212 protein-coding genes, 2 rRNA genes, 1 other RNA gene and 1 pseudogene (1 of these 216 only partly in view) are annotated in these 225,411 nt (G+C 62.8%); 92 read left to right on the top strand and 124 right to left on the bottom strand.

Going from position 1 to position 225,411, the window contains the following annotated elements; all coding sequences use genetic code 11:
* The 9 genes from L6D64_RS06565 to L6D64_RS06525 form a co-directional block, all read left to right on the top strand.
* Positions 1 to 163, top strand: the final stretch of a protein-coding gene (locus L6D64_RS06565) for a LysE/ArgO family amino acid transporter (RefSeq protein ID WP_176508347.1). Its footprint begins 437 nt before the window's first position; 163 of the gene's 600 nt are visible here — the last part of the coding sequence; the start codon falls outside the window, past its left edge; the stop codon is at positions 161 to 163.
* A gap of 191 nt (positions 164 to 354) precedes the next feature.
* Positions 355 to 951, top strand: coding sequence for a superoxide dismutase (locus tag L6D64_RS06560; protein ID WP_176508346.1), 597 nt, complete (start codon positions 355 to 357; stop codon positions 949 to 951).
* A gap of 239 nt (positions 952 to 1,190) precedes the next feature.
* On the top strand, positions 1,191 to 3,242 hold the full coding sequence (locus tag L6D64_RS06555; protein ID WP_176508345.1) for a putative bifunctional diguanylate cyclase/phosphodiesterase: 2,052 nt from the start codon (positions 1,191 to 1,193) through the stop codon (positions 3,240 to 3,242).
* A 160-nt stretch (positions 3,243 to 3,402) separates the two neighbouring features.
* Positions 3,403 to 4,740 (top strand): imelysin family protein, encoded by a 1,338-nt coding sequence (locus L6D64_RS06550; protein ID WP_176508344.1) that lies wholly within the window; start codon positions 3,403 to 3,405, stop codon positions 4,738 to 4,740.
* Positions 4,741 to 5,016: 276 nt separating this feature from the next.
* Positions 5,017 to 6,444 (top strand): di-heme oxidoreductase family protein, encoded by a 1,428-nt coding sequence (locus tag L6D64_RS06545; RefSeq protein WP_176508343.1) that lies wholly within the window; start codon positions 5,017 to 5,019, stop codon positions 6,442 to 6,444.
* Positions 6,445 to 6,463: 19 nt separating this feature from the next.
* The gene (locus L6D64_RS06540) at positions 6,464 to 7,528 is read left to right on the top strand and encodes an imelysin family protein (protein ID WP_176508342.1); all 1,065 of its coding nucleotides are present in this window, start codon (positions 6,464 to 6,466) and stop codon (positions 7,526 to 7,528) included.
* Positions 7,529 to 7,530: 2 nt separating this feature from the next.
* Complete coding sequence (locus L6D64_RS06535) at positions 7,531 to 8,628, top strand: DUF1513 domain-containing protein (RefSeq protein ID WP_176508341.1); 1,098 nt, start codon at positions 7,531 to 7,533, stop codon at positions 8,626 to 8,628.
* A gap of 222 nt (positions 8,629 to 8,850) precedes the next feature.
* Positions 8,851 to 9,999, top strand: coding sequence for an efflux RND transporter periplasmic adaptor subunit (locus L6D64_RS06530; RefSeq protein WP_176508340.1), 1,149 nt, complete (start codon positions 8,851 to 8,853; stop codon positions 9,997 to 9,999).
* Between the two features lie 13 nt (positions 10,000 to 10,012).
* The gene (locus L6D64_RS06525; RefSeq protein ID WP_176508339.1) at positions 10,013 to 13,057 is read left to right on the top strand and encodes a multidrug efflux RND transporter permease subunit; all 3,045 of its coding nucleotides are present in this window, start codon (positions 10,013 to 10,015) and stop codon (positions 13,055 to 13,057) included.
* 61 nt (positions 13,058 to 13,118) lie between these two features.
* On the opposite strand, the gene L6D64_RS06520 is transcribed toward L6D64_RS06525, so the two are convergent.
* The 5 genes from L6D64_RS06520 to colR all read right to left on the bottom strand — a co-directional run bounded on the left by L6D64_RS06520 (position 13,119) and on the right by colR (position 16,807).
* The gene (locus L6D64_RS06520) at positions 13,119 to 13,340 is read right to left on the bottom strand and encodes a hypothetical protein (RefSeq protein WP_176508338.1); all 222 of its coding nucleotides are present in this window, start codon (positions 13,338 to 13,340) and stop codon (positions 13,119 to 13,121) included.
* The gene (locus L6D64_RS06515) at positions 13,337 to 14,038 is read right to left on the bottom strand and encodes a lipopolysaccharide kinase InaA family protein (RefSeq protein ID WP_176508337.1); all 702 of its coding nucleotides are present in this window, start codon (positions 14,036 to 14,038) and stop codon (positions 13,337 to 13,339) included. The genes L6D64_RS06520 and L6D64_RS06515 overlap by 4 nt, the downstream gene beginning before the upstream one ends.
* Before the next feature lie 6 nt (positions 14,039 to 14,044).
* The gene (locus L6D64_RS06510) at positions 14,045 to 14,725 is read right to left on the bottom strand and encodes a class I SAM-dependent methyltransferase (protein ID WP_176508336.1); all 681 of its coding nucleotides are present in this window, start codon (positions 14,723 to 14,725) and stop codon (positions 14,045 to 14,047) included.
* Positions 14,726 to 14,832: 107 nt separating this feature from the next.
* On the bottom strand, positions 14,833 to 16,134 hold the full coding sequence (locus tag L6D64_RS06505) for a sensor histidine kinase (RefSeq protein WP_176508335.1): 1,302 nt from the start codon (positions 16,132 to 16,134) through the stop codon (positions 14,833 to 14,835).
* Positions 16,124 to 16,807, bottom strand: coding sequence for a two-component system response regulator ColR (gene colR, locus L6D64_RS06500; protein WP_003255215.1), 684 nt, complete (start codon positions 16,805 to 16,807; stop codon positions 16,124 to 16,126). The genes L6D64_RS06505 and colR overlap by 11 nt, the downstream gene beginning before the upstream one ends.
* 180 nt (positions 16,808 to 16,987) lie before the next feature.
* Between colR and L6D64_RS06495 the strand changes: the two genes are divergently transcribed.
* Positions 16,988 to 17,716 carry a phosphatase PAP2 family protein gene (locus L6D64_RS06495; protein WP_176508334.1) on the top strand — a complete coding sequence of 243 codons (729 nt, stop codon included), beginning with the start codon at positions 16,988 to 16,990 and terminating at the stop codon, positions 17,714 to 17,716.
* 58 nt (positions 17,717 to 17,774) lie between these two features.
* On the opposite strand, the gene groL is transcribed toward L6D64_RS06495, so the two are convergent.
* From groL to L6D64_RS06470, 5 genes are all read right to left on the bottom strand, one after another.
* Positions 17,775 to 19,415: a chaperonin GroEL gene (groL, locus tag L6D64_RS06490; protein ID WP_176508333.1), complete on the bottom strand. Its 1,641-nt coding sequence runs from the start codon at positions 19,413 to 19,415 to the stop codon at positions 17,775 to 17,777.
* 50 nt (positions 19,416 to 19,465) lie between these two features.
* Complete coding sequence (locus L6D64_RS06485) at positions 19,466 to 19,759, bottom strand: co-chaperone GroES (protein ID WP_176508332.1); 294 nt, start codon at positions 19,757 to 19,759, stop codon at positions 19,466 to 19,468.
* A gap of 251 nt (positions 19,760 to 20,010) precedes the next feature.
* Positions 20,011 to 20,472, bottom strand: coding sequence for an FxsA family protein (locus L6D64_RS06480; protein ID WP_054884603.1), 462 nt, complete (start codon positions 20,470 to 20,472; stop codon positions 20,011 to 20,013).
* Positions 20,473 to 20,539: 67 nt separating this feature from the next.
* Positions 20,540 to 21,271 (bottom strand): HugZ family pyridoxamine 5'-phosphate oxidase, encoded by a 732-nt coding sequence (locus L6D64_RS06475; protein WP_176508331.1) that lies wholly within the window; start codon positions 21,269 to 21,271, stop codon positions 20,540 to 20,542.
* A gap of 92 nt (positions 21,272 to 21,363) precedes the next feature.
* Positions 21,364 to 22,374: a DUF481 domain-containing protein gene (locus tag L6D64_RS06470; RefSeq protein WP_176508330.1), complete on the bottom strand. Its 1,011-nt coding sequence runs from the start codon at positions 22,372 to 22,374 to the stop codon at positions 21,364 to 21,366.
* Positions 22,375 to 22,527: 153 nt separating this feature from the next.
* On the opposite strand from L6D64_RS06470, the gene L6D64_RS06465 reads away from it, so the two are divergent.
* Positions 22,528 to 22,881, top strand: coding sequence for an MGMT family protein (locus tag L6D64_RS06465; RefSeq protein ID WP_176508329.1), 354 nt, complete (start codon positions 22,528 to 22,530; stop codon positions 22,879 to 22,881).
* Positions 22,882 to 22,924: 43 nt separating this feature from the next.
* Positions 22,925 to 24,472 carry an AmpG family muropeptide MFS transporter gene (locus L6D64_RS06460; protein WP_176508328.1) on the top strand — a complete coding sequence of 516 codons (1,548 nt, stop codon included), beginning with the start codon at positions 22,925 to 22,927 and terminating at the stop codon, positions 24,470 to 24,472.
* Between the two features lie 131 nt (positions 24,473 to 24,603).
* Here the strand turns inward: L6D64_RS06460 and L6D64_RS06455 are convergent, their stop codons facing one another.
* The 3 genes from L6D64_RS06455 to L6D64_RS06445 all read right to left on the bottom strand — a co-directional run bounded on the left by L6D64_RS06455 (position 24,604) and on the right by L6D64_RS06445 (position 27,416).
* Positions 24,604 to 25,848, bottom strand: coding sequence for an MFS transporter (locus L6D64_RS06455; RefSeq protein WP_176508327.1), 1,245 nt, complete (start codon positions 25,846 to 25,848; stop codon positions 24,604 to 24,606).
* A gap of 123 nt (positions 25,849 to 25,971) precedes the next feature.
* Complete coding sequence (locus tag L6D64_RS06450; RefSeq protein ID WP_176508326.1) at positions 25,972 to 26,814, bottom strand: mechanosensitive ion channel family protein; 843 nt, start codon at positions 26,812 to 26,814, stop codon at positions 25,972 to 25,974.
* A gap of 116 nt (positions 26,815 to 26,930) precedes the next feature.
* Positions 26,931 to 27,416: a YajQ family cyclic di-GMP-binding protein gene (locus L6D64_RS06445; protein ID WP_054884610.1), complete on the bottom strand. Its 486-nt coding sequence runs from the start codon at positions 27,414 to 27,416 to the stop codon at positions 26,931 to 26,933.
* Between the two features lie 102 nt (positions 27,417 to 27,518).
* Between L6D64_RS06445 and L6D64_RS06440 the strand changes: the two genes are divergently transcribed.
* From L6D64_RS06440 to L6D64_RS06430, 3 genes are read left to right on the top strand one after another with little or no spacing between them, the layout of a single operon-like run.
* Positions 27,519 to 28,436 (top strand): putative 2-dehydropantoate 2-reductase, encoded by a 918-nt coding sequence (locus L6D64_RS06440; RefSeq protein ID WP_176508325.1) that lies wholly within the window; start codon positions 27,519 to 27,521, stop codon positions 28,434 to 28,436.
* Positions 28,437 to 28,466: 30 nt separating this feature from the next.
* Positions 28,467 to 30,497 (top strand): sensor histidine kinase, encoded by a 2,031-nt coding sequence (locus tag L6D64_RS06435; RefSeq protein WP_176508324.1) that lies wholly within the window; start codon positions 28,467 to 28,469, stop codon positions 30,495 to 30,497.
* A gap of 1 nt (position 30,498) precedes the next feature.
* Positions 30,499 to 31,065, top strand: a complete 567-nt coding sequence (locus L6D64_RS06430) for a cob(I)yrinic acid a,c-diamide adenosyltransferase (protein ID WP_176508323.1) — start codon at positions 30,499 to 30,501, stop codon at positions 31,063 to 31,065.
* Between the two features lie 26 nt (positions 31,066 to 31,091).
* Here the strand turns inward: L6D64_RS06430 and L6D64_RS06425 are convergent, their stop codons facing one another.
* From L6D64_RS06425 to secA, 4 genes are all read right to left on the bottom strand, one after another.
* Complete coding sequence (locus L6D64_RS06425) at positions 31,092 to 32,036, bottom strand: Nudix family hydrolase (protein ID WP_176508322.1); 945 nt, start codon at positions 32,034 to 32,036, stop codon at positions 31,092 to 31,094.
* Positions 32,033 to 32,665 (bottom strand): glutathione S-transferase family protein, encoded by a 633-nt coding sequence (locus tag L6D64_RS06420; RefSeq protein WP_176508321.1) that lies wholly within the window; start codon positions 32,663 to 32,665, stop codon positions 32,033 to 32,035. Before L6D64_RS06420 ends, L6D64_RS06425 begins: the two co-directional genes overlap by 4 nt.
* 135 nt (positions 32,666 to 32,800) lie before the next feature.
* Positions 32,801 to 34,018 carry a bifunctional glutamate N-acetyltransferase/amino-acid acetyltransferase ArgJ gene (gene argJ / locus L6D64_RS06415; protein ID WP_176508320.1) on the bottom strand — a complete coding sequence of 406 codons (1,218 nt, stop codon included), beginning with the start codon at positions 34,016 to 34,018 and terminating at the stop codon, positions 32,801 to 32,803.
* Between the two features lie 88 nt (positions 34,019 to 34,106).
* The gene (gene secA, locus L6D64_RS06410) at positions 34,107 to 36,842 is read right to left on the bottom strand and encodes a preprotein translocase subunit SecA (protein WP_176508319.1); all 2,736 of its coding nucleotides are present in this window, start codon (positions 36,840 to 36,842) and stop codon (positions 34,107 to 34,109) included.
* A gap of 295 nt (positions 36,843 to 37,137) precedes the next feature.
* Here secA and L6D64_RS06405 point away from each other — a divergent pair, with 295 nt between their 5' ends.
* Positions 37,138 to 37,593, top strand: coding sequence for a DUF721 domain-containing protein (locus L6D64_RS06405; RefSeq protein ID WP_176508318.1), 456 nt, complete (start codon positions 37,138 to 37,140; stop codon positions 37,591 to 37,593).
* A gap of 147 nt (positions 37,594 to 37,740) precedes the next feature.
* On the opposite strand, the gene lpxC is transcribed toward L6D64_RS06405, so the two are convergent.
* The 18 genes from lpxC to rsmI form a co-directional block, all read right to left on the bottom strand.
* The gene (gene lpxC / locus L6D64_RS06400; protein ID WP_054884618.1) at positions 37,741 to 38,652 is read right to left on the bottom strand and encodes a UDP-3-O-acyl-N-acetylglucosamine deacetylase; all 912 of its coding nucleotides are present in this window, start codon (positions 38,650 to 38,652) and stop codon (positions 37,741 to 37,743) included.
* A 114-nt stretch (positions 38,653 to 38,766) separates the two neighbouring features.
* Complete coding sequence (gene ftsZ, locus L6D64_RS06395) at positions 38,767 to 39,963, bottom strand: cell division protein FtsZ (protein WP_003260772.1); 1,197 nt, start codon at positions 39,961 to 39,963, stop codon at positions 38,767 to 38,769.
* A 55-nt stretch (positions 39,964 to 40,018) separates the two neighbouring features.
* Complete coding sequence (gene ftsA / locus L6D64_RS06390) at positions 40,019 to 41,281, bottom strand: cell division protein FtsA (protein ID WP_027594020.1); 1,263 nt, start codon at positions 41,279 to 41,281, stop codon at positions 40,019 to 40,021.
* 14 nt (positions 41,282 to 41,295) lie between these two features.
* Positions 41,296 to 42,165: a cell division protein FtsQ/DivIB gene (locus L6D64_RS06385; RefSeq protein ID WP_054884619.1), complete on the bottom strand. Its 870-nt coding sequence runs from the start codon at positions 42,163 to 42,165 to the stop codon at positions 41,296 to 41,298.
* A gap of 5 nt (positions 42,166 to 42,170) precedes the next feature.
* Positions 42,171 to 43,127, bottom strand: a complete 957-nt coding sequence (locus L6D64_RS06380; RefSeq protein ID WP_099815775.1) for a D-alanine--D-alanine ligase — start codon at positions 43,125 to 43,127, stop codon at positions 42,171 to 42,173.
* Positions 43,124 to 44,572 (bottom strand): UDP-N-acetylmuramate--L-alanine ligase, encoded by a 1,449-nt coding sequence (gene murC / locus L6D64_RS06375; protein ID WP_054884621.1) that lies wholly within the window; start codon positions 44,570 to 44,572, stop codon positions 43,124 to 43,126. The genes L6D64_RS06380 and murC overlap by 4 nt, the downstream gene beginning before the upstream one ends.
* A complete protein-coding gene (gene murG / locus L6D64_RS06370; RefSeq protein WP_176508317.1) occupies positions 44,565 to 45,644 on the bottom strand; it encodes an undecaprenyldiphospho-muramoylpentapeptide beta-N-acetylglucosaminyltransferase in 1,080 nt (359 codons plus the stop codon). The genes murC and murG overlap by 8 nt, the downstream gene beginning before the upstream one ends.
* Entirely contained in the window at positions 45,634 to 46,845 is a 1,212-nt protein-coding gene (gene ftsW, locus L6D64_RS06365; protein WP_176508371.1) for a putative lipid II flippase FtsW, read from the bottom strand. Before ftsW ends, murG begins: the two co-directional genes overlap by 11 nt.
* The gene (murD, locus tag L6D64_RS06360; protein ID WP_176508316.1) at positions 46,845 to 48,191 is read right to left on the bottom strand and encodes a UDP-N-acetylmuramoyl-L-alanine--D-glutamate ligase; all 1,347 of its coding nucleotides are present in this window, start codon (positions 48,189 to 48,191) and stop codon (positions 46,845 to 46,847) included. Before murD ends, ftsW begins: the two co-directional genes overlap by 1 nt.
* A gap of 6 nt (positions 48,192 to 48,197) precedes the next feature.
* Positions 48,198 to 49,280 carry a phospho-N-acetylmuramoyl-pentapeptide-transferase gene (gene mraY, locus L6D64_RS06355; protein WP_054884625.1) on the bottom strand — a complete coding sequence of 361 codons (1,083 nt, stop codon included), beginning with the start codon at positions 49,278 to 49,280 and terminating at the stop codon, positions 48,198 to 48,200.
* Positions 49,280 to 50,647, bottom strand: coding sequence for a UDP-N-acetylmuramoyl-tripeptide--D-alanyl-D-alanine ligase (locus L6D64_RS06350; RefSeq protein WP_176508315.1), 1,368 nt, complete (start codon positions 50,645 to 50,647; stop codon positions 49,280 to 49,282). The genes mraY and L6D64_RS06350 overlap by 1 nt, the downstream gene beginning before the upstream one ends.
* A complete protein-coding gene (locus L6D64_RS06345) occupies positions 50,640 to 52,130 on the bottom strand; it encodes a UDP-N-acetylmuramoyl-L-alanyl-D-glutamate--2,6-diaminopimelate ligase (RefSeq protein ID WP_371870314.1) in 1,491 nt (496 codons plus the stop codon). The genes L6D64_RS06350 and L6D64_RS06345 overlap by 8 nt, the downstream gene beginning before the upstream one ends.
* Positions 52,127 to 53,860: a peptidoglycan D,D-transpeptidase FtsI family protein gene (locus L6D64_RS06340; RefSeq protein ID WP_176508370.1), complete on the bottom strand. Its 1,734-nt coding sequence runs from the start codon at positions 53,858 to 53,860 to the stop codon at positions 52,127 to 52,129. Before L6D64_RS06340 ends, L6D64_RS06345 begins: the two co-directional genes overlap by 4 nt.
* Entirely contained in the window at positions 53,860 to 54,153 is a 294-nt protein-coding gene (ftsL, locus tag L6D64_RS06335) for a cell division protein FtsL (RefSeq protein ID WP_054884628.1), read from the bottom strand. Before ftsL ends, L6D64_RS06340 begins: the two co-directional genes overlap by 1 nt.
* Positions 54,150 to 55,097, bottom strand: a complete 948-nt coding sequence (gene rsmH, locus L6D64_RS06330; protein WP_054884629.1) for a 16S rRNA (cytosine(1402)-N(4))-methyltransferase RsmH — start codon at positions 55,095 to 55,097, stop codon at positions 54,150 to 54,152. The genes ftsL and rsmH overlap by 4 nt, the downstream gene beginning before the upstream one ends.
* Positions 55,094 to 55,549, bottom strand: a complete 456-nt coding sequence (gene mraZ / locus L6D64_RS06325) for a division/cell wall cluster transcriptional repressor MraZ (protein ID WP_011535546.1) — start codon at positions 55,547 to 55,549, stop codon at positions 55,094 to 55,096. The genes rsmH and mraZ overlap by 4 nt, the downstream gene beginning before the upstream one ends.
* Positions 55,550 to 55,857: 308 nt before the next feature.
* An RNA gene (gene rnpB, locus L6D64_RS06320) (RNase P RNA component class A) lies at positions 55,858 to 56,217 on the bottom strand.
* A 67-nt stretch (positions 56,218 to 56,284) separates the two neighbouring features.
* On the bottom strand, positions 56,285 to 57,127 hold the full coding sequence (gene rsmI / locus L6D64_RS06315; protein WP_176508368.1) for a 16S rRNA (cytidine(1402)-2'-O)-methyltransferase: 843 nt from the start codon (positions 57,125 to 57,127) through the stop codon (positions 56,285 to 56,287).
* A 221-nt stretch (positions 57,128 to 57,348) separates the two neighbouring features.
* On the opposite strand from rsmI, the gene L6D64_RS06310 reads away from it, so the two are divergent.
* From L6D64_RS06310 to L6D64_RS06290, 5 genes are all read left to right on the top strand, one after another.
* The gene (locus L6D64_RS06310) at positions 57,349 to 59,166 is read left to right on the top strand and encodes a penicillin-binding protein activator (protein WP_176508313.1); all 1,818 of its coding nucleotides are present in this window, start codon (positions 57,349 to 57,351) and stop codon (positions 59,164 to 59,166) included.
* On the top strand, positions 59,166 to 59,537 hold the full coding sequence (locus L6D64_RS06305; protein ID WP_176508312.1) for a YraN family protein: 372 nt from the start codon (positions 59,166 to 59,168) through the stop codon (positions 59,535 to 59,537). The genes L6D64_RS06310 and L6D64_RS06305 overlap by 1 nt, the downstream gene beginning before the upstream one ends.
* Before the next feature lie 86 nt (positions 59,538 to 59,623).
* A complete protein-coding gene (locus L6D64_RS06300; protein WP_054884633.1) occupies positions 59,624 to 60,217 on the top strand; it encodes a phosphoheptose isomerase in 594 nt (197 codons plus the stop codon).
* Positions 60,214 to 60,792: a BON domain-containing protein gene (locus tag L6D64_RS06295; protein ID WP_176508311.1), complete on the top strand. Its 579-nt coding sequence runs from the start codon at positions 60,214 to 60,216 to the stop codon at positions 60,790 to 60,792. The genes L6D64_RS06300 and L6D64_RS06295 overlap by 4 nt, the downstream gene beginning before the upstream one ends.
* 79 nt (positions 60,793 to 60,871) lie before the next feature.
* On the top strand, positions 60,872 to 61,090 hold the full coding sequence (locus L6D64_RS06290) for a YgdI/YgdR family lipoprotein (protein ID WP_054884635.1): 219 nt from the start codon (positions 60,872 to 60,874) through the stop codon (positions 61,088 to 61,090).
* A 48-nt stretch (positions 61,091 to 61,138) separates the two neighbouring features.
* Here L6D64_RS06290 and L6D64_RS06285 read toward each other — a convergent pair whose 3' ends face one another.
* The 7 genes from L6D64_RS06285 to rplM all read right to left on the bottom strand — a co-directional run bounded on the left by L6D64_RS06285 (position 61,139) and on the right by rplM (position 66,003).
* Positions 61,139 to 61,570, bottom strand: coding sequence for a ClpXP protease specificity-enhancing factor (locus L6D64_RS06285; RefSeq protein ID WP_176508310.1), 432 nt, complete (start codon positions 61,568 to 61,570; stop codon positions 61,139 to 61,141).
* Between the two features lie 10 nt (positions 61,571 to 61,580).
* Positions 61,581 to 62,204 (bottom strand): glutathione S-transferase N-terminal domain-containing protein, encoded by a 624-nt coding sequence (locus L6D64_RS06280; protein WP_176508309.1) that lies wholly within the window; start codon positions 62,202 to 62,204, stop codon positions 61,581 to 61,583.
* A 116-nt stretch (positions 62,205 to 62,320) separates the two neighbouring features.
* Positions 62,321 to 63,100: a cytochrome c1 gene (locus L6D64_RS06275; protein ID WP_054884638.1), complete on the bottom strand. Its 780-nt coding sequence runs from the start codon at positions 63,098 to 63,100 to the stop codon at positions 62,321 to 62,323.
* Positions 63,100 to 64,311: a cytochrome b gene (locus tag L6D64_RS06270; RefSeq protein WP_176508367.1), complete on the bottom strand. Its 1,212-nt coding sequence runs from the start codon at positions 64,309 to 64,311 to the stop codon at positions 63,100 to 63,102. The genes L6D64_RS06275 and L6D64_RS06270 overlap by 1 nt, the downstream gene beginning before the upstream one ends.
* Entirely contained in the window at positions 64,311 to 64,904 is a 594-nt protein-coding gene (gene petA, locus L6D64_RS06265) for a ubiquinol-cytochrome c reductase iron-sulfur subunit (RefSeq protein ID WP_054884640.1), read from the bottom strand. The genes L6D64_RS06270 and petA overlap by 1 nt, the downstream gene beginning before the upstream one ends.
* Positions 64,905 to 65,167: 263 nt before the next feature.
* Positions 65,168 to 65,560 (bottom strand): 30S ribosomal protein S9, encoded by a 393-nt coding sequence (gene rpsI / locus L6D64_RS06260; protein WP_003260797.1) that lies wholly within the window; start codon positions 65,558 to 65,560, stop codon positions 65,168 to 65,170.
* A gap of 14 nt (positions 65,561 to 65,574) precedes the next feature.
* Positions 65,575 to 66,003, bottom strand: a complete 429-nt coding sequence (gene rplM, locus L6D64_RS06255; protein WP_003260798.1) for a 50S ribosomal protein L13 — start codon at positions 66,001 to 66,003, stop codon at positions 65,575 to 65,577.
* Between the two features lie 258 nt (positions 66,004 to 66,261).
* Between rplM and L6D64_RS06250 the strand changes: the two genes are divergently transcribed.
* Entirely contained in the window at positions 66,262 to 67,302 is a 1,041-nt protein-coding gene (locus L6D64_RS06250) for an NADP(H)-dependent aldo-keto reductase (protein ID WP_176508308.1), read from the top strand.
* A 224-nt stretch (positions 67,303 to 67,526) separates the two neighbouring features.
* Entirely contained in the window at positions 67,527 to 68,447 is a 921-nt protein-coding gene (locus tag L6D64_RS06245) for a GlxA family transcriptional regulator (RefSeq protein WP_176508366.1), read from the top strand.
* A gap of 33 nt (positions 68,448 to 68,480) precedes the next feature.
* On the opposite strand, the gene zapE is transcribed toward L6D64_RS06245, so the two are convergent.
* From zapE to L6D64_RS06230, 3 genes are all read right to left on the bottom strand, one after another.
* A complete protein-coding gene (gene zapE / locus L6D64_RS06240) occupies positions 68,481 to 69,575 on the bottom strand; it encodes a cell division protein ZapE (protein WP_176508307.1) in 1,095 nt (364 codons plus the stop codon).
* Positions 69,576 to 69,660: 85 nt separating this feature from the next.
* The gene (locus tag L6D64_RS06235; RefSeq protein ID WP_176508306.1) at positions 69,661 to 71,010 is read right to left on the bottom strand and encodes a tryptophan--tRNA ligase; all 1,350 of its coding nucleotides are present in this window, start codon (positions 71,008 to 71,010) and stop codon (positions 69,661 to 69,663) included.
* A 25-nt stretch (positions 71,011 to 71,035) separates the two neighbouring features.
* A complete protein-coding gene (locus L6D64_RS06230) occupies positions 71,036 to 71,671 on the bottom strand; it encodes an alpha/beta hydrolase (protein WP_176508305.1) in 636 nt (211 codons plus the stop codon).
* A gap of 135 nt (positions 71,672 to 71,806) precedes the next feature.
* Here L6D64_RS06230 and L6D64_RS06225 point away from each other — a divergent pair, with 135 nt between their 5' ends.
* Complete coding sequence (locus tag L6D64_RS06225; protein WP_027918018.1) at positions 71,807 to 72,244, top strand: Z-ring associated ZapG family protein; 438 nt, start codon at positions 71,807 to 71,809, stop codon at positions 72,242 to 72,244.
* Between the two features lie 283 nt (positions 72,245 to 72,527).
* On the opposite strand, the gene L6D64_RS06220 is transcribed toward L6D64_RS06225, so the two are convergent.
* Entirely contained in the window at positions 72,528 to 73,724 is a 1,197-nt protein-coding gene (locus tag L6D64_RS06220; RefSeq protein WP_176508304.1) for a methionine gamma-lyase, read from the bottom strand.
* A 127-nt stretch (positions 73,725 to 73,851) separates the two neighbouring features.
* Between L6D64_RS06220 and L6D64_RS06215 the strand changes: the two genes are divergently transcribed.
* From L6D64_RS06215 to L6D64_RS06185, 7 genes are all read left to right on the top strand, one after another.
* On the top strand, positions 73,852 to 74,331 hold the full coding sequence (locus L6D64_RS06215) for an Lrp/AsnC family transcriptional regulator (protein WP_176508303.1): 480 nt from the start codon (positions 73,852 to 73,854) through the stop codon (positions 74,329 to 74,331).
* A gap of 114 nt (positions 74,332 to 74,445) precedes the next feature.
* On the top strand, positions 74,446 to 76,764 hold the full coding sequence (locus L6D64_RS06210) for an S-type pyocin domain-containing protein (protein WP_176508302.1): 2,319 nt from the start codon (positions 74,446 to 74,448) through the stop codon (positions 76,762 to 76,764).
* Positions 76,761 to 77,024, top strand: coding sequence for a bacteriocin immunity protein (locus L6D64_RS06205; RefSeq protein WP_085675061.1), 264 nt, complete (start codon positions 76,761 to 76,763; stop codon positions 77,022 to 77,024). The genes L6D64_RS06210 and L6D64_RS06205 overlap by 4 nt, the downstream gene beginning before the upstream one ends.
* 121 nt (positions 77,025 to 77,145) lie before the next feature.
* Entirely contained in the window at positions 77,146 to 77,502 is a 357-nt protein-coding gene (locus L6D64_RS06200; RefSeq protein ID WP_371870313.1) for an S-type pyocin, read from the top strand.
* Positions 77,496 to 77,720 carry a bacteriocin immunity protein gene (locus L6D64_RS06195; RefSeq protein ID WP_176508300.1) on the top strand — a complete coding sequence of 75 codons (225 nt, stop codon included), beginning with the start codon at positions 77,496 to 77,498 and terminating at the stop codon, positions 77,718 to 77,720. The genes L6D64_RS06200 and L6D64_RS06195 overlap by 7 nt, the downstream gene beginning before the upstream one ends.
* Positions 77,721 to 77,758: 38 nt before the next feature.
* Positions 77,759 to 77,941: a hypothetical protein gene (locus L6D64_RS06190; protein WP_176508299.1), complete on the top strand. Its 183-nt coding sequence runs from the start codon at positions 77,759 to 77,761 to the stop codon at positions 77,939 to 77,941.
* 63 nt (positions 77,942 to 78,004) lie between these two features.
* On the top strand, positions 78,005 to 78,673 hold the full coding sequence (locus L6D64_RS06185; RefSeq protein ID WP_236192357.1) for an RES family NAD+ phosphorylase: 669 nt from the start codon (positions 78,005 to 78,007) through the stop codon (positions 78,671 to 78,673).
* Between the two features lie 35 nt (positions 78,674 to 78,708).
* Here L6D64_RS06185 and L6D64_RS06180 read toward each other — a convergent pair whose 3' ends face one another.
* From L6D64_RS06180 to L6D64_RS06165, 4 genes are all read right to left on the bottom strand, one after another.
* Entirely contained in the window at positions 78,709 to 79,341 is a 633-nt protein-coding gene (locus tag L6D64_RS06180; RefSeq protein ID WP_176508298.1) for a hypothetical protein, read from the bottom strand.
* 157 nt (positions 79,342 to 79,498) lie between these two features.
* Positions 79,499 to 81,400 carry a sulfate adenylyltransferase subunit CysN gene (cysN, locus tag L6D64_RS06175; RefSeq protein WP_176508297.1) on the bottom strand — a complete coding sequence of 634 codons (1,902 nt, stop codon included), beginning with the start codon at positions 81,398 to 81,400 and terminating at the stop codon, positions 79,499 to 79,501.
* A gap of 16 nt (positions 81,401 to 81,416) precedes the next feature.
* Complete coding sequence (gene cysD, locus L6D64_RS06170) at positions 81,417 to 82,334, bottom strand: sulfate adenylyltransferase subunit CysD (RefSeq protein ID WP_054884652.1); 918 nt, start codon at positions 82,332 to 82,334, stop codon at positions 81,417 to 81,419.
* Between the two features lie 231 nt (positions 82,335 to 82,565).
* Positions 82,566 to 83,324: a Nif3-like dinuclear metal center hexameric protein gene (locus tag L6D64_RS06165; protein ID WP_176508296.1), complete on the bottom strand. Its 759-nt coding sequence runs from the start codon at positions 83,322 to 83,324 to the stop codon at positions 82,566 to 82,568.
* A 168-nt stretch (positions 83,325 to 83,492) separates the two neighbouring features.
* Between L6D64_RS06165 and algW the strand changes: the two genes are divergently transcribed.
* Positions 83,493 to 84,653: a Do family serine endopeptidase AlgW gene (gene algW / locus L6D64_RS06160; protein ID WP_099815830.1), complete on the top strand. Its 1,161-nt coding sequence runs from the start codon at positions 83,493 to 83,495 to the stop codon at positions 84,651 to 84,653.
* Positions 84,654 to 84,697: 44 nt separating this feature from the next.
* On the opposite strand, the gene L6D64_RS06155 is transcribed toward algW, so the two are convergent.
* The 4 genes from L6D64_RS06155 to L6D64_RS06140 all read right to left on the bottom strand — a co-directional run bounded on the left by L6D64_RS06155 (position 84,698) and on the right by L6D64_RS06140 (position 88,855).
* A complete protein-coding gene (locus L6D64_RS06155; RefSeq protein ID WP_176508295.1) occupies positions 84,698 to 85,462 on the bottom strand; it encodes an amino acid ABC transporter ATP-binding protein in 765 nt (254 codons plus the stop codon).
* A gap of 10 nt (positions 85,463 to 85,472) precedes the next feature.
* Complete coding sequence (locus L6D64_RS06150; RefSeq protein ID WP_176508294.1) at positions 85,473 to 86,570, bottom strand: amino acid ABC transporter permease; 1,098 nt, start codon at positions 86,568 to 86,570, stop codon at positions 85,473 to 85,475.
* 10 nt (positions 86,571 to 86,580) lie between these two features.
* Positions 86,581 to 87,759: an amino acid ABC transporter permease gene (locus L6D64_RS06145; protein ID WP_176508292.1), complete on the bottom strand. Its 1,179-nt coding sequence runs from the start codon at positions 87,757 to 87,759 to the stop codon at positions 86,581 to 86,583.
* A 67-nt stretch (positions 87,760 to 87,826) separates the two neighbouring features.
* Positions 87,827 to 88,855, bottom strand: a complete 1,029-nt coding sequence (locus L6D64_RS06140; RefSeq protein ID WP_176508291.1) for an amino acid ABC transporter substrate-binding protein — start codon at positions 88,853 to 88,855, stop codon at positions 87,827 to 87,829.
* 331 nt (positions 88,856 to 89,186) lie between these two features.
* Between L6D64_RS06140 and L6D64_RS06135 the strand changes: the two genes are divergently transcribed.
* Together L6D64_RS06135 and rhlB are read left to right on the top strand one after the other, a co-directional pair.
* Complete coding sequence (locus L6D64_RS06135) at positions 89,187 to 89,843, top strand: alpha/beta hydrolase (RefSeq protein WP_176508290.1); 657 nt, start codon at positions 89,187 to 89,189, stop codon at positions 89,841 to 89,843.
* Between the two features lie 100 nt (positions 89,844 to 89,943).
* A complete protein-coding gene (rhlB, locus tag L6D64_RS06130; RefSeq protein WP_176508288.1) occupies positions 89,944 to 91,407 on the top strand; it encodes an ATP-dependent RNA helicase RhlB in 1,464 nt (487 codons plus the stop codon).
* Between the two features lie 66 nt (positions 91,408 to 91,473).
* Here rhlB and moaE read toward each other — a convergent pair whose 3' ends face one another.
* The 5 genes from moaE to L6D64_RS06105 all read right to left on the bottom strand — a co-directional run bounded on the left by moaE (position 91,474) and on the right by L6D64_RS06105 (position 95,539).
* Complete coding sequence (moaE, locus tag L6D64_RS06125; RefSeq protein ID WP_176508286.1) at positions 91,474 to 91,920, bottom strand: molybdopterin synthase catalytic subunit MoaE; 447 nt, start codon at positions 91,918 to 91,920, stop codon at positions 91,474 to 91,476.
* 2 nt (positions 91,921 to 91,922) lie between these two features.
* Entirely contained in the window at positions 91,923 to 92,168 is a 246-nt protein-coding gene (gene moaD, locus L6D64_RS06120; protein WP_176508284.1) for a molybdopterin converting factor subunit 1, read from the bottom strand.
* On the bottom strand, positions 92,168 to 92,638 hold the full coding sequence (moaC, locus tag L6D64_RS06115) for a cyclic pyranopterin monophosphate synthase MoaC (RefSeq protein ID WP_054884662.1): 471 nt from the start codon (positions 92,636 to 92,638) through the stop codon (positions 92,168 to 92,170). Before moaC ends, moaD begins: the two co-directional genes overlap by 1 nt.
* A 96-nt stretch (positions 92,639 to 92,734) precedes the next feature.
* Positions 92,735 to 94,129 carry a PhoH family protein gene (locus L6D64_RS06110; RefSeq protein WP_176508283.1) on the bottom strand — a complete coding sequence of 465 codons (1,395 nt, stop codon included), beginning with the start codon at positions 94,127 to 94,129 and terminating at the stop codon, positions 92,735 to 92,737.
* A 282-nt stretch (positions 94,130 to 94,411) separates the two neighbouring features.
* Positions 94,412 to 95,539: a polysaccharide deacetylase family protein gene (locus tag L6D64_RS06105; RefSeq protein WP_176508281.1), complete on the bottom strand. Its 1,128-nt coding sequence runs from the start codon at positions 95,537 to 95,539 to the stop codon at positions 94,412 to 94,414.
* A 137-nt stretch (positions 95,540 to 95,676) separates the two neighbouring features.
* Here L6D64_RS06105 and yaaA point away from each other — a divergent pair, with 137 nt between their 5' ends.
* Positions 95,677 to 96,456 (top strand): peroxide stress protein YaaA, encoded by a 780-nt coding sequence (gene yaaA, locus L6D64_RS06100; RefSeq protein WP_176508280.1) that lies wholly within the window; start codon positions 95,677 to 95,679, stop codon positions 96,454 to 96,456.
* Here yaaA and L6D64_RS06095 read toward each other — a convergent pair.
* The 6 genes from L6D64_RS06095 to L6D64_RS06070 all read right to left on the bottom strand — a co-directional run bounded on the left by L6D64_RS06095 (position 96,441) and on the right by L6D64_RS06070 (position 102,288).
* A complete protein-coding gene (locus L6D64_RS06095) occupies positions 96,441 to 97,694 on the bottom strand; it encodes an efflux RND transporter periplasmic adaptor subunit (protein ID WP_176508278.1) in 1,254 nt (417 codons plus the stop codon). The genes yaaA and L6D64_RS06095 overlap by 16 nt on opposite strands.
* Positions 97,687 to 99,150 carry a TolC family protein gene (locus L6D64_RS06090; RefSeq protein ID WP_176508277.1) on the bottom strand — a complete coding sequence of 488 codons (1,464 nt, stop codon included), beginning with the start codon at positions 99,148 to 99,150 and terminating at the stop codon, positions 97,687 to 97,689. The genes L6D64_RS06095 and L6D64_RS06090 overlap by 8 nt, the downstream gene beginning before the upstream one ends.
* Positions 99,143 to 100,315 (bottom strand): ABC transporter permease, encoded by a 1,173-nt coding sequence (locus L6D64_RS06085; protein WP_176508275.1) that lies wholly within the window; start codon positions 100,313 to 100,315, stop codon positions 99,143 to 99,145. Before L6D64_RS06085 ends, L6D64_RS06090 begins: the two co-directional genes overlap by 8 nt.
* Complete coding sequence (locus L6D64_RS06080) at positions 100,308 to 100,973, bottom strand: ABC transporter ATP-binding protein (protein WP_176508273.1); 666 nt, start codon at positions 100,971 to 100,973, stop codon at positions 100,308 to 100,310. Before L6D64_RS06080 ends, L6D64_RS06085 begins: the two co-directional genes overlap by 8 nt.
* Positions 100,970 to 101,761, bottom strand: coding sequence for a hypothetical protein (locus tag L6D64_RS06075; RefSeq protein WP_176508271.1), 792 nt, complete (start codon positions 101,759 to 101,761; stop codon positions 100,970 to 100,972). The genes L6D64_RS06080 and L6D64_RS06075 overlap by 4 nt, the downstream gene beginning before the upstream one ends.
* Before the next feature lie 86 nt (positions 101,762 to 101,847).
* Positions 101,848 to 102,288: a hypothetical protein gene (locus tag L6D64_RS06070; protein WP_176508269.1), complete on the bottom strand. Its 441-nt coding sequence runs from the start codon at positions 102,286 to 102,288 to the stop codon at positions 101,848 to 101,850.
* A gap of 931 nt (positions 102,289 to 103,219) precedes the next feature.
* Between L6D64_RS06070 and L6D64_RS06065 the strand changes: the two genes are divergently transcribed.
* From L6D64_RS06065 to L6D64_RS06000, 14 genes are all read left to right on the top strand, one after another.
* Positions 103,220 to 104,536, top strand: a complete 1,317-nt coding sequence (locus tag L6D64_RS06065) for a nucleotide sugar dehydrogenase (protein WP_176508267.1) — start codon at positions 103,220 to 103,222, stop codon at positions 104,534 to 104,536.
* Positions 104,537 to 104,609: 73 nt separating this feature from the next.
* Positions 104,610 to 106,091 (top strand): glycosyltransferase family 2 protein, encoded by a 1,482-nt coding sequence (locus tag L6D64_RS06060; RefSeq protein WP_176508265.1) that lies wholly within the window; start codon positions 104,610 to 104,612, stop codon positions 106,089 to 106,091.
* A 37-nt stretch (positions 106,092 to 106,128) separates the two neighbouring features.
* The gene (locus L6D64_RS06055) at positions 106,129 to 107,295 is read left to right on the top strand and encodes an alginate biosynthesis protein Alg44 (RefSeq protein WP_176508263.1); all 1,167 of its coding nucleotides are present in this window, start codon (positions 106,129 to 106,131) and stop codon (positions 107,293 to 107,295) included.
* Between the two features lie 12 nt (positions 107,296 to 107,307).
* A complete protein-coding gene (algK, locus tag L6D64_RS06050) occupies positions 107,308 to 108,735 on the top strand; it encodes an alginate biosynthesis TPR repeat lipoprotein AlgK (RefSeq protein ID WP_176508262.1) in 1,428 nt (475 codons plus the stop codon).
* Positions 108,732 to 110,210, top strand: coding sequence for an alginate export family protein (locus L6D64_RS06045; protein WP_176508260.1), 1,479 nt, complete (start codon positions 108,732 to 108,734; stop codon positions 110,208 to 110,210). The genes algK and L6D64_RS06045 overlap by 4 nt, the downstream gene beginning before the upstream one ends.
* Before the next feature lie 16 nt (positions 110,211 to 110,226).
* Positions 110,227 to 111,786, top strand: coding sequence for a mannuronan 5-epimerase AlgG (gene algG / locus L6D64_RS06040; RefSeq protein WP_054884676.1), 1,560 nt, complete (start codon positions 110,227 to 110,229; stop codon positions 111,784 to 111,786).
* A gap of 13 nt (positions 111,787 to 111,799) precedes the next feature.
* A complete protein-coding gene (locus L6D64_RS06035; protein WP_054884677.1) occupies positions 111,800 to 113,242 on the top strand; it encodes an alginate O-acetyltransferase in 1,443 nt (480 codons plus the stop codon).
* Positions 113,243 to 113,249: 7 nt separating this feature from the next.
* On the top strand, positions 113,250 to 114,353 hold the full coding sequence (locus L6D64_RS06030; protein ID WP_176508259.1) for a mannuronate-specific alginate lyase: 1,104 nt from the start codon (positions 113,250 to 113,252) through the stop codon (positions 114,351 to 114,353).
* Positions 114,354 to 114,447: 94 nt separating this feature from the next.
* Positions 114,448 to 115,908, top strand: a complete 1,461-nt coding sequence (locus L6D64_RS06025; protein ID WP_054884679.1) for an MBOAT family O-acyltransferase — start codon at positions 114,448 to 114,450, stop codon at positions 115,906 to 115,908.
* 10 nt (positions 115,909 to 115,918) lie between these two features.
* Entirely contained in the window at positions 115,919 to 117,076 is a 1,158-nt protein-coding gene (locus L6D64_RS06020) for an alginate O-acetyltransferase (protein WP_176508257.1), read from the top strand.
* Between the two features lie 20 nt (positions 117,077 to 117,096).
* A complete protein-coding gene (locus L6D64_RS06015; protein ID WP_176508256.1) occupies positions 117,097 to 117,744 on the top strand; it encodes an alginate O-acetyltransferase AlgF in 648 nt (215 codons plus the stop codon).
* Positions 117,745 to 117,779: 35 nt separating this feature from the next.
* Positions 117,780 to 119,234: a mannose-1-phosphate guanylyltransferase/mannose-6-phosphate isomerase gene (locus tag L6D64_RS06010; RefSeq protein WP_176508364.1), complete on the top strand. Its 1,455-nt coding sequence runs from the start codon at positions 117,780 to 117,782 to the stop codon at positions 119,232 to 119,234.
* A gap of 100 nt (positions 119,235 to 119,334) precedes the next feature.
* A complete protein-coding gene (locus L6D64_RS06005) occupies positions 119,335 to 119,799 on the top strand; it encodes a multidrug transporter (protein WP_176508255.1) in 465 nt (154 codons plus the stop codon).
* 152 nt (positions 119,800 to 119,951) lie between these two features.
* A complete protein-coding gene (locus L6D64_RS06000; protein WP_176508254.1) occupies positions 119,952 to 120,764 on the top strand; it encodes an SDR family oxidoreductase in 813 nt (270 codons plus the stop codon).
* Positions 120,765 to 120,893: 129 nt separating this feature from the next.
* Here L6D64_RS06000 and L6D64_RS05995 read toward each other — a convergent pair whose 3' ends face one another.
* From L6D64_RS05995 to L6D64_RS05975, 5 genes are all read right to left on the bottom strand, one after another.
* Positions 120,894 to 121,688: an SDR family NAD(P)-dependent oxidoreductase gene (locus L6D64_RS05995; RefSeq protein ID WP_176508253.1), complete on the bottom strand. Its 795-nt coding sequence runs from the start codon at positions 121,686 to 121,688 to the stop codon at positions 120,894 to 120,896.
* Positions 121,689 to 121,701: 13 nt separating this feature from the next.
* Positions 121,702 to 123,156 carry an efflux transporter outer membrane subunit gene (locus tag L6D64_RS05990; RefSeq protein WP_176508252.1) on the bottom strand — a complete coding sequence of 485 codons (1,455 nt, stop codon included), beginning with the start codon at positions 123,154 to 123,156 and terminating at the stop codon, positions 121,702 to 121,704.
* Complete coding sequence (locus tag L6D64_RS05985; protein ID WP_176508251.1) at positions 123,153 to 124,214, bottom strand: HlyD family secretion protein; 1,062 nt, start codon at positions 124,212 to 124,214, stop codon at positions 123,153 to 123,155. The genes L6D64_RS05990 and L6D64_RS05985 overlap by 4 nt, the downstream gene beginning before the upstream one ends.
* Positions 124,215 to 124,240: 26 nt before the next feature.
* Positions 124,241 to 125,782, bottom strand: coding sequence for an MFS transporter (locus tag L6D64_RS05980; protein ID WP_176508250.1), 1,542 nt, complete (start codon positions 125,780 to 125,782; stop codon positions 124,241 to 124,243).
* 110 nt (positions 125,783 to 125,892) lie between these two features.
* The gene (locus L6D64_RS05975; protein WP_176508249.1) at positions 125,893 to 126,801 is read right to left on the bottom strand and encodes a LysR family transcriptional regulator; all 909 of its coding nucleotides are present in this window, start codon (positions 126,799 to 126,801) and stop codon (positions 125,893 to 125,895) included.
* Between the two features lie 250 nt (positions 126,802 to 127,051).
* On the opposite strand from L6D64_RS05975, the gene L6D64_RS05970 reads away from it, so the two are divergent.
* From L6D64_RS05970 to L6D64_RS05960, 3 genes are all read left to right on the top strand, one after another.
* Positions 127,052 to 127,498, top strand: coding sequence for a universal stress protein (locus tag L6D64_RS05970; protein ID WP_176508248.1), 447 nt, complete (start codon positions 127,052 to 127,054; stop codon positions 127,496 to 127,498).
* A gap of 94 nt (positions 127,499 to 127,592) precedes the next feature.
* Positions 127,593 to 127,919 (top strand): type II toxin-antitoxin system PrlF family antitoxin, encoded by a 327-nt coding sequence (locus L6D64_RS05965; RefSeq protein WP_176508247.1) that lies wholly within the window; start codon positions 127,593 to 127,595, stop codon positions 127,917 to 127,919.
* Positions 127,916 to 128,398, top strand: coding sequence for a type II toxin-antitoxin system YhaV family toxin (locus L6D64_RS05960; RefSeq protein WP_176508245.1), 483 nt, complete (start codon positions 127,916 to 127,918; stop codon positions 128,396 to 128,398). Before L6D64_RS05965 ends, L6D64_RS05960 begins: the two co-directional genes overlap by 4 nt.
* A 6-nt stretch (positions 128,399 to 128,404) precedes the next feature.
* Here the strand turns inward: L6D64_RS05960 and L6D64_RS05955 are convergent, their stop codons facing one another.
* From L6D64_RS05955 to L6D64_RS05940, 4 genes are read right to left on the bottom strand one after another with little or no spacing between them, the layout of a single operon-like run.
* Positions 128,405 to 129,265, bottom strand: a complete 861-nt coding sequence (locus L6D64_RS05955) for an efflux RND transporter periplasmic adaptor subunit (protein ID WP_176508243.1) — start codon at positions 129,263 to 129,265, stop codon at positions 128,405 to 128,407.
* Positions 129,266 to 129,275: 10 nt separating this feature from the next.
* Complete coding sequence (locus L6D64_RS05950) at positions 129,276 to 129,476, bottom strand: DUF1656 domain-containing protein (protein ID WP_008097766.1); 201 nt, start codon at positions 129,474 to 129,476, stop codon at positions 129,276 to 129,278.
* A 4-nt stretch (positions 129,477 to 129,480) separates the two neighbouring features.
* A complete protein-coding gene (locus L6D64_RS05945; RefSeq protein ID WP_176508241.1) occupies positions 129,481 to 131,658 on the bottom strand; it encodes an FUSC family protein in 2,178 nt (725 codons plus the stop codon).
* The gene (locus L6D64_RS05940) at positions 131,655 to 133,181 is read right to left on the bottom strand and encodes an efflux transporter outer membrane subunit (RefSeq protein ID WP_176508239.1); all 1,527 of its coding nucleotides are present in this window, start codon (positions 133,179 to 133,181) and stop codon (positions 131,655 to 131,657) included. Before L6D64_RS05940 ends, L6D64_RS05945 begins: the two co-directional genes overlap by 4 nt.
* Positions 133,182 to 133,361: 180 nt before the next feature.
* Between L6D64_RS05940 and L6D64_RS05935 the strand changes: the two genes are divergently transcribed.
* The gene (locus L6D64_RS05935; RefSeq protein ID WP_027918463.1) at positions 133,362 to 134,309 is read left to right on the top strand and encodes a LysR family transcriptional regulator; all 948 of its coding nucleotides are present in this window, start codon (positions 133,362 to 133,364) and stop codon (positions 134,307 to 134,309) included.
* A gap of 79 nt (positions 134,310 to 134,388) precedes the next feature.
* Positions 134,389 to 135,363, top strand: coding sequence for a 2-hydroxyacid dehydrogenase (locus tag L6D64_RS05930; protein ID WP_176508237.1), 975 nt, complete (start codon positions 134,389 to 134,391; stop codon positions 135,361 to 135,363).
* A gap of 18 nt (positions 135,364 to 135,381) precedes the next feature.
* Here the strand turns inward: L6D64_RS05930 and L6D64_RS05925 are convergent, their stop codons facing one another.
* Positions 135,382 to 136,278 carry a DMT family transporter gene (locus tag L6D64_RS05925; RefSeq protein WP_176508236.1) on the bottom strand — a complete coding sequence of 299 codons (897 nt, stop codon included), beginning with the start codon at positions 136,276 to 136,278 and terminating at the stop codon, positions 135,382 to 135,384.
* Between the two features lie 146 nt (positions 136,279 to 136,424).
* Between L6D64_RS05925 and L6D64_RS05920 the strand changes: the two genes are divergently transcribed.
* Positions 136,425 to 137,300: a helix-turn-helix transcriptional regulator gene (locus tag L6D64_RS05920; protein WP_176508234.1), complete on the top strand. Its 876-nt coding sequence runs from the start codon at positions 136,425 to 136,427 to the stop codon at positions 137,298 to 137,300.
* 92 nt (positions 137,301 to 137,392) lie between these two features.
* On the opposite strand, the gene L6D64_RS05915 is transcribed toward L6D64_RS05920, so the two are convergent.
* The 6 genes from L6D64_RS05915 to L6D64_RS05890 all read right to left on the bottom strand — a co-directional run bounded on the left by L6D64_RS05915 (position 137,393) and on the right by L6D64_RS05890 (position 143,618).
* A complete protein-coding gene (locus L6D64_RS05915; protein ID WP_176508232.1) occupies positions 137,393 to 139,783 on the bottom strand; it encodes a TonB-dependent siderophore receptor in 2,391 nt (796 codons plus the stop codon).
* Between the two features lie 102 nt (positions 139,784 to 139,885).
* Positions 139,886 to 140,866, bottom strand: a complete 981-nt coding sequence (locus L6D64_RS05910) for a FecR family protein (protein WP_176508231.1) — start codon at positions 140,864 to 140,866, stop codon at positions 139,886 to 139,888.
* Positions 140,863 to 141,414 carry an RNA polymerase sigma factor gene (locus tag L6D64_RS05905; protein ID WP_236192356.1) on the bottom strand — a complete coding sequence of 184 codons (552 nt, stop codon included), beginning with the start codon at positions 141,412 to 141,414 and terminating at the stop codon, positions 140,863 to 140,865. Before L6D64_RS05905 ends, L6D64_RS05910 begins: the two co-directional genes overlap by 4 nt.
* Before the next feature lie 4 nt (positions 141,415 to 141,418).
* A complete protein-coding gene (locus L6D64_RS05900) occupies positions 141,419 to 141,745 on the bottom strand; it encodes a DUF3325 domain-containing protein (protein ID WP_176508229.1) in 327 nt (108 codons plus the stop codon).
* Positions 141,745 to 143,316, bottom strand: coding sequence for a PepSY-associated TM helix domain-containing protein (locus tag L6D64_RS05895; protein ID WP_176508227.1), 1,572 nt, complete (start codon positions 143,314 to 143,316; stop codon positions 141,745 to 141,747). The genes L6D64_RS05900 and L6D64_RS05895 overlap by 1 nt, the downstream gene beginning before the upstream one ends.
* Positions 143,313 to 143,618, bottom strand: coding sequence for a DUF3649 domain-containing protein (locus tag L6D64_RS05890; RefSeq protein ID WP_176508225.1), 306 nt, complete (start codon positions 143,616 to 143,618; stop codon positions 143,313 to 143,315). Before L6D64_RS05890 ends, L6D64_RS05895 begins: the two co-directional genes overlap by 4 nt.
* A gap of 558 nt (positions 143,619 to 144,176) precedes the next feature.
* Between L6D64_RS05890 and L6D64_RS05885 the strand changes: the two genes are divergently transcribed.
* Both L6D64_RS05885 and L6D64_RS05880 read left to right on the top strand, forming a co-directional pair.
* A complete protein-coding gene (locus tag L6D64_RS05885; RefSeq protein ID WP_054884703.1) occupies positions 144,177 to 144,524 on the top strand; it encodes an HPF/RaiA family ribosome-associated protein in 348 nt (115 codons plus the stop codon).
* A 124-nt stretch (positions 144,525 to 144,648) separates the two neighbouring features.
* Positions 144,649 to 144,951, top strand: a complete 303-nt coding sequence (locus L6D64_RS05880) for a DUF3509 domain-containing protein (RefSeq protein ID WP_176507725.1) — start codon at positions 144,649 to 144,651, stop codon at positions 144,949 to 144,951.
* Positions 144,952 to 144,954: 3 nt separating this feature from the next.
* Here the strand turns inward: L6D64_RS05880 and L6D64_RS05875 are convergent, their stop codons facing one another.
* Together L6D64_RS05875 and L6D64_RS05870 are read right to left on the bottom strand one after the other, a co-directional pair.
* The gene (locus L6D64_RS05875; protein WP_176507724.1) at positions 144,955 to 145,257 is read right to left on the bottom strand and encodes a hypothetical protein; all 303 of its coding nucleotides are present in this window, start codon (positions 145,255 to 145,257) and stop codon (positions 144,955 to 144,957) included.
* Between the two features lie 114 nt (positions 145,258 to 145,371).
* Entirely contained in the window at positions 145,372 to 145,842 is a 471-nt protein-coding gene (locus L6D64_RS05870) for a phosphate-starvation-inducible protein PsiE (protein ID WP_054884705.1), read from the bottom strand.
* 295 nt (positions 145,843 to 146,137) lie between these two features.
* Here L6D64_RS05870 and L6D64_RS05865 point away from each other — a divergent pair, with 295 nt between their 5' ends.
* Together L6D64_RS05865 and L6D64_RS05860 are read left to right on the top strand one after the other, a co-directional pair.
* Positions 146,138 to 146,404, top strand: a complete 267-nt coding sequence (locus L6D64_RS05865; RefSeq protein WP_176507723.1) for a YebG family protein — start codon at positions 146,138 to 146,140, stop codon at positions 146,402 to 146,404.
* A 67-nt stretch (positions 146,405 to 146,471) separates the two neighbouring features.
* Positions 146,472 to 147,347: a BrxR family helix-turn-helix transcriptional regulator gene (locus tag L6D64_RS05860; RefSeq protein ID WP_176507722.1), complete on the top strand. Its 876-nt coding sequence runs from the start codon at positions 146,472 to 146,474 to the stop codon at positions 147,345 to 147,347.
* Between the two features lie 18 nt (positions 147,348 to 147,365).
* On the opposite strand, the gene L6D64_RS05855 is transcribed toward L6D64_RS05860, so the two are convergent.
* Entirely contained in the window at positions 147,366 to 148,385 is a 1,020-nt protein-coding gene (locus L6D64_RS05855) for a Leu/Phe/Val dehydrogenase (RefSeq protein WP_176507721.1), read from the bottom strand.
* A 124-nt stretch (positions 148,386 to 148,509) separates the two neighbouring features.
* Between L6D64_RS05855 and L6D64_RS05850 the strand changes: the two genes are divergently transcribed.
* On the top strand, positions 148,510 to 149,316 hold the full coding sequence (locus L6D64_RS05850) for a SirB1 family protein (RefSeq protein ID WP_176507720.1): 807 nt from the start codon (positions 148,510 to 148,512) through the stop codon (positions 149,314 to 149,316).
* Here L6D64_RS05850 and maiA read toward each other — a convergent pair.
* From maiA to hmgA, 3 genes are read right to left on the bottom strand one after another with little or no spacing between them, the layout of a single operon-like run.
* The gene (gene maiA / locus L6D64_RS05845; protein WP_176507719.1) at positions 149,310 to 149,942 is read right to left on the bottom strand and encodes a maleylacetoacetate isomerase; all 633 of its coding nucleotides are present in this window, start codon (positions 149,940 to 149,942) and stop codon (positions 149,310 to 149,312) included. The two genes, L6D64_RS05850 and maiA, sit on opposite strands and share 7 nt — an antisense overlap.
* An 11-nt stretch (positions 149,943 to 149,953) precedes the next feature.
* On the bottom strand, positions 149,954 to 151,246 hold the full coding sequence (fahA, locus tag L6D64_RS05840; protein ID WP_176507718.1) for a fumarylacetoacetase: 1,293 nt from the start codon (positions 151,244 to 151,246) through the stop codon (positions 149,954 to 149,956).
* 3 nt (positions 151,247 to 151,249) lie between these two features.
* Positions 151,250 to 152,551, bottom strand: coding sequence for a homogentisate 1,2-dioxygenase (hmgA, locus tag L6D64_RS05835; RefSeq protein ID WP_176507717.1), 1,302 nt, complete (start codon positions 152,549 to 152,551; stop codon positions 151,250 to 151,252).
* Positions 152,552 to 152,665: 114 nt separating this feature from the next.
* Between hmgA and L6D64_RS05830 the strand changes: the two genes are divergently transcribed.
* A complete protein-coding gene (locus L6D64_RS05830; protein WP_176507716.1) occupies positions 152,666 to 153,448 on the top strand; it encodes an IclR family transcriptional regulator in 783 nt (260 codons plus the stop codon).
* Positions 153,449 to 153,658: 210 nt separating this feature from the next.
* On the opposite strand, the gene L6D64_RS05825 is transcribed toward L6D64_RS05830, so the two are convergent.
* From L6D64_RS05825 to L6D64_RS05810, 4 genes are all read right to left on the bottom strand, one after another.
* A complete protein-coding gene (locus L6D64_RS05825) occupies positions 153,659 to 154,561 on the bottom strand; it encodes an SDR family oxidoreductase (protein WP_176507715.1) in 903 nt (300 codons plus the stop codon).
* Between the two features lie 115 nt (positions 154,562 to 154,676).
* Positions 154,677 to 155,582, bottom strand: a complete 906-nt coding sequence (locus tag L6D64_RS05820; protein ID WP_176507714.1) for an alpha/beta fold hydrolase — start codon at positions 155,580 to 155,582, stop codon at positions 154,677 to 154,679.
* Between the two features lie 175 nt (positions 155,583 to 155,757).
* On the bottom strand, positions 155,758 to 156,444 hold the full coding sequence (locus tag L6D64_RS05815; RefSeq protein WP_176507713.1) for an LrgB family protein: 687 nt from the start codon (positions 156,442 to 156,444) through the stop codon (positions 155,758 to 155,760).
* A complete protein-coding gene (locus L6D64_RS05810; protein WP_176507712.1) occupies positions 156,434 to 156,820 on the bottom strand; it encodes a CidA/LrgA family protein in 387 nt (128 codons plus the stop codon). Before L6D64_RS05810 ends, L6D64_RS05815 begins: the two co-directional genes overlap by 11 nt.
* Positions 156,821 to 156,919: 99 nt before the next feature.
* Here L6D64_RS05810 and L6D64_RS05805 point away from each other — a divergent pair, with 99 nt between their 5' ends.
* The gene (locus tag L6D64_RS05805; RefSeq protein WP_176507711.1) at positions 156,920 to 157,816 is read left to right on the top strand and encodes a LysR family transcriptional regulator; all 897 of its coding nucleotides are present in this window, start codon (positions 156,920 to 156,922) and stop codon (positions 157,814 to 157,816) included.
* Here L6D64_RS05805 and L6D64_RS05800 read toward each other — a convergent pair.
* A complete protein-coding gene (locus tag L6D64_RS05800) occupies positions 157,798 to 158,253 on the bottom strand; it encodes a flavodoxin (protein ID WP_054884719.1) in 456 nt (151 codons plus the stop codon). The genes L6D64_RS05805 and L6D64_RS05800 overlap by 19 nt on opposite strands.
* 106 nt (positions 158,254 to 158,359) lie before the next feature.
* Between L6D64_RS05800 and L6D64_RS05795 the strand changes: the two genes are divergently transcribed.
* On the top strand, positions 158,360 to 158,788 hold the full coding sequence (locus L6D64_RS05795) for a PAS domain S-box protein (RefSeq protein ID WP_054884720.1): 429 nt from the start codon (positions 158,360 to 158,362) through the stop codon (positions 158,786 to 158,788).
* Positions 158,789 to 158,848: 60 nt separating this feature from the next.
* Entirely contained in the window at positions 158,849 to 159,469 is a 621-nt protein-coding gene (locus tag L6D64_RS05790) for a PilZ domain-containing protein (protein WP_176507710.1), read from the top strand.
* Here L6D64_RS05790 and L6D64_RS05785 read toward each other — a convergent pair.
* Positions 159,454 to 160,386: a MerR family transcriptional regulator gene (locus tag L6D64_RS05785; protein WP_176507728.1), complete on the bottom strand. Its 933-nt coding sequence runs from the start codon at positions 160,384 to 160,386 to the stop codon at positions 159,454 to 159,456. The two genes, L6D64_RS05790 and L6D64_RS05785, sit on opposite strands and share 16 nt — an antisense overlap.
* A gap of 218 nt (positions 160,387 to 160,604) precedes the next feature.
* On the opposite strand from L6D64_RS05785, the gene L6D64_RS05780 reads away from it, so the two are divergent.
* The 4 genes from L6D64_RS05780 to L6D64_RS05765 all read left to right on the top strand — a co-directional run bounded on the left by L6D64_RS05780 (position 160,605) and on the right by L6D64_RS05765 (position 162,574).
* Positions 160,605 to 161,165 carry a putative antibiotic biosynthesis monooxygenase gene (locus tag L6D64_RS05780; protein WP_176507709.1) on the top strand — a complete coding sequence of 187 codons (561 nt, stop codon included), beginning with the start codon at positions 160,605 to 160,607 and terminating at the stop codon, positions 161,163 to 161,165.
* Positions 161,166 to 161,241: 76 nt separating this feature from the next.
* Complete coding sequence (gene folM, locus L6D64_RS05775) at positions 161,242 to 161,934, top strand: dihydromonapterin reductase (protein WP_176507708.1); 693 nt, start codon at positions 161,242 to 161,244, stop codon at positions 161,932 to 161,934.
* A 9-nt stretch (positions 161,935 to 161,943) separates the two neighbouring features.
* Positions 161,944 to 162,240: a DUF1244 domain-containing protein gene (locus L6D64_RS05770; RefSeq protein ID WP_176507707.1), complete on the top strand. Its 297-nt coding sequence runs from the start codon at positions 161,944 to 161,946 to the stop codon at positions 162,238 to 162,240.
* On the top strand, positions 162,233 to 162,574 hold the full coding sequence (locus L6D64_RS05765; protein ID WP_176507706.1) for a HopJ type III effector protein: 342 nt from the start codon (positions 162,233 to 162,235) through the stop codon (positions 162,572 to 162,574). Before L6D64_RS05770 ends, L6D64_RS05765 begins: the two co-directional genes overlap by 8 nt.
* A 30-nt stretch (positions 162,575 to 162,604) precedes the next feature.
* On the opposite strand, the gene L6D64_RS05760 is transcribed toward L6D64_RS05765, so the two are convergent.
* The 3 genes from L6D64_RS05760 to L6D64_RS05750 form a co-directional block, all read right to left on the bottom strand.
* Complete coding sequence (locus L6D64_RS05760; RefSeq protein WP_176507705.1) at positions 162,605 to 163,513, bottom strand: alpha/beta hydrolase family protein; 909 nt, start codon at positions 163,511 to 163,513, stop codon at positions 162,605 to 162,607.
* Between the two features lie 77 nt (positions 163,514 to 163,590).
* On the bottom strand, positions 163,591 to 164,802 hold the full coding sequence (fabV, locus tag L6D64_RS05755) for an enoyl-ACP reductase FabV (RefSeq protein ID WP_176507704.1): 1,212 nt from the start codon (positions 164,800 to 164,802) through the stop codon (positions 163,591 to 163,593).
* Positions 164,803 to 164,930: 128 nt separating this feature from the next.
* Positions 164,931 to 165,788 carry a LysR substrate-binding domain-containing protein gene (locus tag L6D64_RS05750; RefSeq protein ID WP_176507703.1) on the bottom strand — a complete coding sequence of 286 codons (858 nt, stop codon included), beginning with the start codon at positions 165,786 to 165,788 and terminating at the stop codon, positions 164,931 to 164,933.
* A 135-nt stretch (positions 165,789 to 165,923) separates the two neighbouring features.
* On the opposite strand from L6D64_RS05750, the gene L6D64_RS05745 reads away from it, so the two are divergent.
* From L6D64_RS05745 to L6D64_RS05725, 5 genes are all read left to right on the top strand, one after another.
* Positions 165,924 to 166,964, top strand: a complete 1,041-nt coding sequence (locus tag L6D64_RS05745) for an agmatine deiminase family protein (protein ID WP_176507702.1) — start codon at positions 165,924 to 165,926, stop codon at positions 166,962 to 166,964.
* Positions 166,961 to 167,857 carry an N-carbamoylputrescine amidase gene (gene aguB / locus L6D64_RS05740; protein ID WP_176507701.1) on the top strand — a complete coding sequence of 299 codons (897 nt, stop codon included), beginning with the start codon at positions 166,961 to 166,963 and terminating at the stop codon, positions 167,855 to 167,857. The genes L6D64_RS05745 and aguB overlap by 4 nt, the downstream gene beginning before the upstream one ends.
* 2 nt (positions 167,858 to 167,859) lie before the next feature.
* Entirely contained in the window at positions 167,860 to 168,945 is a 1,086-nt protein-coding gene (locus L6D64_RS05735; protein WP_176507700.1) for an extracellular solute-binding protein, read from the top strand.
* 3 nt (positions 168,946 to 168,948) lie between these two features.
* A complete protein-coding gene (locus L6D64_RS05730; RefSeq protein WP_176507699.1) occupies positions 168,949 to 170,058 on the top strand; it encodes an agmatine deiminase family protein in 1,110 nt (369 codons plus the stop codon).
* A 292-nt stretch (positions 170,059 to 170,350) separates the two neighbouring features.
* Positions 170,351 to 171,529 (top strand): acetyl-CoA C-acetyltransferase, encoded by a 1,179-nt coding sequence (locus L6D64_RS05725; RefSeq protein WP_176507698.1) that lies wholly within the window; start codon positions 170,351 to 170,353, stop codon positions 171,527 to 171,529.
* Between the two features lie 70 nt (positions 171,530 to 171,599).
* Here L6D64_RS05725 and metE read toward each other — a convergent pair whose 3' ends face one another.
* Positions 171,600 to 173,885 carry a 5-methyltetrahydropteroyltriglutamate--homocysteine S-methyltransferase gene (gene metE, locus L6D64_RS05720; RefSeq protein ID WP_176507697.1) on the bottom strand — a complete coding sequence of 762 codons (2,286 nt, stop codon included), beginning with the start codon at positions 173,883 to 173,885 and terminating at the stop codon, positions 171,600 to 171,602.
* 229 nt (positions 173,886 to 174,114) lie between these two features.
* Between metE and L6D64_RS05715 the strand changes: the two genes are divergently transcribed.
* The gene (locus L6D64_RS05715; RefSeq protein ID WP_176507696.1) at positions 174,115 to 175,602 is read left to right on the top strand and encodes a methylenetetrahydrofolate reductase C-terminal domain-containing protein; all 1,488 of its coding nucleotides are present in this window, start codon (positions 174,115 to 174,117) and stop codon (positions 175,600 to 175,602) included.
* On the opposite strand, the gene yjiA is transcribed toward L6D64_RS05715, so the two are convergent.
* From yjiA to L6D64_RS05700, 3 genes are all read right to left on the bottom strand, one after another.
* Positions 175,562 to 176,539 carry a GTPase gene (yjiA, locus tag L6D64_RS05710; protein ID WP_176507695.1) on the bottom strand — a complete coding sequence of 326 codons (978 nt, stop codon included), beginning with the start codon at positions 176,537 to 176,539 and terminating at the stop codon, positions 175,562 to 175,564. The genes L6D64_RS05715 and yjiA overlap by 41 nt on opposite strands.
* A 78-nt stretch (positions 176,540 to 176,617) precedes the next feature.
* On the bottom strand, positions 176,618 to 176,815 hold the full coding sequence (locus tag L6D64_RS05705; protein WP_054887128.1) for a YbdD/YjiX family protein: 198 nt from the start codon (positions 176,813 to 176,815) through the stop codon (positions 176,618 to 176,620).
* Between the two features lie 13 nt (positions 176,816 to 176,828).
* Positions 176,829 to 178,895 (bottom strand): carbon starvation CstA family protein, encoded by a 2,067-nt coding sequence (locus L6D64_RS05700; RefSeq protein ID WP_054887129.1) that lies wholly within the window; start codon positions 178,893 to 178,895, stop codon positions 176,829 to 176,831.
* A 219-nt stretch (positions 178,896 to 179,114) separates the two neighbouring features.
* Between L6D64_RS05700 and L6D64_RS05695 the strand changes: the two genes are divergently transcribed.
* The 3 genes from L6D64_RS05695 (at position 179,115) to L6D64_RS05685 (ending at position 182,097) form a co-directional block, all read left to right on the top strand.
* Positions 179,115 to 179,876 carry a lytic polysaccharide monooxygenase gene (locus L6D64_RS05695; protein WP_176507694.1) on the top strand — a complete coding sequence of 254 codons (762 nt, stop codon included), beginning with the start codon at positions 179,115 to 179,117 and terminating at the stop codon, positions 179,874 to 179,876.
* Between the two features lie 74 nt (positions 179,877 to 179,950).
* Complete coding sequence (locus tag L6D64_RS05690; RefSeq protein ID WP_176507693.1) at positions 179,951 to 180,319, top strand: PilZ domain-containing protein; 369 nt, start codon at positions 179,951 to 179,953, stop codon at positions 180,317 to 180,319.
* Between the two features lie 260 nt (positions 180,320 to 180,579).
* The gene (locus L6D64_RS05685; protein ID WP_176507692.1) at positions 180,580 to 182,097 is read left to right on the top strand and encodes a nucleobase:cation symporter-2 family protein; all 1,518 of its coding nucleotides are present in this window, start codon (positions 180,580 to 180,582) and stop codon (positions 182,095 to 182,097) included.
* 98 nt (positions 182,098 to 182,195) lie between these two features.
* Here L6D64_RS05685 and radA read toward each other — a convergent pair whose 3' ends face one another.
* Complete coding sequence (gene radA / locus L6D64_RS05680; protein WP_176507691.1) at positions 182,196 to 183,563, bottom strand: DNA repair protein RadA; 1,368 nt, start codon at positions 183,561 to 183,563, stop codon at positions 182,196 to 182,198.
* A gap of 176 nt (positions 183,564 to 183,739) precedes the next feature.
* Here radA and mscL point away from each other — a divergent pair, with 176 nt between their 5' ends.
* Complete coding sequence (gene mscL, locus L6D64_RS05675) at positions 183,740 to 184,159, top strand: large-conductance mechanosensitive channel protein MscL (RefSeq protein ID WP_176507690.1); 420 nt, start codon at positions 183,740 to 183,742, stop codon at positions 184,157 to 184,159.
* Positions 184,160 to 184,192: 33 nt separating this feature from the next.
* Here the strand turns inward: mscL and L6D64_RS05670 are convergent, their stop codons facing one another.
* Complete coding sequence (locus L6D64_RS05670; protein ID WP_176507689.1) at positions 184,193 to 184,969, bottom strand: ferredoxin--NADP reductase; 777 nt, start codon at positions 184,967 to 184,969, stop codon at positions 184,193 to 184,195.
* A gap of 208 nt (positions 184,970 to 185,177) precedes the next feature.
* Here L6D64_RS05670 and L6D64_RS05665 point away from each other — a divergent pair, with 208 nt between their 5' ends.
* Complete coding sequence (locus L6D64_RS05665; RefSeq protein WP_176507688.1) at positions 185,178 to 185,888, top strand: autoinducer binding domain-containing protein; 711 nt, start codon at positions 185,178 to 185,180, stop codon at positions 185,886 to 185,888.
* Positions 185,889 to 185,981: 93 nt separating this feature from the next.
* Positions 185,982 to 187,106, top strand: coding sequence for a methyltransferase (locus L6D64_RS05660; RefSeq protein ID WP_176507687.1), 1,125 nt, complete (start codon positions 185,982 to 185,984; stop codon positions 187,104 to 187,106).
* Positions 187,107 to 187,136: 30 nt separating this feature from the next.
* Here the strand turns inward: L6D64_RS05660 and L6D64_RS05655 are convergent, their stop codons facing one another.
* Genes L6D64_RS05655 through L6D64_RS05645 form a run of 3 tightly spaced genes read right to left on the bottom strand, consistent with a single transcriptional unit; the run spans position 187,137 to position 189,749 of the window.
* On the bottom strand, positions 187,137 to 187,292 hold the full coding sequence (locus L6D64_RS05655; protein WP_176507686.1) for a DUF2474 domain-containing protein: 156 nt from the start codon (positions 187,290 to 187,292) through the stop codon (positions 187,137 to 187,139).
* 9 nt (positions 187,293 to 187,301) lie between these two features.
* Positions 187,302 to 188,309, bottom strand: coding sequence for a cytochrome d ubiquinol oxidase subunit II (cydB, locus tag L6D64_RS05650; RefSeq protein WP_176507685.1), 1,008 nt, complete (start codon positions 188,307 to 188,309; stop codon positions 187,302 to 187,304).
* 3 nt (positions 188,310 to 188,312) lie between these two features.
* The gene (locus L6D64_RS05645) at positions 188,313 to 189,749 is read right to left on the bottom strand and encodes a cytochrome ubiquinol oxidase subunit I (RefSeq protein ID WP_054887139.1); all 1,437 of its coding nucleotides are present in this window, start codon (positions 189,747 to 189,749) and stop codon (positions 188,313 to 188,315) included.
* A gap of 367 nt (positions 189,750 to 190,116) precedes the next feature.
* Here L6D64_RS05645 and L6D64_RS05640 point away from each other — a divergent pair, with 367 nt between their 5' ends.
* The 3 genes from L6D64_RS05640 (at position 190,117) to trmA (ending at position 193,995) form a co-directional block, all read left to right on the top strand.
* The gene (locus L6D64_RS05640; RefSeq protein ID WP_176507684.1) at positions 190,117 to 191,337 is read left to right on the top strand and encodes an MFS transporter; all 1,221 of its coding nucleotides are present in this window, start codon (positions 190,117 to 190,119) and stop codon (positions 191,335 to 191,337) included.
* A gap of 280 nt (positions 191,338 to 191,617) precedes the next feature.
* Positions 191,618 to 192,913 (top strand): NCS2 family permease, encoded by a 1,296-nt coding sequence (locus L6D64_RS05635; protein WP_176507683.1) that lies wholly within the window; start codon positions 191,618 to 191,620, stop codon positions 192,911 to 192,913.
* Positions 192,910 to 193,995, top strand: coding sequence for a tRNA (uridine(54)-C5)-methyltransferase TrmA (gene trmA / locus L6D64_RS05630; RefSeq protein WP_176507682.1), 1,086 nt, complete (start codon positions 192,910 to 192,912; stop codon positions 193,993 to 193,995). The genes L6D64_RS05635 and trmA overlap by 4 nt, the downstream gene beginning before the upstream one ends.
* Positions 193,996 to 194,126: 131 nt before the next feature.
* Here the strand turns inward: trmA and pcaG are convergent, their stop codons facing one another.
* Together pcaG and pcaH are read right to left on the bottom strand one after the other, a co-directional pair.
* On the bottom strand, positions 194,127 to 194,732 hold the full coding sequence (pcaG, locus tag L6D64_RS05625; RefSeq protein ID WP_099815682.1) for a protocatechuate 3,4-dioxygenase subunit alpha: 606 nt from the start codon (positions 194,730 to 194,732) through the stop codon (positions 194,127 to 194,129).
* 10 nt (positions 194,733 to 194,742) lie between these two features.
* Positions 194,743 to 195,462: a protocatechuate 3,4-dioxygenase subunit beta gene (gene pcaH, locus L6D64_RS05620; protein WP_054886879.1), complete on the bottom strand. Its 720-nt coding sequence runs from the start codon at positions 195,460 to 195,462 to the stop codon at positions 194,743 to 194,745.
* 188 nt (positions 195,463 to 195,650) lie between these two features.
* Here pcaH and ypfJ point away from each other — a divergent pair, with 188 nt between their 5' ends.
* Positions 195,651 to 196,541 carry a KPN_02809 family neutral zinc metallopeptidase gene (ypfJ, locus tag L6D64_RS05615; protein ID WP_176507681.1) on the top strand — a complete coding sequence of 297 codons (891 nt, stop codon included), beginning with the start codon at positions 195,651 to 195,653 and terminating at the stop codon, positions 196,539 to 196,541.
* Positions 196,542 to 196,738: 197 nt separating this feature from the next.
* Positions 196,739 to 198,658 carry a methyl-accepting chemotaxis protein gene (locus tag L6D64_RS05610; protein ID WP_176507680.1) on the top strand — a complete coding sequence of 640 codons (1,920 nt, stop codon included), beginning with the start codon at positions 196,739 to 196,741 and terminating at the stop codon, positions 198,656 to 198,658.
* Between the two features lie 119 nt (positions 198,659 to 198,777).
* Here the strand turns inward: L6D64_RS05610 and ggt are convergent, their stop codons facing one another.
* The 3 genes from ggt to mdaB form a co-directional block, all read right to left on the bottom strand.
* Positions 198,778 to 200,445, bottom strand: a complete 1,668-nt coding sequence (ggt, locus tag L6D64_RS05605) for a gamma-glutamyltransferase (RefSeq protein WP_176507679.1) — start codon at positions 200,443 to 200,445, stop codon at positions 198,778 to 198,780.
* A 117-nt stretch (positions 200,446 to 200,562) separates the two neighbouring features.
* Positions 200,563 to 201,459: a LysR family transcriptional regulator gene (locus L6D64_RS05600; protein WP_176507678.1), complete on the bottom strand. Its 897-nt coding sequence runs from the start codon at positions 201,457 to 201,459 to the stop codon at positions 200,563 to 200,565.
* A 30-nt stretch (positions 201,460 to 201,489) separates the two neighbouring features.
* The gene (mdaB, locus tag L6D64_RS05595; protein ID WP_060508731.1) at positions 201,490 to 202,080 is read right to left on the bottom strand and encodes an NADPH:quinone oxidoreductase MdaB; all 591 of its coding nucleotides are present in this window, start codon (positions 202,078 to 202,080) and stop codon (positions 201,490 to 201,492) included.
* Positions 202,081 to 202,238: 158 nt separating this feature from the next.
* On the opposite strand from mdaB, the gene L6D64_RS05590 reads away from it, so the two are divergent.
* Positions 202,239 to 202,553, top strand: a complete 315-nt coding sequence (locus L6D64_RS05590) for a putative quinol monooxygenase (RefSeq protein ID WP_176507677.1) — start codon at positions 202,239 to 202,241, stop codon at positions 202,551 to 202,553.
* Here L6D64_RS05590 and L6D64_RS05585 read toward each other — a convergent pair.
* A complete protein-coding gene (locus L6D64_RS05585) occupies positions 202,543 to 203,307 on the bottom strand; it encodes a sulfite exporter TauE/SafE family protein (protein ID WP_176507727.1) in 765 nt (254 codons plus the stop codon). The genes L6D64_RS05590 and L6D64_RS05585 overlap by 11 nt on opposite strands.
* A 78-nt stretch (positions 203,308 to 203,385) precedes the next feature.
* Between L6D64_RS05585 and L6D64_RS05580 the strand changes: the two genes are divergently transcribed.
* Complete coding sequence (locus L6D64_RS05580) at positions 203,386 to 204,270, top strand: LysR family transcriptional regulator (protein WP_176507676.1); 885 nt, start codon at positions 203,386 to 203,388, stop codon at positions 204,268 to 204,270.
* A gap of 80 nt (positions 204,271 to 204,350) precedes the next feature.
* Here the strand turns inward: L6D64_RS05580 and L6D64_RS05575 are convergent, their stop codons facing one another.
* The 3 genes from L6D64_RS05575 to L6D64_RS05565 all read right to left on the bottom strand — a co-directional run bounded on the left by L6D64_RS05575 (position 204,351) and on the right by L6D64_RS05565 (position 205,425).
* Entirely contained in the window at positions 204,351 to 204,758 is a 408-nt protein-coding gene (locus tag L6D64_RS05575; protein ID WP_176507675.1) for a type II toxin-antitoxin system HicB family antitoxin, read from the bottom strand.
* Positions 204,755 to 204,976 carry a type II toxin-antitoxin system HicA family toxin gene (locus L6D64_RS05570; RefSeq protein ID WP_176507674.1) on the bottom strand — a complete coding sequence of 74 codons (222 nt, stop codon included), beginning with the start codon at positions 204,974 to 204,976 and terminating at the stop codon, positions 204,755 to 204,757. Before L6D64_RS05570 ends, L6D64_RS05575 begins: the two co-directional genes overlap by 4 nt.
* A gap of 173 nt (positions 204,977 to 205,149) precedes the next feature.
* Entirely contained in the window at positions 205,150 to 205,425 is a 276-nt protein-coding gene (locus L6D64_RS05565; RefSeq protein WP_110639471.1) for a metal/formaldehyde-sensitive transcriptional repressor, read from the bottom strand.
* A 70-nt stretch (positions 205,426 to 205,495) separates the two neighbouring features.
* On the opposite strand from L6D64_RS05565, the pseudogene dmeF reads away from it, so the two are divergent.
* From dmeF to L6D64_RS05545, 4 genes and pseudogenes are all read left to right on the top strand, one after another.
* Positions 205,496 to 206,427, top strand: a pseudogene (gene dmeF / locus L6D64_RS05560) (CDF family Co(II)/Ni(II) efflux transporter DmeF).
* Positions 206,428 to 206,523: 96 nt separating this feature from the next.
* On the top strand, positions 206,524 to 206,868 hold the full coding sequence (locus tag L6D64_RS05555; protein WP_003258412.1) for a cupin domain-containing protein: 345 nt from the start codon (positions 206,524 to 206,526) through the stop codon (positions 206,866 to 206,868).
* A 293-nt stretch (positions 206,869 to 207,161) separates the two neighbouring features.
* Positions 207,162 to 207,650 (top strand): Hcp family type VI secretion system effector, encoded by a 489-nt coding sequence (locus L6D64_RS05550; protein ID WP_176507673.1) that lies wholly within the window; start codon positions 207,162 to 207,164, stop codon positions 207,648 to 207,650.
* A 10-nt stretch (positions 207,651 to 207,660) separates the two neighbouring features.
* A complete protein-coding gene (locus L6D64_RS05545; protein WP_176507672.1) occupies positions 207,661 to 208,638 on the top strand; it encodes a hypothetical protein in 978 nt (325 codons plus the stop codon).
* Between the two features lie 1,038 nt (positions 208,639 to 209,676).
* Here the strand turns inward: L6D64_RS05545 and mmsB are convergent.
* A complete protein-coding gene (mmsB, locus tag L6D64_RS05540) occupies positions 209,677 to 210,567 on the bottom strand; it encodes a 3-hydroxyisobutyrate dehydrogenase (protein WP_176507671.1) in 891 nt (296 codons plus the stop codon).
* 10 nt (positions 210,568 to 210,577) lie between these two features.
* Positions 210,578 to 212,104, bottom strand: coding sequence for a CoA-acylating methylmalonate-semialdehyde dehydrogenase (locus tag L6D64_RS05535; RefSeq protein WP_176507670.1), 1,527 nt, complete (start codon positions 212,102 to 212,104; stop codon positions 210,578 to 210,580).
* Positions 212,105 to 212,236: 132 nt separating this feature from the next.
* On the opposite strand from L6D64_RS05535, the gene L6D64_RS05530 reads away from it, so the two are divergent.
* A complete protein-coding gene (locus L6D64_RS05530; protein ID WP_176507669.1) occupies positions 212,237 to 213,181 on the top strand; it encodes a LysR family transcriptional regulator in 945 nt (314 codons plus the stop codon).
* A 148-nt stretch (positions 213,182 to 213,329) separates the two neighbouring features.
* Here L6D64_RS05530 and yfiB read toward each other — a convergent pair whose 3' ends face one another.
* From yfiB to L6D64_RS05490, 8 genes are all read right to left on the bottom strand, one after another.
* Entirely contained in the window at positions 213,330 to 213,821 is a 492-nt protein-coding gene (gene yfiB, locus L6D64_RS05525; RefSeq protein ID WP_476748439.1) for an outer membrane lipoprotein YfiB, read from the bottom strand.
* Between the two features lie 3 nt (positions 213,822 to 213,824).
* Entirely contained in the window at positions 213,825 to 215,099 is a 1,275-nt protein-coding gene (gene dgcN, locus L6D64_RS05520) for a diguanylate cyclase DgcN/YfiN (RefSeq protein WP_176507668.1), read from the bottom strand.
* On the bottom strand, positions 215,096 to 215,662 hold the full coding sequence (gene yfiR / locus L6D64_RS05515) for a regulatory sequestration protein YfiR (RefSeq protein ID WP_176507667.1): 567 nt from the start codon (positions 215,660 to 215,662) through the stop codon (positions 215,096 to 215,098). The genes dgcN and yfiR overlap by 4 nt, the downstream gene beginning before the upstream one ends.
* Positions 215,663 to 215,732: 70 nt before the next feature.
* A complete protein-coding gene (gene recD, locus L6D64_RS05510; protein ID WP_176507666.1) occupies positions 215,733 to 217,808 on the bottom strand; it encodes an exodeoxyribonuclease V subunit alpha in 2,076 nt (691 codons plus the stop codon).
* Positions 217,805 to 221,473, bottom strand: a complete 3,669-nt coding sequence (gene recB / locus L6D64_RS05505) for an exodeoxyribonuclease V subunit beta (protein WP_176507665.1) — start codon at positions 221,471 to 221,473, stop codon at positions 217,805 to 217,807. Before recB ends, recD begins: the two co-directional genes overlap by 4 nt.
* Positions 221,470 to 224,934, bottom strand: coding sequence for an exodeoxyribonuclease V subunit gamma (gene recC, locus L6D64_RS05500; protein WP_176507664.1), 3,465 nt, complete (start codon positions 224,932 to 224,934; stop codon positions 221,470 to 221,472). Before recC ends, recB begins: the two co-directional genes overlap by 4 nt.
* Before the next feature lie 124 nt (positions 224,935 to 225,058).
* Positions 225,059 to 225,174, bottom strand: a 5S ribosomal RNA gene (gene rrf / locus L6D64_RS05495).
* A gap of 131 nt (positions 225,175 to 225,305) precedes the next feature.
* Positions 225,306 to 225,411 (bottom strand): 23S ribosomal RNA (locus L6D64_RS05490); the annotation flags it as partial.

Genomic DNA, 225,411 nt, shown 5'->3' with positions numbered 1-225,411 from the left:
TGTGGCAGGTGCGGCCAGCGCTTCGCTGCTGTGGTTTTCGACCTTGGCGATCGGTGCGGCCTGGCTCGCGCCATGGCTGGCGCGGCCAGCCACCTGGCGGATGCTTGACCTGATGGTGGCGGTAATGATGTTTGCCGTGGCGGCGCAGCTGATCTTCAACTGAGGGCCGCCGGTCGGCGGCCGCCAACCGCTCTGGAACCTCTATTCCCTATCTTTGTTGCGTGGTTATGCGTCGGGCCCGGTGCTATGATCCAGCCCTTGCGTCGCAAAGAGTTCAAACTCGCCGACGTACATCGGGCCGCCCGTGATCGGCCTTGCGCAAACCGCAAACAGACCTGAATCAGGAGATCCACCATGGCTTTTGAATTGCCGCCGCTGCCGTACGCCCACGATGCCCTGCAGCCGCACATCTCCAAGGAAACCCTGGAGTATCACCACGACAAGCACCACAACACCTATGTCGTGAACCTGAACAACCTGGTCCCAGGCACCGAATTCGAAGGCAAGAGCCTGGAAGAGATCGTCAAGAGCTCTTCGGGCGGCATCTTCAACAACGCCGCTCAAGTCTGGAACCACACCTTCTACTGGAACTGCCTGGCACCTAACGCCGGTGGCCAGCCGACCGGCGCCCTGGCTGATGCCATCAACGCTGCTTTCGGTTCCTTCGACAAGTTCAAGGAAGAGTTCACCAAGACTTCGGTCGGCACCTTCGGTTCCGGCTGGGGCTGGCTGGTGAAGAAAGCTGACGGCTCCCTGGCCCTGGCCAGCACCATCGGCGCCGGCTGCCCGCTGACCAGCGGCGACACCCCGCTGCTGACCTGCGATGTCTGGGAACACGCCTACTACATCGACTACCGCAACCTGCGTCCGAAGTACGTCGAGGCGTTCTGGAACCTGGTCAACTGGAAATTCGTTGCCGAGCAGTTCGAAGGCAAGACCTTCAAGGCCTGATTCAGTCAGCCCTGAACGAAAAGCCCGGCCCAGCGCCGGGCTTTTTCATGCCTGACAGTTTTCCTTCGAAGTCTTGCTCAGCGCGTAGAGCACGCTAACATCAACCGTCTGGAAGTTTGATACCGCGCACTCAAGTTGCAGGGTCGGGCAACCGATACACTACCCAAGGTCGGCCGATAGTGTATTGCCAACGGTTAATGGCAAAATGATGTTATGCGCATGGATTAAGGAAAACCCCATTGAAGCTGGAATTGCGGAACAGCTTGTCGGTCAAGTTGCTCAGGGTCGTGCTCCTTTCGGCGCTGGCGGTCGGCGTCGTCCTCAGTTGCGCGCAGATCGTCTACGACACCTACAAGACCCGCCAGGCCGTCAATAACGACGCCCAACGCATTCTCGACATGTTCCGCGACCCCTCCACCCAGGCGGTGTACAGCCTCGACCGTGAAATGGGCATGCAGGTGATGGAAGGCCTGTTCCAGGACGAGTCGGTGCGCATGGCTTCGATCGGCCACCCCAACGAAACCATGCTGGCGGAAAAATCCCGTCCGCTGCAGGACATGTCGATGCGCTGGCTGACCGACCTGATCCTCGGCCAGGAACGCACCTACACCACCCAACTGGTCGGCCGTGGCCCGTACAGCGAGTACTACGGCGACCTGAGCATCACCCTCGACACGTCGTCCTATGGCGAAGACTTCCTGGTCAATGCGGTGATCATCTTCATTTCCGGCGTGCTGCGCGCCCTGGCCATGGGCCTGGTGCTCTACCTGGTGTATCACTGGCTGCTGACCAAGCCGCTGTCGAAGATCATCGAGCACCTTACCCAGATCAACCCTGACCGCCCCAGCCAGCACCAGATCCCGCTGCTCAAGGGCCACGAGAAGAATGAGCTGGGCCTCTGGGTCAATACCGCCAACCAGCTGCTGGCCTCGATCGAGCGCAACACCCACCTGCGCCACGAAGCCGAGAACAGCTTGCAGCGCATGGCGCAGTACGATTTCCTCACCGGCCTGCCCAACCGCCAGCAATTGCAGGCGCAACTCGACAAGATCCTCGCCGACGCCGGCCGCCTGCAACATCGCGTGGCCGTACTGTGCGTAGGCCTGGACGACTTCAAGGGCATCAACGAGCAGTTCAGCTACCAGGCCGGCGACCAGTTGCTGCTGGCCCTGGCCGATCGCCTGCGCGCTCACAGTGGCCGCCTGGGTTCCCTGGCACGGCTGGGAGGCGACCAGTTTGCCCTGGTCCAGGCCAATATCCAGCAGCCCTACGAGGCGGCAGAGCTGGCCCAGAGCATTCTCGACGACCTCGAACTGCCGTTCGCCCTGGACCAACAGCAAATCCGCCTGCGCGCCACCATCGGCATCACCCTTTTCCCGGAGGACGGTGACAGCACCGAGAAGCTGCTGCAAAAGGCCGAACAGACCATGACCCTGGCCAAGGCCCGCTCGCGCAACCGTTACCAGTTCTACATCGCCAGCGTCGACAGCGAAATGCGCCGCCGCCGCGAGCTGGAAAAAGACCTGCGCGAAGCCCTGCCGCGCAACCAGCTGTACCTGGTCTACCAACCGCAAATCAGTTACCGCGACCACCGCGTGGTCGGCGTCGAGGCCTTGTTGCGCTGGCAGCACCCGGAGCTCGGCATGGTCCCGCCCGATCAGTTCATCCCGCTGGCCGAACAGAACGGCAGCATCATCAGGATTGGCGAGTGGGTACTCGACCAGGCCTGCCGGCAGTTGCGCGAATGGCATGACATGGGCTTCAGCGAATTACGCATGGCGGTCAACCTGTCCACCGTCCAGCTGCATCACAGCAAGCTGCCGCGGGTGGTCAACAACCTGCTGCAGGCTTACCGCCTGCCTCCGCGCAGCCTGGAGCTGGAAGTGACCGAGACCGGCCTGATGGAAGACATCAGCACCGCCGCCCAGCACCTGCTCAGCTTGCGCCGCTCGGGGGCGCTGATCGCCATCGACGATTTCGGCACCGGTTACTCGTCGCTCAGCTACCTGAAGTCGCTGCCGCTGGACAAGATCAAGATCGACAAGAGCTTCGTCCAGGACCTGCTCGACGATGATGATGACGCGACCATCGTTCGCGCCATCATCCAGCTGGGCAAGAGCCTGGGCATGCAGGTGATTGCCGAAGGCGTGGAAACCGCCGAGCAGGAAACCTACATCATCGCCCAAGGCTGCCATGAGGGTCAGGGCTATCACTACAGCAAGCCGTTGTCGGCCCGCGAACTGACCAACTTCCTCAAACAAGCCCAGCGCAATCAGGTCTCCGCGCTGTAAGGCTTGCCCCCTCGATTTCGGCCCGTGACGCGCATTTGCATGAATTGCGCGCCAACCCCTTTACAGCAAATGCAAATCTTTCGCATGATGTTGTCGTTTCGCGTGCCACGGCGCACGGCCCAACCCCTTGGTCCAACCACACGACGCAGGAAAACCCACAATGATTCGTATGCCCCTGGCCTCCGCCAGTCTGCTGGCCATCGCCATCGCTCTCGCCGGTTGCGGCGAAGGCAAGGATGACAAGGCTGCCGCTCCGCAAGCTCAGGCACCTGCTGCGGCCAGCACCGCAGCGGCGGCGCCCGGGGCTGTCGACGAAGCGGCCGGCAAAGCCGTGGTCAAGCACTACACCGAAATGGTCTATGCCGTGTACAGCGACGCGCTGAGCACCGCCAAGACCCTGCAGACCGCCGTCGACGCGTTCCTTGCCAAGCCCAACGACGAAACCCTGAAAGCCGCCAAAGAGGCCTGGGCTGCCGCGCGCGTACCTTACCTGCAGAGCGAGGTGTTCCGCTTCGGCAATACCATCATTGATGACTGGGAAGGTCAGGTGAATTCCTGGCCGCTGGACGAAGGCCTGATCGACTATGTCGACAAGAGCTATGAGCATGCCCTGGGCAACCCGGCGGCCAGCGCCAACATCATCGCCAACACCGAGATCCAGGTGGGTGAAGAGAAAGTCGATGTCAAGGACATCACCCCTGAGAAGCTGGCCAGCCTGAACGAACTGGCAGGTTCCGAAGCCAACGTCGCCACCGGCTACCACGCCATCGAGTTCCTGCTCTGGGGCCAGGACCTCAACGGCACCGGCCCAGGCGCCGGCAACCGCCCGGCTTCCGATTACCTGGAAGGCAAAGGTGCCACCGGCGGCCACAACGACCGTCGCCGCGCCTACCTGAAGGCGGTCACCGAGCTGCTGGTCAAGGACCTTGAAGAGATGGTCGGCAACTGGAAGCCGAACGTCGCCGACAACTACCGTGCCACGCTGGAAGCCGAGCCGGTGGCCGATGGCCTGCGCAAGATGCTGTTCGGCATGGGCAGCCTGTCGCTGGGCGAACTGGCCGGTGAGCGCATGAAGGTCTCGCTGGAAGCCAACTCGCCGGAAGACGAGCAGGACTGCTTCAGCGACAACACCCACTACTCGCACTTCTACGACGCCAAGGGCATCCGTAACGTCTACCTGGGCGAGTACACCCGTGTCGACGGCACCAAGCTGACCGGCCCGAGCCTGTCTTCGCTGGTGGCCAAAGCCGATCCGGCTGCCGACGCCACCCTCAAGGCCGACCTCGAAGCCACCGAAGCGAAAATCCAGGTGATGGTCGACCACGCGCTCAAGGGCGAGCACTACGACCAGCTGATCGCCGCCGACAACGCTGCCGGCAACCAGATCGTGCGTGATGCCATCGCCTCGCTGGTCAAGCAGACCGGCTCGATCGAGCAGGCTGCCGGCAAGCTGGGCATCGCCAACCTGAACCCGGACACCGCCGATCACGAGTTCTGATTCGCGGAGCGGGTGTTGAAAAGAGGCGACCTTCGGGTCGCCTTTTTTCTGTGCCGGCCTCTTCGCGGCTAAAGCCGCTCCCACAGGATCTCCACAGGCTCCGACCTTGTGTGGTCCCTGTGGGAGCGGGTTTACCCGCGAAAGGGCCGGTGAAGTCCATGAAAATGCTGGCCTTTCACATCCTTTTCACCCGGGTAATTGCAAATTGCTCTTATTCAAATTACGCCAGCCTGCTAAGCTTGCACGCCGGTTTTTCGTCCACGCCCAGGATTTTGCATGTCCTCGTCGCTGTCCCGACTCTCCCCTTTGCTGCTGACCCTCGCCCTTGCCGCCTGTGACGACGCCCCGCGTTTCACCAAGGCCGAGCCCGGCGAAGCGCTGTCTGGCGGCCAGGCAACAGTCCAGCGCGACGACCGCAAGGCATTCTCCCTGCCCTCGGCCAACCTCTCGGCCGAGCGGCGCCTGGACTTCGCCGTGGGCAACAGCTTCTTCCGCAGCCCGTGGGTGATCGCCCCGTCCACCACCACCGCGCGTGATGGCCTGGGCCCGTTGTTCAACACCACGGCCTGCCAGAACTGCCACGTGCGCGATGGCCGCGGGCACCCACCTGGGCCCGATGACAGCAATGCCGTGGGCATGCTGGTGCGCCTGTCGATCCCCGATCAGCCTTACCTGGCCAAGCAGATCGAGCGCCTGGGCGTGGTCCCTGAGCCGGTCTACGGCACCCAGCTGCAGGACATGGCCATCCCCGGCGTGGCGCCAGAGGGCAAGGTGCGGGTGAACTACACCACCCAGACCGTCACCTTCAAGGACGGCCACCCGGTCGAACTGCGCCGCCCGACCCTGCAGATCACCCAGCTTGGCTATGGCCCGATGCACCCCGACACGCGCTTCTCGGCCCGTGTCGCCCCGCCGATGATTGGCCTGGGCCTGCTCGAAGCCATCGCCGAAGCCGACATCCTGGCCAACGAAGACCCGAACGACCGCAACCACGATGGTATCCGCGGCCGCGCCAACCGGGTCTGGGACGACGCCCAGGGCAAGACCATGATCGGCCGCTTCGGCTGGAAGGCCGGGCAGCCCAACGTCAACCAGCAGAACGTGCACGCCTTCAACGGCGACATGGGCCTGACCAGCCGCTTGCAACCGAAGGACGACTGCACCCCTGCCCAGGTCGACTGCCTGGCCGCGCCCAATGGCGACGGTGAAGGCGACGAGAAGGAGGTCAGCGACAACATCCTGCGCCTGGTCACGTTCTACACCCGCAATCTCGGCGTGCCGGCACGTCGTGACGTCGCCGCACCGCAAGTGCTGGCCGGCAAGAATCTGTTCTTCCAGGCCGGTTGCCAGGCCTGCCATATCCCGCAGTTCACCACGGCCGCCAACACCGCCGAAGCGGAGCTGGCCAACCAGGTGATCCGCCCGTACAGCGACCTGCTGTTGCACGACATGGGCCCGGGCCTGGCCGACGAGCGCACCGAATTCGCCGCCAACGGCCAGGACTGGCGTACCCCGCCGCTGTGGGGCATCGGCCTGACCGAAACGGTCAGCGGCCACACCCAGTACCTGCACGACGGCCGCGCCCGCAACCTGCTCGAAGCCGTGCTCTGGCACGGCGGCGAAGCACAGTCGGCGCGCGACCATGTCTTGACCTTCAATGCCGAGCAGCGCGCCGCGTTGCTGGCTTTCCTGAACTCACTTTAAAACGCGCAAGGAGCCGGGCATGTTCCGACCCAAACTGTTGTTCACCAGCCTCGCCGCACTCGCCTTGGGTGCCTGCTCGCCGCAGGACCCGCAGGCAGTGACTTCCGCCGCCATCGCCAAGCAGGTGATCCTGCCGACCTACAGCCGCTGGGTCGAAGCCGACCGCCAGCTGGCCGCCAGCGCCCTGGCCTACTGTGAGGGCAAGGAAAGCCTGGACACCGCCCGCGCCGATTTCCTCAATGCGCAAAAAGCCTGGGCCGAACTGCAACCGCTGCTGGTCGGCCCGCTGGCCGAAGGCAACCGCGCCTGGCAGGTACAATTCTGGCCTGACAAGAAGAACCTGGTCGGCCGCCAGGTCGAGCAGCTGGTCAATGGCGACAAGCCGGTCGATGCCGCCGCCCTGGGCAAGGCCAGCGTCGTGGTGCGCGGCCTTTCGGCTTACGAGTACATCCTTTTCGACAGCAAGCCGGACATCGCCACTGCCGAGCAGAAGGCCCGCTATTGCCCGCTGCTGGTCGCCATTGCCGATCACCAGAAGGCCCTGGCCGAGGATATCCTCAAGACCTGGAACAGCACCGACGGCATGCTGTCGCAGATGACCAAGTTCCCCAACCAGCGCTACGCCGACTCGCACGAGGCGATCGCCGACCTGCTGCGCTCCCAGGTCACCGCCCTGGACACCCTGAAGAAGAAGCTGGGCGCCCCCATGGGCCGCCAGAGCAAGGGCATCCCACAACCGCTGCAGGCCGAAGCCTGGCGCAGCCACTCCTCGCTGAAAAGCCTGGAAGCCACCCTCAAGGCCGCCCAGGCGGTGTGGGTCGGGGTCGACAACCAGGGCCTGCGCAGCCTGCTGCCCAGCGATCAGAAACCCCTGGCGCAGAAGATCGACGACGCCTACGCTACGGCGCTCAAACTGCTGGCCGACAACCAGAAGACCCTCGGCGAGCTGCTGGCCGACGACACTGGGCAGCAGACCCTCAATCAGATCTACGATGCGCTGAACGCCGTCCACCGCCTGCACGAAGGCGACCTGGCCAAGGCGCTGAACATCCAGCTGGGCTTCAATGCCAACGACGGTGACTGATCATGCTGCGACGCCAGGCCCTCAAACTCGGTAGCGTATTGCTCAGCGCCCTGACCCTGGGCGGCTGGAGCCTGCTGCGCAACAAAGGCAGCGAACCCTTGCTGTTGTCGGCGCGGGACGATGGCGACGGCAAGCATTACGCGGTCGGGTTCCGCCTGGACGGCACCCAGGTGTTCAGCACCCAGGTCGCCCAGCGTTGCCATGCCATCATCAACCACCCCGAGCTGCCGATCGCCCTGTTCGTCGCCCGTCGCCCCGGTACCGAAAGCTATCTGGTCGACCTGCGCGATGGGCGCTTGCTGCAGACCATCACCTCGCAACCAAACCGCCACTTCTACGGCCATGCGGTGATCCACAAGGGTGGCGAATGGCTATATGCCACCGAAAACGACACCACCGACCCAGGCCGCGGCGTGCTCGGTGTGTACCGTTTCGAGGGCGAGCGCCTGGTGCACAGCGGTGAGATCCCGACCCATGGCATCGGCCCCCATGAGGTGGCCTGGCTGCCGGACGGCGAAACCCTGGTCGTGGCCAATGGCGGTATCCGCACCGAGGCCGAGAGCCGGGTCGAGATGAACCTCGACGCCATGGAACCCAGCCTGGTGCTGATGCAGCGCGACGGCACCCTGCTGAGCAAGGAAACCCTGGCCCAGCAGATGAACAGCGTGCGCCACCTCGCAGTGGGCGACGATGGCACCATTGCCGCCTGCCAGCAGTTCATGGGGGCTGCCGACGAGACCGCCGAGCTGCTGGCGATCAAGCGCCCGGGCGAGCCGTTCAAGGCCTTCCCGGTGCCGGAGCGCCAGCTGCAATCGATGGCCCAGTACACCGCCAGCGTCGCCATCCACAGCGACCTGCGCCTGGTAGCGCTGACCGCACCGCGGGCCAACCGCCTGTTCGTCTGGGACCTGGACAGCGGTGCGGTGAAGCTCGATGCACCGATGCCCGATTGCGCCGGGGTCGGCGCGGTCAAGGACGGATTTGTCGTGACTTCCGGGCAGGGTCGCTGTCGCTTCTACGATTGCCGCAAGGCCGAGCTCATCGGGCAACCGATGAACCTGCCGTCCGGGTTCTGGGACAACCACCTGCACCTGGTCTGACTCTGCTGCTGCCTGCACTGGCCTCATCGCGGCTGAAGCCGCTCCTGCAGGGACCGCGTAAACCCGACTGCGCGGTCCCTGTGGGTGCGGCTTCAGCCGTGAGAGGGCCGGCGCAGGCAATCCCCTCACCCTTCTGCAATACTTCCTCCATTCGCACGTGGGCAGGATCGCCCGTTGTCGTGTTTGACCGAATAACAATCACGCATCCAAGGAACCGGGCTTATGCTACGCCGCCGCATGCTCATCATGTTGGCTGTCGTTCTGTTGATCGTGCTGGCCCTGGGGGGCTACAAGGGCTTCTCGATCTACCAACAGATCCAGATGTTCTCTGCGCCCAGGCCGCCCATCACCGTTGCGGCCGCCCCGGCCGAACAGCGCCAGTGGCAGGAGCGCCTCCCTGCCGTCGGCAGCCTCAAGGCGCTGCAAGGCGTCGAACTGAGCCTGGAAGTGGAGGGCATCGTCAAGGCCTTGTATTTCGACTCCGGGCAGAAGGTCAAAGCCGGGCAACCCCTGCTGCAGCTCAACGACGACCAGGAAACCGCCCTGCTCGGCACTGCCCAGGCCGACCTGGGGCTGGCCAAGGTCGACTTCGGTCGCGGCAGCCAGCTGGTCGGTGATGCCGCCATCTCCCGCGGTGAATTCGATCGCCTGTCCTCCCAGTACCGGCGCAATCAGGCGGTGGTTGAACAGCTCAAGGCACAGAAGATCAAGAAAAGCATCAACGCGCCGTTCAGTGGCACCATCGGCATTCGCCAGGTGGACATCGGCCAGTACCTGGCCGCCGGCACGGTGATTGCCACCCTGCAGGATCTGTCCAGCCTGTACGTCGACTTCAACGTCCCGGAGCAGGCGTTGCCGCGCCTGAGCCTGGGCCAGCAGGTGCTGGTGCAGGTAGCCGCCTACCCTGGCCAGACCTTCCCAGCCAGCCTCAGCGCGATCAACCCCAAGGTCGATGAGAACACGCGCAACCTGCTGGTTCGCGCAACCCTGGCCAACCCGGACGACAAACTGCTGCCAGGCATGTTCGCCAACCTGCTGATCCTGCTGCCCGACCCGCAACCCCAGGTGGTCGTGCCGGAAAGTGCAATCACCTACACCCTCTACGGCAACTCGGTGTACGTCGCCACGCCGAAGCAGGACCAGGACGGCAAACCCACCACCGACGATAAGGGCGAGCCACAGCTCAGCGCCGAACAGCGCACCGTACAGACCGGCGAACGCCGCGATGGGCTGGTGGTGGTCAGCAAGGGCCTCAAGGCCGGGGAGCAGGTGGTCACCGCCGGGCAGCTCAAGCTGACCCCTGGTGCGGCCATCCGCATTGGCCAGGACAGCGTGCTCAAGCCCGAACAGGGCGCACCGCGCAGCGACTGAGCAGGAGGCAGGCATGGCGTTCACCGACCCGTTCATCCGCCGCCCGGTGCTGGCCAGCGTGGTCAGCCTGCTGATCCTGCTGCTCGGCTTCCAGGCTTGGCACAAACTGCAGATCCGCCAGTACCCGAAAATGGAGAACGCCCTGATCACGGTGACCACCGCCTACCCCGGGGCCAACGCCGAGACCATTCAGGGCTACATCACCCAGCCGCTGCAACAGAGCCTGGCCAGTGCCGAAGGCATCGACTACATGACCTCGGTCAGCCGCCAGAACTTCTCGGTGATTTCCATCTACGCGCGCATCGGCGCCGACAGCGACCGCCTGTTCACCGAACTGCTGGCCAAGGCCAACGAAGTGCGCAACCAGCTGCCGCAGAACGCCGAAGACCCGGTGCTCAGCAAGGAGGCCGCCGACGCCTCGGCACTGATGTACATCAGCTTCTACAGCAAGGAAATGAGCAACCCGCAGATCACCGACTACCTGTCACGGGTGATCCAGCCCAAGCTTGCCACCTTGCCAGGCATGGCCGAGGCGGAAATCCTTGGCAACCAGGTGTTCGCCATGCGCATCTGGATCGACCCGGTGAAACTGGCCGGCTTCGGCCTTGCCGCCAGCGACGTGACCAATGCCGTGCGCCGCTACAACTTTCTCTCCGCCGCTGGCGAGGTGAAGGGCGAATACGTGGTCACCAGCATCAACGCGAGCACCGAACTGAAATCGGCCGAAGCCTTTGCCGCCCTGCCGCTCAAGGTGTCCGGCGACAGTCGGGTGCTGCTGGGTGATGTGGCACGTGTGGAAATGGGCGCGGAAAACTACGACACGGTCAGCTCGTTCGACGGCACGCCGTCGGTCTATATCGGCATCAAGGCCACTCCGGCAGCCAACCCGCTGGACGTGATCAAGGAAGTACGGCGCATCATGCCCGAGCTGGAGAGCCAGCTGCCGTCGGCGCTGAAGGTATCGATCGCCTACGACGCCACACTGTTCATCCAGGCCTCCATCGATGAAGTGATCAAGACCCTCGGCGAAGCGGTGCTGATCGTCATCGTGGTGGTGTTCCTGTTCCTCGGCGCCTTGCGCTCGGTGCTGATCCCGGTGGTGACCATTCCGCTGTCGATGATTGGCGTGCTGTTCTTCATGCAGATGATGGGTTACTCGCTGAACCTGCTGACGCTGCTGGCCATGGTGCTGGCCATCGGCCTGGTGGTGGACGATGCCATCGTGGTGGTAGAGAACATTCACCGGCACATGGAGGAAGGCAAGTCCCCCTTCGATGCTGCCCTGGAGGGCGCACGGGAGATCGCCATGCCGGTGGTGTCGATGACCATCACCCTGGCCGCGGTATACGCCCCCATCGGTTTTCTCACCGGGCTCACCGGTGCGCTGTTCAAGGAGTTCGCCCTGACCCTGGCCGGGGCGGTGGTGATCTCCGGCATCGTCGCCCTGACCCTGTCACCGATGATGTGCGCCCTGCTGCTGCGCCAGGAGCAGAACCCCAGCGGCCTGGCCCATCGGCTCGATGTGCTGTTCGACGGCCTCAAGGTACGTTATCAGCGCGTGCTGCACGCCACCCTCGACAGCCGCCCGGTGGTACTGGTGTTCGCCGTGATCATCCTGTGCCTGATCCCGCTGTTGCTCAAGTTCACCCAGAACGAACTGGCGCCCAACGAGGACCAGGGCGTGATCTTCATGATGAGCAGCTCGCCGCAGCCGGCCAACCTTGACTACCTGAATGCCTATACCGACCAGTTCACGCCGCTGTTCAAGAGTTTCCCCGAGTACTACTCGTCGTTCCAGATAAACGGTTTCAACGGTGTGCAGAGCGGCATCGGTGGCTTTCTGCTCAAGCCCTGGAACGAACGCCAACGCACGCAGATGGAGCTGCTGCCGCTGGTGCAGGCCAAACTCGAGCAGATCGGTGGGCTGCAGATCTTCGGTTTCAACCTGCCGTCGCTGCCGGGCACCGGCGAGGGCCTGCCGTTCCAGTTCGTGATCAACACCGCCGGTGACTACCCTGCCCTGCTGGAAGTCGCCCAGCGGGTCAAGCAGAGGGCGCAGGCGTCAGGCAAGTTCGCTTTCCTCGACATCGACCTGGCCTTCGACAAGCCAGAAGTGGTGGTCGACATCGACCGGGCCAAGGCGGCGCAGATGGGCGTGTCCATGGATACACTGGGCAGTACCCTGGCCACCCTGCTGGGCGAGGCTGAAATCAACCGTTTCACCCTCGAAGGTCGCAGCTACAAAGTGATTGCCCAGGTGGAGCGGCCCTACCGGGACAACGCCGGCTGGCTGAACAACTACTACGTGAAGAACGAGCAAGGGCAGCTGCTACCCTTGTCGACGCTGATCACCCTCCATGACCGGGCCCGCCCGCGCCAGCTAAACCAGTTCCAGCAGCTGAACTCGGCGATCATCCAAGGGGTGCCGATGGTCAGCATTGGCGAGGCGTTGCAGACGGTGCGCGATATCGCCCGGGAAGAAGCACCTGAGGGCTTTGCCTTCGACTATGCCGGGGCGGCCAGGCAGTACGTTCAGGAGGGCAGCGCCCTGTGGGTGACCTTCGGCCTGGCATTGGCGATCATCTTCCTGGTGCTGGCCGCGCAGTTCGAGAGCTTCCGCGACCCGCTGGTGATTCTGGTGACCGTACCCTTGTCGATCTGTGGCGCGCTGCTTCCGCTGTTCCTGGGCATCTCCAGCATGAACATCTATACCCAGGTCGGGCTGGTGACGCTGATCGGCCTGATCAGCAAGCACGGCATCCTGATCGTCGAGTTTGCCAACCAGTTGCGAGAGGAACAGGGCTTGAGCATTCGCCAGGCCATCGAGGAGGCTGCCGCCATTCGCCTGCGGCCGGTGCTGATGACCACGGCGGCCATGGTGTTCGGCATGGTGCCGCTGATTTTGGCTACCGGTGCCGGGGCGGTCAGCCGGTTCGACATCGGCACGGTGATTGCCACCGGGATGTCGATCGGGACCTTGTTCACCCTCTTCGTGCTGCCTTGCATCTACACCTTGCTGGCGCACAAATCGGCTACCAGGGAACCGGTGACAGCCTGATCAGGCTGCCTCAAAAACAAAGGCCTCGCGTTCGCGAGGCCTTCATCTTGCTCGAGCGCCATCAGCCAAACGGCCGCAGCCCCTGGCGCATGCCGAAGAGGAACAACAGCAAGTCCTGGTCTGGTTCAGCCTTGTTCTGCTGCGCCTTGACCGTATGCGGCACCGCGCATTGGCCAGCCTTGCTGAACACCACAGGCCGCGGCTCTTCCCAGGCAGCTACCGCCGCCGTGGTCACAGCCAACCCAGCCACCAGGAACAAAGCTCGAGCGATTTCTAGTTTCATTGCCCTAACCCTTTGACAGCGCTGCCAAACGCCATCTGGTAAAAATAGAGCAGCGTTTGCCATTCCGTGTCATTTAACGACGAGTGGCGGCGCAGCTGGCGCAGGTCGTTGCCTGCAGCCCGCTGACAGCTGATGCGTCGTCGGCACTTTTCCAGGTCCAGGAGTGCTACTTCGACGCGGGCCTGCTCACCTTCGCCGATGACCTTGATGAAGACGTGCTTGCCGTACAGGCAGCCATGCTGCCAATGGCCCAGGTGCATGCGTGCCAGGTTGTCGGCCAGGTCCTTGAGCATGCGTTCATGCACCACCTGGGGATACCGCTCGCGCGCACCATCTGCATGCCAGGTGTCGAGCTCGACAAAGCCATCCAGCGCCTCGCTGACCAGCAGCGCACGCCATTGATGCTCAGGATCACGCTCTGCACCACAAAACACGATACGTGGCACGCGCACGCCGAGTTGTTCGAAGCTGTTCAGTGCATCGAGCTCGCGCAACACCGTCGGCCTGCCGAATGGGTGTAACAGGCTGCGATAGATATGGCCAACCTGACGCTTGGCATACAGCACTTTGCCATTGCCATCCCTCAGACGTTGTACGCCACTTTCACCACCGCGCCGCTGGTTGGGTTCCTCGACCCATTCACCTTGCTGGCGCCAGTAAAAATCGAACCGCGACTCCCCATTTTGGGCTACAGCCATCAAACACTACCCCTTACGCAATACATATACCCGCCACATGGCATAGAACGGCAGGAAGTCGAGGCGCTCCTGGATTCTGAAGCCGGCGGCCTTGAATTCTGCTTCGACCGTTTCTGCCGGTAACACGAAACGGTTCTGATAGCTGCCCTGCTCGGCGTTGGCTCGGCGCTTTTGCTCGAGCTTCTGCCGGCGCCAAGCCTTGAAGTTGCCGTCCACCCACAATGACAGGATTACGCTGTCACGGCTAACCCTCTGAAACTCGTCGAGAATGGTTTTGCGATGAGCCGCTTGGCCGATATGGTGAAACAGCCGCATGCAGAAAATGCTGTCGACCGAATTATCCGGCAAATCGATCGCGAATGCCGAAGTCTGCAAAGGACGTACCCGCGCCACCACTTCTGGCGGTTGTGCGGCACAGGCGGTCTTGATCATCGCCTCGGAGTTGTCGGCGCCGATGATCACCCGGTTCGGCTTTTCCGCCAGCAGCGGCCAGAATCGGCCCGCTCCGCAGGGCAGATCGAGGACCAGGCCCGGTTCTCCGGCCAGCGTCAGGGCCCGACGGGCGAGATGCTCGTCGCGCTTGTGGGACAGGCGCCGGGCCAGCCCATCCTGATGCTTGAGGAAGTACGCTTGGGCATGTTGCTGGTCGTACTTTTCGGAAAATTCGAGTTTGATCGGGCTGCGCATCGAGAGGCTCCTATCTTCAATGCGCCTACCTTAGGTAACAAACCGTGGGAAACAGGTCATGCCAATGTGAAAATAACGTCATCAAACGGCAGGACTGTTTCATCATATTACAGGGTGGGATCAGTCTTTTCCGCGCTCTGGCTCAGGTCCACCTGGAAGCGGCAACCGTGCGGCGACGTCGAGGTCAATGTCACCCGCCAGCCTTGGTCATCGCAGATCCGCTGTACCAGCGACAGGCCCAAGCCGAGGCCTTCGCCACGCCGCTCCTCGCCACGCACGAAAGGCTGGAACATGGCCTCGCGCTTTTCCTCCGGAATACCCACGCCACTGTCTTCGACACTGAAGCCGTTGAGCTCCAGGCTCAGGCGGATATAACCGCTATCCGTGTAATGCGCGGCATTACGCAGCAGGTTGCCCATCACCGAGTGCAGGAAGGTGGCGTTGTACAGCAATGGGCCTGCACTGACCTGGCCATCATAGTAGAGCGCCAGGCCCTTCTGCTCGATGGTATCGCGCCACACCCCGATCAAGTCGTCGGCGACTTCGCGCAGGGTTGCCTGGGACGCCACGGCGCCCTGGTCACGCTGGGCACGCGCCAGCATCAAAAAGGTCTTGACCAGCTCGCGCATCTCTTCCGTGGCGCGGGCGATGCGCTCCACCTGGTTGCGCGAGCGGGTATCCAGATTGGGGTTTTCCATCAACAGCTCGCACGAGGTGGCCAGCACCATCAGCGGTGTGCGCAGCTCATGGCTGACATCGCTGGTGAACAAACGCTCGCGGGTCAGGGCATCACGCAGCCGGCCGAGGGTATCGTCGAACGCCACCGCCAACTGGCCGACTTCATCGGCCGCGTAGTCGGGTGCCAAAGGCGGCGCCAGGCCGAGCAACTGGTCACGATGGCGAACCTGGCGCGCCAGGCGGATGACCGGTGCCATGACCCTGCGCGCCAGTAACCAGCCGAGCACCACGGCCAGTACCAGGCTGAGCACGAAGCCCACCACCACCACGGCGAACAGCACCCGCTCGCGCTCTTCGAAATCGCTTTGGTCCTGCAGCAGTACGTAGCGGCGACCATCGACGATCTCGACCATCGCGTGGTAGGACAGCTGGTCGCGAAATACCTCATGGAAGCCCACATCGAGGTGGCGCAAGTCCTTGGGCAGCTCAAAATCATCGCGTCCGCCACTGAAGTAGAACAGCTGGTCAGGCCGCGGCCGGTGGCTCCAGTCACTGACGCTGTCCATGCGCAGCAGGCGCTGCAGATCGCCGCCGAGCACCGATGAGATCAGGCGCTCCTCAACCAGATGCACGGTGGCGACGATACCGAAGGCGAAGGCGCCGGCCACCAGCGCGCTCATCAACGCAAAGGCGATGATGATGCGCTGGGCAAGGCTTTGCTTAAACTCCATCGCGGCCCTCGGCGAGGCGATAGCCGACGCCATGGACGGTATGCAGCAGCGGTTTTTCGAACGGTTTGTCGATCACTTGGCGCAGCTGGTGCACATGGCTGCGCAGGCTGTCGCTGTCAGGGCAATCATCACCCCACAGGGCTTCTTCCAGCACTTCGCGGCGCAGCACGTGCGGGCTTTTCTGCATCAGTACGGCGAGCAGCTTGAGGCCGACCGGGTTGAGCTTGAGCAGGCGGCCCTGGCGGGTCACTTCGAGCGTATCGAGGTCGTAGCTCAGGTCCGCGACCTGCAGGGTACGGCGCCCGCCACCCTGGGCCCGGCGCAGCACCGCTTCGATGCGCGCGGCCAGTTCGGACAAGGCAAAAGGCTTGAGCAGGTAATCATCGGCACCGGAGCGGAAGCCCTGCAGGCGGTCGTCCAGCTGGTCGCGGGCGGTGAGCATGATCACCGGGGTGTCGCGGCGGGCATCCTCGCGCAGGCGCTTGCACAGGGTATAGCCATCGATACCGGGCAGCATGATGTCGAGCACGATCAGGTCGTAATGCTCGGTGGCGGCCAGGTGCAGGCCCGACAGGCCGTCCTGGGCGCAGTCGACGGTGTAGCCTTTCATGCCCAGGTAATCGGCAAGGTTGGCAAGAATATCGCGGTTGTCTTCAACCAAAAGAATACGCATCGGGTTCTCCTGTGCAGCGCTTCGCTACGGTGCGCGGCAGGCGCAGCTTAAGGCCATCGCCGGTACTGTGCCAGCCCTGGGGCAAATTCAGCGAACTTGACAGTTTTTTCACTGATCCTTCACGGACAGAGAATAGCGGGCGCATGACAATGCCCGGTCTTTTTACCCCCTGGAGCTGTCATGCAACAACGCACTCGTCCGCGTCCGATCAACCTCTGGCTCTACCTGGGCATACCGCTGGCCGTTGCCGCGACCCTGCTCCTGCTGGAACTGACTTCGGTCGACATGGACGTCGCCAACCTGTTCTACGACCCCGCCGCCGGGCAGTTCATCGGGCGTCACAGTTACCTGCTGGAAACCGTCATGCATGACCGGGTCAAGCAAGGCGTGATCCTGCTTGGCCTGATCTCGTTGGGCGCGTTCGCTTCGAGCTTCTTCTGGAAGCGCCTGTTCAGCTGGCGCCGCGAGCTGGGTTGCCTGGTGCTGGCGCTGGGGCTGTCAACCGCCTTCGTCACGCCACTGAAGAAGGTGACCCAGGTGCAATGCCCCTGGAGCCTGACCCAGTTCGGCGGCAAGGAAACCTACAGCAAGCTGCTGGAACATCGCCCGGCGACCGACAAGCCTGGCCTGTGCTGGCCAGGTGGGCATGCCGCCACCGGTTTCTGCCTGTTCGGCCTGTTCTTCATGCTGCGTGACCGCAAGCCGAAACTGGCGCGGGTGGCGTTCGGGGTAGCCCTGGTGGCCGGCTCGGCGCTGGGGCTGGGTCGGATGCTGCAGGGCGCGCACTTTCTGTCGCACAACGTGTGGACCGCGGTGTTCTGCTGGTTGATCGGCCTGGGCTCGTATTACCTGGTGCTGTACCGCAAGGGCATGGTCGAGGCACCAGTCGCCGAGCATCGCGTCGCTTGAAAATGAAAAAGCCCCGCACTAGGCGGGGCTTTTTCTGGGTGCAGGGGGTAAGGCTGGCTTACATCATGCCGCCCATGCCACCCATGCCGCCCATGTCAGGCATGCCAGCAGCTGGCTTGTCTTCCGGCAGGTCGGCAACCATGGCTTCGGTGGTGATCATCAGACCGCCGATCGAAGCTGCGGCTTGCAGAGCCGAACGGGTGACCTTGGCTGGGTCGAGGATACCCATCTCGATCATGTCGCCATATTCACCGGTAGCGGCGTTGTAGCCGTAGTTGCCCGAACCTTGCTTGACCTTGTCAGCGACAACGCTTGGCTCGTCGCCGGCGTTGGCGGTGATCTGGCGCAGCGGAGCTTCTACAGCGCGACGCAGCAGGGCGATACCGACGTTCTGGTCTTCGTTGTCGCCTTTGAGACCGGCAATGGCTGCCAGGGCGCGAACCAGGGCCACACCACCGCCAGGCACCACGCCTTCTTCGACGGCTGCGCGGGTAGCGTGCAGGGCGTCTTCAACGCGGGCTTTCTTCTCTTTCATTTCAACTTCGGTGCCAGCACCGACCTTGATCACGGCAACACCGCCAGCCAGCTTGGCCAGACGCTCTTGCAGCTTCTCACGGTCGTAGTCCGAAGAGGTTTCTTCGATCTGGGCACGGATCTGCTTGACGCGTGCTTCGATGTCGGCGTCAACGCCAGCACCGTCGATGATGGTGGTGTTTTCCTTGGACAGGATGACGCGCTTGGCGTTGCCCAGGTGCTCCAGGGTGGTGGTTTCCAGGGTCAGGCCGATTTCTTCGGAGATGACCTGGCCGCCGGTCAGGACGGCGATGTCCTGCAGCATGGCCTTGCGGCGGTCGCCGAAGCCCGGTGCCTTGACCGCAGCAACCTTGACGATGCCGCGCATGTTGTTGACCACCAGGGTAGCCAGGGCTTCGCCTTCGACGTCCTCGGCAACGATCAGCAGAGGACGGCCGGCCTTGGCAACGGCTTCCAGAACTGGCAGCAGCTCACGGATGTTGGAGATCTTCTTGTCGACCAGCAGCAGCAGCGGGCCTTCCAGCTCGGCAACCATGGTGTCCGGCTTGTTGACGAAGTATGGCGACAGGTAGCCACGGTCGAACTGCATGCCTTCTACGACGGACAGTTCGTTTTCCAGGCCCGAGCCTTCTTCAACGGTGATCACGCCTTCTTTACCGACTTTTTCCATGGCTTCGGCGATGATTTCACCGATGGAGTTGTCGGAGTTGGCGGAGATGGTGCCTACCTGAGCGATGGCCTTGGAGTCGGCGCATGGCTTGGACAGGTTCTTCAGCTCGGCGACGACGGCGGCGGTGGCCTTGTCGATGCCGCGCTTCAGGTCCATAGGGTTCATGCCGGCAGCGACGGCCTTCAGGCCTTCGTTGACGATGGCCTGAGCCAGAACGGTAGCGGTGGTGGTGCCGTCACCGGCAGCGTCGTTGGCCTTGGAAGCAACTTCCTTGACCAGCTGGGCACCCATGTTTTCGAAGGCGTCTTTCAGCTCGATTTCTTTGGCGACGGAAACGCCGTCCTTGGTGATGGTCGGAGCACCGAAGCTCTTGGCCAGCACTACGTTACGGCCTTTCGGGCCGAGGGTCGCTTTTACTGCGTCAGCCAGAACGTTGACACCAACCAGCATTTTCTTACGAGCGGAATCGCCGAATTTTACGTCTTTAGCAGCCATGATCGTTTAATCCTTGAAAAATCTTTGGAGTAACGGGAAGTCGGGGAAAATCAGTCTTCGATAACGGCGAGGATTTCGTTCTCGGCCATGATCAGCAGGTCTTCGCCATCGACTTTCACGGTGTTGCTGCCCGAGTAAGGGCCGAATACCACTTTGTCACCGACTTTAACGGCCAGCGCACGTACTTCGCCGTTTTCCAGAACGCGACCGGTGCCAACTGCAACGACTTCACCGCGGTTTGGTTTTTCTGCGGCCGAACCCGGCAGGACGATACCGCCAGCGGTTTTCGATTCTTCTTCGCTGCGACGGATGACTACGCGGTCATGCAGAGGACGAAGCTTCATTGTCGATCTCTCCCAAATAGTGGTTTTCATCGGCCGGTACGAAACCGGCGGGTTAATGCAATCCGGCGATGCCGGGGGTGGCCCGCAAAGGGCGAACCACCTTTGTCATGACTGGTGTTACCACCAGAAACCTTGCGGTGACCACATACATGAGGCCGCCATATGCAATTACAAGGCTTGATATGCAAAAAATTTCAGGGCGCTCAAAAAGACCGAGGCCGCTTGCGCGGCCCCGGAAGATACAGCTCTGATTATTGGTCGCGGCGCTCGTACTCGCCTTCGATCACGTTCGGCCGATGGCCGCCGTCACGCGGCGGTGCCTGGAACGGCTCGTCCTGGAACGCACGCTGGCGCATCGCCTGGGCTTCGGCGCGTTGGCGCATCTTGCGCGCCGCCAGATGGCGGGTGAACGGCAGCAGGCACAGCAGGCCCAGCACATCGCTGATGAAGCCGGGCAACAGCAGCAACCCCCCACCCACGGCCAGCATCAGGCCCTGGAACATATCCTCGGCGGGCAGTTCGCCACGCTGCAGGCTTTCACGGGCACGCAGGGCGGTGGCGAGGCCGGCCACGCGGACCACCAGCACACCCAGAGCAGAACCGGCGATGATCAGCAGCAGCGCCGGAAAGAAACCGATGGCGCCGGCAACCTTGACGAAAACGAACAGCTCCAGCACCGGAAACAGGAGAAACAGCAGTAGAAAAGCACGCATCAAAGCATTCCTCGTCGGAAGAGACCCTTCCTGTAAGACCTACAGATGGATGCATGCGCTCGCTATTTCAAGCCTCGACTTCAGTCGCAGTCGGCCATTGGTCGGCGCGGGCCAGCAGAACCAGGGCTTCGCGGACTTGTGTCGGGGTGTTGCAGGGAGCGGGAAATGCCAACCAGTAGATGCCCTGGCCGATACGCAGGTGCATGCCTTCGCTGTCGATGCCGACCATCTGCGCCGGCACGCTGCGCGGCAGGTCGCTCAGCGCTACATAATGAGCGATGGCATTGGCATGGTCGCTGTTCATGTGCTCGATCATGCTCGCCTCTGCCTTGCCCGCAAAGGGATTGGCCAGGGTTACCTGGTCGAGCCAGTGGATCGCACCGAAGCCGCCAATGTAGCGATGGCGTACTGGCTGCAGGACCCAGAAGTCGAAATCATGGGCCTTGTGGTAGTTGGCGGCATCGGGGAAGTAGCGGTAGTAGCGCTCGGCGGCGGCCTCGATGGCAGCCTCGTCGACCAGCTTGTGTGCCTCGGCCATCACCGTCAGCCGGCCCACGGCCTGCACGTCTTCGGCTTCGCGCTCACCGACCAGCAGCGAGCACTTGGGGTCTTTCTGCAGGTTGTGCGTGTGCTGGGCGATGCGACTGATCAGGATCAGCGGATTGCCCTGGGCATCCAGGCAATAGGGCACCACTGATCCGAACGGGAAGCCAGGCATGGACTTGGAATGGGTCGAAAGCACGCCGCGGTATTCCTTGAGCAGCAGTTCCCGGGCGGGGCGAATGGCGTTGGTACTCACGTGAGGGCGGCTCCTGACGGCGGACTGGATGCTGACAAGATAAGCATTATCAGCTGCCAGCGCCAATGGGCTGCTGCGCAGCCCCCGGCGCGTTACCAGGTCACACCGAACCCTGCCGTATAGCGGGTCTTGTCCAGATCGCTGTCGCGCGTCCCGGTGATGATGTCCTTCTCTGCCTTGAGGTTGAGCGAAGCCCATTCGGTGACCTTGTAGCGCAGCCCCACTTCGGCATCCAGCGCGTAGTCGGCCACACCGCCCAGCGGCTTGGCGAACTCGCCATTGGTGAACAGCTGGACATTCTTGCCGATCAGGTAGCGGGTGTAGTCCCACTTCACCGCCGCCGAGTAGAAATTGTCCTTGGCGCCGCCCTGGTACTCGAAGTCGGTACGGTTGATCAGCGAGCCCAGCGAGAACGCGCCCAGTTCATCGTCCCAGAACTGGTAGCCAGGGCCGGTACCGATCGTGCGCTGGCGGGAGAGGTCTTCGATGCGGTCGCGCTTGTACTCCATGCGCCCCTGCCAGAACCACTTCTCGGTGAGGAAGCGGTCAAGCGCGTATTCGGCGCTCCAGTTGTCGGTGGTAGTGACGTCGTCTTTGGTTTCGCGGTTGTATTCGCCTTCGGCATTGTGCCGCCAGCGGCCGTGGCGAGCGGTGGTCTTGAAGTCGACGTCGTAGTCGTCGCTGTTGGTCTCGGCGCGCTTGTAGTCCATGGCCAGGTCGACGTTGCCTTTCCAGATGAAGTCCTCGACCAGCGGTTTCGGCTTCATGATCTGCTGAACACTGGCGAGGTCGACCGTCTTCGGTGCATCGCCGTTGGCCAGGGTCACCTTGCCCGGCTCGGCAGCCTTCAGTGACTTGGCCTTTTCGCCGCTATAGGCGTCCTGCTTGACCAGCAGTTCCTGGTCGCTCTCCAGGGTCTGGACCTGTTTCCAGTCCAGCGAGATCGAGCCGCCATAGGGGGTTTCCAGCAGCAGCTTGCCCCCGTCGAATACGCGGATCTTGCCGCTGAGCCGGTCACCGTTCTTCATCCACACGGTGTCGGCGAACACCGGGCTGGCGCACAGGGAAGCGGTCAACAGGCAAAGTAAGGATCTAGAATACATAAGCGCGCTACAGGTTCGATTTGACGAAAAAAGCCGGGCATTATCCAGATACCACCGACCAGAGCAAGGACTGACCCAGGAGCATGCCGTTGAGTTCAACTCTCATTTGCCGTGACCATTCGTCCGGTTTCATCCCAGGTCAGGGCAGCCGTGATGCCTGAGGGATATGAGCACACCCTGGCATCGCCCGAAGCCCGACGAACGGCGCTGTATTCGGTGCTTGGCCAGGTACCCGAGGGCAAGGTGGTCAGCTACGGCGAGCTCGCCGAGCTGGCAGGGCTTGGGCGAGCGGCACGTTGGGTCGGGCGTACCCTTGGGCAGTTGCCAGCCGACACGCGCCTGCCCTGGCACCGGGTACTCGGTGCTGGCGGGCGACTGAGCCTGGCGCTGGGCACGCCTTCGGGCGATGAACAGCGGGCCAGACTGCGCGCAGAGGGCGTGAATGTGACCAATAATCGTGTGGATCTGACGCTCCATGGCTGGCGTCCGATGGAGCACAGCGGTTAGAGTGCGCGCTTTGTTTTCGCAAATTTGAGGCAGATGTTGGCCCATGCCCCGTAAAACCTGGCGCGCTGCGCTCGCTGCCTATGCCAGCCCGTCAACCTTGGTACTTTTGCTGCTGGGCTTTGCCGCCGGCCTGCCCTACATGCTGGTGTTCTCGACCCTGTCGGTGTGGCTGCGTGAAGCCGGCGTGGCCCGTGAAACCATTGGCTATGCCAGCCTGATCGGCCTGGCCTATGCCTTCAAATGGGTCTGGTCACCGCTGCTCGACCAGTGGCGCCTGCCGCTGCTTGGCGGCCTGGGGCGACGACGCTCGTGGCTGTTGCTGTCGCAATCGCTGGTGGTCATCGGGCTGGTCGGCATGAGCTTGTGCGACCCGCAGCAGCACCTTTCCTGGCTGATCGCCCTGGCGGTGCTGGTGGCCTTTGCCTCGGCCACCCAGGACATCGCCGTCGATGCCTATCGCCTGGAGATTGCCGACGACCAGCGCCAGGCGGCCCTCGCCGCCAGCTACATGGCCGGCTACCGGGTTGCCGCCCTGCTCGCGACAGCAGGCGCGCTGTTCTTCGCCGAATGGTTCGGCTCCACCGGCTTCAGCTACCTGCACAAGGCCTGGGCCGGTACTTACGTGCTGTTCGGTGTGTTGATGCTACCGGCACTGTTCACCACCCTGGTGATGCGTGAGCCAGCGGTGCCCATGCGCACCCAGCTGTCGGCCGCACGCTATGGCCTGATGCATCAGATGGCCTCGGTGTTCGTGCTGATCATCCTGTTGGTGTCGGTGCCGGCCAGCTTTACCCAGATGTTCAACACCGGCTGGTCGAGCGTCATTTCCGGTGATGCGACGCCTCTCGACCTCCTGCTCGAAGACCGTGCCTTCCTGCGCCTGATCCTCTACGTGCTGCTGACCTGGGCCTGCCTTTCGAGCATGGGCCGGCGTGGCCTGGCCCCGGTACTGACACCGGTGCACGACTTCATCTCCCGCTACCGCTGGCAGGCCCTGTTGCTGCTCGGCCTGATTGCCACCTATCGCATGTCGGACACGGTCATGGGCGTCATGGCCAACGTGTTCTACATCGACATGGGCTTCACCAAGGACCAGATCGCCAGCGTCAGCAAGGTGTTCGGCCTGATCATGACGCTGGTCGGAGCGGGCGTCGGCGGCTTGCTGATCGTGCGTTTCGGCATCCTGCCGATCCTGTTCATCGGCGGCGCGGCCTCGGCGGCCACCAACATCCTGTTCCTGATGCTGGCCGACATGGGGCCGAACCTGGAAATGCTGGTGGTGACCATTTCGCTGGACAACTTCAGCTCGGGCCTGGCGACCTCGGCGTTCGTCGCCTACCTGTCGAGCCTGACCAACCTGAAATTCTCGGCCACGCAATATGCCTTGCTCAGTTCGATCATGCTGTTGCTGCCACGCCTGATCGGCGGCTATTCAGGGGTGATGGTGGAGAAATACGGGTATCACGACTTCTTCCTGATCACTGCGTTGCTGGGCGTGCCCACGCTGATCCTGATCGCGCTGCACTGGCGCCAGGAAGTGAGCCGGGGAAAGCAGGTGCCGGTGGATAACCCGGCGGCCGAGCAGCCCTGATCGTTCTTCACTGCCTGTACCGGCCTCTTCGCGGGTGAACACGCTCCCACAGTTACCACACCGCCTTCAAGGCAAGTGGAGAACCTGTAGGAGCGGGTTTACCCGCGAAAGGGCCGGTAAAGACACAAAGATCATTCAGCCACAGCCCCTTCCCCAGGCCGCCCACCGACCACGAACCACAGCGGCCACAACGCCAAGGCACCCGCCACTCCGGCAGCCAGGGCAAAGTGCAACAAGCTGTCCCCCGCCCCGATCATCGCCAGAACCGCACCACCCAGCCCCAGCAAGGCAATGGTGATCATCCCCAGCATCGCCGACACCAGCCCCTTGCTTTGCTCACTGGCGAACAGCGTCATGCGGTACAGCACCGCATTGGCCACGCCCAACCCCAATGCATACAGCGACATGCCAGCGACCACGCTGGTCACCGTCGGCCACACCCAGGTCGCCAGCACCATCAGGCACAAGCCGGCCAGGTACGGCCCGAGCGCGCCGCGCACCAGGGCCGGCAGCGGGTAGCGGTCGGCGATGCGGTTGATGATCAGGTTGCCCAGGATCAGCCCACCAAACACCGGCAACTGCCACAGCGCATATTCCATCGTACTCAGCCCCTCATCGTGAATCAGCAGCACCGGCGACAGGCCGATCCAGCCAATCAATGGCAGGCCCACCAGCCCCAGCGCGGCACTGCCGGCAACGAACCTGCGGTTGGCCAGCAACTGGCCGTAACCGACGAGCAGTGGCAGCAGGTGGATAGGGGTGAACGGCAGGCGTGAACCATCGCGACGCTCCACTCCGAGGGTTTCCGGCATCAGCCGATGCAGCAGCAACCAGCACAACACCGCGCCGATGGCAAAGGCCACGAACAGCCAGCGCCAGTCCAGCCATTGCAGCATCAGGGTACCGACCAGCGGGCCGAGCAGCGGCGACAGCAAGGCGATGTTGGCCAGCAACGCCATCATGCGCACCGCGTCCGCTTCGCTGAACGATTCGTTCAGTGCCGGGTAGCTGACCGTCACCACGAAGCCCAGGCCGATGCCCTGCAACAGGCGCAGCAGGTTGAACAGGCCGATGTCCTGCACCCAGTAGGTGGCCAGGCAGGCGCCGCCGAAGAACGCGCAGCCGGCCAGCAACAGTGGACGGCGCCCATAGCGATCGGCCAGCGGGCCGATCAGCCATTGCAGCACCACGCCACCGAGCAGGTACAGGTTGAGCGCGTGCGGGATGTATTCGGGGCTGGCGTGCAGGTGCTCGACCACCACCGGCATCGCCGGCATCACGGCGTCACTGGCCAGGTAGGTGAGCAGCTCGAACAGGGCCAGGGTCAGACCGAACAAGAGGGCCCGAAGAGGTGTGATGTAAAGCAATGGTTTCATGATGGCGTATCGGGTGCAGGCAGGAGGGGTCAGGCTATATGCCAGAAAACGCGGGGAATTGCTGTGAGCAAGTGTAAGGGCGGCGGCAAAAGACCGGGGCCGCTTTCGCGGCCCCGTCTGGTATTACTGTGCGGCGGTCTCCTGCACCACGCGGATGACCCGCTGCGGGAACGGAATGTCGATCCCTTCGGCCTTCAACCGGTCACGGGCATGCTCATTGAGCATGAACATCACATCCCAGTAGTCGGAGGTCTTGGTCCACAGGCGCAGCGACACGGTGATCGAGCTGTCGCCCAGGGTCGCGACCACCGCCTGCGGAGCAGGGTCAGGCAGCACGCGAGGGTCCTGTGCCAATTCCAGCAGGACGTTGCGCGCCTTCTGCAGGTCGGCCTCGTAGTCCACGCCGACGTCGAACACCACCTTGCGCGTCGGCTGGCGGTTGGTGTTGGTGATGATGCCGTTGGACAGGCTACCGTTCGGCATGATCACGGTCTTGTTGTCACCGGTACGCAGCACGGTGTGGAAGATCTGGATGCTATCGACGGTACCGGCCACACCCTGCGCTTCGATCCAGTCGCCGATGCGGAACGGGCGGAACATCAGGATCAGCACGCCACCGGCGAAGTTCGCCAGGCTGCCCTGCAGCGCCAGGCCGACAGCCAGCACAGCGCCACCCATGGCTGCCACGAACGATGTGGTCTCGATGCCGATCATCGACGCCACACTGATCGCCAGCATCACCTTCATGACGATGTTGGCCAACGTGCGAATGAAACCCTGCAACGCCGGGTCCGCGACCCGCAGGCCGACAAGCCTGGCCAAGCGATCACTGACCTTGTTGGTGATCCACCAGCCGATGGCCAAGGTCACCAGCGCAAGCAGCAGACGGCTGCCATATGCCATGATCATGGGGATCCAGGTCTGCGACTGGCGGACCAGCTGATCGACTTCAGCGTTCAAATCCATGTATTCATCTCCTGATGCCGTGCGGCACGTACACAGTAAAGCAGGCCGCCGGTCATCCAGCGGCCACGGCCCCCATGGACATCATTGCGCCATCGAGGTTCCGGGCAACCCTGCGATCAGTCGCGGAAGTTGTTGAACTGCAGCGGCATGTCGAATTCCTTGGTGCGCAGCAGGGCAATGGCTTCCTGCAGGTCGTCGCGCTTCTTGCCGGTAACACGCACCTGTTCGCCCTGGATCGCGGCCTGGACCTTGAGCTTGCCGTCCTTGATGGTGGCGACGATCTTCTTGGCCAGGTCCTTGTCGATGCCTTCGCGGAACTTGGCTTCCTGTTTCTTTTCCTTGCCCGAGGCGTACGGATCCTTGGTTTCCAGGCACTTGACGTCGATCTTGCGCTTGACCAGCGCCAGGCGCAGGATTTCCAGCATGGCTTCGAGCTGGAACTCTTCCTCGGCGGTCAGCACCACGGTCTGCTCCTTGTCCTTGAACTCGAAGCTGCCCTTGCCCTTGAGGTCATAGCGGCGATCGAGGTCCTTGATGGCGTTGTCGACCGCGTTCTGCACTTCGTGCTTGTCCAGTTCCGATACCACGTCGAACGAAGGCATGGGTAATCTCCATAAAATAAACGCGCGCTCAGTCTGAACATGGAGCGCGTCGGTGTTAGCGGGTTAAAATGCGGGCTCATTATAACGGGTTGCGAAACGCAGATGAGCAGCACCTGGCATATTCTCGGCGCCGGTAGCCTCGGCAGCCTCTGGGCCTGCCGCCTGGCACGCGCCGGCAAGGCAGTACGCCTGATCCTGCGTGATGCGCAGCGCCTGCAGGCCTACCAGCAGGCCGGCGGCCTGACGCTGGCCGAGCAGGAGCAAACCCGCCGCTACGCCATCCCGGCCGAAACGGCTGAGTCCGGCGGCCCCATCCATCGCCTGCTGGTGGCCTGCAAGGCCTACGATGCCGCTCCCGCCGTTGCCCGCCTGGCGCCGCGCCTGGCTGAGGGTGCGGAACTGGTGCTGTTGCAGAACGGCCTGGGTAGCCAGGACGAAGTCGCCGACCAGGCCCCCCTCGCCCGCTGCATCTTCGCCTCGAGCACCGAAGGTGCATTCCGCGAGGACGACTGGCGAGTGCGCTTCGCCGGTCATGGTTTCAACTGGCTGGGGGACCCGGCCAACCCCACCCCGCCAGAGTGGTTCGATGACCTGAACGACGCGGGCATTGCCGCCGAATGGACGGTCGACATCCTTACCCGCCTGTGGCGCAAGCTGGCGCTCAACTGCGCCATCAACCCGCTGACCGTGCTGCACGATTGCCAGAACGGCGGTTTGCTCGGGCACCTCGGCGAGGTCGAAGCACTGTGCACGGAACTGGCCGAGCTGCTGCGCCGATGCGGCCAGCCCCAAGCCGCAGCCGATCTGGGCGAAGAAGTGCTGCGGGTGATCCTGGCCACTGCGGCCAACTACTCTTCCATGTACCAGGACGTGCGCGCTGGCCGGCGTACCGAAGTGCACTACCTGCTGGGCCATGCCTGCCGGGCAGCCGAGCGCCACGGCATGGCGTTGCCGCAGCTGGAACACCTGCACCAGCGCCTGGTCGATAACCTGCGAGCGCGTGGTTTGCCCAGCGCCTGACGTCAACCCAATACGGACATTGCCTTGCCCATGAGCCTGCGCCAACGCCTGGAAAACCTCCCGGTCGGGCAGAAACTGCTGGCAGCCCTGCTGGTACTGCTGGTGACCATCCTGCTGGTCGCCAACCTGACCTTCATCAGCGCCGCCTACTGGATCACCCAGGAGAGCATGGCGCCGCAGGCGTTGCAGACCATCGGCAAGCTGGTGGCCAACCCGCAACTGTCGGCCCGTGCCGGCGACTCGACCGAGACCGCCACGGCCCTGCTCAAGGAGCTGGACCGCTACACGCCGCTGCGAGCCGCGGCCATCTACGGCGGCGACGGCAACATGCTGGCCCAGCTCCAGCACGGCGAGTCACTGGCCCTGCCCAAGCGCTACCGCAACATCGACGGCTGGCGCCTGATGGAGTTTCGCAGCACCCAGCTGATCCGCATCCCGCGCGACGCCAGCCCACCGGCGCACCTGCTGCTGGTGGCCAGCAGTGAGCTGCCCACGGCGTTCTATACCGGCACGCTCAGCGCCAGCCTGGCGATCCTGGTGTTCAGCATCCTGCTGTGGTTGGTCATCGCCCGGCAGATCAAGCGCCTGATCACCCAGCCGATCAACCAGCTCGAAGAACTCAGCCGTCAGGTCACCCGCGAAGAAAGCTATGCCTTGCGCGCCACCCGCGGCAACGACGATGAAATCGGCAGCCTGGCCGAAGCCTTCAACACCATGCTTTCGCGTATCGAGGCCCGCGAGCAGCAACTCAAGCGCACCCGCGATGAATTCCAGACAGCCTACGACCAAGCCCAAGGCCTGGCCGAGGAAACCCGTAACACCAATCGCAAACTGGAGCTGGAAGTCCAGGTGCGCAGCAAGATCGAGAAGAAGCTCACCGGGTTCCAGAACTACCTCAACAGCATCATCGACTCCATGCCCTCGGCCCTGATCGCCCTCGATGAGCAACTCTATGTCACGCAGTGGAACCACGAGGCCACGGTGCTTTCCGGCACGCCGCTGGACGAAGCGCTGAACCAGCCGATCTTCATCGCCTTCGAACCACTCAAGCCGTTCCTGCCGCAGCTCAAGGAAAGCGTCGAAAAGCACCGGGTGGCGAAAATCGAGCGGGTCACCTGGCCCAAGGGCGACGACCTGCGTCATTACGCCCTGACCTTCTACCCGCTGATGGGCGGCGGCGGCCGCGGCGTGGTCATCCGTATCGACGACATCACCCAGCGCCTGTCGCTGGAAGAGATGATGGTGCAATCGGAAAAGATGCTCTCGGTCGGCGGCCTCGCAGCCGGCATGGCCCATGAAATCAACAACCCGTTGGGCGCGATCCTGCACAACGTGCAGAACATTCGCCGACGCCTCTCGGCAGAGCTGCCGCGCAACCAGGAACAGGCCAGTGAGCTGGGCATCGACCTGGCCAACGTCAACCGCTACCTGGAAAACCGCGAAGTACCGCAACTGCTCGACGGCATCCAGCAGGCCGGCGCCCGCGCGGCGAAGATCGTCACCCACATGCTCAGCTTCAGCCGTCGCAGCAACCGCCAACTGGCGCCTTGCGACTTGCCGGCGCTGATCGACCAGGCCGTGGAGATCGCCAGCAACGACTTCGACCTGACCATCGGCTTCGACTTCAAGGGCCAGGCAATCATCCGCCAGTTCGACCCCAACCTGGGCCCGGTGCCCTGCACTGCCAACGAGCTGGAGCAGGTGCTGCTGAACCTGCTCAAGAATGCCGCCCAGGCCATCCATCAGCGGCCGCAGCCCAGCGAGCCAGGGCGCATCATCCTGCGAACGAAACTGAATCCGCCGTGGGCCGAGATCCAGGTCGAGGACAACGGCGTGGGCATGCCCGAAGCCGTTCGCAAGCGCACCTTCGAGCCGTTTTTCACCACCAAGGAGATCGGCCAGGGCACCGGGCTCGGGCTGTCGGTTTCGTACTTCATCATCACCAACAACCACAAGGGGCAGATGGAAGTGCAGTCCACGCCCGGCCAGGGCACCTGCTTCACCCTGCGCCTGCCCCTCGGCCAGCCGCCAGCGGCTGCGCCGATCCACACGGAGGCATGACATGGGCTATCGCCTGTCGAAGATCTACACCCGCACTGGCGACAAAGGCGAAACCGGCCTGGGCGACGGGCGACGGGTACCCAAGGACCACCCACGGGTCGAGGCGATCGGTGAGGTGGACAGCCTCAACAGCCAGCTCGGGCTGCTGCTGGCTGGCCTGGATGAGCACAAGCTGGATGAGGTGAGCAGTGTTCTGGCGCCATGCCAGCATCGCTTGTTCGACCTGGGTGGCGAGTTGGCTATGCCCAGCTACCAGGCCTTGAACCAGGCTGAAGTGGAGCGGCTCGAAGCGGCGATCGATGTATGGAACGAAGAACTGGGGCCGCTGACGAACTTCATCCTGCCCAGTGGCTCGGCGCTGGTGGCGCAGGCCCATGTGTGCCGCAGCCTGGCGCGCAGTGCGGAGCGGCGATGCCAGCAGTTGAATGCGCTGGAGCCGTTGGAGGGGGTCGGGTTGGCTTACATCAACCGGCTTTCGGATCTGCTGTTCGTGGCAGCGCGGATCATTGGACGGCGGCAGGGGGTTGCCGAGGTGTTGTGGCAGCCTGCGGAAAAACCTCAGGGCTGACGGGGCCGCTGTGCGGCCCCAGACACTCAGGCCTCAGGCCAGAATGCGCGAATCCCGGCCACACCTTGTGCTCCGGCCTGCCAAGCCCGCTCCCGATCACCCGGCCCAACGCCACCCAGCAGGTAAACCGGCTGGTTGAACCCGGCAATCAGCCGCTGCGCTTCATCCCACCCCAACGGCACCGCTTCGGGATGGGTCTGGGTCGCCTGCACGGGTGACAGGGTGACGAAATCCACGCCCATCTGCTCGGCCAGCGCCAGCTCTTCAGCACTGTGGCACGACGCTGCCAGCCAGCGTTCCTTGGGGAACGGGCGGCCATTTGCTGCGTACTTGCGTAGCTGTGAGGCGGTCAGGTGCCAGCCAGCGGACGGGAAGTCGCCCAACCACTCCAGCGGCCCCTTGAGCATCAGCTGCGCCTTGCCGGCGCACAACCCGACCGCGTCCACCGCCACATCGCGGTACTTAGGGTCGTACATGTCCGGAGCGCGCAACTGGATCAGGCGGATGCCACTGGCCACGGCCTTCTGGATACCCTTGAGCATCTGCGGTACTTCCAGGCCATCCGGGGTGATCAGGTACTGATCCGGCAAGCGCGCAGCAGCGACGATCGGCTTGTTGGCTTCAGGGAATTCGTACTGTGCCAGGTCCCGCGGGGCGACCCAGGCCAGCGGCTGGCCCTCGGCGCCATGGGCTTCGCCGGTGAACGCATCGACCTCACGGACATCCAGCAGCACCTGCTTGTCCGGGTAGTCGTGGCTGACCTTGATCAGCGCCCGCGAACGGGTCACGTCGATACCCAGTTCTTCGCGCAACTCGCGGGCGAGCGCCGCTTCGACGCCCTCGCCCTCTTCCACCTTGCCACCCGGGAACTCCCACAGGCCACCCTGGTGTTGGGTATCAGCGCGGCGGGCAATCAGAATGCGCCCGTCATTGCCGCGGATCACCGCAGCGACTACATGGATTCGTTTCAACCTGCACGCTCCGCCAGGCCAGCTTGCCGCCAGGCCTGGAAGGCCGGCCACTGGTAAATGGTTTCGATATAGGTGGCTGCCTCGGCGGGTACCTCTACGCGGTAGCTCCGCAGGCGCACCGCGACCGGGGCAAAGAAGGCATCGGCCAAGGTCGGCTTGCCGAACAGGAAGGGGCCGCTGTCCTTCGCCACCAGGCGGCATTCGGACCACAGCGCGACGATGCGGTCGATATCCACCTGGACCTCCAGCGGGATGTTATCCAGTCCCTGGTCACGGGTCAGGTCGAACGGCATGGCACCGCGCAGGACGAAGAAGCCGCTGTGCATCTGCGCACAGGCCGAGCGGGCCTGGGCACGGGCGGCAACGTCTGCCGGCCACAGCTGGGCCTCGGGGTGGCGTTCGTTGAGGTACTCGGCGATGGCCAGGGAATCGGCGATCACACCGTGCTCAGTCTTGAGCAGCGGCACCTTGCCGGTAGCGGAGAATTCGAGGATACGTTTGCGGGTGTCGGGCTGGTTCAACGAGATAAGCGTTTCTTCATAGGGCACGCCAGCCAGCTCGAGGGCCAGGGCGCCACGCAGCGACCAGGAAGAATACAGCTTGTCGCCGATGATCAGGTGGTAGCTCATGGTTCGGCTCCATGCATTTGGGGATTCTGGGGCTGCTTTGCAGCCCATCGCGGATAAATCCGCTCCTGCAGTGACCGCATAATCGTTGCAGGAGCGGATTTATCCGCGAAAGGGCCGCAAGGCGGCCCCGTTAAATCAGGTGCGGTATTCGGCGTTGATCTTCACGTATTCGTGGGACAGGTCGGTGGTCCAGATGGTTTCGCTGCACTGGCCACGGCCAAGCTCGATACGGATGGTGATCTCTTCCTGAGCCATCACCGCCGAACCTTGTGCCTCGGTGTAGCTCGGGCTGCGGCCGCCTTTGCTGGCGATGCACACGTCACCCAGGTACACGTCGATCAGGCTGACATCCAGCTCTGGCACACCGGCACGGCCCACGGCAGCCAGAATCCGGCCCCAGTTCGGGTCGGAAGCGAACAGCGCGGTCTTGATCAACGGCGAGTGGGCCACGGCGTAACCGACATCCAGGCACTCCTGATGGTTGCCACCGCCATTGACCTGCACGGTGACGAACTTGGTGGCGCCTTCGCCGTCACGGACGATGGCCTGGGCCACTTCCATGCACACTTCGAACACGGCCTTCTTCAGCGCTTCGAACAGTGCGCCGCTGGCTTCGGTCACTTCCGGCAGGTTGGCCTTGCCGGTGGCGATGAGCATGCAGCAGTCGTTGGTCGAGGTGTCGCCGTCGATGGTGATGCGGTTGAACGACTTGTTGGCGCCGTCGAGGATCAGGTCCTTGAGCACGGCCGGAGCGACTTTGGCGTCGGTGGCGATGTAGCCGAGCATGGTGGCCATGTTCGGACGGATCATGCCGGCGCCTTTGCTGATGCCGGTGACGGTGACAGTCACACCCTCGTGCTGGAACTGGCGGCTGGCACCTTTGGGCAGCGTGTCGGTGGTCATGATGCCGGTGGCGGCTTCAGCCCAGTGGTTTTCCGACAGGTTGTCCAGGGCGGCTTGCAGCGCGCCTTCGATCTTCTCGACCGGCAGGGGCTCACCGATCACACCGGTGGAGAACGGCAGTACCGACTCGGCCGGCACGCCGGTCAGTTCGGCGAGCTTGGCGCAAGTACGTTCGGCAGCTGCCAGGCCTGGCGCGCCGGTACCGGCGTTGGCATTGCCGGTGTTGGTCAGCAGGTAGCGCACGGTGCCCTGCACGCGCTGCTTGGAGAGGATAACCGGAGCTGCACAGAAGGCGTTGAGGGTGAACACGCCAGCCACGCTGGAGCCTTCGGCGCAGCGCATGACCACCACATCCTTGCGCCCAGGACGCTTGATGCCGGCAGAAGCGATACCGAGTTCAAAACCCGGAACCGGGTGCAGGGTGGGCAAAGGACCAAGACCAACAGCCATTAGAGCGCTCCTAGAAAAGCGGTGAATATGGAAAAAGGGGGCCGCAATGCGGCCCCCAGGGTTGTCACGATACAACAATCAGCTCAGGTCACTCGATCTGACCATGGCAATGCTTGAATTTCTTGCCCGAACCACACCAGCACGGCTCGTTGCGGCCCAGCTTCAGGTCGTTGCGCACCGGGGCAGCGGCCACGGCCACTTCGGCGCCCTCCTCGCTCAGTTGCTCGCTTTCAAGGCCTGGCGCAGGGGCGTGCTGGAACTGCATGCGGCTGGCCAGCTCTTCGGCTTCGCGGCGCAGGCGGGCTTCTTCTTCGGCCGGGTCTTCGCGGCGCACCTGAACGTGCGACAGCACGCGGATGGTGTCGCGCTTGATCGACTCGAGCAGTTCCTGGAACAGCGCGAACGACTCGCGCTTGTACTCCTGCTTCGGGTTCTTCTGTGCATAACCACGCAGGTGGATACCGTGACGCAGGTGGTCCATGGTCGACAGGTGGTCTTTCCACAGGTCGTCCAGCACACGCAGCAGGATCTGCTTCTCGAAGGTACGCAGGGCTTCGATACCGGCCTGGTCTTCCTTCTCGGTGTAGGCGGCGGTGATCTCGTTCAGCAGCTTCTCGCGCAGGGTCTCCTCGTAGAGGTGATCGTCTTCGTCCAGCCACTGCTGGATCGGCAGCTTCATGGCGAAGTCGCTGGCCAGCGAAGCTTCGAGGCCGGCCACGTCCCACTGCTCCGGCAGCGACTGCGGCGGAATATGCTGGCTGATGGTGGCGTCCAGGACTTCCTGGCGGAACTCGACGATGGTGTCGCCAATGTTCTCGGCCGCCAGCAGGCTGTTGCGCATGTGGTAGATCACCTTGCGCTGTTCGTTGGCCACGTCATCGTATTCGAGCAGCTGTTTGCGGATGTCGAAGTTGCGGCCTTCGACCTTGCGCTGGGCTTTCTCGATGGCATTGGTGACCATGCGATGCTCGATGGCCTCGCCGGACTGCATGCCCAGTGCCTTCATGAAGTTCTTCACCCGGTCAGAGGCGAAGATGCGCATCAGGCTGTCTTCCAGCGACAGGTAGAAGCGGCTCGAACCCGGGTCACCCTGACGGCCGGCACGGCCACGCAGCTGGTTGTCGATACGGCGTGACTCGTGGCGTTCGGAGGCGATCACGTGCAGGCCACCGGCTTGAATCACCTGCTGGTGACGCTTCTGCCAGTCGGCCTTGATCTGGGCGATCTGCTCAGGGGTCGGGTTCTCCAGTGCAGCCACTTCGGCTTCCCAGTTACCGCCCAGCAGGATGTCGGTACCACGGCCGGCCATGTTGGTGGCGATGGTCAGCGCACCCGGGGCACCAGCCTGGGCGATGATTTCGGCTTCCTTCTCGTGGTACTTGGCGTTCAGTACCTTGTGGTCGATACCTTCCTTCTTCAGCAGGTTCGACATGTGCTCCGAGGTTTCGATGGTGGCGGTACCCACCAGGATCGGGCGGCCCTGGGTCATGCTCTCTTTGATGTCGGCGATGATCGCGGCGTATTTCTCGTCAGCGGTCAGGTACACCAGGTCGTTGAAGTCTTTACGCGCGAGTGGCTTGTTCGGCGGAATGACCATGACGTTGAGGGCGTAGATCGACTGGAACTCGAACGCTTCGGTGTCGGCGGTACCGGTCATGCCGGACAGCTTGGTGTAGAGACGGAAGTAGTTCTGGAAGGTGGTCGAAGCCAGGGTCTGGCTTTCGGCCTGGATGTTCAGGTTTTCCTTCGCCTCGATGGCCTGGTGCAGGCCTTCGGACAGGCGACGGCCGGGCATGGTACGGCCGGTGTGTTCGTCGATCAGCAGGACCTGGCCGTCCTGGACGATGTACTCGACGTTGCGGTGGAACAGCTTGTGCGCACGCAGGCCGGCGTAGACGTGGGTCAACAGACCGAGGTTATGCGCCGAATACAGGCTCTCCCCTTCGGCCAGCAGGCCAGCCTGGGTGAGCATTTCTTCGATGAACTGGTGACCGGCTTCGTTGAGCTCGACCTGGCGGCTCTTCTCGTCGATGGTGAAGTGGCCTTCCTGGGTGACCTGGCCTTCGACTTCTTCGATGTGCTGGGTCAGGCGCGGGATCAGGCGGTTGATCTCGATGTACAGCTTGGAGCTGTCTTCGGCCTGGCCGGAGATGATCAGCGGGGTGCGCGCTTCGTCGATGAGGATCGAGTCGACTTCGTCGATCACGGCGAAGTTCAGTTCACGCTGGAACTTCTCTTCCTGGCTGAACGCCATGTTGTCGCGCAGGTAGTCGAAACCGAATTCGTTGTTGGTGCCGTAGGTGATGTCGGCAGCGTAGGCGGCGCGCTTTTCTTCGGGCGGCTGGAAGGCTGAGACGATGCCTACGGACAGACCGAGGAATTCGTACAGCGGACGCATCCAGTTGGCGTCACGGCGGGCCAGGTAGTCGTTCACCGTGACCACGTGCACGCCTTTGCCGGACAGGGCATTGAGGTAAACGGCCAGGGTACCGACCAAGGTCTTGCCTTCACCGGTACGCATTTCTGCGATCATGCCCTCGTGCAGGGTCATGCCGCCGATCAGCTGCACGTCGAAGTGGCGCATGCCCATCACCCGCTTGCCAGCCTCACGGGCCACGGCGAAGGCTTCGGGCAACAATTGGTCCAACGTCTCGCCTTTGGCCAGGCGCTCCTTGAACTCTGCGGTCTTGGCCCGCAGTTGCTCATCGGAGAGGGCCACCATCTTCTCTTCGAAGGCATTGACGATAGCTACCGTCTTGAGCATGCGTTTGACTTCACGCTCGTTCTTGCTTCCAAAAAGTTTTTTTAACAAAGGCGCAAACATATCGGCAGGATCTTCCACACGTAGGGATGGAGGGCGGCCCCATGAGTCGCCCGTGCAGCCCTGAGGCCGCATGCGAACGAGCATTCTACCCGGAAACGATGGTGAGGAAAGTGGTCGATTGCCACGATGCTGGCACAGCGCTTTGGCGGGGGCTTCTCTAAGATAGGGGCATTTTCCCTGAGTTCAACCCGCAGCTTGATGAAACAACAGCGAGAGCGACTCGCAACCCGCGAACAAGCCGGCACTGCCTGCGAAAATGGTAGACTGGCCATCTTGTTACCTCATGCATACCGTCATGGCCTTCAAACCCTCCTCCGCCCAGCCGCCCGCCACGCTGTTGCGTCAGAACCGCCCGCTGCGCCTGCTGCTGAACCAGGCCGAACGCCTGGCGCATCTGCAGCGCCTGCTGGAAAGCCAGCTGCAGCCCGCTGCCCGCGAGCACTGCCATGTGGCCTCGTGGCGCGATGGCACGTTGTTGCTGGTGGTGACCGACGGTCATTGGGCGACTCGCCTGCGCTACCAGCAAAAGCGTCTTCAGCGCCAGCTGCAGGCCCTGGAAGCCTTTGGCAACCTGCAGCGCATCCTCTACAAGGTGCAGCCACCCCTGGTGCCGGCCAAGCGTGGCGGTAACACGACCGAGCTGTCGAACGATGCCGCCGAAAGTATCCGCGATTCCGCCGAAGGCATCGCCGATCCGAAGCTGCGTGCCGCCCTCGAACGGCTGGCGGCGCATGCGAAGGGTAAAGGCTAGGGGCGCTTGCCTCCGGTTTTGTGCTGGCGCTCGGTCTCACAGGCGCTGAAAAGCTCATGCCAGGCACCCTCCCCCCGCAACGGCCGCCATACAGCCATAAAAAAGGCCACCCGAAGGTGGCCTCAATGAACTAGAGAGTGTTCGAACTTACACAGCCGCAACAGGGCGCATGTACGAGATCGGTGCCGTGCTGGCATCTTCGAAAGTGACCACTTCCCAGGCATCGGTTTCAGTGATGAGCTTGCGCAGCAACTGGTTGTTCAGCGCGTGGCCGGACTTGTAGCCCTTGAACTCGCCGATCAGGCTGTTGCCCAGCAGGTAAAGGTCGCCAATGGCGTCGAGGATCTTGTGCTTGACGAATTCGTCATCGGAACGAAGGCCGTCTTCGTTGAGCACACCCGTCTCGTCGACCACGATGGCGTTCTCGACACTGCCACCCAACGCAAGGTTGTGCTTGCGCAGGTACTCGATGTCACGCATGAAACCGAAAGTACGGGCGCGGCTGACTTCCTTCACGAACGAGGTGCTGGAGAAGTCGACGACCGCACTCTGGGTCTGGCCCTTGAGGACCGGGTGATCGAAGTCGATCTCGAAGCTCACCTTGAACCCGTCGAATGGCAGGAAGGTGGCGCTCTTGTCGCCCTCCGTCACTGTCACTTCGCGCAGGATGCGGATGAACTTCTTGGCTGCGTCCTGTTCTTCCAGGCCGGCAGACTGAATCAGGAATACGAAGGGACCGGCGCTGCCATCCATGATCGGCACTTCCGAGGCGGAGAGCTCGACGTAGGCGTTATCGATGCCCAGGCCCGCCATGGCGGAGAGCAGGTGCTCGACCGTATCGACCTTGACGTCACCGTTGACCAGCGTGGTGGACATGGTGGTCTCACCGACGTTGGCCGCACGCGCCGGGATCTCGACCACAGGGTCAAGGTCGGCGCGACGGAAGACGATGCCGGTGTCGACAGGCGCAGGCTTGAGGGTCAGGTAGACCTTCTCCCCGGAGTGCAGGCCGACGCCCGTGGCACGGATGGTATTCTTCAGGGTGCGTTGTCTAATCATGGCATTGGCCGCTTCAGCGCAAATAATGCGAACAGGTATCAACAAAGGCTGGGGATGATAACAGACCCGGCCTTTGCTGAACACCAATCACCCTTATACCCCTGATAAATTCCATCAATCGGCCTGACGACGCAGGAAGGCTGGGATATCGAGGTAGTCCAGATCATCCTGAGGGTTGAGTTTAGCTGCCGCAGCGGCACCTGCGTGGGCCTGGTTGCGCATCACGGTCGGGCGCTCGAGGTCACGATAGTTGACGGCTGGCTGCTCCTGGCGCACCGGCGCCGGGTTGGAAGCCTCATACACCTGCTGTGCAGTCTGCAGGGTGTTGTCGACCACCTTGACCGGTTTTTCGATGCGCGCGCCCAGACCAGTGGCTACGACGGTCACGTGCAGTTCGTCACGCATGTCAGGGTCGATCACGGTGCCGACCTTGACCATGGCGTGGTCGGAGGCGAAGGCTTCGATGATGCTACCCACGTCGGAGTATTCGCCCAGCGACAGGTCAGGACCTGCGGTGATGTTCACCAGGATGCCGCGGGCGCCCTGCAGGTTGACGTCTTCGAGCAGCGGGTTGCGGATTGCAGCCTCGGTAGCTTCGCGAGCACGGTTCGGGCCGCTGGCGCAGCCGGTACCCATCATCGCCATGCCCATTTCACCCATGACGGTGCGCACGTCGGCGAAGTCGACGTTGATCATGCCTGGGCGCTTGATGATGTCGGAGATACCGCGAACGGCACCGGCCAGCACATCGTCAGCCTTGGCAAAGGCGGACAGCAGGCTGGCATCCTTGCCCAGGATGGTCAGCAGCTTCTCGTTGGGGATGGTGATGAGCGAGTCGACGCTCTCAGCCAGCATACGGATGCCTTCATCGGCGATCTGCATGCGCTTGCGGCCTTCGAACGGGAACGGACGGGTCACCACGGCAACGGTGAGAATGCCCATTTCCTTGGCGACTTCGGCGATGATCGGCGCCGCACCGGTGCCGGTACCGCCGCCCATGCCGGTGGTGATGAACACCATGTTGGTGCCCTGCAGCACCTCGGCGATGCGCTCACGGTCTTCCAGCGCGGCCTGACGGCCGACTTCCGGATTGGCGCCGGCACCCAGACCTTTGGTCACGCCGGTACCCAGTTGCAGGATGGTGCGTGCGCCGATGTTTTTCAGCGCCTGGGCATCGGTGTTGGCGCAGATGAACTCGACGCCTTCGATGCTGCTCTTCACCATGTGGTTGACGGCGTTGCCGCCGCCACCGCCAACACCGATCACCTTGATGACCGGACTTTGCGGGACGTTGTCTACGAGCTCGAACATTTTCCCTCTCCTTACAGTTCTCTAGTTGTCGCGCCTACCACTACTGCTTTGAAACTTAGAAGTTGCCCTGGACCCACCGCTTGAAGCGTTCAAGCACTGGGGCCTTCGGTTCATCGCCATAGCTGTTGCTGCTGCTGTTGCTGTTACCGGTCAGGACCATGTCCTCGGACTGCTTGAGCAGGCCGTAGGTGAGCAAGCCCACGCCGGTGGAATAGATCGGGTTGCGCACCACGTCGCTCAGCCCCCGAACGCTGTGCGGTACGCCCAGGCGTACCGGCATGTGGAAGATTTCCTCGGCCAGTTCCACGGCGCCTTCCATCTTCGCGGTGCCGCCGGTGAGGACGATGCCGGCTGGCACCAGGTCTTCGTAGCCGCTGCGGCGCAGCTCGGCCTGGATCAGAGTGAAGAGCTCGTCGTAACGTGGCTCCACCACCTCGGCCAGGGCCTGACGTGACAGCTCGCGCGGTGGGCGATCGCCCACGCTCGGCACCTTGATGGTCTCACCGGCGCCGGCCAGCTTGGCCAGGGCGCAGGCGTAGCGGATCTTGATTTCTTCGGCGTACTGGGTCGGCGTACGCAGGGCCATGGCGATGTCGTTGGTGACCTGGTCGCCAGCAATCGGGATGACCGCGGTGTGGCGGATCGCACCTTCGGTGAAGATGGCGATGTCGGTGGTGCCGCCACCGATGTCGACCAGGCACACGCCCAGCTCTTTCTCGTCGTCGGTCAGCACCGAGTAGGCCGAGGCCAGCTGCTCGAGGATGATGTCGTCGATTTCCAGGCCGCAGCGGCGTACGCACTTCTCGATGTTCTGCGCTGCGTTGACCGCGCAGGTGACCACGTGGACCTTGGCTTCCAGGCGCACGCCAGACATGCCCAGCGGCTCGCGCACGCCTTCCTGGTTGTCGATCACGTAGTCCTGCGGCAGGGTGTGCAGCACGCGCTGGTCAGCCGGAATGGCCACCGCCTGGGCAGCATCGAGCACGCGCTCGAGGTCGGCGACGCTCACCTCACGGTCGCGGATGGCGACGATGCCGTGCGAGTTCAGGCTGCGGATGTGGTTGCCGGCCACGCCGACGAACGCCGAGTGGATGCGGCAGCCAGCCATCAGCTGGGCTTCTTCCACCGCGCGCTGGATCGACTGCACGGTCGATTCGATGTTCACCACCACACCCTTCTTCAGGCCGCGGGACGGATGGGTGCCGATACCCACGATCTCGAGGGTGCCGTCTTCGCCCACTTCACCCACCAGCGCCACCACCTTGGAGGTGCCGATGTCCAGCCCGACGATCATTTTGCCGCTATGCGCGTTTGCCATGGTCCTGCCTCTCTCTAATTCTTCGCAACGGCGGGTTTGGCCGTCGTCGGTGCGTTCGGTTCCCGCCAACCAACGGCAAGTCCGTTGGAGTAACGCAGATCAATGCGGGCGATATTGGTGATCTGCTCTTTGAGTGTCTTGTCGTAAATGGCAATGAAACGGCGCATCTTCTCCACCAGGTGGTCGCGCCCCAACAGCAGCTCGATACCCGGCCCGGCACTGCTCGCACCGGTGGTCAGGAACCAGCTGCCCCGCTCGCGCAGCTCCAGGCGAGCGATGGAAAAGCCCATGGGGCGCAGCATCTGGCTCAATACCTGATATTGCTGCATGACTTGTTGCTGAGCGCGCTGCGGCCCGGCCAGCTGCGGCAGGTGCTCATAGTTGGCCAGTTCGCGCGGGGTAAAGGCCTGGCCCTGGTTGTTGAGCAAGGCCTCGTCCCCCCAGCGCGCCACCGGCAGCTGTTCTTCCAGGCGGATCACCACTTCGTCGGGCCACACGCGGCGCACTTCGGCATGGGCGATCCATGGCATCTGTTCGAGTTCGGCGCGCATCGCCGTGAGGTCGACGCTGAAGAAGCTCGCCGCCACATACGGCGCAATGCGCTGCTGCACCGACTGCTGGCTGATGTAGCTGAGGTCACCCTGCACGTCGATCTTGGTGATCGGGCGGTCGGCATACGGCATCAGGCGGATGGCGCCTTCATAGGCACCAAAACCCGCAGCTACCAGCACCAGCGGCCACAGCAAACGCTTGAGGCCACCCAGGCTGGGCCGCGGCAGGCGCGCCGATACGGGCTCGTCGGCCACCAGTCGGCTGGCACCACGCGGCACCGGCTTGCTGCGGCCGGTAACGGGTTGCTGCTGACGTATCATTGCGCCTTGCATGATGGTTAACCTCGCGTCTTCACGCTTTCAGCCAGGATCGCCAGCACCAGTTGCTGGAAGTCCAGGCCGGCCGCGCGCGCCGCCATGGGCACCAGGCTATGGTCGGTCATGCCGGGTGCGGTGTTGACTTCGAGCAGCCAGAACCGGCCCTGCTCGTCCTGCATCACGTCCAGCCGGCCCCAGCCTTCGATGCCGATGGCATCGCAGGCGCGCGCGGTCAGGTCGATCAGTTCCTGCTCCTTGGCACTGTCCAGGCCGCACGGGATGCGGTACTGGGTGTCATTGGCGATGTACTTGGCGTCGTAGTCGTAGAACACGTGCGGAGTGCCCAGGGCGATCGGCGGCAGCACCTGGCCACGCAGCACGGCGATGGTGAACTCCGGGCCGTGAATCCATTGCTCGACCAGGACTTGCGAATCGTAACGGGCGGCATCCTTCCAGGCGGTGACCAGCTCTTCCACGCTGTTCACCTTGGCCATGCCGATGCTGGAACCTTCATGGGCCGGTTTGACGATCAACGGGAAGCCCAGTTCCGTGCCGGCGGCAACACAATCGTGCTCGCTGGCCAGTACCGCGTGACGCGGCGTCGGAATGCCGAGGCTCTGCCACACCTGCTTGGTACGCAGCTTGTCCATGGCCAGTGCCGAAGCGAGGATGCCGCTGCCGGTGTAGGGGATGCCCAGGCACTCGAGCAGGCCCTGCATGCTGCCGTCTTCACCGCCACGGCCGTGCAGGATGATGAAGGCGCGGTCGATCTTCTCGCGCTGCAGGCGCACCAGCAGGTCGTCACCGACATCGATGCCGACCACGTCGACACCCGCGGTGGTCAGCGCGTCGATCACCGCGGCGCCAGACTTCAGTGACACCTCACGCTCGGCGCTCTTGCCGCCGTACAGCACGGCCACCCGGCCGAACGCTTTCACGTCGAGGGTCGAATGCAGTTGTTCGTAGGCGCTGGTCATTTCGACTTCTCCTGCTTGGCGCCAGCGAACAGCGGGCTTTTCATCAGTTGCGGGGCCAGGCCACCGACGTCACCGGCACCCTGGCAGATCAGGATGTCGCCGGCGCGCAGCAGCGGTTTGACCAGCGGTGCCAGTTCGGCGCCACGTTCGATGTAGATCGGGTCCAGCTTGCCGCGCTGGCGGATGCTGTGGCACAGCTGGCGGCTGTCGGCACCGGGGATCGGCTCTTCGCCGGCCGGGTAGACCTCCATCAACAGCAGCACGTTGGCATCGCCCAGCACCTGGACGAAATCGTCGTACAGGTCGCGGGTACGGCTGTAGCGGTGTGGCTGGTAGACAATCACCAGGCGGCGGCTTGGCCAGCCACCGCGCACGGCCTTGATCACTGCAGCCACTTCGGTCGGGTGATGACCGTAGTCGTCGACCAGCATCACGCTGCCGCCGTCGACCGGCAGTTCGCCGTAGACCTGGAAGCGTCGGCCAACGCCCTGGAAACCGGACAGGCCCTGGACGATGGCGTCATCGCTGATGCCTTCGTCAGTGGCGATGGCGATGGTGGCCAAGGCGTTGAGCACGTTGTGGTTGCCGGGCATGTTCACCGACACCTCAAGCGGCTCGCAGTCGCGGCGCAGCACGGTGAAGTGGGTCTGCATGCCTTGCTGGCGCACGTTGATGGCGCGCACGTCAGCCTCTTCGCTGAAGCCGTAGGTGACGGTCGGGCGCTTAACCTGCGGCAGGATCTCGCGCACCACAGGGTCGTCCAGGCACATCACGGCCAGGCCGTAGAACGGCAGGTTGTGCAGGAACTCGACGAAGGTTTTCTTCAACTTGTTGAAGTCGCCTTCGTAGGTCGCCATGTGGTCGGCGTCGATGTTGGTGACCACGGCCACCATCGGCTGCAGGTGCAGGAAGCTGGCATCGCTTTCGTCGGCTTCGGCAATCAGGTAACGGCTGGTGCCCAGCTGCGCATTGGTGCCGGCAGCGGTCAGGCGCCCACCGATGACGAAGGTCGGGTCCAGGCCGCCGGCGGCGAAAACCGAAGCCAGCAGGCTGGTGGTGGTGGTCTTGCCATGGGTACCGGCAACCGCCACGCCATGGCGATAACGCATCAGCTCGGCGAGCATTTCGGCACGCGGCACCACTGGAATTCGACGCTCCAGAGCGGTGGCGACTTCCGGGTTGGCCGGGTTGATGGCACTGGACACCACCAGCACATCGGCATTGGCAGCGTTTTCGGCGCGATGGCCGACGAAGATTTCAGCGCCGAACGACTCCAGGCGCTCGGTCACCGGCGACGCCTTGAGGTCGGAACCGGATACCTGGTAGCCCAGGTTCAGCAGCACTTCAGCGATGCCGCACATGCCGACGCCGCCGATACCGACGAAGTGGATGCGATTGATGCGGCCCATCTTTGGCTGGGGCATGGCTTTCTGGCTTTCAACCATGGGCCACCTCCAGGCAGATATCGACCACGGTGCTGGTTGCAGCAGGTTTGGCCAGGCGCCGTGCGGTGCCTGCCATGGTGTTGAGTTTCTCGGGTTGCATCAGCACCTCGTTCAGGCGTTCAGCGAGTTGCGCTGCGCCAGTTGTCGCTTGTGGCATGAGGAAGGCAGCACCTTCCCGGGCCAGATATTGGGCGTTGTAGGTCTGGTGATCGTCGATTGCATGGGGCAAGGGCACCAGCATCGAAGGCAGGCCCGCCGCCGCGAGTTCGCTGACGGTCAGGGCACCGGCCCGGCAGACCACGATATCGGCCCAGCCATAGGCATGGGCCATGTCCTTGATGAACGGTTCGACCTGGGCCTCGACCCCTACCTCGCGGTAACGCTCGGCAGTCGCCGGCGCGTGCTGCTTGCCGGCCTGGTGAAACACCTCTGGGCGCAGGTTCGCCGGCACTTCGGACAGGGCCTTAGGCAACAATTTGTTCAATGGTTCCGCACCCAGGCTGCCGCCCATGACCAGCAGCCGTGCGCGGCGCTCGGCCAGAGGAGCGCGCACGGCGTCCATGAACAGCTCCGGACGCACCGGGTTGCCGGTGGTGCGCAGTTTGTCGCTGGCGTCAAAGGTCGCCGGGAAGGCTTCGCAGACACGCGCCGCCAGCGGCAACAGCAGGCGGTTGGTGGTGCCGGCGCGGGCGTTCTGCTCGTGGATCACCAGCGGCACACCGCATAGCCGTGCGGCAACACCACCCGGGCCGGTCACATACCCGCCAAAGCCCACCACGCACACCGGCTTGAGCTCGCGCACGATACGGCGTGCCTGGAGCACCGCCTTGAACAGGGGGAACGGCGCCTTGAGCAGGGAGAGCTTGCTCTTGCCACGCAGGCCGCTGACCTGGATCAGGTGCAGTGGCAAGCCGGCCTGCGGCACCAGTTCGTTCTCGATGCCGCGCGGGGTGCCCAACCAGTGCACCGAGTAGCCCCGGGCCTGGAACTCACGGGCGCAGGCCAGGGCCGGGAAGACGTGGCCCCCGGTGCCGCCCGCCATGATCAGGACGTTCTTGCCGTCAGCGGCCATGGGTGGTCTCCTCGGCAAAATCGCTCTCTTTGAATTCATGCTCCTCGCTGCCCAGGTGCGTGCGGCTCTCCCATTCGATGCGCAGCAGCAACCCCACGCAGGCACAGCAGATCACCAGCGACGAGCCGCCATAACTGAGGAACGGCAGCGTCAGGCCCTTGGTCGGCAGCAGGCCGACGTTCACCCCGATGTTGATCAGGAACTGACCGATCCACAGGAAGGCCAGGCCGAACGCCATGTAGGCGGCAAAGAACTGCTTGGCTTTCTCCGCCCACAGGCCGATGTACAGGGCGCGAATGGTGACGAAGACGAACAGCGCGATGGTCACCAGCGAGCCAACCACGCCCAGCTCTTCGGCCAGTACCGAGAACACGAAGTCGGTGTGTGCTTCAGGCAGGTAGAACTGCTTCTGTACGCTGTTGCCCAGGCCGACGCCCAGCCATTCGCCACGACCGAAGGCGATCAGTGCCTGGGTCAGCTGGTAGCCGGAGCCGAACTGGTCGGACCAGGGGTCGGTGAAGGTGATCAGACGCGCCATCCGGTACGGCTGCGCCTGTACCAGAATGAACACTGCAGCCACCGCCAGCACCACCATCAGGCTGAAGCGGAACAGGCCCACCCCGCCGAGGAACAGCATCGCCGCGGCAGCCCCCATCATCACCACGGTGGCACCGAAGTCCGGCTCCATCAGCAGCAGAGCGGCCATTGGCAGCAGCACGATGAACGGCTTGAAGAAGCCCATCCAGGTTTCGCGCACCTCGGTCTGCCGGCGCACCAGGTAGCCGGCCAGGTAGATGACCACGAAGACCTTGGCGATTTCCGAAGGCTGCACGTTGAAGAAGCTGAAGCCGATCCAGCGCATCGAACCGTTCACTTCGCGGCCGATCCCCGGCACCAGCACCAGCACCAGCAGGCCGAAGGCGCCGATCAGCATCATGAAGCCCATGCGCTGCCAGGTGGCGATCGGCACCATCATCGTCGCGCCACAAGCGGCCAGGCCGAGCAACACGTACACCAGGTGGCGGAACATGTGATACAGCGGGTTGCCGGATTGCACGGCGGCCACTTCCGACGACGCCGAGGTGATCATCACCAGGCCCAGCCCCAGCAGCGCCAGGCAACCGGCCAGCATGGCAAAGTCGAGGTCGACGCCACGGCCGCTGATCAGCGGCGAGGGGTACGGCTTGAGGACGCCGAAGATCATGCCAGCCCTCCCGCCGCCAGGGCGAACAGGCGCCCGCGTTCTTCAAAGTTCTTGAACATGTCCAGGCTCGCGCAGGCCGGCGACAGCAGCACTGCATCGCCTGGCTGGGCCAGCTCGGCGCACTGCTGCACCGCCTCATCCAAGGTCTTCACCCGCACCAGCGGCACGCCATCGCCCAAGGTATCGGCCAGGCGTTCGGCATCACGGCCAAGCAACACCACAGCGCGGCAGAAGCGTTTGACCGGCTCGCGCAAGGCGGCGAAATCGGCGCCCTTGCCGTCGCCGCCGGCGATCAGCACCAGCTTGCCGTCGATGTCTGCGCCCAAGCCTTCGATCGCCGCCAGGGCAGCACCGACATTGGTGGCCTTGGAATCGTCGTACCAGTTGACGCCGTTGCGCTCACGGATCCACTGGCAACGATGAGCCAGGCCCTTGAATTCACGCAGCGCTTCGAGCATCGGCGCGAACGGCAGGCCGGCGGCATGGCCGAGGGCCAGGGCCGCCAGGGCATTGCTCTGGTTGTGGGCGCCGCGGATCTTCAGCTCACGCACCGGCATCAGCGTCTGGAATTCGTACGCCAGGTATTTCTCGCCGTCGACCTCACGCAGGCCAAAGGCCTTGAAGTCCGGCTGGTTGAGGCCGAAGGTGAAGCATGGACGGCCTTCCACCGGCAGCGGCCGGCTCAGGGCATCCTGGCGGTTGACCACGACCTGACGGGCACCACGGAAGATCCGGTGCTTGGCCAGGTGATAGGCCGGCAGGCCGCTGTAGCGGTCCATGTGGTCTTCGCTGATGTTGAGCACGGTGGCTACTTCGGCGTTGAGCTGGTCGGTGGTTTCCAGCTGGAAGCTCGACAGTTCCAGCACGTACAACTCGACATCGTCGCTCAGCAGGTCCAGCGCCGGGGTGCCCAGGTTACCCCCCACCGCCACGCGCTTGCCGGCCTTGGCGGCCATCTCGCCGACCAGGGTAGTGACGGTGCTTTTAGCGTTGGAACCGCTGATCGCCACGATCGGCGCCTTGGCATGGCGGGCAAACAGTTCGATGTCACCGGACAGCTGCACGCCACGTGCTGCCGCCTGCTGCAGCGCCGGGGTGGCCAGCGCCAGGCCCGGGCTCACGTACAGTTCGTTGGCGCGGCACAGGAAGTCCACGTCCAGTTCACCACAGCGCACTTCCACCTGCGGATAATCACGACGCAGGGTTTCCAGTTCCGGCGGTTGCTCACGGGTGTCGGCGACCGCAAAGGCAATGCCCCGGTTCGCCAGGAAGCGAACCAGGGACATGCCGCTCTTGCCGAGGCCGACAACGATGCGGAATTGGTCGGAAGCGATCAATGACACGCTTTTCTACCTCAGTTTCAGGGTGGCCAGGCCAATCAGCACCAGAATCACGGTAATGATCCAGAATCGGACGATCACGCGTGGCTCAGGCCAGCCTTTGAGTTCAAAGTGGTGATGAATCGGCGCCATGCGGAACACGCGCTTGCCGGTGAGCTTGAACGAGGCGACCTGGATCACCACCGACAGGGTTTCCATCACGAAGATGCCGCCCATGATGAACAGCACGATTTCCTGGCGCACGATCACGGCGATGGTGCCCAGCGCGGCGCCCAGCGCCAGCGCGCCGACGTCGCCCATGAACACCTGGGCCGGATAGGTGTTGAACCACAGGAAGCCCAGGCCGGCACCGATCAACGCGCCGCAGAACACGATCAGCTCGCCCGAGCCCGGCACGTAGGGGATCAGCAGGTATTCGGCGAACTTCACGTTACCCGACAGGTAGCAGAAGATGCCCAGCGCACCACCGACCATCACGGTGGGCATGATCGCCAGGCCATCGAGGCCGTCAGTCAGGTTGACTGCGTTGCTCGAGCCGACGATGACGAAATAGGTCAATACGACAAAGCCGATACCCAGCGGGATGGTGACATCCTTGAGGAACGGCACGATCAGCGTGGTCTCGACGGTGGTCGGGGCGGTCATGTACAGGAACACCGCAGCGCCCAGGCCGAACACCGATTGCCAGAAATACTTCCAGCGGCTCGGCAGGCCACGCGAGTTCTTTTCGATCACCTTGCGGTAATCGTCGACCCAGCCGATGGCACCAAATAGCAGGGTGACGATCAGCACGGTCCAGACATAACGGTTGGACAGGTCGGCCCACAGCAAGGTGCTGACCCCGATGGCCGACAGGATCAGTGCGCCACCCATGGTCGGGGTGCCGGACTTGGACAGGTGCGATTGCGGGCCGTCGTTACGCACGGCCTGACCGATCTGGCGAATCTGCAGGGTACGGATCATCCACGGCCCCAGCCACAGCGCCAGCGACAACGCGGTCAGTACGCCAAGAATCCCGCGCAGGGACAGGTACTGGAAGACCGCGAAGCCTTTGTGGAACTGTTGCAGATACTCGGCCAACAGCAGCAGCATTAATGTTTCTCCCCGCTGGCACCGCACAGTGCGGCCACGACGTTTTCCATCGCAGCGCTGCGCGAGCCCTTGATCAAAATAGTGGTTTCGCTGGCAGTTTCGGCGCGAACAGCGTCGATCAACTCAGCTTGAGTTGCGAAATGGCGGCCATTGGCGCCGAACGCCTTGACCGCATGAATCATGTTGGAACCCACCGCATAAAGGGCATCGACCTTGCCGTGCGCGTACTCGCCCACCTGACGGTGACCTTCTTCCGCCCACTGGCCAAGTTCACCTATATCCCCCAGCACCAGAACGGTGCGCCCGGAAAAGGCGCGGAGTATATCAATGGCCGCGCACATGGAGGTGGGATTTGCGTTGTAGCTGTCGTCGATCACGCGCACACCGTTGGGGGCGATTTGCGCCACGGTGCGGCCCTTGACCGGCTGCACTGCGTTGAGGCCCGCGGCGATGCCGCCAAGGCTCAGACCAACGGCATGGGCAGCGGCGGCAGCGGCCAGGGCGTTGCTGACGTTATGGGTACCCAGCAGGTTCAGCTGCACCGGCACACTGCCATCAGGCCCATGCAGGGTGAACGACGGGCAGCCACGGGCATCACGGCCGATGTTGCTGGCATGGAAGTCGGCCTGCGGGTTGTCCAGGGCGAAGCTGAAGATACGATGGCTGCCAGCGCGCTTGCGCCAGATGTCGAACGCCCTGTCGGCCAGGTTGAGGATGGCGGTGCCGCCCTCGCCCAGGCCTTCGAGAATCTCGCCCTTGGCTTCGACGATCTTGTCCGGGCCGCCGAATTCACCGACATGAGCGGTGCCGGCGTTGTTGATGATCACCACCTGCGGCTGGGTCAGGCCGACGGTGTAGCGGATCTCGCCGATGCGCGAAGCACCCAGCTCGATCACGGCGGCGCTGTGCTCCGAAGCGATTTCCAGCAGCGTCAACGGAGCACCGAGGTCGTTGTTCAGGTTGCCGCGGGTGGCGTGCACCAAGCCACGGGTCCGCAGGATGCTGGCCAGCATCTCCTTGACCGTGGTCTTGCCGCTGGAACCGGTGATGGCGACGACTGGCTTGTCGAAGGCAGCGCGGTTCAGCGCACCAAGCTGGCCGAGTGCGACACGGCAGTCGGCGACCACCAGCTGCGGCAGATCGACATCGGCAATTTCGCGCTCGACCAGCGCAGCGACGGCGCCCTTGGCTTGCACGTCGGCAAGGTAGTCATGGCCATCGAAGCGCGGCCCGGTCAGGGCAACGAACAGCTGGCCGGCAGCGACGCTACGGCTGTCGATGCTGACCCCGGTGAAGCTGGCGTCGGCGTTGACCAGGCGCGCGTTCAAGGCGCCGGTCAGCTGGCTGAGGGTCATGGGCTTAAGCATGCGGAGCCTCCCAGGCTGCAAGTGCCTTGTCGGCTTCGATCAGGTCGGAGAACGCATGGCGCTCGCCATTGATTTCCTGGTAATCCTCATGCCCCTTGCCGGCCAGCACGATCACGTCATCGGCGGCAGCGGTGGCGATCAGATGGGCAATGGCTGCGCCACGGCCAACGACGAACTCGACGCCCGCAGGCTTGGCGAAACCCGGGCGAATGTCGTCGAAGATGCGCAGCGGGTCTTCGGTACGCGGGTTGTCGTCGGTGACCAGTACGCGGTCGGCCAGGCGCTCGGCCACTTCGGCCATCAGCGGGCGCTTGCCGCGATCACGGTCGCCACCGCAGCCGAACAGGCACAGCAGTTTGCCGTGCGCATGCGGACGCAGGGCTTCGAGGACTTTTTCCAGCGCATCGGGCGTATGGGCGTAGTCGACCACCACCAGCGGCTTGTCACCGCCACCCAGGCGCTGCATGCGGCCGACCGGCCCTTGCAGGTGCGGGGTGACCTTGAGAACCTCGTCCAGCGAGTAGTCCAGTGCCAGCAGCGTGGCCACCGCGGCAAGCATGTTGCTCAGGTTGAAGCGGCCAAGCAGCTGGCTGCGCAGGGTGCGTTCGCCCTGGGCGGTGACGATGATGGCGCACACACCATTGTCGTCAAAATGCGCTTCGCGGCAGAACAGCGAAGCGTCCGGGTTTTCCAGGCTATAGCTGAGCAGCCGGGTTTCGATATGGTCGACGCTCGGGCGGTGGGCGAAGTCTTCGGCCAGGCGGCGACCGAAGTCATCATCCAGGTTGACCACCTGGCAACGCAGGCTCGGCCAGGCGAACAGCTTGGCTTTGGCGGCCTCGTAGGCCTCCATGCTGCCGTGGTAGTCCAGATGGTCGCGTGACAGGTTGGTCATGACCGCGATGTCGAATTCCAGTGCGGCGACCCGGCCCTGCTCCAGGGCGTGGGAGGACACCTCCATGGCCACGGCCTTGGCGCCACCTTTCTTGAGGTCGTTCAGGGTCGACTGCACGGCGATCGGGTCGGGCGTGGTCAGGCGGCCGCTCTGCAACTCGCCATAGAAGCCGGTGCCCAGGGTGCCGATCAGGCCGCAACGCTGGCCCAACGCATCGAGCGCCTGGGCCACCAGCTGAGTGACGCTGGTCTTGCCGTTGGTGCCAGTCACGCCCACCAGGTTCAGCTGGCGGCTCGGCTCGCCGTAGAAACGCCCGGCAATCTGCGACAGCTGGCCGATCAGGCCTTTCACCGGAATCAACGGCACGTCGGTAAGCGGCAGCACGTTGACGCCCTGCTCTTCATAGGCCACGGCCGCCGCGCCACGGGACAGCGCATCGGCAATGTGCTCACGGCCATCCACCTTGGCACCTGGCACGGCCAGGAACAGGTCACCCTGGCGCACCTGACGGCTGTCCAGGGTCAGTTCACGGATCAGCGGATCGCGGCTGGCGTGGGCGAAAAGCTTGCTCAATGGCATTGTCATCATCCACGCCCTCCCTTGGCGGGTGCTGCGCTGGCCTGCTGTGGATCGCTTGGCGGCGGCAGGTTGTCTGGCGGCACGTTCATCAGGCGCAGGGTGCCCGACATGACTTTGCTGAATACGGGGGCCGATACCAGGCCGCCGAAATAGCCGCCCTTGCCCGGCTCGTCGATGACCACGACGATGGCATAGCGCGGGTCGCTCATCGGGCCGAAACCGGCGAACAGCGAGCGGTAGGCGTTTTCGGTGTAACCCTTGGAGCCGACGGTGGCCTTACGTGCGGTACCGGACTTGCCGGCCACGTGGTAGAACGGCACCTGGGCACGGAACACGCCGCGCGGCGCTTCGATCACCTGCTGCAGCATGCCCTGGACGGTTTCGGCGGTTTCCTTCGGAATGGCCTGCACCGCTTCCGGCGCCTTGTCGACCTTGAGGATCGACAGCGGCACCATCTTGCCGTCGTTGGCCAGCGCGGCGTAGGCATGCACCAGCTGCAGGGCGGTCACCGACACACCGTAGCCGTAGGACAGTGTCGCGGTTTCAGCCTTGCGCCACTCGCGGTGGTTAGGCAGGTTGCCGACGCGCTCGCCCGGGAAGCCGAGGCCGGTGTACTGGCCCAGGCCCACCTGGGACATGACGCGGTAGATGGCCTCGCCGCCGATGTCGAAGGCGATCTTGCTCATGCCGACGTTGGAAGAGTTGATCAGGATGCCGGTCAGGTCGAGGATCGGCCCCTCGCTCTTGGACACGTCCTTGATGGTGTAACGGCCGATCTGCAGGCTGCCCGGATACACTTCGACCTTGTCGGTCGGCTTCCAGCGGCCGCTCTGCAGCGCCGCGCTCATCGAGATCGGCTTGACCGTCGAGCCTGGCTCGAACACGTCGATGATCGCCCGGTTACGCATGGCAGCCGGGAACATGCTACGGCGGTTGTTCGGGTTGTAGGTCGGCTGGTTGACCATGGCCAGGACCTCGCCGGTCTTGACGTCCATGATCACCAGGCTGCCGGCCTTGGCGTCCTGTTCGGCGATGGCGTTGCGCAGTTCGCGGGTGGCCAGATACTGCAGGCGCAGGTCGATCGACAACGCCAAGGTCTTGCCGGCCTTGGCGTTCTTGGTGACCTGGATGTCCTTGATCAGGCGACCACGCCGATCCTTGATCACTTGCCGCTTGCCGGGCACGCCGGCCAGCCATTCATCGTAGGCCAGTTCCACACCTTCACGACCGTGGTCGTCGAGGTCGGTGAAGCCGACCATGTGGGCGGTCACGTCTCCGGCCGGATAGAAACGGCGGAATTCTTCCAGCCCATACACGCCCGGTACTTTCAGGTCGAGCACGTGCTGGCCCTGCTCCGGGGTCAGGCCACGGACCAGGTAGATGAACTCTTTGTTGGCCTGCTGGGTCAGGCGCTCGGTCAACTGCTGGGCGTTCTGCCCAAGCGCCGCAGCCAGCTGTGGCCAGCGATCCTTGGCAGCCTGCATTTCCTTGGGGTTGGCCCAGAGGGTGGTGACCGGGGTACTGACCGCCAGCGGCTCGCCGTTGCGGTCGGTGATCAGGCCACGGTGCGCAGGAATCGGAATATGACGCAGGCTGCGGGCGTCGCCCTGGCCCTTGAGGAAGTCACGGTCGACCACCTGCAGGTCGATGATGCGCCAGCAGATGGCACCCACCATCAGCGCGAGCAAGCCGATCACGACCCGGAAGCGCCAGGGGTAGAGTGCGCCTTCGAGCTTCATCATGGCGCCACCATCCGCACTTCGTCAGCCGCAGGCACACGCATCTTCAGTTGCTCGGAGGCCAGGCTCTCGATACGGCTGGAGGCGGTCCAGGTGCTTTGCTCAAGAATCAGCCGGCCCCACTCGGCCTGGGCCTTGTCACGCTCATTCAATTCGCCGTACAGGGTGTTGAGCAACTGGCGATTCCAGTGGGCGCTGTAAGACACGGCGATGGCCGAAACCAGCACGCCGATAAACAGCAGAAGCATCAGGAAGCTTCCGCCTGGCAGAGGTTTGGCGAAAAGCCGGCTCACCGAAGCTTCTCCGCAACCCGCATCACGGCGCTGCGCGACCGTGGGTTAGCCTTGAGTTCGGCCTCGGAGGCAAACTGGGCCTTGCCGATCAGCTTGATCTTCGGCTCGAAGACCTTGTGCTGTACCGGCAGGTTGCGTGGCAGATTGTCGGCCTCGCCCTTGACCAGCTTGCGCATGAACAGTTTGACGATGCGGTCTTCCAGCGAATGGAAGCTGATGACCGCCAGGCGGCCGCCCACTTCCAGGGCGTCGAGCGCTGCTTCGAGGCCAGCCTCCAAATCACCCAATTCGTTGTTGACGTGGATGCGCAGGCCTTGGAAGGCCCGGGTCGCCGGGTTCTTGCCCTTTTCCCAGGCCGGGTTTGCAACCTTGAGCACTTCAGCCAGGTCGGCGGTGCGGGTGAAGGGTTGCTTTTCGCGGCGCTCGACCACGGCACGCGCCATGCGCCCGGCAAAACGCTCTTCGCCGTATTCCTTGAACACACGGGCAATTTCTTCGACAGGTGCGGTAGCGATGAACTCAGCGGCACTGATGCCCTGATGTGGGTTCATGCGCATGTCCAGCGGGCCGTCATTGAGGAAGCTGAAGCCGCGCTCAGGGTCATCCAGCTGCGGCGAAGACACGCCCAGATCAAGCAGGATGCCGCTGATCTTGCCGTGCAGACCACGCTCGGCGACTTCCGAACCGAGCTCGGCAAAGCTGCGCTGCACAATGACAAAGCGGCCGTCTTCGGCCGCCAGCGCTTGCCCGGTGGCAATCGCTTGAGGATCTTTGTCGAAGCCCAGAAGCCGCCCTTGCGGCCCGAGCTTGCTGAGGATCAGGCGGCTATGGCCGCCACGCCCGAAGGTGCCGTCCAGATAGCAACCGTCGGCGCGCAGGGCCAATGCCTCGACAGCTTCGTCGAGCAGGACGGTGATGTGGTTGAAGCCGCTATCTATGGTCACAGGATCAGGTCACGCAAATCGTCGGGCATGGCACCCGGTTGTTGGATAGCTGCAAGGTCGGCTGCCGAAACCGCGTTCCAGGCATCCTCATCCCACAGCTGGAATTTGTTCAGCTGCCCCACCAACATCGCCTTTTTGTCCAGCTTGGCGTACTCACGCAGGCGGGGCGGCACCAGGAAACGCCCACTGCCATCGAGCTCCAGGTCAACCGCATTGCCGATCAGCAAACGCTGCAGGCGGCGGTTTTCCTCACGCAACGACGGCAAGGCACGCAACTTGGCTTCAATCTGTTCCCACTCATCGAGGGGATAAACACACAAGCAGGGGTCTACGGCGTCGATGGTCACGATCAACTGACCATTGCAACGCGAATCGAGCTCGTCACGGTACCGGCTCGGCATGGCGAGACGGCCCTTGGCATCGAGGCTGACGGCGTTGGCTCCGCGGAACACGGCTGCGATTCCCCACAATGTTAGCTTTTTTGTGTCAGAAAACCCACTTCATCCCACTTTCTGCCACTTGCGCACACTATAGGAATCCGCCCGCTGCACCGTCAAGGCACGTTCATAAGGAAATCCCTTACAGGACCGAGATTTAGCGCAACAAAGGAATGCGGAAGGACTGCCAGGAGGGGAAAAACGCGAGAAAAATCAAACCGACTCAAACAGCTGTCGTTCGAAGTTAAAGTGAATTATCAAGAGTAAGATCTTTTTGGTATTACCAAGAGGAATCTGCTATCGATTCAAGCAGGAGAGGAAAGGTGGAGAGTCGATCTGTAAGCCGGGTTTTGTCGAGGACAGTCATTCCTCTACGACGGCCATCACTGGACGCCTCTAGCAACCTACCCGGTTCCGACGCGGGCCACGCCTGATGGAACCCTATTTGGTCTTGCTCCGAGTGGGGTTTACCTAGCCACGCACTGTTGCCAGCCGTGCGGTGCGCTCTTACCGCACCTTTTCACCCTTACCGGCACCGAAGTGCTTAGGCGGTTATTTTCTGTGGCACTTTCCGTAGGCTCGCGCCTCCCAGGCGTTACCTGGCACTCTGCCCTATGGAGCCCGGACTTTCCTCCCCCGCCTTTTGCGGAACAAAAGACGGCAGCGACTGTCCGATCGACTCTCCGCCGACAAGGTTAACGGCACGCGCGCGCAAGAACAAGCGATACCGTCAACTATGCCTGATTGCCACTACTGCGCTTTCTGCTTTTCCAGGGCCACCTGATACAGCAGGTTCTTGCGCACACCGGTGATTTCCGCCGCCAATGCCGCCGCCCTTTTCAACGGCAACTCGGCCAGCAAAAGGTCCAGCACGCGCTGGGCCTCGGCGCTGATCGCTTCCTCGCCCTCAGGCGCACTCCAGCCACCCACCAGTACCACGCACTCACCCCGTTGCTGATTGCTGTCGCCGGCGACGAACGCACGCAGCTCAGCCAACGGCAGCCCCTTGAGGGTCTCGAAGGTCTTGGTCAGCTCACGCGCCAGCAGCGCCGGACGTTCGGCACCGAACACCAGCTCCATGTCCTCGAGGCACTCCAGAATGCGGTGTGGCGCCTCGTAGAAAATCAGCGTGCGAGGCTCCTCCTTGACCTGCTCCAGACGCGCACGACGACCCGCAGCCTTGGCGGGCAGGAAGCCTTCGAAGATGAAGCGGTCGGATGGCAGGCCGGCTGCCGACAGCGCGGCAATCAGGGCGCAGGCGCCAGGCACGGGCACCACGCTGACGCCTGCGGCACGGGCCTGACGCACCAAGTGGTAACCCGGATCGGAAATCAGTGGGGTACCGGCATCGGATACCAGCGCCACATCTTCACCGGCCAGCAACTTGCCAATGAAGCGGCCACCCTCGTCGCGCTCATTGTGTTCATGGCAGGCCGCCAACGGCGTGTCGATGCCGAAGTGCTGCAGCAGGCGGACCGAATGCCGGGTGTCCTCGGCAGCGATCAGGGCGACATCGGCCAGCACCTTGAGCGCCCTGGCGCTCATGTCATCAAGGTTGCCAATGGGCGTCGCGACCACATAAAGCGTCCCCATGGTGGATTTCGAAGTCCCGGCCACATCAGTCACTGCACACACCCTGCCTTTCGGATCAAAGGCGTCATTGTAGCCCGAGCGCCGGTAACAGGGCGCAAAGAACTTCTTCGGCCCTCCTGCGCACGCCACCTATAGTGAAGGTTCCGCTAACGGCAGATCGCGCCCCGGCTGCTGCTTGGGTACAATTGCCGGCCAACTTGATCGAGTAACAGGACCTTTACATGATCGCTTGCCTGCGGCTGTTCACAGCCCTCTGCCTCGCTGCCCTGCTGGCAGCCTGCGCCAGCTCGCCCTCATCCAGCCTGGGCGAACTGCCACGCACCCCGGACGCCAGCATCGAGCAACTGCTCGAGAAGGCCGCCACCAGCAAGTCCGCGGAAGACGCTGCCCTGCTGCGCCTGAGCGCAGCCGACCTGGCTTACAAGCAGAAGGACTTCCCACGCGCGGCACGCATCCTCGAACAGGTGCCGATGGACACGCTCAAGCCGGCCCAGCAGATTTTCGCCGCCACCCTTGGCGCGGAACTCGCCATGAGCCGCAACCAGCCCAAGGCCGCCCTGACCGCGCTGTCCCATCCGAGCCTGCAACACATTGCAGAGCTGCCGGAGCAACAGCAGGTGCGCACCTACAGCGTCCATGCCGCAGCCCTCGAGGCCGATGGCCAGGCCATGGCCGCCGCCCAGCAACGCGTACTGCTGAGCCCGCTGCTCAGTGGCCAGGCCGCCAGCGCGAACCATGACGCGATCTGGACCCTGGTCGCCTCGCTGCCGGCCGAGCAGCTGCAACAGCCAGCCAACAACGAAATCCTGGCCGGCTGGACCAGCCTGGCGCTGGCCGTCAAAAGCGCCGGCACCCTGGAGCAGCAACAAGCGGCCATCGAAGCCTGGCGCAAGCAGCACCCCGATCACCCAGCCGCCAAGCAACTGCCGCTGGCCCTGACCAAGCTCAAGGAACTGGCCAGCCAGCCGCTGACCAAGATCGCCCTGCTGCTGCCCCAGGAAGGCCCGCTGGCCGGCGTTGCCCGGGCCCTGCGTGACGGCTTCATGGCCGCCCACTTCCAGGCCCAGCAAGCGGGCGGGCAAGCGCCTGCCGTGCAGGTCTACGACAGCTCGCGCATCGGCTCGCTCGATGCCTTCTATCGCCAGGCCCAGGCCGATGGCGTGCAACTGGTGGTCGGCCCGCTTGAAAAGCCGCTGGTCAAGCAGCTCGCCGGCAACAGCCAACTGCCCATCACCACCCTCGCCCTGAACTACGCCGATGCCGGCCAGAAAGCACCACCGCAACTGTTCCAGTTCGGCCTCGCCGCTGAGGACGAAGCCCGTGAAGTGGCGCGCCGCGCCCGTGCTGATGGCATGGTCCGCGCCGTTGCCCTGGTACCGAGCGGTGAGTGGGGTGACCGCGTGCTGGCCGCCTTCCGCCAGGACTGGGAAGGCAATGGCGGTACCATCATCGCCGCCGAGCGCATCGCCCAGCCGGTCGCCCTCGCCCAGCAGATCGCCAACCTGTTCCAGCTGCGCCAGAGCGAAGGCCGCGCCCAGAGCCTGCAGAGCACCGTGGGCGGTACCATCGCGGCACAACCGTCGCGCCGCCAGGACATCGACTTCATCTTCCTCGCCTCGACCCCACAGCAGGCGCAGCAGATCAAACCGACGCTGAACTTCCAGTACGCCGGGGACGTACCGGTCTACGCCACCTCGAACCTGTACAGCGCCAGCGGCGACGTCAACCAGTACAACGACATGAACGGCATTCGCTTCTGCGAAACGCCATGGCTGCTCGACACCAGCAACAGCCTGCGCCAGCAGGTGGTACAGCAGTGGCCACAGGCCGCCGGCAGCCTCGGCCGCCTGTATGCGATGGGTGTCGACGCCTACAGCCTGGCGCCGCGCCTGGGCCAGCTCAAGGCACTGCCAGACAATCGCGTGCAAGGCCTGTCCGGCAGCCTGAGCATCAACGCCAGCCAGCGCGTCGAGCGCCAGTTGCCATGGGCCGAGTTTGCTGGTGGCCAGGTCAAGCGCCTGCCAGATACCTCGCGCTGATGCCCGCAGCATCGCCAAGCAGCGCCGGCCAGGCAGCAGAAACCCAAGCCCTTGAGTACCTTCAAGGGCAAGGCCTGCAACTGCTGATGCGCAATTGGCGATGCAAAGGCGGCGAGCTTGATCTGGTCATGCTCGACGCCGATACAGTAGTATTCGTCGAAGTCCGCTACCGGTTGCACGCGGACTTCGGTGGCGCCCTCGGCAGCATTGACGGGCGCAAGCAGAAACGACTGGTGCTTGCCGCCACACTGTTCCTGCAGAAGGAGTCCCGCTGGGCCAATCACCCCTGCCGCTTCGACGTTGTCGCCCTGCAGGGCAGCCACCATGCAGGCCGGCCACTTCAATGGCTGAAAAACGCCTTCGAATGCTGAACCCACTCCGATTTTTTTGCTCTATGTTTCGCGGGCTGGTCCCTGTTGCGCGCCGCGCCGGCCACCGCCCCACTTAAGGTCACCAGATGGACATGCAATCCCGAATTCGCCGGCTGTTCCAGGCCAGCATCGACACCAAGCAACAGGCAATGGACATCCTGGCACCGCACATCGAGCAGGCTAGCCTGGTCATGGTCAATGCGCTGCTCAATGAAGGCAAGATGCTCGCCTGCGGCAACGGCGGCTCCGCTGGCGATGCCCAGCACTTCTCTTCGGAGCTGCTCAACCGCTTCGAGCGTGAGCGCCCGAGCCTGCCGGCCATCGCCCTGACCACCGACAGCTCGACGCTGACCTCGATCGCCAACGACTACAGCTACAACGAAATCTTCTCCAAGCAGATTCGCGCCCTGGGCCAGCCCGGCGACGTACTGCTGGCGATTTCGACCAGTGGCAACTCTGCCAACGTGATTCAAGCGATCCAGGCCGCACATGATCGCGAAATGATTGTCGTAGCATTGACCGGACGTGACGGCGGCGGCATGGCATCGCTGCTGCTGCCAGAAGACGTGGAAATCCGCGTACCGTCGATGGTCACCGCACGTATCCAGGAAGTCCACCTGCTGGCGATCCACTGCCTGTGCGATCTGATCGACAGCCAACTGTTCGGGAGTGAAGAATGACCCCCATACGCCTCGGCCTGATGGCCCTTACCCTGTGCCTGAGCGTCACCGGCTGCAGCTCGGTACTGACCTCGACCCGCAACTCGCCGATCGAGGATGATCGCGGCACCCGCACCATCGGCAGCAAGATCGACGACTCGCTGATCGAAACCAAGGCTTCGGTGAACATTGCCAAGGCCAGCCCTGACCTGGACAAGGGTTCGCACATCGTCGTCAGCAGCTACAACGGTATCGTCCTGCTTGCCGGGCAAACCCCGCGTGCCGACCTCAAGAGCCTGGCCGAACAGACTGCCAGCCAGGTCCAGCGAGTGAAGAAGGTACACAACGAACTGCAGGTGATGCAGCCCTCCTCGATCCTGGCGCGCAACAACGATGCCTGGCTGACCACCAAGATCAAGGCCCAGATGCTCACCGACAATGCCGTGCCCAGCTCGCGCATCAAGGTCATCACCGAGAACGGCATCGTCTACCTGCTGGGCCTGGTGACCCAGCAAGAGGCCAACTCCGCCACCGCCGTGGTTCAAGGGGTCTCTGGCGTGCAGAAGATCGTCAAGCTGTTCGAGTACATCGACTGATTCAGTTGCCGCCGCGACCCGCCACTGGCTGGCCTCGGCGGCAACATGCCCCACCCGTTCAATTTCCAGGAAATACCGCATGAAAAAGCTTCTGCTGCCCGCCCTGCTGCTCGGCACCTTCGCCACCCTGGCTGGCTGCTCGACCCCAAGCCTGATCACCCTCAACGACGGCCGCGAAATCCAGGCTGTCGACGCCCCGCACTTCGACAAGGACTCTGGCTTCTACGAATTCCAGCAGCTCGACGGCAAGCGCACCCGCATCAATCGGGACCAGGTTCGCACCATCAGCGACCTGTAAGCTCAGCCTGGCAAAAAAAAAGGCGATCCATACGGATCGCCTTTTTTATTACTTGACCACTTTCAGGCTGGGTCGCCCACTTGGACGTGGAGGCTGGCCACCCCCTTCCGGCGGGCCATCGTCATCCGGCTCGACAGCATCGTCTTCCTGTTCATCGCCATCCATCAGCGGTGGCTCCAGCTCGAAGACCATGCCTTGGCCGTTCTCGCGGGCATAGATCCCCAGGATGGCACCTGCTGGCACGAACAACGAATGGGCAACGCCACTGAAGCGCCCCTCGAAGCTTACCGCCTCGTTATCCATGTGCAGGTTGCGCACGGCACTCGGCGAAATGTTCAGGACAATCTGGCCATCGCTGGCAAAACCTTGTGGTACCTGGACCGCCGGGAATTCGGCATTGACCAGCATATGGGGGGTGCAATCGTTGTCGACGATCCACTCGTACAGTGCTCGAACCAGGTAGGGGCGACTGGAGTTCATCAACGGCTCCTTAAAGCTTGCGCATTTCACGTTCAACAGAGGACAGGCTCGCCTGGAAAGGCTCGCGGGCGAACTGCCGCTCCATGTAATCCAGCAGCGGCTTGGCCTGCCGCGGCAATTCGATACCCATAACCGGCAAACGCCACAGTATGGGCAATAGACAACAGTCGACCAGACTTTGCTCCTCACTCATGAAGCAAGCAAACTCGCCGAACAGCGGCGAGACGCCGGTCAGGCTTTCGCGCAGCGCCTTGCGCGCCTCGACACGGGCGGCCTCAGCGCTGCGCGGGTCGAGAAGGGTATCCGCCAGGGCGCACCAGTCACGCTGGATACGATGAATCAGCAGACGGCTATTGCCACGCGCCACCGGGTAGACCGGCATCAACGGCGGATGCGGGTAACGCTCCTCGAGGTATTCCATCACCACGGTCGACTCATACAACGCCAGGTCACGATCGACCAGGGTCGGTACGCTGCCGTAAGGGTTCACCTCTGCCAGCCTGGCTGGCAGACGCGCAGGGTCGACGTCGATCACCTGCACGTTGATGCCCTTCTCGGCGAGCACGAGGCGTACCCGATGAGAATAATGGTCAGCAGGGTCGGAATAACAGGCTAACCGGTTGGTTGCGCCCATGTAGCGCCTCCTCGCAGGGGATGCTTGTAAACTCTAAATGAAAACGCGCCCGCGGGGGCCTGGCAAATTTGCCAGGCCCCCGCGGGCGCGTTCAACTACCAGAAATTACTGCGTGATCAGTGCACGTCCTTCCAGTATTCGCGCTTGAGCAAGTAGGCGAATACGAAGAAGAAAGCCAGGTACAGCAACACGTAGGTACCGATGCGCTGGCTTTCCAGTTTGACCGGGTTGGCCGAATAGGCCAGGAAGGTCACCAGGTTCTTGACCTTCTCGTCGAACTGCTCGGTGTTCAGGGTACCGGAATTCGGCGTAATGGTCAGCTGGTCACAGGCTTCATGGGTGAGCGGGCTACCCGTCAATGGGTCGAATTGCTTCTTGCCATCGACCACCATCTGCACCTGCTTGCAGCCAATCACCTGGTTGCCTTGCAGGCCGACCAGCACGTTGGGCATACCGACGTTCGGGAACACCTTGTTGTTGACCCCGTACGGGCGCGACTTGTCTTCATAGAAGCTGCGCAGGTAGGTGTACAGCCAGTCGGTACCCCGCACCCGCGCAACCAGGGTAAGGTCGGGCGGGGCAGCACCGAACCAGGTCTTGGCGTCGCTGGGCTGCATGCCGATCTGCATGTGATCGCCAATCTTGGCCCCGGTGAACACCAGCTTCTCGAGCATCAACTCATGAGGGATACCGAGGTCATCGGCAACCCGCTCGTAACGCTGGAACTTGGCACTGTGGCAACCCATGCAATAGTTGGCAAAGGTGCGCGCACCGTCCTGCATGGCCGCTTTGTCGGTCAGGTCGATATCGACCTTGTCCAGCTCCAGGCCGTGTTCGGCAGCGAAGGAAAAGGCAGGCATCACTGCCAGCAAAAATACTGCAATCAACTTTTTCATCAGCCAGTCACCCTTTCCGGAACCGGTTTGGTCTTCTCGAGCCTTGTGTAGAACGGCATCAACACGAAGTAGGCGAAGTACAGCACCGTGCACACCTGCGACAGCAAGGTACGCCCAGGCGTAGGCGCCAGTACGCCGAGGATGCCGAGGATGACGAAGGCAATGCAGAACACCAGCAGGAAGAGCTTGCTGATCCAGCCCTTGTAGCGCATGGAGCGCACCGGGCTGCGGTCGAGCCAGGGCAGCACGAACAGCACGGCAATTGCGGCACCCATGGCGATTACACCCATGAGCTTGTCAGGCACCGCCCGCAGGATCGCGTAGAACGGCGTGAAGTACCACACAGGCGCGATATGCTCGGGCGTCTTGAACGCGTTCGCCTGCTCGAAGTTGGGTTTTTCCAGGAAATAACCGCCCATCTCCGGGAAGAAGAACACCACGGCACAGAACACGAACAGGAACACCACCACACCGACGATGTCTTTCACCGTGTAGTACGGGTGGAACGGAATGCCGTCGAGCGGAATGCCGTTCTCGTCCTTTTTCTTCTTGATGTCGACACCATCGGGGTTATTCGAGCCTACTTCGTGGAGGGCCAGGATATGCAGCACCACCAGGCCGAGAATCACGATCGGCAAGGCCACCACGTGCAAGGCGAAGAAGCGGTTCAGGGTGATGCCCGAAATCAGGTAGTCACCACGGATCCACTGGGTCAGGTCGCCGCCGATCACCGGTATGGCACCGAACAGCGAGATGATCACCTGGGCACCCCAGTAGGACATCTGCCCCCAGGGCAGCAGGTAGCCCATGAACGCTTCCGCCATCAGCGCCAGGTAGATCAGCATGCCGAACAGCCACACCAGCTCACGAGGCTTCTGGTACGAGCCATAGAGCAGGCCGCGGAACATGTGCAGGTAGACCACGATGAAGAATGCCGAAGCGCCGGTGGAGTGCAGATAGCGCAGGATCCAGCCGTACTCGACGTCACGCATGATGTACTCGACCGAGGCAAAGGCCTCTTCCGCCGAGGGCGTGAAACTCATGGTCAGCCACACGCCAGTGACGATCTGGTTGACCAGCACCAGCAGTGCCAGCGAGCCGAAGAAATACAGGAAGTTGAAGTTCTTGGGCGCGTAATACTTGCTCAGGTGGTCTTCCCACATCTTGGTGGCGGGGAAGCGCGCGTCAATCCAGTCCATGAACTTGCTCATCATGCTTTCTCCTGGTCGACGCCGATGACGACAATGTCGTCCGACTCATAAGAATGCGGCGGTACTGGCAGGTTGAGAGGCGCCGGTTGCGCCTTGTAGACACGGCCGGCCAGGTCGTAGTGGGAGCCGTGGCAAGGGCAGAAATAGCCACCGACCCACTTCGGCCCGAGGTCTGCGGGCGCAACTTCCGGGCGAAAGGTCGGTGAGCAACCCAAGTGCGTGCAGAGGCCGACGAGAATGAGGATTTCCGGCTTGATCGAGCGGACCTCAGGGTCGACATAGGTCGGCTGTACCGAGCTTTTCGATTGAGGATCGGAGAGGTCACCTTCGATCTTCTTGAGGTTGCCAAGGATCTCCTGGGTACGCCGCACGATGAATACCGGCTGGCCACGCCATTCGGCAACCATCTGCTGCCCCGGCTCGACCTTGGCAATATTGACCTTCACCGGTGCCCCGGCTGCCTTCGCCTTGGCACTGGGAAACCATGACCCCACGAACGGTACCGCAGCCCCCACTGCCCCCGCTGCCCCGACCACGGATGTCGCGGCTACGAGGAAGCGGCGCCGGCCTGCGTTGACGCCGTCATTGCTCATTCAGTCCTCTCCCATCAGCTTGCTTGGCCAGTTGGACCTGACCTGTACTTAGGTTGTGTCTGTGGCACTAAAAATTGGTCGCCATGGTAAGAAACAAATCCACACAGTGACAAGGTGATTACCCCCACAGGGAGCCATAACCCGCGCTTTGCTTGATCTGCGTCTATGCGACCAGTGGTCACCGACATGCTGACAGGTTAGTTCAAGCACAAAAAAAAGCCCGGTTCCAAGGAACCGGGCTTTCTTCGACTGCCGAAGCGGTATTAACGCTTGGAGTACTGAGGACGCTTACGCGCTTTACGCAGACCCACTTTCTTACGCTCGACTTCACGAGCGTCGCGGGTGACGTAGCCAGCACGACGCAGAGCGCCACGCAGGGTTTCGTCGTATTCCATCAGAGCGCGGGTGATACCGTGACGGATAGCACCGGCCTGACCGCTGACACCACCACCGGAAACGGTGACGTAGATGTCGAACTTCTCAACGGTTTCGGTCAGCTCGAGCGGCTGGCGAACAACCATGCGAGCGGTTTCGCGACCGAAGAACACGTCCAGAGAACGGTTGTTGATGGAAATGTTACCAGTACCCGGACGCAGGAATACGCGAGCGGTTGCGGTCTTGCGACGGCCAGTGCCGTAATTTTGAGTCGCCGACATAATGAACTTTCCCGTTAGATCTTCAGTTCTTGAGGCTGCTGAGCAGTGTGTGGGTGAGCAGCACCCGCGTACACTTTCAGCTTACGGTACATGTCGCGACCCAGCGGGTTCTTAGGCAGCATGCCTTTGACCGCGGTTTCGATAACACGCTCAGGGGCCTTGGCGATCAACTTCTCGAAGTTGATTTCCTTGATACCGCCTGGGAAACCGGAGTGGGAGTAGTACATTTTGTCGGAAGACTTGGCACCAGTCACACGAACCTGTTCAGCGTTGATGACGACGATGTAGTCGCCGGTGTCAACGTGAGGGGTGTATTCTGGTTTGTGCTTGCCACGCAGACGGCTAGCGATTTCGGTAGCCAGACGACCCAGGGTCTGGCCAGCGGCGTCGACTACGAACCACTCGCGCTTTACTGTTTCCGGTTTAGCAGTAAAAGTTTTCATTCTCTAAAGCCTCAGAGGCCGCCCAGCGAAAAATAGACGGCGAATCTTACTGGATAGTGCACAGCTTGCCAAGGGCAAGCGCGCAGCCGAACGCTGACGCTTTTGGGGGCTCGGGTCGGGCACGCCAATGTTCGACGGGGTTCTTCCTGCGTGGTGGTGCATCACTTCCGCCACACGGAGAGGGGCAGAATTATCCAGATTGCGCGAAAAATTTCAACCTGCTTTGATGGGCTTCTTTTGCCAAGGAGTGTTTTCCCGATGGAATACCGCAAGCTCGGCCGTACCGACCTCGACGTCAGCGCCCTGTGCCTGGGCACCATGACCTGGGGCGAGCAGAACACCCAGGACGAGGCGTTCGAGCAGATTGCCCTGGCCAAGGCCAGCGGCATCAACTTCATCGACACCGCCGAGATGTATCCGGTGCCGCCACGCCCGGAAACCTATGCCGCCACCGAGCGCATCATCGGCAACTGGTTCCGTGCCAACGGCGATCGCGATGACTGGGTGCTGGCCAGCAAGGTCGCCGGGCCCGGCAATGGCATCAGCCACATCCGCGACGGCCAGCTCAAGCACAATCGCCAGCACATCGTCGCAGCGCTGGACCAGAGCCTCAAGCGCCTGCAGACCGACCGCATCGACCTCTACCAGCTGCACTGGCCGGAGCGCAGCACCAACTTCTTCGGCAAACTGGGCTACCAGCACTTGGCCAACGACCTGTTCACCCCACTGGAAGAAACCCTCGAAGTGCTCGACGAACAGGTACGTGCCGGCAAGATCCGGCATATCGGCCTGTCCAACGAAACGCCATGGGGCACCATGAAGTTCCTGCACCTGGCCGATAGCCGCGGCTGGCCGCGGGCGGTGTCGATCCAGAACCCTTACAACCTGCTCAACCGCAGCTTCGAAGTGGGCCTGGCGGAGGTGGCCATCCGCGAGCAATGCGGCCTGCTGGCCTATTCGCCCTTGGCATTCGGCATGCTCTCGGGCAAGTACGAGAACGGTGCCCGGCCGGAAAAAGGCCGGCTGACCCTGTTCAGCCGTTTCGCCCGCTACTCCAACCCGCAGACCGTGGCAGCCTGCAGCCGTTATGTACAACTGGCCCGGGCGCATGGCCTGGACCCGGCACAAATGGCCCTGGCGTTCGTGACCCGGCAGCCATTCGTCACCAGCAACATCATCGGCGCAACCGACCTGGTGCAGCTGCAGAGCAACCTCGACAGCCTGCAGCTGAACCTCAGTGACGAACTGCTCGCGGCGATCGAGGCGATCCATCAGGAGCAACCGAACCCGGCGCCTTGAGCTGAACCCGGTATCGGCTTCATCGCGGGTAAACCCGCGCCCACAGGGTTTGGTGCAGACCTTGAGGGGGCGGGGTAGACACAATCGCCAAAAAATAAGACGATCCAGCCGGTGATTGACCACTCTACCCTATAAGAACAATGACAATGATGTTTACCCAACCCTCCGCGTCGTTGCGGCGCGTCAGCATCCTGGCCATTGACAAGGTGTTCGCTTCGACCCTGATGCAGGCCAAGGATTTCTTCCACCTCGCCAGCTTGCGCTACAGCAAGCAGCTGGGCCTGGGCTTGCAGCCCATGTTCGAGATTCGCCTGGTGAGCCCCGACGCCCAGCCGGTGGACAGCTTCAGCAATGTGCAATTGCCGGTCGATGGCGGCCTCGACGATGCCGACGTCATCATTCTCCCGGCCTTCTGGGACGATTTCGACAACCTCCTGCAACGTTATCCACAGGTACTGCCTTGGCTGCGCGAACAGCACGCCCGCGGCGCCGTGCTCTGCGCCGAAGCCAGCGGGGTGTTCTGGCTGGCCGAATCCGGCCTGCTCGATGGCAAGGAGGCGACCACCTACTGGCGCTTCTTCAACAGTTTCGCCGAGCGCTTCCCGAAGATTCGCCTGAACCAGGACAAGCACCTGACCGACGCCGACAACCTGTACTGCGCCGGCGGCACCACATCAGCCTGTGACCTGTACATCTACCTGATCGAGCGTTTCTGCGGCGCCAATGTAGCGCGTGCCGTGGCCCGCGACATCCTCTACGAAGTGCAGCGCAACTACACCCCAGGGCGCATGGGCTTCGGCGGCCAGAAGCTGCACCAGGACCTGATCATCCTGCAGATCCAGCACTGGCTGGAGGAGCATTTCGCCGACAAGTTCCGCTTCGAGGACGTGGCTCGCAACCATGGCATGAGCATCCGCAACTTCATGCGCCGTTTTCAAGGGGCGACCGGTGACAAACCGCTGCACTACCTGCAACGGTTACGCATCGAGACAGCCAAGGGGTTGCTGTCGAGCACACGCAAGAGCATCAAGACCATCAGTTATGAGGTCGGTTATGACGATGCGAGTTTCTTTGCGCGGCTGTTCCGCCAGCACACGGAGTTGTCGCCGAACCAGTATCGGCAACAATTCATGCAAGAGGCTTGAGGCCAGGGGGCTGCTGTGCGGCCCCCTGTTTACTTATGGCTTGTGCGCACGCGCCAGGAATTCGTGCGACTGCATTTCCAGCAAACGGCTGAGGGTCCGCTGGAATTCGAAGCTCAGGCGCCCGCCGGTGTACAGGTCCTTCAGCTCGACCTCGGCCGAGATGATCAGCTTGACGTTGCGGTCGTAGAACTCGTCCACCATGTTGATGAAGCGGCGGGCGATGTCGTCGGTGGTGACGCCCATCTGCTCCACGTTGCTCAGCAACACGGCATGGAAGATCTTGCCCAGTTCGATGTAGTCGTTCTGGCTGCGCGGCCCGTCGCACAGGGCGCGGAAGTCGAACCAGGCGACGTCGTCGCAGGTGCGCAGGGCATTGATCGGGCGATTTTCGATCATCAGCACGTCGTTCTCGACGGCCTGGGTGCATTCCGGCGTCAGCGCCTTGAAGCTTGCGCGCATGCTCTGGTGCGCCGCGTCATCGAGCGGGAAGTGGTAAAGCTCGGCCTGCTCCAGGTGACGCAGACGGTAGTCGACGCCGCTGTCGACGTTCACCACGTCGGTGTACTGCTTGATCATGGCGATGGCCGGCAGGAAGCGTGCGCGCTGCAGGCCGTCCTTGTACAGGCCGTCCGGGACGATGTTGGAGGTCGCCACCAGCGAGACGCCGTTCTTGAACAGCTCTTCCATCAAGGTGCCGAGGATCATGGCGTCGGTGATGTCGGACACGAAGAATTCGTCGAAGCAGATCACTTTGGCTTCTTCGCTGAAGCGCTTGGCGATGATGGTCAGCGGGTTCTTCTCGCCCTTGAGGGTTTTCATTTCCTCATGGACGCGCTTCATGAATCGGTGGAAGTGCGTGCGCATCTTCTGCTTGAACGGCAGCGCTTCATAGAAAGTGTCGACCAGATAGGTCTTGCCACGCCCTACCCCACCCCAGAAGTACAGGCCTTTGACTGGCGTCTGCTCCTTCTTGCCGAACAGCTTGCCGAACACGCCCGGCTTGTTGTTCTGCGCGCGCACCAAGTCGTCGTACAGACGCTGCAGGTGACGTACCGCAGTTTCCTGCGCCGCGTCATGGAAGAAGTCGGGACGTTTCAGATCTGCTTGATATCGTTCTAGGGGCGTCATGATTTCGTTAGCGAGGCAACAAAAAACGGGCCGTCACTGTAGCGACAGGCCCGCTTAATGGCAATCAGACTTGCGGCGAAATGCCTCAGTCTTGTTGCGGCTGAAGCGCTACACGCAGGCTTTCGATGGCCGAATCACGGGCTTCGGCACTGTCGAACTGCGGCCCGTCGGCAACCTGCTCATCGTTCAGCCACAGGCTGAAGCCCAGGCCATCAACGCGCACGTCGGCGTCGCCACCCTGCTGCAGCTGCTTGCTCACGGCGCCGGCGCTCTTGCCGTCGGCGAAGCTGCGCGACAGCAGCAGTTGCTCGCCATCGGCGGCCAGCAGGCGGAAGCGGAAGCTGCCGTCTTCATCACGGAAGCTGACGAAGCGCGCGCTCTTGACGGCTTTTTTCTTCACTTCGGTGCTGGCCTGCACGCTGCTGCGGAACGAGCGCAGGCCCACGGCCTCACGCAGTTGCTCGAGGAACGGGGTGGCGATCTGGCGCGCCTTGGCGGCGCCGGCAAGGAGGATGTCCTCCAGGTCTGCCGGACGCGAAATCAGCTGGTGGTAGTGCTCGCGCTTCTCGGCCAGCTGGCCGTCGAGCAGCTGGAACAGGCGTTGCTTCGCTTCGCCCCAGCCCAGGCCCTGGAGCAGCTCTTCGCGGAACTCGGCGCACTGCGACGGCGTCGAGAAGGCCTGGAACAGGGTGAACAGGTGCGAATTGTCCGGGTCCTTGGCTTCACCAGGTGCCCGCGAGTCAGTGACGATGCGCGAGATGGCGTCTTTCATGTCCTTGGCGCTGGTGAACAGCGGGATGGTGTTGTCGTAGCTCTTGGACATCTTGCGCCCGTCCAGGCCCGGCAGGGTCGCCACGCTCTCCTCGATCACCGCTTCCGGCAGGGCGAAGAAGTCGTTGCCCTGGCCGAACAGGTGGTTGAAGCGCTGGCCGATGTCACGGGCCATTTCCACGTGCTGGATCTGGTCACGGCCGACCGGCACCTTGTTGGCGTTGAACATCAGGATGTCCGCAGCCATCAGCACGGGGTAGCTGTACAGGCCCATGGTCACGCCGGCATCAGGGTCTTCGCCGGTTTCGAGGTTCTTGTCCACCGAGGCCTTGTAGGCGTGGGCGCGGTTGAGCAGGCCCTTGGCGGCGACGCAGGTCAGCAGCCAGGTCAGCTCCGGGATCTCGGGGATGTCGGACTGCCGGTAGAAGGTCACCTTGGCGGGATCCAGGCCACCGGCCAGCCAGGTCGCGGCAATTTCCAGGCGCGAACGCTGGATGCGCAGCGGGTCGTCACACTTGATCAGGGCGTGATAGTCGGCCAGGAAGTAGAACGAGTCGACACCCGGCTGCTGGCTGGCGACGATCGCCGGGCGGATGGCGCCGGCGTAGTTGCCCAGGTGCGGGGTGCCGGTGGTGGTGATACCGGTGAGGATGCGCGTGGTCATGGGTGTTCGCTTATTCAGGCTTGGCTCAGTTCGAAAGGCGCGGCAGCAGCAGATCCTTCAGATCGGTCAGCTTGCCATGGAAGAAGTGTCCGCATTCTGCCACTTTCAGCAGCTCGTGGGGGCGCCCCAGTGCGTCGGACCATTCGTAAACCTGCTGCGGATCGACGACTTCGTCGGCCTCAGGCTGCACCACGGCGATCGGGCAGCGCTGCGGCAGCGGGAAGTCGGCGGTCAGGCGCATTACCGCCGGGGCGATCATGAACAGCTGCTGCAGCTCCACGCCTTGCGCTTCCAGGCGCCCGGCCAGGCTGGTGGCGACGAAGCCACCGAACGAGAAGCCCATGAGCACCAAGGGCAGCTCACGGTGTTGCGCGCGCAGCCACGCTGCGGCGGCCTCGGCATCGGCCACTTCGCCGGCCCCCATGTCATGGCTGCCGGCGCTCTGGCCTACACCGCGGTAGTTGAAGCGCAGGGTCACGTAGCCGGCGTCGCGGGCGGTGCGCTGCAGGGTCGAGACCACCTTGTTGAGCATGGTGCCGCCCTGGACCGGGTTGGGGTGGCAGATCAACACCGCACCGCGGGCATCGGCCACGTCCAGGTACAAGGCTTCCAGCTGGCCGATCGGGCCATCGATGAACAAGGGGGTTTCGCGGACAAGCAAGGCACTACTCCGTGACCTCGAAGGGGGTCGATTCGTCTAGGTGAGGAATTCTGTTCTGATTTGCGATCGCTCGCGGTATACAGCGCAGGTCTGAGCCGTTAACGTAAAGCAAAGCCGTTTATAGAGGAAGGACTCGTGGAACTCTCGCTCCTTGTTTGGTTGTTGCCAACCCTGGCCCTGGTCATCGGTGTGGCGGTCGGTTTCATCGTGGCCCGCCTGTTGCCCAATGCAGCGCCCAGCAGCACCCAGCGTCAGCTGGATGATATCCAGCAGCGCTTCGACAGCTATCAGAACCAGGTGGTCACCCACTTCAACAGCACTGCGGTACTGGTCAAGAAACTGACTCAGAGCTACCAGGACGTGCAGGATCACCTGGCCGACGGTGCCAACCACCTGGCGCTCGACGAGCTGACCCGCCAGCGCCTGCTGGCCGCCCTGCACTCCGAGGGCACCCAGGGGCCGCGTGACCGCCTGACCCCACCTAAGGACACCGCCGAAGTGCCACGTGACTATGCACCGAAGTCGCCGAACTCACCGGGCATGCTCGACGAGAGCTACGGGCTCAAGCGCTGAACCGATAAATTGAAAAAGGCCTCGAAAGAGGCCTTTTTCTTGCGTGACCGGAACATGCCAGGCAACCCCGCCGCAGCGGGGCGCCCCGTCAGCTCAAGGCTTGCGCCACGACTGACCATCCTCATCGTCATCACCGCCAGCGCGGCGGATGATCAGGTCGAGGTCGTTTGCAGACATTTTCATGGTGATACTCCTCTGGGATACGCTGGTCATTGCACCAGCCCAGCCAGAGTGCTCGTGCATGCCAGTGCAAGGCATCAGGCAGAGCTTCCCGAACCATGCATCATGCACAGGCGCTCAACGCCTGCTCGATATCCGCCAGCAGATCCTCCACATCCTCCAGCCCCACCGACAACCGCACCAGCCCTTCGGAAATGCCGTGATGCGCCCGCTCTTCGGGCGTATAGCTGGAATGGGTCATGCTCGCCGGATGCTGCGCCAGCGATTCGGCATCGCCCAGGCTCACCGCCCGGGCAAACAGTTGCAGCGCATTCATGAAGCGCCGCCCGGCGTCGATCCCACCCTTGAGTTCGAAAGCGATCATCCCGCCCGGCAAGCGCATCTGCCGCTGCGCCAGTTCGTATTGGGCGAACGATGGCAGCCCCGGATACTGGATCAGCTCCACCTGCGGCTGGCATGCAAGAAACTCGGCGACCTGCTGGGCATTCGCACAGTGACGGTCCATGCGCAACGCGAGCGTCTTGAGGCCGCGCATCAACAGTGAGGCATCGTGCGGTGACAGCACTGCCCCCGTCATGTCCTTGAGGCCTTCCAGGCGAATCCGGTCCACCAGCGCCTTGCGCCCGATCACCAGTCCGGCGGTGATGTCGCCGTGGCCACTGAGGTACTTGGTCGCCGAGTGCACCACCAGATCGGCCCCCAGCTCCAGTGGCCGCTGCAGGTAGGGCGTGCAATAGGTGTTGTCGACAACGATATGCAGGTCATGCCCTCGCGCCGCTTCGGCAACCGCCGGGATATCGACCACCTGCATGTTCGGGTTGGCCGGGGTTTCGAAGTAGATCATCCGGGTTTTTGGGGTGATCGCAGCTTTCAGTGCCTTGGCGTCATTGAGGTCGACATGCCGCACCTTCACGCCGAACTCGCCGATGCCATGGTGCATGAAGGCGAAGGTACAGCCATACACCGTGCGCCCGACGATCAGCTCATCACCGGGGCGCAGCAGGGTCCACAACGTCGAGGTGATGGCCCCCATGCCCGACGCCAGCGCCAGGCCCGCCTCGCCCCCTTCCAGTGACGCCATGCGCTGCTCCAGCAAGGCCAGGGTCGGGTTGGAGATACGGCTGTAGAAGTGTCCACCCTCCTCCCCGGCAAAGCAGGCCGCACCATATTCGACGCTGGGGAAGGCATAGGTCGCAGTCTGGTAAACCGGCGGCACCAGGGCGCCGCCGTGGGAAAGCGGGTCGTAGCCATGATGGATGGCGCGGGTGGAAAAACCGGTGTTGTTATGGGAGTCGCGCATGGCAACAGCCTCTGGTGGTTTGTTATAAGCTTATGCCACCGAGCTGTCTGATCTTTTCCAAAATTGCCCACGCGTTTGCGTCTGTTTTGGAATGAAAACAACAAATACAGCACCAGGAGGGCAAAATATGCCTTCAAGCCTCGACCGCACCGACCGCGCCCTGCTTGCCGCCCTGCAGGCCAACGCCCGCCTGACCATTTCCGAACTTGCCGACCAGGTCGCATTGACCACCTCGCCGTGCTGGCGGCGGGTCAAATTGCTGGAAGACAACGGCTATATCACCGGCTACCAGGCCATCTTGTCGCCCAAGTCGCTGGGGTTCGGGGTGACGGCGTTCGTCAGCATCATGATGGATTCGCATACCAAGGACATGGCTTTGGCGTTCGAGCAACGGCTGATGGAGATTCCCGAGATTGTGGCTTGCCACAACATTTCTGGACGGTATGACTTTCTGCTGGAGATTCTGGCGAGGGACCTGGAGTCGTTTGGGGAATTTACCCGGGAAGTACTGCAGCGGTTGCCGGGGGTGAAGGAGATCTATTCGAGTTTTTCTTACAAGGCGGTTAAGGAAAAACGCGTTATTCCTGTTGCTGAAAAACACATCTAGAACAGATTTTTACAGTCAGCAGGAATCCTCCTACCGATTGACGAGCAGCGCCTGACATACAGGAAAAACTGCCTGGAGCACGCTTTGCCATGTAGCGACCAGGAGGATGACTACATGGCTCAAAATGAAACCGTCAAATTTGGTGAACCCTTTCGTGATTCGCGCGGTGCGCTGAATCTGAATGAGGGCGTCTTGACGCGCGCGCAAGCACCGGATCGAGTGCCTCTCAGCCCGTTGCCCCCGTTGTCCGGGACCGGCTATGGCGGCTGGGGGCTGGATGCAGGGCGACCTCGAGGTACTGGAGGGCCTAGCCCTTTCGCGCAGGAGAAAGGCTGGCGAACGGTTTTTGGCGAGGAGTTTACTGCCGTCACCAATATCCACGCCGAACAATATGCACCCGCTCTTGAGCAACTTCCCGCGCAAATCAGCGCTGAACGCGCCGCCATCGAACAACAGGCAATCGCGGGAGCCGCGGGTCAGCCCGTCCCGCATTTGGAGCTACGCCAGCAGCTTGCCACGACGAGCTTGCAACAGAAGCGCGCCGAGTATCTTCAGATTGTCCCCGTAGCAACCAGCTTTTACGGCGCCATTCCCTTTTACAAGCGCTACGACTCCTTCGCCACCCGGCTGAACGACGATGGCGCATTCCCGATAGGCACTTCTGGCGAGGCATGGGGCCGACAGGTCTGGGAGACTTTCAACGCGTCTGTCGATGCCGCCTACCGCTTGCACATCGCGGCGCAGAAGTTTCACGCGTTGGCGGTGGAATTGCCTGAAATGGCTCGCCAGGTCGACGATGCAGAAATTGCGCAACCTGCTGTAGACCTTCCCAAAGCCATCGAACGGCGGTATGGGCAAATTCTTCATGAACAGCAGATCTGCTTCGACTGCCTGCCCAGCTTCCTGCAGCACCAAGTGGCTCAATCAACCCCAACCCAGGAAACCGATACTCTCGTCCAGCGTTTTTCGGCCTATGTAAATGCCGCCAATGCGCTGATCGCAGCGAAGCAAGCCGAAGTACCCGTTGTCAGCGACTCCAACCCGAACATCGTCGGCCCACTTTCCAAGCCTCAAACCGAGGCACTACAGGACCTCGTCGATGAACAGGCCAACCGCCGAGCCGGCGTGCTTTGGGCGGATTACCACCGGGCACTGGCGCTCACGGAGTCCATTCGCTATTTGCAGCAGTTCAGCGCGTCAATGGCGAATCTCACCCAGCGTGCGATGGAAATGGAACAACTGCAGGCAAGGCTTGCAGCCGAACGTGCAACTGCCGAGGAGGCTGCACGTCAGCAAGCAGAAGCAGCGCGGATAGCTGCCGAAGAAGCGGCCCGGCGCCAAGCCGAGGCAGCACGCCACCGCATCAGTTACATCAACGACACCCACTCCGCTGCCTCTGCGACGACCGTCATCCCGATCGGGTTGGCGACCTTTGCTGCGGATGTCGCGTCGGTTGCCATTCGCGGAGCAATCGTCGCAGCAATAGGTCGATTGGCTACCACAACGGCCCCCTTGGCTGTAGCCATACTTTCCGCAGCCTGGCCTGCAACGCTGGGTAATTCGGAAAGGCGGTACCTGATCAGCACCCCTCTTTCCAGCCTTTCTCCACCAGACGGGCCTGATCTGGCCGCCCTCGCCCTTTCGTCAGCAAGCGTGGACGTACCTTATTTACTTGCTGGTAGTGAAGACGCAAACGACATCAGCCTGTACGTGGTTCCCGGCGGTAAGGCAGTGCCGGTAAAGGCCGCAACATTTGATGCCGAACGGCAGGTATACAACCTCGCACTGGAGAATCCACAGCGCATCCTGACCTGGACACCCGCCAGCCCGCCCGGAGGTGGTGAAGGTAGCTCCACTAGCGTGCCACCCGCTCCGCCGGGCACGATTGTTTACACCGGCAGCAGCCTCAACCCTGTAAGCAACACAACGGAAAGCTATCCTGCACTGGATCTGCTGGATCAGGAACGGCTGATCATCACCTTCCCGATAGACTCGGGATTGCCGCCTATCCTGGTGGTGTTCAAGAGTCCGAGGTATGAGCCAGGTATCGCTACAGGAGTCGGTGCACAAGTCACAGGCCTCTGGCTTGGCGAGGCAACACGCGGAGAAGGCGCCCCGATACCGGCACATATTGCTGATCAGCTTAGAGGTATTGAATTTCGGAGTTACGATGCTTTTCGAGAAAAACTCTGGAAAATCGTAGCAAATGATCCCGAGCTCTCAAGGCAGTTTTCCAAACAGAACATTATTCGCATGCGGGAAAATGGGCACGCTCCCAGAGCAAGAAACCCCGACGTTTATGGAAAAAAGAAGAGTTTTGAGCTGCATCATGTAGTGCCAATCAGCGAAGGCGGCGAGGTGTATGACATCGACAATTTAAGGGTTGTCACGCCAGCGGCGCATCATAAGATTCATTATGGAGATAAGTCATGAGCATCAAGCCCAACTACAGCGATTATACAGAGTTGGAGTTCATTGAGTTTTTAAAGGAAATCTATCGCGCCAATGCCGAGGAGCCAGATGAGATACTGGATCCATTGCTGGAGCACTTTTCTGCAGTTACCGAGCACCCTAGCGGTACAGACCTGATTTACTGGCCTGAAAATGATGAGCAAGGTGAGCTTGAAGCAGTTCTGAGCATTATCAAAGCGTGGCGTGCAGCTAACGGAAAACCTGGATTCAAGGAAAACTGAATGCAAACCCCGCTCCGGCGGGGTGCCTCCCTTTGGAGTGAGAACACTCCTACAAACTCTTCAAAAAGAACCTACACCCAATGTAGCACGGTGAATATTTCCATCCTAAACAAGCACAGCCATGATTTCGATATCACTTCAAGAGAGAAACGCGGACATGGCATTTCAGCTCCCCGAGCACATCGCAAACAAGCTTGCTGAGCAGACCTTCGAAAACTTTGACGATTTCTCTCATGCCTTCTGGCTGGCAATCGCCGAAGACCCGATCTACTCCCAACAATTCGTTACCTCGCAGCTCAATCGCATCAAGCAAGGCTGGCCACCCCGGGCGCCTTTTGGTGAAACCGCAAAAGGCGTGCGCAACTATCAAATCTGCCACCTCGACCCACCCGCCTTTGGCGGTGCGATGTACGACGCCGAGAACATGCGGATCATGAGTGCACTGCAGTACGCGCTTTCATCGGAGGTGAAATGGTGATCAGCCAAAAACACTCCCTTGCCGACTACACCTGCGCCGAATTCACGACGGTGGTTGAGGAATTGCTGCAGGCATCTGGTACCTCCGCCTGGCAGGATCGCTTACTCGAACACTTTATCGAGATGGCCGGACATCCGGATGGATCTGACCTCCTCTACTACCCAGCAAACGAATTGGAGGGCTGCGCTGTGGCAGTGATCGCACGCATCATCGCCTGACAAAAATCCAAGGAACTTCCCCTGTTCAAGGACGTGCAATGAACAAGTCTGTATGGGTATTGATGCTGCTTCTATCCGGTTGCGCCGATGGCAGGATCCTCATTTTGCCTAATCTGCAGGACCAGAAGTTCGCCTGCGACATGGATCCTTACAAACAAGGTTGCGAACGCCATAGTGACTATGACCAGCACTTCAAGTCCATCGAGGACAAGAAGGGCTAGGTAGCTCATTCCATTCATTTGGCGGCACCTGCTAACACCCCGGCAGTTGCTCGGAGGCTTTTCATGAGTCGCATGGCGAAACAGCCCGAAAATATAATCGCCAGGCAAGTGCTGGAGACACTGAGGCGTTATCCGGAGCTGATACGCCACATACCTGTGGCTACAGTGCTGCACCGCGTCCAGCCTTCCCTTTACGATGCCAACCCCGTCAAGTACCGAGCAGACTCCGACACCCGCTATGCCGATCCCGCCAAACAGATCGGTGTCTATTACCTCGGTCTCACTGAGGAAGTTGCCGTGGCCGAGTCCTTCCAGCCTGGCCAGGGTGTTGATAACCAGTCAGTAAGTCTCTGGCGACTAGCGCAAACGTCACTGCATCGACTCAAGGCGGCGCGTGTATTGAACGTGGTTGACGTGGCCGCATTGGCGAATAGAGCCACCCACCACAAAGTGCGCGATATCGTCCAGGCCAAGGGACAGGGGCGAGAGGGATATGCACTCACCCAAAAAATCAGCCAGGCATGCATGAATGTCGGTGAGGTCGATGGCCTGCTCTATCAGTCAGCGGTCTACACCGTGACCGGGTCAATGGACGGGTGCAACCTTGTGCTGTTCGAGGGCCGTAGGCGCCAAGTCGAGGCGATCAGCCACCAGCTGGTAATGGATGCACTGCTATTGAATGGCGAGACGGCTGTGGAATTCCTGGAAAGTCTGGGTGTAGTACTGGAGTAAGCACGAAAAAGGCGAACCTCTCACGAGGCCCGCCTTCACTGTCCCGCCATCAACGCATTCCGGTAGTCACGCTTGATGATTTCCAGAGCGGCTGGATCATCCAGCATTTCAAACCGGGGCACTTCGTTGCTCGGCTCACCTGGATCGGAGTAGTCCATTCTGCCGACCAAGTGCTGAACGAGCGTGTTCATTGCTTCCGTATCAGCAGGATCAACATCAAGCGATGTCATCAATGCCTCAACGATTGACCTTGGCTTGTTTTCGGCAAACTGAAACGATGGGTAAAACTTTCTGCGATTGCCGGTCTTGGTGTAGGCCAGGAGTTTCCCCGCCTTGGTCTTCTGACTCAGTGCTTGCTTGGTAATGCCCAGGATTTCGCACGCTGCTTTGGCGTCAAGCAGCTCACAGCGGCTGTCTACCCGTTCAAAGGCGCGCGCCTTCATCCTGGCCACCGCTTCCTGGTTGCGCGTTGCGATACTGCGTTTCGCCTCAACCTCGACCTTGGCGAGCGCAGCAAAAGCCTTCTCGTCCGCAAGCGCCACGGCTTTGAGCACTACCGCAGCCGACGCTCGGGCAAGATGCTCCTCGAAGCGCTCCCGCAATGCAGCCTTGGCAGCCTCGATGCTTGCTAGCGCGGGATGAATGGCATCGTGGGTGACCGCACTCATAGACCCTCCTCAGGGCCTGAATAGCCCGTGTGTCTAAAGGCTAGGCCGCCGCGAAAAATATGTCAACTTGTCAATTAGTCAAAATATAAATCAACCATAGAAAATCCCCACAAACAAAAAACCCCGCCGAAGCGGGGTTTTTCACAAGCATCAACGCTTAGATCGCGCCACGCTGCCGCAGCACATCCAGCACCTGCTTCACGCCTTCTTCAACACTGGTGCTCTGGGTATCGATCACCAGGTCAGCATCCAGCGGCACGTCGTACGGGAAGCTTTCACCCGGGATGTTGTCGCCACCGGCTGCGTACAGGCCCTGTGGGTCACGCTCACGGCACGCCAGCGGCGAGGCCTGAACGTAAACGGTCACCAGGCGCTCCTTGCCGATCAGCGCCCTGGCCTGTTCACGGCCTTCGGCATCCGGGGCGACGAACGCCGCCAGGGTCAGCAAGCCAGCTTCGTTGAACTGGCGCGCCACATGGGCGGCGCGGCGCCAGTTCTCGGTGCGGCCGGCGCGGTCCTGTGGCAGGCCCTTGTTCAGATCGTGGCGCAGGTTCTGGCCATCGAGCACGTATACCGCACGGCCCATGTCGAACAGCTTGCGCTCAACGGCATAGGCCAGGGTGCTCTTGCCAGCGCCGGACAGGCCGCTGAACAGCACGGTGGCCGGCTGCTGGCCGAAACGCAGGGCGCGCTCTTCGGTGGACACGTGAGCGAGCTTGCCATGCTGCCCGGCGCCGCCGTGCGGCAGGACTGGCGGCGCGATGATCATGCCGGCGCCCACGGTGCCGTTGGTCAGGCGGTCGATGACGATGAACGCACCAGTGGTGCGGTTGCTGTCGTAACCGTCCAGGGCAATCGCGGCGTCCAGGGCAACCTTGACGCGGCCGATCTCATTCAACTGCAGCGCGCTGGCAGCGCCCTGCTCCAGGGTGTTCACATCAACTCTGTGGGTGATACTGGCAATCGAGCCCGGCACATAGCTGGTGGCGCGCTTGATGTCGTACTTCTTGCCCGGGAGCATCGGCTCCTCGGCCATCCACACCAGCATGGCGTCGAACTGGTCGGTGACTGGCGGTACGTTGTCGGCGTGTACCAGCAGGTCGCCACGGGAGATGTCGATCTCGTCTTCCATGGTCAGGGTCACGGCCTGGCCCGGGCCGGCGTTTTCCAGTTCACCTTCGTAGGTGACGATGGACTTGACCCGGCTGCTCTTGCCCGACGGCAGCACGACCACTTCGTCACCCTTGTGCACCACGCCGCTGGCGATGGTGCCAGCGAAGCCGCGGAAGTTCAGGTTCGGGCGGTTGACGTACTGCACCGGGAAGCGCAGGTCGGTGACGTTGCGGTCGGCCGACACTTCGACGGTCTCGAGGATTTCCATCAAGGTCGGGCCGGCGTACCAAGGCGATTGCTCGCTGTGGTTGACCACGTTGTCGCCCTTGAGCGCCGACATCGGCACGAAGTGCAGGCTGCTTGGCTTCAGGTTGATGGCCTCGGCGAACTTCAGGTAGTCGGCCTTGATCGACTCGAACACGCCTTCGTCGAAGCCCTTGAGGTCCAACTTGTTGACTGCGACCACGATGTGCTTGATGCCCAGCAGCGAAGCGATGTAGCTGTGGCGACGGGTCTGGGTCTGCACGCCGTAGCGGGCATCGACCAGGATGATCGCCAGGTCGCAGGTGGACGCGCCGGTGGCCATGTTGCGGGTGTACTGCTCGTGGCCCGGGGTATCGGCGATGATGAACTTGCGCTTGGCGGTCGAGAAGTAGCGATAGGCGACATCGATGGTGATGCCCTGCTCGCGCTCGGCCTGCAAGCCGTCTACCAGCAGCGCCAGGTCGACTTCTTCGCCGGTGGTGCCGACTTTCTTCGAATCACGGGTGATGGCCTCGAGGTGGTCCTCGTAGATCATCTTCGAGTCGTGCAGCAGGCGCCCGATCAGGGTGCTCTTGCCGTCATCCACGTTACCGCAGGTGAGGAAACGCAGCAGTTCTTTACGCTCGTGCTGAGCCAGATAAGCGAGGATATCTTCGCTGATCAAATCGGATTGGTGCGACATGGAGTGACCCTGAAAATTAGAAGTAGCCCTGACGTTTCTTGTCTTCCATGGAACCGGCGCCATCGTGGTCGATGACTCGGCCCTGGCGCTCGGAAGTGCGCGTCAGGAGCATTTCCTGAATGATGTCGGTGAGCGTCTCGGCTTCCGACTCGACAGCGCCCGTCAGCGGGTAGCAGCCGAGGGTACGGAAACGCACCTTCTTCTTGACGATGCGCGCCTTTTCTTCCTCGGAAAGATGCTCGAGGATGCGATCGTCGTCGATCATGATCAGGGTGCCGTTCTTTTCGATGACTTCACGCTCGGCGGCGAAGTACAGCGGCACGATCGGGATGCCTTCGAGGTAGATGTACTGCCAGATATCCAGCTCGGTCCAGTTCGACAGCGGGAAGACGCGGATCGACTCGCCCTTGTTGACCTTGCCGTTGTAGACGTTCCACAGCTCCGGGCGCTGGTTCTTCGGGTCCCAGCGGTGCTTGCTGTCACGGAACGAATACACGCGTTCCTTGGCCCGGGACTTCTCTTCGTCGCGGCGCGCGCCACCGAAGGCGGCGTCGAAACCATGCTTGTCCAGCGCCTGCTTGAGGCCCTGGGTCTTCATGATATCGGTGTGCTTGGAGCTGCCATGGGTGAATGGGTTGATGCCCTGCGCCACCCCCTCAGGGTTGACGTGGGTGATCAGCTCCAGGCCCATTTCCTCGACCATCTTGTCGCGGAAGCGGTACATCTCCTGGAATTTCCACTGGGTGTCGACGTGCATCACCGGGAACGGCAGCTTGCCCGGGAAGAAGGCCTTGCGCGCCAGGTGCAGCATCACGGCGGAATCCTTGCCGATCGAGTACAGCATCACCGGGTTGTCGAACTCGGCGGCCACCTCGCGGATGATGTGGATGCTTTCCGCCTCCAGCTGTTTCAAGTGCGTCAGTTTGTCGACCATGGCTACTCACGAAAAACGATCTTATGGACGGCCTGCGGGCCGTGTTCGAGCGAGCCACTTTATCACAGCGGCTGCTTCTATTTAGGAGGCGGGCTAGATCGAAAAAGTCTAACGATATGACTGGGGGTTTGGGGCTGGCAGGCCCGGCCCTTCGCGGGTAAACCCGCGCCTACAGGGACCGCGCCGCCTTGGAGGTTGACGCCGAACCTGTGGAAGCCGGCGACACCGATGTCAGATCGGATTCGGGCAATCGATGAACAGGTGCTCGAGGGCAAAGCGCCGCGCCAGGTAGTCACCCAGGGCTTGCACTCCATAGCGCTCGGTAGCATGGTGCCCGGCAGCAATGAAGCTGACGCCATTCTCGCGGGCGCTGTGATAGGTCTGTTCGGACGCCTCGCCCGTGAGGTACAGGTCAACTCCCGCAGCGATCGCCGTGTCGATGTAGCCCTGCCCGCCCCCGGTGCACCAGCCCAGCCTGCGGATCATCGCGTCACCTTCAACCAGCAATGGCTCACGCCCGAGCACTTCCTGCACCCGACGGGCAAAATCGCGCGCGGTCACCGGTTCCGCCAGCGAACCGACCAGCCCGACCACCTTGGGGTTTTCCGGGTCCAGCGGGCCTTCGACCGTGATGTCCAGTTGCCGCGCCAGCTGCACGTTGTTGCCGACTTCAGGGTGCACATCCAGCGGCAGGTGAAACGCCAGCAGGCTGATGTCGTGCTTGAGCAGGGTCTTCAGCCGGCGCTGTCGGATCCCGGTCACGCAGGGGTTCTCGCCCTTCCAGAAGTAGCCATGGTGTACCAGGATCAGGTCGGCCTCGGCTTCGACCGCGGCATCCAGCAAGGCCTGGCTGGCGGTGACGCCGCTGACGATGCGGCTGACCTGTGGCCGGCCCTCGACCTGCAGGCCATTGGGGCAATAGTCCTGGATCTTCGCGCTGCCCAGGTAGCGTTCGGCTTCCTCGACCAGGGTGTTGAGAGCGACGGCCATGAAAATCTCCTCGAAATCTGCGCTTTTCACGGGCGCAACGCCTGAAGAACGCCCGTATAATGCGGGCCATTATGGGCCGTCGCCGGCATCGGGGGAACCGGTGTATGATCGCGCGCGCTCATGCCCCATTGCGCGGCCACCGGCCCCCGCTCTTTCCAGGACTCGTTCATGTTCAAGGCGTTGCGTTACTTTGGCTGGCCCCTGCTTACCGGTATTCTGATCGCCGTACTGATCATCCAGCGCTACCCGGAGTGGGTCGGTCTGCCCAGCCAGGACGTCAACCTGCAGCAAGCTCCGCAAACCACGCGGATCATGCAGGGCCCGGTGTCCTACGCCGACGCCGTGACCCTCGCCGCCCCGGCCGTGGTCAACCTGTACACCACCAAGGTGGTGAACAAGACCGCCCACCCGCTGTTCGAAGACCCACAGTTCCGCCGCTTCTTCGGCGACAACCTGCCCAAGCAGCGCCGCTGGGAGTCGAGCCTGGGCTCGGCGGTGATCATGAGCCCCGAGGGCTACCTGCTCACCAACAACCACGTCACCAGCGGCGCCGACCAGATCGTCGTGGCCCTGAAAGACGGCCGTGAAACCCTGGCACGGGTGATCGGCAGCGACCCGGAAACCGACCTGGCGGTGCTGAAGATCGACCTGAAGAACTTGCCAGCCATCACCATCGGCCGCTCCGACAACATCCACATCGGTGATGTGGTACTGGCCATCGGCAACCCGTTCGGCGTTGGCCAGACCGTGACCATGGGCATCATCAGTGCCACCGGCCGCAACCAGCTGGGCCTGAACAACTACGAAGACTTCATCCAGACCGACGCGGCCATCAACCCGGGTAACTCCGGGGGTGCACTGGTCGACGCCAATGGCAACCTGGTCGGCATCAACACCGCGATTTTCTCCAAGTCCGGCGGTTCCCAGGGCATCGGCTTCGCCATTCCGATCAAGCTGGCACTGGAGGTGATGAAGTCGATCGTCGAGCATGGCCAGGTGATCCGTGGCTGGCTGGGCATCGAAGTGCAGCCGTTGAGCCAGGAGCTGGCTGAATCGTTCGGCATGCAGGGCCGCCCGGGCATCGTGGTGGCCGGAATCTTCCGCGACGGCCCGGCGCAGAAGGCCGGGCTGCAGTTGGGCGATGTGATCCTGAGCATCAACGGTGAACCGGCCGGTGACGGGCGCAAGTCGATGAACCAGGTGGCGCGGATCAAGCCGACCGAGAAGATCACCATCGAGGTGATGCGCAATGGTCAGCAGCTCAAGCTGATTGCCGAGGTGGGGCTACGACCACCACCGGCGCCGAGCCCGGCGAAGGAAGAGAACTGAGAAAAAGGGGCCGCATGCGCGGCCCCTTTTTTTCACTGCGTGTATCAGTGCAGGATCTGGCTGAGGAACAGCCTGGTCCGGTCACTGCGCGGGCGGTCGAAGAAGTCATCCGGCGCCGCCTGCTCGACGATTTCCCCTCTGTCCATGAAGATCACCCGGTTCGCCACGGTGCGGGCAAAGCCCATTTCGTGGGTCACACAGAGCATGGTCATGCCGTCCTCGGCCAGGCCGACCATGGTGTCGAGCACTTCCTTGACCATTTCCGGGTCCAGCGCCGAGGTCGGCTCGTCGAACAGCATGATCTTCGGCTTCATGCACAGCGCCCGGGCAATCGCCACACGCTGCTGCTGGCCACCCGAGAGCTGCCCTGGGAACTTGTGCGCCTGCTCCGGAATACGTACCCGCTCAAGGTAGTGCATGGCGATTTCCTCGGCCTTGCGCCGAGGCATCTTGCGCACCCACATCGGTGCCAAGGTGCAGTTTTCCAGAATGCTCAGGTGCGGGAACAGGTTGAAATGCTGGAAGACCATGCCCACCTCTCGGCGGATGGCTTCGATCTGCTTGAGGTCGTTGGTCAGTTCCACGCCATCGACCACGATGCGGCCCTGCTGGTGTTCTTCCAGGCGGTTGAGGCAGCGGATGGTGGTCGACTTGCCTGAGCCGGATGGCCCGCACAGGACGATGCGCTCGCCCTGGCGCACGTTCAGGTTGATGTCCTTGAGTACATGGAACTGGCCGTACCACTTGTTCACGCCCTGCATCTGGATGATGCCTTCGGGGCCGGCAGGCTGCTTGATCGCTTCACTCATTTCGAAACTCCTAACGCTTGTGGCCAGTGTCCAGCTTGCGCTCCAGGTGCATGGAGTAGCGGGACATACCGAAACAGAAAATCCAGAACACCAGGGCGGCAAACACGTAGCCCTCGGTGGCCATGCCCAGCCAGGCCGGGTCAGCAGCGGCTTGCTTGACGCTGTTGAGCAGGTCGAACAGGCCGATGATGATCACCAGGCTGGTGTCCTTGAACAGGGCGATGAAGGTGTTGACGATGCCGGGGATCACCAGCTTGAGCGCCTGCGGCAGAATCACCAGGCCCATCGAGCGCCAGTAGCCCAGGCCCATGGCAGCGGCGGCTTCGTACTGGCCCTTGGGGATGGCCTGCAGGCCTCCGCGGACCACCTCGGCGACATAGGCCGACTGGAACAGGATCACCCCGATCATCGCCCGCAGCAGCTTGTCGAAGCTCATGCCTTCCGGCAGGAACAACGGCAGCATCACCGACGACATGAACAGCACGGTGATCAACGGCACGCCACGCCAGAACTCGATGAAGGTCACGCAGACCACCTTCACCGCCGGCATCTTCGAGCGCCGGCCAAGGGCGAGCAGGATGCCCAGTGGCAAGGCGCCGACGATCCCGACGGTGGCGATCACCAGGGTCAGCATCAGGCCGCCCCACTGGCTGGTGGCGACATTGCTCAGGCCCAGCACGCCGCCATGCAGCAGGGTGTAGGCGATGATCGGATACAGCACCAGAAAGCCCAGGCCGTAGAAGGCCTTGCGCGGGAAGCGCTTGATGAACAGCGGTGCCGCACCGAGCACGGCCAGCCACACGGTGAGGTCGACACGCCAGCGCAGCTCGGCCGGGTAGTAGCCGTACATGAACTGGCCGAAGCGCTGCTGCACGAACACCCAGCAGGCGCCCGACTGGGTGCAGTCGGCGCGGGTGGTGCCGACCCAGTTGGCGTCGATCAACGCCCAATGCACCAGCGGTGGCACGATCAGCCACACCAGGTACACGGCGAACACGGTCAGCAGGGTGTTTAGCCAGCTGGAGAACAGGTTTGCACGCATCCATGCGAGCACGCCGACGGTTTTCACCGGTGGCGGCATGTCGGGTTTGAAAACATGAGCATTCACGGGCGTATCCTCACCGCTCGATCAGCGCGATGCGCTTGTTGTACCAGTTCATCAGCAGCGAAATGCTGATGCTGATGGCAAGATAGACACTCATGGTGATCGCGATCACCTCGATGGCCTGGCCGGTCTGGTTGAGCACGGTACCGGCAAAAAGCGAGACCATCTCCGGGTAACCGATACCGGCCGCCAGTGACGAGTTCTTCGCCAGGTTCAGGTACTGGCTGGTCAGTGGCGGAATAATCACCCGCAGTGCCTGGGGGATGATCACCTTGCGCAGGGTCGGGCCGTCGCGAAGGCCAAGCGAGTGGGCCGCTTCGGTCTGGCCGTGGCTCACCGAACGAATGCCGGAACGCACGATCTCGGCAATGAACGCCGCCGTGTAGATGGTCAACGCCAGGGTCAGCGCCAGCAGTTCGGGGATCAACACCCAGCCACCGACGAAGTTGAAGCCCTTGAGCTGCGGCACCTCCCAATGCACCGGGCTGCCGAACAGCAGCGCGCAGGCGCCTGGAATGGCGATGAACAGCGCCAGCCCTGCCCAGAACTTGTGGAACGGCTCGCCGGTCGCATCGAAGCGTTTGTTGGCATAACGCACCATCAACACGATCGCCATCAGCGCCAGCACCAGGGCGGCCACGAACGGCCAGAAGCCGTCGGCCATCGAGGCACCCGGCATGTTCAGGCCACGGTTGCTGATGAAGAAGGTGTCGTCGATGTTGATGCTGCCCCTTGGCCCCGGCAGGGTCAGGAATACAGCGAAGTACCAGAACAGGATCTGCAGCAACGGCGGAATGTTGCGGAAGGTTTCCACATACACGGTCGCCAGCTTGCTGATCATCCAGTTCGGCGACAACCGCGCCACGCCGATGACGAAGCCGAGGACGGTCGCCAGGATCACCCCGATGAACGTCACCAGCAGGGTATTGAGCAGGCCGATGACGAACACCCGCGCATAGCTGTCGGACTCCACATAGGGAATCAGGTGCTGGGCGATGCCGAAACCGGCGCTACGCTCGAGAAAGTCGAAACCCGAGGTAATGCCCCGGTGTTGCAGGTTGGTCTGGGTATTGTGGAACAGGTACCAGCCCAGCCCCACCACAAAGGCGATCGTGACAAGCTGGAACAACCAGGCGCGCACGCGCGGGTCGTTCAGGGAAAGGCCCTTGGGTGCGCCAATTTGATTTTGCATGAAGTGCCCCGAAAAATAGGGATCCGAACAACCTGCAGCGGCGGGATGCCGCCGCAGGGTGCAGCCATCAGCGCACAGGTGGCGCGTACTGGATGCCGCCGTTGTTCCACAGGGCGTTCATGCCACGGTCGATCTTCAGGTCGGTGCCCTGGCCCAGGTTCTTCTCGAACACTTCGCCGTAGTTACCGACTTGCTTGACGATCTGTACTACCCAGTCTTTGGGCAGCTTGAGGTCCTTGCCATATTCACCGTCCGCACCCAGCAGGCGGGCGACGTCCGGGTTCTTGGTGGCCTTGGCTTCGGCCTCGACGTTCTTCGAGGTGATGCCGGCCTCTTCGGCGTTGAGCATGGCGAACAGGGTCCACTTGACGATGCTGAACCATTCTTCGTCGCCTTTACGCACCACCGGGCCGAGCGGCTCCTTGGAGATGGTTTCCGGCAGTACCACGTAGTCGGTCGGCGCGGCCAGCTTGGAGCGCTGGGCGAACAGTTGCGACTTGTCCGAGGTCAGTACGTCGCAACGGCCGGATTCCAGCGACTTGGCACTTTCGTCGGAGGTGTCGAAGGTGATCGGGGTGTACTTCAGGCCGTTAGCCCGGAAGAAGTCCGACACGTTCAGCTCGGTGGTGGTACCGGCCTGGATGCAGATGGTCGCACCGTCGAGCTCCTTGGCGCTGGAAACGCCGAGCTTTTTATTGACCAGGAAGCCAACGCCGTCGTAGTAGGTCACGCCCGCGAACACCAGGCCCATGCCGGCATCGCGCGAGCTGGTCCAGGTGGTGTTGCGCGACAGCACGTCGACTTCGCCCGACTGCAGCGCGGTGAAGCGTTCCTTGGCGTTGAGCTGGCTGAACTTGACCTTGGTCGCGTCGCCGAATACGGCAGCGGCCACGGCGCGGCAGACATCGGCGTCGATACCGACGATCTTGCCCTGCGCATCAGGTACCGAGAAGCCTGGAAGACCGTCGCTCACGCCACACTGGACGAAGCCCTTCTTCTTTACCGCATCGAGGGTGGCGCCGGCCTGGGCGGTGCTCACGGCGCCCAGTGCAGCGGCAGCGGTCAGGACTGCCAGGGTGGTTTTCAACATCTTCATTCACAACCTCCAAATCGCTCTTGTTGTACGAGCCGGAATTGCACCGCACCCTTATGAGGCGCATCCGACCCTTGTTGGCTTGTTATTGGGTCAATTGGCGCAATGGGCTGTTCTGTGACAGCCTTCGCGTGCAGAGGGTGTTACCGTCACGGCCCGCCCTTTGCATCGAATGAAGAATTGCAAAGCGCGTACCAGATTTGCTGGCTGTAGCGTTTAAGCGCTCGTCAAGTAGGGAAAGTTGTATCGTTGCGACATTCTTTTTCCGACAATCAATTGCAGCGCCTTCTTTTCACGCACGGCCTAATAACATCCGCACTCTTTCGGAGCAGTCATGACCAACCCGTTGATTCTCGAACCCCAGAAAACCGCTGACGCCTGTGTGATCTGGTTGCACGGTTTGGGTGCCGACCGTTACGACTTCCTACCTGTTGCCGAATTCATGCAGGAACGGCTGACCAGCACCCGCTTCGTCATGCCCCAGGCACCGACCCGGCCGGTGACCATCAACGGCGGCTACGCCATGCCCAGCTGGTATGACATCAAGGCCATGACCCCGGCCCGCGCCATCGACGAAGCACAGCTGGAAGCGTCAGCCGAGCAGATCATCGGTTTGATCAAGGCCGAGCAGGCCAAGGGCATCAACCTGTCGCGGATCTTCATCGCCGGTTTCTCCCAGGGTGGCGCGGTGGTGCTGCACACTACCTATATAAAGTGGCAAGAAGCGCTGGGCGGAGTGATCGCCCTGTCCACCTACGCCCCGACCTTCACCGATGGCCACCAGCTGAGCGCCTGCCAGCAACGCACCCCGGCCCTCTGCCTGCATGGCGTGCACGACCCGGTGGTGATTCCGTCCATGGGCCGCACCGCGTTCGAATACCTCAATACCTGGGGTGTCGCCGCGCGCTGGCATGAATACCCGATGGAGCACGAGGTGGTGGTCGAAGAACTGAGCGATATCCACGACTGGCTGAGCAAGCAATTGCAATAAGCCCGAGCATTTGTAGTTGTGGGAGTTTTCCGCTACGCCGCGCCCAAATCTTGCTTTACACTGCCCGGCGTACATTCCTTAACCAGTTGATGAGACGATCGTGCTCAAGGCACTCAAGAAAATATTCGGCAAAGGAGACGCTGCGGCACAGCCCGCCGCTCCTGCTGCCAGCGTGACGCCGACGGCGCCCGCCCCCACTGCCGAGGCCCGGCCCGCGCCGAAACCGGCCGCGCCCCGCGCCAAGCCCACCGCCAAAGCAGAAGCACCCGCCCACGCGGCAGCGCCTGCCGACAAGCCGGCCAAGGACAAACCACGCCGCGAACGCAAGCCAAAGCCCCAGGCGAGCCTGTGGAAGCCGGAAGACTTCGTGGTCGAGCCGCAAGAGGGCAAGACCCGCTTCCACGACTTCAAGCTCTCCAACGAGCTGATGCACGCCATTCACGACCTCGGTTTCCCTTACTGCACGCCGATCCAGGCGCAGGTACTGGGTTATACCCTGGCCGGCCAGGACGCCATCGGCCGCGCCCAGACCGGTACCGGCAAGACCGCGGCATTCCTGATTTCGATCATTTCCCAGCTGCAGCAGACGCCGCCGCCCAAAGAGCGCTACATGGGCGAGCCGCGTGCGCTGATCATCGCGCCAACCCGCGAGCTGGTGGTGCAGATCGCCAAGGACGCCGTCGCCCTGACCCGGTACACCGGCCTGAACGTGATGAGCTTCGTCGGCGGCATGGACTTCGACAAGCAGCTCAAAGCGCTGGAAGCCCGTCATTGCGACATTCTGGTGGCCACCCCGGGCCGCCTACTGGACTTCAACCAACGCGGCGAGGTGCACCTGGACATGGTCGAGGTGATGGTGCTGGATGAAGCCGACCGCATGCTCGACATGGGTTTCATCCCCCAGGTGCGGCAGATCATCCGCCAGACCCCGCCGAAGAGCGAACGCCAGACCCTGCTGTTCTCCGCCACCTTCACCGACGACGTGATGAACCTGGCCAAGCAGTGGACCACCAACCCGGCGATCGTCGAGATCGAGCCGGAGAACGTCGCCAGCGAAACGGTCGAACAACACGTCTACGCGGTGGCCGGCAGCGACAAGTACAAACTGCTTTACAACCTGGTTACCCAGAACAACTGGGAACGGGTGATGGTGTTTGCCAACCGCAAGGACGAGGTACGGCGTATCGAGGAAAAACTCGTGCGCGACGGTATCAATGCCGCGCAGTTGTCCGGTGACGTACCGCAGCACAAGCGTATTCGCACCCTGGAAAACTTCCGCGAAGGCCGCATCACCGTGCTGGTGGCCACTGATGTGGCCGGGCGCGGGATCCACATCGACGGCATCAGCCACGTGATCAACTTTACCCTGCCGGAAGACCCGGACGACTATGTGCACCGCATTGGCCGTACCGGCCGCGCGGGCACCAGCGGCGTGTCGATCAGCTTTGCCGGTGAGGATGATTCCTACCAGCTACCGGCGATCGAAGAGCTGCTGGGGCGCAAGATCAAGTGCGAGATGCCGCCAGATGAGCTGCTCAAACCGGTGCCTCGCAAGCACCACTGATCGGCGCTGGAATCTTCGCGGGTAATCCCGCGAAGCGGAGCAACGCCCCGGCACCAAACGGAAGGTTTACCAGCGCCCAGCGGCATCCTGGTCACTCTGCTTGCCTTCCACCCACCTCGGCCCTTCCTGGGTATTTTCCTTCTTCCAGAACGGTGCCCGGGTCTTCAGGTAGTCCATGATGAAATTGCAGGCGTCGAATGCCGCCTGCCGATGGGCACTGGCCACGCCGACAAAGACGATCGGCTCACCCGGCTCCAGCGCACCGATGCGGTGCAGCACCTCGACCTTGAGCAACGGCCAGCGCTGCTCGGCCTCGACCACGATCTTGGTCAAGGCCTTCTCGGTCATGCCCGGGTAATGTTCGAGGAACATTCCCGCCACTTCCCGGCCATCGTTGAAATCGCGGACATAGCCGACGAAACCGACCACGGCACCAACGCCGACATTGGCCGCATGCATGGCATTGACCTCGGCCCCCGGGTCGAACGCCCCGTGTTGCACTCGCACTGCCATGTTCAGCCTCCGGTCACCGGTGGGAAGAAGGCCACTTCATCACCCTCTTCCAGCGGCTCGTCGAGCTTGCACAGCTCTTCGTTGCGCGCACTCATGAGGTTCTGTTCGGCCAGCACCGCATACTGCCCACCTTTGGCCACCAAGGCCTGGCGCACATCGTCGACCACGTTGAACTCGCCTTCCAGGCGCTCGGCATCGACGCCCAGCAATTCACGGTAACGGGCGAAGTACATCACCTTGACCTTCATTACGCCTCCACCTTGTAGTGCCCACTCTTGCCGCCGACTTTTTCCAGCAGGCGCACCTGTTCGATGACCATGCCCTTGTCCACCGCCTTGCACATGTCATAGATCGTCAGCGCAGCGACGCTGGCGGCAGTCAGCGCTTCCATCTCGACGCCGGTCTGGCCGGCCAGCTTGCAGCGGGCGAGGATACGCACCGCGTCCTGGCCTTCGGCGCTCAGTTCGACCTTGACGCTGGTGAGCATCAGCGGGTGGCACAGCGGGATGAGGTCACTGGTCTTCTTCGCCGCCTGGATGCCGGCAATGCGCGCCACGGCGAACACATCGCCCTTGGGATGCTCGCCGTCGACGATCATCTGCAAGGTCTGCGGCAACATGCGCACCCGCGCCTCGGCCACGGCCTCGCGCTCGGTCACGGCCTTTTCAGTGACGTCGACCATGTTGGCGCGCCCCTGGGAATCAAGATGAGTCAGCACTGCTCTGCTCCTGTGAAGGGAACGGAGAGTGTAAACCCGTGGGTCAGGTTTGCGCAGCGGAAAAAAGCCGGGCGGCGGGCCGCCCGGCCGGGAGCGCTACAGGTGAGATTCGGCGTACTCGGCCAACACCGAGCGTGGCACACCCTGCAAGGTGATGTGCACGCCATGGGGGAAGTCCTTGAAACGCTCGGTCAGGTAGGTCAGCCCCGAACTGGTCGCGGACAGGTAAGGCGTGTCGATCTGCGCCAGGTTGCCCAGGCACACCACCTTGGAACCGGAGCCGGCCCGGGTGATGATGGTCTTCATCTGGTGCGGCGTGAGGTTCTGGCACTCGTCGATCAGGATCAGGCTCTGCTGGAAGCTGCGCCCACGAATGTAGTTCAGCGACTTGAACTGCAGCGGAACGCGTTCGAGGATGTATTCGACGCTGCCATGGGTGCTTTCATCGTCCATGTGCAAGGCTTCCAGGTTGTCGGTGATGGCACCCAGCCAAGGCTCCATCTTTTCCGCCTCGGTGCCCGGCAGGAAGCCGATCTCCTGGTCCAGCCCCTGCACGCTGCGGGTGGCGATGATGCGCCGGTAGCGCTTGCTGACCATGGTCTGCTCGATGGCCGCGGCCAGGGCCAGGATGGTCTTGCCGGAGCCGGCAGCGCCGGTCAGGTTCACCAGGTGGATGTCCGGGTCGAGCAAGGCGAACAGCGCCAGGCTCTGATGAATGTCCCGCGGCTTCAGGCCCCAGGCTTCCTGGTGCAGCAAGGGTTCCTGGTGCAGGTCGAGCAATAGCAGTTCGTCGTTGCGAATGCCTTTTACCCAGCCGACAAAACCCTGCTCATCAATGATGAACTCGTTGATATGCACGGCCGGCAGGTTATCGATCATCTGCACCCGATGCCAGGTGCGGCCACGCTCCTGGCGGGTATCGACTTTGCTGACCCGGTCCCAGAACGAGCCGGTGACCGAGTGATAGCCCTTGGACAGCAGCGAGACGTCGTCAACCAACTGGTCGGTACTGTAGTCCTCGGCCGCGATCCCGCAGGCGCGCGCCTTCAGGCGCATGTTGATGTCTTTGGTAACCAGCACCACGTCCAGGTCGGTGCGCCGGCTGCGTACTTCGAACAGGGTGTTGATGATGATGTTGTCGTTGAGGTTTTCCGGCAGCAACTTGCTGGGTTCGTTGCGCGGGCTCATCAGGATCGACAAGTAGCCCTTGGCGCCGCTCTTGCCACGCTGGATCGGCACGCCCTGCTCGACATCGCTGGGCGAAGCGTCACCGAGGGTCTGGTCGATCAGGCGGATGGCCTGGCGACATTCGGCGGCGATGGTCTGTTTACCGGTCTTGAGCTTGTCGAGTTCCTCCAGCACCGTCATCGGAATGGCGACGTGATGCTCCTCGAAGTTGAGTAATGCGTTGGGGTCGTGAATCAGGACGTTGGTATCGAGCACATAGAGGATTGGCTTGCTGGAGGAAGGGTTGCGTCCTTGGTCATCCATACTCGGTCACCTTATGTCGAAGCCACACGGCACGCTCTGTGTGCGCCGCAGAGTGACCGCCGTTCTCCCCGTATCCGCGTTGCTACGGGCGGGAAGCGTACCTGGCAAGGTGGGCCTGGATGACGCCACCTGTGCTGCAGGAATCGGCTGTCTGGTTTCTTCATACCGCAAAAGCCATGACCGAAAAAAGCATTTTTACGAGATTTTGAAGTTTATTTTTCCGATTGACGAAGAGCGCTTGGCGGCAGCACCAGACGAGACTACAGTCAGAAGTCATACCCTCTATTCGCGATAGGCGTAATCGCGGCAACCCTCCCAGCCAATGCCGCTTTGCGCGGTATTGTGCAGCAACCACTCGACCGCCGTCCGAGCCTTGGGCAGGCTGTCATGGAACTGGATCACTCCCTTGCGCCATAACAGCATCAGGGTTATCACCCGCTGGGCCGACGCTTCGGCAGTCAGCGCGCCATCATCCTGAGCGTCGATGTCCCATAGCGAAACCCGCAGCTGCTGGCTGGCCATGAACGCTTCGGCGTCAGCCCGGCGCTGCCCATAAGGCGGGCGGAACAGTGGCACGTATTGCTCCGGCAGGTCGGCCTGAACCCGCGCCTGGGCGCGTTTGATCGAATCCTGCCAGCCTTGCCACTGGGCGTGGGAGCGATATTCCCAGCCCTGGATGCCCACGCATTGGCCGGCGTAAAGATCGGTCAGCGCGTTGGCCGTGCCGGCATCGCGCCGCTGCTGCAGGCGATTGCCCAGGACAAAGAAGGTGCCCTGCAGCTTCTGCTTGCGCAGGTACTCGGTGAGTTCATCGGTACTTGCGCCATCAGGCCCGGGGCCACCGACGAAGGTCAGCAGAAACAGGCGGTCGTTCAGCTCATCGCCATTGCGCTCGCGGCTGGACAGGCGTTCGACCTCGCTGCTGGTCTGCGGCAACAACGCTGCCTTGCGCAACTGCTCATCCAGGTAACGGACATGGAACTGATGGCTCGGCTCGATCCAACCGGTATAGAACGTGCCGACATCGGCAGCGAATGTCGCCGCCTTGGTGCGCAAATCGGCCATTGACTCCAGCAGATAGCAGAACGAGGCGTCTTGCTCGCAACTGCGCTGGGCCTGCTGGTAGCCCTGCCACAAACGCTGCCACATCTGCGCACGCACGGCGCGAATCTTCTGCAGGTTGATCTGCCGCAAACCCAGCCGCGCAGCCAGTGTGGCATCGTCGAGCAGCTCGCTTTCATGCAGGACTCGGGCAAACGACAGGATCTCGGCCCGCGAGGCGACGTCGAACAGCACCGGGCTATCCAGTTGCTCGGGCCACTGGCTGCGGTCCAGGCTGGCCGGGGGCACGGGGGCGGCCTGGGCGGCCAAGCTCAACAAGGTGGCCAGCAAGGCCCCGGCAATGCGCACGATCAATCTCTCCGTGACAGCCAAAACGCGCACTATAACGCCTGCTCTGACGATGGTCTGTGACTATTGTCGCCATAGTTTGGCGTTCCTGGCCGCGAACCGTAGAATTCCCCGCAACGATTTCAGGAGCCGACCCGATGCTGACGGTGATTTCCCCCGCCAAGACTCTCGACTATGACACCGCGCCGGTGACCGAGCGCTTCACCCTGCCGCAATACCTGGACGATTCCCAGGAACTGATCCTGCAGCTGCGCGAACTGTCGCCCGCGCAGATCAGCGAGCTGATGCACCTGTCCGACAAGCTCGCCGGCCTCAATGCCGCACGCTTCGGCAGCTGGACCCCTGATTTCACTCCAGCCAACGCCAAGCAGGCACTGCTGGCCTTCAAAGGTGACGTGTATACCGGCCTGGATGCCGAAACCCTGAGTGAAGACGACTTCAGCCATGCCCAGGAGCACCTGCGCATGCTCTCCGGCCTGTATGGCCTGCTGCGTCCGCTCGACCTGATGCAACCCTACCGCCTGGAGATGGGCACCAAGCTGGCCAACGCCCGCGGCAAGGACCTGTATGCCTTCTGGGGCACGCGTATCAGCGAATGGCTGAACCAGGCGCTGGCCGACCAAGGCGACGACCTGCTGCTGAACCTGGCCAGCAACGAGTACTTCAGCGCCGTGAAACGCAGCGCACTGAAGGCCCGGGTAATCAACGTCGACTTCAAGGACCTGAAGAACGGCCAGTACAAGATCATCAGCTTCTATGCCAAGAAGGCCCGCGGCATGATGAGCCGCTTCGTCATTCAGGAGCGGGTCAACGACCCGGAGCAACTCAAGCAGTTCGACGTGCAGGGCTACGCCTACAGTGCCGAGCAGTCCAAGCCGGATCACCTGGTGTTCCTGCGCGATCACCCGGCCGAATGATCAAGATCGGAGCCGTCTGGCGGCTCCGGCGCAATCAGCACGTAACCACTTTCCAGGCCCTGGACTTCGACCCCCTGCACCCCTGCCGGACCTGCCGTGACCGGGACTTTGCGCGGCGCCTGGGTTTCGTCGGCCCGAAACAGCACATAGGTGCGCCCGGCCTCGTCCACCTGCAACGCGGGCGCGGGTACCACCATCGCCCGTTCCTGGCGATGCAGCAACAACTGCAACTGGGCGCTCATGCCCAGGCGCAGGCCCAATTGCAGGGGTGCGGCCGGCAAATCCAGATCGACTCGCACGTCATACCAGGCTCCCTGGGCCGTATCGTCGCGAGCCTGCATGGCAATACGGTCGATGCGGCCTGCAAGCCGCTGCCCGGCAATGACGGCTTCAACCTCCATGCCCTCGCGCACCTTGACCAGATCGTGCTCTTCCAGCCTGGCCATCACTTGCAGACGCTCCAGGTCGACCAGCGTCAACAACGCCATCCCCTGGCTCACCGCTTGCCCGACGTGTAACTGCCGGCCGCCGCGGCCGGCCTCCGTGCTCACGGGCAAGAGCACGCCAGCGAAAGGCGCCTCGATTACCTGCTGCTCACGCATCCTGGTCAGGATTTGCCAGCGTGCTTGCGCGTTGGCGAGCTCCATTTCAGCGATCAACAACGCATCGCCCTGCCCCCGGGCACGCGTCAGCCGCAACTCCTGTTCGGCATCCAGCAACGCCTGACGCTGCGCCCCGAGCAGTTGTTCGAGGCTGGCGACTTCCATACGGGCGACGATGCCACGCTCAAACAGGCGCTGGGTGTCATCCAGGCTCGCCTGGGTGGCCGCCATGGCTGCGCGGGCTGCCCCCACAGCGCGCAAACCACGCGCCACCTGCGGGCCGCCTTGCCAGCTACGCAACTGCAAGAGCTGGTCCTGCGCCTTGAGGCGCTCGGCCTGAGCACGGCGCAGCTGGATGTCCAGCTGAGCAGTGTCCAGGCTGATCAACGGCTGGCCTGCCTCGACGCGCTGCCCTTCCTCAACCGGCATTGCCGCGACCACGCCAGCGAACGGCGCACTCAGTGTCACCTGACGTGCCGCCTGAAGTCTGCCGACAAGCCCCAGACGGTTTTCAAGCGATTGCGGTTCGACCCGCAGCCACCTCTGTTCGCGCGGCTGCACGGCGCTGGGCCAGTTCAACATCGCCAGAACACCACCGGTGATCGCTACCGCCAGCCAAAAGCCCCACTTAATCATTGAGGCTCACCTGCCAGTTGAGCAACGTGGTCCCTACGACCTGGTCGAGGACGACCTGCGCATCCAGGTACGCGATCGTAGCTTCGAGTTGCGTGCTTTGCGCCTGACGCAGATCACTCTCGAAACTGAGCACCTGGAAATTGCTCGAGCGCCCTGCCGCGAGCTTTTGCTGTTCGATGTCCAGTTTGCGCCGGGTCAGGGCCAACGCCCGTCCGGCGATTTCCAGCTGTCGCCAGCGCACCTGCAGGTCGCGTATCGCGGTGCTCACATCACGCTCAAGCTGTTGACGGGATTCGACCAGGCCCAGGCGCTGGGTTTCCACCTCGACCTGGGCCCGTACCTGCGCCTGGCGGCGACTCAGGTCACCGATCGGTACCTCCAGCTCCAGCCCCAGGTAGTGCTCCCATGCCGCTTCACTGCCGGGCCGTTGACGCATCTGGCTGGCCCCACCGACCAGTGACAGGTCCCACCATTGCGCGTTGCTGGCGACCTGCAACGCGATGGCCGCCTGTTCGGTCGCCAGCTGTTGCATCAGATAGGTCGGCTGCAACGCTTCGGCGCGGGCCAGGGCCTGCTCCGTGCTTACCTGCCGACGCTCGGCCAGCAGCCGCTCCGCGGCCCGCAGCGGGGTCGCAAGGTCCAGGGCGAGCAATTGCGCGAGGGCTACGCGGCTGTGATGCAGCTGGTTGCGGCTGCCTTCGACGGTCAGTTCCTGACTGGCAACCTCGGCTTCTGCCTGCACGACTTCAAAGGCAGCCATGCGCCCGGCGGCGATCAAGGCGTGGCTTACTGCCACCAGCTGACGGGCACGCAACAGGCTATCTTCGGCGATACGCAGTTGCTCCTGGGCACGCAGCAGCTCCCGGTACGACAGCAGCGTCCGGGTAATGACCTGCGCCACGTCATCGGCGAGCGCCAGGCGGTTCGACTGTTCAGCCAGCGTGGCCTGGCGCAGCGGTGCGCTGGCGATATCGCGTCCGGCGCCGCGCAGCAACGGCTGGACGATCATCAGGCTGGCGCCATCCCGGTACCGCGGCCCCGCCGAATCGGCTCGGGTATGCCCGTAATCCCAGTCCAGGCTCAGGCGCGTTCCGTACGGGGTCAGCAGGCTGGCGCTCGGGGCCAGCTGCGCCTCACGGTAACGATCGGCATGATTGCGATTGCCCAGGTAGCGTGCCTTGAGCGACAGCTGCGGGGCGAACCGGTCATGGGCCACGCGCAGGTCGAACTTCTGCGCGACACGCTCAAGGTAGGCACTGCGGATCGCCCGGTTGTCGCGCAGGGCCAGGCCAACGGCATCGGCCAGGTCGATCTCCACGGGTTCGCCGTGCATTGCCGACAAGGCACTCACCGGGCCTGCCTGCTGCAAGGTCGGCCGGGACGGGTGCAAAGCGCGCTCGGCCATGGCCAACAGGGGTAATGACCAGATACAGGCCATCGCCAGCCACTTACTCATCACGCAACGCGACAAAGGGCTGCAGACGCGCCGCTGCCAGGGCAGGCTGCAAACCGAAGAACAGCCCCAGGATCAGCGACATGCCCATGCTCGCCGGAAGCGACCTTGCATCGAGCGCAAAATCCCACCCTGATCCCCGAGCGAACAGCAAGGCGGCCAACAGGCCCAGCACCGCTCCCAGCAGCGCGCCGGCAACGGACAACAGCAGCGCCTCAAGCAGGAACTGCCAGGCGATATCCCGAGCACGCGCGCCCAGGGCCATGCGCACGCCGATTTCGCGTCGACGCTGCACCACGTTCATCACCATCACATTCATCACCCCCACACCGCCCAGCAGCATGGCAACGGCGGCGGTGCCGGCCAGCAGCCCGGACATCACCCGCGACTGACCCGCCATGCCGTCCAGCATCTGCCGTGGTAACTGGACATCTACCTCATGCTGCGTGAGCCTGGCGCGCAGGTAGCGCTCCAACGAACGTGCCGCCTGGACCAGGGTCGCGGCATCGGCCCCCTTCGCGATCAGCGTCGCCACCTCGGGTATCGGGCTCAAGCGACGCATGCCTGGCAACGGCATCAACACGCTGTCGTTGAAATTGATCGGCAACATCGGGTTGTACCCTCGTGGCGCGAGCACGCCGACCACATCGAACAGATAGCTACCCAATTGCACGCGGTCACCCGGCCTCGCCTGCAACCGCGCCGCCAGCGAAGCCCCCAACAGCACATGCGCGGCCGGGTCATCGTAAGCAGACAGCGAGCGGCCCCTGGCAACCTTGAGGTCGATGGCCTCGAACAACTGTGCACTGCTGCCTGCCACCATCGCCTCGACGCTCTCCCCTTTGAACTGCACGGCGAACACACCGGCTGCCAGTGGGGCCACAGCTCGGATCCCCGGCGGCAATCCGACCAGGTCCAGACGCACGGGCATGCCGCCTTCGGCCGTGGCCTGAAGGTTGACCACCAGCAACGCGCTTCCCAGGCCCTGGAACAGTTGCCGGGCAAACTGGGTCGCGCTGTGGCCGATATTCATCAAGGCCACCAGCGCGGCACAGCCGACTGCGATGCCTGACAGCGCAAGCCAGGCGCGGGCGCCCAACTGCCGAACGCTGGACAGCGCCTCGTTGAAGCGCTGCTGCCAGCCTGGGCCGTAGGCGGCTTCAGGCATCGAATACGCCCCCGTCGCGAACCAGCAGGCAGCGGTCCATGCACTGCGCCAGGGCCGGGTCGTGCGTCACCATCAGCCATGTCATGCGCTGTTCACGCTGCAGACGCGTCAGCAGGCCGATGATGTCCTGTGCCGTGTTACCATCGAGGTTGCCCGTGGGCTCATCGGCCAGCAGAATCGGTGGTTGTGTAACCAAAGCCCTGGCAATTGCCACTCGCTGACGCTGGCCACCGGACAGATCGGCAGGGCGATATTTCACCCGATGCTCCAGGCCGACCTTCTCCAGCGCAACCTTGGCGGCCTGCCGAGCCGAAGCCAGCCGAATGCCACGATAGCTCAACGGCAACGCAACATTGTCCAGCACGGACAGCCTTGGCAGCAGGTTGAAACTCTGGAACACGAAACCAAGCAGGCGATTACGGGTGATGGCACGCTGGTCGTCATCAGCCTGTGCCAGTTCACGCCCATCCAGGACCAGGCGCCCGTGACAGGGCTGGTCAAGGAGACCAATCAGGTTGAGCAACGTGCTTTTGCCAGATCCGGATGCACCGATGATGGCGCAAGACTGGCCTGCGGGGAAAGATAACGATACGTCCTGCAGGACGGCTTCGCCTCCGAGACGGCGGGTGATGCCGTGCAGGGAAATGATCGAGGTCATCGCTCGGTGCCCTCCTTGCCAATTGCATCGGTGGTGGGATCAAACGGCACCGGGGGCAGCTTTTCTTCCGTATTCCATTGTCTGGCAACCCTCTCGATCAATGACATACCTGATGCCTCGCCCTCTTCACGGTTGCGAGAAAGCATCATTTTGTAATCCATCTCCCAGTTACCCTGAATTTGTGCCTCTTCTATGGCCGGAAGCGCTCTGTAATATTCTATGATTTCGCGTAAACCTTGTTCTATCCCTCCTGTTGACTGGCGTTCGCCTTCCATTTTCCGGGTTATGTAGACAGACCATTCCGATCGTCGACTCGCCAATTCCAACCGCGCGGCGCGTCGCTCATTGACAGTAAAGTCACCGCCTTCATCATAGGTAATCAAACTAAGTTGATCAGAAGATAAACGCGTAAACGGATTGGGGCCTCGACCATTAGCAAAGTCGTTGGCTTGTTGAGCCCGCTCCAACAGCTCCACCTCATCGGTGTCGGGTAGAAAGTTATCGTAAGATGACTTGCTGAATAAGTAACTTGCTCCCGTCAGTTTATCCAGCACGCGTGAAGCCAATGCCGACAGTTCGCTACGAGAAAGCTGACTGTCTCGAATCGCCGCGCGTTGCGCTGCAGCGCTGAGCTGACGAGAAAGGCTTGAAAGCGCTGATTCCTCTGCCTTTTGGGCACTTGCAAGAGCCTGGATCTGTGGCTCTTCCTCGACACTTGGGCCTCGCCTTACCGGCAGCGTTTCTGTCATTTCTGTTTTTGCGAAAGCCGTATTTATTGGAAGTTTCATATATCACCCCACCAGAAAATACCCGCCGTTCGGCAGCAACACGCGGACCAGAAAGGTGCGTGCTGCCGCCAATCAAAAGATGCAAATTACTTCATGGTGAATTCAACTGACCATGAGTAATCGGCATTCGTACGCGTAATGTTCGCTGTGCAGGTCGCCCCTCCGCTCGGGGTCGCTGTCTTGGTCCACTCCGGCTGTTTTATGCCTCCTGGTAAAAGTCTCATCTGGAAAGAGGTCCCAAACGCGCACGTCTTACGACCCAGGGTATACCGTACCATTGCTGCATTGACGTCAGGACTTATCACACGCTGCACATCGAAGGTGGTCTGCATCTTCGGCGCTACTTTGTTGGCAGGCTTCGGAGTGGCTATCTGGTAGGTACTGCTTTCATTGGCAGTTACCATTTTTAGCTCGGCGTCCTCCCCACCGAGATTCTTGAACGTCACATTTACGGGCGGCCCAGCCTGGACCATCCCAGCCAGCAGCAGCGATACCCCGCCGATCAGCACCTGTGTTGTTTTCTTCATAAGCTTTATCCCGTCTCTTCCGTGTTATCTGGTGGATGAGACGCCCTCGCTGGCCAGTGGCCTGAGGCTGCCCAAGACGCTCCGTCGTACATGGACAGCTCAACGGAGCGTCCAAAGGGAATAACGGCAGCGCCGGAAAAAGCCTTAGCTTTCGTGAGGCCTTTGTGTGTTACCGGATATGTGACAACCAACGCCCCATTGCGGGGCGGTTGTCCAGATGCCGGAAAGTCAAGAAACAGGCGCCATAAAAACGACACAGACAGGCTTATCGCCAACCGTCATAAGACCGTTCGTGCTTTTTTGACGGATTTCGAAAAAATTTTTTCCATGATGGCACTCCAACATCCTGCTCCGACCATGTCCTTTATATACGGGGGCGAAACTGCAACGTGCTATCAGTTTGAAAGTATTAGCTACTGAAAAATTATTTAAAAATCTTTCATCGAAGCGGAACCCACCTCGGAACTTCTCCCACGCCCCATCGCTCATAGTGCCGTAACGAATTTCCTGCCCCTGCGGTGTGAGAGATGACTTACAGATGACAACCGGCAGGTATCACTACCCGCTTCGATAATCTGGCAGACGCAACGGGAACCCCCGCAGGCGCTGCCCAAAGAGGAGTAACGCGCCCTTTCAAACTCGTCCTAGTGGTTGATTTCAAAGGATTTTTCCACTTGAAAAAACAAGCACAGCATGGCGCCAAGTAGCGCTTTGCAATAAAGACGGCTGCATTACAGGGCACGCCTTTTAAGTACTGGCTTAATACTGCCAACTTTTAGTGCACAACTTTGTGCGCGACGGATTTATTCATGCCTGCGCTCGGCGAAGTGAGCTTTCGCCCATGGATCCGTGCGCCTGAAAACTGTTGTTAATCAACCCAGTCCGGCTCTTCCCGGAAGAGCTGGCGTGATAAACACATGAGGTGATAGCGATGCGTATCAGCATCTTTGGTTTGGGTTATGTGGGTGCGGTCTGTGCAGGCTGCCTGACGGCGCGAGGTCATGACGTGATTGGTGTGGACGTGTCCAAGACCAAGATCGACCTGATCAACCAGGGCAAGTCGCCCATCGTCGAACCTGGCCTGGAAGCACTGCTGCAACAAGGCATCGCCAACGGCCGCCTGCGTGGCACCACCGACTTCGCCGAGGCCATCCGCGCCAGCGACGTGTCGATGATCTGCGTCGGTACCCCGAGCAAGAAGAACGGCGACCTGGGCCTGGAGTACATCGAGTCGGTGTGCCGCGAAATCGGCTACGTGCTGCGCGACAGCGAGCGTCGCCACACCATCGTGGTCCGCAGCACCGTGCTGCCGGGCACCGTGAAGAACGTGGTGATCCCGATTCTCGAAGACTGCTCGGGCAAGAAGGCCGGTACCGACTTCGGTGTTGCCGTGAACCCGGAGTTCCTGCGTGAAAGTACCGCGATCAAGGACTACGACCACCCACCGATGACGGTCATCGGTGAACTGGACAAGGCCAGCGGCGACGTGCTGCAAGCCCTGTACGAAGAGCTCGACGCGCCGGTCATCCGCAAGCCGATCGAAGTGGCCGAGATGATCAAGTACACCTGCAACGTGTGGCACGCCACCAAGGTCACCTTCGCCAACGAGATCGGCAACATCGCCAAGGCGGTCGGCGTGGATGGCCGTGATGTGATGGAAGTCGTCTGCCAGGACAAGGTGCTGAACCTGTCGCAGTACTACATGCGCCCTGGCTTCGCCTTCGGCGGCTCGTGCCTGCCGAAAGACGTGCGCGCCCTCACCTACCGCGCCGCTTCCCTGGACGTGCGTGCACCACTGCTCGACTCGCTGATGCGCAGCAACGAATCGCAGGTGCAGAACGCCTTCGAGCTGATCGAAGCCCACGACAAGCGCAAGGTCGCCCTGCTCGGCCTGAGCTTCAAGGCAGGCACCGACGACCTGCGCGAAAGCCCGCTGGTGGAACTGGCCGAACGCCTGATCGGCAAGGGCTACCAGTTGGATATCTACGACGAGAACGTCGAGTACGCCCGCGTCCACGGGGCGAACAAAGAGTACATCGAGTCGAAGATCCCGCACGTCTCGTCGCTGCTCAACGCCGACTTCCAGAAGGTCATCGACAACGCCGACATCATCGTCCTGGGCAACCGTGACGAGCAGTTCCGCGCCCTTGCCGAGCAAGCGCCGGAAGGCAAGCAGGTGATCGACCTGGTCGGCTTCATGAGCAAGCCAACCTGCACCACCAGCCGTACCGAAGGCATTTGCTGGTAATGCCCGACCGGGCAGCGGTGGCCTCCCCACCATCGCTGCCCACCCTTTCCCGAATTCTCGACGGATGCTGAACATGCAAAGGCTCCAGACAGTGCTGTTGCAGTGCGCCGGGTGGCTGCTCTACATGAGCCTGCTCATGCTGATCGCCCTGGCCCTGCCAGCCGATATCTTCGACTCGCAGTCGAAGCACTTCATCTTCCTGGTCGGCGCAGTCGGCATCTGGCGCTATTCCATGGGCGCCACCCATTTCATCCGCGGCATGATCTTCCTCTACGGCGTCTACCCGTATCTGCGCCGCAAAGTGCAGAAGATGGGCGACTCCGCCGCGCCATCGCACGTGTACCTGATGGTCACCAGCTTCCGTATCGAAGCGCTGACCACCGCCCAGGTGTACAGCTCGGTGATCCGCGAAGCGATCGAATGCGGCTACCCCACCACCGTGGTCTGCTCGCTGGTGGAGATGTCCGATGAACTGCTGGTCAAGAGCCTGTGGGCCCGCTACAACCCGCCCGCACACGTCAAACTGGACATCGTGCGCATTGCCGGTACCGGCAAGCGCGACGGCCTGGCCTACGGCTTCCGCGCCATCTCGCGGATGCTGCCTGATGAAAACGCCGTGGTCGCGGTGATCGACGGCGACACCGTGCTCGGCGAAGGCGTGGTGCGCAAGACCGTGCCGTGGTTCAAGCTGTTCCCCAACGTCGGCGGCCTGACCACCAACGAGTTCTGCGAAGTGCGCGGCGGCTACATCATGAGCGAGTGGCACAAGCTGCGTTTCGCCCAGCGCCACATCAACATGTGCTCGATGGCCCTGTCCAAGCGCGTGCTGACCATGACCGGGCGCATGTCGATGTTCCGCGCCAGCGTCGTGACCAACCCTGAGTTCATCGCCGACGTCGAAAGCGACTCGCTGATGCACTGGCGCCTGGGCCGCTTCAAGTTCCTCACCGGTGACGACAAGTCCAGCTGGTTCAGCCTGATGCGCCTGGGCTACGACACCTTCTACGTGCCGGACGCCGCGATCAACACGGTCGAGCACCCACCGGAGAAGAGCTTCTTCAAGGCCAGCCGCAAGCTGATGTACCGCTGGTACGGCAACAACCTGCGGCAGAACTCCCGTGCACTGGGCCTCGGCCTGCGCCGCCTGGGCCTGTTCACCAGCATCGTGCTGTTCGACCAGCGCGTGTCGATGTGGACCAGCCTGCTCGGGCTGACCGTGGCGGTGATCGCCAGCCTCAAGTTCGGCATGGGCTACCTGCTGGTGTACCTGCTGTGGATCGGCATCACCCGCCTGATCCTCACCATCATGTTGCTGTGCTCCGGCCACAACGTCGGCCCGGCCTACCCGCTGATTCTCTATTACAACCAGATCGTCGGCGCGCTGATGAAGATCTACGTGTTCTTCCGCCTCGACAAGCAGTCCTGGACCCGCCAACCGACTGCCCTCAAGCGTGACCTCGCCAGTTTTCAACAATGGTTCAACACCTGGTCCTCGCGGACCATGACCTTCTCGGCTGCCAGCATCTTCGTCGCTGTGCTGTTCATGGTCGTGTGAGCCCAACCCGGATCGGAACTAACAGGAACAAACCAAGATGAATACCGCCGTGAACGTCAACGTCGTGCATGAGTCCGAAGCCCAGCGCCAACACGCCCGGGTGCGCATCCCGGCCAAGCTGCGTTTCCTCGACAAAGAACGCCAGGCCCACGATGTGAAGGTCGACGACCTCTCCGCCGGTGGCCTGAGCTTCCACACCCAACAGCCACTGTCGGTCGGTGAAGTGCTGCGCGGTCGCCTGCAGTTCACGGTCGACAACCTCGGCCTGTCGATGGACATCGAATTCCAGGTGCGCGCCCACGACCGCAGCAGCGGCCGCACCGGCGCGCAGTTCCAGAACCTCGAACCGCGCGACATCGCCACCCTGCGCCACATCATCACCACCCACCTGTCGGGTGAGCTGATCACCGTCGGCGACGTGCTCAGCACCCTGCAGCGCGACAACTTCACCAAGGCCCGCAAGCAGAAGGACAGTGGCTCCGGCCTGTCCGCCTTCGGCCGGCTGAAGGCCGTGACGGTAACCCTCGGCGTGTTCGTGGTCGGTGTGGCCGCCTTTGGTTTCGTCGCCAAATCGCTGTACGGCATGTACTTCGTCAGCCATGCCGAAGCCGGCGTGGTCGCCGTGCCGACCACCACCGTCACCATGCCGCGCGACGGTACCGTCAACAGCCTGGCCGAAACCGGCGGGCAGATCGTCAAAGGCGCACCGCTGGCCAGCTTTACCACCAGCATGCTGGACATGCTCAAGGGCAGCCTGGACGACTCGCAGCTGGAACCGGCAAAGATCGAGGAACTGTTCGGCAAGCAGCTCTCCGGCACCCTGACCAGCCCGTGCGATTGCGTGGTCGCGCGCCAGCTGGTGGACGACGGCCAGTACGCTGCCAAGGGGCAGCCGATCTTCCAGCTGGTGCCACGTACCACCACCCCGATGGTCGAGGCCCGCTTCAGCTATCGCCAGTTCGACGAGGTCAAGCCAGGCACCCGGGTCAACTTCCAGGTGGCCGGCGAAGACGAAGTCCGTACCGGCCAGATCGTCAGCAGCGCCAGCCTCAACAGCGATGACCTGGCCTCCGACATCCGCGTGCAGATCAAGCCCGACAGCGCCATGCCTGCCGAACTCGCCGGCCGCCCGGCTTCGGTCAACAGCGACCGTGGCCCTTCGCTGAACTGGCTAATCGACAAAGCCGTGGCCCGCGGTCTGTAAGAGGATCCCGTGATGATTCCCCATAAGAAAAGCGCAAGCCTGGGCCTCTGTGCCCTGGCGGCCGCGGTCGCCCTGGCCGGCTGTGCGGGCCTGCCCGACCAGCGCCTGGCCAACGAAGCCCTCAAGCGCGGCGACACCGCATTGGCCGAGCGCAACTACAAGGCCCTGGCCGACCTGGGTTACAGCGACGCACAAGTGGGCTTGGCCGACATCAAGGTCGCCACTCGCGACCCGGTGAAAATCAAGGAGGCCGAAGCCACCTACCGCGCTGCCGCATCTACCTCGCCGCGTGCCCAGGCACGCCTTGGCCGCCTGCTGGTAGCCAAGCCCGACAGCACGCAGGCCGAGCGTGAAGAAGCGCAAACCTTGCTCAAGGCCGCCGCCAGGCAAGGTGAAAGCAATACCCTGATCCCGCTGGCGATGCTCTACCTGACCTACCCGCAGAGCTTCCCCAAGGTCAACGCGCAGCAGCAGATCGACCAATGGCGCGCCGCCGGCAACCCGGAAGCGGGCCTGGCCCAGGTGCTGCTGTACCGTACCCAGGGCACCTACGACCAGCACCTGGGCGACGTCGAGAAAATCTGCAAAGCCGCGCTGAACGCTACCGACATCTGCTACGTCGAGCTGGCCACCGTTTACCAGAAGCGTGGCCAGGCCGATCAACAGGCCGCCCTGCTTGAGCAGCTCAAATCCGCCTACAGCCGTGGCGCGGTGCCGGCCACCCGGGTCGACAGCGTTGCCCGCGTGCTGGCTGATCGCAGCCTCGGCCAGACCGACGAGAAAACCGCCAAGGACTTGCTCGAACAGGTCGCCCCGGCCAACCCGGCGTCGTGGGTCAGCCTGGCGCAGCTGCTGTACGACTTCCCCGAACTGGGCGACACCGACCAGCTGATGGCCTACATCGACAAGGGCCGCGAGGCCGAACAGCCACGCGCCGAACTGCTGCTGGGCCGCCTGTACTACGAAGGCAAGACCCTGCCAGCCGATGCCAAGAAGGCCGAGCAACACCTGCAGGCCGCCGCCGACGCCGGCGAAATCAGCGCCCATTACTACCTCGGCCAGCTGTACCGCCGCGGTTACCTGGGCCATGTCGAGCCGCAAAAGGCCGTCGACCACCTGCTGGCTGCCGCCCGTGGCGGCCAGAACAGCGCCGACTATGCCCTCGCCCAGCTGTTCAGCGAAGGCCATGGCATCCGTCCACAGCCGGGCAACGCCTGGGTGTTCGCCCAACTGTCCCAGGTCAACCCGACACCACAGTCCAGCGAACTGCTGCAGCAGCTCGACCAGCAACTCACGCCTGACCAGCGTACCCAGGCGCAGAACCTGCTGGCGCAGGAAAAGCAGGCGCGCGGCAGCATGCTCCAGGGTGCCAACAGCACCTTGGCCCTCGAAGCGCTGCAAGACGACGAAAAAGAAGTAGAAGCTGAGGACTCGCTATGACGCTCAATCCATTCGTGAAAGCCGGCATTGGCCTGAGCTTCGCCCTGCTGTGGTCCTGCCCGACCCTGGCGGAAATGACCGCTGAAAAGAACTTCGGCCTGGATGTGAAAATCACCGGCCAGTCGGAAGACGACCGTGACCTCGGCACCCGCCCTGGCGGCGACGTCAACGGCCTGGGCCTCGACCTGCGCCCCTGGGTGTACGGCGAGCGCGGCAACTGGAGCGCCTACGCCATGGGCCAGGCGGTCACCGCCACCGACACCATCGAAACCGATACCCTGCGCCAGAACGACGACGGCACCACCACCGACACTGCCGCCGATGGCCGCAAGCAGGACAAGAGCTACCTGGCCATGCGCGAGTTCTGGGTCGGCTACAGCGGCCTCACTGCCTACCCGGGCGAGCAACTGCGCCTCGGCCGCCAGCGCCTGCGCAGCGACGATGGCATGTGGCGCGACACCAACATCGAAGCGCTGAACTGGACCTTCGACACCACCCTGCTCAAGGCCGACCTGGGCGTTGCCCAGCGCTTCAGCGAATACCGTACCGACCTCACCGAGCTGGCCCCGGAAGACAAGGACCGCACCCACATCTACGGCAACGTCGCCACGCAATGGACCCCGGGTCACTGGGTCGGCCTGCGCGCCCAACACACCCATGACAGCGGCAGCCTGAAAAACCCGGGCGAAACCGTCGACGCGCTGGACAAGACCCGCACCGGCGACCTCACCTGGCTGGGCCTGGAAGCCAACAGCGACGCCTACAACTGGCGCAACGACCACACCGTCAACTACTGGGGCAGTGTCACCTGGCTGACCGGTGACCGCGACACCCTCAGCAGCCAGACCGTCGGCGACCAGACCGTGGCCACCGGCAAGCAGAGCGGCAATGTCAACGCATGGGCCACCGACCTCGGCATCCGCCTGCGCCTGGACCCGCAATGGCAGGTCGGTGCGGCCTACGCCCGCGGCAGTGGCGGCGGTGGCGACGACGGTTCGAACAACTTCGAGCAGACCGGCCTTGAGAGCAACCGCTCCAACTTCACCGGCACCCGCTCGCGCGTGCACCGCTTCGGCGAAGCCTTCCGCGGCGAGCTGGGCAACCTGCAGGCGGCCACCCTGTTCGCCTCCTGGCAGCTGCGCGACGACTACGACGCCAGCCTCATCTACCACAAGTTCTGGCGTGTCGACGGCAACCAGAACATCGGTTCCAGCGGCATCAATGCAGTGGTCGACGACAACGGCGTGAACCGCCAACTGGTCGATGGCGAAAAAGACCTGGGCCAGGAAATGGACGTGGTCGTCACCAAGTACTTCAAGCAAGGCCTGCTGCCGGCCTCGATGAGCCAGGCGATCGACGAGCCTTCCGCCCTGGTGCGCCTGCGTGCCGGTGTGTTCAAGCCGGGCGATGCCTATGGCAAGGAAGCGGACTCTTACATGCACCGCGCCTTCGTCGACGTGATCTGGCGCTTCTGAGGCCGGGAGACCCCTGATGAACCTTCACCCGCACATCCGTCCCAGCCTCCTTGCCAGCGCTTTGCTGCTGGCAAGCCATTTGGCCGTCGCCGCAGAGCCCCAGGTGATCGCCAAGGAGCTGCAGCAGGCCAAGACCTATACCGTGGCCAGCGCACCGATCGAGCCGCTGCAGATGGACCCGCCGAAACTGCCTGACCTCACCGGCTACACCGCGCAGGCCGTGCAGAAGAAGATCGACCGCCGCCACAAAGGCAAGGTCAGCCTGCGCCGCATGTTCCAGGAGGACACCCTCAAGGAATTCGTCGGCGGCGACAACAAGGCCGCCGAGTGGGTGCAGCGCCAGCACGGCATTCCTCAGGCGATCTTCATCGATGACGGCCATGTCGACCTGGTCGAGCTGAGCAAGAAGGTGCCCAAGCAGTACCTCAGCGAAGTCGAGCCGGGCGTGTACCTGGCGCGCCTGCCGATCGTGGTCGGGCAGAAGGGCATTCTCGAGATCGACGGCAAGGTCAAGCAACTGCGCCTGTCCCAGGAAGGCGGTTCGTTCCTGGTCAACGACGGCAAGCTGTTCGTCACCGACACCCAGGTGATCGGCTGGCGCGAGAAGGACAACGGTCCGGCGACCTTCCGCTCGCCCAAGGAATTCCGCCCGTTCCTGCTGTCGTGGGGTGGCACCGAGACTTACATCGTCAATACCACGATGGCCAGCTTCGGTTATGCCAAGTCCAAGTCGTATGGCGTGAGCATCTCGCAGTACACACCGAACATGTCCAAGCGCATGGGCCGCGCGGAACCCACCGGCTGGATCATCGGTTCGACATTCAGTGACATGTGGTACGGCTTCTATTGCTACGAGACCTCCGACTTCGTGGTCAAGGACAACACCTACCACGACAACATCGTCTACGGCATCGACCCCCACGACCGCTCGCACCGCCTGATCATCGCCGGCAACACCGTGTACGGCACCAAGAAGAAGCACGGCATCATCGTTTCGCGTGAGGTCAACGACAGCTGGATCATCAACAACAAGAGCTACGACAACAAGCTTTCCGGCGTGGTGATCGACCGTAACAGCGTCAACAACCTGGTGGCCTACAACGAGATCTACCGCAACCACACCGACGGCATCACCTTGTACGAGAGCGGCGACAACCTGATCTGGGGCAACAAGCTGATCAACAACCGTCGCCACGGCATCCGCGTGCGCAACAGCGTGAACATCCGCCTGTACGAGAACATCGCCATGGCCAACGGCCTGGTCGGCGTGTACGGGCACATCAAGGACCTGTCCGATACCGACCGCGACATCGCCCTCGACCCGTTCGACACCAAGGTGTCGCTGATCGTGGTCGGCGGCGAGCTGTCGGCCAACGGTTCCGGCCCGCTGTCGATCGACTCGCCGCTGTCGGTCGAGCTGTACAAGGTGTCCATGCTCGCCCCGCGCAAAGCCAGCGGCATCAGCCTCAACGGCGTGCTTGGCGAACGCCAGGACGAAATCCTCGACCTGCTGGTGCGCCAGCAGAAGGCCGTGCTGATCGACCCGGTCGAACGCCAGACCGAAATGATCGATTAAGGAAGCCCAGACCATGACTCCACACCTGATGAAACTGCTGGGCCTGTCCGCCGCCCTCCTGGCCATCAGCCAGGGCGTGCGCGCCGACGAAGTGAAGGCCCCGACCTTCACCGCCGAGCCCTGCTGCCAGCTGTGCCCCGAGGCGCATGACGCGAGCCGCTACACCACTCGCTACCAGCAGAACTTCACCACCCTGGTGCAGGCCCAGGGTGACTGGCTGTTCCGTACCCGCGAAGACCTGCGTACCGAGTTCAATACCACCCCGGCCGGCTACAAACGCCTGCAGCAGGTGCACGATGCGTTCAAGAAGCGCGGCGTGGAACTGGTCGTGGTCTACCAGCCGACCCGTGGCCTGGTGAACCGCAACATGCTCAATCCGGAAGAGAAAGCCGCCTTCGATTACCAGAAGGCACTGGGCAACTACCAGGCCATGCTCAAGCGCTTCGCCAGCATGGGTTACAACGTCCCCGACCTGTCGCCGCTGACCAACGAGCAGCTGGCCGCCGCCGACCAGGGCAAGGACTTCTACTTCCGTGGTGACCAGCACTGGACGCCTTACGGCGCCGAGCGCGCCGCGAAGATCGTGGCCGAAACCGTGCACAAGATGCCGGCCTTCGAAGGCATCCCGCGCAAGGAATTCGAAACCCACAAGTCCGGGCGCATGGGCAAGACCGGCACCCTGCACAACGTTGCCGGCCAGCTCTGCGGCACCAGCTACGCCGTGCAGTACATGGACCAGTTCACCACCGAGCCGAAAGGCTCGACCGGCGGCGGCGACGACCTGTTCGGTGACAGCGGCAACGCCCAGATCACCCTGGTCGGCACCAGCCACAGTGGCAAGAACTACAACTTCTCCGGTTTCCTGGAACAGTACATCGGCGCCGACGTGCTCAACGTCGCCTTCCCCGGTGGCGGCCTGGAGGGCTCGATGATCCAGTACCTGGGCAGCGAAGAATTCCAGAAGAACCCACCGAAGATCCTCATCTGGGAATTCTCGCCCCTGTACCGCCTGGACCAGGAAACCATCTGGCGGCAGATCCTCGCCCTGCTCGACGACGGCTGCGACGATCGCCCAGCCCTGATGAGCGCCAGCGCCACCCTCAAGCCCGGCAAGAACGAGCTGATGGTCAATGGCAAGGGCGGCGTGATCAAGGACCTGATCAACCGCAACATGCAAATGGACGTCAAGTTCGAAGATCCGTCGGTCAAGGTACTGCAGGCCACGCTCTGGTACCTCAATGGCCGTCACGAAGACATCAAGCTGGAAAAACCGGAGACCTCGGACACCGATGGCCGCTTCGTCTTCCAGATGCGCGAAGACGAAGACTGGGCCGGTCAGAGCCTGCTGGCCTTTGAAGTCCAGGGCCCGGAACAAGGCACGCAGAAAGTCGAAGCCAAGCTCTGCAAACGCAACAACTTTGCCGTGCCCGCGCAGACTGCGCAGGCTGGCCAGTGAGGCGACCATGACCATGTTCAAGCGAATTTTCAGCCCCGCCCTGCTTACCCTCGCCCTGTTTGGCAGCGCCGCACAGGCCGCGCTGGTGCCCCCGCAGGGTTACTACGAGGGCATCGAAAAGCTGAAGACCAGTGACGGCAACTTCCGCTGCGAGCCAGCCCCCAAGCCGTATACCGGCGCGCTGCAGTTTCGCAGCAAGTACGAAGGCTCGGACAAGGCCCGGGCGACGCTCAACGTCGCCTCGGAAAAAGCCTTCCGCAAGTCCACCGAAGACATCACCACGCTCGAGAAGGGTGTGAGCAAGATGGTCGGCCAGTACATGCGCGACGGTCGCCCGGCGCAGCTCGACTGCACCCTGGCCTGGCTCGGTACCTGGGCACGCGCCGATGCGCTGCTGTCCACCGACTACAACCACACCGGCAAGTCCATGCGCAAATGGGCGCTGGGCAGCATGAGCGGTTCGTGGCTGCGCCTGAAGTTTTCCAACTCGCAGCCGCTGGCCGCGCACCAGGCCGAGGCCGAGCTGATCGAGAAGTGGTTCGCCCGCCTCGCCGAGCAGACCGTGCGCGACTGGAGCGACCTGCCGCTGGAGAAGATCAACAACCACAGCTACTGGGCGGCCTGGTCGGTGATGGCCACCGCCGTCGCCACTGACCGCCGTGATTTGTTCGACTGGGCCGTGAAGGAATACAAGATCGGCGCCAACCAGGTCGACGAACAGGGCTTCCTGCCCAACGAAGTCAAACGCAAGCAGCGTGCCCTGGCCTATCACAACTATGCCCTGCCGCCGCTGGCGATGATTGCCAGCTTCGCCCAGGCCAACGGCGTGGACTTGCGCGCCGAGAACAACTTCGCCCTGCAACGCCTGGGCGAAGGCGTGCTGGCGGGTGCCCGCGATCCAAGCCACTTCAAGGAACGGGCCGGCGAGAAACAGGACCTGACCGACCTCAAGCTGGACAGCAAGTACTCCTGGCTCGAGCCCTGGTGCGCGCTGTACCACTGCGTCGGCGACACCCTGCAGCGCAAGCAGCACATGCAGCCGTTCAACAGCTTCAGGCTTGGCGGCGACATGACCCGGGTCTACGACCCGAGCGCGGAATCGAAGAAATAACGCGCCCCCACGGGGGCTAGGTCCCCCCACCTTTTGCGTGGGGGGTTTGGGGGGCGCTGTGCCCCGGATGCTGTGAACAAAAAGGAGAACCGGGATGGTCTTCTCGTCCAACGTGTTCCTGTTCCTGTTCTTGCCGGTCTTCCTAGGCCTGTACTACTTGAGCGGGCAACGCTATCGCAACCTGCTGCTGCTGGTCGCCAGCTACATCTTTTATGCCTGGTGGCGGGTCGATTTCCTCGCCCTATTCGCCGGCGTGACCCTGTGGAACTACTGGATCGGCCTGAAAGTCGGCGCCGCCGGCGTGCGCACCAAACCGGCCCAACGCTGGCTGCTGCTGGGGGTGGGCGTGGACCTGGCGATCCTCGGCTACTTCAAGTACGCCAACTTCGGCGTCGAAAGCCTCAACGCGATCATCACCTCGTTCGGCCTCGAACCGTTCATCCTCACCCACGTGCTGCTGCCGATCGGTATCTCGTTTTATATCTTCGAGTCGATCAGCTACATCATCGACGTGTACCGCGGCGACACCCCGGCCACCCGCAACCTGATCGACTTCGCCGCGTTTGTAGCGATCTTCCCGCACCTGATCGCCGGCCCGGTGCTGCGCTTCAAGGACCTGGTCGACCAGTTCAACAACCGCACCCACACCCTGGACAAGTTCTCTGAAGGCTGCACCCGCTTCATGCAGGGCTTCATCAAGAAGGTGTTCATCGCCGATACCCTGGCGGTGGTGGCCGACCATTGCTTCGCCCTGCAGAACCCGACCACTGGCGACGCCTGGCTCGGCGCGCTGGCCTACACCGCGCAGCTGTACTTCGACTTCAGCGGCTACAGCGACATGGCCATCGGCCTGGGGCTGATGATGGGCTTCCGCTTCATGGAGAACTTCAAGCAGCCGTACATCAGCCAGTCGATCACCGAGTTCTGGCGGCGCTGGCACATCAGCCTGTCGACCTGGCTGCGCGACTACCTGTACATCACCCTGGGCGGTAACCGCAAAGGCACCTTCAACACCTACCGCAACCTGTTCCTGACCATGCTGCTGGGCGGCCTGTGGCACGGCGCAAACTTCACCTACATCATCTGGGGCGCCTGGCACGGCATGTGGCTGGCGATCGAGCGGGCGCTGGGCATCGACACCAACCCGCAACGCTTCAACCCGGTCAAATGGGCCTTCACCTTCCTGCTGGTAGTGGTCGGCTGGGTGATCTTCCGTGCCGAGAACCTGCACGTCGCCGCCCGCATGTACGGTGCCATGTTCAGCTTCGGTGACTGGCAGCTGTCGGAACTCAACCGCGCCCAGCTCACCGGCCTGCAGGTAGCGACCCTGGTGATCGCCTACCTCACCCTGGCGTTCTTCGGCCTGCGCGACTTCTACCGCAACGCCACCCCGGCAGCAGCCGTGCGCACCCCGGCCCAGGTCAACGCCGACGGCTCGATCGGCCTGGACTGGACCCGGGTGATGACCCGCGCCCTGATCCTGCTGCTGTTCGTGGCCTCGATCCTCAAGCTTTCGGCGCAGAGCTACTCGCCGTTCCTGTACTTCCAGTTCTGAGGTGGATGACATGACCCGGACATTACGCGTCACCTATTCCCTGTCGTTTCTCGGCCTGCTGGTGGGCATGGGCGCCTGGTCCACCGGCGGCTTCGAAAGCTTCCACCGCACCGAGCAGATGACCCTGCTCAACGGCAAGCTGGCCAAGGCCGCAGAGACCCATTACGACGACCAGTTCCCGATCAAGCGCCTGGGCACCAACCTCTGGGCCGCGCTGGACTTCAAGCTGTTCAACGAAGGCCGCCCGGGCGTGGTGCTGGGCCGCGACCAGTGGCTGTTCAGCGACGAAGAGTTCAAGCCCAGCGCCGGTGCCGAGCAGCAGATGCAGGACAACCTGGCACTGATCCGCGGGGTACGCGACACCTTGCAGAAGCATGGCAGCCAGCTGGTGCTGGCGATCATTCCGGCCAAGGCGCGGGTGTATTCCGAGTACATCGGCAAGCAGCAACCGGCCAGCCTGCACGACGACCTGTACAACCGGTTCCATGCCCAGGCACGCCAGGCCAACGTGTTCGCCCCTGACCTGATGGCAGCCCTGGAACAGGCCAAGGCCCGCGGTCAGGTATTCCTGCGCACCGACACCCACTGGACGCCGATGGGTGCCGAAGTGGCGGCGCAGGCGCTGGCCGAGGCCGTCAGCCGCCAGAGCCTGCTCAACGGCACCCCGCAGACCTTTATCACCGAAGCGGGCAGCACCGCCCCGTACAAGGGTGACCTGACCAACTTCCTGCCCCTGGACCCCCTGTTCAGCAACCTGCTGCCGACCCCGGACAACCTGCAGCAACGCACGACCCGCCCTGCCGAGGCCGCAGGCGAAGGCGGCGATGCGCTGTTCGCCGATAACCAGATCCCGGTCGCCCTGGTGGGCACCAGCTACAGCGCCAACCCGCACTGGAACTTCCTCGGCGCGCTGCAGCAGGCGCTGCACAGCGACGTCGCCAACTACGCCGAAGACGGCCACGGCCCGCTGCTGCCGATGCTCAAGTACCTGCAGAGCGATGCCTTCAAGAACGCCGCGCCACAAGTAGTGGTGTGGGAATTCCCCGAACGTTATCTGCCAATGACCAACGACCTCAGCAGCTTCGATCCGCAGTGGATCGCACAGCTGAAGAACTCACGTCAATCCGAAGAAAACCTGGCCTTGTCGTCCACCCGGACGAATCACTGATCGATAGAGAGGAAATGCACATGACTACCAAGACTTCCATTGCCAAAGCCCTCACCCTCGCGGCCGGCCTTTCCCTTGCTTCCATGCAGGCCTTCGCCGGCGCCGACGCCGCGCTGTACGGCCCCAGCGCACCGAAAGGCTCGACCTTCGTGCGCCTGTACAACGCCACCAGCGCCCCGGCTGCGGCCAGCGTCGGCAACACCCAGATCAAGCAGGTCGGCGCCCAGGCCAGCAGCGACTTCAGCTTCCTGCCGGGGGGTGACTACACCGCCCAGGTCGGCGGCAAGAGCGTGCCGGTGAAGCTGGCGGCGGACAAGTACTACACCCTGGTCAACAGCGCCAGCGGCACGCCACAGCTGATCGAAGAACCACCGTTCAAGAACAAGCAGAAAGCCTTGGTTCGCGTGCAGAACCTCAGCGACCAGGCGGTGACCCTGAAGACCGCCGACGGCAAGACTGAAGTAGTGCCGTCGGTGGCCACCAAGGGCCGCGGCGAGCGTGAAATCAATCCGGTCAAGGTCAACCTGGCCTTGTTCGAAGGCAACAAGAAAGTCAGCGACCTGAAACCGGTCGCCCTGGAGCGTGGCGAAGCGGCCGTGCTGTACGTAACGGGTTCCGGCAGCAACTTGTCGCCGGTGTGGGTAACTCGCCCCGTGGCTAGCAACTGATCCCCCTGCCTCATAACGACTATTGGAGAAACATGATGATCCCGGTAATTCTTTCTGGTGGTAGCGGTTCCCGTCTGTGGCCTCTGTCGCGCAAGCAGTTCCCCAAACAGTTCCTGGCACTGACCGGCGAACACACCCTGTTCCAGCAAACCATCGAACGCCTGCGCTTCGACGGCATGGACACCCCGATCGTGGTCTGCAACAAGGACCACAAGTTCATTGTCCAGGAGCAGCTGGCAGCCCTGAAACTGGAAACCCAAGGCATCCTGATGGAGCCGTTCGGTCGCAACACGGCCCCGGCGGTGGCGATGACGGCCATGAAGCTGGTCAACGAAGGCCGTGACGACTTGATGCTGGTGCTGCCCGCCGACCACGTGATCGACGACCAGAAGGCCCTGCAACGCGCCCTGGCCCTGGCTACCGTGGCTGCCGAGCGCGGCGAGATGGTGCTGTTCGGCGTGCCGGCAACCAAGCCGGAGACCGGCTACGGTTACATCCGTTCCAGCCAGGACGCGCTGCTGCCCGAAGGCGTGGCCCGGGTTGCCCAGTTCGTCGAGAAGCCCGACGAGAAGCGCGCCGCCGAGTTCGTCGCCGCCGGTGGCTACTTCTGGAACAGCGGCATGTTCCTGTTCCGCGCCAGCCGCTTCCTTGAAGAGCTGAAAAAACACGACTCCGACATTTACGACACCTGCCTGCTGGCCCTTGAGCGCAGCCAGGAAGACGGCGATGTCTTGAGCATCGACGAAGCCACCTTCGCCTGCTGCCCGGACAACTCCATCGACTACGCGGTGATGGAAAAGACCCAGCGTGCCTGCGTGGTGCCAATGTCGGCCGGCTGGAGCGATGTCGGCTGCTGGTCGTCGCTGTGGGAAGTGCACGACAAGGACGCCGACGGCAACGTCACCAAGGGCGACGTGGTGGTGCAGGACAGCCGCAACTGCATGATCCACGGCAACGGCAAGCTGGTGTCGGTGATCGGCCTGGAGAACATCGTCGTGGTCGAGACCAAGGACGCGATGATGATTGCCCACAAGGACAAGGTCCAGGGCGTCAAGCAGATGGTCAAGACCCTCGACGAGCAAGGCCGCAGCGAAACCCAGAACCACCTGGAAGTGTATCGCCCGTGGGGCTCGTACGACTCGGTGGACATGGGCGGCCGCTTCCAGGTCAAGCACATCACCGTCAAGCCAGGCGCCAGCCTCTCGCTGCAGATGCACCACCACCGCGCCGAGCACTGGATCGTGGTGTCCGGCACTGCCGAGGTGACCTGTGACGAGAACGTGTTCCTGCTCACCGAGAACCAGTCGACCTACATCCCGATCGCCTCGATCCACCGCCTGCGCAACCCCGGCAAGATCCCGCTGGAGATCATCGAGGTGCAGTCTGGCAGCTACCTGGGCGAGGACGACATCGAGCGCTTCGAGGATGTCTATGGGCGGACTTCGACGCCGATCGAGCGTGGCGTTTCGGTGAAAACCATCGCGCAGTAAGCAACACCCAAGGGGCCGCCAAAGCGGCCCCTTCCTTTTGAGGCCAGCCCGTTTTGGCGCTACGATGGTCAGACCTGCGCAACCAAGGTCTGCCCGCCCCATGATCATCGGTGCCTTTCTCCTCCTCACCTGGCTGGTGCTGCTGTTGCGCTACCCGGCCAAGGCCCTGCCGATTACCCTGGCCGCGATCTGTGGCCTTGGCCTGGTGGCATTGCTGGTCATCTGGCAGGACAACCGCGAAGCCTCGCAACTGGCACGCCTGGAATTGCGCCTGAGCTATGCCCCCGAACACTGCCCTGCAGACCGTGCGCTGCAGGTGCGCATGAAGAACGGTAACGAAGTGCCATTGACCGAACTGCGCTGGCGCGTAGCGGCGTATGCACCGGGCGATACCGTGAACCTGGCAGAAAACACCTACAACGCACCGCGTTACCGTGGCCCGGGTGAGTTGCAGCCAGGCGCGGAGTGGGAGGACTGCCTGCCACTGCCACCCTTGCGCTCGGGATATCGCCCACAGACACTGGAATTCCGTGCCGAGCATCTGCAAGGTACATTTGCCAATTGATTCATGGCCTGTGCCGGCCTCTTCGCGGGTAAACCCGTTCGCACCGATACAGCGTTGCCCTCTGGCTCCGCGCGGTCCCTGTGGGAGCGGGTTTACCCGCGAAGAAGCCGGCACAAGTCCCTACAAATCCACCTGCTAACAGGCCTCAACCCATGCCCACCGTCCTGATCACTGGTTGTTCCAGCGGCATCGGCCGCGCCCTGGCCGACGCCTTCCGCGATGCCGGCTACCAAGTCTGGGCTACCGCCCGCAAGCCTGAGGATGTCGAGCGACTGAACGCCGCTGGCTTCAGCGCCCGGCAACTGGACGTGAACGACAGCGAGGCGCTGGCCTGCCTGGCCGAGGAACTGCAAACCCTCGACATCCTGATCAACAACGCCGGCTACGGTGCCATGGGGCCGCTGCTCGACGGCGGCGTCGATGCCCTGCGCCAGCAGTTCGAGACCAATGTCTTCGCTGTTGTCGGGGTGACCCGCGCACTGTTCCCGTTGCTGCGCCGTGCACGCGGGCTGGTGGTGAATATCGGCAGCGTCTCGGGGGTGCTGGTAACGCCGTTCGCCGGCGCCTACTGCGCGTCCAAGGCCGCCGTGCATGCCCTGAGCGACGCACTGCGCCTGGAGCTGGCGCCGTTTGGCATTCAGGTGATGGAGGTGCAGCCGGGGGCGATTGCCTCGCAGTTCGCCAGCAATGCCCAGCGCCAGGCCGATCAGGTGCTGGCGGCGGATTCGCCGTGGTGGCCGCTGCGCGAGCATGTGCAGGCGCGGGCGCGGGCATCGCAGGACAAGCCGACGTCGGCGGCGGAATTTGCCCAAGGGGTGGTGGCGGCAGTTGGCAAGTCGCCGGTGCCGGGTGTGGTGCGGTTGGGCAATGGCAGCACGGCGCTGCCACTGATGGCCCGCCTGCTGCCACGGCGGTTGCTGGATTGGGCGTTGCGCAAGCGCTTCGGGCTCCTGCGCCCACTCTGAACACCCCATTGCCTGTGCTGGCCCTTCGCGGCTAAAGCCGCTCCTACAGGGACGGCGCCGCCCTCGGGCCCGGTGCTATCCCTGTAGGAGCGGCTTTAGCCGCGAAGGGCCGGTACAGGCTGCAGAGAATCAAGCGATGGAACGCAGCACTCCGCCATCCACCCGCAAGGCCGCCCCGGTAGTCGCACTGGCCTGCATCGAGGCCAGGTACACCACCATGTTGGCCACCTCCTCCACCGTCGCCAACCGCTTGATCAGCGAAGTCGGCCGGTGCTCGGCCAGGAAGTTGGCCTCCAGCTCTTCGGTGGATACCCCCTGTTCCTGCGCCAGCTTGGCAAAGAAGTCACCCACCCCCTCCGAGCGGGTCGGCCCCGGCAGCACCGAGTTCACCGTCACCCCAGTACCCGCCAAGGTCTCGGCCAGGCCACGGGACACCGCCAGCAGCGCCGTCTTGGTCATGCCGTAATGAATCATCTCGGTCGGGATCTGCAACGCCGACTCGCTGGACAGGAAGATCACCCGCCCCCACTTGCGCTGTGCCATCCCCTGGGCGTAGTGGCGCGACAGGCGCACGGCGCTGAGTACGTTGACGTCGAAGAAGCGCTGCCAGTCGGCATCATCGATTTCGAAGAACGGCTTGGGCTCGAAGATGCCGAGGTTGTTGACCAGGATATCGGTGTGCGGCACCTGGTCGAACAGCTTCTGCGCCCCCTCCTGGCTGCCCAGGTCGGCGGCGATGCCGATGATGCGAGCTTGCGGCAGGCGCTCGCGCACCACTTTGAGTGCTTCATCGACACGGGCCTGGGTACGGCCGTTGAGTACCACTTCGGCGCCCGCCTCGGCCAGGCCGATGGCGATAGCCAGGCCGATGCCAGCGGTAGAGCCGCTGACGATGGCGCGCTTGCCGTTCAAGGAAATGTGCATCTGTGCTCCCTCTCTAGCTATGAGAATGCTGCGGCGGCTCGTCGAATGCCTGCCAGCCACCGCCCAAGGCCTTGTACAGCCCTACCAGCGCCTGCGACACCGCGGCAGAACTGTCGATCCACTGCTCTTCGCTGGCCAGCAAGGCACCCTGCACGGTCAGCACGTTGAGAAAGTCCACCGCGCCTTCCACATACTGGCGCTGGGCGGTTTCCAGGGCGATGCGGTTCTGCCGCACCGCCTCGGCCAGGTGGTCGCGACGCAACTGGCTGGCGTTGTACAGGCGTAGCACATCGTCGATTTCGTGCCAGGCACCGAGCACCACCTTGCGGTAGTTGAGCGCTGCTTCCTGCTGCTGCGCCTCGCGCAGTTGCAGGGTGCCCTTGAGCCGGCCACCTTCGAAGATCGGCAGTGACAACTGGGGGCCGAAGGCGAAGCGACGCGCATCCCAGCCGCCGAAATCGGCCAGTTGCATGGCCTGGAAACCGACACTGCCAGACAGGCGGATACTGGGATAGAAGTCGGCCTTGGCGACACCAATGCTCGCAGTGGCAGCATGCAGGCGTGCCTCGGCCTGGCGGATGTCCGGGCGCCGTTCGGCCAGCTCGGAGGGCAAGCCGATAGCGAACTTCTGCTGCGGCGCCGGCAGCTCTCCCGCTTGCAGCAGCTCGGCCTGCAGGCTGCGCGGCGGTTCGGCGGCCAGCAGGCTGAGGGCATTGATCAGGTCGTCGCGCCGGGCCTCAAGGCTTGGCAGGCGCGCCTCGATGGACGCCACCTGGGCGCTGGCCTGGGCCACGTCGAGCCGGGTGGCGACACCTTCGGCCTGACGATCCCGGGAGAGCTTCAGGCTGTGCTCGGCGACCTTCAGGTTGTCGCGGGTCACCTCCAGGGTGTGCTGCACGGCACGCAGCTGAATGTAGTTGCCGGCGGTTTCCGAGAGCAGCGCCAGCAGCACGCCACGGCGGTCGTTCTCGGCCACTTCGACGGTGGCATCGGCCGCTTCCACCTGGCGCCGCACACGGCCCCAGAGGTCCAGCTCCCAGCCGGCGACCAGGTCGCCCTGCCAGAGGTTGAAGGCTGACTTGCCGGCATTGCCGGACGGGTCGCTCAGGCCTTCGGCACTGTTGCGGGCACGGCTGTAACCGACATTGGCATCGACCGAAGGTGTTTCATCGGCTGCCACCGTGCTACGCAAGGCACGGCTTTGCAACAGGCGGGCACTGGCCATCTGCAGATCGAGATTGTTGGCAGCTACCCGCTGGATCAGTGCGCTCAGGCGTGCGTCATGGAAGGTGTCCCACCAGCGCAGTTCCAGCGGCTCGGCTTGTGGCTGGCTGGCAGCGGCTTCACCTTGCAGCGCTGCCCATTGCTGTGGCGCCTGGCTGTCGGGGCGCTGGAAATCCGGCCCGAGGGTGCAGCCGGCCATCAGCACGGCCAGCAGCAGCGGGCTGAAGCGTACGGCAGGTTTCATCGGGCGCTCACCTCTTTGCCGGCCAGCTTGTCACCCTGGGTGTCGATGGTTGCTTCCACCGACATGCCCACGCGCAGGCGTTCGAGCAGCGGTTGGCCGTCATCGAAGACGATCTTCACCGGAATGCGTTGCACCACCTTGGTGAAATTGCCGGTGGCATTGTCCGGTTTCACCGCGGCGAAGGTCACACCGGTCGCCGGGGCGATGCTCTCGACATGGCCTGTAAGGGTTTCACCGGTAAAGGTGTCGACGCTGATGCTGACCGGCTGGCCTGGCTGTACATGGGTCAGCTGAGTTTCCTGGAAGTTGCCGACCACATAGGCATGCTGCAAAGGCACCACCGAAAGCAGGCGCGCACCGGGGTTGACGAAGGCGCCGACGCGCAGCGCACGCTCGCCGACCATGCCGTCGACCGGCGCAGTGATGCGGGTGTAGGACAGGTCCAGCTGGGCCTTCTCCAGGCCGGCTTCGGCACGCTTCAGCTGGCCATCGGCGCTGGCCACCTGGGCCGTGAGGATGTCCACCTGCTTGCGGGTTGCCACCAACGCCGCCTGGGCGTTGGCCAGCCGGGCGCGGGCCTGGTCGACGCGGCTGCGCGCCTGCTGGGCGTTCTGCACGGTACCGGCACCCTGCTCGGCCAGGCGGCTGTAGCGGTTGACCTCATGGTCGGCGAACGCCGCTTCAGCCTGCGCCGCTGTCACCGCTGCCTGGGCCTGGGCAATCAATGCGGCCTGGCGCTCCAGGGTGGCACGGGCATCGGCGCTTTGCGCCTTGGCCACCAGCAACTGGGCCTGGGCCGCATCCAGCGCAGCCTGGTAATCACGGGCGTCGATGGTCGCCAGCAACTGGCCGGCCTGCACCTGCTGGTTGTCTTCGACCAGCACGTCCTTGATGAAGCCGGCAACCTTGGGGGCGACCACGGTGTAGTCGGCGATCACGTAGGCATCGTTGGTGCGCTGCCGGTGGTCGCTGCCTAACAGCCAGGGGCCGACGATTCCGGCCAGCACGGCGACGGCGAGCACCGAGCCGATGAGAAGGGTTTTACGGTGGTGGGTCATGTCAGTGTCTCGAAGTCATCCAGGGTTCAGGCCACCGCGCGCGGCGGATAGACCCGGGTAGGCACGAAAGGAATCAGGCAGATCAGGGCCACGGCGATGCAGGCCATGACCAGGTAAAGGTCGGCTGACGTCAGCACCTGCGCCTGGTCGTGAATGCGCTTGGCAAGGCCGGCAGCGTTGTCGTCGATCAGCGGGGCGTTGCCCAGGCTGTCCACCAGGTGGTTGGAATGAAAGTGCCGACGCAGGGTGCCCAAGGCATCCAGCAGGCCACCGGCAATCACGGCAGCCAGGCCCTTGACGGTGTTGAACCAGCTGGAGGCGAACGGCCCCTCCTGCGGGGTCATGCCGTTGGTGGAGAGCATCAGCAGTGGCAGCACGGCCATGGGCTGGCCGAACACCTGCAGCAGGTAGAACGGGTAGAAATCGCCACGGATCCACGCGCTGGTCAGCAGGCTGCTGCCCGCGCACGACACCGCCAGCATGGCCAGGCCGGTGGCCAGCACCCAGCGGCAGTCCACCGCCCGGATGTTGCACAGCGCAGCGGTCAGCGGCAGGGCGATCAGCTGCGGCATGGCTACCAGCAGCATCAGCGGGCTGGTCTGCGCCGGGCGGTAGCCCTGGATCTGCGCCAGGTACGCGGATGGGATGGTGCCGACGCCGGACAGCACGATCAGTACCCCGGCCAGGGTCACCAGGGCAAAACTGAGGTTGCGCCGCTGCAGCATGCGCAGCTGGAAGAACGGCAGCGGCTCGGACCATTCGTTGTACATGAACAGCACGAGCAACAGCACACCAGCGCCCAGCAACCAGCAGATCAGCGGCGAATCAAACCAGCCCCAGCGGTCACCGAGCGACAGGCCCAGGACGATGCAGCTGATCGCTGGCAGGCCGAGCAACACGCCGCGCCAGTCGAACTGCTTGAAACGCTCCAGACGCAATGGGTCTTGCGGCAAGCCCCAGCCGACACAGAACATCGCCAGCGCCGAGGGCAGGATGATCTGCCAGAACGCCCACTGCCAGCCGACGTACTCGGTCCACAGGCCAGCCAGCGGCGTCCCTAGGTTGGGCCCGAAAGTGGCGGTCAGGGCGTAGCAGGCCAAGCCATAGACCTTGATGCCGGGAGGCAGGAAGCGCAGCGCCACGCTCATCAGCATCGGCGGCAAGGCGCCCGAGGCGAACCCCTGAAGCACGCGCAGCAGCATCAGGCTGTGCAGATTGGGGGCGAATGGTTGCAGCAACCCGAGCACGGCAAACAGGCCGACCGCACTCATGGTGAAGCGGCGCAGAGAGAAGGTGGTGGCCAACCAAGGCGCGAAGGCCATGGCCGATACCGACGCAGCGCTGTAGACCGCCAGCAACCAGGCGCCTTCGTCGGCACCGATGCCCATGGCGCCGCGGATATCGGCGAGAGAGATCTTGGTGACCGACTCGTTGAGGCCGGCACAAAGCACCGCCAGCAACACACCAAACAGCCCGACCACCACCCGCAGGCCGAACGCCGTCTGCGCAGGCGCGGCCGGCGCAGGGGCGGCGGCCATCGCGGCAGAAGGGGTGGACAAGGAACTCATGGGAAGACATCTCCAGCAACAAATTTGCGACTGGAGCAAGTCTATGAAGGCTCAATGCTGACGAAAACTGACTTCTCGGCAGGTTTATGTTGCGTCAGACGCAATCCGCCTCAAGGGTCGACGCTGCAACAGGCCTTCAAGGTCTGCCGCAGCCAGCGGTGTGCCGGGTCGTTGTGAAAGCGCGGGTGCCATGCCTGCAGCACCGTAACCCGCTCCAGCGGCACCGGGATCTCGAACGAGCGCAACGGCAGCCCGAGCTTGTGCACGCTGTTGAGGATATTGGCCGGCATCGGCAGGATCAGGTCGGAGTCCGGCAGCGAGAACAGCGCCGAGTGGAAACTCGGGGTGATCAGCGCCACCCGCCGCTGCACCTTGAAATTGGCCAGTTCGACATCGATCGGCCCGTTGGCGCGGCCACGGCGGGACACGCTGATCTGTGGATAACTGGCGAAGCTGGCCGGGGTGATCGGCTGGTCGAAGATCGGATGATCACGCCGTGCCAGGCCCACGTAGAAAGTCTGGAACAGGCTCTGCACCTTGATCTCCGGGCCCAGGTCAACGGTGGAGCTGATGATCAGGTCCGTGCGCCCATCGCGCAGCACGCTGTCGTCATCGCCACCGGGGCTTTCCGGCACGAAGCGCAGCACCGTGCGCGGCGCCTGTTCATGCATACGGCGCAGCAGCGGCGCGCCATACAAAGCGATGAACAGGTCATTGGTGCGAATGTTGAAGGCGCGATCGAGCCTGGGCAGGTCGACTGCATCGGCGCTGCGGAACACTTCGCCAGCCTGCTCCACCAGTGCCGCCACCTGCTCGCGCAAGGCCAGCGCCCGCGGCGTCGGCACCAGGCCACGGCCGGCGCGCACCAGGATCGGGTCGCCCAGTGCATCACGGATACGCCCCAGGGTACGGCTCATCGCCGCCGGGCTCAGGTTCATGCGCTGCGCGGCGCCGACCACGCTGCCTTCGTCGAGCAGGGCATCGAGGGCGACGAGCAGGTTCATGTCCGGGAGTTGCATGGCCGTTTTCCGTTACCGCTGTGGGGAAAGCCGATGGTAGCAGGTTGGCCGATTGCGTCAGACACAATGCGTTCGTGCGTGGTGGGGCATTTATCCAGGGCGCGGATTGAGCCAAGAATGATGGATGGCAGGTTCGGCCCTTCGCGGGTGAACCCGCTCCCACAGGTACGGCAAAAACCTGTAGGAGCGGGTTTACCCGCGAAGAGGCCGAACCTGCTGAAACATCTGCCAGCGCCAAGAAGGATTCCCAATGCCCAGCCCCGTCCTGATCGCAATAGATGCCTCCCCCGCAAGCACCGCCCTGCTCACGCTCGCCCGCCGCTACTGCCGCCCCGGCGAACACGAACTGCATGTGTTGCTGGCCATCGATTCCACCTTCGCCGTTCACGACAGGCCCGCGCCCTACACCACCGAGGAACTGGAGGAGTATCCCGCCGCCTGCGAAGAGCAACGCCTGGGCGACCGCGCCGTGGCCGAAGCGGTGGCGCTGCTGCAACAGGCCGGCTTCAGCAGCCAGGGCTGCATGGTCGCCGGTCAGCCGGTCGAGGCAATTGTGGCCAAGGCACAGGAACTGAACTGCGAGCTGATCATCATGGGCCACCGCCACCTGTCGCGGCTGGGGCGGTTACTGGACCCGTCGATCAGCGCGAAGGTGATTGACCGGGTCGAGGTACCGGTGTTGGTGGGGGCAGCTTGAACCGCTTATCAGTCAGGTAATGCAACTGCATTGACCATGCAATGCAATCGCATTACCTTGATAAGCATCGTTGTAACTCTATGGACAACTGCCCATGGCTACCACTTTCGAAGTCGAGTCCACGCTGACCGATCGCTACCAGACCACCGTTCCTGAAACGGTGCGCCGTGCTTTGGGTTTGAAAAAGCGTGACAAAATCCATTACTCGATTCGCCCTGACGGTGATGTGATACTCACCCGCGCAGAGGCAACCGAGGACGATCCCGTGCTAGGCCAGTTCCTGAATTTTCTGGCTCACGACATCGCAACCAATCCTCAACGGCTGCAGGTTGTCGATGCAGACCTCATCGCTCGCCTTGACAAGCTCGTGGGTGATGCAGAGGTCGACCTTGATCAACCTCTGTCGGCGGAAGATGAATGAATGATGCGAACAGGAAGCCGCTTGTAATTCATGGCTGGACTGTCTTTGCCCACCCGCTGTTTCTGGCCAAACTGGAAGCACTCAGCGCGCAAGTTCAGGCTCAGATACTGAAAGACCCGGCGGGTTACACGAAGAAGAATGCTTTCAAGCGGCTGGCGGCCATCAGGCGCTTGGCATTTGATGTGATTCCGCAGGACCCGACCAAGGCTGAATACCGGCAGGGCGCAACGCTGGGTAGTGACCACAAGCACTGGTTCAGAGTGAAGTTCTTTCAGCAATACCGGTTGTTCTTTCGCTACCACACTGCCAGCCGGATCATCGTGCTGGCCTGGGTCAATGACGAATCGAGCAAACGGGCCTACGACAGCAGCGACGACGCTTACAAGGTCTTTCAAAAGATGCTGCTGACCGGCCACCCTCCAGACGATTGGGATCAACTGCTGAAAGAGTGCGGGCCTGCGCATGCCAGGCCCGGTTAGCAGCATTCACTCCTCGCCCGGCTTCACCACCACCGTACAAGTCGTCCCCGCCGCCAGCAAAAAACCGTCCGGCACTTCATCAATGTGAATCCGCACCGGCACCCGCTGTGCCAGGCGCACCCAGTTGAACGTCGGGTTCACATCGGCGATCAGCTCGCGGCTCTGCGGGTTGTCGCGGTCGTAGATGCCGCGGGCGATGCTCTCCACGTGCCCCTTGAGGCGCTCGCCGCTCATCATTTGCAGCTCGGCCTGGTTACCCACCTTCACATGCGGCAGCTTGGTCTCTTCGAAGAAGCCGTACACCCAGAACGAGTGCTCGTCGACCACCGCCATCACCGCTTCTCCGGTACGCGCATAGTCGCCCTTGTGAATGTTCAGGTTGGTCACGTAACCGTCCACCGTAGCGACGATCTGGGTGCGCTTGAGGTTCAGCTCGGCTGCCGCCAGTTGGGCCTGGGCCTGCTGGTAGTCGGCCTGGGCGGAGTTGGCGATGTTGCTGGCGTCGTCACGGTTTTCCCTGGAGATCACCAGGTTGTCCATGTCGGCACGGCGCTTGGCGTTGACCTTGCGCATTTCCCAGGTGGCCTTGCGCGAGGCGACCAGGGCCTTGGCCTGGTCGACCGCCAGCTGGTAGTGCTCAGGGTCGATCTGGATCAGCAGGTCACCCTTCTTTACCCGCTGGTTGTCCTTGACCGGGACGTCCACCACATAGCCTGGCACGTCGGCGGCGACGTTGATGATGTCAGCACGCACGCGGCCGTCGCGGGTCCACGGCGTGGTCATGTAGTGCAGCCACAACTGGCGTCCGATCACTACGGCAGCGGCCAGCACCAGCAGGGTAGCGATCAGGCTGAAGAACTTTTTCATCGAAGGATTCTCACCAGTAGAGCGACAGCGCCAGGGCGCCGAACAGGCAGACGAACAGGCTCAGGCGCAGCAGCGCCGGGTGCCAGAAGAAGCGGTAGCCATCATGGCTGGCGATGAACCGGTCCAGGCCCCAGGCCAGGCCCAGGGCGAACAGGAACATCAGGGTCATGGTGGGCATGTAAACGCCATGAAAGGCGATCTCGCGGGGCATGCTTTCACGGAGCATCGTGCAATCCTTTCGCCGGGGTCAGCGGCGACTGTGGGTCCAGCAGGGAGGAACGGATGAAGTGCAGGTAGCTCTGCACCCGGCGCAGCACCGAAGTGTCGAAATGCCGGGCGAAGGGTTCATCGGTGGCCTGCACCCGCGCGATGGCATGGTCCACCGCGACCAGCGCACGCTCGTAGTTGCTGGCGCTGGGCTGCAGGAACAGGCGGGCCAGGGCGCGGCCCATGACACGAATGGCCTGGCGCCACGGTTGTGACTCGGCGTAGGCCGGGTGAATCGGCGCCCGGGCCTGCTCCTTGCGCAGTTCGATGATGGCGTGGCCGATCTCCAGCACGGTGAACATCCAGCCCATCAGCTGGCTCTGTACCTGCGGCTTGCCGGCAGCCAGGCCATAGGCCTGGTGCAACAGGTCGCGGGTGCGGCTTTCGAAGGCCGAACCGAGCCCACGCAGGCGGCCGCTGATGGCGAACAGCACCTGCCCGCGCAGCTCCTGCTCCAGGCGACTCCATAGCCAGCGACTGTTCGGCGGCAGGATGATCGCGCCGGCTGCGGCGCAGACGAACATGCCGATGACCATGCCGATGTAGTCGTTGATGAAGCTGTACGGGTCATAGATCGTCAGGTTGTTCGGCACCGAGCCGATGGCGAAGAACACCAGCAGGCCGATGCCGTAACCGGCGTACGCCGGTCGCGACGAGAGGAACGCACCGAGCACGAACACCGGCGCCAGGACCATGCACAGCAGCGCGAAGCCGTCGATCCAGGGGAACACGAAGAAGGTTTCGAAGAAACCGATGAAGGCCCCGATCGCCGTGCCACAGGCCATCTGGAACGACATGCGTTTGGGGTTCGGCGAAGCGGCCGAGAGGCCCACGGTGACGGTGGCGATCAGGGTCATCATGGCGCCGCTGGGCCAGTCGCTCATCAGCCAGTAACTGCCCAGCAGCAACAGCACCGCGCAAGCGCGCACCCCGGCAGCCAGCGACACCAGCCAGCTGGTCTGCGCCACGTAGGGCTCGTCCCATTGCTCGCGCTCGTGTTTGTGCGCGGCCAGCGAAGCGTGGGTTTCGGCGTAGCTGTACATCTCGTCGACGAAGCGGTAGAGCAGTTCGAACGCAGTGTGGAAGTCCAGCAGGTCGGCTTCGCTGGGCTGGGTGGCCAGATAGTCGGCGCGCAAGCTACGCACCTGCGCCTGCAGGCCCTCCTTGTAGGCCGCCAGCTCCAGCGTCAGGCGCAGCGCATCGGCGTCGGTCAGGGCCCGGCCCACATAGGGCTGCAACAGCTCCACCAAGGTGTTCAGGCCAGGCTCGATGGCGCCGACGATCTGCAGCGGGCCGCGCGCGCGCAGGCGCTCCAGCAGGTGGTGCAAAGCGTTGAAGCGCGTGGTGATGGCCATGAACTCGCTGTTCATGCGCACCAATCGGCCAGAGCGGCGACGCATGTGCGGGTCTTCGAAGGCGGTAACGTTGCGCAGGCTCTCCAGCCCCACCGCTTCGGCGACGAAGCGCACGTTGCTGGCCTCGAAGCGGTCGCGCTGGCTATCGCCGCGCAAGGCTTCCACGACGACCCCGGCGAACACGCCGAAACGCTGGTACAGGGCGTTGCGCATGGCGGCACTGGCCGACTGCGGCAGCACCGCGGCGCTGACGAAGGTCGACACCAGGATGCCCAGGGCGATCTCCAGCACCCGCCATACGGCCGCCATGAACGCCTGGTCCGGGTGCTGCAGCACCGGCAGGCCGATCATGGCTGCGGTGTAGCCGGCGAGGACGAAGCCATAGGCGCGGAAGGTGCGGTAGCGCATGGCGCCGGCCGAGCACAGGCCGACCCACACCGCCAGGCTGGGCAGGAACAGCTCGGTGTTCTGCGGGAAGATGGCGATCAGCGCGACCATCATCGCCGAACCGGCCAGGGTACCGAGCACCCGGTAGAAGCTCTTGGCGAACACATGGCCGCTTTGCGGCTGCATGACGATGAACACGGTGATCATCGCCGTGCGCGGTTGCGGCAGCTCCAGGCGCATGGCCAGCCACAGGGTAATGAACGCGGCCGCAAGCACCTTGAAGATGTACACCCACGTCACGCCGTCGGTGCGCGCCCAGGCGAAGAAGCCCCGGCGCCATTCCAGGCTCTGCAGCCAGCGCACGGGCAAACTGGAAGTGCTCATTCGGCGTCATCCGCCTTGTCGAAAATGGCCAGGGTGGCCGGGGTTTTCGGTGCTGCCTGGCGTTCTTCCTGCGGCACGTCCCGGCCAGCCTGCAGGCCGCCCCCCAGGGCGGTGACCAGTTCGGCATGGGCGATCAGGCGGGCAGCCTGTACCTGCTGCTGCACCTGCTGCTGGCGAAACAGCAAGGTCTGCGCGTTGAGCACATTGAGGTAGTCGGTCAGGCCGCGCTGGAAGGCCACCGTGGCGATGTCGTAGGTCTTCTGCGCAGCGGCCACCGATTCGGCAGCGAAGTGCGACTGTTCCTTCATCGATTCACGGCGGATCAGTTGATCGGAAATGTTCTTCAGCGCGCCGACCACGGTCTGGTTGTAGCGCGCCACCGCTACGTCATAACTCGCCGAGGCTACGCCCAGCTGCGAGCGCAGGCGACCACCGTCGAAGATCGGCAGGCTGATCGCCGGGCCGACGTTGTAGTTGAACTTGCGCCCTGTCAGGAATTCCAGCGGACCACCGCCAGTGGCCATGAAGCCGAGGCTGCCGACCAGGTCGACGTTGGGGAAGAAGCCGGCATGGGCGACATCGATGCCACGGGCCTGGGCGGCGACCTGCCAGCGGCTGGCGACCACGTCCGGGCGCTGGCCGACCAGTTCGGCAGGCAGGTTCGACGGCAGTTTCAGCGGGGCCGCGAGGGCCAGGGTCGGCCGTTGCAATTGCGCGCCCTCCCCCGGTCCTTTACCGGCCAGCGCCGCCAACTGGTTACGGGTCAGGGCGATTTCCTCGTCGAGGCTGTCGAGCTGGCGATGGGTTTCGGGCAGCGGTGCCTCGGCCTGGCTGACCTCGAAATGGGTGCCGATGCCGCCATCCAGGCGGCGCTTGGCCAGGGCCAGGATCTGCTCCTGCTGTTCCAGCTCGGCCTTGACGATATCGCGCTGGGCGAACTGCAGGCTCAGCTGGATGTAGGCACGTACCACATTGTTCTGCAGTTCCAGCTGCGCCTGGCGGGCCTCGGCCACGCTCATGTGCGCCTGGTCGACCGCCTGCTCGCTGGCGTTGCGTTCGCGGCCCCACAGGTCCAGCGCGTAGCTGAAGCCGATGGCGGCGTTGTTGTCCCAGGTGTTGGCGCCCGACAGCGCGCCAGGGCCGTAGAACTGGTCCTCGGGCCAGTTGTGCCGCTTGAGCGTGGCGTCACCGTTGACCTGGAGCTTTTCCGCCGACTCGACCACACCGGCCATGGCCTTGGCTTCACGCACACGCGCAGCGGCCATGGCCAGGCTTGGGCTACCGGCTATGGCGAGGTCGATCCAGCGGTCGAGTTGTGGGTCGCCATAGGCCTGCCACCAGCGCTGGTCAGGCCAGTGCGCGTCGCTGGCCGCTTCGCGAATGGCCGCGTCGGTGATCAAGGTATTGGCTTGCAGGGTCTTGCTTTGCGGGGCGATCCCCCAGGTTCCGATACAGCCGCTCAAGGTGAGACAAAGGGCACAGGCACTGAACACTTCAAGCGTTCTGTTGATGCGACGCGGCACAGCTGCGATTTCCCGAGGAAGAGGTGGAGGGGCCGCGCAATTCTAGGGGGCCGCCGCACTGGCGATAAGCGTATATTCTTGCGAATCTTTGTTACCGAAACGGCGATAATCCGGCTTTGGTCGAACGCACATTCGCGTTACTTCGTGACACAATTTTGTCCTCTACCTTGAGAGTGACCCATGGACACCCTGCAAAACATGCGTGCTTTCAGTTGCGTAGCCCAGCTAGGCAGCTTTACCGCTGCCGCGGCGCAACTGGATACGACCACCGCGAACGTGTCGCGGGCGGTCTCCAACCTGGAAGCCCATCTGCAAACCCGGCTGCTCAACCGCACCACCCGGCGCATCGCCCTGACCGAGGCCGGCAAGCGTTACCTGATGCGCTGTGAACAGATCCTTACCTATGTCGAAGAAGCCGAAGCCGAAGCCAGCGATGCCCATGCCCGGCCTGCCGGCCAATTGAAGGTGCATTCGATGACCGGGGTCGGTCAGCACTTCGTGGTAGACGCCATTGCCCGCTACCGCGAATCGCACCCGGACGTGACCTTCGACCTGACCATGGCCAACCGCGTGCCCGACCTGCTCGACGAGGGTTACGACGTGTCCATCGTGCTGGCCACCGAGCTGCCGGACTCGGGCTTCGTCTCGCAACGCCTGGGCATCACCTACAGCATTGTCTGCGCCTCCCCGGAGTACGTGGCCAAGCACGGTTTTGCCCATAAACCGGTCGACCTGCTCAAGCATGCCTGCCTGCGCATGGTCAGCCCGGTGATTCCACTGGAAAAATGGCTGTTCGACGGCCCGGAGGGCCAGGAGCTGGTCAACATCACCAGCTCACCGTTCCAGGTCAACTCGGCGGATGCGATGAAAACCGCGATCCGCAGTGGCATGGGCATGGGGGTGTTGCCGATCTACTCGGTGATCGATGGCTTGCGCGACGGCAGCCTGGTGCGGGTGATGCCGGAGTACCGGCTGCAGGAGCTCAACCTGTATGCCATCTACCCTTCGCGCCAATACCTGGATGCCAAGATCAAGACCTGGGTCGAGTACCTGCGCAACTCGCTGCCGGAAATTCTGGCGGCCCATGAAGCCGACCTGAAAACCCACGAATTGCTGATCGCCAACTGAAAAAGCTGCTGCACGGCGGCGGTGGACAATGGTAGGTTGCTAACCAATCAACCCGACCCACCGCCCCGAGAAGTTGCCGATGAAAAAGACCGTCCTGGCCTTCAGCCGCATCACCCCCGCCATGGCCGAGCGCCTGCAGCAAGACTTCAACGTGATCGTGCCGAACCCCAAGCTCGGTGACATCAGTGCCCAGTTCAACGAAGCCCTGCCCGAGGCCCACGGCCTGATCGGCGCCGGCCGCAAGCTCGGCCGCGCGCAGCTCGAAGGTGCAGGCAAGCTCGAAGTGGTGTCCAGCGTCTCGGTTGGCTATGACAACTATGACGTCGACTATTTCAACGAGCGCGGCATCGCCCTGACCAACACTCCGGACGTGCTCACCGAAAGCACCGCCGACCTGGGTTTCTCGCTGATCATGGGCTGCGCCCGCCGCACCGCCGAACTCGACGCCTGGACCAAGGCCGGCAACTGGCAGGCCACGGTGGCCCCTTCGCACTTCGGTAGCGATGTGCATGGCAAGACGCTGGGCATCGTCGGCTTGGGCAACATCGGTGCCGCCGTCGCCCGCCGTGGCCGCTTCGGCTTCAACATGTCGATCCTGTACGCTGGCAACAGCCGCAAGACTGCCCTGGAACAAGAACTGGGCGCCCGGTACCGCAGCCTCGAGCAACTGCTGGCCGAGTCCGACTTCGTCTGCCTGGTGGTGCCGCTGTCCGATGCCACGCGCAGGTTGATCGGCGCCCGTGAACTGAAGCTGATGAAACCGAGCGCGTTCCTGATCAACATCGCCCGCGGCCCGGTGGTCGACGAGGCGGCGCTGATCGAGGCGCTGCAGAACGGCACTATTCGTGGCGCAGGCCTGGATGTGTACGAGAAGGAGCCGCTGAGCGAGTCGCCGCTATTCCAGCTGCCCAATGCGCTGACCTTGCCGCACATCGGTTCGGCGACGGCCGAAACCCGCGAGGCCATGGCTAACCGGGCGATGGAGAACCTACGTGCGGCGTTGCTCGGTGAGCGGCCGCGGGACTTGGTGAATCCACAGGTATGGAAGGGCTGAAAGCCCTCTGTAGCTCACTCATGCCAGAGCGGTGGCGGCTTTTTTGAGCCGAGGCTTGCGAAACACCAGGACATTGCCCGCCATCACCGCTACCAGCCCCAGCAGCGCCGGGGCTGTCCATTGATAGCCTTCGACGAATGCCGATACATTCAGCGCCACCAGCGGGAACAGCACGGTGCAGTAGGCAGCCCGCTCCGGCCCCATGCGCCCGACCAGGGTCAGGTAGGCGGTAAAGCCGATCACCGAACCGGGTATGACCAGGTACAACAGCGAACCGATGTAGCGGGTGCTCCATTCCATGGCGAACGGAATGCCACTGACCAGGCAATACACCGCCAGCATCGATGCGCCGTAGGCCATGCCCCAGGCATTGGTGGTCATGGGCTTGAGCCCGGCCTTCTGCTGCATGCTGGAGAGCATGTTGCCGGCCGAGAAGCACAGCGTGCCGAGCAGTGCCAGGCCCAGGCCGTAGAGGGTTTCGCGACTGGCCGTATGATGCGAAAGCTCCGGCCAGAACAACAGGCCCAGGCCGAGCAAGCCCAGCGCACCGCCAGCGAGGACGTTGCTGGCGATCTTCTGGCCGAAAAAGATCCGCGCGTTCAGGGCATTCCACAACGTGGCGGTGGAGAACACCACGGCGATCAGGCCGCTGGCGATCCATTGGCTGGCGGTCAGGAAGCACATGAAGTTGACGCAGAACAGGCAGAACCCTTGTGCCAGGCAGATCAGGTGGCCGCGCCGGTTCATCGGCTGCAGGCGCCGCGTGAACAGAAGAATGGCGAACAGGATCAGCCCGGCCAGGGCGAAGCGGTAGACGATCGATACCGCAATGGCGACCACGCCCAGTTGCAGTTTCAGGGCGATCCAGGTGGTGCCCCAGATCAGGACGGTGAGCAGGTACAGCGCGAGGTTCATGGTGGCGATTCCTTGGGCCTATCAACTTTTCACCGCCAGTGTTCGCCCTGCCCACCGCCATGCGCTTGCACAAACTTGCGCTTTTCGCCCCCGGGTGGCTGTCAGCGCAACACCGGCGCAGTAGGATGAGCCCAGAGGAATTGCCCATGACCCCACTCACCCAGTTGCAAGTGTTCAACGCCATGCACGCCTCGCCCAACGCCCGGCTGGAGCTGAGCGCGCACCTGGGTGACGGGTTGGCGGCGGCATTGTGGAGCAACCGCGACGATGCTCGCGACTATCAGGCGCCGAGCCATCACACGCTGTCGTGCTATATCGCCGACGGCACCGGCACCTTTCGTCGCCAGCGCCCGGCCGACAAGGGCGCGCCGGACAAACTGTGCATCATGCCGGCAGGGCACGAGTCGAACTGGGTGGTGAACGGTGCAATTCGCCTGGCCCACCTGTACATCAGCGAAGCGCAGTTCGCCTTGGGTTGTGTGCGCCTGCTCGATCGCGAGCCACGCGAACTGCAACTGCAGGAAGCGACCTTCCTCGATGACCCGCAACAATCCGTGCGCTTTCGCCAGTTGATCACCTTGGACTGGGCTGAGCCCGCCGAACGTCTGCTGGCCAGCAGCCTGGCCCATGAGATCGTCGACCACGCCGTGCTCAGCCAAGTTGGCCTGCGCCAAGGGTTGCGTCTGAAAGGTGGATTGGCGCCGAGCCTGCGCCGGCAACTGGTGGAGTACATCGAGGCGCACCTCGACCAGCCGATCACCCTGGGTGAACTGGCACTGCGCTGCAACCTGTCCGAGTACCACTTTGCTCGGATGTTCCGCACCAGTTTCGGCCTGCCGCCGCATCAGTACCTGCTGGCGCGGCGGCTGCACCGCGCTTGCCAGTTGCTGCGCCTGGGCGAATTGCCCTTGGGCCAGGTGGCGCTGCTGTGCGGGTTTGCCAGTGCCAGCCATTTCAGCAACCGCTTTCGCCAGGCGTTCGGTGCAACCCCTGGCGAGTACCGTATGGCCATTCGCGGCTAAAGCCGCACAGGTACTGCACAGTTTTCAAAACCTGTGATATCCCTGTGGGAGCGGCTTTAGCCGCGAAGAGGCCGGCACAGGCGGCACAAGGCTCAGAACTCGAAGGTACTCGACAGGCTCACCTGCCGCGCATCACCAATGGCGACGAAGTACTGGTTAACCGCCGAGCTGTAGTAGACCTTGTCGAACAGGTTCTTCACGTTCAGTTGCAGGCGCACATTGTGCTCATCAAGCTTGGTCTCATAGGTGGCGAATGCATCAGCCACGGTATAGCTCGGCAGGTCGAACGTGTTGGTCGCGTTCCCCGGCCGCTCACCCACATAACGCGCCCCGGCGCCGAAACGCAGGCGATCGCCACCCAGCAGGCTGCCGAAGTCATACACCGCCGACAGCGAACCGCTATGCCGGGCCACATTCTGCAAGCGGTTGCCTTCAAGGTCGGGGTCCTTGGTCACCTTGGCATCGGTGTAGGCATAACTGCCGATCAGGCTCCAGCGCTCGCTGAGCTGCCCGGTCAGGTCGAGCTCCACGCCGCGTGAGCTGACTTCCCCGGCGTTGCTGTAGACCGTCTCGCCAGTGCCACTGTCGAAGTTGGACACCAGCACGTTGCGCTTGGTGATATCGAACAGCGCCAGGGTACCGGTGAGGCTGCCCGGCATGTCGAGCTTGGCGCCCAGCTCCCAGGACTTGCCCTCCTCCGGCGCCACCGAGGAATCCAGCACCACGCCCCCGGTCAGCGGGGCGATGCTGGAGTTCGGCTTGAACGACTCGCTGTAGCTGCCATAGAACGACAGCTGGTCATCGACCTTGTAGACGATGCCCGCATGCGGCACCCAGGCCTGGCCGTTGCTGTCGGTATTGGCCTTGAACGGGCGGCCACGGCCGGCGTACTGGTCATACTGCTGGTAACGCGCGCCCGCTACCAGGATCCAGTGTTCGTCCAGGTGCAGCGCGTCCTGCACGAACAAGGCGTCGGTGCGCAGCTTGTCGGTCTGGTCGCTGTCGCTCGCACGCACCGTGCTGCCCTCCACCTCCTGGCCGTAGACCGGGTTCAGGTAGCTGAAGGCCGATCGAGAGGTCTGACGGATCAGGTCGCCACGAAAGATCTTGCGGTCTTCGTGGTCGATACCGAACAGCAGGTCGTTCTGCATACCGGCCAGCTCGACATTGCCATTGAGGCTCAAGGTGGCGAACTGGTCGCGGCTCATGGCGTTGTGAGTGCCGTCGATGCTGCGCGTCAGCGTGCCCTTGGCCTCGTTCACGCCGGTAACGCGAACCTGGCTGGCATCGTACGTCTCGCGGTTGAAGCTGTAGCCGAAGTGCAGCTTCCAGTCGTCGGTCAGTTGGTGATCGACCTCCAGGCGGTACAGGTCGGAGCGCCCTTCCATGTCGTTGAACGGCTCGTCCAGGCGCCGGGTAGCCGGGATGTCCAGCGGGTGGCCGTTGCTGCCGAATGCTGTGCCGCGGTCGAACGGATAGAGGAATTCGCGGTGCTCGTAGGCCAGCACCACCTGGGTATCTTCGCCGAGCCAGGCCAACGACGGCGCCACCAGCGATTCGCGGTGCACGCCGAAGTTGCGCCAGTAATCCTCGTTTTCGTGATCGACGATCAGGCGGTAGGCGAAGTTGCTGTCGCCCAACGCGCCGGTGCTGTCGAAGCCGCCGCCGCTGCCATTCTTGCCGCTGCCGTAAGTGGAACCGCGCACGGTCAGGGCGTTGTACTGCTGCAGTTGCGGGCGCTTGCTGACCACGTTGATCACCCCGCCCGGGTCCTGGATGCCGTACAGCAGCGAGGCCGGGCCCTTGAGCACTTCGACCCGCTCGGTAGTGGCATTGAGGCTACGGCCCTGCACCACCGGCATGCCGTCACGCATGATCGAGCCGTCGCGGTTGTCACCGAAGCCGCGTTTCATCACCGTGTCGGACGTGCCGCCGAAGTTGTTGCCCTGGGTAATGCCACTGACATTGGCCAATGCGTCGTCAAGGTTGCGTGGGGCCTGGTCGCGGATGACCTGGGCCGGTACCACGTTGATCGCCTGGGGGATGTCCTGGCTGGGGCCCTGGCCGCGCATGATCGAGGCACTGGCGGGTGGCTGATAGCTGTAGCTGTCCATTTGCGAGGTCACCGTGGTGGCCTGCAGGTTGAGGGCGCCAGAGGTATCTACAGGTTCGAGCGTCAGGGTGCGTGCATCGAGGCGACGCCAGGTCAGCCCACTGTTACCCAGCAGCCGTTGCAGGGCCTGCTCGGCGCTGAACGAACCATTGAGGGCCGGGGCCTGCACGCCTGGCAGTTCGAGGGTGTAGACGACACTCTGGCCAGTGGCACGGCTGAAGGCGCTCAGGGCCTGGGCCAGCGGCTGGCCGGGCTGGTCGAAAGCGTGCAGTTGCAGTTGCTCGGCGGCCATGAGGCCAGGGGCAGCGGTGATGGCCGGGCACACTGCAAGGCCAAACCAGAGGGGGACGCAACGCGGGGTGAACTTCATGGACGCTGACCTGTGAGAGGGTTATTACTGCGAATGAATCGCACTTCCACTCATTACACGGATGCTGCGTCGGGTTACCTCATCCGCTTTTGCAATTTTTTTTCAGCGGATCACGGTCAGTCGCCCCAGCAAGGTTTGCCGCGAGAAACCCAGCACCTTGCCCAGCGAATCCAGTGCAGCCAAAGGCTCATCCACCGGGAAACTGCCGCTCACCTTGCGCTGCCCCAATTCGCCATTCAACAACACGATACGGCCGGGGTAGTAGCGGCCCAGGTCTGCCGCTACCTGCGCCAGCGGCACCTGGTAATAGTTCAGCCAGCCCTGGCGCCAGGCCAGGCGGCTGTCGCCGTCGACACTCGCCAGCTCGCCTGCATGCCCATCGGCATAGGCCAGTTGCTGGTTGGCCGTCAGTATCTGGCCGGCCTGCCCCGCAGCCGGGATGACGGCCACGCGCCCACTGCGGACGATGACCTGTGCACCCTGCCCTTGGTCACGCACTTCGAACTGCGTACCCAGCACCCGAACCTCGCCGCCAGCCGCTTCCACCACGAATGGCTGCCCGGTATGGGTCACCTGGAAGAACGCTGCGCCATGCAGCAGGCGTACACGGCGTTCACCTTGGCGGAAATCGACGGCGATGGCGCTGCCCGCATCCAGGGTCACCTGCGACTGGTCCGCCAGGGTTACCTGGCGAATCGCATCACTGCTGCTGAAATCGGCCTGCAGGTCCAATAGCCAGTCACCCGGCCGCCAGCCACCCGCCACGCTGACCGCCAGCACCAGGCACGCCGCGGCCAACGCCATGCCAGCGCGTCGCCAGTGGCTTTTGCCGGGTGGCTTGGCCATGGCCAGCAAGTAAGGCTGAAGGTCTGCATGCTGTTCTTGCGCCAGACGCGCTGCCGGTGCTTCGCTGAGCTGCATCAGCAACTGGGCTTCGGCGTAGGCTTGGCGATGCCTGGGATCGCCCAGCAACCAGCGCTTGAACGGCGCACTGCTTGCCGCTTCAGGCTGCTCGTTGATGCGGATCAGCCACTGCAAGGCAGCCTCGGACTGGGCAGCGGTAACCGGGTCTGGATGGCTCATCGGCGGGCGCTCCCAGGCCTGCGAGTGAAGGTCGCGGGCTCGGCAACACTGGCCTTGCACGCTTCGAGGGCGCGCATCATATGCTTTTCCACACTGCTCTGGGAAAGCTGCATGGCCTTGGCGATCTCGCCGTACTTGCAGCCGTGGACGCGGTTGAGCAGAAAAATCCGCCGGGTACGCTCAGGCAGCGCTCGCAGGGCGGCTTCAATGCGCTGCAGGTCATGATCGACCTCCACGGCCTGCTCTGGCGCCTGGGCCAGCGCCGCTTCACCACGCTGCAGCGAGGCTTCGGCAAGGCGTTCGCGACTGCCTGCACTGCGCAGATGATCGATGGCAAGGTTGCCGGCACAGCGCAGCAGGTAGGTATCGAGCGCTTCGACCTTGACCTCGGGGCGGCGCCAGAAGCGCAGGAACAGCTCCTGCACCAGGTCGGACGCAGTAGCGCGGCAGCCTACCCGACGGCGGACCAACGCCTCCATGCGCGCACGCTGGGCGAGGAACACCTCGAGGAAACGCGCGCGGGTGCTGTCGCTCTCGGTTTCGCTCAAGGCATCACCCCGCAACCACGGCCAACAGCGGGCCCAGTACCAGGCTGGCGGTAGCCAGGCCCAGCAACGCACGCGGCATGTAAGGCAAGCCGAACACCCACAGGGTAACGCCGGCCATCAACAGTGCGGCCCACTCCACCAGCCCGTGGGCCCAGCCACGCCAGTGAACGGACAGCACCAGGGCCAGCATGAGCAGCAACCAACCGCCAACGCGCAGTGCACGCAACTGGGCCGGGCGGGGCTTGTGCCTGAGCAGCTCGTTGAAGTGCTTTTCCATCGCCAGGCACAGCGCGGCGAAACCGGCGAAACCGATCAGGGCAATGCTCAGCATCACTGCACCTCGACCATTTTGGCCGAGACCTTGGCCGCCTTCGCCGCACGTGTTGCGACGGGCTTCGGTGGGCGCAGCATCTTGCTCGCAGCCCAGGCCAGGAACAGCCCACACGCCAGGGCGGTAAGGTCGAAACCGGCCATGGCCCAGTCACCCGCAGGCACAGAGACGTTCAACCCCTGGCCGGTGCTCAAGCCGTTGAGCAACGGCAACAGGGCAAAAGCCAGTGCCCCCATTGCCAGCTGCTCGCCCCAGGCCCTGCGCCCCGGGCGCAGCACGGCATGCAGCAGTGACGCCAGCCAGACCAGGAAGAACGTGTTCACCTCCCAGTCAGCACGCCCATGCAGTGCCACCGGCAGCAACCGGTTGGCCCAGAAGAAACCGGCCACGGCCAGCACCAGGCCGCTCATGCTGGCGATGTTGAGCACTTCGACCAGGCGCAACTCGCCCGGCAGACGTTCGCTCCTGGCATGCTTGAGCTGGCGTTTGCCCAGCCACATCACCAGGCCGGTGCCGATCACCGCCGTGCCGGCAAGCCCGAAGGCGAAGTACAACCAACGCAGCCAAGGCCCGGCGTAGTTGCCCATGTGCAGGCCGGCGAAACTGAACGAGGTCATCATCGCGGCGCTTTCCGGCGCGCCCTGTTTCAGCAGTTCGCCAGTGGCCCCATCGAAGGTCCAGTTGGCACTGCGCTTGTAGGGGACGTTATCCGCCGATGACTGGGTGAAGACGACGCGGGCATTGCGATCGCCCGCGTTCTGCACCTGGACAAAGCCGATGCGTGCGCCCGGCACCAGCGCCTGGACCTTGGCATGGAGGCTCGCCAGCGGCACCAGTGGCGTGGCGACATGGGCTGCCTTGGGTGCCTCGTCGCGGCCGAACAGGTCATTGAAGTACCCGTTGGTATTACCGTAACTGGCCATGATGCTGGCCGGCATGACCATGTACATGAACAGCACCAGGCTGCTGTAGCTGATCATCAGGTGGAACGGCAGCACCAGCACGCCAATGGCATTGTGGCCATCCAGCCATGAGCGCTGGCCCTTGCCAGGGCGGAAAGTGAAGAATTCCTTGAAGATCTTCTTGTGGGTGATGATCCCGGTGACCAACCCCAGCAGCATGATGAAGGCACACAGCGTCGACAGCCAGCGGCCCCATGGATAGGGCATCTGCAGTTCGAAATGGAAGCGGTAGAAGAACTCGCCGCCACGGCTTTCGCGCGCATCGACCGGCTGCCCGCTCTGTGCATCCAGATTTTTCCTGACAAAGCCCCGACGCCCACCCTCGGGATCGCGCCAGCCCACGTTCAAGGCAGCCTCGCGCTCGCTGGGCAGGCGAATCATCCAGCTGCCCGAATGCGCGGCGTTGCGCTCCAGATAGCGCTGGGCCAAGCCCAGGCTGGTCACCGGGTCCAGCGCATGGCGGCGCACTTCCGGCTGCGCCCAGTGGCTGACTTCGTCCTTGAAGTACGACAGGGTGCCAGTGAGGAAGATGGCGAACAGCAGCCAGCCGAAGATCAGGCCAGTCCAGGTGTGCAGCCAGGCCATGGCCTGGCGGAAGCCTTCCTTCATGGGTTCTTCATCCAGTAGGCGAACCCGCCGAGCAGCCCCAGCACCAGGCTCGGCAGCAACACGCCAAGCCAGGCGCGCCAGGCGCTGCGGCAGGCGAAGCACCAGATGAAGGCCAGCAGGTAGAACACGAACGAGAGCATAAGGCCGGTCAGCGTGGCGTCGACCTGGGGCAACGGCAGCAGCAGGGCCAGGCAGACACTGATCGACGACGCCAGCAGATAGCCGCCCAGCAATGCCGCCAGGCTGCGTGAAACCACGGCCAGGCGATAGCTGAGAGGGAGTCCGGCGGCGGAGCGCTTCATGGCTAGGGTCCGGGGAATGGGAATGCAATAGTAATGAGTTTAATTCTCATAAGCAAAATCTCTATGGAGGCTGTCGGATGTTCGCCGTCACATATTCAGCGCCTATGAGACCGAGCGCCGCCCGCGCGGCGCATCGCGGATAAATCCGCTCCTACATCTGTTTCGGGCCAATATCTCCTGTGCCGCCAACAGGATCCGCCTTGGTGCATGACCGGAGACAGGTGGAGCGGCATCAGCGCCCACCGAAATGCATCGACATGCCAACAAGGCGGTCCCTGTTGGCCTCACAGGAGTGACTGGCCCGAAACAGATGTAGGAGCGGATTTATCCGCGATGCGCCGCGCGGGCGGCGCTCGATCGCACAGGCGCTGCAAGGCTCGCGGCGAACCCATGGCGGCAGCCCCCTCCACTGAATTTGCTACAGAAAATTTATTTTCAAAAAGGGCTTGAATTCGTTTCGCCGTTGCCTGACCTTAGAGTCAAGAGGCGCAGAATTCCCAAGGCCCTCAATGGCCTAGGCACGCCTCCATGCGAGCAAGCTGAATAAGGATTGGAATCATGCAAATCCAGGTCAACAGCAGCAACCATATCGAAGGCAACATCCGTCTCAACGAGTGGGTCCGCAGTACGCTGGAAGCCACCCTCGAACGCTATGACGACGACCTCACCCGCATCGAGGTGCATCTGCGTGACGAGAACGGCGCCAAGCCCGGCCCGCATGACAAACGCTGCCAGTTGGAGGCTCGCCCGAAAGGCCATCAGCCGATTTCCGTGACCCACACCGCCACCTCGCTGGACCAGGCGGTCGACGGTGCCGCCAGCAAGCTGAACAATGCACTGGAACACTTCTACGGCAAACTGCGCAGCAAGCGCGGGGTACTGGAACTGACTGACCCCGACGCCTGATCGGCTCCCTGAACAACAACGCCCGGCTCGCGCCGGGCGTTTTCGTTTGCACCGATCAATGGGGATGAACCATCGTGCAGGTTACCCGGTCAACTTCTGCAGTCATCCATTGCGGACCCAGACCATGAACAATCCATTCGAACAGATCAGCGCCGCCTTCGCCTCCGATTACCGGATCAACCTGAGTATCGAACGGCTGGACGGCAGCATCATGCTGACGCTTTCCGATGACGCCGGCGTGGTTGCCAAGCGCCTCATCAGCCAGGCCCAGCGCAACGACCCTGTGCGCCTGCAACGGGTCATCGACAGCATCCGCCTGGGCCTTGCGATCGAACTGGGGCAGAACCCGTTGCAGGTACTGGCCGCCCTGACCCGTGATACGCGCCCTGACGCCCGCCCGTTCGCAGCAGTGAGCGTGGCCAACTGAGGATCAGGCCAGCATCAGCATCTTGCCGATTGCCTTCTCCAACTCCGTCAGGCGCCAACCATTTACCCGATGCGCGGGGTCAAAGCTATGGGAGTGGTGAAACAGGCCGAACAGCCCCTGGTCGTAAGTGGGCTCCTGGCCCTGCTTCAGCCAGTACAACGACTCCTCCACCAGGGAACGACTGGCGACCACATTCAGCCCGATGACATCGGCGACTTCGGTGACATACACCCCATTCGGGTCGAGCCCCAACGGCGCAAGCACCTGTTTCAGGTGGGCATGTACAGCTTCGGTATTTATGCTCAATTTCTTTCTCCTGTTGGCGCCACCGTGCGCGACCCGGTGTCACGACGCTTTGCCAGGCGCCAGCCAGGATTCAACGATGCCTGAGCCGATTGCCAGCGGTAGCCGGCTAGCCCCTCACTTGCCCTCCTCCACTTCCTTGCCGCTGGCGTCCAGCACCTTGGTCGAGGGGTAGCGGTACGAGGCGTAGCGCACCACCAGGATCGAGAACGCCAGCAGCAAGATACCGCCGCACACATACAACAGCCCTTCGTCCGGCGCCTTGTGGTGCGACACGTCGCCAATCAGCAGGCGCGTCAGCGCGGTGATCGCCACATACAGCAGGAAGCGGATCGGCATGTGGTTGGTCTTGAAGTAGATACCGACCATCGCCCCCAGCTCCAGGTAGATGAACAGCAGCAGGATGTCGTCGACGCTGACCCCGCCCTTGCCGAGCATGTCCAGGAACGTCACCACCGCCGCGTAGGCGGTAATCGCGCCAATGCCGAACAGCGCCAGGTAGTGGAACGCTTCCACGCACAGGTTGCCCAGCGCGTCGGCCGACCCGTGCAGGCCCTTGCGCAGTTTTTCAGCCCATTTGATATCCACGATGTGCGATTCCCCGATACGACATGAAGGATGATGCGTCACGCCTGTGACGCTTGTGCCATGCAGTTAAAGGGCCAGGCCCCTGCCTTGGAAGGCGACCGATTGCCGCAAGGCACGGGCAGCGAGCGAATTCAGTGCAGCTACAATTTCCGGTTGCGAAAGCACTGCCTTGCCATTACTGTATATAGATACAGTATTCAGTGACGGCATTCTGCCCGACTGCCTGGATAGCAACTGAACCGCACAGCAGCAGGCGCACCACAGCGCCCCTGCCCCACTGACCGAGAGGCCTCGTATGGCTGTTGAGATTCTTTACCGCAGCACGCGCGATTTGGAGACCACGTTCTTGGACCGCAAACTCGCAGATGCCCATGACCAGATGCTGGAACTGGCCGAGGTGCTTACTCAGGTTCTGGTTAAACACGTACCTGGGCTGGATGAAAACATCGCCGAAGAGGCCAGCATCTTCATGGCCAAGAACAGGGCTGTGTTTGCAGCGGCGTTCAAGAGCAATGCGGCGGCATTGGCTGACCTGGATACAGCGGAAAAAGCCAGCGAGTAGGCCGCACCTCTGAGTCGGAGTCACCGCCTGCAAGGCACCACCCAGGCATGCCTTCTCAGGAGAGATCATGAAACGCAGGCAAACCGTCGAGCAGGTGCGCTGGGACCTGGCACTGCGCTACAAGCTGATCGAGACCGTCGCCTGGTGGGAAGGCCGCCTGACCACCGGCCACCTGATGCAGAGTTTCGGAATCAGCCGGCAGCAGGCATCCAAGGACATCAATACCTACATCACCGAGCATGCCCCAAAGAACCTGGTGTACGACAAACAGCTCAAGGGTTATGTACCCAGCAATCAGTTCATACCCAAGTTCATCGAGGACAGCGCAAGCGCCTACCTGCAACTGCTGTATCAGAACGGTGAACGCGCTCCGCACATTGACGGCCTGGCACTGGCCTACGCCCACACCAAGGTGCTCGAAGTACCGGACCGGCCCATTCGGCCAGAAGTTCTGCGCCCCCTGCTCAAGGCCTGCCGTGAAGGCCTGCGCCTGGAAACCGAGTACGTTTCACTCAACACGCCGAACGTCGAAATTCGCCTCATCGCCCCGCACACACTGGTCTACACCGGCATGCGCTGGCATGTGCGGGCGTACTGTGAAAAGAACCGTCAGTACCGCGACTTCGTACTCAGCCGTTTGCGCGGGCAGCCGGGCCTGCTGGATGAGTCGCCCAACCCCCGGGCACAGGATGAAGACTGGAATGCCGAAATTCCGGTGATCTTCAAGCCCGACGAGCGTTTGAACGAGGCGCAGAAGGCAATCATCGAAGCCGACTTCGGCATGATTGACGGGCGACTGGTGGTGCCGAGCCGCAGGGCTCTGGTGAAGTATGTGCTGCAGCGCCATCAGATCGACCCGCGCAACGTGGCGACCAGCCCTGAAGCGCAACAGGTGGTGGTCTCCAACCTTAAGCAACTGAGGCCCTGGCTGATGCATGATTGAGGCAGTTGCGCCAGGCCATCAATCGTACAACAGGCGCTCGGCCAGCATCTGCGCCACTCTGGCCGGGGAGCGCTTTTCCGCCTGGGCATGGCCGAACACCTCGGTCAACCGCGTCGGTATCCGCGCCAGATGCGCAGTGATGGTACCCAGGTCGCCTCCGTGATGCTTCAGCGCCACGTAGATCAGGCCACCGGCATTGATCACGTAGTCAGGGGCATACAGAATGCCGCGCGACTCCAGCTGATCCGCCACCTGCAAGGTGGTCAGCTGATTGTTGGCCGCCCCCGCCACCGCTGCGCAACGCAGCTGCATCACCGTCTGGCCATTGAGCACCGGCCCCACGCCACAGGGCGCGAAGATATCGCAAGGGGTGCTGATCAGGGCATCATTGGTCACCGGGTGAGCATTGAACTGCTCCACCGCCAAGCGTACGCGGCCAGGGTCCAGATCGCTGACCAGCAACTCCGCCCCCGCCGCATGCAGCTGCTCGGCCAAGGCATAACCCACATTGCCCAGCCCCTGCACAGCGACCCGCAGGCCTTCGAGGTTGCTGCTGCCCAGGCGTGCCTGCGAGGTGGCGCGTATGCCGGCGAACACGCCCATGGCGGCATGCGGTGACGGGTCCCCAGAGGCCGTGGTGCTGGTGACATGCGGTGTGCTCTGGGCGATGCAGTCCATGTCCAGGGTCGAGGTACCGCTGTCCACGGCAATGATGAACCGCCCTTGCAAGGTATCGATGAAGCGGCCGAACGCCTCGAACAGTGCCGCGCGGTTTTCCACATGCGGGTTGCGCATGATCACCGCCTTGCCGCCACCCAACGGCAGGCCCGCCAGCGCTGCCTTGTAACTCATGCCCTGGGCCAGGCGAATGGCGTCGGTCATGGCGCTCTCGTCATCGGCATAGGGCAGGTAGCGACACCCCCCCACTGCAGGGCCCAATTTTTCGCTGTGAATCGCCACTACGGCCTTGAGGCCAGTGGGCGGGTCAATGAACAGGTGCAGCGACTGGGTACGGGTGCTTTGCATCAGCGCGAACATCGACGGGCTCCCCAACGAGGTGCTCCTACCAGTATAGGCATGCGCCAAGGTACGGCGCCGCCGGCGGACCACTGGACGAATCCACGCCCCGCAGCTAATACTCAAGCGTGTGTGGAGAGCCCTCATGAAGCCACGTCAAGCCTGCCTGGCCTGCCTGGAGCGCGAGCCGGTCGCCCTGCTGGAAGCTGCGTTGTGGATTGCCGCCGAGCATGATCGAAAGGTCGAGCCTGCGGCCAGCCTTGCCACGTTGCAAAACCTGCAAGGGCAGATCAGTGCCTGCCTGCCCATGCTGCCATTATCCGAACTGGCCCAGCCGCTGCTGCGACAGCTCAATGCACTGGGTTTCCAGCAGGACGAACTCCACCCGCTGCGGCCGCATGCGGCGTTGCTGGACAAGGTACTGCAGCGCCGACGCGGCCAGCCCCTGGCGTTGGCGATCCTCGCTCTGGAACTGGCCCGGCGCCTGTCCATACCCCTGGAAGGCGTGGCATTCCCTGGGCACTTCCTGCTGCGTGTACCCGGTGCCGACCACCTGCTCGACCCTTGTGGGGGCCGGCGCCTGTACCCCAAGGATTGCCGCGAGCTGCTGGCGCGCCAGTTTGGCCCGCATGTGCCGCTGACTGCCGAACACCTGCGCAGCGCCAGTGCCATGCAGATACTGCAGCGTCTTTCGCGCAACCTGCGCCAGTTGCATATGAGCAACGACAACCACTTGGCTGCACTGATCGACGCCGAACGGGTCATGCAACTGGGCCCGGCCCAAGTCAGTGACTACATGACCCGGGCAACGCTGTATCAGCACCTGGACTGCCCGCAGGCCGAACGTTTCGACCTGGAACACGCCCTGCTGCTGACCGACGACCCGGTTCAGCGTCTCAAGCTGTCCGAACGTATCGGCAAGCTACCGGCAGTGAACCGTTCGATTCACTGAGCCGGCGTGTCCACCTGGCAGGACGGGTGCGCCTTGGCGAACGCCGGGTGCCCCTTGGCCAGTGCAGCGACCCGGGCTATGCGGGGGTAGCCGCTGAGGTCGATGTTGAAGCGCTCGGCCGCATACAGCTGCGCAATCAGGTAGACATCCGCCAGCCCCGGCTCGTCGCCAAAGCAGTAACCGTGATCGCCAATCAACTGCTCCACGGCGGCCAGCCCCTGGCCGATCCAGTGTGCGATCCACTGATTGACCTGAGCTTCATCGTGCCCCAGCTGGCGCAGCTGGTTAAGCACGCTGACATTGTGCAATGGATGCACATCGCAACCGATGATCGCCGCCACACCACGCACCCTGGCACGCATTGCAGCAGCGTCCGGCAACAGTGCCGGCTGTGGATAAACCTCTTCCAGGTATTCGATGATCGCGGGTGACTGCACCAGCAATTCACCCTCATCGGTGCGCAAGGCCGGAACCCGGCCTTGCGGGTTCACCGCGACATAGGCATCAGCGCGCTGGTCACCCTTGAGCAGGTTGACCGGCAGGGCCTGGTATTCCAGGCCCTTCAGCGCCAGGGCAATGCGCACCCGATACGAAGAGGTGGAACGGTAATAGGTGTACAGCTCCATGGCCTGCTCCCTCAGTTGGCCGCGATGACCGTGCCACGGCATTCGCCGAAGCCGATGCTGGCCACGCCATCGCGCTTGCAGCGAGCGCGCAGGATGATCTCGTCACCGTCTTCGAGGAACTTGCGGCTTTCGCCACTGGCCAGCTCCACCGGCTGCTTGCCGCCTACGGTGGTCTCCAGCAGGCTGCCGTACGAATCGGGTGAGGCACCGGACAGCGTGCCGGAACCAAACAGGTCGCCAGGCTGCAGCTGGCAGCCGTTGACGCTGTGGTGGGCGATCAGCTGGGCGACGGTCCAGTACATGTTCAGGGTGTTGCTCAACGCCAGACGCTGGGCCGGCATGCCCTGCTCGCGCATGCGCTCGGTGAGCAGCAGCACTTCCAGCTCGATATCGAAGGCGCCATTGGCCTGGTCACGCTCGTCGAGCAGGTAAGGCAGCGGCTGCGGGTCACCCTGCGGCCGGGCCGGCTGGGCACAGCGGAACGGCTCCAGGGCCTCGGCAGTGACTACCCAAGGCGAAAGCGTAGTGATGAAGCTCTTCGACAGGAACGGGCCCAGTGGCTGGTATTCCCAGGCCTGTATATCCCGCGCCGACCAATCGTTGAGCAGGCACAGGCCGGCAAGGTGCTGGTCAGCTTCGGCAATCGGGATGGCCTGGCCGATGTCGTTGCCTTGGCCGATCCAGATGCCCAACTCCAGTTCGTAGTCCAGCCGCGCGCAGGGACCGAAGCTCGGTTCGGTGTGGCCGGGCGGCAGGGTCTGGCCTTTCGGGCGACGCACCTCGGCCCCCGAGGGACGCAAGGTCGAGGCGCGGCCGTGGTAGCCGATCGGTACGTATTTGTAGTTGGGCAGCAGCGGATTGTCGGGGCGGAACAGCTTGCCGACGTTGGTAGCGTGCTGGATGCCGACGTAGAAATCGGTGTAGTCACCGACCTTGGCCGGCAGGTGCAACTGGCACTCACTGGCTGGATACAGCGCAGCCTTGAGCTCAGCCTGGTGTTCGCTGTGTTCGCCCAGCAGTACCAGCAGACGCTCACGCAGCGCCACCCGGGCAGCACGCCCCAGGGCGAAGAACGCGTTCAGCGCACCACCGCGGGTGGCTTCCACCGCTGCCTTGGCCTGGCCAGCGAACAGGCCCGCGGCCAACACGGCCTCCAGGTCAAGGATGGCATCGCCGATGGCGACGCCACAGCGCAGTGCTTCACCCGGGCGGCTGAAAATGCCCAGCGGCAGGTTCTGCAGCGGGAAGTCGCTGTGCCCGTTGGCGTGCTCGACCCAGCTACGGGCAATGGCGGTCTGGTTCATGGGTTATCTCCGGTTCGGGTTGAAGGTGCTCGGCAAGGTGGCCCAGCAACTATCGTAGTCGGCCTGCAATTGCGGGCTGTCGAGTGCCTGCACGCTCGGGCGCAGCACCTGGCTGGTCTCGAACATGAAAGCCATGGTGTTGTCGATCTTGTGCGGAGCCAGCTCGGCAGCGATGGCCTTTTCGCAGGTTTCGGCATCCGGGCCGTGGGCGCTCATCACCCCATGCAACGAGGCACCGCCTGGCAGGAAACCTTCGGCCTTGGCGTCGTAGGCGCCGTTGATCAGGCCCATGAACTCATTCATCAGGTTGCGGTGGAACCACGGTGGACGGAAGGTGTTCTCGGCCACCATCCAGCGCGGCGGGAAGATCACGAAGTCCATGTTGGCCATGCCATGCACGCTGGTCGGCGAAGTCAGCACGGTGAAGATCGACGGGTCAGGGTGATCGAAACTGACCGTGCCAAGGGTGTTGAAACGGCGCAGGTCATACTTGTAGGGCACGTTGCTGCCGTGCCAGGCGACCACGTCCAGCGGCGAGTGCTGCAGCTGGCAGGCCCAATGCTCACCGAGGAACTTCTGCACCAGTTGCACCGGGCCGTTCAGTTCTTCGTAGTGCGCCACCGGGGTGAGGAAATCACGCGGGTTGGCCAGACCGTTGCTACCGATAGGGCCCAGGTCGGGCAGGCGCAGCGGCGCGCCATGGTTTTCGGCGATGTAGCCGCGGGCCTGGCCATCGGGCAATTCGACACGGAACTTCATGCCCCGCGGGATCACGGCGATTTCCTGAGGCTCGACATCCATGACGCCCAGTTCGGTCGCGATACGCAGGCGGCCCTGTTCCGGCACCAGCAGCAGTTCGCCGTCGGCATTGAAAAACACCCGTTCCATGGAGCGGTTGGCGCGATAGATGTAGATGCTGACCCCTGCCGGCTTGTCGGCGGCCGAATTGGCCACCATCGGCAGCCAGCCTTCGATGAAATCGGTTGGCTCGCCGGGGATGGGCTGCGGATTCCAGCGCAGGCGGTTGGGCGTGACCGCGCCCAGCGGGCCGCTCAATGGCTGGCGCTGCAGGCGCTCGAAACGCGGGTGCAAGGCCGACGGGCGGATGCGATACAACCAGGTACGGCGCAGCTCGCTACGGGCCATGGTGAACGCCGTGCCCGACAGCAGTTCGGCGTACAAACCGTAGGGGGCCTTCTGCGGCGAGTTTTGCCCGACCGGCAGGGCGCCTGGCAGGGCTTCGCTGGCGAATTCGTTGCCGAAACCGCTCAGGTACTGAAGATCGGGGGACGTGTCGCGGTTCATCGAAGCCTCCGGATATTGTTTTTGTCGTAATCAGATTACGAATAACGTAATTTGCTCCCCGTCAGGCGTCAAGCTATAAAGGCGCGACGCGAAAAATCCGGAAGCTTCCTACCCATGGCCAAAGCCAGCACCCCCGCCGACAACGGCAAGCAGAAAGTCCGCTCGGCGGAAGTCGGCACCGACATCCTCAAGGCCCTCGCTGAACTGTCGCCGTCTACCTCGCTGTCGCGCCTGGCCGAGCACGTGCAGATGCCGGCGAGCAAGGTGCACCGCTACCTGCAGGCGCTGATCGCCAGTGGTTTCGCCGAGCAGGATGCCGCCACCAACCACTATGGCTTGGGGCGTGAGGCTTTGCGCGTGGGGCTGGCGGCGCTGGGCAGCATTGATGTGCTGAAAGTGGCAGCACTGCCACTGTCGCAATTGCGCGACGAGCTGAACGAGAGTTGCTTCCTCGCCGTGTGGGGCAATCAGGGCGCCACCGTGGTCAGCATCGAGCCCGCCGTGCGCGCAGTCACGGTGGTGACCCAGATCGGTTCGGTGCTGCCGCTGCTCAGTTCCTCCACCGGCCTGGTGTTTGCAGCCCATCTGCCCGAGCGTGAGACCGTCGAGCTGCGTGACCGCGAGCTGGCCGTGCTGCAGCAGCGCGCCAGCGACTACGAAGGCTTGCTGGCAGGCATCCGCCAACGAGGCCTGCACCATGTGCACGGCCTTCTGATGCCCGGTGTGGATGCGTTATCTGCCCCGGTATTCAACGCCATGGGGCAGATCGCGGCGGTGATGACCGTGGTCGGCCCGACCTCGATCTTCCACGCTGATGAACACGGACCAGCCGCACAGCGCCTGCTGGCAGCGGCGCGGGATACCAGCTGGCGCATGGGCTACTCGCCAGCGGCGTGACTTGCCCGCCCGGCACTATTGCCCGAAACGTAAAGGTGAATGTCACAAGCGGCTATTTTTCCCACCGGATCAAGCGCTTATTCTTACCTCACTGGCCGGCATGAAGGGCTCTCCCCCCCGCCTTTCAGGCCCGCGAGGTTCACCGACGTTGATTTTGAAGCTCCTTGATCTAACGTCTCGATTGGCCGCTGCGTCTTGCAGCGGCCTTTTTTATTTCTGCAGGTTGGCCATCATCTGTTGCAACGCCTGCAGGTTGTCCTGCGGGTGCACTGCCCCTTCGAAGTCACCAATCTGCGCCCAGTGTTGCGCGACTTGCTCCGGGGTGAACCCCTGCTCGGGATTGAAACCGACCCCAAGGCTACGCTCCCAGCGCACCTTGCCCACCCAGCCACCGCCCACCTCGAACAATTCGCCGCTGTCCTGGCACTGCTCACTGCTCAGGTAGACCACCAAAGGGCTGATCAACTCGGGCCTGAGCCGCTCGAACACCTGTGGGGGTATCAGCCCTTCGGTCATGCGCGTGCCGCCGGTCGGGGCGATGGCATTGACCAGCACGCCATGCTTGCGCCCTTCGATGGCCAGGGTGCGGGTCAAACCATACAGCCCCAGTTTGGCCATGCCGTAGTTGGCCTGGCCGAAGTTGCCGTAGATGCCCGAGGTTGAAGCAGTGAAGATGACCCGCCCCCAGTTCTGCTCACGCAGGTGTGGCCAGGCAGCCCGGGTGACCTTGTAGGCGCCTTCGACGTGGACCTTGTAGACCAGATCCCAATCGCTGTCGTCCATTTTGTGGAAGGCCTTGTCGCGCAGGATGCCGGCGTTGTTCACCAGCACATCGACCCTGCCGAAACTGTCCAGCGCTTGTTCGACGATGCGCGCACCGTCGCCCACCGAATCATGGTTGGCCACCGCAGTGCCCCCGGCAGCGCGGATTTCGGCCACGACCTTGTCGGCGGCCGACGCATTGGCACCTTCTCCATGGGTCGAGCCGCCCAGGTCATTGACCACGACCCTGGCACCCCGTGCGGCAAACAGCAAGGCATGGGCACGGCCCAGGCCGCCACCGGCTCCGGTGACGATCACTACACGGTCTTGCAGACATACCGGCTCGCTCATGCTCAAGGCTCCAGGTCAGGTTGAATGCATCGATTGTCCGCCCGCCCAGGCAAGCGGACAATCAAGCTCACCCTGGCTGAATGCCGGGCGATAACGGCAGGCGATGATCGCGGGCTCAGGACCAGGCGACTTTCTGCGGTAGATAACTCAGCAGCTGTTCGCGAAAGGCCAGGTAATGGCGCAATACCTGCACCGGCGCTTCGGTGTGCGGGTAGTGGCCGATGCCTTGCAGTTGCACGATATCGGGGTCAGGCACCAGCTGCCGATAGCGCTCGACCATCTGCGCACCAGACAACGGGTCGGCAATGCCGTTTATGAACCGCAGCGGCACACCACTGCGCTGCAAAGCCCCGACCCAGCGCTCGCGGTGCTGCCTTCGCTCAGGCTGGTAGCCCACCAGCTTGTGGAGGATGCGCGTACCGTTATGGCTGGCGATCAGGCTCCAGCAATCGTCCAGCGCACTTTCACTGGGGTGGGTGCACGGGCCGTAGATCTGGGTGACGTTGCGCACCAGATCGTCGCGCCCGAACGAACGCCCCACCAGCCAGCCCAGGCGGCTGAGCAGCAGCTTCTGGACTCTAGGGATCTGACAGCTTTCCGGGAACAGCCCACTGTTGAGGAACACGCAGCTGGCGATATCGGCACGCTGTTCGTGGTGGCGCGACAGCAGTTCCTGAGCGACGCTGCCACCGTAGTCATGCGCCAGCAGATGAATCGGCTGGTGAATATCCAGATGGCTCAGCAGCGCCTGCTGCAGGTCTGCTTGCTCGATCAGGCTGTAGCGGTGGTTGAGCGGCTTGGCAGAATCGCCGAAGCCGAGCATGTCGCAGGCAACCACCCGGAAGCGCTGGGTCAGCGGAGCCCACAGGTAATGCCAATCCCAACTTGCGGTGGGAAATCCGTGCAAAAGAAGCAGGGGCTCTCCTTGCCCTGCGGTCCAGTAGCGGATGCTCTGGCCCCGGAACGAAAAATCCTGCCCCCGGGTACGCCAGACGCGCAATGGAATCTCGGCCATAGGCATCAGAATTGTCCCGGTGGAGGGGTGATGACGGAATAGGGCAAGGCTGCGGTCATTGCATTCACCTCGGCACTTTCATGTGCTCTCTATATCGAGGCCGAGTGTAATCACCGGTCCATCAGGTGAAAATTGCGTTGACAGCCAGCTTGATGACCGAGCGAGTCAGTGGCACGTACGGTCATAGCAGCATCGCCAGCAATGGCGCGGCGAACAGGTTGAGCAGGCCGGTGAGGACCATGACCAGGCCGGCCACCGAACCCTCTTCACAGCCCACCTCCCGAGCCCGGCTGACCCCCGCACCATGCGCGCCCACACCGAACAGCGCGCCACGCGCCAGCGGTGTACGCAATGGCAGCCAGCGCAGCAGCAGGCCGCCGAACATGGCACCGAGCACGCCGGTGAACATCACGAATACCGCCGTCAGCTCTGGCACGCCACCCAGGTCATGGGCCAGCGGCATGGCGAATGGCGTGGTGATTGAACGCGGCACCAGCGACAGGCTGATCGCGTCATCCAGCGCCAGCAGGTGCGCCAGGCTCCAGGAACTGGCGATCGACGCCGCGCTGCCGGCCACCATACCCATCAGCAGCGCAGGCCAATGCCGCGCCAGCATCGCCCGCTGTTGCCAGATCGGCACGGCGAAGGCCACGGTCACCGGGCCCAGCACACTCATCAGCCAATGGGTGTTGCGCGAATACTCGGCGTAGGCCGTGTGCAGTGGCACAGCCACCGCCAACAGCAATGCCGGGACCAGAATCAGGGGCGACATCAGGTAGCGCCCGGTGCGCCGATAAAGCCAGCGGCTGGCCAGGTAGGCGGCCAAGGTCAGCGCCAGCCAGAACAGCGGCATGGGTTCAAGGCTCACGGCGCAGCCTCCAGCGGCAGACCACTTCCACGGTGACGGCAGTCACCACCATGACCATCAGGGTGCTCACGGCGATGACCAGCAGAATACGCCAACCTTCGCTGCGCACCAGGCTGCCGTAATCGAGCAGGCTCATCAGTGCCGGGATGAAAAACAGCAGCATTTCCGCCATCAGCCAGCCAGCGCCCATCTGCAAGGTGGCCGGCTTGAGCACACCAAAGGCGAACAGCAGCAACAGCAGGCCAAGGCCCATCACCCCGCCCGGGATCGGCCAACTCAGCCAGGCGGCCAGTTGGCCACCGAACAGGAACAAGGCAAGCAGGACCGCCAGCTCGGCGAGCAGGCGCAGCGTTTTCTTCAGTAATGCGGGTTTCATGGGCGGGCATTCCTCGACAGGCCCTCATTTTAAGATTCGTCTGCCTAGGCCAAAAGCGAATTGTTAGACTGGCAGCCATTCCACAATGGAATCGCGACCATGGAATTCAAACAGCTACGCAGCTTCATCGAAGTCATCCATCGCGGCGGTTTTACCCAAGCCGCGCAGACCCTGCACATCAGCCAGTCAGCCGTGAGCAAGCAAGTCGCCCAGCTGGAGCAAGATGTGGGCCAGCCGCTGCTTGAGCGCCAAGCCTCGCAGCTGCATCTGACGGCAGCCGGGCGCATCGTGCTAGAGCGCGGCGAAGCGCTGCTGCGCCAGCGTCAGGAGCTGCTCAGCGAGCTGGACGACCTCAGCCACATGGCGCGTGGCGAGTTGCGCCTGGGCTTGCCGATGCTGGGCAGCGATACCTTGTTCGCCGGGTTGTTCGCCGAATACCGCAGGCGCCATCCGAACATCGCCATCCAGCTACTTGAGGGCGGCAGCCGTAGCGTCGAACAGGCCGTCAAGAGTGGCGAGCTGGAGCTGGGCGGCAGTCTCACCCCGAGCGACCCGGCGTTCGAATACCAGCCGTTCTGCAATGAACCGTTGGATGCCCTGCTGCCGGCCGGGCATGGGCTTGCCGGGCTGGGCTCGCTGAGCTTGAAGCAGTTGGCGGATACGCCGTTTCTGCTGTACCAACGCAGCTTCGTGCTCAACGACCGCTTGCTCAAGGCTTGTCAGCAGCAAGGCTTCACCCCGAAGGAAGGTGGCCGCAGCGGCCAGGCGGATTTCCTCGTGGCGCTGGTCGCGGCCGGCCAGGGCGTGGTGCTGCTGCCCCGTGTGGTGGCAAAAGCGCTGGAGCGCCCCGGGGTGGTGCGCTTGCCGCTCGAGGCGCCGACCGATCTACGCTGGGATATCGCCTTCATCTGGCGGCGTGGCGCCTACCTGTCGCGTGCAGCACAGGCCTGGCTCACATTGCTGCGGGAGGAAACGCCTCAGGCTTTCAGTGCTTGAACAAGCGCTGCCAGCCAAGGCTCGGCATCAGTTTCTGGGGTCACGGTCTCGCTGGCATCGAGCTTCAGCATCGGCAGCACTTCCCGTACCCCCAGTTCGGCGAACAGCTCACGCATCTGCTCGCCACCGCCGCAATAGGTATCGCCATAGCTCGAATCGCCCAGCGCAATCACCGCGCCCGGCAGCCCACGCCAGGCCGCAGGCAGAGTGTCGCGAATGCTGCTGAACAGCGGCATCAGGTTATCTGGCAGTTCTCCCATGCCGGTGGTCGAAGTCACCGCGAGCAACGCCTGAGGGCCAAAGCCTTCAAGATCCTGCTGGGTAGCACGGGCAGCATGCCAGGCGTCAAGGCCAGCAGCCTTGAGCAACGACTCGGCATGGCGGGCGACTTCTTCGGCGGTGCCGTACACCGAACCGGAAATAATGGCGACTTTCATCAGGAAGAGGATTCCGAAACTGAGTTAAAACGTAGGATACTAGCATTCGGCGCTGGCAAAAGGCCGCCTCTACCCCAGTCCCCTTCATTGCCCCAATGGTCCGGACATGATCAACGCGCAGCTGCTGCAATCGATGGTCGACGCATCCAACGACGGGATCGTGGTCGCCGAACAGGAAGGCGACGACACCATCCTGATCTACGTGAATGCGGCCTTCGAACGCCTGACCGGCTACAGCCGGGATGAAATCCTCTATCAGGATTGCCGCTTCCTGCAGGCCGATGACCGCGATCAACTGGGCCGCGCACGCATCCGCAAGGCCTTGGCCGAAGGCCGCCCCTGCCGTGAAATACTGCGCAACTACCGCAAGGATGGCAGTGCATTCTGGAACGAGTTGTCGATCACCCCAGTGAGGCACGCTGGCGACCAGCGCACCTATTTCATCGGTATCCAGAAGGACGTCAGCCGGCAAGTCGAACTCGAGCGCGAACTGGCCGAAATGCACGCTCGTCGGAATGCCGACGAACGCGCCTGAACCAAGCGCTGTGAACACGGTCAATTCCCGTTGAAGAAATCGTCATCATCGAGTTCGATCATGCAAGCAGAAGCGCTCCTGACCCAGGACGAACTGGACTTCATCCAGGACATGCAGCATTCCCCGCAATTGAACCTGGCCGACTCTATGTCGAGCCTGCTGGTCAATGGCGACCGCCACATCCAGTCACTGCTCGCCCGCTTGGTGGCCAATGAGCAGGTGACCCTGCAGGCGCAGTTCAACAACCAGCAGATCAGCTTCCCGCTGCAACTGGTGGAAGACGAGTTCCATGCCGTTCACTTGCAGATCGGCTCACCGGAAATCTACGAAGACGACGGCCCCACGCTGCGCCCCTGGCGCCTGACGATGGATCAGCCCAGCGCCCTGCTGGATGCCCAGGGCAATGCCAGTGGCCTGCTGGTCAGGGACATTTCGTTCAAGGGTGCGTTGCTCGAGGTGCGTGGCCCGGCCAAAGCCCCCTCGCGTTTCGATCTGCATTTTGCCCCGGATGGCATCAGCCCGATCAGCCTGCATGGCAGGCTGCGCCGACGCATCGGCCCGGACCTGGCCGCCTACGACCTCAGCCGCAGCCCGGCTGAAGAAATCGACCGACTGCGTGAGTACATCCTGCAGGCCCATCGCCAGGCCCATCCGGAACTGCACGATCAGGTATCGAGCTGACCTGCCAGATACTGTTGCAAGCGGCGCCGCATCAGCTCACTTTCCGCACCGAGGCATGCAACCGGGCTGCCCGCCAGGCTGTCCTGAGCACTCTCGGACGCCTCACCGGCCAACAGCAATGGGCATTCCAGGCCTGCTGCCAGACGCCGCAGGCGCTTGCTCAATTCGACGGTCGGCGCGTGGTTGGCGAACAGCACCAGCGCATCCGGCCGCAAGCGCTCACAGACCAGCGGCAGTTCTTCCAGCGCCTGGCCGGGCATGAGCAGGCTCACGCCAATGTCCTCGCAGCCCAGCAGCAAGCCGGTCACCAGCAGTTCCAGTTCGTGACACAGCCCGGGAAGGGGAGCCAGCAGCACATGGCGCGCACGCCGCTGGCGGGAGAGCTGCAAACGGGAGAACACCCGGCCACGCAGGAACTGGTCGAGGAACAGCCACTCGCTGGCCTGGCCGAACGCCCCCTGCCCCGCGGCAAGATCATGCCAGACCGGCAAGAACACCTCGCTGAACACCTGGTCCAGAGCGATTGCCGCGAACACCTGATCGAACAGCAGATCCAGGCTTGACGCGTCGAAGCGATTCACCGCCTGGCGTATCTGAGCCTGCCACTGTGCCCTGCTGTCAGGCGATACCACGGCCTGGGCGACGGCCTGGCCGCGAGCGAGAATGCCGCCGACCTTGCTCACCGCCACGCCTCGTTCGAGCCAACCCAGGATGCTCCGGACCTGTTCGATATCCGCCTGGGAATACAGCCGGTGACCACTGTCGGTGCGTGTCGGCTGGATCAGCCCATAGCGGCGCTCCCAGGCACGCAGGGTCACGGCGTTGACGCCGGTCAGGCGGGAAACCTCACGGATGGGGAACAGGTCCTGGTGTTGCAGGCCTGCCTCGATAGCCGAGCTACGTCCCTGTTTGTTCATCTGCACGGGAGTGACCTGTGTGCGGAAGTTGAACGGCCATTCTACTACGACATCAGGTGCTGCAAGCCAGCAACCGTTTGCGATCAATCGCCAAGGCAGCCTGTCACCACGATGCCGCCGCGTGCCCGATTCTTGCATGGAAGTTGACGTCGCCCACCACCCCGGGCCACGCAGTCAGGGGCCGGCTACCCGCCAGCCCCGTCGCCAGGAGATACACGATGTCTACCCCACCCGTCACCCTGATGGTGTCGCGCCGCGCCGCCCATGGCCGCTACCAGGACCTGCTGGCCTGGCTGCACGAAGGCGAGCAGCTGGCCACCGACTTCCCCGGCTACCTCGGCTCGGGCATCCTCGCACCGCCCCGCGACAGCGACGAATTCCAGATCATATTCCGCTTCAGCGACGAGCCCACCCTGCACGCCTGGGAGCATTCCGCCTCGCGCCGGGCCTGGCTCGCCCGGGGCAACGGCCTGTTCGAACGCCCCAAAGAGAGGCGCGTCAGCGGCATTGACGACTGGTTTGGCGCCAATATGGTGCAGAAACCACCGCGCTGGAAGCAGGCCGTGGCCATCTGGCTGGCCTTCTTCCCGGTCTCGCTGCTGTTCAATGTGCTCTTCGGGCATTGGCTCGCGACGCTCGAACTGGTGCCCCGGGTGATGCTCAGCACGCTGGCCCTGACGCCGGTCATGGTCTACCTCTTCATTCCTCTGTCCACCCGTTTGCTGGCCAGCTGGCTGCATGCTGCACCGGCAAGTGGCTCGGCGTTGCGCAGCCATTGAGGCAAGCCGTACAAGAGGAAAATTCTTGAGGTATGCTGGGCGGCAACGACAGGACAGACAAGTTGACCGCCCGCACATGAACAGCCCTATTCTCGTCACCGGCGCCAGCCAGCGCGTCGGGCTGGCCCTGGCCCTCGAGCTGGCTCAAGCCGGCCATACGGTGGTCAGTGCCAGCCGCAGCCTCCAGGCGCAGTCCGCGCACCCGAACATCGTGCAGTTCCAGGCCGACCTCTGCGTCAGAGCCGACCGTGAAGCGTTGATCGACCACCTGCAGCGCAACTATGACGGCCTGCGTGCAATCATTCACAACGCCTCGCTGTGGCTCGACGATGGCCTCGACAACCTCGAGACCATGTTCCACCTGCACGTCGAAGCGCCTTACCACCTCAACCTGGCGCTCGGCGAGTTGCTGAACAAGGTCGACAGGGCCGATATCATCCACATCTGCGACGAAACCTCCTCACGCGGCAGCAAAGGCCACATCGGCTACGCCGCGACCAAGGCCGCGCTGCAGAACATGGTGTTGTCGTTTGCCGAAAAATACGCGCCCAAGGTGCACGTCAACGGTATCTTGCCGGGCCTGCTGATCCTCAAGGAAGGCGGTGACGAGGCCTACCGCCAGCAGACCCTGAAAAAGGCCCTGCTGGAATTCGAACCCGGCGCCGGACCACTGATCGAGACAGTCAAATACCTGCTCGCCAGCCAGTACAGCACCGGCAGCCAAGTGGTCATCAACGGTGGCCGTCACCTGAAGAACCGCATGATCTGAGAGACTGACATGACTGAGCAACAACAGATCGAACTCGAAGCCGCCGCGTTCCGGCGCCTGGTCGAACACCTGCAAAAACGCACCGACGTACAGAACATCGACTTGATGAACCTTTCCGGCTTCTGCCGCAACTGCCTGTCCAAGTGGTACAAGGCCGCCGCTGACGAGCGCCAGGTCGAGATCAGCCTGGATGATGCCCGTGAAGCGGTGTACGGCATGCCCTACGCCGAGTGGAAAGCCCAATACCAGAAAGAAGCCAGCGCCGAGCAGCAAGCGGCGTTTGAACAAGGAAAACCTCGTGACTGACCTGAACACCCTGCGTAGCAGCCTGGCCAGCGGCCAACACGTCTTCGCCGATACCTTGGCGTTCATCGCCGGCAACTACAACTACCAACCCCAGGCCTTCAACAACGGTGGCGTGGAGAATGCTGCCGGGCAGAACGAAGGTTCGTGCAAAACCCTGGGCCTGGCCCTGCTGGAAGGCCTGAACGACCAGGAAGCGCTGCTGGCCTTCGGCGAGCACTACCGCGACGTGCTGGCCACGCCTGAGGGCAGTGACCATGGCAACATCCGTGCGCTGATCAAGCATGGCCTGGCTGGCGTGAAGTTCGCCGCGCAGCCACTTTCGCGCAAGGCTTGAGATTGCCGGGGCCGTTTGCGGCCCCAGCATTCAACGAATGACCGTCCCCGGCACTCCGTCGGCCAGCCCGCCCTCCTGCAACCATTGCAACGCTATCGGCCAGAGGCTCTCGCGAAACCGGTCATGGAAGAACGCGAAATGGCCAATCTCGGTGACCGAGATATCTACAGGTGCGATACGCAAATGCCGCCGCTGCGCAGGGGGCAGATACCCTAGCAAACGCTCGGTCGCCGCCACCGTGCCGAACGGATCGTCCGTCAGGCTGATGGCCAGGGTTGCGGCCTGCACCTGGGCGAAAGGCAGCATCGCCAGGCCGCGCCCGCTCGGGCGCTGTTCATAACGCGGAGTGCGCGTGGTCCAGTCATGCACGACACCGGCCGGGGTGTCCTCCAGCCACCCCAGGCGCTTGCCGGGGAAGTAACCGAAGGCATGGGTCAGCAACGGCATCACCACATGCCATTTGCCGAATAGCCGCCAGCGCTGGTCGGCCGCATAGTCGCGCCAGTAGGCAAACTGCGCGCCGACCATCACCACCCGTCGCACCTGCCCGGCCGACGGTGCCAGGCCCACCGCGCACCCCCCGAAACTGTGGCCCACCACGTCCACTGGCTGGCCGGGGAAATGCTCGGCGGCGTGCGCCAGCATGGCTTCGAAATCCAGCCTGCCCCAATCGCTCCACGAAGCCTGGAAGCCGCGCAGTGAGTGTGGGCGTGATTCGCCGATACCGCGATAGTCGTAGGTCAGCACGTCGCAGCCTTGGGCGAACAGGTAATCGGCAAAACGCGAGTAATAGCGGCAGCGCACCGAGGTGGCGGCGTTGATGATCACCAGCGGGCGCTGGGCATCTGCCTGGGCGTGGCGCCAGCAAAAGCCGCCGAGGCTGTAGCCGTCAGCAGTGGCCTGGCGAAAGGCAGTGGCGGGTTGGGTGAGGCTGCTCATGGCGCACTTCCTGTTGTTGTGCGCCAAAACTAGCAAAAAAATGGGGGCCTGTATCGGCCCCTATTTTTTACATCGACTTACAGCTCGATGCAGTCGAACTTCACATCGGTGGCCACGTCCTCGTCGTAGTTGACGTCAGCGCGCTCGAAGCCGAACAGGTTGAGGAACTGCTTCTTGTAACCGGCGTAGTCGGTCAGCTCGAACAGGTTCTCGGTGGTCACTTGTGGCCACATGGCCTTGCAGGCGTCCTGCACGTCGTCGCGCAGTTCCCAGTCGTCCAGGCGCAGGCGGGCTTTCTCGTCGACCTCGGCCGGGGCGCCATCGGCGCGGTACATGCGATCGCGGAACATGCGATCCAGCTGGTCCTGGGTGCCTTCGTGCACACCCTTTTCCTGCATGATCTTGAAGACCATCGACAGGTACAGCGGCATCACCGGGATGGCCGAGCTGGCCTGGGTGACCACCGACTTCAGCACGGCCACGTTGGCCCCGCCCTTCACTTCAGCGGCCAGCTTCTTATCCAGGCGCAGTGCGGTTTCGTCCAGGTCCTGCTTGGCCTGGCCCAGGGCACCGTGCCAGTAGATCGGCCAGGTGATTTCGGTGCCGATGTAGCTGAAGGCTACGGTACGCGCGCCTTCGGCCAGCACTTCAGCGCCGGCCAGGGCGTCGATCCACAGCTGCCAGTCCTGGCCGCCCATGACGGTCACGGTGTCGGCGATTTCCTGCTCGGTGGCCGGCTCGATGCTGGCCTCGATGATGGTGTCCTTGTTGGTATCGATGGCGGTCGACTTGTACGGCTGGCCGATCGGCTTCAATGCCGAGCGCACCAGTTCGCCGGTGTGCGGCAGCTTGCGCACGGGCGAAGCCAGCGAATAGATGACCAGGTCGACCTTGCCACCCATTTCGTTCTTGATCAGCTCAATGACCTTGGCACGGGCTTCATCGGAGAAGGCGTCGCCATTGATCGACTTGCTGTACAGGCCCTCGGCCTTGGCGAACTTGTCGAAGGCGGCGGCGTTGTACCAGCCGGCGGTACCGGCCTTGGTCTCGGTACCTGGCTTTTCGAAGAACACGCCCAGGGTGTCGGCCTTGAAACCGAAGGCCGCGGTGATGCGGGCTGCCAGGCCGTAGCCGCTGGAAGCGCCGATGACCAGGACCTTCTTCGGGCCATCCTCGCGCACGCCCAGCTTGCGGGTGGCTTCGATCTGGTCACGGACGTTGAGCTCGCAGCCCTTCGGGTGAGTCGTGGTGCAGATGAAACCGCGAACCTTAGGATGAATGATGGCCAATGTCTGTACCTCGTCAGTGTATGCCGGGGAATCGCCGCTGGGGCGATTCCGATTGATCAGAGGGTGAGACTACCCCCGCAGGTTATCCGACACATATTACGGGGTGTTTGAGGGGATTCAAACGCCGGTCATGCCTGCAACTCACCGCGTAGCCAACCCAGAAACTGCCGGGCCAGCGGATCGTCCTGGCTGTCCCGGTGCACCAGGCAGGCCCAGGCCGGCCCGCGCACCCGCTGCGCAGACAGCGCCTGCAGGCGCCCCTCGCCCACCGCCCGCTGCGCCAGCAACTGGCTGACCAGGGCAATGCCCAGCCCTTCGCTTGCGGCATCCAGCAACAACCCAGGGTCGGAGAAATTCAGCCCCTTGCCCTGCTGCCCCACATCCTCGCCGCCTTCCAGTTGCCAATGGCTCCAGTCCATTTCGCGCTCGCCATGCAGGGTGGTGCGCTGCTGCGCAGGGGTTTGCAGCAACACAGGGTTGCAGGCGGGATACAGCTGGTCGTGATGCAGCACGGTAAAGCTGCACTCGGCCTGGGCACTAAGGTCATCGCGAATGGCCAGGTCGATGGTTTCGCTGGCCATGTCCGGCACTTCGAAGCTGGTAAACAGCCACAGATCGACCTGCGGGCAACGCTGATGGAAATCGGCCAGGCGCGGCAACAGCCAGTGCCGGGCGAAGGCAGGGCTGGTGTTGACGACCAGTTGATTGGGCTTGCGGTACTGCTCCAGGCGGCGAATGCCCACGGCCAGGTGCTGCAACATGGACTGGGTGGTGCTGAGCAGATCATGCCCGGCATCGGTCAGGCTGACGCTGCGGCCACTGCGGTAGAACAGTGGCTGTTCCAGGTAGGCTTCCAGGCTGCGGATCTGCTGGCTGATCGCCGACTGGGTGAGGTTCAGGGCTTCGGCGGCCTTGTGGAAGCTGCCAAGCCGTGCGGCGGCTTCAAAGCCCCTGAGCGCATTGAGCGGTGGCCAGTGTTTGAGCATGATCGATAAGCCGTGCTAATCAGATATTGGCTAAATCTATCGTTTGTCGCCGTGCTTTCATAGCCATAGCATGGACCCCAACACCCGCGACGGCGGGCTTCGTTGATAAAAATCCTTAATAGATCGGAGTTCACTATGCATCTGTCCCTCGACAGCGGCTGGCGCATGCCTGCCGAATGGGCCCGCCACGCGGCGACCTGGATGGTCTGGCCACACAACCAGGCGCTATGGGAAAGCGGCTGGCGTGTCAGCCTGGCCGACGTGCAGCGCGACTATGCCCGGGTAGCGGCAGCCATCGCCCGCTTCGAGCCGGTGAAGATGGTCGTCGACCCTTCGGCCCTGCAAAGTGCCCGCACCCTGTGCGGTGCCAACATCGAACTGATCGAACTGGCGGTGGACGACAGCTGGTGCCGTGACAGCGGCCCGAGTTTCGTCTGCCACCCACAGCACGGCCTGGCCGGTCTGAGCTGGCGCTTCAATGCCTGGGGCGGCAAGTCCCGGCACGAACAGGACCGCAGCCTCGGCCGCCGCATCCTCGACCAACTGGGCCTGGACGGTTTCAGCACCTGCCTGTGCAACGAAGGCGGCGCGATTCATGTCGACGGTGAAGGCACGCTGATCACCACCGAATCGGTGCTGCTCAACCGCAACCGCAACCCGGGCATCGGCAAGGCTGAGTTCGAAGCCTGCTTCGCTCGCTACCTGGGCATCCGCAAGACCATCTGGCTGCCCGGCGACCCGCAGTACGCCACCGGCGACATGACCGACGGCCATGTCGATGGCGTGTGTGCCTTCGCCCGCCCAGGTGTGCTGCTGGTCGATGCCACCCACGATCATGGCTCGGTCTATGCCGGCGTGGTCCGCGAGAACCGCCGTGCCCTGGAACTCGCTACCGATGCACAGGGCCGCCATTTCGAACTGCTCGACCTTTATGAAGCCAGCGCCGCAGTCGACCAGGACGCTGAAGTGTTCTGCGCGTCCTACACCAACTTCTACATCGCCAACGGCGCGATCATCATGCCGGCCTACGGCATCGCCGCCGACCAGGACGCCGCCGAGCAACTCGCACACGCCTTCCCGGGCCGTGAAATCGTGCCGGTGCGCATCGATGCCATCGCCCACGGCGGCGGTGGTATCCACTGCATCACCCAACAGCAGCCAGAGGTGCAGCCATGAGCCTGCTGCGTATCGCCACCACCCAGATGCCCTGCAGCTGGAACCTGCCCGACAACCTCGACCGCGCCGAGCAACTGGTACGCCAGGCTGCCGCCGAGGGCGCCCAGGTGGTCCTGCTGCAAGAACTGTTCGCCACGCCCTACTTCTGCATCGAGCAGGACCACAAGCACCAGGCACTGGCCGAGCCCTACCCGAGCAGCCCGATCCTCCAGCGTTTCGCCGCCCTGGCCGGCGAGCTGGGTGTGGTGCTGCCACTGAGCTGGTATGAACGGGCCGGCAATGCCTTCTTCAACTCGCTGACCGTGGCCGATACCGACGGCCAACTGCTGGGTGTGTACCGCAAGACCCATATCCCCAACGCCATCGGCTACCAGGAGAAGGAGTACTTCAGCCCCGGCGACACCGGATTCAAGGTTTGGGACACCGCCTTCGGCCGCCTGGGCATCGGTATCTGCTGGGACCAGTGGTTCCCCGAAACGGCCCGCTGCCTGGCACTGATGGGCGCCGAAGTGCTGCTGTTCCCCACTGCCATCGGCTCCGAGCCCGGCTGCGCCGAGCTGGACTCACGCGACCACTGGCAGGTCGCCATGCGCGGCCATGCCGCCGCCAACCTGTTGCCCGTGGTGGCCGCCAACCGCGTCGGGGTGGAAGTGGCCGGTAGCGATGAATCACTGCGCATGCGTTTCTACGGCTCGTCGTTCATCTGTGACCACAAAGGCGCCATGCTCGCCGAAGCCGACCGCGACAGCAGCGGCATCTGGCTGCACGACCTGGACCTGGCACGCATGCGCGAAGACCGCCTGAGCTGGGGCATCTACCGCGACCGTCGCCCGGACATGTACGCGCCGCTGCTGACCCTGGACGGCAAGCACCCACACAGCCTGAGGGCCTGAGCATGAAACGCCACGTTTTCGCTGCACTGGCCCTGGCCATCTGCGCCAGCCAGGCCCAGGCCGACCAGCCCACCCTGCGCCTGTACAACTGGGCCGATTACTTCGCCGAGGACACCCTCAAGCAATTCACCGCAGAAACCGGTATCCAGGTGATCTACGACGTGATGGACGGCAGCGAGGTACTCGAAGCCAAGCTGATGTCCGGGCGCAGTGGCTACGACCTGGTATTCCCCGGCGATACCGTGGCTGAGCGCCTGATGCGTGCCGGCAGCCTGCAGCCGCTCGACCACAGCCGCCTGGAAGCCCTGGACGATATCGAGCCCGGCCTGCGCAAGCTGCATGCGCAGTACCCGAAAGCCAGCCAGGCGACGGTGCCCTACACCTGGGGCACCATCGGCCTGACCGCGAATGCCGAGAAAGTCCGCCAGCGCATGCCCAATGCGCCGCTGGACAACCTCGACCTGCTGTTCAAACCAGAGCTGGCCGCCAAGTTCGCCGATTGCGGCATCTCGATCATCGACTCGCCCGATGAAGTGCTGGCCGTGGTGCTCAATTACCTGGGCCGCGAACCGCGCAGCGCCAAGCGTGAAGACCTGGCCGCCGCCAGCGAACTGCTCAAGGCGGTGCGCCCGTACATCCGCAAGTTCCAGTCGCAGCCGGTGACCGAACTGGTCAATGAGAACCTGTGCCTGTCGCTGGGCTACAGCGGCGACGTGATCCAGGCCCAGCGCGCCGCCGACTCTGCCGGCAAGCACCTCGACTTCCAGTACCGCGTACCGCGCCAAGGCACCACGGTGTGGATGGACACCATGGCCATTCCAGCGGATGCCCAGCACCCGGAATACGCCTATCGTTTCATCAACTTCGTCATGCGCCCGACGAACATGGCCGCCATCAGCAACTTCACCGGCTACCCCACGGCCAGCGCCAAGGCACGCCAGGCGGTGGACCCGCGCATGCGCGACAACCCCGACATCTACCTCGACGAAGCTACCTACGCCCGGCTGATTCCGGGCCGGGATATTCAACAGGCCGACATGCGTGCACGCATGCGTGTGTGGACCCGCTTCAAGACTGCACAGGACTGACCCATGCCCAGCCGTAGAACCTTCCTGCAACTGTCACTGGCCGCGGGCCTGGGAGCCGGCCTCGGCCTGCCGCTGGGCCTTGCCCGCGCCGAGCAAGCCGGGCGCTGGTTCATGCCCGACGAGGGCGAGCCGCAGCAGCGTGCATTCATCGCCTTTGGTGCCCAGGATGCCATCTGGGAAGACTTCACCGCCGACGTGCAAGCCGCCCTGGGCCGCATCGCCCAGGCCATCGCCCGCTACCAGCCAGTGACCGTGTTCTGCCGCCCCAGCGAACGCGAACTGGCCGAGCGGCACTGCGCCAGCCACAACACCAGCTTTGTCGAATGCAACCTGGATGACATCTGGATGCGCGACATCGGCGCCAACTTCGTCGTTGACGACGACGGCGCCCTCGCTGCGGTGGACTTCAACTTCAATGGCTGGGGCAACAAGCAACGCCACCAGAACGACGCACAGCTGGCCAGGCGTGTGGCTACCCTGGCCAGCGCCCGTTACCAGCGTAGCGAACTGGTGGGCGAAGGCGGCGCCATCGAGGTGGACGGCCACGGCACCGGCATCATGACCGAGAGCAGTTGGATCAACGCCAACCGCAACCCAGGCTGGAGCAAGGCCGACGTCGAGGCCGAGCTCAAGGCGCGCCTGGGGTTGAGCACGGTGATCTGGCTGCCGGGTATCGCCGGGGAAGACATCACCGACGGGCATGTGGACTTCTATGCCCGCTTTGTGCGCCCTGGGGTGGTGATCGCCAACCTGGACAACGACCCGGACTCCTATGACCACGCGGTGACCCGCAAACATCTTGAGATCCTCAAGAGAGCCACCGATGCCGAAGGCAGGCGCTTGCAGGTGCATGTGGTATCGCCGCCCATGCGCGGGCGGCGCAACAGGTTCAGCCAGGGCAACAATGATTTTGCCGCGGGGTATATCAACTATTTCGTGATCAACGGCGCGATCATCGCTCCGCAGTTCGGCGATGTGCAGGCCGATGAGAAAGCCCGGGCGTTACTCGCCGTACTGTATCCAGGGCGGGATATCGTGCAGCTGGATATCGACGCGATTGCGGCGGGTGGCGGGGGGATTCATTGTGTGACCCATCAGTGTCCGGCTGTCTGATATTGACTGGCTGCGGGGGGCTGATTGTGGACATCAGCGCCTGTGAAATCGAGCGCCGCCCGCGCGGCGCATCGCGAATAAATCCGCTCCTACAGTTTGTTGCAACGTGCCTAACCTGTTACGCCATGGTCGCCTGCCTTGGCGTTCGATCTCGCAGGCACCAAACGCCTGTGACGAGCCCTGCCCTCATTGATTGGCTTTTCACATCAATCACAAAGAAAAACAAACTTAACAAATCAACCAAACCGGCCGATGCTGGCAGCACTACGCCCATTGCCCGGAGAACAACAACATGAACGACGTGGTCATCGTCGCCGCAACCCGTACCGCCATCGGCAGCTTCCAGGGTGCCCTGGCCACTGTGCCGGCCGTCGACCTCGGAGCTGCCGTGATCAAGCAGCTGCTGGAGCAGACTCGGCTGGACCCCGCCCAGGTCGACGAGGTGATCCTCGGCCAGGTGCTTACCGCCGGTGCCGGGCAGAACCCGGCGCGCCAGGCAGCGATCAAGGCCGGCCTGCCCTACAGCGTGCCGGCGCTGACCCTGAACAAGGTCTGCGGCTCGGGCCTCAAGGCACTGCACCTGGCCGCACAGGCAATCCGTTGCGGTGACGCCGAGGTGGTGATTGCCGGCGGCCAGGAGAACATGAGCCTGGCCCCGTACGTAATGCCATCGGCACGCACCGGCCAGCGCATGGGCCATGGCCAGCTGGTCGACAGCATGATCAGCGACGGCCTGTGGGATGCCTTCAACGACTACCACATGGGCATCACCGCCGAGAACCTGGTGGAGAAATATGGCCTGAGCCGTGAGCAGCAGGACGCCTTCGCCGCCGAGTCGCAACGCAAGGCCGTGGCGGCGATCGAAGCAGGCCGCTTCAAGGACGAAATCACGCCGATCGTGATGCCGCAGAAAAAGGGCGAGCCGAAGGTTTTCGACCGTGACGAACAACCCCGTCCGGACACCACTGCCGATTCGCTGGCCAAGCTGCGCCCGGCCTTCAAGAAGGACGGCAGCGTCACCGCCGGCAACGCCTCCAGCCTCAACGACGGCGCCGCCGCAGTGCTGCTGATGAGCGCCAGCAAGGCCCAGGCCCTGGGGCTGCCGGTATTGGCGAAGATTGCCAGTTATGCCAGCGCGGGCGTGGACCCGGCGATCATGGGCATCGGCCCGGTGTCGGCGACCCAGCGTTGCCTTGACAAGGCAGGCTGGCAGCTGGCCGACCTTGACCTGATCGAAGCCAACGAGGCGTTTGCCGCGCAGGCACTGGCGGTGGGCAAGGCGCTGGAGTGGGATGCGAGCAAGGTCAACGTCAACGGCGGGGCGATTGCCCTGGGGCATCCGATCGGTGCGTCCGGCTGCCGGGTGCTGGTGACCCTGCTGCATGAAATGATCAAGCGCGATGCCAGGAAAGGGCTGGCCACCTTGTGCATTGGTGGTGGCCAAGGGGTCGCACTGGCGATCGAGCGCTGATTCAGGATTGATTCAGGCCGCCCTTTCGCGGGCACGCCCCGCGAAAGGGCCGGAACTGATCCCTCAGGCATCAGGCTGTAGCGCGTAACTCGCGAGCAGCCGCCACCATGTTCACCAAGGCCGCCTCGGTCTCAGGCCAGCCACGGGTCTTCAACCCGCAGTCCGGGTTTACCCACAACCGCTCTGCGGGAATCCGCCGGGCCGCTTTGCGTAGCAACCTCACCATCTCTTCCCGGCTCGGCACGCGTGGCGAGTGGATGTCATAGACCCCTGGGCCAATCTCGTTCGGATAGTCGAAGCGCTCGAATGCTTCCAGCAGTTCCATATCCGAACGCGACGTCTCAATGGTGATCACATCGGCATCCATCGCGGCAATCGACTCGATCACGTCGTTGAACTCGCTGTAGCACATGTGCGTGTGGATCTGGGTTTCGTCTCGTACTCCCGAAGCGCACAGGCGGAAGGCCTCGGTCGCCCATTCGAGATAAGCCGGCCAGGCGCTGCGGCGCAGTGGCAGGCCTTCGCGGAAGGCGGCTTCGTCGATCTGCACGACCTTGATACCGGCAGCTTCCAGGTCGACCACTTCGTCGCGAATCGCCAGTGCCAGCTGGCGCGCCTGGACCTCACGGCTCACGTCCTCACGCGGGAACGACCACATCAGCATGGTCACCGGGCCAGTCAGCATGCCCTTCATGACTTTGCTGGTCAGGCCCTGGGCATAGCGGATCCAGCCCACGGTCATGGCTTTCGGGCGGCTCAGGTCACCATAGATCAGGGCCGGTTTCACGCACCGCGAACCGTAGCTCTGCACCCAGCCGAAACGGGTGAAGGCGTAGCCGTCTAGCTGTTCGGCAAAGTACTCGACCATGTCGTTGCGCTCGGCCTCGCCGTGCACCAGCACGTCCAGGCCGAGGTCCTCCTGGATCTGCACCGCGTGGCGAATCTCGCTCTGCATGGCCTCGATGTAGTCGGCTTCGCTCAGCTTGCCTTGCTTGAAGGCCTGGCGCGCCAGGCGAATGGCCGAGGTCTGCGGGAACGAGCCAATAGTGGTGGTTGGGAATGCAGGCAGATCAAGGCCGGCGCGCTGCCTGACAATACGCTGGTCGAACGCTGACTTGCGCTGGCTGTCGGCAGGCTGGATGGCCGCCAGGCGCTCCTGCACAGCCGACTTGTGAATACGCGGTGAAGCTGCCCGGCCAGCCTCGATGGCTTGGTTCTGCTGCAGGGCGGCTTCGACATCAGGGGCCTGCGGCAGGTTGATGGCCTTGGCCAGCAGCGCAACTTCCTGGCACTTCTGCACGGCGAACGCCAGCCAGCTCTTCAACTCGGTGTCGAGCTGGTCTTCACGGTCCAGGTCTACCGGGCTGTGCAGCAGCGAACAGGAAGGCGCTAGCCAAAGACGCTCACCCAGGCGGTCATGGGCCTGACGCAGGACGTCCAGTGCTTTTTCCAGATCGCAACGCCAGACATTGCGGCCGTTGACCACGCCCAGCGACAGCACCTTGTAGGCTGGCAGGCGATCAAGAATGGTCGGGAACTGCTCAGGGGCGCGCACCAGGTCGATGTGCAGGCCATCGACTGGCAGGTTGGCCGCCAGGCCGAGGTTGTCTTCAAGGCCACCGAAGTACGTGGCAACCAGTTTCTTCAGCGGTGCACGCTGGAGGATGTTGTAGACGCGCTCGTAGGCATTTTTCCAATCCTGTGGCAGATCGAGCGCCAGGATCGGCTCATCGATCTGCACCCATTCCACGCCTTGGCCAGCCAGGCGGTTGAGGATCTGGTCATACAATGGCAGCAGGCGGTCGAGCAGTTCGAGCTTGTCGAATGTGGCCCCTTTGGTCTTGCCCAGCCACAAGTAGGTCAGCGGGCCGATGACCACCGGTTTGACGACATGGCCCAATGCCTTGGCTTCTTCGACTTCCTCGAACAACTGCTCCCAGCTCAGGGTGAACTGCTGGTCGGCGGCAAACTCGGGGACCAGGTAGTGGTAGTTGGTGTCGAACCATTTGGTCATTTCCTGGGCGTGGACGCCGCAGCAGCTGTCGCTGACGCCACGGGCCATGGCGAACAGGGTCTGCAGGGTCGGCGCGGCGCCATCCTGGCCGCAAAAGCGCTCGGGGATCACGCCGAAGGTCAGCGAATGGGTCAGTACCTGGTCGTACCAGGCAAAGTCGCCAACCGGCAGTACGTCAATCCCGGCGTCCTTCTGCAACTGCCAGTGGGCAGCGCGCAGCTCACGGCCGACGGCACGCAGGCCAGCTTCGTCGAGCTCACCCTTCCAGAAGGCTTCCTGGGCCTTTTTCAGCTCGCGGTCGCGGCCGATGCGGGGAAACCCCAGGTTATGTGCCAGTGCCATGTCTTGTCCCTCAGAGTTCCGAAAATGAGTACCGAAATGAATGAGGGAATTTTCCGGTCAGCGGCTTCTTGAGACAAACTCATTAAATTTGAGACGAACTCAAGAATTACTCATGATGCCGACAAATTTGAATGTCTCGTTCAGAGCAGCACCCTACGCAGTCAGACATGAGCCCTACCGACAACCTGGCGCACAATGCCACCCTGAATACTCCAGGTGCCCTTGAGCCATGAGCCTGCTTAAAGCCGCGCTGCGCGAAAACCACTTCGTCTGCGTCATGGAATTCGTGCCCAAGCCCTCGGCGGAACGCTTCGCCGCGATGGAGACGATCATGGCCCGCGGGCAGTTGTGTGGCTGGCCGATGACCGTCGCCATCGGCGACCGCGTGGGCAGCCCGCTGGACATGTCACCGCTGGACGCCCTCGCCTCGTTCAACACCCCGCTCCCCGCCCTGCCGCACTTTTCGGGCAAGGACCGCGAGCGCCATCATCTGTTGGCTCAGCTGCAGCGCATGGACGCCGCTGGCCTCGATCAGTTGCTGTTACTCACGGGCGACCGCCTGCCCGGGCACCAACCCGGTGAACGCCCAGTGCGTTACCTGGAGTCGGTCGCGGCCTTGCTGATTGCACGCCAGGCTTGCCCGAACTGGCTGCTCGGGGCGGCACTGAACCCGTTCAAGTACCACGAGGAAGAAGGCGGCGCACAGTACTTCAAGGCGGAGAAAAAGCTCGCCGCCGGCGCCGACTTCCTCACCTTGCAACTGGGCTTCGATGCCAGCAAGCACCAGGAAGCCATGCACTGGATGCAGCGCCAGGCGGCGCCGAAACCAATGCTTGCCTGCCTCATGAGCCTGACCCACGGCCGCGCGGTCATGCTCGAACAGGTGGCGGGCGTGACCGTCACCGCCTCGATGCGCAACCTGCTCGAAGCCGAAAGCAAGGTGTCCAAGGCCTTTGCCTTGGCGCGCAGTGTCGATCGCCTGGCCTTGCAGATCATCGGTGTGAAGCTGATGGGCTATGCCGGCGTGCACCTGTCGGGCATTCACGAGCTCAAGCAGTTGTTGGCACTCGAGGCGCGCCTGGAACACTGGCAGGCCGAGATCCATTCATTGGAACACTGGGCACCGGCCTGGGCCGACAGCTGGCAGATGCCGGGCCTGCCCATCGTCGCGTTCCATCCGCCACGGGGCAATTGGCGCCAGGACGAGTCGATCGTCATCGCCTCAGCCAAGGAGAGAGCACGCTATCACCTGCTGCACGGCGTCCATTCGCTGCTGTTCAGCCGCGCCAACTGGCTCAGCAAGGCATTCGGTTGGGCCGTACGCCAGCCACTCTGGGCAAGCCCGCGTGGGGCAAGAGTGCTGCACGGACTTGAACGGGCGGTCAAACGCCCGCTGACAGGCTGCGACACCTGCGGCCGCTGCCGCCTGGAGGACACCCTCTACACCTGCCCGGAAACCTGCCCCAAGGGCCTGGCCAACGGCCCTTGCGGTGGCACGACGCTGAATCGCTGCGAATTTGGCGACCGCGAGTGCATCCACAGCGTCAAGTACCGCACCGCCAAGGCCGTGCGGCAAACCGCCGTGCTTACTGAGCGACTGATCCCGTGCATCGAAGTCGAGACACGCCACCGCAGCTCCTGGCCGCAGTGGTTCGAGGCCCAGCCGCCGCGCCAGCTCAGCCCGCAGCCAGCGCCTCGAACCCAGCCCGAATCTTAGCTTCGGGCAGTTCATCGGCGATGAACACCATCACACTCTCGCGGCGCTCGTCCGCTGCCCATTCGGCATCCCAGTCGAACCCGTAGAGCTTGAGCACACCCTGGAACACCAGTCGACGGTCTTCACCGGCAATGTTCAGCACGCCCTTGTAGCGCAACAACTGCTTGCCGTGCTCTTCCAGCAGCTCGTTCATGAAATCGCTGAGGCGGTCGATGTCCAGTGCGGTCTCGGTGCGCAGCACCAGGGTGGAAATCCGGTCCGGCGTGGCCGGTTTGAGCACCGGGCGCAGGCTGGGCTGGAGGTTGGCGCCCAGGTCCGGGTTCAGGTTGAAGCCGCGTACATCGAGCAGTTCGGCGAGGTCGACGCGGCCATGCTCGACCACTCGGATTACCGCTCGGCCATTGATCCGCGCCAGGCGCTCACGCAGGGCCTGCACCGCAGCAGGCTCGACCAGGTCGGTCTTGCTCAGCAGCAGGCGGTCGGCAAAACCGACCTGGGCCTGGGCGATGGTCTGAGTCAGGTGCACCTCGGCATGGGCAGCATCGACCAGGGTGATGATGCCGTCGAGGATGTAGCGGTCGCGCAATTCTTCATCGATGAAGAAGGTCTGCGCCACCGGTGCCGGGTCGGCCAGCCCGGTGCATTCGATCACCAGGCGGTCGAAGGCGATCTCGCCGGCATCCAGGCGTTCGAGCAGCAGGTACAGGGCACGAGTCAGGTCGCCATGGATGCTGCAGCATACGCAGCCGTTGGCCAGGGTCATCACCTGGACCGGCTCGTCGCCCAGCAGTTGGCTGTCGATACCGGCCTCGCTGAACTCGTTCTCGATCACGGCGATCTTCAGGCCGTGTTCGGCCTTGAGCATGTGCTTGAGCAGCGTGGTCTTGCCGGCACCGAGGAAGCCGGTGAGGACAGTTACGGGAATTGGCGTCTGCACGCAAAAATCTCCTGAAGCTGAAAATGATTGTGGGAGGCCGGTTGCCCGGCCTCCCACAGGTTCACGCGCGTTGCAGGTTCAACAGCACTTGGGCCCGGACTTGCCACCATACCGGGCTTCCTGGCGCTCGCGGAAGAACGCCTCGTAGGTCATCACCGGTTTGTCCGGGTGCTTGTTGCGCATGTGCTCGACGTAGTTGTCGTAGTCGGGCATGCCGACCATCAGGCGGGCTGCCTGCCCCAGGTACTTACCCAGTCGACCCAGGTCGTTGAACATCACTGCAGTCCTCTCAAGCGTCAGGCAGGGCCTGGAACGGGGTTTCCTTGTCGGTGCGTTCTTTGCGGCCGAGGGCGGCGTAGCCGACCTTGAGGGCGAAGAACAGCACGCTGAACACCACCAGCAGGAACAGAATGGTCAGGCCGGCGTTGGTGTAGGCGTTGAAGATCACGTGCTGCATCTGGTCGATGTTCTTGGCTGGAGCCAATACCTGGCCAGCGTCCAGCGCCGTGCTGTACTTCTTGGCCAGGGCCAGGAAACCGACCGCCGGGTTCGGGTCGAACAGCTTGATCAGGCCCGCCGCAGTGGTGCAGATCAGCAGCCAGGCAGCCGGCACCAGAGTGACCCAGATATAGCGTTCGCGCTTCATCTTGATCAGCACCACGGTGCCAAGCATCAAGGCGATACCGGCCAGCATCTGGTTGGAAATACCGAACAGCGGCCAAAGGGTGTTGATGCCGCCCAGTGGGTCGATCACGCCCTGGTACAGCAGGTAACCCCACAGCGCCACGCAGCCGGCGGTGCCGATCAGGTTGGCAGTCCACGACTCGGTGCGCTTGAGGGCCGGCACGAAGCTGCCCAGCAGGTCTTGCAGCATGAAGCGACCGGCACGGGTACCGGCGTCCACCGCGGTCAGGATGAACAGCGCCTCGAACAGGATCGCGAAGTGGTACCAGAAGGCCATGGTGTTTTCACCCGGCAACACCTGGTGCAGGATCTGCGCGATGCCCACCGCCAGGGTCGGTGCACCACCGGCACGGGCCAGTACGGTGTGCTCGCCGATGTCGCGGGCTACCGCTTCGAGCTGCTCAGGAGTAATCAGGAAGCCCCAGCTGCTGACCGTTTGCGCCACCGAAACCGCATCGGCGCCAACCACGGCGGCCGGGCTGTTCATGGCGAAGTACACGCCCGGCTCGATGACCGAGGCGGCAACCATGGCCATGATGGCGACGAACGATTCCATCAGCATGCCGCCGTAGCCGATGTAACGGGCGTTGGCTTCGTTGTCCAGCAGCTTCGGCGTGGTCCCCGAGGAAATCAGCGCGTGGAAGCCAGACACCGCGCCGCAGGCAATGGTAATGAACAGGAACGGGAACAGGGTGCCCTTCCACACCGGGCCGGTGCCGTCGGTGAACTGGGTCAGCGCCGGCATTTTCAGCTCGGGCATGGTCACCAGGATACCGATGGCCAGGGCAATGATGGTACCGATCTTGAGGAAGGTCGACAGGTAGTCACGCGGCGCCAGTACCAGCCATACCGGCAGCACAGCGGCAACGAAGCCGTAGCCAACCAGCATCCAGGTGATCTGCACGCCAGTGAAGGTGAACGCCGGGCCCCAGACTGGATCGGCAGCAATCTGGCCCCCCAGCCAGATCGACGCCAGCAGCAGCACCACGCCAACCACCGAGATCTCGCCGATACGGCCCGGGCGGATGTAGCGCATGTACACGCCCATGAACATCGCGATCGGGATGGTCGCCATCACCGTGAACATGCCCCATGGGCTCTCGGCCAGGGCCTTGACCACGATCAGCGCCAGCACCGCGAGGATGATGATCATGATCAGGAAGCAGCCGAACAGGGCGATGGTACCGGGGATGCGGCCCATCTCCTCGCGCACCATGTCGCCCAGCGAGCGGCCGTTGCGGCGCGTGGAGAGGAACAGGACCATGAAGTCCTGCACCGCACCGGCCAGCACCACGCCGGCGATCAGCCACAGCGTGCCGGGCAGGTAGCCCATCTGCGCGGCGAGCACCGGGCCGACCAGCGGGCCGGCGCCAGCGATGGCGGCGAAGTGGTGACCGAAGAGGATGTGTTTGTTGGTCGGAACGTAGTCCAGACCGTCGTTGTTGAGCACCGCAGGGGTGGCTCGGCGAGGGTCGAGTTGCATCACCTTGGTGGCGATGAACAGGCTGTAGTAACGGTAGGCGACCAGGTAGATGGCCACCGCGGCGACCACGATCCACAAGGCATTGATCGCCTCGCCGCGACGCAGGGCGACGACACCCAGCGCGCAGGCTCCTATGACCGCCAGCGCCAGCCACGGGATGTGGCGTAGCAGGCTGTTATTGTTGTTCATGGCATGCTTCCAGCTAAGTGGTTGGAATAGACAGCCCCTTGAGTCTAGGGCTTGCTTGGCAGGTTTACCATATCGAATTGCGATCACCTCCAGGCCGCCAGCGGGCACGCTAGAGCGGCGAACTGCGCCTGCCTGACAACTAACTAGTATTTTTGCCAGTTGTCGGCATTTGCAACGCAGGACATTTTTATGCCTCCTCCATCCATCAGGGACGTAGCCATGAGAATGCTTCTGCAAACAAGCCTTGCTTGCTTGATCGCTGCCGCAGCAGTGCAAGCAAATGCCGCTGGGCCAAAACCAAGACACGGCGCAATGGAAACGCCCGTCGCTCGGCAGTACTTCTGCTACACAGCACAGGATTTCTATTGGCCAGAGGATGGTTCAGGCATCAAAAACCCGGGTTGCCGCGCCGCCTATCAGCATGTCTACAAGAAATTCGGCAATGACAAGTCGCAGGCGGAATATCAGTTCGTGCAATGGAGTGAAGTATCGAAAAATATTCCAGAACCGGGCTACGAAGATTTCAAGAACGTGAAAGCAGCTATTCCAGACGGACAACTATGCTCGGCAGGGAACTCCGTTGCAAAACCTGCCGCCCTGAAACCTCACCAAACGGTCAACGACAAGAGTGGGCTGGATGTTCCTGCCCAATGGCCGGCGCACCTGTTGGTGAAAGACAACGACAATAAAGTCGAGCTTGTCTATTACGCCCAAGTCCCTCACAGCCCCGGATTCTGGGAAATCTACATCACCAAGCCCGGTTTTGATCGTACCAGGAAAGCCCTTGCCTGGGACGATCTCGAAGCTGAACCGATTGCCAAGTTTGGTGATATCCCAGTCGAGGGTGGCAGGTACAAAATGGTCGTCGATCTGGGTGGTCGCGTCGGCGACTATCTTATCTACAGCCGCTGGCAGCGCATCGACCCCAAAGGAGAAGGCTTCTACAACTGCAGCGATGTGAACATCGTGTCCAGCAAGTAGCCTGCCGCCGCTCTCACCCCGGCAGAAGTAGCCACGGCTGGTCTATAGTCAGTGCAACTGACGAGGGGCTTGCCATGACCACTTCTGCCGACGACCGTCGCCGTTTCCAGCGCATCGACTTCGACGCCCCCACCGAACTGCGCCAGGGCGACCGCCGCTGGCCGGTGAAGCTGCTGGACCTGTCGCTCAAGGGTCTGCTGGTCGAATGCCCCTCCCCCTGGGACGCCGACCTGACCCAGGATTTCGATGCCATCATCCACCTCGATCGCAATGTCCGTGTGCAGATGCAAGTCGAACTGCGTCACGAAGAAGCCACCCGTCTGGGCTTCGTCTGCCTGTACATCGACGTCGAGTCGATGAGCCATCTGCACCGTCTTGTGGAATTGAACCTCGCCGATGGCACCGAAATGATGCGTGAGCTGCGCGAACTGATCGAAGAATAGAATCTGTTAGCTGACTAACAGCCTACCCATCTTCTGTTTCTTGTCTACCCAGACAGCTTTCTGCCTGGGTGGCAGTGCCTTGTACACACCTCTCCAGCACCACATTGAATGACTTGGTACGCCTTCTGCATTGAGGTTTTGCACACATTGCAAGGCCCGCTGTTCGCGCTCCGATCAAAATATTGTATACAATTCGTGTGGCAATACTTTGTAGGAAATGTCTACAGTAGCGGCACAACAATAAACAGAGAGCCTGCTCCATGACTACGTCCCCTAGCACGTCTCCCGCCCAGCGCCCCGAGGACGAATACCTCGGGCTGGGTGCCAACCTGGCTTATGGTCTGCAGCATGTGCTGACCATGTATGGCGGGATCGTCGCGGTACCCCTGATCCTGGGTCAGGCAGCCGGCCTCAACGGTGCCGAGATCGGCATGCTGATCGCCGCTTCGCTGTTTGCCGGTGGCCTGGCGACCCTGCTGCAAACGCTGGGCATCCCATTCTTCGGTTGCCAGCTGCCATTGGTGCAGGGTGTTTCATTCGCCGGCGTGGCGACCATGGGCGCCATCCTCAGCAGTGAGGGCGGTGGTGGCCTGCCGGGCGTACTCGGCGCGGTCATGGCGGCTTCGGTGATCGGTTTCCTGATCACCCCGGTGTTCTCGCGCATCACCAAGTTCTTCCCGCCGCTGGTGACCGGCATCGTCATCACCACCATCGGCCTGACCTTGATGCCGGTTGCCGCGCGCTGGGTGATGGGCGGTAACAGTGCATCGCCGGAGTTCGGCAGCGTCGCCAACATCAGCCTGGCGGCACTGACCTTCGCCATCGTCCTGGTATTGAGCAAACTCGGCAGCGCAACCATTTCGCGGCTGTCGATCCTGCTGGCCATGGTGGTTGGCACGCTGATCGCCTGGGCGCTGGGCATGACCGACTTCAGCAAGGTCAGTGAAGGCCCGATGTTCGCCTTCCCTTCCCCGTTCCACTTCGGCATGCCGGAGTTCCACATCGCCGCGATCCTGTCGATGTGCATCGTGATCATGGTGACCCTGGTGGAAACCTCGGCCGACATCCTCGCCGTGGGTGAAATCATCGACACCAAGGTCGACTCCAAGCGCCTGGGCAACGGCCTGCGCGCCGACATGGCGTCGAGCATCCTGGCGCCGATCTTCGGTTCGTTCACCCAAAGCGCGTTTGCCCAGAACGTCGGCCTGGTGGCCGTGACCGGGGTCAAGAGCCGCTACGTGGTGGCCACCGGTGGCGTGATCCTGGTGGTGCTCGGCCTGCTGCCGGTGATGGGCCGGGTGATTGCCGCCGTACCGACGCCGGTGCTGGGTGGCGCGGGCATCGTGCTGTTCGGCACCGTGGCCGCCAGCGGCATCCGCACGCTGTCGAAGGTCAACTACAAGAACAACGTCAACCTGATCATCGTTGCGGCCTCGCTGGGCTTCGGCATGATCCCGATCGCCGCGCCGACCTTCTACCACAACTTCCCGAACTGGTTCGAGACCATCTTCCATTCGGGCATCAGCTCGGCGGCAATCATGGCCATCCTGCTGAACCTGCTGTTCAACCACTTCCAGACGGGCAACTCGGAGAACCAGTCGGTATTCGCCGCAGCCTACGAGCGCACCATCCAGTACTCGGACATCTCATGCCTGCGCGATGGTGACTACTTCAAGGATGGCAAGCTGTTCGATGCCGACGACAACGAAGTGCCAGTGATGGAGCTGGACGAGCACGGTAACCAGGCGCCGCGGCGCAGCGCAGTTGCCGAACACTGACTGCTGACTGAGCGGTGAGGCAGGGGGAGCCGATGCGCATCGTCGGCTCCCCTTTTTCATTGGCCTGTACCCGCAAAAGGGCCGGTACAGGCCAGCAATTACTCGAACAAGGCATCCAGGGCCTGCTCCAGACGGGTCACGGCAATCACCTGCAACCCCGCTGGCGGCTCCTTCGGCGCATTACCCTTGGGCACGATGGCACGCTTGAAGCCATGCTTGGCCGCCTCTTTCAGGCGCTCCTGGCCACTGGGTACAGGGCGCACCTCACCCGACAAGCCGATTTCACCAAATACCAGCAGACCATGGGCCAACGGCCGGTTGCGCAGGCTGGACATCACCGCTGCCAGTAACGCCAGGTCGGAAGCCGTTTCCAGCACTTTCACGCCACCGACCACGTTTAGGAACACGTCCTGGTCGTGGGTGGGAATACCCCCATGCCGATGCAGTACAGCCAGCAGCATGGCCAGGCGGTTCTGATCCAGGCCCAGGGTGACCCGCCGTGGGTTGGCCAGGTGGCTGTCATCGACCAGCGCCTGCACCTCGACCAGCATTGGCCGGGTACCCTCCCAGGTGGCCATCACCACGCTGCCGGGCACTTCCTCCTGGGTACGGTTGAGGAAGATTGCCGACGGGTTGGACACTTCTTTCAGGCCACGGTCGGTCATGCCGAACACGCCCAGTTCGTTGACCGCGCCGAAACGGTTCTTCACGGCCCGCAACAGGCGCAGACGGCCGTCGGACTCACCCTCGAAATACAGCACGGTATCGACCATGTGCTCCAGCACCCGCGGCCCGGCCAGCGAGCCTTCCTTGGTGACATGCCCAACCAGGAAGATCGCCGTACCACTCTGCTTGGCATAACGCACCAGCAACGCCGTGCTTTCGCGCACCTGGGCCACGCCGCCGGGGGCGGACTGCAACTGCTCGGTGAAGATGGTCTGGATCGAGTCGATCACCATGACCCGGGGTTTTTCCACCCGGGCGGTGGCGATGATGGTTTCGATGCAGGTCTCGGTCATCACCTTGAGCTGGTCCTGGGGCAGGCCCAGGCGCCGCGAGCGCATGGCCACCTGCTGCTGCGATTCTTCACCGGTGACGTACAACGCAGCCAGGCCCACGGCAATGTTGCACAGGGTCTGCAGGAGAATGGTCGACTTGCCGATCCCTGGATCCCCCCCGATCAGTACTACCGAGCCATCGACCAGGCCTCCGCCGAGCACGCGGTCGAGTTCAGTGCTGCTGGTGGTGAAGCGCGGGATTTCTTCGACGCTGACTTCGGCCAGGGTCTTGATCTGCGCCTGCTGCCCGGTCCAACCCGCGCGGCCGCTGGGCGCCGCCGCGCCGCCGCTCTCGATCATGGTTTCGACCAGGGTGTTCCAGGCCCCGCAGTCGGCGCATTGGCCGGCCCATTTGGGGAAGGTCGCGCCGCACTCGGTGCAGCCATACAAGCGCTTGGCCTTGGCCATGGGCAGGGTCTCCTGGAAAAAATCGCCATGATAGCCGAGGCCGACGTGTCTCGAACCGGTCGAGATGCGACAAAACTATTCGTTCTAAGCGCAGTCACTAGCCCTGAAGCCAACGCATGAAGCGTTCAAGTGGCTTACACTGCGTTAACCTCACCATTTGTTACAAGGAATCAAACATGGGCATGCTCAGTGAGTTCAAGGCCTTCGCGGTCAAAGGTAATGTCGTCGACATGGCGGTCGGTATCATCATCGGCGCGGCCTTCGGCAAGATCGTCTCCTCGTTCGTCGGGGACGTGGTCATGCCACCACTGGGGCTGCTGATCGGCGGCGTCGACTTCAGCGACCTGGCAATCACCCTGAAGGCTGCCCAAGGGGATGTGCCGGCGGTGGTGCTGGCGTATGGCAAGTTCATCCAGACCGTTATCGACTTCATCATTGTCGCCTTCGCCATCTTCATGGGAGTGAAGGCGATCAACAAGCTCAAGCGAGAAGAAGCTGCGGCACCAAGCGCCCCGCCGGTACCGACGCCGCAGGAAACCTTGCTGACCGAGATTCGCGACCTGCTCAAGGCACAGAACCAGAACCGGTTGCCGTGAAACAGCTGGGGCCGCATTTGCGGCCCCTTTGCATTACCAGTAGTTCTCCACCGCCACCTGCCCCGGCCGCTTGCTCAGGCTCAGTTGCAGCTCACGCGCCTTGAGCACCTTGCGTGTCTCGTCGATCATGTCCGGGTTGCCGCACAGCATTATCCGCGAATGCTCGGGCGACAGCTCAAGCCCCGCCGCCTTTTCCAGCTCGCCATTTTCGATCAGCGTGGTGATGCGCGCATTCAATGCCCCTGGGTGCTGCTCACGGGTCACCACCGGAATGAACTGCAGCTTGCCTTCGAATTCGGCCAGGTAATCACGCTGCTCCAGCCCGGCGATGTCGTCTACATAGGCCAGCTCTTTCGCCTCGCGCACCGAATACACCAGCTTGATGTTGTCGAAGCGTTCCCAGGCTTCGAAGTCCTGCAGGATCGACATGAACGGCGCGATGCCGGTGCCGGTCGCCAGCAACCACAGGTCTCGGCCACCGACGAAGCGATCAAGGGTCAGGAAGCCGAACGCCTGACGGTCGATCAACAAGGTATCGCCCTGGCCCAGGCGGCTCAGTTCGCTGGTGAATTCGCCACCCGGCACCACGATTGAAAAGAAGTCGAGGTATTCGTCATGGGGGGCACTGACCATCGAATAGGCACGCCAGACCACGCTGCCATCGGCCTTGGTTACGCCCAGCCGGGCAAACTGGCCAGCGCGGAAGCGAAACCCAGGATCGCGTGTAACCCTCAGGCTGAACAGGTTCGGCGTCAGCGGCTGGACGTCGAGCAGGGTCTGGCGGGTAAATTTCTCGGCACTGGCGGTCATGTCGGGCTCCGTGTAAGGCGTGCGCCCAGTGTCGCGCAAAGCGGCCTTGATAAAAACCGCCGGAATGTAAGGGCACAGCCGGAAGATCGTGGCCGGTTACATGAAAAATGCCGCTTCTATAACAAAAAATCCCAACATAACGGTCAGGCTTTTCCTACAATCATTCCGGCATGCAAACGGAACGGCATTCGCCGAGGGAGTGAGACAGATGCTTCAATGGAATCATGAGCATCTCCATCAACTGATCAGCGAGAGCACGCCACAGAAGGTGTTCGACCTTGCCGTGCACCTGGCGCAAGACCTGGATATGGCGTTTCTGGGATTGAAGCTTCGCATCCAGCTGGCTGCACAATCGCCCAGGCAGTATCTCTACAGCAATTACCCCGAGGCGTGGATCGAGCGCTACCAGCGCGATGAATTCTACAAGCAGGACGCTGCGGCAACCCGCAGCCACAGCTCGACCATGCCGGTATTGTGGACCGATGAGCTGTACAAGGAAACACCCGAATACCGTGAACAAGCCTGCGCACATGGCCTGCGCCATGGCTGGACGCAGTCGCTGCACGACCTTCAGCACAACGAGAGCCAGGTCAGCGTGTGCAGGCCGAGCAAAGCGATAGATATCGCCGAATTGTATGACAAGGCCGGCAAGGTGCAGTGGCTGTGCCACACCTTGCACGCTATCGTCAGCGAGCATCACCTGGCTCAGCTCAGCACCCCCATGAAAATGAGCGAGCGCGAAATCGAAGTGCTGAAATGGTCGGCCGCCGGCAAGACTGCAGCGGACGTGGCCTGCATCCTGTCGCTGTCGCAGAGTACGGTGAATTTTCACATCCGCAGCGTCATCACCAAGACCAACGCCGCTAACAAGGCCGGTGCCATCGCCATCGCCATGATGCGCGGCCTGTTCGATCAGTAGCCAGGCCTGCGGCCTTGTGCAAAGCCCTGTAGAATCGCGTACCGAAGCTCGTGGCGAACCGCCGTGGGCAGATCCGTACCCGAGCCAGACGCCATGCCCCTGTTGACCACCCCCTTCGCCGAACTCGACCTGATCCGCCAGCCGGACCAGGCCAACGACCCGTTGCAGGCCTTCGATGCCGCTGATGAATATCTGCTCGAGCAGTTGCATGCCCAAGGCCTGGACGCTGGCAGCCGGGTACTGGTGCTCAACGACAGCTTCGGCGCCCTGGCGGCCAGCCTGGTGGACCATCTGCAGGTGATCAGCAGCGGCGACTCGCACCTGGCGCACATGGCCTTGGAGAAAAACCTGTCGCGCAATGGCAAGGCGTTCGACAGCGTGCCCTTCGTACCGGCCAGCGAGCACTGGCAAGGCCCGTTCGACCGCGTACTGGTGCGCGTGCCGAAAACCCTCGCACTGCTTGAAGAGCAACTGATCCGCCTGCAAGGCCACCTGGCACCCGGCGCCCAGGTGATTGCCGGAGCCATGATCAAGCACCTGCCGCGGGCGGCCGGTGACCTGTTGGAAAAGTACATCGGCCCGGTACAGGCTTCGCTGGCGCAGAAAAAGGCGCGCCTGTTGACCGCCACGGTCGCCGGGCGTCCGGCCGCGAGGTCGCCCTACCCGACCCGCTACACGCTCGACAACCCGGCACTGGAACTGCTCAACCATGCCAATGTGTTCTGCCGCGAGGGCCTGGACATCGGCACCCGCGCCTTCCTGCCCCACCTGCCCCGTGGCCTGGGCAACGCCCGCGTAGCCGACCTGGGCTGCGGTAACGGCGTGCTGGCGATTGCCAGCGCACTGGCAAACCCTGATGCGCAGTACACCCTGGTCGATGAGTCGTACATGGCAGTGCAGTCGGCGCTGGAGAACTGGCAGGCGGCTTTGGGTGAACGGCCAGTCACGGTCATGCCGGGGGACGGCCTGGCGGGCGTTGAAAAACAATCGCTGGATGTCGTGCTGTGCAACCCACCCTTCCACCAGCAGCAGGTGGTCGGTGACTTCCTCGCCTGGCGCATGTTCCAGCAGGCGCGCGAGGCGCTGGTGGTCGGGGGCGCGCTGTACATCGTCGGCAACCGCCATCTGGGCTATCACAGCAAGCTGGCGCGGTTGTTCCGTGGCGTCGAGCAAGTTGCTGCAACACCGAAGTTCGTGGTCCTCAAGGCGCGTAAATAAAAGCAGGGGCGCCTGGCGCGCCCCCTGCACTCAATGGGTGGTCAGGCCTGCGGCCCCCATGAACAGCCGCATCACCCAGGCGGCCACGCCCAGCGCAGCCACGCTCATCGCCCAGATCAGCACCAGCCAGCCCAGCCGCTGCCACAGCGGTTTCTTGTCTTCCAGGCCATGTTTACCGTTCATCATGTGGCCCTCCTAGTGATAGCCGTCTTCATGGGTCACCTTGCCGCGGAACACGTAGTAGCTCCAGAAGGTATACATGAGGATGAACGGCAGGATGAACAGCGTGCCCACCAGCATGAAACCTTGGCTCTGCGGTGGCGCGGCGGCGTCCCAGATCGAGATCGACGGTGGGATGATGTTCGGCCACAGGCTGATGCCCAGCCCGCTGTAACCCAGGAAGATCAGCACCAGGGTCAGCAGGAATGGCGTGTAGTGCGCATTGCGCGCCACCGCCTTGAGCAGGCCGTAGAAGGTCACCAGCACCAGCAACGGCACCGGCATGAACCAGAACAGGTTGGGCACGCTGAACCAGCGCTCGGCAATCTGTGGATACGCGATCGGGGTCCACAGGCTGACGATGCCGATCACCGCCAGCAGCACCAGCGCCAAAGGCCGTGCGAGGTCGTGCATGCGCGTTTGCAGATCGCCCTCGGTCTTCATGATCAGCCAGGTGCAGCCCAGCAGGGTGTAGGCGACGATCAAGCCAAGGCCGCAGAACAGGCTGAACGGTGTCAGCCAGTCGAGGGTACCACCGGCGAAATGCCGGTCGACCACCTTGAACCCTTCCAGGAAGGCCCCCAAGGCCACGCCCTGGAAGAACGTCGCGACCAGCGAGCCGCCGATGAACGCCTTGTCCCAGATATGGCGCTTCTCGGCCGTCGCCTTGAAGCGAAACTCGAACGCCACTCCGCGGAAGATCAAGCCGATCAGCATCAGGATCAGTGGCAAGTACAGCGCCTCGAGCACCACCGCATAGGCCATCGGGAACGCCCCGAACAGACCGGCACCGCCGAGCACCAGCCAGGTTTCGTTGCCGTCCCACACCGGGGCAACGGTATTCATCATCACATCACGGTCACGCTCGCCCTTGACGAAGGGGAAAAGCATGCCGATCCCCAGATCGAAGCCGTCCATCACCACGTACATCATGACGCCAAAGATGATGATCACGGCCCAGATCAGCGAAAGGTCGATACCCATGGCTCAGTTCCCCTTGCTCAGGTTGGCGGAGACGGCATCGCTGCCCTCGTCGGCGGCCGACAACGGCCGTGCCGGGGTACGTTTCTGGCCTGGGCCACCCGGACGCTGATCATCGCCTTCGCCGGTATGAGGCCCTTTGCGGACCAGACGCATCATGTAGGCGAAGCCTGTACCGAACAGCGCGAAATACACCACCACGAACGCGATCAAGGTAAACCCGAGCTGGGCGTAGCTGTGGTTGGAAACACCGTCGGCAGTGCGCATCAGGCCGTAGACCACCCACGGCTGGCGCCCCACCTCAGTGGTGATCCAGCCTGCCAGGATGGCCAGCAGTCCGGAGGGCCCCATCCACATCACGAAATGCAGGAACGGGCGTGAGCTGTAGAGCTTGCCCCCCCTGCGCAACAGCAGGCTCCAAAGCCCTGCGGCAATCATCAACAGGCCCATGGCGACCATGACCCTGAACGACCAGAAGATAATGGTCGAATTGGGCCTGTCCTCGGCAGGGAATTCCTTCATGGCAGGGACTTGCTTGTCCAGGCTATGGGTGAGAATCAGGCTGCCGAGCACCGGGATCTCGATCTTGAAATGGGTGGTTTCGGCTTTCATGTCGGGAATGCCGAACAGGATCAGCGGGGTCGGCTCACCCGGTTGGTTTTCCCAGTGGCCCTCGATGGCTGCAATCTTGACCGGCTGATGCTTCAGCGTGTTCAGGCCATGGAAGTCGCCGATCACCGCCTGCACCGGCGCGACGATCAGGGCCATCCACATGGCCATCGACAGCATCTTGCGCACGGCAGGGTTGTCCCGCCCGCGCAGCAAGTGCCAGGCCGCCGAGGCACCGACGAAAAAGGCCGTGGCGACGAAAGCAGCAGTGGCCATGTGCATCAGGCGGAAGGGGAATGATGGGTTGAAGACAATCGCGAACCAGTCCATCGGCACAACCCTGCCATCGACGATCGCGTGGCCCTGCGGGGTGTGCATCCAGCTGTTCGAGGCAAGGATCCAGAAGGTCGACACCAGCGTGCCCAGCGCCACCATGCACGTGGAAAAGAAATGCAAGCCACGCCCGACACGGTTCCAGCCGAACAGCATGACGCCGAGGAAGCCCGCCTCGAGGAAGAATGCCGTCAGCACTTCATACGTCAGCAAGGGGCCGGTGACTGAACCTGCGAATTCCGAGAAGCGGCTCCAGTTGGTGCCGAACTGGTAGGCCATGACCAACCCGGAGACCACGCCCATGCCGAAGTTGACGGCGAAGATCTTCGACCAGAAGTGATAGAGATCACGGTAGACCTGCTTGTCGGTCCGTAGCCAGAGGCCTTCGAGAACCGCCAGGTAGCTCGCCAGGCCAATGGTGATGGCAGGGAACAGGATGTGGAACGACACGGTAAAGGCAAACTGCATTCGGGCGAGCTCTAAGGCCTCTATTCCGAACATGGTGCTTCCTCTTCAGATAATCCGGCGTCTGGGCTTGTGGCCCCGTCGCCCACTGCCCCCACGGTAGTCGAGTGCGGCATCTTGGAATTGTTCTGTTCGATCGCAGGGATTCCGGCCCGAAGGCCAATTCGTTGCCCGTTCGTTGCCCATCTGTTGCAAAAGCAACGATTGATCCAGATCAACGACTGCTAGAAAGCATAGTCCCGAATGGCCCGCCGGGCCGTGCGGTTGTTTGCCGCGTGACCGGTTGCCCCACCCCCTTCCACGGGGCATGGAAAAGTGCCGATCACGGCAAACAGTAACCGGTTGTTACAAACAGATGATACGCTGCGAGCCCCTCTACTGCGCCGAGGCCAACAGGTTCCCGATGTCCGATTCCGCACCGCAGTTGTTGCGTCATCACCGCCCTTTCGTCGCCTTCTGGCTGGCCCGGGTGTTCACCGCCAGTGGCTTCCAGATGCTCACCGTGGCCATTGGCTGGCACCTCTACCAGCTGACCGGCAATGTGCTCGACCTGGGCCTGGTCGGCCTGGTCGAATTCGCGCCCCGGGTGCTGTTCATGCTGCATACCGGGCATGTCGCCGACCGCTATGACCGGCGCAAGGTGGCGGCGCTGTGCCAGACCTTGCAGGGGCTTATCGCCCTGGCGCTGGCCGTGGGCAGTGCCACCGACAATGTCAGCCGCGAACTGATCTTCGCCCTGGCCTTCCTGCTCGGTGCCACCCGCTCGTTTGAGATGCCGGCGACCCAGGCGCTGCTACCCAACGTCGTGCCGCCAGGGCTGTTCCCGCGAGCAGTAGCCGCCTCCGCCTCGGCAACCCAGGCGGCTACCATCGTCGCTCCGGCCGTGGGCGGCTTCCTGTACGCGTTCGGCAGCATCTGGGTGTACGGTCCGACCGTTGCCCTGTATGCCATCGCCTGCCTGCTCATGCTCAGCCTCGACTCGCGCCAGCAAGTGCCCCAGCGCGGCCGCGCCAGCATTGAATCGCTGATGGCCGGGATCCGCTTCATCCGCAGCCGGCCGGACATTCTCGGGGCCATTTCGCTGGACCTGTTCGCCGTGCTGCTGGGCGGCGCCACCGCACTGCTGCCGGTATTTGCCAGGGACATCCTGCTCACCGGCCCATGGGGCCTGGGCCTGCTGCGTTCCGCACCTGCAGTCGGGGCTCTATTGATGTCGCTTTGGCTGGCGCGGTTCCCGGTCGAGCGCAAGGTCGGGCGCACCATGTTCACTGCCGTCGGGCTGTTCGGCGTGGCCACCATCGCGTTCGGCCTCTCGACCTCGTTCTGGTTCTCGCTGGCGGTGCTGGTGGTGCTGGGCGCGGCGGACATGATCAGCATGGTGATCCGCGGCGCCTTCGTGCAACTGGAGACGCCAGACGAGATGCGCGGCCGGGTGAGCGCGGTTAACGGGTTGTTCATCGGCGCTTCGAACCAGCTGGGCGAGTTCGAGTCCGGGGTCACCGCGCACTGGTTTGGCACGGTGCCGGCGGTGGTGCTCGGCGGGGTCGGTACCCTGGTGGTGACCGGCGTGTGGATAAAACTGTTCCCCACCCTGGCCAAGCGTGATCGGTTGCACAACGGATGATCGCTCTCCTGCACTGGCCTCTTCGCGGGTAAACCCGCTCCCACTGGGATACCACTGGTTGCGAGCACAGCGCCGTACCTGTGGGAGCGGGTTTACCCGCGAAGAGGCCAGTACAGGCTAAAAAGCACCCATTCCCCAACGGCCATAGGCCCCTGCCGAGCATGCTGGTATGATGCGCGGCTTTTTTCCTCCCCACACAAAACCACGGCATCGGCTTCGGTCTGTGCTTTGCTGATGGGGTCGATACATTCACGGCGCGAGGGCGCCCTGGGGAGCGGGCATGCTGGAAAGGCTGTTTCAACTAAAAGCACACGACACCAATGTGCGCACCGAGATTCTTGCGGGCGTCACGACCTTCCTGGCCATGGCCTACATCCTGTTCGTCAACCCGAGCATCCTCGGCGAGACCGGCATGGACAAGGGCGCGATCTTCGTCGCCACCTGCCTGGCGGCCGCCATCGGCTCGACCACCATGGGCCTGATTGCCAACTACCCGATTGCCCTGGCGCCGGGCATGGGCCTGAACGCGTTCTTCACCTACACGGTGGTCCTGCACATGGGCCATACCTGGCAGGTGGCATTGGGCGCGGTGTTCCTCTCGGCGGTGATGTTCTTCCTGCTGTCGATCTTCCGTATCCGCGAATGGATCGTCAACAGCATTCCACTGCCCTTGCGTTCGGCGATTGCAGCAGGCATCGGCCTGTTCCTGGCGTTCATCGCCCTGCATAATGCCGGCATCGTCGTCGATAACCCAGCGACCCTGGTTGGCCTGGGCGACCTCAAGCAGCCAGCGCCTATCCTCGCTACCCTGGGTTTCTTCCTGATCGTCGGCCTCGAGTCGCTGAAGGTTCGTGGCGCAGTGCTGATCGGCATCCTGGCCGTGACCATCGCTTCGATCCTGATGGGGGTGACACCGTTCGGTGGCGTGATCTCGATGCCGCCATCGCTGGCACCGACCTTCCTCCAGCTGGACATCAAAGGCGCCCTCGACGTGGGCCTGGTCAGCGTGATCTTCGCCTTCCTGTTCGTCGACCTGTTCGACAACTCGGGCACGCTGATCGGTGTGGCCAAGCGCGCCGGCCTGATGGGCAAGGACGGCCACATGCCAAAGATGGGCCGTGCCCTGATCGCCGACAGCACCGCCGCCATGGCAGGCTCCCTGCTGGGGACCTCGACCACTACCAGCTACATCGAATCCGCCGCTGGCGTAAGCGCCGGAGGCCGCACCGGCCTGACAGCCATCGTCGTCGCCATCCTGTTCCTGCTGGCGCTGTTCTTCGCGCCGCTGGCCGGCAGCGTACCGGCCTTCGCCACGGCTCCGGCGCTGTTGTTCGTCGCCGTGCTGATGGCCTCGGGCCTGGCAGAAATCAATTGGGACGACATCACCGAGGCCGCTCCCGTGGTCGTGACCGCCCTGGCCATGCCACTGACCTACTCGATCGCCAACGGCATCGCCTTCGGTTTCATTTCCTGGACCGCCGTCAAGCTGATCTCCGGGCGCCACCGCGACCTGAACCCGGCCTTGGTGATCCTTTCCATCCTGTTCGTCATCAAGCTGGGCTGGTTCAACGCATGAGTGCTGTCTTCGATCCTTCCGCCTACGACACCCAACTGGAGGGCAAGGTCGCCCGCCTGCGCGCGCTGCTGGCGCCCTTCGGCGCGCCGGAACCGGCCGTTTTCGACTCACCGCGCGAGCACTACCGCCTGCGCGCCGAGTTCCGCCTGTGGCGCGAGGATGGCCAGCGCCACTACGCGATGTTTGCCCCGGGCGACAAGCACAAGGCGATCCTGATCGACGATTTCCCCATCGCCAGCCAGCGCATCAATGAGCTGATGCCGCGCCTGAAGGCCGCCTGGCAGGCCAGCGAGGCACTGGGCAACCGCCTGTTTCAGGTGGAATTTCTCACTACCCTCGCCGGCGATGCCATGGTCACGATGTGCTACCACCGCCCGCTGGACGAGGCCTGGGAAGTGGCTGCACGGCAACTGGCCGAAGACCTCGGCGTGAGCGTGATCGGCCGTTCGAAGGGCAAACGCCTGGTGATTGGCCGCGACTATGCGGTGGAAAAGCTCGATGTCGCCGGTCGCGTCTTCAGCTACCGCCAGCCGGAAGGCGCGTTCACCCAGCCCAACGGCGCGGTGAACCAGAAGATGCTGAGCTGGGCGTTCGAAGCCATCGGCGAGCGTGAAGACGACTTGCTGGAGCTGTATTGCGGCAACGGCAACTTTACCCTGCCGCTGGCCACCCGCGTGCGCCAGGTGCTGGCTACCGAGATCAGCAAGACCTCGGTCAATGCCGCGCTGAGCAACCTCGATGAAAACGCTGTGGATAACGTGCGGCTGGTGCGCCTGTCGGCGGAAGAGCTGACCCAGGCACTGAACGAAGTACGGCCGTTCCGCCGGCTGGAAGGGATCGACCTGAAAAGCTATGAGTTCGGCACCGTGTTCGTCGACCCGCCCCGTGCAGGGATGGACCCGGACACTTGCGAGCTGACCCGGCGTTTCGAGCGAATCCTGTACATCTCGTGCAACCCCGAGACCCTGGCGGCGAACATTGCCCAGTTGCACGACACGCACCGCATCGAGCGTTGTGCGTTGTTCGACCAGTTCCCGTATACGCACCACATGGAAAGTGGCGTCCTGCTGGTTCGGCGCTGACTTCAGATTGCCGGGGCCGCTTTGCGGCCCTTTCGCGACACAAGGCCGCTCCCACAGTGATCGGCGTACGCAGGTCTTTGGGGGAGCGGCCTTGTGTCGCGAAAGGGCTGCGAAGCAGCCCCGGCATTCTCTCAGAAGTCGAAGAAGACCGTCTCCCCTTCCCCCTGAATACGGATATCGAAGCGATAGGCCGTTTTCCCGTCTACCTCGCAACGCTTGGCAATCAAGGTCTCACGACGTTGCGGCTGCTCGATCAGGTTGAGCACCGGGCACTTGGCATTGGCCTCGGCCTCGTCGTCGAAATACAGCCGCGTGTGCAGATGGATGTTGATCCCCCGGGCGAACAGGCTGATGTTGATATGCGGCGCCATTGGCACGCCTGCAGCATTGTTCACCACACCCGGCTTGACCGTATGCACGGTCCATTCACCGGCATCGAAGGTGGTGGCGGTGCGGCCGAAGCTGTTGAAGGCGTTTTCCAGGTTATAGGCATCCTGATACTGACCGTTGGCGTCGGCCTGCCACAGTTCCAGGAACGAATCACGCACCAGGTGGCCGTTGCCGTCATACACATGGCCGATCAGCACGATGTGCTCGCCCGGGGCGTCCGGCTTGGCCAGGCGGTTCCAGATTTCCTGGTCGCGGGTCGGGTTGCCGGCCGCTTCCAGGGCCAGGCCGATGTGCACGTAGGGGCCGGCAGTCTGCGATGGGGTTTCCGGCAGCAGTTCGATTGGCATGGCGGGGTCCTCAGCAGTTTTCGAAGTGGGTCTTGCGCTGGCCACGCAGCACGATATCGAAGCGGTACGCCAGGCAGTCCATCGGGTTGGCGTTGCTCATGTCGAGCTTGGCAATCAACTGCTGGACGGCTTCAGGGTTGGCGATCGACTTGACGATCGGGCACATCGGGATCAGCGGATCACCTTCGAAATACAGCTGGGTGATCAGCTTGGTGGCGATCGACGGGCCGCTGATGCCGAAATGGATGTGCGCCGGGCGCCAGTCATTCGGCCCGTTGCGCCAAGGGTACGGGCCCGGCTTGATGGTGCGGAAGCTGTAGTAGCCGTCGCGGTCGGTCAGGCAACGGCCGACGCCACCGAAGTTAGGGTCCAGCGGCGCCAGGTAACGGTCGTTCTTGTGGCGATAGCGGCCGCCGGCATTGGCTTGCCACATCTCCACCAGGGTGTTCGGCACAGGCTTGCCGTACTGGTCGACGACGCGGCCGGCAACGATGATGCGCTCGCCGATCGGCAGGCCACCGTTGTTGAAGTTCAGCAGCAGGTCATGGTCGTGGGCACCGAAGCCCAGGTGGGAAAAGTCCGGGCCGGTGGTTTCGCTGATCGACTGTGGGATGCTGACCAGTGCCTGGCGCGGCGAGCGGGCAACGGAAGTCTTGTAGTCGGGCGTCAGGGCCTTGGGATGCCAGTTGCGATCACGGATCACGAAGCGGCTGTTGTCCTGGGCAGGCATGCCGGATTCCTCTCTTGGAATTATGAAAACGCCTGTACACGGCAGGCGGACTTGCAGTTTCAGGCAGGTAGCGAGGGATGGATAATGAAATCACCGGTCAATTACATAACCAAAAGGTTATGTATTAGTGGCTTTGGCTGTGGTGATCTAATCTTTAACCTCATGTTTCACGCTCTGGAGAGTTCCTCATGGAATGGCGAAAAGGCCGGCGCAGCGACAATGTGGTCGATGCTCGCGGCGAAGGTGGCGGCGGCGGCATGCGCTTTGGCGGCGGCAAGGGGCTGGGGCTTGGCGCTGTGCTGCTGATTGTCGGCATCGGCTGGCTGACCGGCCAGGACCCGCTGCAGATTCTTGGCCAGCTCGCCGGGCAGATGGAACAACAGCAACAGCAGGCAGCCCCCAGTGGCGCTGGCGGCAAGGCACCGCCGGCCAACGACGAACAGGCGCAGTTCGTCGCCTCGGTCCTGGGCGATACGGAAGACACCTGGAAGGCCCTGTTCGCCCAAGCGGGCAAGCAGTACCGTGATCCCAAGCTGGTGTTGTTCAGCGGCCAGGTCAATTCGGCCTGCGGTTTTGCGTCTGCGGCGGTCGGGCCGTTCTACTGCCCGGCGGATCAGCGGGTCTACCTGGACATGTCGTTCTTCCGCGAAATGGAAACCCGCTTCGCTGCGGCCGGCGACTTCGCCCAGGCCTACGTGATCGCCCACGAGATCGGCCACCACGTGCAGACCCTGCTCGGTGTGTCGGCCAAGGTCGATGCCGCGCGGCGCAGTGGCCAGCGCCTGGAAGGCGACAATGGCCTGCTGGTGCGCCAGGAACTGCAGGCCGACTGCCTGGCCGGCGTTTGGGCGTATCAGGCGCAGAAGCGGTTGAACTGGCTGGAGCCGGGTGATGTTGAAGAGGCGCTGAATGCCGCCAATGCCATTGGTGATGACCGGCTGCAACAGCAAGGTCAGGGGCGCGTGGTGCCCGACTCCTTCACCCATGGCACCTCGGCGCAGCGGGTGCGCTGGTTCAAGGCCGGGTTTGCCCAAGGCAACGTGAACAGCTGCGATACCTTCGGTGCGCGCAGCCTTTGAGACCTTCGGGCCGCTTTGCGGCCCTTCGCGGGCGTGCCCGCTCCCGCGAGTTTTCGCTTAGTTACAAATCAACTGCAAAAGCGATTCAGCTTTACCTTCGACCTGCCGATAACACCTGCACGAATCAGCGGGCCCCCAGAACAACAACGCCCTGCGATCGATGATCAGTGAGCGAATGAATTTTCTGGAGAGCGTGCATGAACAGCTGGTTCGCCAATATCAGCGTCAACCTCAAACTCGGCCTGGGCTTCGGCCTGGTGCTGGTTCTAACCGGCCTGCTGGCCCTGACCGGCTGGACCAGCCTGGGCAGCCTGATTGACCGCAGCAACTGGATGGGTGACATCGGTCAGCTCAACAAGGATCTGACCGACCTGCGCATCGCGCGTCTGCAGTACATGATCGCCAATGGCGATGACGCCGCCGCTGCCAACACCCAGGCCAAGCTCGACGCCTTCAGCAAGCAGCAGCAATACCTGGTCACCACCTTCACCAGCCCGGCCAACGTCGTGCTGCTCAAGGAGCTGGGGCAGACCATCAGCGAGTACAAGGTATCGCTGAACAAGATGCGCGCCGGCTACAAGAGTTCGCTGGCCGCCCGTGATGCAATGAACGTGTCGGCGGCCAGGGCCGATGAGGCCATGGAAGTCCTCAGCCAGGACGTCATGTCCCGCCCCGAGCCCGACAGTGTGCGCCTGGCCCAGTACCAACTGATCAGCAAGGCGCGCCAGCAACTGCTGCAGGTGCGTATCGACGTGCGCGGTTACATTGCCGACAACAGTGCCGCCAACGAGCAGACCGCCCTGCGCCAGCTGGAAGGTGCGCTGGCCGATATCGACAACCTCAAGCGCCAGTTGCCAGCTGAAGCCGCCCGTGTCCAGCAGTTCGAGCAATCGGTGCAGGCCTACCGCGATGCCGTGCGCCAGTTCCGCGATGCGGTTGCCGACATCACCGTTGCCCGCGCCGAGATGACGGTGCAAGGCGCCGATATCGTCAAGCGCAGCGACGCGCTGTACAACATCCAGCTGGAGCGTCGCGACGCAGAAAGCACCCAGGCCCGCAGCCTGCAGACTATCGCCACGCTGCTGGCCCTGCTGGCTGGCGTGATTGCCGCCGTGGTCATCACCCGCCAGATCACCCGCCCGCTGCGCGATACCCTGCAAGCGGTGGAACGCATCGCCGGTGGCGACCTGACCCACGACCTGCGCGTCACCCGCCGCGACGAAATCGGCGTGCTGCAACAAGGCATCGCACGCATGGGCACTACCCTGCGCGAGCTGATCAGCGGCATCCGTGACGGCGTCACCCAGATCGCCAGCGCCGCCGAAGAGCTGTCGGCGGTGACCGAACAGACCAGCGCCGGTGCCAACAGCCAGAAGGTCGAAACCGACCAGGTGGCCACCGCCATGCATGAAATGGCCGCTACCGTTCAGGAAGTGGCGCGCAACGCCGAGCAGGCTTCTCACGCCGCGACCGGCGCCGATGACGAAGCGCGTGCCGGTGACCGCGTGGTCGGCGAGGCGATCAGCCAGATCGAACGCCTGGCCGAAGAAGTGCACCGCTCCACCGAGGCCATGAACCTGCTGCAACAGGAAAGCCAGAAGATCGGCAGCGTGATGGACGTGATCAAGTCGGTGGCCGAGCAGACCAACCTGCTGGCGCTCAACGCCGCGATCGAAGCGGCCCGAGCCGGTGAAGCCGGCCGTGGTTTTGCCGTGGTCGCCGACGAAGTGCGTGGCCTGGCCCAGCGCACGCAAAAGTCCACCGAAGAGATCGAGGGGTTGGTGGCCAGCCTGCAGCACGGCACCCAGCAGGTGGCCAATGCCATGCAGGGCAGCCGCTCGCTGACCGACAGCAGTGTCGAGCTGGCACGCAAGGCCGGTGCGTCGCTGGAGAACATCACCAGCACGGTGTCGAGCATCCAGTCGATGAACCAGCAGATCGCAGCGGCGGCCGAGCAGCAGAGTGCGGTGGCAGAAGAGATCAGCCGCAGCATCCTGAATGTGCGCGATGTGTCGGAACAGACCGCGGCGGCCAGTGATGAAACGGCGGCGTCCAGCGTGGAGCTGGCGCGCCTGGGTGGTCACCTGCAGATGCTGGTCAGCCAGTTCCGCGTCTGATCTCAAGATCGCTTTCGCGGGTAAACCCGCTCCCACAGGTTTGGCCGCTTTCCTGAAGGCAGCGGTAAACCTGTGGGAGCGGGCTTGCCCGCGAAGAGGCCAGCCCTGCCGATACAGAACTACTTGACGATCATCCCCACCCCACGCCCACGCGGATCGGAAGCAGTCTCAAGCTGCGCCCCGTTCACCCGGATCGCCTGGATATCGCCCATCTCCCAGCCCTGATCCTCCAGCACATAGCCCATCTTCTTCAGCTCATCCGCCACCGACCCGGTCAGCGGCGCGTAGCTGTCGTAGTAGATGGTGTCCTTGGGCAGCAACTGATGGTGCACACGCTGCGCCGCCACGGCCTTCTCCAGCGGCATGCCGTAGTCGTACAGGTTGTTCATCACCTGGAAGATGGAGGTAAAGATCCGCGAACCGCCCGGCGTACCGATCACCAGCTCGACCTTGCCATCGCGCGTCATCAGGCTCGGGCTCATCGACGACAGCATGCGCTTGCCCGGTTCGATGGCGTTGGCGTCACCGCCAACCACCCCAAAGGCATTCGCGGCGCCAGGCTTGGCACTGAAATCGTCCATCTCGTCATTGAGCAGGAAGCCCGCGCCCTTGACCACCACGCCGCTGCCGTAATCGAGGTTGAGCGTGTAGGTATTGCTGACCGCATTGCCCTGCTTGTCGACGATCGAGAAGTGCGTGGTCTGGTGTGGCTCCAGGCCTGGCTTGACCTTGTCGGTTTCGGAAATGGCCTTCGGGTTGACCTGGGCGGCGCGCTTGGCCAGGTAGTCCTTAGCCACCAACTGGTCGACCGGCACTTTGGTGAACGCCGGGTCGCCGAGGTAGTCGGCACGGTCGGCGAACACACGCTTTTCAATCTCCGAAAGCAGATGGATGTACTGCGCCGAGTTGTGCGCAACACCCTTGAAGTCCGCCGCACGGTCTTCCTTGATTCCCAGCAGCTGGGCCAGGGCGACGCCGCCGGAGCTTGGCGGCGGCGCGGTATAGACCACGTTGCCACGCCAGCTCAGGGCCATGGGTTCGCGCCACACGGCCTTGTAATCCTTGAGGTCGTCCTTGGTGATCAGGCCCTTGTCGGCCTGCATCTGCGCCACCAGCAGGTCGGCGGTCTTGCCTTGGTAGAACTCGCTCACGCCCTTGTCGGCGATGCGCTCGAGGGTCTGGGCCATTTCCGGCTGCTTGAACAGTTCACCGACCTTCATGTTGCCGAAATAGTCGTTGAAGTTGGTCGCGGTCTTGAACATGCCCTGGGCGTCGTTGCGGTACTGGTACTGCTTCTCGGCGACCTTGAAGCCGTTTTTGGCATAGCCGATGGCCGGGGTCAGCAGCTCGCTCCAGGGCAGCTTGCCGAACTTCTGGTGGGCTTCCCACAGGCCCATCACCGTGCCGGGCACGCCTGCGGCGCGCACGCCGACCAGGCTCAGGTTCTCGATGACTTCGCCCTTGTCGTCCAGGTACATGTTGCGCGAGGCTGCCTTGGGCGCCACTTCGCGGTAGTCGAGGAAGTACGGCTTGCCGTCGACGAACAGGGTCATGAAGCCACCGCCGCCGATGTTACCCGCCTCGGGGTAGGTCACCGCCAGGGTGAAGGCCGTGGCCACGGCCGCGTCCACCGCGTTGCCGCCCTTCTTGAGGATGTCGGCTGCAACCTGTGCACCATATTGATCGGGGGCGGCTACAGCGCCGCCTTCCAACGTGGCGGCGTAAGGCGAGGAACAGCTCAGGATCGCGGCTGCCAGAGCCATGTACTGGAACGGGACAATACGCATGACACTTCCTTGGTGTTGTTTTTGTTGAGCAGTCAGTAAGGCCGAAGCGATGTGACTGTGCAATCAAACGCAGGAAGTTTCGCCGCCTGTGGACAGGACCTGTCGCGATCAGGCAACTCAGCAGGCGTACATGGCCAACTTGCGCTGGATGAAATCAAGGAAGCACTGAATCCGCAGGGCCAGCTGGGTGTTGCGGTAGTACACCGCGTGGATCGGCTGGCGGTAGCCATTGTTGGCTTCGCTCAGCAGTACCTTGAGGCGGCCGGCGCGGATGTCTTCGTGGGTCATGAAATGCGACAGGGCGACGATGCCCTCTCCGGCCAGCGCCAGTTGGCGCAGGGTCTCGCCGCTGGAGGCGATCAGTGCCGGGCGGATGCCCCAGCGGTCACCCTGGGCGTGGCGCAACGGCCACTGGTTCAACGATTCAGGCTGGCTAAAGCCGAGCAGGCAGTGACCGTTCAGGTCTTCGACGTTTTTCGGCGTACCATGCCGCTCCAGGTATTCCGGGCTTGCCAGCACCTGGATCGGGCTGCAACCGAGCGAGCGGGCATGCAGGCTGGAGTCGGCAAGGTCACCGATGCGGATGGCCACGTCGGTGCTCTGTTCCAGCAGGTCGATGATCAGGTCGTCGGTGTTGAGCTCCAGCTCGATGCCGGGGTACTGGCGGCGGAACTCGCCGATCCACGGCAGGATGGCGTGCAGCATGAACGGCGCCGCGGCGTTGATGCGCAGGCGCCCGGACGGCGTCTGGCGATTCATCGACAGGCGCTCCTCCATCTCGTCCATCTGCTGCAGCACCAGGCGCGAGCGTTCGAGGAAGAAGCGGCCCTCCTCGGTGAGGTCCATGCGCCGGGTGGTGCGGTTGACCAAGGTGGTACCGAGCTTGGCCTCCAGGCGCGACAGGGTGCGGCTGACGGCCGACGGGGTCTGGCCCATCTGCTCGGCAGCAGCGGAGATTGAGCCGCAATCGATGACGGCGACGAATACCTGGAGTTCTTCGGAGCGGGTTTTCACTTGAGCGCCTGTGTCGGGTCCGTGCAGGGATTAGATAGCCTTGCCGAAGACCTTGTCCAGATGAGCTTCATAGGCCGCCAAGGCTGCCGGCACATCCGGGCGCTTCATCACATCCACTGCAAGGAAGGTTGGCAGCCCGGTCATACCCAGGAACTGGTTGGCCTTGTGGAACGGGAAATACACCGCATCGACACCCTTGCCCTCGAAGAAGTCGCTCGGGTCATCGAACGCTTGCTGTGGTGCGTTCCAGGTCAACGACAGCATGTATTGCTTGCCGTGCACCAGGCCACCGCTGCCGTACTTCTGCGAGTGGTCGGAGCGGGTACGGCCATCGTTGGCATAGAGGCTGCCGTGGCCAGCGGTGAAAACATCGTCGATGTACTTCTTCACGGTCCACGGTGCGCCCATCCACCAGCCTGGCATCTGGTAGATGATCACATCGGCCCAGAGGAATTTCTCGACTTCGGCCTGAGCGTCGTAGCCACCGTCGATGAAGGTCTGCTGCACATCGAAACCGGCACGGTCCAGATGCGCCAGCGCAGCGTCGTGCAGGGTCTGGTTGAGACGACCGTCAGAGTGGGCGAATTGTTTGCCGCCATTGAGCAGAAGGATCTTTTTCATGCTGGGCCTCGAGTCATTGGATGGATGACCGGCACAGTAATGGCTCATGGGCGCGGGATACAGCAGTTGGCGGTCAAAATACAATTGACCTGAAGTCACGAATCTCAACTTAATTATTGCCGTAGAATCGATTCTCCAATTATCTGTGAGTACGATCCATGAGCGAGCAGCACGCATTCATCCTCAAGGCCAAGACCCGTCCGGAAATGGCCGAAGCGTTCGAAACCCTGTTCCGTGCCTACGTCGAGCCCAGCCGCCAGGAACCAGGCTGCATCGAGTACCACATGCTGCGCGACCAGCAGGACCCGACCCTGTTCGTGTTCTATGAAGTGTGGGCCGACAAGGCAGCGCTGGACGTGCATTCAGCATTGCCGCACATGGTCGAGTTCTTCGAAAAGCGCATGGATTACCTGGAGCGCGATTTCGACATCCAGCCGATCGTCATGCTCAGCGCCTCGTCCGCTAACCGTTGATCAGCAGGTGGCCGCCCAGCGCGGCCAGGCCGATGAAGAAGCAGCGTTTGAACAGCACTGCGCTGATGCGCTGGCGCAACCACTGCCCGGCGAGCATGCCCAGCAGGGCCGGCGCCAGCATCAGCAGCGAAGCACCCAGCGCTTGCCCACCCAAGGCATCCTGGCCAGCCAGGCCGACGGCCAGCGCCAGGGTCGAGACCGTGAACGACAGGCCCAGCGCCTGGATCATCTCGTCGCGGCTCAAGCCCAGGCTCTGCAGGTAAGGCACCGCGGGCATGACGAACACGCCTGTGGCTGCCGTGACTACACCGGTCACCAGCCCACAGACCGGTCCCAACCACCCTTCCCGCTTCGGCGCCATCTGCAACGCTGGGCCTGCCAGCCCATACAGCGCGTAAATCACCAGCGCCGCCCCCAACGCATGCACCGCCCATGGCCCGCTGTTGATGCCCAGCCAGGCACTGCCCAGCAGCGTACCGACGAAGATCATCGCCAGCATCGGCCCGAGCCTGCGCAGCAGCGCCGGCAGATGCCCACCGGCTGCGAGTTGCCAGAGATTGGTCAGCGTCGACGGAACGATGAGAAGCGCCGCAGCCTGCGCCGGCGGCATAGCCAGCCCCAGCACGCCCATGGCGATGGTCGGCAGGCCGAGGCCGATAACACCTTTGACCGCACCGGCCAGCAGAAAGGTGATGACCACCAGCAGCGTCAGTGCCGGGCCGATGTTCTGGTAGAAAGCGATCAAGGTATTCATGGTGACCATGATGGCTTGCCGCAGCTGGACTGAAAATCTGCCATATTCTCAGCCAGACTCTTGCCAGGACAGAGGCAGATGCATTTCGACCTGATCGATCTCCGGCTTTTCCAGCACACCGTCGAATGCGGCAACATCACCGCCGGCGCCCGGCGCAGCCACCTGTCGCTGCCAGCGGCCAGCGCTCGCATCCGCGCCATGGAGGCCTCGCTTGGCACGCTTTTGCTTGAACGCAATCGCCGTGGCGTGCAGCCGACACCCGCCGGGCAGGCGCTGTTGCAGCATGCGCGGCTGATCGGCCAACAGGTCGAGCGCCTGCAGTTCGACCTGGCCCACTATGCCAAGGGCCAGCAAGGGCAAGTGCGGCTGCTGTGCAACACCGCAGCGCTGACCGAATACCTGCCGGAACTGCTGGCCAGCTACCTCGCCGACAACCCGGGGATCAGCGTCGATGTGCAGGAACTGCCCAGCCTGCGCATCGTGCAGGCGATCACCCAGGGCATGGCCGACCTGGGCATCATTTCCACCGCAGCGCCCAGCGCGCATCTGCAGACCTTGCCGTTTCGCGATGATCCGCTGGTGCTGGTGACACCGCTGGATCATCCGCTCGTCACCGAGCCCGCCCCGAGCTTTGTCGATAGCCTTGCCCATGGCCATGTCGGACTGGGGGCGAACAGCGCCCTGGCGCTCTACCTGGAGGAACAGGCCCTGCGCGAAGGCCATCGCATGCAGGTACGGGTGCGGGCCGAAGGGTTTGACGGGGTGATCCGCATGGTCGCTGGTGGTGCCGGTATCGGCGTGGTGCCGCTGGCCTCGGTGCAGCGCTGGAAGGGCATGTTGCCGGTGCACTGGGTGGCGCTGCGAGAGGATTGGGCCAACCGACGGTTGCTGCTGTGCGCGCGGGATTTTGCCGGGTTACCGGGCTATGCGGCGGGGTTGGTTGAGCGATTGATCCAGGCCTGAACGATTATCGTCGCTTGAAAGACTGCACTGAGCTTGAGCCCAGGGTAATGCCCAGATGAGTTCTGACGCGGCTTGATTACTCAGTGCGCGAGCGCCAACTCTCGTAAAGCGGCCGACGCGAGAAATCCGGAACGAGAGGCATAACGAGGGTCACGCTTCACTTTTTCGTCGATCCGCTGCAGCAGGTTTTCAGGCAGTGTTGCATTGAACCGCACGGCCTTCCCCAGATACGGCGTGACATCAAAATCAACGACAGCCCAGACCCCACCTGCATAATCGGGATTCGCCACATGGACGTCGACTTCCTGCGCTTGCGGAAGCGCTTCGTTATCAGCAACCAAGCCTTCGAAATGAAGCGCCAACGCCTCCTGAACATTCTCCAGCGCTTGAGCGACATTCGCACCGGCAGAGAAGCAGCCTGGCACATCGGGAACGGTCACGCCGTAGTCCGAACCGGCGTCCTTGTGCAATACGACCGGAAATTTCATTGCGCGTCTCCTCTGATGTTCGAGCTGTCGAAGCCACTGGACGGCTTCAAGCCAGCTTGCTTCAGGATGCTGTGTACGGTGCCTTCAGGCAGATCGCTCTTGGGATGAGGAACTGTCACCCTTCCCTTCTTGAACGGATGCCTGAACTGGCGATGGCTGCCCTTCACCTCGACTTCATACCACCCATCAATGAGCTGGATCACTTCACGACTGCGCATTCATCCTTCCTTCGGCAGTCGATGTGTATGATACACACCGAATTAACCAAAACGAAGCGCAGTACACACTATGCACACTTCCGGCGACCAGCGGATGGTTCAGATCGCCAAGTAGGCTTCAACTTACAGCCTTGTAGGAAACCTACATTTCTACCCTATACCCCCAGGGGGTATCACTTCAGATAAGACCGCAACAACGCCGCCACCTTATCCGCTTCTTCTTGCCGCTCCTCGGCGCTCAGCCCTTCCGCCACCAGATGTTCGCGGATGTGCCCTTCCATCACTTCGGTCATCAGCCCGTTCACCGCGCCGCGCACGGCGGCGATCTGCTGGAGGATCGCCAGGCAGTCCTTGTCCTGCTCCAGCGCGGTCTCCAGGGCGGCGGCCTGGCCTTTGATCTTGCGCACGCGGGTGAGCAGTTGTTTCTTGCTCTTGATCGTATGTGCCATTCGCTTTCACACCATGCTAGGTATACTGGGGTATAGTATATTTCTCGACCTTCCGGGAGCATGATAAACCATGGCGACACAAACCTCAGGCCGCTGGCAGCACAGCCACCAGTTCCACACCAGCAACCTCGGCGCCGAGCGCAAGACACGCCTGGCCGTGTGGCTGACGGCGATCATGATGGTGGCGGAAATCGCCGGGGGCTGGTTCTTCAACTCCATGGCCCTGCTCGCCGACGGCTGGCACATGAGCTCGCACGCCCTGGCCCTGGGGTTGTCGCTGCTGGCCTACGCTGCCGCGCGTCGTTATGCCAAGGACCAACGCTTCGCTTTTGGCACTTGGAAGATCGAGATCCTCGGCGGCTATTCCAGTGCCCTGCTGCTGCTCGGTGTGGCCGGCCTGATGGCCTTCCAGTCGGCCGAGCGCCTGCTGACGCCGGGGCCGATCCACTATGACGAGGCAATCTTCATCGCGGTGATTGGCCTGGCCGTGAACCTGATCTGCGCCTGGTTGCTGCGCGACGATCACGATCATCACCACCATGGCCATGACCATCATCACGACCACGGCCATCATCACCACGACCTGAACCTGCGCTCGGCCTATCTGCACGTGATTGCTGACCCGCCACCTCGGTGCTGGCGATCGTCGCCCTGCTGGCTGGCAAGTTCTGGGGTGCCAGCTGGCTCGACCCGGTGATGGGGCTGGTCGGTGCGGTGCTGGTGGCGCTCTGGGCCCGCGGCCTGCTGCGCGATACCGGCCGCGTCTTGCTGGATGCCGAGATGGATGCGCCAGTGGTCGAGGAAATTCGCGAAGTGGTCGCCGAACTGCCGGTACCCGCCACCATCACCGACCTGCACGTGTGGCGCGTGGGCAAAGACCAGTACGCCTGCATCCTCAGCCTGGCCACCCAGGCCGCACTGAGCGCCGACAGCGTGCGCCATGCACTCGCCGTGCACGAGGAACTGGCCCACATCACCGTCGAGGTCAACGCCCTGGCATAGCGCGGGCAGGCAGCTGGACGTCGAGCCCAGGCAACTGCAGCTCGGCGGATGGCCCTATGGTGACGAGTCATTCAGCCAGTCACCAGGAGTTGTGCCATGTCCGATTTCATCACCGTCCTGCGCGAAACCTGCCCGACGCCGGTCGTGGACGCCACCAAGTGGAAGCGCATCGGCGGCGATCCGCACACCGTCAACCTCAACGCCTACCTGTCGGCCGACGGCAGCAAGATCATGGGCACCTGGATCTGCACCCCGGGCAAGTTCGAGGTCAACTACGAAAAGTGGGAGTTCTGCCACTTCCTCGATGGCTACTGCATCATCACCCCGGAAGGCGAAGAGCCGAAGCACCTGAAAGCGGGTGATGTGTTCGTGATCGAACCGGGGATGAAAGGCACCTGGGAAGTGGTCGAAACCGTGCGCAAGTATTTCGTCTTCGCCTGATTTTTTGCCAGAGCGATGCAGGCCCTGTGGAAAACGCGAAACTTCCTACAGGGCCATCACTCTGTTGATCACCGGCAGCAGAAATAGCAAAACAGCCATAAATCCATTGAACTTCAGCAACATCTTCTGACTTTTACCCTCAGCTTGAACCCCCCTGCTTGTAGTCCTTTTCTGAATTACGCCACACCGCCCCATAGCGTATTGCCCTCGCTCTCTCCCAGACCTAGCCTGCACAGGTCGCCCGAATCGCCGGGCAGCATTGCCCATCCAAAACAATGTCAAGGAGAGGAATCATGGCATTCGACGCCTACATTCAGATCGACAGTATTCCAGGCGAAGCACTGGACGAAAAATGCAGCAAATGGATTGAAGTGCTGGGCTACGACTTTGGCGTCAGCCAAAGTACATCTGCCACTGCCAGTTCTGCAGGCGGCGCAACATCAGGCAGGACTTCCGTTACCAACTTCACTTTCACCAAATACCTCGACAGTGCCAGTTGCAAACTGATGGAAGCCAGTTGCACGGGCCAGCACCTAAAAGAGGTGAAGCTTGCCCTCTGCCGTGCTGGTGGTGACAAGCTCAGGTACTTCGAAATCATCCTCGAAGAAGTGATCATCGCCGAGTATTCGCAGGCCGTGGACACTGGAGTGCCATTGGAAGTGGTGCAGATCAATTACGGGCGTATCAAGACCACTTACACCCAGCAACGCCGCCACGATGGCAGTGGCGGCGGCAATATCGCCGGGGGCTGGGACCGAATCGGCAACAGAAAATACGCGTGAGGGTGCTGCCATGTCTGAAGCTCGCGCGTACCTGAACCTCAAGCTGCAAAACTATCACAGGCTGAAATCCGACCTAGCGCTGACCGGTCACTCCCTGGAAAAGTTTGATGTACTGAATTCACACATTGCCAATACGGTGGTCCGTAGCGGCGAACTTATCATCATCGGCGACCCCACCACGGCTTCCTGCACCAGCCAGGAAGCCTGGATGATGAGGCAGGCGACAATTGCGCACTTGGGGCTGATGCGCAACGGCCAGGGTGTGGATAACTTTTTCCTGGACAATTTCGAGACCTTGAAGAGCCTCATTGCGCATGCTTCTGTGGGCGCCGGAGTGGTCAGTGAAGGGTGGAGCAAGCACCTGAAAGCTATCGAAGCCACCTTGATGGAAATCGAGAAATTGCATCAACGGCATCTCGGGTCAGGAACGATGGCGGCTCGCGATCAGTTCTATGCAAAGCGTGCCGCCTTGTTCATGAAGCTGGATGAGCAGTTGAACAAGCTGGCTGCTTACGGTTCCGGGCTAAGGAACAAAAGCTCGATCAAAAGAACGTTGGGGATATCCACGAAGAGCTTTTTACACACAGGTGAAATTGCAGGGTATGCAAATAAGGTCGCCGGCGTAGCAAAGGCAGCCAACTTGATAAAGCAAGGTACCTACGTGGGTGTAGCTCTCCAAGTCGCAGGAACAGGGCTTGAGATCCACAAGGCTTGTACGCTCGGGCGTGAAGCAGATTGCGAGAGGGCGAAGTATGTTCAAGGAGGCCCACTAATAGGAGGGCTCGCAGGCGGAAGCGTTGGTGGTTATGCGGCTGGCACTCTCTTAGCCCCTGCACTATGCGCCGCGATCGGCTTATCGACGGCAGGCACGGGTGGACTGGTCTGTGCAGTAGTAATTGGCGGTACTGGGGCAACGATTGGTGGAAAAGTTGGAGAATGGCAAGGTGAAATCTACGGTGAGTTTCTGTATAGAGGGTTTTCAAGGTGAGCATTGTCGATGAAGGGCTAATCGCGGCAATCATCATTAACCTGATCATCGTCACCATGACAATACAGTGCATTATCGCCGCCCGGAGCACCGAGTACTTTGAGTCATTATTCCCTAACAGCCAATACATCATACAAAACAGAGCGACCTACGAGCGAGCCGGGCTGATCGGGAAACTAATGCGGACCGGGGCAATTTCAACAGTACTCGTACTACCATCGGTGTTCACAAAAAGAAGACTGGTGGAGCCAAAAGAGGTTGAATCATTCCCTAGAAAAACGAAGACTCTACTTATAACGCTCTGGACGCTGCACATAACTCTCTTCTCATCTCTTTTAATATCCCATTACCTGTATCTTCAAAGCTAACCGTGCAACTCCTTACAAGATGTACAAAACTAGATATCGCTATAGTTTGAAAAGACGTCGCAGAGCGGGGGCCTTGAAGCGCTCGCTTGTGGGATATTCGGCGGTACAGTGGGGGAATGGCAGGCGGAAAATTTGGAAATTAAGCAGGCGCCTGGGCTGGAGAACTTCTATACGAGGCAGTAGCAAAATGACAATCATGCACTGGATTTTTTTAGTCTACAGCATGACAGTCACAACTTTACTTTTCTTGAACCTGGCATTAACAATATATATCGCTCATCGCAAAATTGATTACATTGAAGGATTCTTATTAAACTGCAATGCAATAACCGACGAAAAAGAACTCTGGCTACATGCTGGCTTGATGGGAAAATTCTTTCGACTAACGAATATATCGCTCATTCTACTCATCCCTAAAATCTATGCACGGAAAAACCTCATTGACATTAAGGAAATAAATAATCTACCTTCAAAAATCAAGACCGTCCTAATCTTCTTAGGCTCCTCGCTTTTTATATTGACTATCGCATTTTTTGGCTTGGGAGTTTTCATGCATTACTTACCCCCCTTACCTAAATAATGTTCAAAAAACATCGCGGTACGGGCCTCCTCCCTCTGGTGCGCAGTTACAGAGGGAAAGCCGCCCGGCCCGCGATGAAGTCCTCGCTCGTCAATCCTTCTTGCGGTAGCCCTCGACAATCGCCGAGAAGTCCTTGCCGCCTTCACCGCGCAGGCTCATGGCCTGGTACAACTGCTGGGCCACGGCACCCAAAATCACCGGCTGATGTGCCTGACGCGCAGCCTCGGTAGCCAGCCCCAGGTCCTTGAGCATCAGTTCAGCACCAAACCCGCCGGTATACCCCCGCGAGGCGGGTGCAGTCTCGATGATGCCCGGCCACGGGTTGTAGGTATCGGAACTCCAGCAACGCCCGGTCGAACTGTTGATGATCCCCGCCAGCACCTTGGTGTCGATGCCCAGCGCATTGCCCAGGGCCATGGCCTCGGACACGCCGATCATCGAGATGCCCAGCAGCAGGTTGTTGCAGATCTTGGCGATCTGCCCGGTCCCCACTTCACCGCAATGCACGATGTTACGGCCCATCTGCTCCAGTACCGGCTTGAGCGTGGCGAACAGTTCTGCGCTGGCGCCGACCATGAAGGTCAGCGTGCCCGCCGCCGCGCCACCGGTCCCTCCGGACACCGGCGCATCGCCCATGTCCACGCCCTTGGCGGCAGCAGCCTTTGACACCTCACGTGCGGTCTGCGGGTCGATGGTGCTGCAATCCAGCGTCGGCGTGCCTGGGCGGATGCCTGCCAGCACGCCATCGTCTTCGTTGAGGTACACGGCGCGCACATGGGCCGCCGCCGGCAGCATGGTGATCACCAGCTCGCTGCTGGCCGCCGCGTCCCTCGGGGAGGCGCTGACCTGGCCGCCCAGTTCGGCGAGCTCGGCCAGCACCGTCTTGTTGAGGTCAAACAGGTTCAACTGGTGCCCGGCCTTGATCAGGTTGCGGGCCATGGGCGCGCCCATGTTGCCCAGGCCGATGAATGCGATACGCATGGCGTGCTCCTTAGCGCAGGCTGATGGTGGTGTTCACACCGTCATTGACGCTGTCGTCATCGAACCAACGGGCGGTGACGGTCTTGGTCTGAGTGTAGAACTGCACCACCTGCTTGCCGTACGGGCCGAGGTCGCCGAGCTTGGAGCCGCGCGAGCCGGTGAAGCTGAAGAACGGTACCGGTACCGGAATCGGAATGTTGATACCCACCTGGCCGATGTCGATCTCGCTCTGGAACTTGCGCGCCGCCGCGCCGCTCTGGGTGAACAGGCCGGTACCGTTGCCGAACGGGTTGGCGTTGACCAGGGCAATGGCTTCGTCGAGAGTGTCGACTTCCAGGGTCACCAGCACCGGGCCGAAGATTTCCTGGGTGTACACCTGCATGTCGGTCTTCACCCCGGAGAACAGGGTCGGGCCGACGAAGTTGCCTTGTTCATAGCCCGGCACCTTGACCCCACGGCCATCGAGTTCGAGCTTGGCACCTTCGCGGATGCCGCTTTCGATCAGGCCCAGCACACGCTCCTTGGCGCGCCTGGAAACCACCGGGCCGACATCGGTGCCGGGCTCGCAACCGGCGTTGACCTTGAGCTTGCTGGCCGCCTCCTTGATGTCTGGCAGCCAGTCACGCGCCTTGCCCACCAGCACCGCCACCGAGGTGGCCATGCAGCGCTGGCCTGCTGCACCGAAGGCGGCACCGACCAGGGCGTTGACGGTTTGCGTGCGGTTGGCGTCTGGCAGCACCACGGCGTGGTTCTTGGCGCCCATCATCGATTGCACACGCTTGCCGTGCTGGCTGGCGAGGTTGTACACGTGGGTGCCAACTTCGGTGGAACCGACGAAGGAGATCGCCTTGATGTCTGGGTGGGTGCAGATTGCATCGACCACCTGCTTGCCGCCGTGCACCACGTTGAGCACACCAGCCGGCACACCAGCCTCCAGCGCCAGCTCGACCAGCAACATGGTCGACAGCGGGTCCTGCTCGGAAGGCTTGAGGACAAAGGTGTTGCCGCAGACGATGGCCATCGGGAACATCCACAGCGGGATCATCGCCGGGAAGTTGAACGGGGTGATGCCGGCGCACACGCCGATGGGCTGGCGCAGGGTGTAGGTGTCCACGCCACTGGCGACGTTCTCGGCGAATTCGCCCATCTGCAGAGTGCCGATGGAAGCCGCGTGCTCGACCACTTCCAGGCCGCGGAAGATATCGCCTTCGGCATCGGCAAGGGTCTTGCCCTGCTCGGCGCTGAGCACCTGGGCGATGCGTTTGGTGTGTTCGCGGATCAGCGCCTGCAGCTTGAGCATGATGCGCATGCGCGCACCGATCGGGGTGTCACGCCAGGTCTTGAAGGCGCGCTGGCCGGCAGCCACGGCGGCATCCACTTCTTCGACGGTGGCGAACGGTACCCGCGCCAGCACTTCCTGGGTGGCCGGGTTGACGATGTCGCGCCATTCGCTGGTTTTCGACTCGACCCATTGGCCGTCGATCAGCAGCTTGACCTGCTCGACCTTGGTCTTGTCAGGGGACTGTGGTGCGTTCATCTGCGTTCTCCTTGGAATTATTGTCAGGACGAGATCGCCAGCGCCGGGCAAACGCGAGGTGGCGCCTTGGGGCTTTTTTCGAGTATAGATGTGCAAACATCCAACAAGAACGCACAAAAAAACCGGATCAACATGCAAAAAGACCTGACCTCCCTCAGTGCGCTGAACTGGGACGACCTGAAGTTCTTCCTCGAAGTGGCGCGCACGCGCAAAGCCAGCAGCGCGGCCAAGCGCCTGGCCGTCGACTACACCACGGTATCGCGGCGCATCAGCTCGCTGGAGGGGGCGATGGGCACGCTGCTGTTCGAAAAGTCGCGTACCAACGGCTTTGTCCTGACCGCCGAGGGGCAACGCCTGCTGGGCTACGCGGAGTCGATCGAGAGCACCTTGCACATGGCCTGCGAACAGGTCTCCGGCTCCGGCGTGGCGCTCTCGGGGCATGTGCGCATGGGGTGCACCGAAGGCTTTGGCAGTTTTTTCGTCACCCCGCAGCTGAGCCACTTCGTCGATGCCTACCCGGCGATCTCGGTAGATATCTTGCCGCTGCCGCACTTCATCAGCCTGTCCAAGCGCGAGGCGGACATCGTTATCGCCCTGGAGCGGCCAGAACATGGGCCTTATGTGTGCTGCAAGCTGTGCGACTATCGGCTGCGGCTGTATGCGACCCAGGACTATCTCGACAACCATGCGCCGATCCGCCAGGTCAGCGATCTGGCCAGCCACCCGTTCATCAGCTACGTGGACGACCTGGCGTTCAGTTCGGAGCTGCTGTACCTGGCCAACCTGATTCCCAATGCCAATGCGCATTTGCGCAGTACCAGTGTGATTGCCCAGTACACGGCAGCGCTGCAGGGGCGTGGGCTGGCGATATTGCCGTGCTTCCTGGCGGCGCAGGATACGCGGCTGGTGACGGTGTTGCCGGAGGAGATCGAGGTGACGCGGCAATTCTGGATGTATTGCCGGGAGGATTTGAGGAAGTTGAAGCGGATTACTCTGTTGTGGGATTACATCCGCGGGGTGACCGAGGCGAATGCGCCGTTGTTGATGGGTGAGACGCGCGAGATGCGCTTTGCTTAGGGTTGATGGAGGTCTTTAGGTGTTCGCCACAGCATTACCAGCGCCTATGAGAACGAGCGCCGCGCGGGCGGCGCTCGTTCTCATGAGCGCCGAAAGTCTCAAGGCAGGCACCTGTCAGCTACACCGCACTGTATTCTCTACAGCTATTTCAATAAGACGCCACCACAATCGACACCCGCCGGTTCTCGGTCCGCCCGGCGCTGGTGCGGTTGTCCGCCACTGGCTGCGTGCTGCCCAGCCCACGGGTATGAATGTTCTGCGCCTGCATGCCAACGTCGATCAACGCCTTGGCCACACTCTGCGCGCGTCGCTCGGACAACTGCTGGTTGTAGGCGGCCTTGCCCGAAGCATCGGCGTGGCCATCGACACGCACGCTCTGGATACCCACGCCCAGCAAAGCCTTGCCGATCCGCTCGACGATCGCCTGGCTCGGGGCATTGAGGCTGTCCAGGTCGCTGCCGAACAGCACCTTGCCCGACAGGTCGAATGCCCAGCCTTCCTCGGTAGGGGCGAAGCCTTCACGCTTGAGGACGGCGATCTGTTCGGCGCTCAGCCCTTTGGGTGGCGCGCTCTGGCACCCTGTCAACGCCAGCAAGGCCAGCAACATCACGACGAATGAAAGACGCAAACGCTGTATCACGGTTCAACTCCTGTTGCTGGAATCGGCGGCGGACCGTTCCGTCTGCGCCGCTTGCCACTGGCCACGGCGCTTGCGCTTGGCCTGGTACATCGCCGCATCGGCGGCATTGAGGAGGCTAGCAGGGTCATTGCCATCTTCCGGGTAGTAGGCGATGCCGACACTGAGCGACGTGGTGAGGCTTTCGCCGCTCTCGAGCAGCATCGGCAGCTGCATGCTGGTGATGATCTTCTCGGCGATGCGCTCTGCGTCCTCACGCGAGTGCAGCGGAGTCAGCAGCACGGCAAACTCGTCCCCCCCCAGGCGGGCCACCAGATCGTGCTCGCGCAGTTGCGCACGCACGCGGTCGGCCACGTTGATCAGCACTTCGTCCCCCACGGCATGGCCGAGGCTGTCGTTGATCTGCTTGAAGTGGTCACTGTCGAGGAACAGCAGCGCCACATGGTCTTGCTGCCGTGCAGCATTGCGCAGGCTGCGGCTGAGGCGCCCCTCGAAGAACGCGCGGTTGGGCAGGCCGGTAAGGCTATCGTGGCTGGCCTGGTGAGCCAGGGTGGCGTTCTCGTTTTGCAGGTGGCCGTGCCAGACCTCCAGTTCATCGAGCAAGGCATTGAAATCGTTACCCAACTCGTTCAGCTCGGCAATGGGCGCTTCCGGCACACGGCGGTCGAAACTGCGTTCGCGACGTGCGGCGTGGGCGACACTGGCCAGGCTGCGCAGGGGGCGCACGATGTCGCCAAGCAGGCGCCGCGACAGGTACAAGGCAACGAAGGCACTAAGGATGGTGCAGAACAGGATGCCGGCAAGACCGCTGAGCAGGAACAGCAGCAAGCTGCGGCCCTGGCCGACCAGCTCGATATGCCCGACTTGCTGTTGCTGGTGCATGATCGGCAGGTTGATCGGCCCATTCAGCAAGGCCGACGCCACCTGCGCCTCAAGGTGCCCGAGCACGCCTTCTTCACGGCGCTGCCAGTGCGCCAACTGCTCCCCATCGTTGTTGAATACCTTGGCGTCCGCCACTTCTTCGGTTTTGGCGATCAGTTCCAGCGCCTCATGGGCCGCTGCGCTGTCGTCGAACACCACCGCGGCTTCGACGGTGTAGTTGATCGAACGGGCAATCAGGTGCAGGTTGTGGTGGGCGTACACACGCAGGGCCAGCACACCGAGCAGGGTCAGCGAGATACCGGCCAGGCCCACTGCCATCAGCGCAACGCTGAGGTGGCCGCGGCCGAGTACCGAACGCAAGGTGGGACGCACGCCGGCCTTCCAGGCTGTACGCTTCATGGCACAGCTCCGCGTCGCCGTGACAGTTGCAACACGCTGGGATGGATACGCACGCCGGAACGTGCCACGGAGTCGAGGTTGACCTCGAACGCGACCTGCTGGTCACCGACGCGCAGGCAGAACAGGCTACCCACCGTGCACGGGTCATCGGCTTCGCTGATGCTCAGTACCGGATGGCCATTGATGGCCTGGAACAGGTGATCGCGCTGGGCATCGTCGAGCTTGCCGATGTACACCGCGTCACAGGCTTGGGCGACGTTCCGGTCGTCGGCCAGCAGGCGGCGCACCTGCAAGGGTTGGCCGGAGTTCTGCACGTTGCCCTTGATCAAATCGTCGGCATATTCGGTCGGGCCGATCATGCACAAGCGCAAGGGCACAGGTTCGGTAGGCCAGCGGGCATAGCTGAAGATGCCCAGGACCACTTGGGTTACCGCCTTGGCACGCTGCTGGGCCTGAGCGGAGGTGGCGGAACCGCCCGCCTGGACGGGGCCGGCCAACAGCGACAGGGCAACTAGAAGCAGCAAAAGCGCACAGCCTGTCAACCGCTCCCTGGCGCCTGTCATGTGAGAATTCTCTCAAAAACCTGTCTGAGTCGGCGCAACGATAGCACAACGCCGGCTAGCTGTAGGAGCCTCAGACTTGTTCAAGCATCAGGCCGGAAATACGCCGTACCTTGCGCAGCACCGCTTCCTCGAAAATGCCTTGGCGCGGCTCGATCAAGCTGAAGCAATGCTTGGCCCGGGTAATGCCGGTGTACACCAGTTCCTTGGTCAGCACCGGGTTGAGTGCATCCGGCAGCACCAGCGCGGTGTGGCTGAACTCGGAGCCCTGGGACTTATGCACCGTCATGGCGTAAACGGTCTCCACCTCGTTGAGGCGGCTGGGCAGCACGAAGCGCACCCCACCACTGCCGTCGTTACGCGGGAACGCCACACGCAGCAGCGCTTCACCGTGCTCGTCCGGCAAGCGCAGGGCGATACCAATGTCGCCGTTCATCAAGCCCAAGCCGTAGTCGTTGCGCGTCACCAGCACCGGGCGACCTTCATACCACGGCTGCTGGTTGTCGATCAGCCCGGCATTGTGCAGCACCCGCGCCACACGCTCGTTGAGGCCTTCGACACCCCAGGGCCCCTTGCGCACGGCGCACAGCAGCTGGAAGTCTTCGAAACTGTGCAGCACCCTGGCAGCCCACTGTTCCCAGCGCGGATCGTCGAAAGCGCTGCCCGGTGCGGGGCGATGGCGGCCAATGGCGCGCAGGTAGCTGCGATAGCCCTGAGGCCCTTCGTTACCGCGGTCGAGGCCGTCGAGAATCAGGCGGTCGAAAGCCCGATCCTGCTCACCGCGCAGCGCCAGGCCGAACACGTCCGCTGGCGGCATGCTCAGCAGGTCGCGTGCCGCCTGGGCCTCCTGGCGGTTGACCAGGCGCGCCAGCTGGCCGATGCCACTGCCTTCCCCAAAACGTCGCGAGAAGCGCAGCATCACCACTTGCTGGGCTAGCGGATTGCGTTGCGCATCGCCGGTTTTCAGGCCACTGGCGGCCAGCGGTTGGCCGCCGATGCGTTCCAGCCAGGCCTGGGTCGCGGGCGAATAGCAGCCCTCTTCGGCATCCCGGCACAGGTCACCGAGTACGGCGCCAGCCTCGACCGACGCCAGCTGGTCCTTGTCCCCGAGCAGAATCAGCCGCGCCTTGGGCGGCAATGCCTGCAGCAAGTTGGCCATCATCTCCAGGTCGATCATCGACGCCTCGTCGACCACCAGCACATCCAGCGGCAGCAGATTACCGGCGTGGTGACGGAAGTGCCGCGAGCCTGGGCGGCTGCCGAGCAGGCGATGCACGGTACTGACGTCGGTGGGGATCTGCCTGCGCACCTCGGCGCTGACCTGCAACCGTTCAACCTGCTGGCCAATGGATTCGGTCAGGCGTGCGGCGGCCTTGCCGGTCGGCGCGGCCAGGCGAATACGCAGCGGCCTGCCCTGCTCCACCGCAGGCGCCTGTAGCAGCGCCAACAAACGCACCACCGTGGTGGTTTTGCCGGTGCCAGGGCCGCCAGTGATGATGCTGAAGCCTGCACGGGTGGCCAGGGCGCAGGCGAGTTTCTGCCAGTCCACCTGCCCAGCCAGGGCGCCTTCGTCGAACAGCTGCGCCAGGCGCGCAGGCAGGTCGGCCGGGGTTGCTTCCTCCTGGCTCAGGCGCTGGCGCAGGGTCTGGTCGATCTGCCGCTCGTAGCTCCAGTAGCGGCGCAGGTACAGGCGCTGGCCGCTGAGCACCAGCGGACGCGCGTGCTGGCCCGGCGTATTGCCGGCAGCCACCAAGGGGCTTGCGGCAATGCGCTGCAGCCAGGTGGCCAGGCCGAGGTTGGCCAGCAGCTGCGAGGGCAACAGCAACGGGCCGGTCAGGGCATCGCCTTCGGGTGGCAGGGACAGGGCGAAATCCGGCTCGGCGAGGGTTTGTTGCAGGTCGAGGCAGACATGCCCGTGGCCCAGCTGGTGGCTGGCCAGTGCTGCCGCCAGCAGCAGCAACGGGTCACTGCCAGGGGCTCGCTCTTCAAGAAAGCTGACGAACGCCCGGTCGAGCGCACGCAGCCAGCCTCGCTCGACCCAGCGATCGAGCAACTGCAGCAGGTCTGCACTGTTGTGCTGGGGAGCCAGGGCCAGCAGGTGTTCAGCGTGCAGTGGTGCAGGCAAGAGATCATCGAGGGTTCGGCTCATGTCAGGGCTCCGGCAAACAGGTCCTGCTGCTCAGGCTGGTGCGCGCCCCGGAACAGCGCGTCGAGGGCCTCGATCAGCTCGCGTGGCGGCCTGGCGAAGTACACGCCGTGGCCACTGCAGCTGGCGCCACGCAGGAAGATGAACAGGGCACCGCCGACATGGCGGTCGTAATCGTAATCCGGCAGCCGTGCGCGCAGCTGGCGATGCAGGGCCAGCAGGTAGAGCACGTACTGCAGGTCGTAGCGGTGTTCAAGGATGGCTTTTTCCATGGCCTGGGTGTCGTAGGCCTGGGTGTCCGGGCCCAGCCAGTTGGACTTGTAGTCAGCCACGTAATAGCGCCCGTCGAGCTCGTATGCCAAGTCGATGAAACCTTTGAACATGCCATTGAGCAAGGTCGGCTGCGCAGCCGGGCGAGCCGTGCCGGGGTAGGTATGCCGGGCCACCAGGCGGTCGAGTTGCTCGGCGTCGACGTTGTGGCTGGCGAACCAGAACTCCATCTCGATCTGGTAATGCTGCAGTTGCGCGAGCGTCAGCTGCGAAGGGCCGGCCGGCAGCGGCTCGTTGAGCAGGCGCTGCAGCCACTGGCTGAGTGTCGGAATCCAGCCGGTCCAGCCGCGGCGGTTGCAACGTTGGCCAACCGTACGTTCGATGAGCTTGGGGTTGCCGGCGACCTCGGCAAAGCCTTCACGCCCGGCCCACTCCAGCAGCCCATGGAGGAAAGTGCCCGGGTTGGGGCCACGGGGAAAGCGATGGATGTCGCCGCCGTCGCCGGGTACTTCACGGATCGGTTGGGTATCGGCAACTTCGTCATCGAGCAGTTGCTGGGCCTGTGAGCTGTCGGCGCCGAGGGTCTGTTCACCCACGCGCAAGGCACTGTAGGACGCAATCCACCAATGTTCGGCGGCGGCCCGTCGTGGCTTGCGTGCGGGTATCAGCTCGTGTTCGGCCTGGGACGCACGGTAGCGCTCATCACTGGCCTGCGGCAGGGCCGGGCAGACAATGTGCTCACAGCCAGCCAGCAAGCTCTGCAGCCACTCCTTGAGGTGCTCCGAGCTGGGCAGTGGCAGGCCACCACCTAGCAGGTAGCCGAGCGCCGAGCGGTGCAGTTGCGAACGCTTCTGGTTGCCGCGCTTGAGGTCGGCGACCCCCAGCCAGCAGGCGTGCTGGGCACGCGTCAGCGCGACGTAGAGCAGGCGCAGGTCTTCGGCCAGGCGCTCCTCGTCGGCCAGGGCGACCTGCGCTGCGTCAGGGGCCAGCGTCAGCTGCGCGTTGCCCAAGCTGTCGTGCCAGGCCAGGGGCAGGCGGCTGCCATCCACCGGCTTGCTGGTGCAGATGAACGGCAAATAGACCAGCGGGTATTCCAGGCCTTTGGACTTGTGAATAGTCACCACCTTGACCAGCTGCTCGTCGCTCTCCAGCCGCAGGATCTGCTCCTCGCCCGCTTGACCGGAATTGGCCAGGTGCTCGGCGAGGTGACGGATCAGCGCCTGTTCGCCGTCCAGCTCAGTGGCCGCCTGCTGTAGCAGTTCGGCCAGGTGCAGCAGGTTGGTCAGCACGCGCTCACCCTCCGTGCGGCCGATCAGCGTGCGCGGCAACTCAAAGTCGTGCAGCAGGTGCCGCAACATGGGCAGCACACCCTGACGCTGCCAGATCTCTCGGTAGCGACGAAAACGCATGACCCAGCCCTCCCAGACCCGCTCGTCCTGGTTCAGCTGGTCAAGTTCAGCCAGCGACAGCTCCAGGGTCATGCTGGCCAGGGCGGCCTTGAGCAGGCGTTCGGAGTCCGGCTCGGCACAGGCCTTTAGCCAGGCCAGCAAGTCATGGGCCTCCTGGGCAGCGAATACCGAATCCTTGTCGGACAGGTACACGCTGCGCACATCGCGGGCGGCAAGCTCGTTGCGCACCAACTGCGCTTCATGGCCATCACGTACCAGGATGGCAATGTCCGAAGGCTGGCATGGGCGCAGTTCGCCCTGGTCATCGCTGAAGCCGGTCACCCCGCGCTGGCCGCCATTCAATACGCAAACGATATGGCTGGCGCAGCTGGCGGCCAGCTGCTGACGGTAGAGCGTGCTGGATACCGGCTCTTCGCTTTCCAGCTGCCAGCAGTGCAGTGCCGCACACGCCTTGCCGTCGATCAACAGGCGTTCACTGCGGCCCTTGGCGCGAACCTCGACGAACGGCAACGGGTTGTCGTCGGCTTCGCGGAACAGGAAGGCACCCTTGCCCTGCTCGCGGCCTTCGGCCTGCATGAAGACTCGGTTGACCGCCGCAACCATCGCCTGGCTGGAGCGGTAGTTGGTGTCCAGGCTGTGCAGCCGGCCGGCGGTGGCGCGCCGGGCCGACAGGTAGGTGTAGATATCGGCGCCACGGAAGGCGTAGATCGCCTGCTTGGGGTCGCCGATCATGAACAGGCCGGTGTCCGGGTTGTTCTCGCTGATGCGATAGATGCTTTCGAAAATGCCGTACTGGACCGGGTCGGTGTCCTGGAATTCGTCGATCAACGCCACCGGGAACTGCTCGCGGATCAGCGCCGCCAGGCGTTCTCCCGACTCCGTGCGCAACGCCTGCTGCAGACGTAGCAACATATCGTCGAAGCCCATCTCGGCGCGGCGGCGTTTTTCCACTTCGAAACGCGCCGCAACCCAAGCGGCGGCATGTTCAAGCAAGCGGGCATCCGGGCTGGTCAGGGCCTGCAGTTGTTGCTGCAGGTTCTGCATGGCATGCAGGGCCGGGTGGTCGGGCGGATCGGTTTTCCAGGCTTCAGCCATCCCGGCCGGGGTCAGGCGGGTAAAGCCGGTGCCCAAGTCGAGCTCCACCGTTTGTTCATCACTGGCCCATTTACGCAGTTTCTCGAACCAGGGCTCGAAGTAACGCGCCTGCAGTTTGCGACCATCGGCCTGTTTCGCTGCCACGGCGTCGTGACAGATCTGCTGCAGTTCATCCGCCCATTGGGCCCACGGCGCCTTGAGTTGGCGTAACTGCTCGACGCGCTGTTGCAGCGCGGCATCGATCAGCGCTTGCGGTTGCGCTTCGTCCTGCTGTGCACGCACACGGCCGAACAGCGGCCGGATGCGCGGCAGCAGGGCATCGGGACTGCCCCATTGGCTGCGCACCCAGTTCAGCGCTTCGCCGTGCATGCCATAACAGAAGCGCCGCCAGTAGTCGCGCATGACTTGGCCAAGCAGGTCGCTGTGGTCGGTTTCCAGGCTTTGGGTGAACAGGCTGCCGCTGTCGAAGGCATGCTCGCGGAGCATGCGCTGGCACCAGCCGTGGATGGTCGACACGGCTGCTTCATCCATCCACTGCACGGCGACTTCCAGCCGGTTGGCGCAGCGGGGCCAGTGTGCTTCGGCGTAGTCGTCGCGCAGCTGCAGCAGCAGCGGGTCGCCGCCTTCCAGTTCGCCGCGGAAGAACCGCGCAGCCTCGGCCAGACGAGCGCGGATACGCTCGCGCAGCTCCTTGGTGGCGGCATCGGTGAAGGTCACCACGAGAATCTGCGGCGGTAGCAATTCGCGGCCAAAGCCTTGCTCGCCGCCGTGGCCGAGGATCAGGCGCAGGTACAGTGCAGAAATGGTGAAGGTCTTGCCCGTACCGGCGCTGGCTTCGATCAGCTGGCTACCCTGCAGGGGAAAACTCAATGCCAGGGGGCGGGCCTGGGTCATGCTTGACTCTCCGGATTGCCTTGGGCCTGCCAGTCGGCGCTGAACAGGGGGCGGTACAAGGCTTCACACCAGCCTTCGAAAGTTTCGTCGGCGCTGAGCGCGGCGAAATCGCGGAACTGCCGCGCCAGGGCAACACTTTCGCTGCGCTCGCCAAAACTGGTGCGGCCATCCCCCTCGTAGGCACGGATGGCGGCAGCCATGGCCTTGTCAGGATCGTCCTGGGCCAGCCAGGCGAAAGCGGTCTTGGCGGCCACAGGCAACGGAGCATTCATCGCAGCCTGGCGCGCGAGTAGCAGGTGACCCAGCTGTTCGGCAGCCTGGGCCTGCGGCAAGGGGCCGAGCAGCAGTGTGATGTCGCTGGCCAGCAGCGCGCTGTGCAGGGGGTAACCCGCAGCGCAAGCTGCCAGGTGCATCACCCAGCTGGCAATCAGGCGGTGCCACTTGAAGGTGTTGCGCCCGGCGCTGATGGTGTTGGGCACCGTGGTGATGCTCAACAGGCTTTGATCGTCGGCCTTGTAGACCCGGCCCAGCCAACCCTCAAGACGATGGTTTGCATGTTCGAAGTGGATCGGCAGCGCACCGTCGACCACCGTTGGCCAGCGCTGCATCAGTTCGCGATGACGTTGCAGCAGATCGGTCAACGGCTGGATCAGTTCGGCCTGCAGCAGTTCACCAAACCCCGCCAGAGGCAGCATGCCGCAGGCTTGCAGCCGCCGGGCCTGAGCCTGTAATGCGTGCTCGGCGTTATCCGGATCGCTCAGGGCGGCGCCCAGCAGGCTCTCGCTGGCGCTGTAGCGTTGCAATGCGTCCAGAACAAATGGCTCTTCATCTGGCGTGGGCGCTTCCAAGGCTTCGAAGAACACTTTCAGCCGCTGGCTGAAGAAATGCCTTACTGGGTGACGCAAGAAGTCCTGCAACTGAGTGAGCGTCAGCGCTTCATCGCTGACGTAAGGAGGCAGGTCGAGGTCTGGCTGCTCGTGGTCAGTGGTGTGCTGGTGCAGCAATTGCCACTCGTGGGCATAGCTGAACAGCGCACTGCCCTTCTGGAAATAGCGCGCACTGAAAGGCTGCAGCGGGTGCTCCTGAGTCAATGCGTGGAGCAGGTGCTCACCGTCAGCATCACCCTTGAGGCGCCAACCGGCAGCCAGGTGATCGCGTAGCTGGCCGATCAACACCGAGGCGGGCCGCTCGCTGTTATCACGGATGCTACGACCCACCCAGCTGATATAGAGCTGGTCACGTGCCGACAGCAGCGCTTCAAGCAGCAGATAGCGGTCGTCCTCGCGACGCGAACGATCACCGGGCCGGTAGTCGCTGGCCATCAGGTCGAAGTCCAGCGGCGGCTGGGCGCGGGGGTAGTCGCCATCGTTCATACCCAGCAAACAGACGACGCGGAACGGAATGGCCCGCATCGGCATCAAGGTGCAGAAGTTCACCGAACCGGCGAGAAAACGCTGGGACAGCTTGCCTTCGTCGAGGCCCGACAACCAGGCCTCGCGGATCACCGTGAGTGGCAGCTGGTCTTGCAGGCCTACGGTTTCGCAGACTTCCAGCCAGCCATCGCGCAATTCCTGCAGTTGCATCAACAGGTATTCGTCGTGCTCCTCTTCGGCAAGGAAGAACACTTGCAGCAACGCGTTGAGGCGATCCCCCCATTCACTGGCAGTGGCAGGTTGAGACAAGGCTTGGTTGGCCACATCGAGGGCATCGAGCAATGCGACCAGCGGGCCGATCAAGGCGGCATCCAGGCCGCCGATTTCATCGTAGGGTTCGATGCCGTCGCAACCCTCTCCCATGCCAACCGCGTAGCCCAGCAGCATGCGCCGCAGGCCGAAGCGCCAACTGTTCTGCTCAAGGCCCTGGGGCAACCCGAGGGTGGCGCGCTGGTCGGCGTTCAACCCCCAGCGAATACCCGCGCCTTCGATCCAGCGGTGCAGGGTGGGCAGGTCACTTTCGCGGATGCCGAAACGCGCGCGGACCGCCGGAACGTCGAGCAGGTCGAGCACCTCGCTGACGGTGAAGCGGCTGTCGGGGAGTTTGAGCAGGTGCTCAAGCGCAATCAGCAGCGGATCACGGCCACGCTGGCCTTGGTCGGTCAGGGTAAACGGGATGTAGCGCGGGTCGTTGCGCTGCAATTGCCCGAACACCGCGCGGATATGCGGCGCGTAAGTGTCGATTGCCGGGAGCATGACGATGACGTCACGCGGGCGTAGCGTCGGATCGGCGCTGAAACGGGCCAGTAGTTGATCGTGGAGGATTTCCACCTCACGCTGCGGGCTGTGTGCCACATGGAAACGCACCGAACGGTCCTTGGCCAGGTTGACCTCGGGCCACAGCTCGCGGCTTTCAGCCAGTGGGCGCAGTTCAAGAATGTCGTCCTGAAGCTGGTTCAGCAGCGTGGTGGGCTGGCCTTCGCTGAACAGGTCGATACGGCCATCGCTGAATACGCCCTGGTAACTGCCCGGGTCGTCGTAGCTGTCCAGCAGGTTGATGTAATCACGGCCTTGCTTGCCCCAGGCTGCGAGCAATGGGTGAGCATGCTGATGCAGCGACTCGTCATCCAGCTGCACGGGCATGCCTGGCTTGCGCTGTTGACGCTTGTACTGGTGACGCAGCAGGTCCTTGTCGGCAACGATGTCTGCCCAGTGGTGACGGCAAGGGTTGTGAACGCAGAGCAGTACCTGGCTGAAACGGGACAAACCGGCAAGCGCTTCCAATGCCTGGGCAGGCAAAGAAGAAATACCGAATACGATCACCCGCGAAGGAAGCCCGTGAGGTGCGCTTTGCAGGCTGTTGATCCGTTCGATGAAGCGCTGGTGTACCCCTGCCCGGCTCTGCGCCATGCCCAGTTCGCCAACATCTTCAAGCAATGCCCGCCACAGTTCGGCCTGCCAGCGGTTGCCTGGGGCGAGGGGCTTGCGCTCTCCACGGGCGGTATTGAGGATGTGCTCGCCGGCTGCCCAGTCCTTGAGCCAGTCGGCACGATAGACCTGGTATTGGTCGAACAGGTCTGCCAGGCGCTCGGCCAGCTGATAGCGCTTGCGCAGGTCATTGTCATCGGTGAGAAAGCGACGTAGCGGTTCGAAATGCGGGCGCTCGATCAGTGCAGGCAACAGGCGCATCAGGCGCCAGGTCAGCGGTGCTTTGTCGAGCAGCGAAACTTCTGGGATCTCGTCGCGCCCGAGCACTTTGCGGTACAACTGCCACATGAAGCTACCGGGCAGTTGCACATCGATGGCGGCAGCAATCCCGCACCCCCCCATGTCATCGTCTTGTGGGTCCTCGGCAAGGGCGAGCTTGAGCCATTGGGCGATGCCATTGCTTTGTACCAGGGCGATTTCGTTTTCCAGCGGTGCCAGCGGGTAGCGGCGCATCCAACTCACGACCAGGCTGCGCAGGTCGTCCAGGCGGTTGCCGTGGACGATCATGAAACCAGGTTGCAGTGAGGTAGTGCTGGGCATGGAAAAGTCCCTGGGAGAATAAGGGGGAACGATATCACGGCTGGCTGCCGATGCTGGGCCAGGTAAAAGCCAGAAAAGACAAAACCCCTACCTGCATGCGCAGATAGGGGTTTTGCGAAATGAATCTTGACGATGACCTACTCTCACATGGGGAAACCCCACACTACCATCGGCGATGCATCGTTTCACTACTGAGTTCGGGATGGGATCAGGTGGTTCCAATGCTCTATGGTCGTCAAGAAATTCTGTTGCCAGAATGTCTTTTGAACACTCTTGGCTAATTCGGATATGTGAATTTGTGGTCGTGCGAACTTTCGGTTCGTATCATCTTCACCACCGCAATCTGCGCTAGCAAATTGCTTGGGTGTTATATGGTCAAGCCTCACGGGCAATTAGTATTGGTTAGCTCAACGCCTCACAGCGCTTACACACCCAACCTATCAACGTCGTAGTCTTCGACGGCCCTTCAGGGAACTC

The sequence above is a fragment of the Pseudomonas urethralis genome (assembly GCF_021602465.1).
In the GTDB taxonomy this organism is placed as follows: Bacteria; Pseudomonadota; Gammaproteobacteria; order Pseudomonadales; family Pseudomonadaceae; genus Aquipseudomonas; species Aquipseudomonas vlassakiae.
The sequence above is the reverse complement of the archived record's forward strand: the minus strand, read 5'-3'. Positions and strand labels throughout refer to the sequence as shown.

What these genes read in the sequence shown, in the direction of transcription:
- L6D64_RS06560 (WP_176508346.1), top strand. Translation starts at nt 355, where the DNA reads ATGGCTTTTGAATTGCCGCCGCTGCCGTACGCCCACGATGCCCTGCAG.
- L6D64_RS06550 (WP_176508344.1), top strand. Translation starts at nt 3,403, where the DNA reads ATGATTCGTATGCCCCTGGCCTCCGCCAGTCTGCTGGCCATCGCCATC.
- L6D64_RS06545 (WP_176508343.1), top strand. Translation starts at nt 5,017, where the DNA reads ATGTCCTCGTCGCTGTCCCGACTCTCCCCTTTGCTGCTGACCCTCGCC.
- L6D64_RS06540 (WP_176508342.1), top strand. Translation starts at nt 6,464, where the DNA reads ATGTTCCGACCCAAACTGTTGTTCACCAGCCTCGCCGCACTCGCCTTG.
- L6D64_RS06535 (WP_176508341.1), top strand. Translation starts at nt 7,531, where the DNA reads ATGCTGCGACGCCAGGCCCTCAAACTCGGTAGCGTATTGCTCAGCGCC.
- L6D64_RS06530 (WP_176508340.1), top strand. Translation starts at nt 8,851, where the DNA reads ATGCTACGCCGCCGCATGCTCATCATGTTGGCTGTCGTTCTGTTGATC.
- L6D64_RS06525 (WP_176508339.1), top strand. Translation starts at nt 10,013, where the DNA reads ATGGCGTTCACCGACCCGTTCATCCGCCGCCCGGTGCTGGCCAGCGTG.
- L6D64_RS06520 (WP_176508338.1), bottom strand. Translation starts at nt 13,340, where the DNA reads ATGAAACTAGAAATCGCTCGAGCTTTGTTCCTGGTGGCTGGGTTGGCT.
- L6D64_RS06515 (WP_176508337.1), bottom strand. Translation starts at nt 14,038, where the DNA reads ATGGCTGTAGCCCAAAATGGGGAGTCGCGGTTCGATTTTTACTGGCGC.
- L6D64_RS06510 (WP_176508336.1), bottom strand. Translation starts at nt 14,725, where the DNA reads ATGCGCAGCCCGATCAAACTCGAATTTTCCGAAAAGTACGACCAGCAA.
- L6D64_RS06505 (WP_176508335.1), bottom strand. Translation starts at nt 16,134, where the DNA reads ATGGAGTTTAAGCAAAGCCTTGCCCAGCGCATCATCATCGCCTTTGCG.
- colR (WP_003255215.1), bottom strand. Translation starts at nt 16,807, where the DNA reads ATGCGTATTCTTTTGGTTGAAGACAACCGCGATATTCTTGCCAACCTT.
- L6D64_RS06495 (WP_176508334.1), top strand. Translation starts at nt 16,988, where the DNA reads ATGCAACAACGCACTCGTCCGCGTCCGATCAACCTCTGGCTCTACCTG.
- groL (WP_176508333.1), bottom strand. Translation starts at nt 19,415, where the DNA reads ATGGCTGCTAAAGACGTAAAATTCGGCGATTCCGCTCGTAAGAAAATG.
- L6D64_RS06485 (WP_176508332.1), bottom strand. Translation starts at nt 19,759, where the DNA reads ATGAAGCTTCGTCCTCTGCATGACCGCGTAGTCATCCGTCGCAGCGAA.
- L6D64_RS06480 (WP_054884603.1), bottom strand. Translation starts at nt 20,472, where the DNA reads ATGCGTGCTTTTCTACTGCTGTTTCTCCTGTTTCCGGTGCTGGAGCTG.
- L6D64_RS06470 (WP_176508330.1), bottom strand. Translation starts at nt 22,374, where the DNA reads ATGTATTCTAGATCCTTACTTTGCCTGTTGACCGCTTCCCTGTGCGCC.
- L6D64_RS06465 (WP_176508329.1), top strand. Translation starts at nt 22,528, where the DNA reads ATGCCTGAGGGATATGAGCACACCCTGGCATCGCCCGAAGCCCGACGA.
- L6D64_RS06460 (WP_176508328.1), top strand. Translation starts at nt 22,925, where the DNA reads ATGCCCCGTAAAACCTGGCGCGCTGCGCTCGCTGCCTATGCCAGCCCG.
- L6D64_RS06455 (WP_176508327.1), bottom strand. Translation starts at nt 25,848, where the DNA reads ATGAAACCATTGCTTTACATCACACCTCTTCGGGCCCTCTTGTTCGGT.
- L6D64_RS06450 (WP_176508326.1), bottom strand. Translation starts at nt 26,814, where the DNA reads ATGGATTTGAACGCTGAAGTCGATCAGCTGGTCCGCCAGTCGCAGACC.
- L6D64_RS06445 (WP_054884610.1), bottom strand. Translation starts at nt 27,416, where the DNA reads ATGCCTTCGTTCGACGTGGTATCGGAACTGGACAAGCACGAAGTGCAG.
- L6D64_RS06440 (WP_176508325.1), top strand. Translation starts at nt 27,519, where the DNA reads ATGAGCAGCACCTGGCATATTCTCGGCGCCGGTAGCCTCGGCAGCCTC.
- L6D64_RS06435 (WP_176508324.1), top strand. Translation starts at nt 28,467, where the DNA reads ATGAGCCTGCGCCAACGCCTGGAAAACCTCCCGGTCGGGCAGAAACTG.
- L6D64_RS06430 (WP_176508323.1), top strand. Translation starts at nt 30,499, where the DNA reads ATGGGCTATCGCCTGTCGAAGATCTACACCCGCACTGGCGACAAAGGC.
- L6D64_RS06420 (WP_176508321.1), bottom strand. Translation starts at nt 32,665, where the DNA reads ATGAGCTACCACCTGATCATCGGCGACAAGCTGTATTCTTCCTGGTCG.
- argJ (WP_176508320.1), bottom strand. Translation starts at nt 34,018, where the DNA reads ATGGCTGTTGGTCTTGGTCCTTTGCCCACCCTGCACCCGGTTCCGGGT.
- secA (WP_176508319.1), bottom strand. Translation starts at nt 36,842, where the DNA reads ATGTTTGCGCCTTTGTTAAAAAAACTTTTTGGAAGCAAGAACGAGCGT.
- L6D64_RS06405 (WP_176508318.1), top strand. Translation starts at nt 37,138, where the DNA reads ATGGCCTTCAAACCCTCCTCCGCCCAGCCGCCCGCCACGCTGTTGCGT.
- lpxC (WP_054884618.1), bottom strand. Translation starts at nt 38,652, where the DNA reads ATGATTAGACAACGCACCCTGAAGAATACCATCCGTGCCACGGGCGTC.
- ftsZ (WP_003260772.1), bottom strand. Translation starts at nt 39,963, where the DNA reads ATGTTCGAGCTCGTAGACAACGTCCCGCAAAGTCCGGTCATCAAGGTG.
- ftsA (WP_027594020.1), bottom strand. Translation starts at nt 41,281, where the DNA reads ATGGCAAACGCGCATAGCGGCAAAATGATCGTCGGGCTGGACATCGGC.
- L6D64_RS06385 (WP_054884619.1), bottom strand. Translation starts at nt 42,165, where the DNA reads ATGCAAGGCGCAATGATACGTCAGCAGCAACCCGTTACCGGCCGCAGC.
- L6D64_RS06380 (WP_099815775.1), bottom strand. Translation starts at nt 43,127, where the DNA reads ATGACCAGCGCCTACGAACAACTGCATTCGACCCTCGACGTGAAAGCG.
- murC (WP_054884621.1), bottom strand. Translation starts at nt 44,572, where the DNA reads ATGGTTGAAAGCCAGAAAGCCATGCCCCAGCCAAAGATGGGCCGCATC.
- murG (WP_176508317.1), bottom strand. Translation starts at nt 45,644, where the DNA reads ATGGCCGCTGACGGCAAGAACGTCCTGATCATGGCGGGCGGCACCGGG.
- mraY (WP_054884625.1), bottom strand. Translation starts at nt 49,280, where the DNA reads ATGCTGCTGCTGTTGGCCGAGTATCTGCAACAGTTCCACAAAGGCTTC.
- L6D64_RS06350 (WP_176508315.1), bottom strand. Translation starts at nt 50,647, where the DNA reads ATGCTTAAGCCCATGACCCTCAGCCAGCTGACCGGCGCCTTGAACGCG.
- L6D64_RS06345 (WP_371870314.1), bottom strand. Translation starts at nt 52,130, where the DNA reads ATGATGACAATGCCATTGAGCAAGCTTTTCGCCCACGCCAGCCGCGAT.
- L6D64_RS06340 (WP_176508370.1), bottom strand. Translation starts at nt 53,860, where the DNA reads ATGAAGCTCGAAGGCGCACTCTACCCCTGGCGCTTCCGGGTCGTGATC.
- rsmI (WP_176508368.1), bottom strand. Translation starts at nt 57,127, where the DNA reads ATGGGGACGCTTTATGTGGTCGCGACGCCCATTGGCAACCTTGATGAC.
- L6D64_RS06310 (WP_176508313.1), top strand. Translation starts at nt 57,349, where the DNA reads ATGATCGCTTGCCTGCGGCTGTTCACAGCCCTCTGCCTCGCTGCCCTG.
- L6D64_RS06305 (WP_176508312.1), top strand. Translation starts at nt 59,166, where the DNA reads ATGCCCGCAGCATCGCCAAGCAGCGCCGGCCAGGCAGCAGAAACCCAA.
- L6D64_RS06300 (WP_054884633.1), top strand. Translation starts at nt 59,624, where the DNA reads ATGGACATGCAATCCCGAATTCGCCGGCTGTTCCAGGCCAGCATCGAC.
- L6D64_RS06295 (WP_176508311.1), top strand. Translation starts at nt 60,214, where the DNA reads ATGACCCCCATACGCCTCGGCCTGATGGCCCTTACCCTGTGCCTGAGC.
- L6D64_RS06290 (WP_054884635.1), top strand. Translation starts at nt 60,872, where the DNA reads ATGAAAAAGCTTCTGCTGCCCGCCCTGCTGCTCGGCACCTTCGCCACC.
- L6D64_RS06285 (WP_176508310.1), bottom strand. Translation starts at nt 61,570, where the DNA reads ATGAACTCCAGTCGCCCCTACCTGGTTCGAGCACTGTACGAGTGGATC.
- L6D64_RS06280 (WP_176508309.1), bottom strand. Translation starts at nt 62,204, where the DNA reads ATGGGCGCAACCAACCGGTTAGCCTGTTATTCCGACCCTGCTGACCAT.
- L6D64_RS06275 (WP_054884638.1), bottom strand. Translation starts at nt 63,100, where the DNA reads ATGAAAAAGTTGATTGCAGTATTTTTGCTGGCAGTGATGCCTGCCTTT.
- L6D64_RS06270 (WP_176508367.1), bottom strand. Translation starts at nt 64,311, where the DNA reads ATGAGCAAGTTCATGGACTGGATTGACGCGCGCTTCCCCGCCACCAAG.
- petA (WP_054884640.1), bottom strand. Translation starts at nt 64,904, where the DNA reads ATGAGCAATGACGGCGTCAACGCAGGCCGGCGCCGCTTCCTCGTAGCC.
- rpsI (WP_003260797.1), bottom strand. Translation starts at nt 65,560, where the DNA reads ATGTCGGCGACTCAAAATTACGGCACTGGCCGTCGCAAGACCGCAACC.
- rplM (WP_003260798.1), bottom strand. Translation starts at nt 66,003, where the DNA reads ATGAAAACTTTTACTGCTAAACCGGAAACAGTAAAGCGCGAGTGGTTC.
- L6D64_RS06250 (WP_176508308.1), top strand. Translation starts at nt 66,262, where the DNA reads ATGGAATACCGCAAGCTCGGCCGTACCGACCTCGACGTCAGCGCCCTG.
- L6D64_RS06245 (WP_176508366.1), top strand. Translation starts at nt 67,527, where the DNA reads ATGCAGGCCAAGGATTTCTTCCACCTCGCCAGCTTGCGCTACAGCAAG.
- zapE (WP_176508307.1), bottom strand. Translation starts at nt 69,575, where the DNA reads ATGACGCCCCTAGAACGATATCAAGCAGATCTGAAACGTCCCGACTTC.
- L6D64_RS06235 (WP_176508306.1), bottom strand. Translation starts at nt 71,010, where the DNA reads ATGACCACGCGCATCCTCACCGGTATCACCACCACCGGCACCCCGCAC.
- L6D64_RS06220 (WP_176508304.1), bottom strand. Translation starts at nt 73,724, where the DNA reads ATGCGCGACTCCCATAACAACACCGGTTTTTCCACCCGCGCCATCCAT.
- L6D64_RS06215 (WP_176508303.1), top strand. Translation starts at nt 73,852, where the DNA reads ATGCCTTCAAGCCTCGACCGCACCGACCGCGCCCTGCTTGCCGCCCTG.
- L6D64_RS06210 (WP_176508302.1), top strand. Translation starts at nt 74,446, where the DNA reads ATGGCTCAAAATGAAACCGTCAAATTTGGTGAACCCTTTCGTGATTCG.
- L6D64_RS06205 (WP_085675061.1), top strand. Translation starts at nt 76,761, where the DNA reads ATGAGCATCAAGCCCAACTACAGCGATTATACAGAGTTGGAGTTCATT.
- L6D64_RS06200 (WP_371870313.1), top strand. Translation starts at nt 77,146, where the DNA reads ATGATTTCGATATCACTTCAAGAGAGAAACGCGGACATGGCATTTCAG.
- L6D64_RS06195 (WP_176508300.1), top strand. Translation starts at nt 77,496, where the DNA reads ATGGTGATCAGCCAAAAACACTCCCTTGCCGACTACACCTGCGCCGAA.
- L6D64_RS06190 (WP_176508299.1), top strand. Translation starts at nt 77,759, where the DNA reads ATGAACAAGTCTGTATGGGTATTGATGCTGCTTCTATCCGGTTGCGCC.
- L6D64_RS06185 (WP_236192357.1), top strand. Translation starts at nt 78,005, where the DNA reads ATGAGTCGCATGGCGAAACAGCCCGAAAATATAATCGCCAGGCAAGTG.
- L6D64_RS06180 (WP_176508298.1), bottom strand. Translation starts at nt 79,341, where the DNA reads ATGAGTGCGGTCACCCACGATGCCATTCATCCCGCGCTAGCAAGCATC.
- cysN (WP_176508297.1), bottom strand. Translation starts at nt 81,400, where the DNA reads ATGTCGCACCAATCCGATTTGATCAGCGAAGATATCCTCGCTTATCTG.
- cysD (WP_054884652.1), bottom strand. Translation starts at nt 82,334, where the DNA reads ATGGTCGACAAACTGACGCACTTGAAACAGCTGGAGGCGGAAAGCATC.
- L6D64_RS06165 (WP_176508296.1), bottom strand. Translation starts at nt 83,324, where the DNA reads ATGGCCGTCGCTCTCAACACCCTGGTCGAGGAAGCCGAACGCTACCTG.
- algW (WP_099815830.1), top strand. Translation starts at nt 83,493, where the DNA reads ATGTTCAAGGCGTTGCGTTACTTTGGCTGGCCCCTGCTTACCGGTATT.
- L6D64_RS06155 (WP_176508295.1), bottom strand. Translation starts at nt 85,462, where the DNA reads ATGAGTGAAGCGATCAAGCAGCCTGCCGGCCCCGAAGGCATCATCCAG.
- L6D64_RS06145 (WP_176508292.1), bottom strand. Translation starts at nt 87,759, where the DNA reads ATGCAAAATCAAATTGGCGCACCCAAGGGCCTTTCCCTGAACGACCCG.
- L6D64_RS06140 (WP_176508291.1), bottom strand. Translation starts at nt 88,855, where the DNA reads ATGAAGATGTTGAAAACCACCCTGGCAGTCCTGACCGCTGCCGCTGCA.
- L6D64_RS06135 (WP_176508290.1), top strand. Translation starts at nt 89,187, where the DNA reads ATGACCAACCCGTTGATTCTCGAACCCCAGAAAACCGCTGACGCCTGT.
- moaE (WP_176508286.1), bottom strand. Translation starts at nt 91,920, where the DNA reads ATGGCAGTGCGAGTGCAACACGGGGCGTTCGACCCGGGGGCCGAGGTC.
- moaD (WP_176508284.1), bottom strand. Translation starts at nt 92,168, where the DNA reads ATGAAGGTCAAGGTGATGTACTTCGCCCGTTACCGTGAATTGCTGGGC.
- L6D64_RS06110 (WP_176508283.1), bottom strand. Translation starts at nt 94,129, where the DNA reads ATGGATGACCAAGGACGCAACCCTTCCTCCAGCAAGCCAATCCTCTAT.
- yaaA (WP_176508280.1), top strand. Translation starts at nt 95,677, where the DNA reads ATGCTGACGGTGATTTCCCCCGCCAAGACTCTCGACTATGACACCGCG.
- L6D64_RS06095 (WP_176508278.1), bottom strand. Translation starts at nt 97,694, where the DNA reads ATGATTAAGTGGGGCTTTTGGCTGGCGGTAGCGATCACCGGTGGTGTT.
- L6D64_RS06090 (WP_176508277.1), bottom strand. Translation starts at nt 99,150, where the DNA reads ATGAGTAAGTGGCTGGCGATGGCCTGTATCTGGTCATTACCCCTGTTG.
- L6D64_RS06085 (WP_176508275.1), bottom strand. Translation starts at nt 100,315, where the DNA reads ATGCCTGAAGCCGCCTACGGCCCAGGCTGGCAGCAGCGCTTCAACGAG.
- L6D64_RS06080 (WP_176508273.1), bottom strand. Translation starts at nt 100,973, where the DNA reads ATGACCTCGATCATTTCCCTGCACGGCATCACCCGCCGTCTCGGAGGC.
- L6D64_RS06075 (WP_176508271.1), bottom strand. Translation starts at nt 101,761, where the DNA reads ATGAAACTTCCAATAAATACGGCTTTCGCAAAAACAGAAATGACAGAA.
- L6D64_RS06070 (WP_176508269.1), bottom strand. Translation starts at nt 102,288, where the DNA reads ATGAAGAAAACAACACAGGTGCTGATCGGCGGGGTATCGCTGCTGCTG.
- L6D64_RS06065 (WP_176508267.1), top strand. Translation starts at nt 103,220, where the DNA reads ATGCGTATCAGCATCTTTGGTTTGGGTTATGTGGGTGCGGTCTGTGCA.
- L6D64_RS06060 (WP_176508265.1), top strand. Translation starts at nt 104,610, where the DNA reads ATGCAAAGGCTCCAGACAGTGCTGTTGCAGTGCGCCGGGTGGCTGCTC.
- L6D64_RS06055 (WP_176508263.1), top strand. Translation starts at nt 106,129, where the DNA reads ATGAATACCGCCGTGAACGTCAACGTCGTGCATGAGTCCGAAGCCCAG.
- algK (WP_176508262.1), top strand. Translation starts at nt 107,308, where the DNA reads ATGATTCCCCATAAGAAAAGCGCAAGCCTGGGCCTCTGTGCCCTGGCG.
- L6D64_RS06045 (WP_176508260.1), top strand. Translation starts at nt 108,732, where the DNA reads ATGACGCTCAATCCATTCGTGAAAGCCGGCATTGGCCTGAGCTTCGCC.
- algG (WP_054884676.1), top strand. Translation starts at nt 110,227, where the DNA reads ATGAACCTTCACCCGCACATCCGTCCCAGCCTCCTTGCCAGCGCTTTG.
- L6D64_RS06035 (WP_054884677.1), top strand. Translation starts at nt 111,800, where the DNA reads ATGACTCCACACCTGATGAAACTGCTGGGCCTGTCCGCCGCCCTCCTG.
- L6D64_RS06030 (WP_176508259.1), top strand. Translation starts at nt 113,250, where the DNA reads ATGACCATGTTCAAGCGAATTTTCAGCCCCGCCCTGCTTACCCTCGCC.
- L6D64_RS06025 (WP_054884679.1), top strand. Translation starts at nt 114,448, where the DNA reads ATGGTCTTCTCGTCCAACGTGTTCCTGTTCCTGTTCTTGCCGGTCTTC.
- L6D64_RS06020 (WP_176508257.1), top strand. Translation starts at nt 115,919, where the DNA reads ATGACCCGGACATTACGCGTCACCTATTCCCTGTCGTTTCTCGGCCTG.
- L6D64_RS06015 (WP_176508256.1), top strand. Translation starts at nt 117,097, where the DNA reads ATGACTACCAAGACTTCCATTGCCAAAGCCCTCACCCTCGCGGCCGGC.
- L6D64_RS06010 (WP_176508364.1), top strand. Translation starts at nt 117,780, where the DNA reads ATGATCCCGGTAATTCTTTCTGGTGGTAGCGGTTCCCGTCTGTGGCCT.
- L6D64_RS06005 (WP_176508255.1), top strand. Translation starts at nt 119,335, where the DNA reads ATGATCATCGGTGCCTTTCTCCTCCTCACCTGGCTGGTGCTGCTGTTG.
- L6D64_RS06000 (WP_176508254.1), top strand. Translation starts at nt 119,952, where the DNA reads ATGCCCACCGTCCTGATCACTGGTTGTTCCAGCGGCATCGGCCGCGCC.
- L6D64_RS05995 (WP_176508253.1), bottom strand. Translation starts at nt 121,688, where the DNA reads ATGCACATTTCCTTGAACGGCAAGCGCGCCATCGTCAGCGGCTCTACC.
- L6D64_RS05990 (WP_176508252.1), bottom strand. Translation starts at nt 123,156, where the DNA reads ATGAAACCTGCCGTACGCTTCAGCCCGCTGCTGCTGGCCGTGCTGATG.
- L6D64_RS05985 (WP_176508251.1), bottom strand. Translation starts at nt 124,214, where the DNA reads ATGACCCACCACCGTAAAACCCTTCTCATCGGCTCGGTGCTCGCCGTC.
- L6D64_RS05980 (WP_176508250.1), bottom strand. Translation starts at nt 125,782, where the DNA reads ATGAGTTCCTTGTCCACCCCTTCTGCCGCGATGGCCGCCGCCCCTGCG.
- L6D64_RS05975 (WP_176508249.1), bottom strand. Translation starts at nt 126,801, where the DNA reads ATGCAACTCCCGGACATGAACCTGCTCGTCGCCCTCGATGCCCTGCTC.
- L6D64_RS05970 (WP_176508248.1), top strand. Translation starts at nt 127,052, where the DNA reads ATGCCCAGCCCCGTCCTGATCGCAATAGATGCCTCCCCCGCAAGCACC.
- L6D64_RS05965 (WP_176508247.1), top strand. Translation starts at nt 127,593, where the DNA reads ATGGCTACCACTTTCGAAGTCGAGTCCACGCTGACCGATCGCTACCAG.
- L6D64_RS05960 (WP_176508245.1), top strand. Translation starts at nt 127,916, where the DNA reads ATGAATGATGCGAACAGGAAGCCGCTTGTAATTCATGGCTGGACTGTC.
- L6D64_RS05955 (WP_176508243.1), bottom strand. Translation starts at nt 129,265, where the DNA reads ATGAAAAAGTTCTTCAGCCTGATCGCTACCCTGCTGGTGCTGGCCGCT.
- L6D64_RS05950 (WP_008097766.1), bottom strand. Translation starts at nt 129,476, where the DNA reads ATGCCCCGCGAGATCGCCTTTCATGGCGTTTACATGCCCACCATGACC.
- L6D64_RS05945 (WP_176508241.1), bottom strand. Translation starts at nt 131,658, where the DNA reads ATGAGCACTTCCAGTTTGCCCGTGCGCTGGCTGCAGAGCCTGGAATGG.
- L6D64_RS05935 (WP_027918463.1), top strand. Translation starts at nt 133,362, where the DNA reads ATGGACACCCTGCAAAACATGCGTGCTTTCAGTTGCGTAGCCCAGCTA.
- L6D64_RS05930 (WP_176508237.1), top strand. Translation starts at nt 134,389, where the DNA reads ATGAAAAAGACCGTCCTGGCCTTCAGCCGCATCACCCCCGCCATGGCC.
- L6D64_RS05925 (WP_176508236.1), bottom strand. Translation starts at nt 136,278, where the DNA reads ATGAACCTCGCGCTGTACCTGCTCACCGTCCTGATCTGGGGCACCACC.
- L6D64_RS05920 (WP_176508234.1), top strand. Translation starts at nt 136,425, where the DNA reads ATGACCCCACTCACCCAGTTGCAAGTGTTCAACGCCATGCACGCCTCG.
- L6D64_RS05915 (WP_176508232.1), bottom strand. Translation starts at nt 139,783, where the DNA reads ATGAAGTTCACCCCGCGTTGCGTCCCCCTCTGGTTTGGCCTTGCAGTG.
- L6D64_RS05910 (WP_176508231.1), bottom strand. Translation starts at nt 140,866, where the DNA reads ATGAGCCATCCAGACCCGGTTACCGCTGCCCAGTCCGAGGCTGCCTTG.
- L6D64_RS05900 (WP_176508229.1), bottom strand. Translation starts at nt 141,745, where the DNA reads ATGCTGAGCATTGCCCTGATCGGTTTCGCCGGTTTCGCCGCGCTGTGC.
- L6D64_RS05895 (WP_176508227.1), bottom strand. Translation starts at nt 143,316, where the DNA reads ATGAAGGAAGGCTTCCGCCAGGCCATGGCCTGGCTGCACACCTGGACT.
- L6D64_RS05890 (WP_176508225.1), bottom strand. Translation starts at nt 143,618, where the DNA reads ATGAAGCGCTCCGCCGCCGGACTCCCTCTCAGCTATCGCCTGGCCGTG.
- L6D64_RS05885 (WP_054884703.1), top strand. Translation starts at nt 144,177, where the DNA reads ATGCAAATCCAGGTCAACAGCAGCAACCATATCGAAGGCAACATCCGT.
- L6D64_RS05880 (WP_176507725.1), top strand. Translation starts at nt 144,649, where the DNA reads ATGAACAATCCATTCGAACAGATCAGCGCCGCCTTCGCCTCCGATTAC.
- L6D64_RS05865 (WP_176507723.1), top strand. Translation starts at nt 146,138, where the DNA reads ATGGCTGTTGAGATTCTTTACCGCAGCACGCGCGATTTGGAGACCACG.
- L6D64_RS05860 (WP_176507722.1), top strand. Translation starts at nt 146,472, where the DNA reads ATGAAACGCAGGCAAACCGTCGAGCAGGTGCGCTGGGACCTGGCACTG.
- L6D64_RS05855 (WP_176507721.1), bottom strand. Translation starts at nt 148,385, where the DNA reads ATGTTCGCGCTGATGCAAAGCACCCGTACCCAGTCGCTGCACCTGTTC.
- L6D64_RS05850 (WP_176507720.1), top strand. Translation starts at nt 148,510, where the DNA reads ATGAAGCCACGTCAAGCCTGCCTGGCCTGCCTGGAGCGCGAGCCGGTC.
- maiA (WP_176507719.1), bottom strand. Translation starts at nt 149,942, where the DNA reads ATGGAGCTGTACACCTATTACCGTTCCACCTCTTCGTATCGGGTGCGC.
- fahA (WP_176507718.1), bottom strand. Translation starts at nt 151,246, where the DNA reads ATGAACCAGACCGCCATTGCCCGTAGCTGGGTCGAGCACGCCAACGGG.
- hmgA (WP_176507717.1), bottom strand. Translation starts at nt 152,551, where the DNA reads ATGAACCGCGACACGTCCCCCGATCTTCAGTACCTGAGCGGTTTCGGC.
- L6D64_RS05830 (WP_176507716.1), top strand. Translation starts at nt 152,666, where the DNA reads ATGGCCAAAGCCAGCACCCCCGCCGACAACGGCAAGCAGAAAGTCCGC.
- L6D64_RS05825 (WP_176507715.1), bottom strand. Translation starts at nt 154,561, where the DNA reads ATGAGCGAGCCGGTATGTCTGCAAGACCGTGTAGTGATCGTCACCGGA.
- L6D64_RS05820 (WP_176507714.1), bottom strand. Translation starts at nt 155,582, where the DNA reads ATGCCTATGGCCGAGATTCCATTGCGCGTCTGGCGTACCCGGGGGCAG.
- L6D64_RS05810 (WP_176507712.1), bottom strand. Translation starts at nt 156,820, where the DNA reads ATGAAACCCGCATTACTGAAGAAAACGCTGCGCCTGCTCGCCGAGCTG.
- L6D64_RS05805 (WP_176507711.1), top strand. Translation starts at nt 156,920, where the DNA reads ATGGAATTCAAACAGCTACGCAGCTTCATCGAAGTCATCCATCGCGGC.
- L6D64_RS05800 (WP_054884719.1), bottom strand. Translation starts at nt 158,253, where the DNA reads ATGAAAGTCGCCATTATTTCCGGTTCGGTGTACGGCACCGCCGAAGAA.
- L6D64_RS05795 (WP_054884720.1), top strand. Translation starts at nt 158,360, where the DNA reads ATGATCAACGCGCAGCTGCTGCAATCGATGGTCGACGCATCCAACGAC.
- L6D64_RS05790 (WP_176507710.1), top strand. Translation starts at nt 158,849, where the DNA reads ATGCAAGCAGAAGCGCTCCTGACCCAGGACGAACTGGACTTCATCCAG.
- L6D64_RS05785 (WP_176507728.1), bottom strand. Translation starts at nt 160,386, where the DNA reads ATGAACAAACAGGGACGTAGCTCGGCTATCGAGGCAGGCCTGCAACAC.
- L6D64_RS05780 (WP_176507709.1), top strand. Translation starts at nt 160,605, where the DNA reads ATGTCTACCCCACCCGTCACCCTGATGGTGTCGCGCCGCGCCGCCCAT.
- folM (WP_176507708.1), top strand. Translation starts at nt 161,242, where the DNA reads ATGAACAGCCCTATTCTCGTCACCGGCGCCAGCCAGCGCGTCGGGCTG.
- L6D64_RS05770 (WP_176507707.1), top strand. Translation starts at nt 161,944, where the DNA reads ATGACTGAGCAACAACAGATCGAACTCGAAGCCGCCGCGTTCCGGCGC.
- L6D64_RS05760 (WP_176507705.1), bottom strand. Translation starts at nt 163,513, where the DNA reads ATGAGCAGCCTCACCCAACCCGCCACTGCCTTTCGCCAGGCCACTGCT.
- L6D64_RS05750 (WP_176507703.1), bottom strand. Translation starts at nt 165,788, where the DNA reads ATGCTCAAACACTGGCCACCGCTCAATGCGCTCAGGGGCTTTGAAGCC.
- L6D64_RS05745 (WP_176507702.1), top strand. Translation starts at nt 165,924, where the DNA reads ATGCATCTGTCCCTCGACAGCGGCTGGCGCATGCCTGCCGAATGGGCC.
- aguB (WP_176507701.1), top strand. Translation starts at nt 166,961, where the DNA reads ATGAGCCTGCTGCGTATCGCCACCACCCAGATGCCCTGCAGCTGGAAC.
- L6D64_RS05735 (WP_176507700.1), top strand. Translation starts at nt 167,860, where the DNA reads ATGAAACGCCACGTTTTCGCTGCACTGGCCCTGGCCATCTGCGCCAGC.
- L6D64_RS05730 (WP_176507699.1), top strand. Translation starts at nt 168,949, where the DNA reads ATGCCCAGCCGTAGAACCTTCCTGCAACTGTCACTGGCCGCGGGCCTG.
- L6D64_RS05725 (WP_176507698.1), top strand. Translation starts at nt 170,351, where the DNA reads ATGAACGACGTGGTCATCGTCGCCGCAACCCGTACCGCCATCGGCAGC.
- metE (WP_176507697.1), bottom strand. Translation starts at nt 173,885, where the DNA reads ATGGCACTGGCACATAACCTGGGGTTTCCCCGCATCGGCCGCGACCGC.
- L6D64_RS05715 (WP_176507696.1), top strand. Translation starts at nt 174,115, where the DNA reads ATGAGCCTGCTTAAAGCCGCGCTGCGCGAAAACCACTTCGTCTGCGTC.
- L6D64_RS05705 (WP_054887128.1), bottom strand. Translation starts at nt 176,815, where the DNA reads ATGTTCAACGACCTGGGTCGACTGGGTAAGTACCTGGGGCAGGCAGCC.
- L6D64_RS05700 (WP_054887129.1), bottom strand. Translation starts at nt 178,895, where the DNA reads ATGAACAACAATAACAGCCTGCTACGCCACATCCCGTGGCTGGCGCTG.
- L6D64_RS05695 (WP_176507694.1), top strand. Translation starts at nt 179,115, where the DNA reads ATGAGAATGCTTCTGCAAACAAGCCTTGCTTGCTTGATCGCTGCCGCA.
- L6D64_RS05690 (WP_176507693.1), top strand. Translation starts at nt 179,951, where the DNA reads ATGACCACTTCTGCCGACGACCGTCGCCGTTTCCAGCGCATCGACTTC.
- L6D64_RS05685 (WP_176507692.1), top strand. Translation starts at nt 180,580, where the DNA reads ATGACTACGTCCCCTAGCACGTCTCCCGCCCAGCGCCCCGAGGACGAA.
- radA (WP_176507691.1), bottom strand. Translation starts at nt 183,563, where the DNA reads ATGGCCAAGGCCAAGCGCTTGTATGGCTGCACCGAGTGCGGCGCGACC.
- mscL (WP_176507690.1), top strand. Translation starts at nt 183,740, where the DNA reads ATGGGCATGCTCAGTGAGTTCAAGGCCTTCGCGGTCAAAGGTAATGTC.
- L6D64_RS05670 (WP_176507689.1), bottom strand. Translation starts at nt 184,969, where the DNA reads ATGACCGCCAGTGCCGAGAAATTTACCCGCCAGACCCTGCTCGACGTC.
- L6D64_RS05665 (WP_176507688.1), top strand. Translation starts at nt 185,178, where the DNA reads ATGCTTCAATGGAATCATGAGCATCTCCATCAACTGATCAGCGAGAGC.
- L6D64_RS05660 (WP_176507687.1), top strand. Translation starts at nt 185,982, where the DNA reads ATGCCCCTGTTGACCACCCCCTTCGCCGAACTCGACCTGATCCGCCAG.
- L6D64_RS05655 (WP_176507686.1), bottom strand. Translation starts at nt 187,292, where the DNA reads ATGATGAACGGTAAACATGGCCTGGAAGACAAGAAACCGCTGTGGCAG.
- cydB (WP_176507685.1), bottom strand. Translation starts at nt 188,309, where the DNA reads ATGGGTATCGACCTTTCGCTGATCTGGGCCGTGATCATCATCTTTGGC.
- L6D64_RS05645 (WP_054887139.1), bottom strand. Translation starts at nt 189,749, where the DNA reads ATGTTCGGAATAGAGGCCTTAGAGCTCGCCCGAATGCAGTTTGCCTTT.
- L6D64_RS05640 (WP_176507684.1), top strand. Translation starts at nt 190,117, where the DNA reads ATGTCCGATTCCGCACCGCAGTTGTTGCGTCATCACCGCCCTTTCGTC.
- L6D64_RS05635 (WP_176507683.1), top strand. Translation starts at nt 191,618, where the DNA reads ATGCTGGAAAGGCTGTTTCAACTAAAAGCACACGACACCAATGTGCGC.
- trmA (WP_176507682.1), top strand. Translation starts at nt 192,910, where the DNA reads ATGAGTGCTGTCTTCGATCCTTCCGCCTACGACACCCAACTGGAGGGC.
- pcaG (WP_099815682.1), bottom strand. Translation starts at nt 194,732, where the DNA reads ATGCCAATCGAACTGCTGCCGGAAACCCCATCGCAGACTGCCGGCCCC.
- pcaH (WP_054886879.1), bottom strand. Translation starts at nt 195,462, where the DNA reads ATGCCTGCCCAGGACAACAGCCGCTTCGTGATCCGTGATCGCAACTGG.
- ypfJ (WP_176507681.1), top strand. Translation starts at nt 195,651, where the DNA reads ATGGAATGGCGAAAAGGCCGGCGCAGCGACAATGTGGTCGATGCTCGC.
- L6D64_RS05610 (WP_176507680.1), top strand. Translation starts at nt 196,739, where the DNA reads ATGAACAGCTGGTTCGCCAATATCAGCGTCAACCTCAAACTCGGCCTG.
- ggt (WP_176507679.1), bottom strand. Translation starts at nt 200,445, where the DNA reads ATGCGTATTGTCCCGTTCCAGTACATGGCTCTGGCAGCCGCGATCCTG.
- mdaB (WP_060508731.1), bottom strand. Translation starts at nt 202,080, where the DNA reads ATGAAAAAGATCCTTCTGCTCAATGGCGGCAAACAATTCGCCCACTCT.
- L6D64_RS05590 (WP_176507677.1), top strand. Translation starts at nt 202,239, where the DNA reads ATGAGCGAGCAGCACGCATTCATCCTCAAGGCCAAGACCCGTCCGGAA.
- L6D64_RS05585 (WP_176507727.1), bottom strand. Translation starts at nt 203,307, where the DNA reads ATGAATACCTTGATCGCTTTCTACCAGAACATCGGCCCGGCACTGACG.
- L6D64_RS05580 (WP_176507676.1), top strand. Translation starts at nt 203,386, where the DNA reads ATGCATTTCGACCTGATCGATCTCCGGCTTTTCCAGCACACCGTCGAA.
- L6D64_RS05575 (WP_176507675.1), bottom strand. Translation starts at nt 204,758, where the DNA reads ATGAAATTTCCGGTCGTATTGCACAAGGACGCCGGTTCGGACTACGGC.
- L6D64_RS05570 (WP_176507674.1), bottom strand. Translation starts at nt 204,976, where the DNA reads ATGCGCAGTCGTGAAGTGATCCAGCTCATTGATGGGTGGTATGAAGTC.
- L6D64_RS05565 (WP_110639471.1), bottom strand. Translation starts at nt 205,425, where the DNA reads ATGGCACATACGATCAAGAGCAAGAAACAACTGCTCACCCGCGTGCGC.
- L6D64_RS05555 (WP_003258412.1), top strand. Translation starts at nt 206,524, where the DNA reads ATGTCCGATTTCATCACCGTCCTGCGCGAAACCTGCCCGACGCCGGTC.
- L6D64_RS05550 (WP_176507673.1), top strand. Translation starts at nt 207,162, where the DNA reads ATGGCATTCGACGCCTACATTCAGATCGACAGTATTCCAGGCGAAGCA.
- L6D64_RS05545 (WP_176507672.1), top strand. Translation starts at nt 207,661, where the DNA reads ATGTCTGAAGCTCGCGCGTACCTGAACCTCAAGCTGCAAAACTATCAC.
- mmsB (WP_176507671.1), bottom strand. Translation starts at nt 210,567, where the DNA reads ATGCGTATCGCATTCATCGGCCTGGGCAACATGGGCGCGCCCATGGCC.
- L6D64_RS05535 (WP_176507670.1), bottom strand. Translation starts at nt 212,104, where the DNA reads ATGAACGCACCACAGTCCCCTGACAAGACCAAGGTCGAGCAGGTCAAG.
- L6D64_RS05530 (WP_176507669.1), top strand. Translation starts at nt 212,237, where the DNA reads ATGCAAAAAGACCTGACCTCCCTCAGTGCGCTGAACTGGGACGACCTG.
- dgcN (WP_176507668.1), bottom strand. Translation starts at nt 215,099, where the DNA reads ATGAAGCGTACAGCCTGGAAGGCCGGCGTGCGTCCCACCTTGCGTTCG.
- yfiR (WP_176507667.1), bottom strand. Translation starts at nt 215,662, where the DNA reads ATGACAGGCGCCAGGGAGCGGTTGACAGGCTGTGCGCTTTTGCTGCTT.
- recD (WP_176507666.1), bottom strand. Translation starts at nt 217,808, where the DNA reads ATGAGCCGAACCCTCGATGATCTCTTGCCTGCACCACTGCACGCTGAA.
- recB (WP_176507665.1), bottom strand. Translation starts at nt 221,473, where the DNA reads ATGACCCAGGCCCGCCCCCTGGCATTGAGTTTTCCCCTGCAGGGTAGC.
- recC (WP_176507664.1), bottom strand. Translation starts at nt 224,934, where the DNA reads ATGCCCAGCACTACCTCACTGCAACCTGGTTTCATGATCGTCCACGGC.